The 230,686-nt window shown below is 60.1% G+C and carries 184 protein-coding genes, 9 tRNA genes and 2 pseudogenes (2 of these 195 running past the window's edge); 110 read left to right on the forward strand and 85 right to left on the reverse strand.

What is annotated here, in order from left to right:
* A protein-coding gene (gene hisD, locus BN5935_RS07470) for a histidinol dehydrogenase (RefSeq protein ID WP_064975555.1) crosses the window boundary here: on the reverse strand, window positions 1-1,283 show its 5' portion. 13 nt of this gene lie to the left of the window's left edge; the window shows 1,283 of its 1,296 coding nt (coding positions 1-1,283); it begins with the start codon at window positions 1,281-1,283; its stop codon lies beyond the left edge, outside the window.
* Between the two features lie 15 nt (window positions 1,284-1,298).
* Window positions 1,299-2,150: an ATP phosphoribosyltransferase gene (hisG, locus tag BN5935_RS07475; protein ID WP_064975556.1), complete on the reverse strand. Its 852-nt coding sequence runs from the start codon at window positions 2,148-2,150 to the stop codon at window positions 1,299-1,301.
* A gap of 375 nt (window positions 2,151-2,525) precedes the next feature.
* Here hisG and BN5935_RS07480 point away from each other — a divergent pair, with 375 nt between their 5' ends.
* Together BN5935_RS07480 and BN5935_RS07485 are read left to right on the forward strand one after the other, a co-directional pair.
* Window positions 2,526-3,083 carry a helix-turn-helix domain-containing protein gene (locus tag BN5935_RS07480; protein WP_064975557.1) on the forward strand — a complete coding sequence of 186 codons (558 nt, stop codon included), beginning with the start codon at window positions 2,526-2,528 and terminating at the stop codon, window positions 3,081-3,083.
* Between the two features lie 4 nt (window positions 3,084-3,087).
* Complete coding sequence (locus BN5935_RS07485) at window positions 3,088-4,743, forward strand: AMP-binding protein (RefSeq protein ID WP_064975558.1); 1,656 nt, start codon at window positions 3,088-3,090, stop codon at window positions 4,741-4,743.
* A 37-nt stretch (window positions 4,744-4,780) separates the two neighbouring features.
* On the opposite strand, the gene BN5935_RS07490 is transcribed toward BN5935_RS07485, so the two are convergent.
* From BN5935_RS07490 to BN5935_RS07510, 5 genes are read right to left on the reverse strand one after another with little or no spacing between them, the layout of a single operon-like run.
* Window positions 4,781-6,175 carry a Gfo/Idh/MocA family protein gene (locus tag BN5935_RS07490; RefSeq protein ID WP_064975559.1) on the reverse strand — a complete coding sequence of 465 codons (1,395 nt, stop codon included), beginning with the start codon at window positions 6,173-6,175 and terminating at the stop codon, window positions 4,781-4,783.
* A gap of 1 nt (window position 6,176) precedes the next feature.
* Window positions 6,177-7,502 (reverse strand): FAD-dependent oxidoreductase, encoded by a 1,326-nt coding sequence (locus BN5935_RS07495; protein WP_235821044.1) that lies wholly within the window; start codon window positions 7,500-7,502, stop codon window positions 6,177-6,179.
* Entirely contained in the window at window positions 7,400-7,810 is a 411-nt protein-coding gene (locus tag BN5935_RS15720) for an FAD-dependent oxidoreductase (protein ID WP_064975560.1), read from the reverse strand. Before BN5935_RS15720 ends, BN5935_RS07495 begins: the two co-directional genes overlap by 103 nt.
* 11 nt (window positions 7,811-7,821) lie before the next feature.
* Window positions 7,822-9,207 (reverse strand): sugar porter family MFS transporter, encoded by a 1,386-nt coding sequence (locus BN5935_RS07505; RefSeq protein ID WP_064975561.1) that lies wholly within the window; start codon window positions 9,205-9,207, stop codon window positions 7,822-7,824.
* A gap of 3 nt (window positions 9,208-9,210) precedes the next feature.
* The gene (locus BN5935_RS07510) at window positions 9,211-10,251 is read right to left on the reverse strand and encodes a DUF4434 domain-containing protein (RefSeq protein WP_064975562.1); all 1,041 of its coding nucleotides are present in this window, start codon (window positions 10,249-10,251) and stop codon (window positions 9,211-9,213) included.
* A gap of 258 nt (window positions 10,252-10,509) precedes the next feature.
* Between BN5935_RS07510 and BN5935_RS07515 the strand changes: the two genes are divergently transcribed.
* Window positions 10,510-11,709: an ROK family transcriptional regulator gene (locus tag BN5935_RS07515; protein WP_064976879.1), complete on the forward strand. Its 1,200-nt coding sequence runs from the start codon at window positions 10,510-10,512 to the stop codon at window positions 11,707-11,709.
* Here the strand turns inward: BN5935_RS07515 and BN5935_RS07520 are convergent.
* On the reverse strand, window positions 11,696-13,651 hold the full coding sequence (locus BN5935_RS07520; protein ID WP_064975563.1) for a beta-N-acetylhexosaminidase: 1,956 nt from the start codon (window positions 13,649-13,651) through the stop codon (window positions 11,696-11,698). The two genes, BN5935_RS07515 and BN5935_RS07520, sit on opposite strands and share 14 nt — an antisense overlap.
* Window positions 13,630-14,856 (reverse strand): n-acyl-d-glucosamine 2-epimerase, encoded by a 1,227-nt coding sequence (locus BN5935_RS07525; protein ID WP_064975564.1) that lies wholly within the window; start codon window positions 14,854-14,856, stop codon window positions 13,630-13,632. The genes BN5935_RS07520 and BN5935_RS07525 overlap by 22 nt, the downstream gene beginning before the upstream one ends.
* A gap of 194 nt (window positions 14,857-15,050) precedes the next feature.
* Here BN5935_RS07525 and BN5935_RS07530 point away from each other — a divergent pair, with 194 nt between their 5' ends.
* The 9 genes from BN5935_RS07530 (at window position 15,051) to BN5935_RS07570 (ending at window position 29,163) form a co-directional block, all read left to right on the forward strand.
* Window positions 15,051-16,073 carry a phosphodiester glycosidase family protein gene (locus BN5935_RS07530; protein WP_064975565.1) on the forward strand — a complete coding sequence of 341 codons (1,023 nt, stop codon included), beginning with the start codon at window positions 15,051-15,053 and terminating at the stop codon, window positions 16,071-16,073.
* Window positions 16,074-16,101: 28 nt separating this feature from the next.
* A complete protein-coding gene (locus BN5935_RS07535) occupies window positions 16,102-17,331 on the forward strand; it encodes a DUF4855 domain-containing protein (protein ID WP_064975566.1) in 1,230 nt (409 codons plus the stop codon).
* Between the two features lies 1 nt (window position 17,332).
* The gene (locus BN5935_RS07540) at window positions 17,333-18,367 is read left to right on the forward strand and encodes a glycerophosphodiester phosphodiesterase (protein WP_064975567.1); all 1,035 of its coding nucleotides are present in this window, start codon (window positions 17,333-17,335) and stop codon (window positions 18,365-18,367) included.
* 43 nt (window positions 18,368-18,410) lie between these two features.
* A complete protein-coding gene (locus BN5935_RS07545) occupies window positions 18,411-19,907 on the forward strand; it encodes a DUF5018 domain-containing protein (RefSeq protein WP_082944057.1) in 1,497 nt (498 codons plus the stop codon).
* A 97-nt stretch (window positions 19,908-20,004) separates the two neighbouring features.
* A complete protein-coding gene (locus BN5935_RS07550; protein ID WP_082944058.1) occupies window positions 20,005-23,055 on the forward strand; it encodes a SusC/RagA family TonB-linked outer membrane protein in 3,051 nt (1,016 codons plus the stop codon).
* A gap of 2 nt (window positions 23,056-23,057) precedes the next feature.
* Window positions 23,058-24,902, forward strand: a complete 1,845-nt coding sequence (locus tag BN5935_RS07555; protein WP_064975569.1) for a RagB/SusD family nutrient uptake outer membrane protein — start codon at window positions 23,058-23,060, stop codon at window positions 24,900-24,902.
* An 86-nt stretch (window positions 24,903-24,988) separates the two neighbouring features.
* Window positions 24,989-27,193, forward strand: a complete 2,205-nt coding sequence (locus BN5935_RS07560) for an alpha-N-acetylglucosaminidase (protein ID WP_064975570.1) — start codon at window positions 24,989-24,991, stop codon at window positions 27,191-27,193.
* 14 nt (window positions 27,194-27,207) lie between these two features.
* The gene (locus BN5935_RS07565) at window positions 27,208-28,500 is read left to right on the forward strand and encodes an acetylxylan esterase (RefSeq protein WP_064975571.1); all 1,293 of its coding nucleotides are present in this window, start codon (window positions 27,208-27,210) and stop codon (window positions 28,498-28,500) included.
* Between the two features lie 90 nt (window positions 28,501-28,590).
* Window positions 28,591-29,163, forward strand: coding sequence for a GNAT family N-acetyltransferase (locus tag BN5935_RS07570; RefSeq protein WP_064976881.1), 573 nt, complete (start codon window positions 28,591-28,593; stop codon window positions 29,161-29,163).
* Window positions 29,164-29,270: 107 nt separating this feature from the next.
* Here BN5935_RS07570 and BN5935_RS07575 read toward each other — a convergent pair.
* Window positions 29,271-29,344 (reverse strand) — tRNA-Ile (locus BN5935_RS07575).
* A gap of 169 nt (window positions 29,345-29,513) precedes the next feature.
* Between BN5935_RS07575 and BN5935_RS07580 the strand changes: the two genes are divergently transcribed.
* The 3 genes from BN5935_RS07580 to BN5935_RS07590 all read left to right on the forward strand — a co-directional run bounded on the left by BN5935_RS07580 (window position 29,514) and on the right by BN5935_RS07590 (window position 31,890).
* Window positions 29,514-29,780: a type B 50S ribosomal protein L31 gene (locus BN5935_RS07580; RefSeq protein WP_010266563.1), complete on the forward strand. Its 267-nt coding sequence runs from the start codon at window positions 29,514-29,516 to the stop codon at window positions 29,778-29,780.
* A gap of 195 nt (window positions 29,781-29,975) precedes the next feature.
* On the forward strand, window positions 29,976-30,836 hold the full coding sequence (locus tag BN5935_RS07585) for a Cbp1 family collagen-binding glycoprotein adhesin (protein WP_064975572.1): 861 nt from the start codon (window positions 29,976-29,978) through the stop codon (window positions 30,834-30,836).
* Window positions 30,837-30,975: 139 nt separating this feature from the next.
* Window positions 30,976-31,890 carry a helix-turn-helix domain-containing protein gene (locus BN5935_RS07590; RefSeq protein ID WP_235821045.1) on the forward strand — a complete coding sequence of 305 codons (915 nt, stop codon included), beginning with the start codon at window positions 30,976-30,978 and terminating at the stop codon, window positions 31,888-31,890.
* Between the two features lie 202 nt (window positions 31,891-32,092).
* Here BN5935_RS07590 and BN5935_RS07595 read toward each other — a convergent pair whose 3' ends face one another.
* On the reverse strand, window positions 32,093-32,614 hold the full coding sequence (locus tag BN5935_RS07595; RefSeq protein WP_064975573.1) for a GNAT family N-acetyltransferase: 522 nt from the start codon (window positions 32,612-32,614) through the stop codon (window positions 32,093-32,095).
* A 424-nt stretch (window positions 32,615-33,038) separates the two neighbouring features.
* Here BN5935_RS07595 and BN5935_RS07600 point away from each other — a divergent pair.
* The 13 genes from BN5935_RS07600 to rpoC all read left to right on the forward strand — a co-directional run bounded on the left by BN5935_RS07600 (window position 33,039) and on the right by rpoC (window position 46,408).
* A tRNA-Thr gene (locus BN5935_RS07600) sits at window positions 33,039-33,112 on the forward strand.
* 295 nt (window positions 33,113-33,407) lie between these two features.
* Window positions 33,408-33,490, forward strand: a tRNA-Tyr gene (locus BN5935_RS07605).
* Window positions 33,491-33,583: 93 nt separating this feature from the next.
* Window positions 33,584-33,659, forward strand: a tRNA-Gly gene (locus tag BN5935_RS07610).
* Between the two features lie 128 nt (window positions 33,660-33,787).
* Window positions 33,788-34,975 (forward strand): elongation factor Tu, encoded by a 1,188-nt coding sequence (gene tuf, locus BN5935_RS07615; protein ID WP_064975574.1) that lies wholly within the window; start codon window positions 33,788-33,790, stop codon window positions 34,973-34,975.
* Between the two features lie 49 nt (window positions 34,976-35,024).
* Window positions 35,025-35,098 (forward strand) — tRNA-Trp (locus tag BN5935_RS07620).
* Window positions 35,099-35,116: 18 nt separating this feature from the next.
* Window positions 35,117-35,314 (forward strand): preprotein translocase subunit SecE, encoded by a 198-nt coding sequence (gene secE / locus BN5935_RS07625; protein ID WP_064975575.1) that lies wholly within the window; start codon window positions 35,117-35,119, stop codon window positions 35,312-35,314.
* Window positions 35,315-35,328: 14 nt separating this feature from the next.
* A complete protein-coding gene (gene nusG, locus BN5935_RS07630; RefSeq protein WP_010266552.1) occupies window positions 35,329-35,889 on the forward strand; it encodes a transcription termination/antitermination protein NusG in 561 nt (186 codons plus the stop codon).
* A 16-nt stretch (window positions 35,890-35,905) separates the two neighbouring features.
* Window positions 35,906-36,346: a 50S ribosomal protein L11 gene (gene rplK / locus BN5935_RS07635; RefSeq protein WP_064975576.1), complete on the forward strand. Its 441-nt coding sequence runs from the start codon at window positions 35,906-35,908 to the stop codon at window positions 36,344-36,346.
* Between the two features lie 11 nt (window positions 36,347-36,357).
* Window positions 36,358-37,056 (forward strand): 50S ribosomal protein L1, encoded by a 699-nt coding sequence (gene rplA / locus BN5935_RS07640; protein ID WP_064975577.1) that lies wholly within the window; start codon window positions 36,358-36,360, stop codon window positions 37,054-37,056.
* A 17-nt stretch (window positions 37,057-37,073) separates the two neighbouring features.
* Window positions 37,074-37,598 (forward strand): 50S ribosomal protein L10, encoded by a 525-nt coding sequence (rplJ, locus tag BN5935_RS07645; RefSeq protein WP_064975578.1) that lies wholly within the window; start codon window positions 37,074-37,076, stop codon window positions 37,596-37,598.
* Window positions 37,599-37,641: 43 nt separating this feature from the next.
* Window positions 37,642-38,019, forward strand: a complete 378-nt coding sequence (rplL, locus tag BN5935_RS07650; RefSeq protein WP_064975579.1) for a 50S ribosomal protein L7/L12 — start codon at window positions 37,642-37,644, stop codon at window positions 38,017-38,019.
* A gap of 232 nt (window positions 38,020-38,251) precedes the next feature.
* Window positions 38,252-42,112: a DNA-directed RNA polymerase subunit beta gene (rpoB, locus tag BN5935_RS07655; protein ID WP_064975580.1), complete on the forward strand. Its 3,861-nt coding sequence runs from the start codon at window positions 38,252-38,254 to the stop codon at window positions 42,110-42,112.
* 36 nt (window positions 42,113-42,148) lie between these two features.
* Complete coding sequence (gene rpoC / locus BN5935_RS07660) at window positions 42,149-46,408, forward strand: DNA-directed RNA polymerase subunit beta' (RefSeq protein WP_064975581.1); 4,260 nt, start codon at window positions 42,149-42,151, stop codon at window positions 46,406-46,408.
* Between the two features lie 89 nt (window positions 46,409-46,497).
* On the opposite strand, the gene BN5935_RS07665 is transcribed toward rpoC, so the two are convergent.
* The 6 genes from BN5935_RS07665 to BN5935_RS07690 form a co-directional block, all read right to left on the reverse strand.
* On the reverse strand, window positions 46,498-48,765 hold the full coding sequence (locus tag BN5935_RS07665) for a pectate lyase family protein (protein WP_082944060.1): 2,268 nt from the start codon (window positions 48,763-48,765) through the stop codon (window positions 46,498-46,500).
* 129 nt (window positions 48,766-48,894) lie between these two features.
* Window positions 48,895-50,100 carry an L-serine ammonia-lyase, iron-sulfur-dependent, subunit alpha gene (locus BN5935_RS07670; RefSeq protein ID WP_064975583.1) on the reverse strand — a complete coding sequence of 402 codons (1,206 nt, stop codon included), beginning with the start codon at window positions 50,098-50,100 and terminating at the stop codon, window positions 48,895-48,897.
* Window positions 50,101-50,286: 186 nt separating this feature from the next.
* Window positions 50,287-50,358: transfer RNA gene (locus tag BN5935_RS07675), tRNA-Arg, on the reverse strand.
* A 147-nt stretch (window positions 50,359-50,505) separates the two neighbouring features.
* Window positions 50,506-52,026, reverse strand: a complete 1,521-nt coding sequence (locus BN5935_RS07680) for an OmpP1/FadL family transporter (protein ID WP_064975584.1) — start codon at window positions 52,024-52,026, stop codon at window positions 50,506-50,508.
* Between the two features lie 214 nt (window positions 52,027-52,240).
* Window positions 52,241-53,437 carry a pyridoxal phosphate-dependent aminotransferase gene (locus BN5935_RS07685; protein WP_064975585.1) on the reverse strand — a complete coding sequence of 399 codons (1,197 nt, stop codon included), beginning with the start codon at window positions 53,435-53,437 and terminating at the stop codon, window positions 52,241-52,243.
* Between the two features lie 23 nt (window positions 53,438-53,460).
* Window positions 53,461-53,742: an HU family DNA-binding protein gene (locus BN5935_RS07690; RefSeq protein ID WP_394330954.1), complete on the reverse strand. Its 282-nt coding sequence runs from the start codon at window positions 53,740-53,742 to the stop codon at window positions 53,461-53,463.
* Window positions 53,743-53,893: 151 nt separating this feature from the next.
* Here BN5935_RS07690 and BN5935_RS07695 point away from each other — a divergent pair.
* Window positions 53,894-53,978 (forward strand) — tRNA-Ser (locus BN5935_RS07695).
* A 456-nt stretch (window positions 53,979-54,434) separates the two neighbouring features.
* On the opposite strand, the gene BN5935_RS07700 is transcribed toward BN5935_RS07695, so the two are convergent.
* Window positions 54,435-55,331: a hypothetical protein gene (locus BN5935_RS07700; RefSeq protein WP_064975586.1), complete on the reverse strand. Its 897-nt coding sequence runs from the start codon at window positions 55,329-55,331 to the stop codon at window positions 54,435-54,437.
* 573 nt (window positions 55,332-55,904) lie between these two features.
* On the opposite strand from BN5935_RS07700, the gene BN5935_RS15130 reads away from it, so the two are divergent.
* A complete protein-coding gene (locus BN5935_RS15130; protein WP_147625792.1) occupies window positions 55,905-56,420 on the forward strand; it encodes a hypothetical protein in 516 nt (171 codons plus the stop codon).
* A gap of 353 nt (window positions 56,421-56,773) precedes the next feature.
* Window positions 56,774-57,634 carry an enoyl-ACP reductase FabI gene (locus BN5935_RS07705; protein ID WP_064975587.1) on the forward strand — a complete coding sequence of 287 codons (861 nt, stop codon included), beginning with the start codon at window positions 56,774-56,776 and terminating at the stop codon, window positions 57,632-57,634.
* 350 nt (window positions 57,635-57,984) lie between these two features.
* Here the strand turns inward: BN5935_RS07705 and BN5935_RS07710 are convergent, their stop codons facing one another.
* The 3 genes from BN5935_RS07710 to BN5935_RS07720 form a co-directional block, all read right to left on the reverse strand.
* On the reverse strand, window positions 57,985-59,127 hold the full coding sequence (locus BN5935_RS07710) for a cytochrome d ubiquinol oxidase subunit II (protein WP_064975588.1): 1,143 nt from the start codon (window positions 59,125-59,127) through the stop codon (window positions 57,985-57,987).
* Between the two features lie 163 nt (window positions 59,128-59,290).
* Window positions 59,291-60,856, reverse strand: a complete 1,566-nt coding sequence (locus BN5935_RS07715; RefSeq protein ID WP_064975589.1) for a cytochrome ubiquinol oxidase subunit I — start codon at window positions 60,854-60,856, stop codon at window positions 59,291-59,293.
* 10 nt (window positions 60,857-60,866) lie between these two features.
* Window positions 60,867-61,097 carry a DUF4492 domain-containing protein gene (locus BN5935_RS07720; RefSeq protein WP_064976884.1) on the reverse strand — a complete coding sequence of 77 codons (231 nt, stop codon included), beginning with the start codon at window positions 61,095-61,097 and terminating at the stop codon, window positions 60,867-60,869.
* Window positions 61,098-61,543: 446 nt separating this feature from the next.
* Between BN5935_RS07720 and BN5935_RS07725 the strand changes: the two genes are divergently transcribed.
* Window positions 61,544-62,983: a Na+/H+ antiporter NhaC family protein gene (locus BN5935_RS07725; protein ID WP_064975590.1), complete on the forward strand. Its 1,440-nt coding sequence runs from the start codon at window positions 61,544-61,546 to the stop codon at window positions 62,981-62,983.
* Window positions 62,980-63,630: an HAD family hydrolase gene (locus BN5935_RS07730; protein ID WP_064975591.1), complete on the forward strand. Its 651-nt coding sequence runs from the start codon at window positions 62,980-62,982 to the stop codon at window positions 63,628-63,630. The genes BN5935_RS07725 and BN5935_RS07730 overlap by 4 nt, the downstream gene beginning before the upstream one ends.
* 127 nt (window positions 63,631-63,757) lie before the next feature.
* Here BN5935_RS07730 and BN5935_RS07735 read toward each other — a convergent pair whose 3' ends face one another.
* Window positions 63,758-64,873: a sigma-54-dependent transcriptional regulator gene (locus tag BN5935_RS07735; RefSeq protein WP_064975592.1), complete on the reverse strand. Its 1,116-nt coding sequence runs from the start codon at window positions 64,871-64,873 to the stop codon at window positions 63,758-63,760.
* 285 nt (window positions 64,874-65,158) lie between these two features.
* Here BN5935_RS07735 and BN5935_RS07740 point away from each other — a divergent pair, with 285 nt between their 5' ends.
* The 12 genes from BN5935_RS07740 (at window position 65,159) to BN5935_RS07795 (ending at window position 75,189) form a co-directional block, all read left to right on the forward strand.
* Entirely contained in the window at window positions 65,159-65,857 is a 699-nt protein-coding gene (locus BN5935_RS07740) for a DUF4290 domain-containing protein (protein WP_064975593.1), read from the forward strand.
* Window positions 65,858-66,069: 212 nt separating this feature from the next.
* Window positions 66,070-67,212 (forward strand): TlpA disulfide reductase family protein, encoded by a 1,143-nt coding sequence (locus BN5935_RS07745; protein ID WP_064975594.1) that lies wholly within the window; start codon window positions 66,070-66,072, stop codon window positions 67,210-67,212.
* A gap of 156 nt (window positions 67,213-67,368) precedes the next feature.
* A complete protein-coding gene (locus BN5935_RS07750; RefSeq protein WP_064975595.1) occupies window positions 67,369-68,139 on the forward strand; it encodes a UDP-2,3-diacylglucosamine diphosphatase in 771 nt (256 codons plus the stop codon).
* Window positions 68,136-69,029 (forward strand): thymidylate synthase, encoded by an 894-nt coding sequence (gene thyA / locus BN5935_RS07755; protein WP_064975596.1) that lies wholly within the window; start codon window positions 68,136-68,138, stop codon window positions 69,027-69,029. The genes BN5935_RS07750 and thyA overlap by 4 nt, the downstream gene beginning before the upstream one ends.
* 5 nt (window positions 69,030-69,034) lie before the next feature.
* Window positions 69,035-69,514, forward strand: coding sequence for a dihydrofolate reductase (locus BN5935_RS07760; protein ID WP_064975597.1), 480 nt, complete (start codon window positions 69,035-69,037; stop codon window positions 69,512-69,514).
* Window positions 69,515-69,590: 76 nt separating this feature from the next.
* Window positions 69,591-70,289, forward strand: coding sequence for a 4Fe-4S dicluster domain-containing protein (locus BN5935_RS07765; RefSeq protein ID WP_064975598.1), 699 nt, complete (start codon window positions 69,591-69,593; stop codon window positions 70,287-70,289).
* Between the two features lies 1 nt (window position 70,290).
* Window positions 70,291-71,382 (forward strand): heterodisulfide reductase-related iron-sulfur binding cluster, encoded by a 1,092-nt coding sequence (locus tag BN5935_RS07770; RefSeq protein ID WP_064975599.1) that lies wholly within the window; start codon window positions 70,291-70,293, stop codon window positions 71,380-71,382.
* Complete coding sequence (locus BN5935_RS07775; protein WP_064975600.1) at window positions 71,382-72,389, forward strand: FAD-dependent oxidoreductase; 1,008 nt, start codon at window positions 71,382-71,384, stop codon at window positions 72,387-72,389. Before BN5935_RS07770 ends, BN5935_RS07775 begins: the two co-directional genes overlap by 1 nt.
* 2 nt (window positions 72,390-72,391) lie before the next feature.
* Window positions 72,392-72,727, forward strand: coding sequence for a 4Fe-4S dicluster domain-containing protein (locus BN5935_RS07780; RefSeq protein WP_015547654.1), 336 nt, complete (start codon window positions 72,392-72,394; stop codon window positions 72,725-72,727).
* 2 nt (window positions 72,728-72,729) lie between these two features.
* Window positions 72,730-74,511 carry a (Fe-S)-binding protein gene (locus tag BN5935_RS07785; RefSeq protein WP_064975601.1) on the forward strand — a complete coding sequence of 594 codons (1,782 nt, stop codon included), beginning with the start codon at window positions 72,730-72,732 and terminating at the stop codon, window positions 74,509-74,511.
* Window positions 74,512-74,513: 2 nt separating this feature from the next.
* Window positions 74,514-74,987, forward strand: a complete 474-nt coding sequence (locus BN5935_RS07790) for a hypothetical protein (protein WP_064975602.1) — start codon at window positions 74,514-74,516, stop codon at window positions 74,985-74,987.
* 129 nt (window positions 74,988-75,116) lie between these two features.
* Window positions 75,117-75,189: transfer RNA gene (locus tag BN5935_RS07795), tRNA-Met, on the forward strand.
* A 123-nt stretch (window positions 75,190-75,312) separates the two neighbouring features.
* Here the strand turns inward: BN5935_RS07795 and BN5935_RS07800 are convergent.
* Entirely contained in the window at window positions 75,313-75,813 is a 501-nt protein-coding gene (locus tag BN5935_RS07800) for a DUF2867 domain-containing protein (RefSeq protein WP_064975603.1), read from the reverse strand.
* A gap of 220 nt (window positions 75,814-76,033) precedes the next feature.
* On the opposite strand from BN5935_RS07800, the gene BN5935_RS15395 reads away from it, so the two are divergent.
* Both BN5935_RS15395 and BN5935_RS07805 read left to right on the forward strand, forming a co-directional pair.
* Window positions 76,034-76,198: a hypothetical protein gene (locus BN5935_RS15395; RefSeq protein ID WP_204244897.1), complete on the forward strand. Its 165-nt coding sequence runs from the start codon at window positions 76,034-76,036 to the stop codon at window positions 76,196-76,198.
* 150 nt (window positions 76,199-76,348) lie between these two features.
* Entirely contained in the window at window positions 76,349-77,251 is a 903-nt protein-coding gene (locus BN5935_RS07805; RefSeq protein ID WP_064975604.1) for a PLP-dependent cysteine synthase family protein, read from the forward strand.
* A gap of 73 nt (window positions 77,252-77,324) precedes the next feature.
* Here the strand turns inward: BN5935_RS07805 and BN5935_RS07810 are convergent, their stop codons facing one another.
* Window positions 77,325-79,349: a protein-disulfide reductase DsbD family protein gene (locus BN5935_RS07810; protein ID WP_064975605.1), complete on the reverse strand. Its 2,025-nt coding sequence runs from the start codon at window positions 79,347-79,349 to the stop codon at window positions 77,325-77,327.
* A gap of 65 nt (window positions 79,350-79,414) precedes the next feature.
* Between BN5935_RS07810 and BN5935_RS07815 the strand changes: the two genes are divergently transcribed.
* Window positions 79,415-80,311, forward strand: coding sequence for a glycosyltransferase family 2 protein (locus BN5935_RS07815; protein WP_064975606.1), 897 nt, complete (start codon window positions 79,415-79,417; stop codon window positions 80,309-80,311).
* A gap of 32 nt (window positions 80,312-80,343) precedes the next feature.
* Here the strand turns inward: BN5935_RS07815 and BN5935_RS07820 are convergent, their stop codons facing one another.
* The 7 genes from BN5935_RS07820 to BN5935_RS07850 form a co-directional block, all read right to left on the reverse strand.
* Window positions 80,344-81,345: an adenosine kinase gene (locus BN5935_RS07820; RefSeq protein ID WP_064975607.1), complete on the reverse strand. Its 1,002-nt coding sequence runs from the start codon at window positions 81,343-81,345 to the stop codon at window positions 80,344-80,346.
* Between the two features lie 28 nt (window positions 81,346-81,373).
* Window positions 81,374-82,354: a 6-phosphofructokinase gene (gene pfkA, locus BN5935_RS07825; protein WP_064975608.1), complete on the reverse strand. Its 981-nt coding sequence runs from the start codon at window positions 82,352-82,354 to the stop codon at window positions 81,374-81,376.
* 220 nt (window positions 82,355-82,574) lie between these two features.
* Entirely contained in the window at window positions 82,575-83,897 is a 1,323-nt protein-coding gene (locus BN5935_RS07830; protein WP_064975609.1) for a PspC domain-containing protein, read from the reverse strand.
* Between the two features lie 21 nt (window positions 83,898-83,918).
* Window positions 83,919-84,716 (reverse strand): head GIN domain-containing protein, encoded by a 798-nt coding sequence (locus BN5935_RS07835; RefSeq protein WP_064975610.1) that lies wholly within the window; start codon window positions 84,714-84,716, stop codon window positions 83,919-83,921.
* A gap of 29 nt (window positions 84,717-84,745) precedes the next feature.
* Window positions 84,746-85,075 carry a PadR family transcriptional regulator gene (locus BN5935_RS07840; RefSeq protein ID WP_019149489.1) on the reverse strand — a complete coding sequence of 110 codons (330 nt, stop codon included), beginning with the start codon at window positions 85,073-85,075 and terminating at the stop codon, window positions 84,746-84,748.
* 4 nt (window positions 85,076-85,079) lie between these two features.
* Window positions 85,080-85,289: a PspC domain-containing protein gene (locus BN5935_RS07845; protein ID WP_064975611.1), complete on the reverse strand. Its 210-nt coding sequence runs from the start codon at window positions 85,287-85,289 to the stop codon at window positions 85,080-85,082.
* Window positions 85,290-85,300: 11 nt separating this feature from the next.
* Window positions 85,301-85,834, reverse strand: coding sequence for a PspC domain-containing protein (locus BN5935_RS07850; RefSeq protein ID WP_064975612.1), 534 nt, complete (start codon window positions 85,832-85,834; stop codon window positions 85,301-85,303).
* Between the two features lie 219 nt (window positions 85,835-86,053).
* Here BN5935_RS07850 and BN5935_RS07855 point away from each other — a divergent pair, with 219 nt between their 5' ends.
* From BN5935_RS07855 to BN5935_RS07870, 4 genes are read left to right on the forward strand one after another with little or no spacing between them, the layout of a single operon-like run.
* Window positions 86,054-86,572, forward strand: a complete 519-nt coding sequence (locus BN5935_RS07855; protein WP_064975613.1) for an RNA polymerase sigma factor — start codon at window positions 86,054-86,056, stop codon at window positions 86,570-86,572.
* Window positions 86,547-86,969, forward strand: coding sequence for a hypothetical protein (locus tag BN5935_RS07860; protein WP_064975614.1), 423 nt, complete (start codon window positions 86,547-86,549; stop codon window positions 86,967-86,969). The genes BN5935_RS07855 and BN5935_RS07860 overlap by 26 nt, the downstream gene beginning before the upstream one ends.
* A gap of 12 nt (window positions 86,970-86,981) precedes the next feature.
* The gene (locus BN5935_RS07865; protein ID WP_064975615.1) at window positions 86,982-87,815 is read left to right on the forward strand and encodes an outer membrane beta-barrel protein; all 834 of its coding nucleotides are present in this window, start codon (window positions 86,982-86,984) and stop codon (window positions 87,813-87,815) included.
* Between the two features lie 12 nt (window positions 87,816-87,827).
* Window positions 87,828-88,316: a DUF4252 domain-containing protein gene (locus tag BN5935_RS07870; RefSeq protein WP_064975616.1), complete on the forward strand. Its 489-nt coding sequence runs from the start codon at window positions 87,828-87,830 to the stop codon at window positions 88,314-88,316.
* A 204-nt stretch (window positions 88,317-88,520) separates the two neighbouring features.
* On the opposite strand, the gene BN5935_RS07875 is transcribed toward BN5935_RS07870, so the two are convergent.
* Genes BN5935_RS07875 through BN5935_RS07885 form a run of 3 tightly spaced genes read right to left on the reverse strand, consistent with a single transcriptional unit; the run spans window position 88,521 to window position 91,991 of the window.
* Window positions 88,521-89,264 carry a succinate dehydrogenase/fumarate reductase iron-sulfur subunit gene (locus BN5935_RS07875; RefSeq protein WP_064975617.1) on the reverse strand — a complete coding sequence of 248 codons (744 nt, stop codon included), beginning with the start codon at window positions 89,262-89,264 and terminating at the stop codon, window positions 88,521-88,523.
* A gap of 38 nt (window positions 89,265-89,302) precedes the next feature.
* A complete protein-coding gene (locus BN5935_RS07880) occupies window positions 89,303-91,249 on the reverse strand; it encodes a fumarate reductase/succinate dehydrogenase flavoprotein subunit (protein ID WP_064975618.1) in 1,947 nt (648 codons plus the stop codon).
* Window positions 91,250-91,286: 37 nt separating this feature from the next.
* A complete protein-coding gene (locus tag BN5935_RS07885; protein WP_082944061.1) occupies window positions 91,287-91,991 on the reverse strand; it encodes a succinate dehydrogenase cytochrome b subunit in 705 nt (234 codons plus the stop codon).
* 131 nt (window positions 91,992-92,122) lie between these two features.
* On the opposite strand from BN5935_RS07885, the gene BN5935_RS07890 reads away from it, so the two are divergent.
* The 3 genes from BN5935_RS07890 to BN5935_RS07900 all read left to right on the forward strand — a co-directional run bounded on the left by BN5935_RS07890 (window position 92,123) and on the right by BN5935_RS07900 (window position 94,344).
* Window positions 92,123-92,662 carry a 5-formyltetrahydrofolate cyclo-ligase gene (locus BN5935_RS07890; RefSeq protein ID WP_064975620.1) on the forward strand — a complete coding sequence of 180 codons (540 nt, stop codon included), beginning with the start codon at window positions 92,123-92,125 and terminating at the stop codon, window positions 92,660-92,662.
* Between the two features lie 163 nt (window positions 92,663-92,825).
* Complete coding sequence (locus BN5935_RS07895) at window positions 92,826-93,545, forward strand: DUF169 domain-containing protein (RefSeq protein WP_064975621.1); 720 nt, start codon at window positions 92,826-92,828, stop codon at window positions 93,543-93,545.
* A gap of 7 nt (window positions 93,546-93,552) precedes the next feature.
* Window positions 93,553-94,344, forward strand: a complete 792-nt coding sequence (locus tag BN5935_RS07900) for a patatin-like phospholipase family protein (RefSeq protein ID WP_064975622.1) — start codon at window positions 93,553-93,555, stop codon at window positions 94,342-94,344.
* 386 nt (window positions 94,345-94,730) lie between these two features.
* On the opposite strand, the gene gdhA is transcribed toward BN5935_RS07900, so the two are convergent.
* The 8 genes from gdhA to BN5935_RS07940 all read right to left on the reverse strand — a co-directional run bounded on the left by gdhA (window position 94,731) and on the right by BN5935_RS07940 (window position 105,035).
* Window positions 94,731-96,086, reverse strand: coding sequence for an NADP-specific glutamate dehydrogenase (gdhA, locus tag BN5935_RS07905; protein WP_064975623.1), 1,356 nt, complete (start codon window positions 96,084-96,086; stop codon window positions 94,731-94,733).
* Between the two features lie 251 nt (window positions 96,087-96,337).
* Window positions 96,338-96,943, reverse strand: a complete 606-nt coding sequence (locus BN5935_RS07910) for a DUF4923 family protein (protein WP_064975624.1) — start codon at window positions 96,941-96,943, stop codon at window positions 96,338-96,340.
* Window positions 96,940-98,865: an NAD(+) synthase gene (locus BN5935_RS07915; RefSeq protein WP_064975625.1), complete on the reverse strand. Its 1,926-nt coding sequence runs from the start codon at window positions 98,863-98,865 to the stop codon at window positions 96,940-96,942. Before BN5935_RS07915 ends, BN5935_RS07910 begins: the two co-directional genes overlap by 4 nt.
* Before the next feature lie 88 nt (window positions 98,866-98,953).
* Window positions 98,954-100,171: a peptidase T gene (pepT, locus tag BN5935_RS07920; RefSeq protein ID WP_064975626.1), complete on the reverse strand. Its 1,218-nt coding sequence runs from the start codon at window positions 100,169-100,171 to the stop codon at window positions 98,954-98,956.
* Between the two features lie 19 nt (window positions 100,172-100,190).
* Window positions 100,191-102,194: an OPT family oligopeptide transporter gene (locus BN5935_RS07925; RefSeq protein WP_064975627.1), complete on the reverse strand. Its 2,004-nt coding sequence runs from the start codon at window positions 102,192-102,194 to the stop codon at window positions 100,191-100,193.
* 21 nt (window positions 102,195-102,215) lie between these two features.
* Window positions 102,216-102,542, reverse strand: coding sequence for a nucleoside triphosphate pyrophosphohydrolase family protein (locus BN5935_RS07930; protein WP_064975628.1), 327 nt, complete (start codon window positions 102,540-102,542; stop codon window positions 102,216-102,218).
* Window positions 102,543-102,634: 92 nt separating this feature from the next.
* On the reverse strand, window positions 102,635-103,882 hold the full coding sequence (locus BN5935_RS07935; RefSeq protein WP_064975629.1) for a UDP-N-acetylmuramoyl-tripeptide--D-alanyl-D-alanine ligase: 1,248 nt from the start codon (window positions 103,880-103,882) through the stop codon (window positions 102,635-102,637).
* 79 nt (window positions 103,883-103,961) lie between these two features.
* On the reverse strand, window positions 103,962-105,035 hold the full coding sequence (locus tag BN5935_RS07940) for a mannose-1-phosphate guanylyltransferase (protein WP_064975630.1): 1,074 nt from the start codon (window positions 105,033-105,035) through the stop codon (window positions 103,962-103,964).
* 86 nt (window positions 105,036-105,121) lie between these two features.
* On the opposite strand from BN5935_RS07940, the gene pssA reads away from it, so the two are divergent.
* The 3 genes from pssA to BN5935_RS07955 are packed head-to-tail and all read left to right on the forward strand — an operon-like array spanning window position 105,122 to window position 108,778.
* Window positions 105,122-105,841, forward strand: coding sequence for a CDP-diacylglycerol--serine O-phosphatidyltransferase (gene pssA, locus BN5935_RS07945; protein ID WP_064975631.1), 720 nt, complete (start codon window positions 105,122-105,124; stop codon window positions 105,839-105,841).
* 58 nt (window positions 105,842-105,899) lie between these two features.
* Window positions 105,900-108,041, forward strand: a complete 2,142-nt coding sequence (locus BN5935_RS07950; protein ID WP_064976885.1) for a putative porin — start codon at window positions 105,900-105,902, stop codon at window positions 108,039-108,041.
* A 44-nt stretch (window positions 108,042-108,085) separates the two neighbouring features.
* Complete coding sequence (locus BN5935_RS07955) at window positions 108,086-108,778, forward strand: transglycosylase SLT domain-containing protein (RefSeq protein WP_064975632.1); 693 nt, start codon at window positions 108,086-108,088, stop codon at window positions 108,776-108,778.
* Between the two features lie 126 nt (window positions 108,779-108,904).
* Here BN5935_RS07955 and BN5935_RS07960 read toward each other — a convergent pair whose 3' ends face one another.
* The 10 genes from BN5935_RS07960 to BN5935_RS08000 form a co-directional block, all read right to left on the reverse strand.
* Window positions 108,905-110,590, reverse strand: coding sequence for a PCMD domain-containing protein (locus BN5935_RS07960; RefSeq protein ID WP_064975633.1), 1,686 nt, complete (start codon window positions 110,588-110,590; stop codon window positions 108,905-108,907).
* A 3-nt stretch (window positions 110,591-110,593) separates the two neighbouring features.
* Window positions 110,594-111,475 carry a hypothetical protein gene (locus tag BN5935_RS07965; RefSeq protein WP_064975634.1) on the reverse strand — a complete coding sequence of 294 codons (882 nt, stop codon included), beginning with the start codon at window positions 111,473-111,475 and terminating at the stop codon, window positions 110,594-110,596.
* Window positions 111,476-111,488: 13 nt separating this feature from the next.
* On the reverse strand, window positions 111,489-112,301 hold the full coding sequence (locus BN5935_RS07970; protein ID WP_064975635.1) for a hypothetical protein: 813 nt from the start codon (window positions 112,299-112,301) through the stop codon (window positions 111,489-111,491).
* A 17-nt stretch (window positions 112,302-112,318) separates the two neighbouring features.
* Window positions 112,319-114,448, reverse strand: a complete 2,130-nt coding sequence (locus BN5935_RS07975; protein ID WP_064975636.1) for a DUF4493 domain-containing protein — start codon at window positions 114,446-114,448, stop codon at window positions 112,319-112,321.
* A gap of 22 nt (window positions 114,449-114,470) precedes the next feature.
* Window positions 114,471-116,252 carry a DUF4493 domain-containing protein gene (locus tag BN5935_RS07980; RefSeq protein WP_064975637.1) on the reverse strand — a complete coding sequence of 594 codons (1,782 nt, stop codon included), beginning with the start codon at window positions 116,250-116,252 and terminating at the stop codon, window positions 114,471-114,473.
* Window positions 116,253-116,264: 12 nt separating this feature from the next.
* Window positions 116,265-117,071: a DUF4493 domain-containing protein gene (locus tag BN5935_RS07985; RefSeq protein WP_064975638.1), complete on the reverse strand. Its 807-nt coding sequence runs from the start codon at window positions 117,069-117,071 to the stop codon at window positions 116,265-116,267.
* 5 nt (window positions 117,072-117,076) lie between these two features.
* A complete protein-coding gene (locus tag BN5935_RS07990; RefSeq protein ID WP_064975639.1) occupies window positions 117,077-118,912 on the reverse strand; it encodes a fimbrillin family protein in 1,836 nt (611 codons plus the stop codon).
* A gap of 192 nt (window positions 118,913-119,104) precedes the next feature.
* A complete protein-coding gene (locus BN5935_RS07995) occupies window positions 119,105-121,510 on the reverse strand; it encodes a PCMD domain-containing protein (protein ID WP_064975640.1) in 2,406 nt (801 codons plus the stop codon).
* Window positions 121,511-121,528: 18 nt separating this feature from the next.
* Window positions 121,529-121,690, reverse strand: a complete 162-nt coding sequence (locus BN5935_RS15400) for a hypothetical protein (RefSeq protein ID WP_204244898.1) — start codon at window positions 121,688-121,690, stop codon at window positions 121,529-121,531.
* Window positions 121,691-121,895: 205 nt separating this feature from the next.
* Window positions 121,896-124,043 carry a dipeptidyl-peptidase Dpp5 gene (locus BN5935_RS08000; protein ID WP_064975641.1) on the reverse strand — a complete coding sequence of 716 codons (2,148 nt, stop codon included), beginning with the start codon at window positions 124,041-124,043 and terminating at the stop codon, window positions 121,896-121,898.
* Between the two features lie 48 nt (window positions 124,044-124,091).
* Here BN5935_RS08000 and BN5935_RS08005 point away from each other — a divergent pair, with 48 nt between their 5' ends.
* Window positions 124,092-124,700, forward strand: a complete 609-nt coding sequence (locus tag BN5935_RS08005; protein WP_064975642.1) for an NUDIX hydrolase — start codon at window positions 124,092-124,094, stop codon at window positions 124,698-124,700.
* Window positions 124,701-124,821: 121 nt separating this feature from the next.
* On the opposite strand, the gene BN5935_RS08010 is transcribed toward BN5935_RS08005, so the two are convergent.
* The gene (locus tag BN5935_RS08010) at window positions 124,822-126,195 is read right to left on the reverse strand and encodes a DUF5723 family protein (protein ID WP_064975643.1); all 1,374 of its coding nucleotides are present in this window, start codon (window positions 126,193-126,195) and stop codon (window positions 124,822-124,824) included.
* 13 nt (window positions 126,196-126,208) lie between these two features.
* On the reverse strand, window positions 126,209-127,198 hold the full coding sequence (locus BN5935_RS08015) for a hypothetical protein (protein ID WP_064975644.1): 990 nt from the start codon (window positions 127,196-127,198) through the stop codon (window positions 126,209-126,211).
* 157 nt (window positions 127,199-127,355) lie between these two features.
* On the opposite strand from BN5935_RS08015, the gene uvrC reads away from it, so the two are divergent.
* Together uvrC and BN5935_RS08025 are read left to right on the forward strand one after the other, a co-directional pair.
* Window positions 127,356-129,179: an excinuclease ABC subunit UvrC gene (gene uvrC, locus BN5935_RS08020; protein ID WP_064975645.1), complete on the forward strand. Its 1,824-nt coding sequence runs from the start codon at window positions 127,356-127,358 to the stop codon at window positions 129,177-129,179.
* Between the two features lie 70 nt (window positions 129,180-129,249).
* A tRNA-Leu gene (locus BN5935_RS08025) sits at window positions 129,250-129,336 on the forward strand.
* Window positions 129,337-129,385: 49 nt separating this feature from the next.
* On the opposite strand, the gene BN5935_RS08030 is transcribed toward BN5935_RS08025, so the two are convergent.
* The 7 genes and pseudogenes from BN5935_RS08030 to BN5935_RS08065 form a co-directional block, all read right to left on the reverse strand.
* Window positions 129,386-129,964, reverse strand: coding sequence for a TetR/AcrR family transcriptional regulator (locus BN5935_RS08030; protein ID WP_064975646.1), 579 nt, complete (start codon window positions 129,962-129,964; stop codon window positions 129,386-129,388).
* Window positions 129,965-130,002: 38 nt separating this feature from the next.
* Window positions 130,003-131,106 (reverse strand): ABC transporter permease, encoded by a 1,104-nt coding sequence (locus BN5935_RS08035; protein WP_064975647.1) that lies wholly within the window; start codon window positions 131,104-131,106, stop codon window positions 130,003-130,005.
* 204 nt (window positions 131,107-131,310) lie between these two features.
* Window positions 131,311-132,402 (reverse strand): ABC transporter permease, encoded by a 1,092-nt coding sequence (locus BN5935_RS08040; protein WP_064975648.1) that lies wholly within the window; start codon window positions 132,400-132,402, stop codon window positions 131,311-131,313.
* Window position 132,403: 1 nt separating this feature from the next.
* Window positions 132,404-134,057, reverse strand: a pseudogene (locus tag BN5935_RS15725) (ATP-binding cassette domain-containing protein).
* Between the two features lie 16 nt (window positions 134,058-134,073).
* A complete protein-coding gene (locus tag BN5935_RS08055) occupies window positions 134,074-134,961 on the reverse strand; it encodes an HlyD family secretion protein (RefSeq protein ID WP_064975650.1) in 888 nt (295 codons plus the stop codon).
* Window positions 134,962-134,975: 14 nt separating this feature from the next.
* Window positions 134,976-136,256 carry a TolC family protein gene (locus BN5935_RS08060; RefSeq protein WP_064975651.1) on the reverse strand — a complete coding sequence of 427 codons (1,281 nt, stop codon included), beginning with the start codon at window positions 136,254-136,256 and terminating at the stop codon, window positions 134,976-134,978.
* 2 nt (window positions 136,257-136,258) lie between these two features.
* The gene (locus tag BN5935_RS08065) at window positions 136,259-136,882 is read right to left on the reverse strand and encodes a TetR/AcrR family transcriptional regulator (RefSeq protein ID WP_064975652.1); all 624 of its coding nucleotides are present in this window, start codon (window positions 136,880-136,882) and stop codon (window positions 136,259-136,261) included.
* Window positions 136,883-136,993: 111 nt separating this feature from the next.
* On the opposite strand from BN5935_RS08065, the gene BN5935_RS08070 reads away from it, so the two are divergent.
* Together BN5935_RS08070 and BN5935_RS08075 are read left to right on the forward strand one after the other, a co-directional pair.
* Complete coding sequence (locus BN5935_RS08070; RefSeq protein WP_064975653.1) at window positions 136,994-138,709, forward strand: ArnT family glycosyltransferase; 1,716 nt, start codon at window positions 136,994-136,996, stop codon at window positions 138,707-138,709.
* On the forward strand, window positions 138,706-139,074 hold the full coding sequence (locus BN5935_RS08075; protein ID WP_064975654.1) for a GtrA family protein: 369 nt from the start codon (window positions 138,706-138,708) through the stop codon (window positions 139,072-139,074). The genes BN5935_RS08070 and BN5935_RS08075 overlap by 4 nt, the downstream gene beginning before the upstream one ends.
* Here BN5935_RS08075 and BN5935_RS08080 read toward each other — a convergent pair.
* The 3 genes from BN5935_RS08080 to BN5935_RS08090 all read right to left on the reverse strand — a co-directional run bounded on the left by BN5935_RS08080 (window position 139,071) and on the right by BN5935_RS08090 (window position 141,767).
* Window positions 139,071-140,291 (reverse strand): glycosyltransferase family 87 protein, encoded by a 1,221-nt coding sequence (locus BN5935_RS08080; RefSeq protein ID WP_082944064.1) that lies wholly within the window; start codon window positions 140,289-140,291, stop codon window positions 139,071-139,073. The two genes, BN5935_RS08075 and BN5935_RS08080, sit on opposite strands and share 4 nt — an antisense overlap.
* 7 nt (window positions 140,292-140,298) lie before the next feature.
* Window positions 140,299-141,018 carry a polyprenol monophosphomannose synthase gene (locus BN5935_RS08085; RefSeq protein WP_064975655.1) on the reverse strand — a complete coding sequence of 240 codons (720 nt, stop codon included), beginning with the start codon at window positions 141,016-141,018 and terminating at the stop codon, window positions 140,299-140,301.
* Between the two features lie 68 nt (window positions 141,019-141,086).
* On the reverse strand, window positions 141,087-141,767 hold the full coding sequence (locus BN5935_RS08090) for a DNA alkylation repair protein (RefSeq protein ID WP_064975656.1): 681 nt from the start codon (window positions 141,765-141,767) through the stop codon (window positions 141,087-141,089).
* 116 nt (window positions 141,768-141,883) lie between these two features.
* Here BN5935_RS08090 and BN5935_RS08095 point away from each other — a divergent pair, with 116 nt between their 5' ends.
* The 3 genes from BN5935_RS08095 to BN5935_RS08105 are packed head-to-tail and all read left to right on the forward strand — an operon-like array spanning window position 141,884 to window position 145,907.
* Window positions 141,884-142,324: a GNAT family N-acetyltransferase gene (locus tag BN5935_RS08095; RefSeq protein ID WP_064975657.1), complete on the forward strand. Its 441-nt coding sequence runs from the start codon at window positions 141,884-141,886 to the stop codon at window positions 142,322-142,324.
* A complete protein-coding gene (locus BN5935_RS08100) occupies window positions 142,321-144,984 on the forward strand; it encodes an AsmA family protein (protein ID WP_064975658.1) in 2,664 nt (887 codons plus the stop codon). Before BN5935_RS08095 ends, BN5935_RS08100 begins: the two co-directional genes overlap by 4 nt.
* A 5-nt stretch (window positions 144,985-144,989) precedes the next feature.
* Entirely contained in the window at window positions 144,990-145,907 is a 918-nt protein-coding gene (locus tag BN5935_RS08105; protein ID WP_204244899.1) for a LysO family transporter, read from the forward strand.
* Between the two features lie 24 nt (window positions 145,908-145,931).
* Here BN5935_RS08105 and BN5935_RS08110 read toward each other — a convergent pair whose 3' ends face one another.
* Genes BN5935_RS08110 through BN5935_RS08120 form a run of 3 tightly spaced genes read right to left on the reverse strand, consistent with a single transcriptional unit; the run spans window position 145,932 to window position 147,057 of the window.
* Window positions 145,932-146,216, reverse strand: coding sequence for a winged helix-turn-helix domain-containing protein (locus tag BN5935_RS08110; protein ID WP_010262959.1), 285 nt, complete (start codon window positions 146,214-146,216; stop codon window positions 145,932-145,934).
* A 4-nt stretch (window positions 146,217-146,220) separates the two neighbouring features.
* The gene (locus BN5935_RS08115; RefSeq protein ID WP_064975659.1) at window positions 146,221-146,811 is read right to left on the reverse strand and encodes a hypothetical protein; all 591 of its coding nucleotides are present in this window, start codon (window positions 146,809-146,811) and stop codon (window positions 146,221-146,223) included.
* Between the two features lie 12 nt (window positions 146,812-146,823).
* Window positions 146,824-147,057, reverse strand: a complete 234-nt coding sequence (locus BN5935_RS08120; protein ID WP_064975660.1) for a 2TM domain-containing protein — start codon at window positions 147,055-147,057, stop codon at window positions 146,824-146,826.
* A gap of 270 nt (window positions 147,058-147,327) precedes the next feature.
* Between BN5935_RS08120 and BN5935_RS08125 the strand changes: the two genes are divergently transcribed.
* Window positions 147,328-148,734 (forward strand): sialate O-acetylesterase, encoded by a 1,407-nt coding sequence (locus BN5935_RS08125; RefSeq protein ID WP_064975661.1) that lies wholly within the window; start codon window positions 147,328-147,330, stop codon window positions 148,732-148,734.
* Between the two features lie 24 nt (window positions 148,735-148,758).
* Entirely contained in the window at window positions 148,759-150,180 is a 1,422-nt protein-coding gene (locus BN5935_RS08130; protein WP_064975662.1) for a sialate O-acetylesterase, read from the forward strand.
* A gap of 55 nt (window positions 150,181-150,235) precedes the next feature.
* On the opposite strand, the gene BN5935_RS08135 is transcribed toward BN5935_RS08130, so the two are convergent.
* Window positions 150,236-150,541, reverse strand: a complete 306-nt coding sequence (locus tag BN5935_RS08135; RefSeq protein ID WP_064975663.1) for a GNAT family N-acetyltransferase — start codon at window positions 150,539-150,541, stop codon at window positions 150,236-150,238.
* Window positions 150,542-150,598: 57 nt separating this feature from the next.
* On the opposite strand from BN5935_RS08135, the gene mutY reads away from it, so the two are divergent.
* Window positions 150,599-151,648, forward strand: coding sequence for an A/G-specific adenine glycosylase (gene mutY / locus BN5935_RS08140; protein WP_064975664.1), 1,050 nt, complete (start codon window positions 150,599-150,601; stop codon window positions 151,646-151,648).
* On the opposite strand, the gene BN5935_RS08145 is transcribed toward mutY, so the two are convergent.
* The 4 genes from BN5935_RS08145 to BN5935_RS08160 form a co-directional block, all read right to left on the reverse strand.
* Window positions 151,624-152,577, reverse strand: coding sequence for a calcium/sodium antiporter (locus tag BN5935_RS08145; protein WP_064975665.1), 954 nt, complete (start codon window positions 152,575-152,577; stop codon window positions 151,624-151,626). The genes mutY and BN5935_RS08145 overlap by 25 nt on opposite strands.
* Before the next feature lie 4 nt (window positions 152,578-152,581).
* Window positions 152,582-153,385 (reverse strand): zinc transporter ZupT, encoded by an 804-nt coding sequence (gene zupT, locus BN5935_RS08150; RefSeq protein WP_064975666.1) that lies wholly within the window; start codon window positions 153,383-153,385, stop codon window positions 152,582-152,584.
* Window positions 153,386-153,670: 285 nt separating this feature from the next.
* The gene (locus BN5935_RS08155; protein ID WP_064975667.1) at window positions 153,671-154,534 is read right to left on the reverse strand and encodes an HAD-IIA family hydrolase; all 864 of its coding nucleotides are present in this window, start codon (window positions 154,532-154,534) and stop codon (window positions 153,671-153,673) included.
* Window positions 154,535-154,543: 9 nt separating this feature from the next.
* Complete coding sequence (locus BN5935_RS08160; protein ID WP_064975668.1) at window positions 154,544-155,722, reverse strand: purple acid phosphatase family protein; 1,179 nt, start codon at window positions 155,720-155,722, stop codon at window positions 154,544-154,546.
* A 215-nt stretch (window positions 155,723-155,937) separates the two neighbouring features.
* Between BN5935_RS08160 and BN5935_RS08165 the strand changes: the two genes are divergently transcribed.
* The 24 genes from BN5935_RS08165 to folD all read left to right on the forward strand — a co-directional run bounded on the left by BN5935_RS08165 (window position 155,938) and on the right by folD (window position 185,190).
* On the forward strand, window positions 155,938-157,329 hold the full coding sequence (locus BN5935_RS08165; protein ID WP_064975669.1) for a sn-glycerol-1-phosphate dehydrogenase: 1,392 nt from the start codon (window positions 155,938-155,940) through the stop codon (window positions 157,327-157,329).
* 108 nt (window positions 157,330-157,437) lie between these two features.
* Window positions 157,438-158,886: an MFS transporter gene (locus BN5935_RS08170; protein WP_064975670.1), complete on the forward strand. Its 1,449-nt coding sequence runs from the start codon at window positions 157,438-157,440 to the stop codon at window positions 158,884-158,886.
* A gap of 137 nt (window positions 158,887-159,023) precedes the next feature.
* Complete coding sequence (locus BN5935_RS08175) at window positions 159,024-159,797, forward strand: DeoR/GlpR family DNA-binding transcription regulator (RefSeq protein ID WP_064975671.1); 774 nt, start codon at window positions 159,024-159,026, stop codon at window positions 159,795-159,797.
* 308 nt (window positions 159,798-160,105) lie between these two features.
* Window positions 160,106-161,362 carry a dihydroorotase gene (locus BN5935_RS08180; RefSeq protein WP_064975672.1) on the forward strand — a complete coding sequence of 419 codons (1,257 nt, stop codon included), beginning with the start codon at window positions 160,106-160,108 and terminating at the stop codon, window positions 161,360-161,362.
* A gap of 21 nt (window positions 161,363-161,383) precedes the next feature.
* Window positions 161,384-162,475 carry a glutamine-hydrolyzing carbamoyl-phosphate synthase small subunit gene (carA, locus tag BN5935_RS08185; protein ID WP_064975673.1) on the forward strand — a complete coding sequence of 364 codons (1,092 nt, stop codon included), beginning with the start codon at window positions 161,384-161,386 and terminating at the stop codon, window positions 162,473-162,475.
* Window positions 162,468-165,650 carry a carbamoyl-phosphate synthase large subunit gene (gene carB / locus BN5935_RS08190; RefSeq protein WP_082944065.1) on the forward strand — a complete coding sequence of 1,061 codons (3,183 nt, stop codon included), beginning with the start codon at window positions 162,468-162,470 and terminating at the stop codon, window positions 165,648-165,650. The genes carA and carB overlap by 8 nt, the downstream gene beginning before the upstream one ends.
* Window positions 165,651-165,883: 233 nt before the next feature.
* Window positions 165,884-166,624, forward strand: coding sequence for a dihydroorotate dehydrogenase electron transfer subunit (locus tag BN5935_RS08195; RefSeq protein WP_064975675.1), 741 nt, complete (start codon window positions 165,884-165,886; stop codon window positions 166,622-166,624).
* Entirely contained in the window at window positions 166,618-167,526 is a 909-nt protein-coding gene (locus BN5935_RS08200; protein ID WP_064975676.1) for a dihydroorotate dehydrogenase, read from the forward strand. The genes BN5935_RS08195 and BN5935_RS08200 overlap by 7 nt, the downstream gene beginning before the upstream one ends.
* Before the next feature lie 129 nt (window positions 167,527-167,655).
* The gene (pyrF, locus tag BN5935_RS08205; RefSeq protein ID WP_064975677.1) at window positions 167,656-168,360 is read left to right on the forward strand and encodes an orotidine-5'-phosphate decarboxylase; all 705 of its coding nucleotides are present in this window, start codon (window positions 167,656-167,658) and stop codon (window positions 168,358-168,360) included.
* A gap of 132 nt (window positions 168,361-168,492) precedes the next feature.
* Complete coding sequence (locus tag BN5935_RS08210) at window positions 168,493-168,753, forward strand: thioredoxin family protein (RefSeq protein ID WP_064975678.1); 261 nt, start codon at window positions 168,493-168,495, stop codon at window positions 168,751-168,753.
* Complete coding sequence (locus BN5935_RS08215; protein ID WP_064975679.1) at window positions 168,754-169,848, forward strand: S41 family peptidase; 1,095 nt, start codon at window positions 168,754-168,756, stop codon at window positions 169,846-169,848. It abuts the gene before it with no gap.
* An 8-nt stretch (window positions 169,849-169,856) separates the two neighbouring features.
* Entirely contained in the window at window positions 169,857-170,486 is a 630-nt protein-coding gene (pyrE, locus tag BN5935_RS08220; RefSeq protein ID WP_064976888.1) for an orotate phosphoribosyltransferase, read from the forward strand.
* Window positions 170,487-170,641: 155 nt separating this feature from the next.
* Window positions 170,642-171,727 (forward strand): aspartate carbamoyltransferase, encoded by a 1,086-nt coding sequence (gene pyrB / locus BN5935_RS08225; RefSeq protein ID WP_064975680.1) that lies wholly within the window; start codon window positions 170,642-170,644, stop codon window positions 171,725-171,727.
* A gap of 115 nt (window positions 171,728-171,842) precedes the next feature.
* Complete coding sequence (locus BN5935_RS15135; RefSeq protein WP_157377877.1) at window positions 171,843-171,986, forward strand: hypothetical protein; 144 nt, start codon at window positions 171,843-171,845, stop codon at window positions 171,984-171,986.
* A gap of 160 nt (window positions 171,987-172,146) precedes the next feature.
* Window positions 172,147-172,614 (forward strand): 5-(carboxyamino)imidazole ribonucleotide mutase, encoded by a 468-nt coding sequence (gene purE, locus BN5935_RS08230; protein WP_064975681.1) that lies wholly within the window; start codon window positions 172,147-172,149, stop codon window positions 172,612-172,614.
* Window positions 172,614-173,702 (forward strand): 5-(carboxyamino)imidazole ribonucleotide synthase, encoded by a 1,089-nt coding sequence (purK, locus tag BN5935_RS08235; RefSeq protein ID WP_064975682.1) that lies wholly within the window; start codon window positions 172,614-172,616, stop codon window positions 173,700-173,702. The genes purE and purK overlap by 1 nt, the downstream gene beginning before the upstream one ends.
* A gap of 20 nt (window positions 173,703-173,722) precedes the next feature.
* Window positions 173,723-177,430 (forward strand): phosphoribosylformylglycinamidine synthase, encoded by a 3,708-nt coding sequence (locus BN5935_RS08240; RefSeq protein ID WP_064975683.1) that lies wholly within the window; start codon window positions 173,723-173,725, stop codon window positions 177,428-177,430.
* Window positions 177,431-177,674: 244 nt separating this feature from the next.
* Window positions 177,675-178,391, forward strand: coding sequence for a phosphoribosylaminoimidazolesuccinocarboxamide synthase (gene purC, locus BN5935_RS08245; protein ID WP_064975684.1), 717 nt, complete (start codon window positions 177,675-177,677; stop codon window positions 178,389-178,391).
* A 1-nt stretch (window position 178,392) separates the two neighbouring features.
* Window positions 178,393-179,811 carry an amidophosphoribosyltransferase gene (gene purF, locus BN5935_RS08250; protein ID WP_064975685.1) on the forward strand — a complete coding sequence of 473 codons (1,419 nt, stop codon included), beginning with the start codon at window positions 178,393-178,395 and terminating at the stop codon, window positions 179,809-179,811.
* A 142-nt stretch (window positions 179,812-179,953) separates the two neighbouring features.
* Window positions 179,954-180,979 (forward strand): phosphoribosylformylglycinamidine cyclo-ligase, encoded by a 1,026-nt coding sequence (gene purM / locus BN5935_RS08255; protein ID WP_064975686.1) that lies wholly within the window; start codon window positions 179,954-179,956, stop codon window positions 180,977-180,979.
* A gap of 4 nt (window positions 180,980-180,983) precedes the next feature.
* The gene (gene purN, locus BN5935_RS08260) at window positions 180,984-181,544 is read left to right on the forward strand and encodes a phosphoribosylglycinamide formyltransferase (RefSeq protein ID WP_064975687.1); all 561 of its coding nucleotides are present in this window, start codon (window positions 180,984-180,986) and stop codon (window positions 181,542-181,544) included.
* Window positions 181,544-183,073 (forward strand): bifunctional phosphoribosylaminoimidazolecarboxamide formyltransferase/IMP cyclohydrolase, encoded by a 1,530-nt coding sequence (gene purH / locus BN5935_RS08265; protein WP_064975688.1) that lies wholly within the window; start codon window positions 181,544-181,546, stop codon window positions 183,071-183,073. Before purN ends, purH begins: the two co-directional genes overlap by 1 nt.
* A gap of 4 nt (window positions 183,074-183,077) precedes the next feature.
* The gene (gene purD, locus BN5935_RS08270; RefSeq protein WP_064975689.1) at window positions 183,078-184,325 is read left to right on the forward strand and encodes a phosphoribosylamine--glycine ligase; all 1,248 of its coding nucleotides are present in this window, start codon (window positions 183,078-183,080) and stop codon (window positions 184,323-184,325) included.
* Between the two features lie 10 nt (window positions 184,326-184,335).
* Window positions 184,336-185,190, forward strand: coding sequence for a bifunctional methylenetetrahydrofolate dehydrogenase/methenyltetrahydrofolate cyclohydrolase FolD (gene folD, locus BN5935_RS08275; RefSeq protein ID WP_064975690.1), 855 nt, complete (start codon window positions 184,336-184,338; stop codon window positions 185,188-185,190).
* A gap of 11 nt (window positions 185,191-185,201) precedes the next feature.
* Here the strand turns inward: folD and BN5935_RS08280 are convergent, their stop codons facing one another.
* From BN5935_RS08280 to BN5935_RS08320, 9 genes are all read right to left on the reverse strand, one after another.
* Window positions 185,202-186,587: a GNAT family N-acetyltransferase gene (locus tag BN5935_RS08280; RefSeq protein WP_064975691.1), complete on the reverse strand. Its 1,386-nt coding sequence runs from the start codon at window positions 186,585-186,587 to the stop codon at window positions 185,202-185,204.
* The gene (locus BN5935_RS08285; RefSeq protein ID WP_064976889.1) at window positions 186,580-188,490 is read right to left on the reverse strand and encodes an LTA synthase family protein; all 1,911 of its coding nucleotides are present in this window, start codon (window positions 188,488-188,490) and stop codon (window positions 186,580-186,582) included. The genes BN5935_RS08280 and BN5935_RS08285 overlap by 8 nt, the downstream gene beginning before the upstream one ends.
* Window positions 188,491-188,493: 3 nt before the next feature.
* The gene (nadC, locus tag BN5935_RS08290; RefSeq protein WP_064975692.1) at window positions 188,494-189,348 is read right to left on the reverse strand and encodes a carboxylating nicotinate-nucleotide diphosphorylase; all 855 of its coding nucleotides are present in this window, start codon (window positions 189,346-189,348) and stop codon (window positions 188,494-188,496) included.
* A 13-nt stretch (window positions 189,349-189,361) separates the two neighbouring features.
* Window positions 189,362-189,901, reverse strand: coding sequence for a hypothetical protein (locus BN5935_RS08295; protein ID WP_064975693.1), 540 nt, complete (start codon window positions 189,899-189,901; stop codon window positions 189,362-189,364).
* A 12-nt stretch (window positions 189,902-189,913) separates the two neighbouring features.
* A complete protein-coding gene (locus BN5935_RS08300; protein WP_064975694.1) occupies window positions 189,914-192,184 on the reverse strand; it encodes a TonB-dependent receptor in 2,271 nt (756 codons plus the stop codon).
* 77 nt (window positions 192,185-192,261) lie between these two features.
* Complete coding sequence (locus BN5935_RS08305; protein ID WP_064975695.1) at window positions 192,262-192,837, reverse strand: helix-turn-helix transcriptional regulator; 576 nt, start codon at window positions 192,835-192,837, stop codon at window positions 192,262-192,264.
* Window positions 192,837-193,310 carry a 23S rRNA (pseudouridine(1915)-N(3))-methyltransferase RlmH gene (gene rlmH / locus BN5935_RS08310; RefSeq protein ID WP_064975696.1) on the reverse strand — a complete coding sequence of 158 codons (474 nt, stop codon included), beginning with the start codon at window positions 193,308-193,310 and terminating at the stop codon, window positions 192,837-192,839. Before rlmH ends, BN5935_RS08305 begins: the two co-directional genes overlap by 1 nt.
* A gap of 2 nt (window positions 193,311-193,312) precedes the next feature.
* On the reverse strand, window positions 193,313-194,104 hold the full coding sequence (locus BN5935_RS08315; RefSeq protein WP_064975697.1) for a S1/P1 nuclease: 792 nt from the start codon (window positions 194,102-194,104) through the stop codon (window positions 193,313-193,315).
* A gap of 19 nt (window positions 194,105-194,123) precedes the next feature.
* Window positions 194,124-195,473 (reverse strand): glycoside hydrolase family 2 TIM barrel-domain containing protein, encoded by a 1,350-nt coding sequence (locus BN5935_RS08320; protein ID WP_064975698.1) that lies wholly within the window; start codon window positions 195,471-195,473, stop codon window positions 194,124-194,126.
* Window positions 195,474-195,663: 190 nt separating this feature from the next.
* On the opposite strand from BN5935_RS08320, the gene asnS reads away from it, so the two are divergent.
* The 15 genes from asnS (at window position 195,664) to BN5935_RS08395 (ending at window position 225,325) form a co-directional block, all read left to right on the forward strand.
* Window positions 195,664-197,052 carry an asparagine--tRNA ligase gene (gene asnS / locus BN5935_RS08325; protein WP_064975699.1) on the forward strand — a complete coding sequence of 463 codons (1,389 nt, stop codon included), beginning with the start codon at window positions 195,664-195,666 and terminating at the stop codon, window positions 197,050-197,052.
* A 208-nt stretch (window positions 197,053-197,260) separates the two neighbouring features.
* Window positions 197,261-198,682 (forward strand): RNA polymerase factor sigma-54, encoded by a 1,422-nt coding sequence (gene rpoN / locus BN5935_RS08330; RefSeq protein ID WP_064975700.1) that lies wholly within the window; start codon window positions 197,261-197,263, stop codon window positions 198,680-198,682.
* Between the two features lie 161 nt (window positions 198,683-198,843).
* Window positions 198,844-199,452, forward strand: coding sequence for a hypothetical protein (locus BN5935_RS08335; protein WP_064975701.1), 609 nt, complete (start codon window positions 198,844-198,846; stop codon window positions 199,450-199,452).
* 273 nt (window positions 199,453-199,725) lie between these two features.
* Window positions 199,726-202,938, forward strand: a complete 3,213-nt coding sequence (locus tag BN5935_RS08340) for a SusC/RagA family TonB-linked outer membrane protein (RefSeq protein ID WP_235821046.1) — start codon at window positions 199,726-199,728, stop codon at window positions 202,936-202,938.
* Between the two features lie 21 nt (window positions 202,939-202,959).
* Complete coding sequence (locus BN5935_RS08345) at window positions 202,960-204,810, forward strand: RagB/SusD family nutrient uptake outer membrane protein (protein ID WP_235821047.1); 1,851 nt, start codon at window positions 202,960-202,962, stop codon at window positions 204,808-204,810.
* Window positions 204,811-204,835: 25 nt separating this feature from the next.
* On the forward strand, window positions 204,836-208,003 hold the full coding sequence (locus BN5935_RS08350) for a SusC/RagA family TonB-linked outer membrane protein (RefSeq protein ID WP_235821048.1): 3,168 nt from the start codon (window positions 204,836-204,838) through the stop codon (window positions 208,001-208,003).
* Between the two features lie 11 nt (window positions 208,004-208,014).
* Window positions 208,015-209,829 carry a RagB/SusD family nutrient uptake outer membrane protein gene (locus tag BN5935_RS08355; protein ID WP_064975704.1) on the forward strand — a complete coding sequence of 605 codons (1,815 nt, stop codon included), beginning with the start codon at window positions 208,015-208,017 and terminating at the stop codon, window positions 209,827-209,829.
* Window positions 209,830-209,856: 27 nt separating this feature from the next.
* Window positions 209,857-210,846 carry a DUF1735 domain-containing protein gene (locus BN5935_RS08360; protein WP_064975705.1) on the forward strand — a complete coding sequence of 330 codons (990 nt, stop codon included), beginning with the start codon at window positions 209,857-209,859 and terminating at the stop codon, window positions 210,844-210,846.
* A 4-nt stretch (window positions 210,847-210,850) separates the two neighbouring features.
* Window positions 210,851-212,302, forward strand: coding sequence for a hypothetical protein (locus tag BN5935_RS08365; RefSeq protein ID WP_235821049.1), 1,452 nt, complete (start codon window positions 210,851-210,853; stop codon window positions 212,300-212,302).
* A 2-nt stretch (window positions 212,303-212,304) separates the two neighbouring features.
* Window positions 212,305-213,780: a hypothetical protein gene (locus tag BN5935_RS08370; protein WP_064975707.1), complete on the forward strand. Its 1,476-nt coding sequence runs from the start codon at window positions 212,305-212,307 to the stop codon at window positions 213,778-213,780.
* A 12-nt stretch (window positions 213,781-213,792) separates the two neighbouring features.
* Window positions 213,793-215,145: a PKD domain-containing protein gene (locus BN5935_RS08375; protein WP_064975708.1), complete on the forward strand. Its 1,353-nt coding sequence runs from the start codon at window positions 213,793-213,795 to the stop codon at window positions 215,143-215,145.
* Window positions 215,146-215,163: 18 nt separating this feature from the next.
* Window positions 215,164-216,879 carry a PKD domain-containing protein gene (locus BN5935_RS08380; RefSeq protein ID WP_235821050.1) on the forward strand — a complete coding sequence of 572 codons (1,716 nt, stop codon included), beginning with the start codon at window positions 215,164-215,166 and terminating at the stop codon, window positions 216,877-216,879.
* A gap of 89 nt (window positions 216,880-216,968) precedes the next feature.
* The gene (locus BN5935_RS08385) at window positions 216,969-219,164 is read left to right on the forward strand and encodes a glycoside hydrolase family 3 N-terminal domain-containing protein (protein WP_064975710.1); all 2,196 of its coding nucleotides are present in this window, start codon (window positions 216,969-216,971) and stop codon (window positions 219,162-219,164) included.
* A gap of 193 nt (window positions 219,165-219,357) precedes the next feature.
* Entirely contained in the window at window positions 219,358-221,187 is a 1,830-nt protein-coding gene (locus BN5935_RS08390) for a glycoside hydrolase family 2 protein (RefSeq protein WP_082944067.1), read from the forward strand.
* 223 nt (window positions 221,188-221,410) lie between these two features.
* A complete protein-coding gene (locus BN5935_RS08395; protein ID WP_064975712.1) occupies window positions 221,411-225,325 on the forward strand; it encodes a two-component regulator propeller domain-containing protein in 3,915 nt (1,304 codons plus the stop codon).
* A gap of 56 nt (window positions 225,326-225,381) precedes the next feature.
* Here the strand turns inward: BN5935_RS08395 and BN5935_RS08400 are convergent.
* The 4 genes and pseudogenes from BN5935_RS08400 to porX form a co-directional block, all read right to left on the reverse strand.
* A pseudogene (locus BN5935_RS08400) lies at window positions 225,382-226,771 on the reverse strand (FAD-dependent oxidoreductase).
* A gap of 418 nt (window positions 226,772-227,189) precedes the next feature.
* Window positions 227,190-227,597, reverse strand: a complete 408-nt coding sequence (locus BN5935_RS08405) for an SRPBCC domain-containing protein (protein ID WP_064975713.1) — start codon at window positions 227,595-227,597, stop codon at window positions 227,190-227,192.
* Between the two features lie 30 nt (window positions 227,598-227,627).
* Complete coding sequence (gene tsaE / locus BN5935_RS08410) at window positions 227,628-228,044, reverse strand: tRNA (adenosine(37)-N6)-threonylcarbamoyltransferase complex ATPase subunit type 1 TsaE (protein WP_064975714.1); 417 nt, start codon at window positions 228,042-228,044, stop codon at window positions 227,628-227,630.
* On the reverse strand, window positions 228,045-229,595 hold the full coding sequence (gene porX / locus BN5935_RS08415) for a T9SS response regulator signal transducer PorX (RefSeq protein ID WP_064975715.1): 1,551 nt from the start codon (window positions 229,593-229,595) through the stop codon (window positions 228,045-228,047).
* 354 nt (window positions 229,596-229,949) lie between these two features.
* On the opposite strand from porX, the gene BN5935_RS08420 reads away from it, so the two are divergent.
* Entirely contained in the window at window positions 229,950-230,222 is a 273-nt protein-coding gene (locus BN5935_RS08420) for an HU family DNA-binding protein (protein ID WP_019149670.1), read from the forward strand.
* A 393-nt stretch (window positions 230,223-230,615) separates the two neighbouring features.
* On the forward strand, window positions 230,616-230,686 hold the 5' end (the start) of the coding sequence (locus BN5935_RS08425) for an Rne/Rng family ribonuclease (RefSeq protein WP_064975716.1). It continues 1,486 nt past the right edge of the window; 71 of the gene's 1,557 nt are visible here — the first part of the coding sequence; it begins with the start codon at window positions 230,616-230,618; the stop codon falls past the right edge of the window.

Genomic DNA, 230,686 nt, shown 5'->3' on the forward strand with positions numbered 1-230,686 from the left:
TTTTTCAGACGGATGCGGACTGCGGCGGCGTGCGCCCCGAGCCCTTCGGCTTCGGCCATGGCGATGATCGCCGGGGAGAGGGCCGAAAGTCCGTCGCGGGTGAGTTCCTGATAGGTGATCTTGCGCAGGAAAGAGTCGGTGTTGACGCCGCTGTAGGCCCGTGCCCAGCCGCCCGTGGGCAGCGTGTGGTTGGTCCCCGAAGCGTAGTCGCCGGCGCTTTCGGGCGACCATGCTCCGATGAAGACGCTGCCGGCGGCGGTGATCTGCGCCGCGGCCTGCCACGCGTCGCGCATCGAAACGATCAGATGCTCGGGGGCGTAGGCGTTGGCGAAATCGATCATCTTCTCGCGGCTGTCGAGCACCACGATGCGGCTTTGGCGGAGCGCTTCGCGGATGGTGTCGCCGCGCCGGAGCTGCTGCAACTGCTCCCCGACGGCGCGCCGGGTGTCGAGCGCGAAGCGTTCCGAGGCGCAGACCAGCACCGCCTGACTGTCGCCCCCGTGTTCGGCCTGCGAGAGAAGGTCGGCGGCGGCGAAGGCGGGCGACGCTTCGTCGTCGGCCAGCACGAGCACCTCCGAAGGTCCGGCCGGCAGATCGACGGCCACGTCGTTGGCCCCCACTAACTGTTTGGCCTTGGTGACATAGCGGTTGCCCGGACCGAAGATCTTGTCGACGCGCGGGATGCTCTCGGTGCCGTAGGCCATGGCGGCTACGGCCTGTGCGCCGCCCACGGCGTAGACGCGGTCCACGCCGCAGAGGTCGGCGGCATAGAGTATTTCGGGAGCGACGGTGCCGTCGGGACGGGCGGGGGTGCAGAGGATGACTTCCTGACATCCGGCGACACGGGCCGGGACGGCCAGCATCAGCACCGTGGAGAACAGCGGGGCCTTGCCGCCGGGGATGTAGAGCCCCACGCGGCGGATGGGCAGTGCCCGCTGGACGCATCGTACGCCCGGCATCGGTTCGACGCTGACTTCGGGGGGCAACTGGGCCCGGTGGAAGGTTTCGATGTTGGCTTTGGCCGTGGCGAGGGCCTCTTTCAGCGCCGCGGGGATGAGCGCCGCGGCTTTGCGGCGGACGTCGGCGGGGATTTCGAACGTTTCGGGGGCGCGTCCCTCGACGCGGCGGGTGATTTCGCGCAGGGCCCGGTCGCCGCCCGTGCGCACTTCGTCGAGGATCGAGGTCACCTGCCGGGTGATCTCCTCCTCCTGCCGCGTGCAGCGTTCGGTGAGGGCCGCCCACTCGGAGCGTTCCGGGTTCGGGTAGATTCTGAGGATTTCCATAGCGGGGTCGGGGTTTTAGCGGATCATGTTTTCGAGGGCGAGGATCAGGATGCCTTCGGCGCCGATCTCCTTGAGACGTTCGATGCGCTCCCAGAGCTGGTCCTGAGCGATTACGGCGTGGATCGAGCACCATCCCTCCTGCGCCAGCGGCAGCACCGTCGGGCTGCGCATGCCGGGGAGAATGCGGATGGCGTCGTCGAGCCGTTCCTTCGGGAGGTTCATCAGCACATATTTCATCCCGCGGCTGTCGAGGATCGAGTTGAGGCGGAACGTCAGTTGTTCCATCTCGCGGCGCTTGTCGCTGTCGAGCCCGGGGTTGGCGATGAGCACCGCCTCGGAGAAGAAGACCTTCTCGACCTCGGTGAGCCCGTTGGAGATGAGCGTGCCGCCCGAGGAGACGATGTCGAAGATGGCGTCGGCCATGCCCACGGCCGGGGCGATCTCCACGGAACCCTCGATGGTGTGGATCTCGGCCTCGATGCCGCGCTCGGCGAAGTAGCGGGCGAGGATGTTGGGGTAGGAGGTGGCGATGCGCCTGCCGCGGAAGAAGTCGGGACCTTCGTAGGTTGTCGTCTTGGGCACGGCCAGCGAGATGCGGCAGCCCCCGAACCCGAGGTCCATGACCTGTTCGACGGCGAAGCCCTTCTCGGCCACTTCGTTCAGCCCCACGATACCCACGTTGGCGACGCCCATAGCCACGGCCTGCGGGATGTCGTCGTCGCGCAGGTAGAGGACTTCCAGCGGAAACCCCTCGGCGCGGGAGATGAGTTTGCGTTTGCTCTCGGCAACGCGGATACCTGCTTCGGCGAGCAGGTCGATGCTCTGTTCGTTCAGTCGGCCCTTGGCCTGAATGGCTATTCTAAGCATATTCGGTGTGTGTTGATCGTTTCGTTTTCGGACACCCACCTGCGGCCCGGCACACAAAAAAGCCCACCCGCAGGGGGTGAGCTTCATATAATTGCGTTTTCACATATACATGATCGACCTACCCCTCGGTAAAGTGGTGATGGTGATGATGGATATGGTTGAAATTCGTCATTGCTGTTGTCGTTGGGGACAAATATAGGGTTTCCATTCGGAAAAAACAAAATTCGGGCCGTTTTTTTATTCGCCGGGCGTCTTACCGATATATATGGAGCCATTTTGCCCCGGAAATTGCCGTTCCTAATAATTTTTAGTATATTTACCGCGGACTTGCCGCTGCGGTTAGGGCGGCTCAGGTTTATCAAAACAACGACAACCATGTGTGACGATCCTATTCAATCGATCGCGACCCGTCTGCGCGGGCTGCGCGAGGTGCTCGAACTGTCGGAGCAGGAGGTGGCCGAGAGCTGCCACCTGACCCTCGAACAGTACCGGGCCATGGAGAGCGGACAGACCGACTTCTCGGTCAACGTGCTGCAAACCATATCCCGCCATTACGGGATCAGCCTCGACGTGCTGATGTTCGGCGAGGAGCCCCGGATGAACTCCTATTTCATCACCCGCGCCGGAAAAGGCGTGTCGGTGGAGCGCCGCAAGGCGTATCGGTACGAGGCGCTGGCCTCGGGCTTCCGCGCGCGGAAGATCGACCCCTTCATCGTGACGGTGGAGCCGGCTCCGGCCGACGCCCCGATGCACCTGAACTCCCACGACGGGCAGGAGATGAACTATGTGCTGGAGGGGCGTCTGCTCATCAGTCTCGACGGCCGGGAGTTCGAACTCGAACCGGGCGACAGCCTCTATTTCGACTCGGCGCAGCCCCACGGGATGAAAGCCCTCGACGGAAAAACGGTCCGCTTTCTGGCCATAATCATGTAATGCGATGGTAGAACGATTTTTAACACAGACCTCCTTCGCGTCGCAGGAGGATTTGCGCAGAAACCTGCACATCCGCGTTCCCGCGAATTTCAATTTCGCCTACGACGTCGTCGACGCCTACGCTGCCGAGCAGCCCGACAAAAAGGCCCTGCTGTGGACCGACGACCGGGGCGAAGAGATTCAGTTCACGTTCGCCGACCTCAAGCGCGAGAGCGACCGCACGGCTTCGTGGTTCCGGAGTTTAGGTATCGGCAAGGGCGATGCGGTGATGCTGATTCTCAAGCGCCGCTACGAATTCTGGTTCTCGATCCTCGCGCTGCACAAGCTGGGGGCGGTGGTGATCCCCGCGACCCACCTGCTGACCAAAAAGGATATCGTCTACCGCTGCAACATGGCCCGGATCAAGGGCATCGTCGCGGCCGGCGAAGCGGTCATCACCGACCATATCGCGGCCGCCATGCCCGAAAGCCCCACCACGAAGGTGCTGGTGAGCGTGGGGCCCGAGGTTCCCGAAGGGTTCCTCGATTTCCACAAGGGCATCGCGCAGGCGGAGCCTTTCGTGCGTCCGGAGCGCGTGAACGCCAACGACGACATCATGATGATGTACTTCACGTCGGGAACGACGGGCGAGCCGAAGATGGTGGCCCACGATTTCACCTATCCGCTGGGGCACATCACCACGGGCCTGCTGTGGCACAACCTCCACGAGGGGAGCCTCCACCTGACGATCGCCGACACGGGATGGGCCAAGGCCGCGTGGGGCAAGTTGTACGGGCAGTGGCTGGCCGGGGCCAATATCTTCGTCTACGACCACGAGAAATTCACCCCTGTGGAGATACTGCACAAGATCGAACAGTACCGCATCACCTCGCTGTGTGCGCCTCCGACGATCTACCGGTTCCTGATCCGCGAGGACCTCACGAAATACGACCTCTCGTCGCTGGAGTACTGCACGACGGCCGGCGAGGCGCTGAACGGCGCCGTGTACGACACGTTCCAGCGGTTGACGGGCATCCGGCTGATGGAGGGCTTCGGGCAGACCGAGACTACGCTGACGCTGGCGACTTTCCCGTGGATGGAGCCCAAGCCCGGGAGCATGGGCATGCCCAATCCCCAGTATAGGATCGACCTCCTGACCCCCGACGGCCGTTCGGCCGAGGACGGCGAGCAGGGGCAGATCGTGATCCGCACCGACGGGGGCAAGCCGCTGGGGCTTTTCAAGGAGTACTACCTCAATGAGGAGCTCACGCACGAGGCGTGGCGCGACGGGGTTTACTACACGGGCGACATGGCGTGGCGCGACGAGGACGGTTATTACTGGTTCGTGGGGCGCGCCGACGACGTGATCAAGAGTTCGGGTTACCGCATCGGGCCGTTCGAGGTCGAGAGCGCCCTGATGACCCATCCCGCGGTGGTGGAGTGCGCAATCACGGGCGTGCCCGACGAAATTCGCGGGCAGGTGGTCAAGGCGACGATTATTCTGGCGGAGAAGTACCGCGCGCAGGCCGGTGAAGCGCTCGTCAAGGAGTTGCAGGACCATGTGAAGCGCATCACGGCGCCTTATAAATACCCGCGTGTGATCGAGTTCGTGGAGTCGCTGCCCAAGACCATCAGCGGCAAGATACGCCGCAAGGAGATTCGCTCGGCGGACGAAAAATAGCAACGGAAAAGGGCTGCACCTCGGTGCAGCCCTTTTTTTATTCGGCGAAGACGAGGCCCGGGAGCCGGTTCCACTCGCCGCGCGTGAAGTCGGGAACCTCGACCGGCATATGGCCGTGCTCGATGGATTTCGCGCTCAGCTCCCCGATGCACGACCATTCGGCGGCGTCGTAGACGTCCTGATCGAGCGGGAGGCCCTTTTGCAGGCAGTGGATCAGCCGGTAATCCATGATGAAGTCCATGCCGCCGTGTCCGCCGACCTGCTTGGCCTTTTCGGACAACTGCTTCTGGATCGGATGCTCGTACTGCCGCATCAGTTCGGCTTTCCGCTCCTCGGAGACGAAGCCGTGCGTGTTGAGCGCCTCGATGTCGGGACGTTTGCTGCCGGCGAAGTTCGGGTCCCCGAAGGCATATCCCTCGACCGGGTATTTGGCGGCGTAACCGTCGGTGCCGACCAGTTGGTAGAGGCGGTCGTAGGGGCGGGGCGTCATGACGTTGTGCTGCAGGAGGATGGTCTTTCCCTTTTGGGTCGTGATGAGCGTCGAGGTCTGGTCGCCGTTGCGGAACTCCCGGCTGCCGCCGGACTTCCCGCTCATCTTCCGGCCGTTGAAACTCCCGGTGGCGACCGAAACCAACGTATTCATCTTGTCGCCGCGGTGGATGTTCAGCGCCTGACAGATGGGGCCGAGGCCGTGCGTGGCGTAGATGTCCCCGGCATGGCGCTCGTTGAACTCGAGCCGCCAGTTACCCTGAAAAGCCGGCCAGTACTCCTCCAGATAGTGAACGTAGCCGCCCTGTGCGTGGATGATCTCCCCGAAGAGACCCTGCTGCGCCATGTTGAGCGTCGTGAGTTCGAAAAAGTCGTACACGCAGTTCTCGACCATCATGCAGTGGCGGCGCGTCCGTTCGGAAGTGTCGACCAACTGCCAGCACTCGGCGATGCTCTGTGCGGCGGGGACTTCGAGGGCGACATGCTTGCCGTGTTCCATGGCGTAGACGGCCATCGGGACGTGTTGCAGCCACGGCGTGACGATGTATACCAAGTCGAGGTCGTCGCGCTCGCAGAGCTGTTTCCAACCCTCCTCGCCGCTGTATGCGTCGGCCCGGGGCATGCCTGCCTTTTCGAGTATCCGCTGGTTCTCCTCGATCCGCTCGGGGTAGAGGTCGCACAGCGCCCGGATCTCCACGTTGTCGATGAATCCCAGCCGCGTGACGGCGCCGGGACCCCGCATGCCCAGTCCGATGATGCCGACCCGGACCACCGGGATCGGTTCGGCCGCGAAGCCCAGCATCGACTGCTGGCCTTGGGCGCGTTTGGGGGTGTCGAAGACGATCCGGCCCTTTTTGACCGAGTATTTGCTGTTGTGGACCGTCTGTCCGCAGAGTGCGGAGCCGATCAGCAGGAATGAAAGAAATAGGAGTAGACGTTTCATATCATTGGTTTTTGGGTTGTCCGTAAATATCGATTTCCACGTTGTCGAAAGGGTCTGCCGCATGGTCGAAAAGTACGGCCAATTCGCTGCGCGTGATCTCCCGGTCGGGGTCGAAGTTCGTGAGCGACAGCGCATCCCACGTCGGGGCGTCGACCTTTGCGTCGGGGACGATCCGGCGGAGGAGGTCGCCGGCTTCGGCGACGGTCACCGTATCGGAGAGGGCGCCGAAGTCGATGGCCGGGTAGAGCGACCGCAGGCCCTCGGCGAGTTCGCTGCCCGCGACGTTTTTGTCGGCATGGAACCATGTCTGGTTCGACCATCCGACATTCGTTCCCACGCCCCGGAGCAGTCCCGTCGCGCCGATGCGCTGCAGGGCCGCGAAGTGGACGTCGTCGCGCGGCAGGTCGAGATAGGGCAGCAGGTAGCACCCCTGCGCCAGCAGTTCCCGCTGGACGTCGCGCACGGGAATCTGTTCCGGACGGGTGTTCCGGGCGGCGGCCAGCGAGCCGAGCACGCCCGCGGCCTGACCCAGTTCGAGCGTGATGGGCTGGAGCCGGGTGGTGCCGTTGACGAGGTTGGAAACGGAGATCGATTTCTCGGCGACGATCAGGTTCGGCCGTTCCCGGGGCAGCATCACCGCCAGCGGAATCGTATAGGAGGGAATCGGGTGGAAATGCAGTTCGGGGAGGCTCTGCCACTGCGGGTGCCGCTGGTGATGGTGGTCGACGGGGTAGTCGCCCACGGCGATGCCCGTGCGGTAGAGCGTGTTGCGGTAGGGGTTCTTCGCATCCTCGACCGTGAAGCGCACAAGTCCGTGGATGCGCCGCGATTCGCGGTGGTAGGGGATCAGCGGGAAGCCGTCCCCGGTGGGAAACTCGCCTTTGGCGAGGCCGATGTTCCGGAACCCCAGTTCGTGCTGGATGTAGTAGATGAAACAGCGGGTGAACTGCTTGGCTTTCTCCAACACTGCGGCGCGTTCCGCCGGCGGGAGTTCGATGATGTTGGCGTAGTAGTCGTTGCCCTCGATGGGCCAGTTGAGCATGTATTTGCCGTTGGGGAGCTTCCCGTAGTCGAGCATCGCGCGCGGGCTCCAGAGCACCCGGCCGTGGGTAGCGTCGGTGCAGTTGGCCGACTGGCAGCTACAGGCGAAGTCGGATTTGTCGTACCCTTCGGGTTGGGGGATGGTGACGTCGTGGTCGTACTCCTGCAGAATAGCCACATAGGTCAGGTCTTGCACGATGTCGTTCGCCGCTTCGGGAGCGATGGCCTCGCCGCTCTCCGCGCGGGCGTCCATGCCGATGTCGTAACCGACGGCAGCAGGTAGCACCCCTGCGCCAGCAGTTCCCGCTGGACGTCGCGCACGGGAATCTGTTCCGGACGGGTGTTCCGGGCGGCGGCCAGCGAGCCGAGCACGCCCGCGGCCTGACCCAGTTCGAGCGTTCTTCGGGGAGTTCTGCCCCCGAGCCACGGGGTCTCCTCGGCGAGCAGCACGCGCGAGCCCATGCGGGCGGCGGTGATGCCGGCGGCCGTTCCCGAGGCTCCGCCCCCGACGATCAGCAGGTCATAACGGGCTTCCGTTCCGCAGCCGGCGAACAGCGCGGCGGCGCCCAGTATCGGTAATATTCGTTTCAGCATAGTGTCGGTTTTCAGGCTTTCTCCTCCCAGTATTGTTCGATCTGTTCGAGGGTTTTGCCCGTGGTTTCGGGGACGAGGAAGCGGATGATGAGGATGTAGGGGATGCACATGACGGCGAAGAGCAGGAATGTGCCCTGCGGCAGCAGGCGCTCCAGCAGCCAAGGGGTGAGCTGGCCGATGAGGTAGGTCCCGACCCAGAGCGAAAGCCCCGCGATGGACATGGCCAGACCGCGCACCTTGGTGGGGTACATTTCGGAGAGCAGTACGAAAATCACGGCGCTGATGGAGATGGCGCAGAAGAAGATGTAGAGCAGGAAGAAGACCAGCAGGAAGATGCTCGACATCCCCGCACCGAAGGTGAAGTACCAACTGATGGCCAGCAGGGAGAGGATCATGCCGCTGACGCCGAAGTAGACGAGTTTTTTGCGGCCGACCTTGTCGATGATGACGAGCGCCACCACCGTGGTGAGCATGTTCACCAGTCCGACGAGCACCTGATAAAAGAGCGAATCACCGGCCGAGAGGCCGCTCTGCTCGAAGATCGAGGGCCCGTAGTAGAGTACGGCGTTGACCCCCATGAACTGTCCCAGAATGGCGATGGCGGCGCCGATGGCCACGGCTTTCAGCATGTTCGGGCGCAAGAGGAATTTCCATTCCGAACCCTTTTCGCGTTCGATCCGCTCGATGGTCTGCCCCAGTTCGCCGCGGGCGTCCGCCTCGCTGCCGCTGATGCGCGTCTGGATGGCGAGGGCGCAGTCGGTCCGGCCCCGGGCGACGAGCCACCGCGGGCTCTCGGGGATGAAGAAGAGGATCGCGAGGAAAATCAGCGCCGGGAGGGTCTCGGCGCCCAGCATGCTGCGCCACGGTTCGGTGACGAAGACCTTGCTCCAGAGCGAGTCCGACGGCGTGCCCTGCCCGGCATAGTTCAGCAGGGCATAGTTGACGATATAGGCCGCGAGGAAGCCGATGGTGATGGCCAACTGGTAGAGCGACACGAGGCGTCCCCGGTGTTTGGCGACGGCGATCTCGCTGATATACATAGGTGAGATGATCGAGGCCACGCCGATGCCGACGCCCCCGATGATGCGGTAGACGATCAGTTGCGTGATGTCGGCCGAGACGGCGCAGCCTGCGGCCGAGACCGTGAAGAACAGCGCCGCCAGCGAGAGCGAGATTTTCCGGCCGAAGCGGTCGGAAAGCATGCCGGCGAATGACACGCCCGCGATCGAACCCACGAGGGCGCACCCTACATACCAGCCCTGAAGCGTTACGTTGAGCCCGAATTGGGCGGTGACCATCGAAATGGTCCCCGAGATCACGGCCGTGTCGTAGCCGAAGAGGAATCCGCCGAGCGCGGCTGCCGCCGACAGAAACAGAATGTATCCGATGCCTTTCATGGGTTACTTGATTTCGAAGTATTCCTTGTAGCGGTCGTAGAGGTGCCCGGCCTGCAGGTAGGCCGACTGCGGCGACATGAAGTGCGAGAACTCGAAGGTGATCGCCTTGTCGTAGCCGGCGCGCTGCGCCGCCTCGAGCTTCATCCGCAGTTTGTCGAACTTGATCGGCAGGAACTTGATCGGCATGTCGCGGTCGAACGACTCGGCGTTGGTCCAGCACTGCATGCCGTATTTGTCGGCGAGCCGCTTGTTGACGGCGAAGAACGTGTCCAGTTCGTCGTAGTCGATATGCCCGTCCTGAAAAGCCACGGCGTCGACGGCCCCGGCGATGCCGGCGAATATCTCGTCCCACTCCTTCTCGTGCTGTTCGACCGAAACGGCATCCTCCCGGGTGAGCTTGCCGCCCGAGGCCATGACGGCCTTCTTGCCGTCGATCCACGGGGAGATGAAGACCGGCAGGCCGCCCGAAACACGCTTGCATTGCAGGCCCATTTCACGGAAGGCGTGGATGGCGCCCTTCGTCGCGCGGGAGATCTCGCCGCTCAGGTACCAGCCGCCGAAACTGCTGTATTTCTCGCCGTACATCTTCCACACCTCGTCGATGACGTGGCGGTTGGCCTCGATCTCCGAGGTCATGTCGCCCGTGTCCCAGTACTCGCCCGAGTCGTAGAGCCCGAAGTAGAACTTCATGCCGTATTTCTCGGCCAGCCGCAGGTACATGTCCACCAGATCGACCGAAGGCATGTAGCAGCCCCGCGAAAGGAGGTACTCGGAGGGATAGGTGATGAATTTGCGGTAGCCGCAGCGAATCAGGATGACGGTGTTGATGCCGATGGCCTTCATGTAGCGGAAATCCCGGTCCCACTCCTTTTCGCCCCAGTTCTGGTGGGGGATGTCGTGGGAAATCTCGTCGAGGAAGGTGCCGGTGATCGGAAGGGCGTTCTTCGTGGGGACGATCAGCCGGGACGACGGGTCGGCCGGGCGGTTGCGTCCGCATGCCGTGAACAGCAGCGCTGCCAGAAGCAGGAGGGTAATTCGTTTCATTCAGGTCGGTTAATGGTTTAACGGATGGGGACAAAAATAATAAAAAATATTATTTAAAATAGGATTGATGGTAATTATTTTTAATAGTTTGCATCTTTTTGTTCTTATTATGTTTGCTAAACTTCTGGCCACTGGCTTTTTTGTTTCCTGAAAATGGAGCCGTAAATGCGCTTTTTCCGGGCATTTGGGAAAATATTTTAACGCATGAGCTGTTCGATACTGATAAATTTTAATTATATTTACACAAAATATTGTGTCATGAAACAGTCTTTTCTCAAACTTGCAACCGAAGGCAACAAGAATGCGATACTCAAACAGCACATTATCAGGCATTTCATATTTGAAGGCGATTCGAGCATCGCCGATCTGAGCAAGGCTGTCAATCTGAGCGTTCCGACGGTCACCAAGCTGCTCGGCGAGCTGATCGAAGAGGAGTTCGTCCACAATTTCGGCGAGCAGCAGACCGCCGGGGGCCGGAAGCCGAACATCTACGGGCTGAATCCCTACACGGGGCTGATCATCGGCGCCGACATCAAGAAGGATTCCGTGATCATGGGCGCCATGAATTTCAAGGGCAACCTGATTCACCGGGAGGTGGTCGATTTCAACCTCGAGGGCCCGCAGGCGCTCGACGAGCTTTGCAACGTCATCCTCGGTTTCATCAAGCGCCACAAGATCGACCCGACGAAGATACTCGCCGTGGGCGTGAACATCTCCGGGCGGGTCAACTCCCGGACGGGGTACAGTTACAGCTACTTTTTCGTGGAGGAGCAGCCGCTGTCGGTGCTCCTCGAGGAGCGGCTGGGTTATACGGTCTTCATCGAGAACGACACCCGCGCCGCGGCTTACGGCGAATACATGAACAACGAAAGCTACGCCCAGCAGACACTGCTTTACATCAACGCCAGTTGGGGGCTCGGCATCGGGATCATCATCGACGGCAAGCTCTTCTACGGCCATTCGGGTTTTTCGGGAGAGTACGGCCATTTCCCGTTCAACGACGAGGAGATCATCTGCCGCTGCGGAAAGCGGGGATGTCTGGAGACGGTCGCGTCGGGTTCGGCGCTCTACCGCATGTTCCTCGAGAAACTCGAGGCAGGGAGCGTCTCGGTGCTGTCGGACAAGTTCAAGAGCGGTGCAAAGATCACGATGGACGACATTCTGGCGGCGATCGCCAACGAGGATGTCCTCGCCATCGAGATCCTCGAGACCGTCGGCCACAACTTGGGCAAAGCCATCGCCGGGCTGATCAATATCTTCAATCCCGAGCTGATCGTTATCGGCGGATCGCTCTCCACGGCCAAGGAGTACATCATGCTTCCCGTGCGGAACGCCGTCAACAAATACTCGCTGATGCTGGTGAACAAAGACACCCGCATCTGTCTCTCGGAGTTGGGAGAAAATGCGGGTGTCACGGGTGCCTGCCTGCTGGCACGCAACAAACTTATCGGACTGTAACCTTCAGGTCGGAGATCCGGCCGTCGAAATTCCCGACCTCTTCCAGCGGGAAGACCAGCGTTTGTACATAGCTCATGATCATCGCCGGGCGGGTCACCGACACGCGGTAGGGGTAGACGATGTCGAGCGTCCGGGTCAGCTCTCCGTCGACGTAGAGCCGCGTGGACTTGTTGTCGCCCTCGACGGCGATGCGCACCGGTTTGCCGACGGGCGGGGCGTAGCCGAGCGAATAGGTGTATCCGTCGCGGGAGAACCCGAGCCGGCCGTCGAGCGGGTTGTTGATGTAGAAGGTCGAGTATGGGCCTTTGAATAGCACCGTGCCGCCGGGGTTCTGACCTGCGGTCAGCGTGAATTCCACGCGGTAGTTCCAGCCGACCTGTTTCAGGGGCAGCCGCTCGCCGTTCGAAATCTCCTTTTTAGACAGCAATACCCCTTTCTCCGGGTGCAGCGAGAGGATGTCCACGCCGGGTGCTTCGCTGATCTGCGGACGCAGGGCCGTGAATTCGTCGTAGCTCAGCGAGGTCCGCGCTCCGTTCCACATCTTGACCGACAGCGGCGCGACGGCGTCCAGAATGCGGTGGTGTACGTCCTGAACGCTGATGCCGTTGCCGGCGTGGTCGTTCCACAGCGCGAACAGCCCGCCTTTGAGCCGCGGGTCCGCCGGGTCGAACGTCTGGTTGCCGACGTTGGCCGGGGTCCATGTATCGTAGAGCATTTTGGTGTCGAGGTAGTCGTGGTAGTAACCTGCGGCGGGGACGATATAGACTTCGCCGTCGGGGACGCTCAGGATGTCGTATCCCAGCGCGTACATCTCTTTCGGGTCGGCGTAGCCGTTGTACCAGCAGTTCATCAGGATGCCGTCCGACTTGACCGGGGTCACGCCCTTGGCGTGGGTCAGCGCGCCCCAGAGCATCGGCTCCTTGCCGAACGACTCGACGTAGCGGAGGTAGCGGTCGGTGAATGCGCGGAACTGCTCGACCACCAGCGAATCCTTGTTGCTGTATTCGTCGGTGCCGATGTGGACCTTTTTGCCGACGAACACCGGATCGTCGCCCGAGAGGTATTCGCGCCAGAGGGCGTCGAGGAACTCGTAGCCTTCGGGATTGAAGAGGTCCATGTGGTCCTTGCCGTAGATGTCGCTTCCCAGCGAGGGCTTGTAGTGCGAGAAGGAGAGGGTGTGCGCCGGGGTGTCGATCTCGGGGATGATGGTGACGCCCTGCCGGAGCGCCTCTTTCTGGAATTCGCGGAAAGCCTCCTGTGTATAATAACCGTCCTTCGAAGCCAGTCCGGGGAAGGTCTTGCTCTCGATCCGGAAGCCCGACGGGGTCTTGGTCCAGTCGTTTTCGAAGAGCTCCTGCATGCCGTTGTCGTTGAGGTGGATCTGGAACGTGTTCATCTTGTAATAGGCGAGCACCCTGACGAGGTCTTCGAGGTAGGAGAGGTCGAAATATTTGCGGGCCACGTCGAGCATGAAGCCGCGCATGGGGAAAGCGGGGTAGTCGACGATCGATCCGCAGGGCAGGGCTGTCGACTGTTCGGCCATCTGGAGGAGCGTCTTCGTCGCCCAGATGACTCCCTGAGGCTCGTTGGCGCAGACTTTGACGTTCCTGCCGATCGAGACGGCATAGCCCTCGGCGTTGCCCGTGCCGCATTTGCCCGGGGTGACGGCCAGCGAGATGATGCCGGATTTCTGCCGGTTCCGCTTCGCCGGGACCACCTGCGGGGCGAAGCCCAGCAGCTCTTGGCATTCGGCGGCGAAACGTTCGGCGACGGATGCCGTGGCCTCGTCGTGGGTGACGACGGTGGCGGAGGAGAGCGTGAAATGGCCGTTGCCGCCCTCCCAGCCGACGAGCTCGGGGATGACGAACGGTTTGGGATTCCCGGCCGCAGCCGCCAGTGTGCAGAACAGCGCACAGAGGATTACAGCAAATTTTCTTTGCATAAGGTTTCGGTTTTGGGGGTTGGGTTTATTAAGGTTGTCTTGCGGTCGATCCGTTCGAGGGTCTGCCAGCATTGGTAGAGCCCGCGGGGGACGTGGAAACAGCCCTTCCATTTGCCGCCCTTGAGGTCGAGCAGCACCTCTCCCCGGCGGTTGAGGTAGCCGAACCATTCGGGGTATTCCGGGTCCTTGAAGTGTTCCCATGTGTAGGCGTGAACCCGTTCGAACCACTCCAGACACCGCCGGTCGCCGGTTAGTTCATAGCCCTTGAGCAGCGAGATGAGCGTCTCGATGTGGACCCACCACAGTTTTTGATCCCACTCCAGTTGGAGCGGCGGGCAGCCTTTGCGGTCCATGAAATAGAAGATGCCGCCGTAGGTCTTGTCCCAGCCGTATTCGACCATCCGCAGGGTGATGTTCTTGGCCTGTTCGATCAGTTCGGGGCGCTTGAGCCGCCGGCCGATGTCCATGACGAACCACATCGCTTCGATGGCGTGGCCGGGGTTGACCGAGCGTCCCTCGAACGTGTCCGAAAGTTGGTTGTCGGCGGTGAGGTTCTCGACCACGATGCCCAGTTCGGGACGGTAGAAGACCTCCATCACCTGATGCACGCACTCCTCCATGCGGGCGTGAAGAACCTCTTCGCCCAGCAGGTGCTCGATCTCCATGGCCAGATTGCAGAGAATCATCGGCAGCGCGAAGCCCTTGAGCGACCGGCTGCCGGGCGATGCCTTGCTCCATTTGCCCTTGGGATTGGAAGCCTTGGAGAGAATGATCTCGAAGGTCCGCCGGGCAATGTCGGCGTAGCGGGGATTCCCGGTCGCCTTGTTCAGTTGTCCGAAGGCCATGGTAGCGAAGGTATAGGAGAAGATGTTGTAGGGCTCCACCAGCGGTGCGCCCCGGCGGTCGAGGGCGAAATACCAGTTGAGGGCGCCGTCGTGACCGTGCTTCTCGAGGAATGCGGCGCCGTGGATGGCGGCGTCGAGCCACTCTTTGCGCGGCTCCACCTTATTATATAGCATCGAAAAGAGCCAGACCTCGCGTGCCTGAAGCCAGATGAATTTGTCGGTATCGTACACTTTTCCCTTGCGGCCGAGGCAGGTGAAGTAGCCTCCGCACTCCCGGTCGAGCGAGTGCTCCAGCCAAAAAGGTATCACATTTTCAAGCAGTTCCGCCTTGTAAAGCGCAGCCAGTGAGTTGAAATTCATGGTTAGTCGGTGTTAATTTTCAACAAAATAAGTAATAAAATTCAACATTATCAATTTTTAGAGTAAAAATAATTATTAAAATATTCTTTGTAGGTAAATTATTTTATTTATATTTGTGCAGGCAATAATTGTTTTGGGTATCATGAAATTGAACAGAACTATTTTTCTGACTGTCGCCGCCGCTATTATAATAGGTGTGTTCGCCGGATGCAGTTCCGACGACGACGGAGGCGTGCAAATTCCCCCCCCCCTCCACGGGCGGCGATCTTGTTGATGCTCCTTATGAGGACCCCGAGGGTCTGACCATTACCGAACGTTACGAAGGTTACCCGAAAGGAGTTTATGTCCGTTCGTTTGAGACGACCTTCCCCGAAAACCGCAAAGTCGTCGGCTACTATGCCGTGCTGGATTTCGTCGAAAATCCCGACCTGCTGTTCCTTCCCCGGTTCTCCACCGGGAAAAAACCTACCAAATATTTCAGTGATTTCTTGGCCGAAGGTACGGATCGACCGTTCCTGGCGGTCAACGGCGGATTCTTCGTCATGACGGCGAAGCCTCGCTCGTATTGCCTGCTGATCAGCAACGGCTGGTTGGAGTCGCGTCCCGATCCTTATGAATGGACCGGGCCTTCGTCGTCGCCTTATCAATTCTTTCCCGTGCGCGGTGCCATCGGCCGTATGGCCGACGGTAAGTTCGAGACGACGTGGGTTTACTGTGTCGAGGACGATGCGATGCGTCCTTATTCATTCCCTTCGCCGTTGGATAACGACGAGCGCACCGCGACTTTCATGCCCGCTGCACCGACCTCGAAAACGCCGGGTGCCAAGCTCTGGGAGCCGCAGCAGGCTATCGGCGCCGGGCCGATGCTCGTCATGGACAGCCTGAACGTGGCGGAAGATTCCTATTACCGGGAAGTGCTCCATTATATGGGACAGGGAATCAACGGCATGGGCCGTCGTCCCCGCACGGCGCTCGGGACGACCCGTTCCCGGCAGCGGCTTGTGCTCCTTGTTTGCAATGGCGATAAGGTGCAGGGGAGTGCGGGGGTTACCCTTCCCGAGATGGGCGACCTGTTGCTGCGGTTCGGCTGCGTGATGGCCGTGAACCTCGACGGCGGCGGCTCCTCGGCCTTTGTGGGGCGTGAAGGCACCGTGCTGAACGGGATATCGGCCGAGCGGACTATGCCTACGGCGGTGATTTGCGCCGAGAAAAAGTGATTTTAATTCTAAATTACGCAATAAACCTATGAAACTGAACAACCCTGCCGGCATTTCCGGACTGATGTGCAAACTGCTGTTGCTATTCGTGCTTTGCATCACAGCCTGCAAGGGTGAGGAGACAAAGGGCGTCACTCCCGAAGGACCCTCGACCGACGAGCCTGCTCCCTATGGAAAGGCCTACATTTCCGACTTGGCGCTGATCTACGGCGGCGGCCGTCACCGACAGGTCGTGTGGAACGAGGCGAGCTTCGAGCCGCATGTGGTCTACACCGACCGAAACGACAATAAGTACTGGCTGTTCGATTCGTTCCTGCTGATCGAATTCACGCTGGGAAAGGGCAACGACCAGACGAACCAGATTTTCGCCACGGGGTATTACGGGCTTCCGGCCCGGAAGAGCGAGTGGCAGGAGCTGCTGGACTACTATTTTACGAAGGACGTGAGCGTCGATGCGCTGGACAAGACCGTCGGCAGGCAGATCGAGAAGATCGGACGCCCGGCCTACAAGCGGCAGGTGGTGCTGACGCTTCCCGAGCCGATCGTGGGCGGTGCCGGTTCGAACTATCCGACCCTTGCGAAGGATTATTGGGGCGTGGTGGACGGCCGGAAATTGGACTTCACCAACTCGGCGGACCGGTTGGCGGCCTGCAAATGGTACATTGACAAAGCCTGCGAGATGTTCGATGCGGGCGGTTACGAGAACGTGGAACTGGCGGGCTTCTACTGGGTCGCCGAAGAGATGTACCACTCGTCGGGGATCATCGAGGGCGTGGCCGAATACCTGCATTCGAAGGGGCTGCGGTTCGAGTGGATCCCTTACTGGAAGGGCAAGAAGGATTGGCAGGGCAACGATCCCGACTACTACACATGGAAGGATTACGGGTTCGATCAGGCATACCTCCAGCCGAATTATTTCTTTCCGGAGGAGTCGAGTTCGAAGTTCGATCCCAACCGGCTTGCGGATGCCGTCGAGACCATCCGGAAATACGATCTGGGTTACGAGGTCGAATTCGACGAGAAGGCTATCGAGAGTCTGGGCGGAACCAAGCGTCTGCGGCTGTATGAATACATGAAGGCTTTCAAGGAGAGTGGTGTCTACGCGAAACAGTCGCTGGCCTACTACATGGGCGAGAACGCGTTCTGCCAGCTTTCCAAGGCTGCGCTGAATGTCGATCGCCAGACCTTTGACGACTTCTGCATGTTTGTTTTCGCACATCAGCAGGCTTACCTGAACGAACGGAAAAAAACGGAATAAGATGAAAAAGAACCTTTTGCTGAAAACCTTTGCGGCGCTGCTCCTGCTGCTGACGACGACCGCGGCCGCCGCTGCGGAGCCGCTGCTGGCGCTGGAGAAATACACGGTGCCCGTCGGGGTGCCGGGCGCGGCGGTGGGACGTTTCTCCACGGAGGAACCCGTCATGCTCGCCGGTGATCCCTCGGGACTCTTCGAGATCGTGGGCAACCAGTTGAAACTCTGCAAAAAAGCGGTCGTGACGGCTTCGTCGCCCATCCTGTTCGAGATCGACGTCACATGCGGCGATGCGCAGAAGCGGTTCACCATCGTCAAGGACGAGTTCATCCATAACAAAGTCATCGCTCACCGCGGCGCATGGAAACACTACGGCAACCATCAGAATTCGCGTCATGCACTGCGCAAGGCCATCGAGCTGGGTTGCGAGGGCTCGGAGTTCGATGTCTGGCTCACGAAGGACAAGTACATCGCCATCAACCACGATTACGAGTACGACGGTATGATCGTCGAATTGTCGAAACTCTCCGATATGCGCCGCGTGGTGCTGGAAAAGGGCGAGGTGATGGCGACGCTGGACGAGTATCTGAATATTATCCGCGAACAGAACCGGACGCGGCTGGTGCTCGAGCTGAAATCTATGCCGCACAACAAGATCGGCCTCGAACTGACCGATGCCGTTGTGGCAATGGTGCACGAAATGGGCGCGCAGGCGTGGGTCGACTATATCAGTTTCGACTACGAGGTGCTGAAGCGCGTACGGGCGCTCGATCCCACGGCGCATATCGCCTACTTGGGGGCCGTCGTGCCGATGGACCAGCAGAAAATCGAGGGGATGAGCGGCATCGACTACCATTTTTCGCAGTTCGACAAGATGCCGCGGCTCTACGACCGGGCGCGGATGCTGGGGCTGACGATCAACGTCTGGACGGTCGACGACCCGAAGATCATGGAGCGGCTGCTCGATATGAACGTTGATTTCATCACCACGGACGAGCCCGCAATGCTGCTGGAGATGATCGAAAAGAGAAACAAGCAATAAGCAACAAGTTACACAACAACCAAATAACCTTAAAGAAAATTGTATGAAACGATTGTTTTTAACACTTGCACTTGGTGCACTGGCAGTTTTCGGACTGAATTCGTGCTCGGACGACGATTCCGATAAAGGACCGGAAAAGCGTCCGTATTGTGAGATCGAGAAATTCTCGGTTTCCGTTCCCAACGTCGAGGCCAAGATCGACAAGGACAAGGCTCTCGTGGAGCTTTATGTGACTCCCGATGTGCTCGAGCTACTCTCCGACGTGAAGCCTACGGGCGAACTCTCGATCGGCGCTACGGTGGTTCCCACGTTCAGCGTGAGTCAGGATTTCACCAAGGAGGTGACCTATCTCGTTACGGCCGAGGACGGGAAGACGCAGAAGACTTGGACCGTGAAGCCCGTCGTCAGCAAGTATGTCGCCTCGGGTATCGGGTCGGTGAAGCGTTTCTGGGTAAAGACGGCCAAGGATCTCGGAATCGGTGTCGGTGAGCCTACGATCGCCGTATTCGGTGACAAGGTGATCATTTCCCGTCCGGGCAAGATCGTTGACGGCGAAACCGGTGAGCCTACTGGTGAGTTCCTGAATGTCGAAGGGATCGCTACGGAGGCTGCCGATGCTTGGCACTCGCCGTTTATCGTTGCCAACGACAGCAAGGGCAATCTGCTCGGCGCTACGCTGGGAACGTACATCAAACCTGTTCCGTGGCAGGTATTCCGCTGGAAGTCGTTGGAAGCTGCTCCCGAGAAGGTTCTCGAGCACAGTATGACGGATACCGAGGATTTCGGTCGTTCATTGGAGATTGTCGGCGACATCGATGGCAATGCTCTCCTTTTGGCCTATAATATAAATGAGGCCAATATCGGTAAGAAGGGTGGAGCCGTGGAGCCTGCCGCCGCTCCTGCCGCTCACTATTGCTGGAAAGTGACCAACGGTGTCCTTGCTCAGAAAGCTGAACTGGTTGCCGTGCCTGCCGGATATCGCTCGGGAGATGCGTTCCAGATGCTTTGGCCTGCGAGCGAGCTGGCAACCAAGCCGTTCTACTGGTGTGACAGAGGAAACGCTGCTGCTTCCCCCATTACCCGTATCGGTTATGTTGGCCTTGACGATCAGATCGTTTATATCAAAGGCGGTGTCGATCCGAACGATATCCCGGGCGGCACGGATAACAAGGACAATATGTTCAAGGAACATGGTTACGGCCGTAAGGTGTTGCAGATTAAACCTTTCACATTTAATGGTCTTAATTACTTGGCTGCGTGCACATACTTCAGCATGGAAACTCCGGACTATTCGGAGGACAAGATTTACCTCTATACGCAGTTGATTGAGGTTTCGGGTAAGGATTCCAAGGTCGTCTATCTTGGTAAGGACGTATTTGCGGGCAAGATGTCGGCGCTTGATCCGAATGGAACGGGCGGTATTGCGGTCAGCGTAGTTGCCGAAGGCAGCGGGGAGGATGAAGGCAAATTGAGTTGCCGTGTTTACAACCTCTTGTCTGGCGTCGGTATGGTTGCCTACGATATTACCAACGTTAAGTAGCAACCTCCTTTCGATTACCGGGGGAGCGGCCGCATAAGCGGGCCTCCTCCGGTTTTTTCAGTTAACCGCCGCTGTAAAACTGATATAAGATTTTCGTATGAAAAAATTAGCACTACTAATCCTGCTGTTGGTCGGTTGCGTGTCTTTGCAGGCGCAAACCGCGTCGAAACCGGCCTCCAATAAGCTGACCCTGACGGGTAAGGTCGTCTCCTCCGACGGAGAGCCCGTGATCGGTGCGACGATCATGGTCGAGGGATCGAAGCCGATGATTGCGACGGCTGCCGGCGTGGATGGCTCCTACTCCCTTACGCTGCCTTCCGGGTCGGTTTCGCTGACCGTCAGCTCTATCGGCTACAACAGCCGTACCGTGCCGGTGAACAACCGGACCAAGCTCGACATCACCCTCGAACCTGAGGATCAACAGATCGACGACGTGGTTGTGGTCGGTTATCAGGTCCAGAAGAAAGTGACCCTCACCGGCTCCGTCTCGGCGATCTCCGGAAAGGACATCGTCAAGCGTGACGCTCCCAACCTGTCGTCGGCTCTCCAAGGCCTGATGCCCGGTGTCAGCGTCGTGCAGGCTTCGGGACGTCCCGGTGCTGACGGCGGTGAGATTACCGTTCGCGGTATCGGTTCGATCAACTCGCGGACCAGTCCCCTCGTGCTGATTGACGGTGTAGAGGGCGATCTTAATAAGGTCGATATGAATAGCGTAGAAAGTGTTTCGGTCCTCAAGGACGCATCTGCGGCTATTTACGGTTCGCGTGCTTCCAATGGTGTTATCCTCGTCACTACCAAGCGCGGTACGAGCGAGGTGCCCCAGTTCTCCTACACGGGTTATTACGCCATCACTGCTCCTACTGAAATGCCGACGCCCGTTTCCGGTGCCGAGTACATGGAGTATATGAATGTCGCGGCCCTGACCCCCGGGCAGAGCACCCGTTTCGCCCCCGCCTACATCGCCGAGTACAAGCGTTACGGCGCCGACAACTGGACGACGTTCGATACCAACTGGAAGAAGGAGATGCTCAAGAGCAGTTCGTACATGCACCGCCACGCCCTGAGCGTTTCGGGAAAAGGTAATGTTTGTTCTTACTATGTCGATGGTTCGTACCAGTTTCAGGACGGACTGATCGACAACAACAACTTCTCCCGCAAGACTTTTCGGGTGAATACCGATATGAACCTCGCCAAGTGGGCCACTTTCAGTGTCGATTTCGACGCTTTCGGTACCAGTGAGACGGCTCCGTCGATCACCACGCCCGAGAAGCTTATCGGCGAGGCGCTGACCTACACCCCGACGCTCGCCGGTATCAACCGCGACGGTACCTGGGGCGAGGGTCTCAACGGCTATAACCCCATTGCCATTCTCCGCGATGGCGGCACACAGAAGAACGGCGTGACCGGGTTCGGGACCAAAGGTAATCTCGTGCTAAAACTGCCTTATGGTTTGGAGTTCAAGTCGCTGTTCAGCTATCGCTATCAGCACGACAACCAGAAGATTGTAACCAAGCCTTACGATACCTATACGCAGGGGATGCTGAAATATACCTATCCCGAGGCTACTCCCGACGGGAAGGTTTCGATGTACTGGAAAAAGAACCAGCAGATTCAGTTCAACGCCAGCCTTTCGTACAAGAAAACTTTCAAAAAGGATCACAACTTCAGTGCATTGGCCGGCGTACAGCTCGAGACCCTTACATCGCAGAGTCTTTCGGGCTCGCGCGAGGGGTTCTTTATTCCCGGATACGACGATATGGGCAACGGGTCGAAGACCCAGACCAGCGGGTCGGCGCTGGACGAATGGGCGATGCTCTCGTATTACGGTGTGCTTAATTACAATTACAAGGAGAAATATCTCATTGAACTCACCGGACGTCTCGACGGTTCGTCGCGCTTCATGCCTGATAACCGCTGGGGCTTCTTCCCCGGAGGTTCGGTGGCTTACCGTATTTCGCAGGAGCCGTTCTGGCAGCCGGTGGAGAAGTATGTCTCCTCGTTGAAGATTCGTGCCTCCTATGCGCATTTCGGTAACCAGTGGCTCAACGACTACTATCCGTTCACGAGCCAGATGACGACCAACCTCTGGAACGGTTATTTTTTCAACGGCGAGCAGTTGCTCGGCAGTATTCAGGCCAAGCTGTTCAATGCAGACATTTCGTGGGAAACTTCCAAGCAGGCCAACATCGGTCTGGATATGGGATTTTTGGACGACAAACTTTCACTGACGTTCGACTTTTTTAATCGTGATATTTCGGACCTGATTCAGATTCCCCCGATTCCGACCTTCGTCGTTTATGATGCTCCTTATTTCAATATCGGTAAGATGCGGGCACGCGGTTACGATATTTCGCTCACCTACCGTAACTCGTCGAAGAACGGTAACTGGCGCTACTCGTTTACGGCCAACTTCTCCGATGCCAAGAGTACGATCCTCGAAGTGGCGGATATTGCTTCAAGCGAGGATTTGAGCGCTTTGCGTCCGGGTGAGCTTCGCAATGCCATCCGCGGGTGGAAGACCGACGGTTTTTACCGGGATCAGGCCGACATCGACGCTTCGCCGGCGTTCAACAACGACAAGACGAACCTTAAACCCGGTGACGTAAAATATCATGATAAGGACGGCAACGGCTCGATCGACTACAACGACGTTTATGTGTTGGGCGACGCGAGTCCCCGCTATCTCTACAGTTTGACGGCTAACGTTTCGTGGAAGAATTTCGACCTCTCGGTCTTCATTCAGGGTGTCGGTGAGCGGATGAAGCGCTACAACGGCGCCGGTATCATCCCGTTCGACAACGGTCGTTCGATGTTCGAGAGCCAGACCGACTATTGGCGCGAGGATAACCTCAATGCCAAGTTCCCCCGGTTGTCGATCAACAACAAGAACAATTACTATCAGTCGGACGTTTGGGTGAAAAATGCCGGTTATGTGCGTCTGAAGAACGTTTCGCTGAGTTACCGCATTCCCAAGAAGATCATCTCGAAGATCCGTTTGCAGTCGGCACGCGTCTATGTCAGCGGGCAGAATCTCTTCACGCTCTCCGATGCGTTCGAAGGCTTCGATCCCGAGGCGAACAATGCTTATGGCTCCGAGTTCTATCCGATCATGCGTGTATTTACTGTCGGTCTTGATTTACGCTTCTGATTATGAAAAAGTTCATTAAATATCCGATTTTGTTGCTCTGTGCACTGTCGATGGTGTCGTGTGCGGAGGACTTCCTGAACCGTTACCCGTCGAAACCTACCACGGGAGATTTCTTCAAAAGCGAGGAGGCTGCCAAACTGGCGCTGACGGGAATCTACAACGGTCTCTATCTTTGGTCAAGCGGCGCAAGCCTTCGTTACCGGCTTCCCGCCTTTGCCGTCTACGACGGTCTGACGGGACTGGTCGTAGAACGCGATGAGAATGAAACGCTCGGCTCGGGGCGGATCTGGCCCGATGACGGTACGATTCTTTCTTATTGGAAGGGGTGGTATGTAATCGTTCAGCGTGCCAACACCATGCTGGCCAATGCCAACGCTGCGCAGTCCGAGAATATGGCGCGTTACACCGCCGAGGCGCGGGTGCTCCGGGCCATGGCCTACTACTACCTGATCGCGATGTTCGGCGACGTGCCTTTCTTCACCGAACCGCCGAAGTTCGAGGACTTTAAGTGTCAGCGTACTTCGAAGGTTACGATTCTCGACTTCGTGCTTAAAGAACTCGATGAATCGGCCAAAATCCTGCCTGACTGGATCGCTTCCGAACGCGGGCGCGTTGACAAGGCCGCTGCTTACGGCCTGATGTCGCGTGCCGCGCTGATGGGTGGCAGCTTCAACTATAACAATGACGCGGCTCATTATTTCAAGATCGCGGCTGAATCGGCCGAGAAGGTGATCGGCAAGCGCGAGTTGTACAAGGATTTCGGCTCGCTCTTCACCACGGAGGGACAGGCCAATGCCCACAGCGAGCTGATTCTGGAGGCCTGCTTCTATGCAACGGGCGAAAAGAAAGATCACTATATTGGCTTCACCGAGACAAGTCGTTTTGCCGGACAAACTGGGCGTTATCCGACCCAGACGCTTTTCGACACTTTCGAGTGCATCGACGGCAAGCGTATCGACGAGTCGCCGCTGTATGATCCTACTGATCCGAAGAAGAATCGTGACCCGAGGCTTTATTCCACTATTTTCATCACGGGCGATACCATCACCGTCAATACGGGCAGCGGTAAGCTAAAGGTGATTCTCAATGCTTACGAAGGAGATCCGAATGACAAGGAGAACTACCGGAAGACTTTGAGTTATAACTATACCACGAGGACATGGGAAAAGGTGGATAATCTCGATTTCACGGATCCTGCGGCATTCTCCAGTTTCGCCAATGCGGGTAAGGGTTATATGTGTGCCAAGTTCCAGCGCGACAGCACGGAGAACATCGGCCAGTCGACCGTCAATTTCCCGATTCTGCGCTATGCGGAGGTGCTGCTGAACTTCGCCGAGGCGAAGATCGAACTTTGGGCCATGGGCGCCGAGGACGAGGACGACCGTATCTATACGGTGATGAACGAGGTCCGCAACCGTGCCGGCATGCCTGATGTAAGCGATGACCGAAAGGGCAATGTGTGGAAGATGCGTCAGTTGGTGCGCCGCGAACGCAAAGTGGAGTTCGCATTCGAGGGGCTTCACCTGATCGACCTGCGCCGCTGGGATATCGGTGCATTGGTGAACTCGCAGCCGATATACGGGATGCCCGAGGAGAAATACGGCGGTTTCAAGGCTCCGTATCCTTCGGTGCAGAAACTGCCCAAATTCGGCGAGAAGGGAGACGATTACGATCTGAACGACATTGCAATCCCTCAAGACCCTGAAATTCGTCTCGTGCGCGACAAGAACCGCAAATGGGAGCCGCATTACCGGTTGTGGCCTATCCCGCAGAGCGAGGTCAGCAAGACCGGCATGAGCCAGAACCCCGGATACGCCGGAGGTGCGACGGATACGTCGAATCAGTGACGGAGTGCCGTCGATCAATAATTGGCAAGAGGAGTTTTTGACGAGAAAATTCCTCTTGCTTGATTTTCAACTGTAATTTTAATGCTATGAAGTCATTTTTTGCAACCCTCGTGCTGCTGGCCGCGGTCGTGTCGCTGCCGGTAGGGTGCAGCCGTCCGGACGCCGATGTCGCTGCGGCACAGGGGCTGGCCGGACGCATCGTCCCCGGCTACGCTTCGAAGATACGTTTCGAGAAGCTGGCTCCCGCGGCGGACTCCGCGGACCGGTTCGAACTGGAGACGGTCGGCCGGAAGCTGGTCGTCCGGGGCAACAACGCCAATTCGATGGCCGTGGGCCTGAACCATTTTCTGAAATATTACGCCCGCACGAGCGTCTCGTGGTTCGCCGACCAGCCGGTCGAGGTGCCTGCCGAGATGCCCGTGGTGGCGGAAAAGGTCGCCCACAGCGCCCTGCTCGACGATAGGTTCTTTTTGAACTACTGCACGTTCGGATACACGATGGTGTGGTGGCAGTGGCGCGACTGGGAGCGGCTGATCGACTGGATGGCGCTCAACGGCGTGACCCTGCCGCTGGCGATCACGGGTCAGGAGGCCGTGTGGGCCCGGGTGTGGCAGAAACTCGGGCTCACCGACGAGCAGGTCCGCAGCTACTTCACCGGCCCGGCTCACCTGCCGTGGCACCGGATGTCGAACCTCGACTACTGGCAGTCGCCGCTGCCCCAGAGTTGGCTCGATGCGCAGGTGGAGCTGCAGAAGCGGATCGTGGCCCGCGAGCGGGAACTGAACATGAAGCCCGTGCTTCCGGCTTTCGCCGGGCATGTCCCCGCGGAGCTGGGCGAAATCTACCCCGAGGCTAAAATCTCGCGGATGAGCAAGTGGGGCGGTTTCGAAGACCGTTACCGCAGCCATTTCCTCGACCCGCTCGATCCGCTTTTCGCGCGGATTCAGAAGGAGTTCCTCGCCGAGCAGACCGCACTTTTCGGTACGGACCATATTTATGGCGCCGATCCGTTCAACGAGGTCGATCCGCCGAGCTGGGAACCGGAGTTCCTCGCGCGGGTCTCCCGGACGATCTACGACACGATGACCGAGGCCGATCCCGAAGCCGAATGGCTCCAGATGACGTGGCTGTTCTACCTCGACCGCGACAAATGGCACGACGATCGGATCGAAGCGTTCGTCAAGGCCGTACCGCAGGACAAGATGCTGTTGCTGGACTACTATTGTGAGAATACGGAGGTGTGGCGCCAGACCCACGGCTATCACGGACAGCCCTATTTCTGGTGCTACTTGGGCAACTTCGGCGGCAACACGATGCTGGTGGGCAATTTCGACACCGTTTCGGAGCGCCTCGACGGGGTATTGGCCGAGGGCGGAAAGAACCTGCGGGGCCTCGGCTCGACACTCGAAGGGTTGGATTCGAACCCCTTTATGTACGACTACGTTTTCGAGCGTGCGTGGGATTTTTCGGTCGACGACGACCGGTGGATCGATGCGCTGGCCGACCGGTATCTGGGGCATGAGGATGCGGATTACCGCCGGGCTTGGGACGCCCTGCGTAAAAATGTCTACATCACCTCTTCGAAATACGGCCACTGCCCGCTGCTGAATGCCCGTCCCACGCTGGAAGGTATCCTGACGGGTACCACCGATGCGGAGATCAAATACGACAACGACGAGTTGTTCGACATCTGGGCGAAGATGATCGATGCCGGGGATTCCGGGCGCGACACCTACCGGTTCTGGATCGTGAACGTCGGCCGGCAGGCGCTGGGCAACCTCTTCCTGCCGCTGCGCGACGAGTTTACGGCGGCCTACCGGGCGAAGGATCTCGCGCGGATGAAGGAGCTGCGGGAACAGATGCTGGAGCTGGCGGCGGATCTGGAGACGCTGACGGCGCAGCACGGCGCTTTCTCGATGCAGAAGTGGATCGACGACTCGCGCTCCTTCGGCAAGACCCCCGAGGAGCAGGATTACTACGAGGTGAACGGCCGCACGCTCCTCACGACGTGGGGCGACCGGGCGCAGAGCATCAACGACTATGCCAACCGCACATGGTCGGGGTTGGTGGCGGACTACTACGCCGTGCGCTGGCGGATGTTCCTCGATGCGGCGGTCGGCGCCGTCGAAGCGGGGCGGACGTTCGACGAAGAGGCGATCTTCAACGCCATGGCCGATTTCGAGAAGGAGTTCGCCGACAGCACGAAGCCGCTGACGCAGACCCCTGCAAGCGATGTCTGTGAGGTCGTCCGGGAACTTTACCTGAAATACAAACCCGAATCCGCAAAATAAAGACCGGGACAACGATGAAAAAGAAACTTGTTTTTGTGCTGCTGGCGGTGGTTGCCTGCTCGCAACTGCTGGCGCAGGGGAGCGCTCAGACTCCGATGGTCAAGATACGCATCACGCCGACGAACGGCTCGTGGGACTACCGCGTCGGGGAGCGGATCAAAATGGCGGTGAGCGTGGAGCTGAACGAACTCCCGCTCCGCGACGTCGCATTCACCTATGAGGCCGGTCCGGAGCTGGTCGAACCGACGGTGACGGGGCAGGCGACGACCGGGAACGGCTCCGTGACGCTCGACCTCGGGCGGATGGACAAACCCGGATTCTTCAACCTCGATGTCCGCGTCAAGGTCGGTGGGGTGGACTACCGCCAGTGGAAAACCGTCGCCGTAGACAAGGAGCGGATCGAACCGACGGTGACGATGCCGGCCGATTTCCGGTCCTACTGGCAGTCGCAGCTCGACGCCGATGCAGCCATGCCCCTCCGGCCCCGGATGGTGCTGCTTCCCGAGCGCTGCACCGACAGGACCGATGTCTACGAGGTGAGCTACCTCTACACGCCTCAGGGCGGACGCTTCTACGGCATTCTGTGCATTCCGAAGGCCGAAGGAAAATATCCGGCCATCCTGCGTGTGCCCGGAGCGGGCGTGCGGAGCTATCAGGGGAGTGCGTGGCAGGCCGACAAGGGCTTCATAACGCTCGACGTCGGGATTCACGGCATTCCGGTGACGCTCGATCCGGTCGTTTACGAACGGCTCTTTGCGGGAATTCTCAACCGTTATTACACGATGAATCTCGAAAGCCGCGACGATTACTATTACAACCGGGTGATCCGGGGCTGCAAGCGGGCCGTCGACCTCATTTTTACGCTCGACAAGTTCAATGGCAAGGTCGGCGTTCAGGGCAGCAGCCAAGGCGGTGCCCTGACGGTGATGGTGGCGGCGCTCGATCCGCGGGTCTGCTGTGCGGCGGCGGCCCTGCCGGCGATGAGCGACATGACGGGCTATCTTCACGGCCGTGCCGGAGGATGGCCCCAGATTTTGAAAAATCCCGCGGAGTGCATCTATAACCGGAAGGAGATCGTCAATACGCTGTTGTATTACGATACGGTTAACTTCGCGCGCCTGCTGAAAATCCCGATCTATTACATGCTGAGTTACAACGACAAGGTGTGTCCTCCGACTTCGACTTTCTCGGTCTACAACGCGACCACGGCGCCCAAGCGGATGCAGCTCACCCACGAGACCGGCCACTGGTACTATCCCGAGCAGGCCGGGCAGATGGATACTTATATTGAAAAGGCTTTGCTGTGACCCTGATCGAAAAAAGAGTTGTACGATATGTGCAGCTCTTTTTTTTCGGTGGATGCGGGTCCGTTGACGGCATTTTTGTACCTTTGTCCTATGGATTGCATAGAAACGGACCGATTGATATTGCGGCATTTTACGAGGGACGATGTCGATGCTTTATTCGCTCTTCTGAGCGATCAGGACGTCAACACGTTTTTGCCGATGTTTCCGTTGAAAGACACCGGGGAAGCCGAAAAGTACCTTCGGGATATCGAAAATTGGATTCAGCGGGGAGGGTTTTACGATGCGATTTGCCTGAAAACGGATAATGTTCCTGTCGGCTGTATTCATGTCAGCGGCGATGACAGCCATGATTTGGGATACAGCCTCCGGAAAGAGTTTTGGCGCAAGGGAATCACTACCGAGGCTTGCCGGGCGGTGGCCGATATGCTGAAACGGACGGATATTCCGTATGTTACGGCTACGCATGATGTGAATAACCCGAGGAGCGGACGTGTGATGCAGGCGATAGGAATGAAATACTGCTATTCCTATGAAGAATTGTGGCAGCCCAAGAATTTTCGGGTTACGTTCCGAATGTATCAGCTGAATTTCGACGGACGGCAAGATCGGATATATCGGAAATATTGGGACAAATACCCGGTTCATTTCGTCGAGGAGGTCTGAACATGGTTTACACAATGGTTTAAACAACCTGCCGTAAACCTGCGTAAAACCGCGGTGAAAGGGGGAAACAAAAAAGACCTGCCGATCGGCAAGTCTTTGATTTTCAGTGGGCCCAGAGGGGCATGATCCCACGACCTTCGGATTATGAGTCCGCTGCTCTGACCGACTGAGCTATGGGCCCGGTCCAGCGCCTGCGGGGCGCTTTTGTGGCGCAAAGATAGAAAAACTATCCGGATTGCGCAACCCCGGAGCGTATCGGGTGCGAAAAAATTTACACGCAGGCTTGTTTGTTGCGAATTAATTCGTACCTTTGTCGCGCTTAAGCATTAATTAAATACAAAAACGACGAAATGAAAAAGGGTATTCATCCGGAGAATTATCGTTTAGTGGCGTTCAAGGACATGTCCAACGACGTCGTGTTTTTGTGTCGGTCCGCCGTTTCGACAAAAGAGACCATCGAAGTGAACGGCGAAACCTATCCCGTGTATAAGATGGAAATTTCCAACACGTCGCACCCGTTCTACACCGGTAAGATGAAGTTGGTTGACACCGCTGGTCGCGTCGATAAGTTTATGAGCCGCTACGCAAAACGCTACGATAAGAAAGGCGCAAAATAATCACATTGTGCGTCTTGATCCCAAAACGGGCTGCAACCGGAGGTTGCGGCCCGTTGTTTTTCGTATGCCGGGGAGTGCCCGGAACAAAATTTGCGGCAGGGGAGCGAAATAGTTGAACAACCTGCTGATTTTTAATCTATATTTGCACCTGCAGGCAAACGGGATTTTAATCGGATCGAAATTATGAAAAACTGCATGAAACATACTCTATTCGCTGCGGCGCTGGGCGCCGCGGTCGCCCTTACGTCGTGCGTAAGCCGGCAGGTCGTCGTCGAGGCCGAGAACCAGCGGGATTCGCTGGCGACGGTCGTCAGCGCGAAAGACTCGCTCATCAACGCGGTCTTTGCGGACATCAATTCCATTTCGGAGAACCTCGCGCTGATCAAGTCGCGCGAGAACCTCATCACCGTGGCCGGGGCAGCCGAGGGAGGCCGCCGTCCCGTTGCGGAGATCAACAACGACATCGCCGCCATCGACCGCCTGCTGCAGGAGAACAAGGAGAAGATCGCTTCGCTGCAACGTTCGGCAGCCCTGCTGCGCAAGGCCAACCTGCGCATCGCAAGTCTGGAGAAGATGATCGCCGACATGAATACCCAGCTCGGGGAGAAATCGGCCGAGGTGGACCGGCTGCGCGAAAAACTGGCACAGATGGGTATCGAGGTAGAAAGTCTTTCCCAAGAGGTGGCCGTCCGGAGCGCCGAGGTGGAGAGCCTCAGCGGTGAGAAGATCGAGTTGCAAAACCAGTTGAACACGGTCTATTACATCGTCGGTGCCGAGAAGGAGCTGCGCGACGCACAGATCATCAACAAGCAGGGATTCATCGGCCGCACGCTGACGGTGGGCAGGAACGGCAATCTGGACAGCTTCACGGCGGCCGATTCGCGCCTGCTGACGGAGATTCCCGTCGGGCAGAAAAAGGCTTCGGTCGTCACGTCGCATCCCGAGGATTCGTACCAGTTGGTTACCGGCGCCGACAAAATAGTCGAGAAATTGATCATCACCGATCCCGTGCGGTTCTGGGAGTCGTCGAAGGTACTTATAATTAGTTATAAATAAGAGCTTTAAAGCCTATTCGCAATGTCTTTTGAAGTCCCTGCCGACAACGGCGGGGACTTTTTTTACCTTTCACCGCGACTATGGGGTTGGCTTTCCGAATTTTTTTGTACTTTTGTCCCAAATCTCACATTGGTACTTTATGGATTATCAACCCCAACCGCAGTTTGTGGAGTCGTCACTGAAAGAGAGCTGTACTGCGGATTGTAGTAGTTGTCCCACATTCCCTGCTCCGTTTCGCCGCATCGGCGACTCGACTTACTGCAGGTTTTCGCAGTTGAGCTTTGCGGCGGGAGAGGGTGCGTCCTTTCCGGCGGACCGCATGGTGCGCATCCTTTTCATCCTGTCGGGGTCGCTCAAATTCGAGCACGGCGCCGATACGGTCCGGCTGGTGACCTCGAAACAATGCGTGTGTCTGGCCCGCAACGAGAGTTTTGCGGCTACCGCGCAGGATGACGAGACCCATGTGGTCGTGCTGTCGCTTATCCACCGGATCGAGTTCTGCGAGCAGGATATTTTCGACAGGGTGATGCCCTACGATTCGGTCATTCCGACCGAAAGCGTCCCGACGCTTGCCATGCATCCCTCCATCGAGCATCTTTTGGGCTCCATTTTTACGATCCGGCAGATGTCCAACTGCGTTCGCTACCACCGGATGAAGGCCACGGAGCTCTTTATGATGATCAAGGTGCTCTACACGCCGACCGAGCATGCTTATTTCTTCCAGTCGATGATTCAGCCGCAGGACAATTTCCGCGTCTTCGTCTGCAACAACTACGACAAGGCGCAGGGTGTGGCCGAGTTGGCTTCGCTGGCGGGCATGAGTCTTTCGGTCTTCAAGCGCCGCTTCGCCGAACATTTCAACGACAGCGTCTACCACTGGATGATGCGGCAGAAAGCCCTCAAGGTCTTTTCCGATATCCGCGACGGCGAGGACAGCACCAAGGTGCTGATGAACAAGTACGGATTCCGCCACTACACGCAATTCAGCCGTTTCTGTAAGAATTATCTGCAGGCGACGCCTGCCCAGTTGATCTCTTCGATCAAAAAGAAATAAGACCGGCTGTGATTCTGACTTGAAGGAGGCTTCCCGCAGGGAGGCCTCCTTCGTTCGGTATAATTGTACGAACCGGGCAAGGCGTACGCCATCTCCCTCCCTGAGGGAGGGTCGGGGTGGGGTCAGATTTGTAAATGACGCCTAAGGCGGCAGGGACGGCGGCCGGCAGCGGTCGGCACATGGAAACAGGAGATTGCTTTTTTCAGCGTTCCAATATGTAAACGTTCAGGTCGATCCACTCTCCGTCGGAGAGCTCCTCGCCCCGCTGTTCCACATGGCTGCGCAGGAATCCGAGCCGTTGGGGAATCCGGTTGCTCGGCAGGTTGCCCACGCCGCAGCGAATCTCGATGCGCCGCATGCCCATCTGCGTAAAAGCCGTTTCGCAGAGCGCCCGCACGGCGGCTGTCATGACGCCCTTTCCCTGCTGCTCCTCACGCAGCCAGTAGCCGATCTCGATGCTGTGTTTCTCGGCATCGGCCGATTTGAAGCCGATCAGTCCGGCGAATGCCTTGCCGTTGCGGATCGTGTAGACCGGGTTGGCTGTGTCGGCGAGCATTCCGGCCACCACCGCTTCGCTCTGTTCGACGCAGTGGGTCTCGGCGACGAACGGCAGCCAGCGGCCGAGGTGCCGGCGCTGGGTGTCGATCGAGCGGAAGATATCCGCGGCATCCTCCGGGCGGAGCCGCCGGAGCGCATAGGGGCCGAAAAGGGGAATCGTATCCATATTGTGAAAGGTTTTCAGAATTTAAAGATAGTAAAAAGAACGGACGGTTCCAAAACCCCATCGCGGGCGGTCCGGCGCGGCTTTCCGGCCTCCTGAGCGTGCCGTTACGACACGAATGATGCTGAAAACAGGCGGAACGCGTATATAAAAATAGGTATGCCGGGCCCGGAAATAGGCCATCCGGGAGGGGCGCGGATGCCGACCGGACCGGCGGATGAGATAGTTGGGTGCGAAAGGCGATATTTTTTTCGGAAGCTGTTGTGTTATCCAAAACTTTTCCTATCTTTGCACCCGATTTCGCCCGTGAACCAATGGCGTTCGGGCGCGGTTCTTTGAGAAGAGTTAAAAAGTAGAAAATTTATTCCGAATAATTTGCGCGATAAATTTTTTATGCCTACTTTTGCAATCCAAAACGGTGAATACTGCCGATGTAGCTCAGTTGGCCAGAGCAGCTGATTTGTAATCAGCTGGTCGGGGGTTCGAATCCCTCCATCGGCTCGGACAGCCGACGCAGGGAGGAGCGAAAAAGACGTCTGCCGCAGGCAGCGTTCGGAAAAAAATTTGACGATCAAACTTGTTTGAGAAGGCAAATTATTTTGAGAACGAAAATCCCGAAGGGATGACGGATTTCGCAACGATAAGCAGCGGCGGGATGAAAGCCTCTCCAAAAAGGGAAAGACGAGCGGCGTGTAACGCAAGTGAAGCGAAGCGAAGTCAATCCCCTTGGAAAAAGGAAAAGGCCGAGTGAAACGAGCCAATTCCTCAAGAGGGGGGGGGAGAGGACGCAAGAAAAGGGAAGTTACCAGAGTGGCCAAATGGGGCAGACTGTAAATCTGCTGGCTTACGCCTTCGGTGGTTCGAATCCATCACTTCCCACTAAAAGAAGAGTGCCGGTTGGAGTTGCTGGGTCTCGGGCGTCGTCGAAAGGCGGCGCGAGGGAAAAGGATGACTCTGATACGGTCTGTTTTTGCGGAAGTAGCTCAGTTGATAGAGCATCAGCCTTCCAAGCTGAGGGTCGCGAGTTTGAGCCTCGTCTTCCGCTCCACTACGCAGCAGCGTGTGATGCGAACGCCTCCGTCGAACGGAAGGGGAGTTTGCGTCGCCCGCTTGTTCTGCGGATTGAATTTTAAAACTTTAGGACAATTTTTAACAATACTTTAAATACTTAATACTATGGCAAAAGAAAAATTCGACCGGTCGAAACCGCATGTAAACATCGGTACCATCGGTCACGTAGACCACGGTAAGACCACCCTTACCGCAGCTATCACGACTGTTCTGGCTAAGAACGGCCTCTCGGAGCTCCGTTCGTTCGACTCGATCGACAACGCTCCCGAGGAGAAAGAGCGTGGTATCACGATCAACACCTCGCACGTTGAGTACCAGACGGCCAACCGCCACTACGCTCACGTAGACTGCCCGGGCCACGCCGACTATGTGAAGAACATGGTAACGGGTGCCGCTCAGATGGACGGTGCCATTCTGGTTGTTGCCGCTACGGACGGCCCGATGCCCCAGACCAACGAGCATGTACTGCTCGCCCGTCAGGTGAACGTGCCGCGCATCGTTGTTTTCCTGAACAAGTGCGACATGGTTGACGATCCCGAAATGCTCGACCTCGTCGAGATGGAGGTTCGTGACCTGCTTTCGAAGTATGAGTACGATGGCGACAACGCTCCCATCATCCGTGGTTCCGCACTCGGCGGCCTGAACGGCGAGGCCAAGTGGGAGGAGAAGATCATGGAGCTGATGAACGCTGTCGACGAGTATATTCCCATTCCCCCGCGTGAGAACGAGAAGCCGTTCCTGATGCCTGTCGAGGACGTGTTCTCGATCACCGGCCGCGGTACCGTGGTAACGGGCCGTATCGAGACCGGTGTCATCCATGTAGGTGATCCCGTTGAGATCGTAGGTCTCGAGGAGAAGATCATGACTTCGACCTGTACGGGCGTCGAGATGTTCCGCAAGCTGCTCGATCAGGGCGAGGCCGGCGACAACGTAGGTCTGCTGCTCCGCGGTATCGACAAGAAGGACGTAAAGCGCGGTATGGTACTCGCAGCGCCCAAGTCGATCACCCCGCACACGGAGTTCGAGGCTGAGGTCTACATCCTGAAGAAAGAGGAGGGTGGCCGTCACACGCCGTTCCACAACAACTATCGTCCCCAGTTCTACCTGCGTACGATGGACGTAACGGGTGAGGTTCACCTGCCCGCAGGCGTCGACATGGTTATGCCGGGCGACCACGTTACCATCACCGTGAAGCTGATCTATCCGGTGGCTCTGAACGAGGGTCTGCGTTTCGCAATCCGCGAGGGTGGCCGTACGGTAGGTGCCGGTCAGATTCTGAAAATCGTGAAGTAATTCACTTCAGATATTCCGGGAGGCGGTAAACCGTATCGCCTCCCTTTTTAGGAGCATAGTTCAAGGGTAGAATAGCGGTCTCCAAAACCGTTGATGGGAGTTCGAATCTCTCTGCTCCTGCCAAGAATAAAGGAAGAAGATATGTTGAATTACATTAAAGAATCCTACAACGAGCTTGTAAACAAGGTGACGTGGCCTACGTTCCCGCAGCTCCAGAACTCGACGATCGTTGTGATGGTGGCTTCGGCCATCTTTGCCGTTGTCGTACTGGCGATGGACCTGACGTTCGAGAACATGATGGCCGCCATCTACAAGACCCTGGGTAATCTTGGTCGTTAATTTCTGCTGAAACGATGAGCGAGATTAAGAAACAGTGGTATGTAGTCCGTGCTATCGGTGGCAAGGAGGCGAAGGTGAAAGAGTATATCGAAGCCGAAATTCGCCACAACCACCTCGAGGATTACATCTCTCAGGTGCTGATCCCTACCGAAAAAGTCTATACCATCCGCAACGGTAAGAAGGTCTCGAAAGAGAAGGTTTCTTATCCGGGTTATGTGTTGGTGGAGGCCGCTTTCGTGGGGCAGATTCCCATTATAATTCGTAATACTCCCAATGTGCTGGGTTTCTTGGGCGACACCAAAGAGGACAGCCGCAAGATGAACGCCACGCCCCTGCGTCCGCAGGAGGTTGCGCGCATCCTTGGCCGCGTCGACGAGATGAACGCCATGGAGGAGGAGAACGAAATACCATTCTTTGTCGGCGAGACCGTAAAAGTTACGGACGGTCCTTTCTCGAGCTTCCAAGGTACTATCGAGGCAGTCGACAACGAGCGCAAGAAACTCACGGTATCGGTGAAGATATTCGGGCGCAAAACTCCTATGGAGTTGGGTTTCACTCAAGTAGAAAAAGAATAATTAACCAAGGAAAACTATGGCAAAAGAGGTTGCTGCATTTATTAAATTGCAGATCAAAGGTGGTGCCGCCAATCCTTCGCCCCCGGTTGGTCCCGCATTGGGTTCTAAGGGAGTCAATATCATGGACTTCTGCAAGCAGTTCAATGCGCGTACACAGGACAAGGCGGGAAAGGTTCTTCCGGTCATCATCACGGTTTACAGCGACAAATCGTTTGATTTCGTTGTAAAACAGCCGCCCGTAGCCGTTCAGCTCAAGGAAGCAGCCAAGGCTCAGAAAGGTTCCGCACAGCCCAACCGCGACAAAGTGGGACAGGTGACGTGGGATCAGGTCCGCGAGATCGCTCAGGACAAGATGCCCGACATGAACTGCTTTACGCTGGAGGCCGCGATGCGCATGGTTGCCGGTACTGCCCGCAGTATGGGTATCAATGTCGTCGGAGAATTTCCTAATATGTAATTGCGAAGAAGATGAGTAAGTTGACAAAAAATCAAAAGATCGCCTACGCAAAGGTGGAAGCCGCCAAGGCTTACAAACTCCCGGAGGCCGCCGCTCTTCTGAAGGAAATTACGTTCACGAAATTCGACGCCTCGGTAGATATCGACGTGCGTCTGGGCGTAGACCCGCGCAAGGCGAACCAGATGGTCCGCGGCGTGGTGACGCTGCCCCACGGAACCGGCAAGACGGTGCGTGTGCTGGTGCTCTGTACTCCCGAAAAGGAGGCCGAGGCACAGGCTGCAGGTGCCGACTATGTAGGTCTGGACGAGTATGTTGACAAAATCAAGGCCGGCTGGACCGACGTTGACGTGATCATCTGTACTCCCAATGTGATGGGCAAGGTGGGTGCGCTGGGCCGTATTCTGGGTCCCCGCGGACTGATGCCGAACCCCAAGACCGGTACGGTGACGATGGAAGTCGGCAAAGCCGTAAGCGAGGTGAAGGCCGGTAAGATCGACTTCAAGGTCGACAAATTCGGTATCATCCACACGACGGTGGGCAAGGTGTCGTTCTCGGCGGATCAGATCGTGGAAAACGCGAAAGAGGTGCTGAATACGATCATCAAGCTCAAACCGGCTGCTGCCAAAGGTTCTTATGTGAAGAGTATCTATCTCTCGACCACCATGAGCCCCGGCGTGCAGATTGATTCCAAATCAGTAGAAACCAAATAAGAAGGAGGAGAGAAGAGATGACTAAGGAAGAAAAACTGGTTGTAATTAACAACCTTGCCGAGCAGCTCCGGGCTTATCCTCACTTCTACATCGCCGACATCGAGTCGCTGAACGCCGAGCAGACTGCTGCCCTGCGCCGCAAGTGCTTCGAAAGCGATGTGAAACTGGTGGTGGCCAAGAACACCCTTCTGGGCAAAGCCCTCGAGAAGGTGGAGAAGGCCGACGCTGATCTGGTAAAAGTATTGGAGGGTCCTACCTCGATTATGTTCGCTCATGTTGCGAAGGCTCCCGCTGTGCTTATCAAGGAGTTCCGCAAGAAATCGGACAAACCCGTCCTGAAAGCGGCTTTCGCCGAGGGATGCGTTTATGTGGGCGACAATCAACTGGACGCTCTGTGTAACATCAAGTCGAAGGAGGAGCTTATCGGCGATATCATCGCTCTGCTGCAGTCCCCGGCGAAGAATGTTATCTCTGCATTGCAGGCTAATGCAGGCCAAAAGATTGCGGGCATCGTGAAGACGCTCGAATCGAGAAACAATTAATTTCACAAACAAGAATCAAAAACAAATTAATAAGCTTACAACTATGGCAGACGTAAAGAAACTTGCTGAAGAACTGGTTAACCTGAAGGTTACCGAGGTAAACGAACTCGCTCAGATCCTCAAGGAGGAGTATGGCATTGAGCCGGCTGCTGCCGCTGTTGCCGTTGCAGCTCCCGCTGCAGGCGCCGGTGAGGCCGCTGCTGCCGAGAAGTCGACGTTCGACGTGATCCTGAAGAACGCCGGTCAGGCCAAGCTCCAGGTTATCAAGGTCGTGAAGGACATCGCAGGTCTTTCGCTGGGCGACGCCAAGGCTCTCGTTGACGGTGCTCCCAAGGCTGTTAAGGAGGGTGTCTCCAAGGAAGAGGCTGAGCAGATCAAAGGCCAGCTCGAGGAGGCAGGTGCAGAAGTTGAGCTCAAGTAGCATTGCTGCTTAAGTCTCAGCAGACAATCAGGTATAGGGCTAACCGGAGGTGTTAGCTCTATGCCTTTTCTTGGTCTAAAGACTGGAAGTGCCGATCAGGAGCTGTGTCCGGTTTTTGGAAGAAAATGCTCCCGGGGCGAAGGACGCCTGAATACGGGGGCATTGGCGGGATAGAAGGCCCGCAATTTTGGGGAGCGTAACCCATTACACTTCAACTAATTTGGATTTTACGATGTCCGCAGCAAAAACACAACAGAGAATTAGCTTTTCGACAGTCATAAACCGGGTGCCCTATCCGGATTTGCTGGAGATACAGCTTAAATCATTCCGGGACTTTTTCCAGATGGACACTACGGCCGAAAACCGTAAGAACGAGGGCCTGTACAAGGTCTTTCAGGAAAATTTCCCCATCACGGATACCCGGAACAACTTCGTTCTGGAGTTCATCGACTACTATATCGACCCGCCCCGCTACTCGATCGAGGAGTGTCTGGAGCGCGGTCTGACGTACAGCGTCCCGCTGAAAGCCAAGCTGAAACTTTACTGCACGGACGACGAGCACGAAGATTTCGGCGTGGTCGTTCAGGACGTTTACTTCGGTACGATCCCCTATATGACCGAACGCGGAACGTTCGTCATCAACGGCGCGGAGCGTGTCATCGTATCCCAGTTACACCGTTCGCCGGGCGTGTTCTTCGGACAGAGCATGCACACCAACGGCACCAAGCTCTACTCGGCGCGAATCATTCCGTTCAAGGGTTCGTGGATCGAGTTCGCTACGGACATCAACAACGTGATGTACGCTTACATCGACCGTAAGAAGAAGCTGCCTGTCACCACGCTGCTGCGTGCCATCGGCTACGAGGCGGACCAGCAGATTCTCGAGATCTTCGACCTTGCAGACGAGGTGAAGGTCAACAAAGCCAACCTCAAGAAAGCCGTAGGCCGCAAGCTGGCTGCGAGGGTGCTCTCGACGTGGGTCGAGGACTTTGTGGACGAGGATACGGGCGAGGTGGTTTCCATCGAACGAAACAACGTCATCGTGGACCGCGAAACGGTCCTCGAGGAGAGTCATATCGACGAGATCCTCGAGAGCGGCGCCAAGACGATCCTCCTGCACAAGGAGAATCTCTCGGGCATCGACTTCTCGATCATTTACAATACCCTGCAGAAGGACCCCTGCAACTCCGAGAAGGAGGCCGTGGTCTACATTTACAGGCAACTGCGCGCTTCGGAGCCGCCCGATGAGGCGACGGCGCGCGACGTCATCGAGAAGCTCTTCTTCTCGGACAAACGCTACGATTTGGGCGATGTGGGCCGTTACCGCATCAACAAGAAGCTGGATCTGGACATCGATCCGGCGATCCGCACGCTGACGCGCGAGGACATCATCGCCATCATCAAATACCTGATCCAACTGATCAACTCGAAGGCCGACGTCGACGATATCGACCACCTGTCGAACCGCCGTGTCCGCACCGTGGGCGAGCAGTTGTCGAATCAGTTCTCGGTAGGTTTCGTGCGCATGGCGCGTACGATCCGCGAGCGCATGAACGTGCGTGACAACGAGGTGTTCACGCCGGTGGACCTGATCAACGCCAAGACCCTTTCGTCGGTGATCAACTCGTTCTTCGGCACCTCGCAGCTCTCGCAGTTCATGGACCAGATCAACCCGCTGGCCGAGATCACGCACAAGCGCCGTCTGTCGGCCCTCGGCCCCGGCGGTCTGTCGCGTGACCGCGCCGGTTTCGAGGTGCGAGACGTGCACTATACGCATTACGGACGCCTCTGTCCGATCGAGTCGCCGGAAGGCCCGAACATCGGTTTGATTTCGTCGTTGTGCGTCTATGCGAAGATCTCCCCGATGGGATTCATCGAGACGCCGTACCGCCGTGTCGAGAACGGCAAGGTAGATATGGACAATTCGCATATCCGCTACTACTCGGCCGAAGAGGAGGAGGATCTGGTGGCTGCACAGGCCAACACCCCGATCGACGGGGAGGGCAACTTCTTGGAGCCCGACCGCATCAAGGCGCGTGAAGGCGCCGATTTCCCGGTGGTTACGGCCTCGGAGGTGGACCTGATGGACGTGGCTCCGAACCAGATCGCCTCGATCGCCGCGAGCCTCATCCCGTTCCTCGAGCACGACGACGCCAACCGCGCGCTGATGGGCTCGAACATGATGCGCCAGGCCGTGCCTCTGGTGACTTCGGAGGCCCCGATCGTCGGCACGGGTATCGAGAAGGACATGATCACCGACAGCCGCATCCAGATTGTGGCCGAGGGCGACGGCGAGGTTACTTTTGCCGATGCGACGAAGATCCAGATCAAATACGAGCGCACGGAGGACGAGATTCTCGCTTCGTTCGCTCCCGAAATTACGACTTACGAACTGCCGCGCTACCGCCGGACGAACCAGAACACTTCGGTGACGCTGAAACCTGCGGTGTTGACGGGCGACAAGGTCGTGAAGGGACAGATTCTGACCGAGGGTTACTCGACGCAGCACGGTGAGCTGGCTCTGGGCCGCAACCTGAAGGTGGCGTTCATGCCTTGGAAGGGTTACAACTTCGAGGACGCCATCGTGATTTCGGAGCGCATCCAGCGTGAGGACATCTTCACCTCGGTGCATGTCGACGAATACATCATGGAGGTCCGCGACACCAAGCGCGGTGTCGAGGAGCTCACCTCGGACATTCCCAACGTTTCGGAGGACGCCACGAAGGACCTCGACGCCAACGGTATCGTCCGTATCGGCGCCAATATCCACCCGGGCGACATCCTGATCGGTAAGATCACCCCGAAGGGCGAGAGCGATCCTTCGCCCGAGGAGAAGCTGCTTCGCGCGATCTTCGGCGACAAGGCCGGCGACGTGAAGGACGCTTCGCTGAAAGCCCAGCCATCGCTGCACGGCGTGGTGATCGACACCAAGCTCTACAGCCGCGCCAACAAGGAGGGCAAGAAGGGCAAGAGCGCCGAGAAGGCGCAGCTCGACAAGCTCGACGAGAAGTTCTCGGCCGAGATCGCAGAGCTCACGAAGCGGCTGGTCACGAAGCTGTGGACGCTGCTTCAGGGCAAGGCCACGACGGGAGTCACCGACTACTTCGGCGTGGAACTGTACCCCGCGGGTACGAAGTTCTCGCAGAAGATGCTGGAGGAGATCGCCCGCAAGTCGACGGACGAGAAGACCGGCGTGGTGATGGGCTATCTCAATCTCGGCTCGTGCAACTGGACGGGCGACGCGCATACCGATGCGCTGATCGAGGCTACCATTAATAATTACACCATCGAGTGGAAGAAGGCCGACGCCGCCATCAAGCGTGAGAAGTACAACATCACCAACGGCGACGAGCTCCCGCAGACGGGCGTTATCCAGATGGCCAAGGTCTACATCGCCAAGAAGCGTAAGCTGAAGGTGGGCGACAAGATGGCCGGACGCCACGGTAACAAGGGTATCGTGGCCCGTATCGTGCGCGACGAGGACATGCCGTTCCTCGAGGACGGAACCATCGTCGACATCTGCCTGAACCCGCTGGGTGTGCCTTCGCGAATGAACCTCGGCCAGATTTACGAGACCGTGCTCGGATGGGCCGGCCGCGAGCTGGGGCTGAAGTTCGCAACGCCGATCTTCGACGGCGCTTCGCTCGACCAGATCAACGAGTACACGGCGCAGGCGGGCATTCCGCACAGCGGCCGCACCTATCTCTACGACGGCGGTACGGGCGAGATGTTCGACCAGCCGGCCACGGTGGGTGTGATCTACATGCTCAAGCTGGGCCACATGATCGACGACAAGATGCACGCGCGTTCGATCGGTCCCTACTCGCTCATCACCCAGCAGCCGCTCGGCGGTAAGGCGCAGTTCGGCGGTCAGCGTTTCGGTGAGATGGAGGTTTGGGCGCTCGAAGGCTTCGGTGCCGCCAACATCCTGCAGGAGATTCTGACGATCAAGTCCGACGACGTGATGGGACGTGCCAAGGCATACGAGGCCATCGTCAAGGGCGAGAACCTGCCCAAGCCGGGTATTCCCGAGGCCATGAACGTGCTGCTGCACGAGCTGCGCGGTCTGGCCCTGTCGGTGAAGCTCGAGTAAGGTGTATTTAAGAGGAAAAGAAAAACGAGAACAAATATGTCAATTACCAAAGACAATAAACCGAATAATGGTTACAGCCGGATTTCGATCGGCCTGGCCTCCCCCGAGGAGATTCTGGCCCAGTCGAGCGGCGAGGTGCTGAAGCCCGAAACCATTAACTACCGTACCTACAAGCCCGAGCGCGACGGTCTGTTCTGCGAGCGGATTTTCGGTCCGGTGAAGGATTACGAGTGCCATTGCGGTAAGTACAAGCGCATCCGTTACAAAGGCATCGTCTGCGACCGCTGCGGCGTGGAGGTGACCGAGAAGAAGGTGCGCCGTGAACGCATGGGACACATCTCGCTGGTGGTTCCGGTGGTGCATATCTGGTATTTCCGCTCGCTGCCTTCGAAGATCGGCTACCTGTTAGGTATCCCGTCGAAGAAGCTCGAGGCGATCATCTACTACGAGCGCTATGTCGTGATCAATGCCGGTGCCGCTTCCGAGCAGGGCATCGAGCGTCTGGCCACGCTTTCGGAGAAGGAGTACCTCGACGTCGTGGCCGCGCTGCCCAAGGGCAACCAGTCGCTCGACGATTCGGACCCCAACAAGTTCGTCGCCATGATGGGCGCCGAGGCGGTCTACACGCTGCTGAAGCAGGTGGAGCTCGACTCGATGTCCTATTCGCTGCGCCATAAGGCCTCGACCGAGACCTCGCAGCAGCGTAAGTCCGAGGCGCTGAAGTGTCTGAACGTCATCGAGTCGTTCCGCGCTTCGGAGGGCAAGAACAAGCCCGAGTGGATGGTGCTGAACGTGATTCCGGTGATCCCGCCCGAGCTGCGCCCGCTGGTGCCGCTGGACGGCGGACGTTTCGCCACGTCGGACCTGAACGACCTCTACCGTCGTGTCATCATCCGCAACAACCGCCTCAAGCGCCTGATCGAGATCAAGGCCCCGGAGGTGATTCTGCGCAACGAGAAGCGTATGTTGCAGGAGGCTGTCGACTCGCTGTTCGACAACTCGCGCAAGTCGAACGCCGTGAAGAACGAGTCGAACCGTCCGCTCAAGTCGCTGTCGGATTCGCTCAAGGGCAAGCAGGGCCGTTTCCGTCAGAACCTGCTGGGTAAGCGTGTCGACTATTCGGCCCGTTCGGTCATTGTCGTCGGCCCCGAGCTGAAGATGCACGAGATGGGTATTCCGAAGGACATGGCTGCCGAGCTGTACAAGCCGTTCGTGATCCGCAAGCTCATCGAGCGCGGCATCGTCAAGACGGTGAAGTCGGCCAAGAAGATCATCGACCGCAAGGACCCCGTGATCTGGGGCATTCTGGAGAACGTCATCAAGGGACACCCCGTGCTGATGAACCGCGCCCCGACGCTGCACCGACTGGGTATTCAGGCGTTCCAGCCCAAGCTGATCGAGGGTAAGGCCATGCAGTTGCACCCGCTGGCCTGTACGGCGTTCAACGCCGACTTCGACGGCGACCAGATGGCCGTGCACCTGCCGCTGGGCAATGCCGCCATTCTGGAGGCCCAGTTGCTGATGCTGGGTTCGCACAACGTCCTCAATCCCGCGAACGGTGCGCCTATCACGGTGCCTTCGCAGGACATGGTCCTCGGTCTTTACTACATCACCAAGCCCCGCAGGGGCGTGAAGGGCGAAGGCCGGGTGTTCTACGGCGCCGAGGAGGCGATCATCGCCTACAACGAGGGCCGGGCCGACCTGCACGCCATTGTGAAGTGCATGGTCGACGATCTGGACGAGCAGGGCAACGAGGTGCGCGTGCTGAAGGAGACGACCATCGGCCGCATTCTCTTCAACCAAGTGGTTCCCAAGGAGGTAGGATATATCAATGAGATTCTGACGAAGCGTTCGCTGCGCGATATCATTGCCGTCGTGATGAAGAAGGCCGGTGCCGACAAGGTGGCCGCATTCCTCGACGATATCAAGAACATGGGTTATCAGATGGCCTTCAAGGGCGGTCTGTCGTTCAACCTCGATGCCGTGATTATCCCCGAAGAGAAGGAGAAACTCGTGCAGGAGGGTTACGAACGTTCGGACGCCATCATGGAGGACTACAACATGGGTCTGATCACCAACAACGAGCGTTACAACCAGATCATCGATGTCTGGACGAACATCAATACCAAGCTGACGAAGGTTGTGATCGAAACGCTGATCAAGGACAACGACGGTTTCAACCCGGTGTACATGATGCTCGACTCCGGAGCCCGTGGTTCGAAGGAGCAGATCCGTCAGTTGAGCGGTATGCGCGGTCTGATGGCCAAGCCGCAGAAATCGGGTGTCGAGGGTGGCCAGCAGGTCATCGAGAACCCGATCCTCTCGAACTTCAAGGAGGGACTTTCGGTGCTCGAGTACTTCATCTCGACCCACGGTGCCCGTAAGGGTCTTGCCGATACCGCCCTGAAGACGGCCGACGCCGGTTATCTGACGCGCCGTCTGGTGGACGTGGCGCAGGACGTCATCATCAACGAGAAGGACTGCGGCACGCTGCGCGGCCTGACGGCTACGGCCATCAAGCGCAACGACGACGTGGTGCAGACGCTCTACGACCGTATTCTGGGCCGCGTGGCCCTGAACGACGTGATCCACCCGCTGACGGGCGAGGTGATCTGCAAGGCCGGTGAGGAGATCACCGAACCCATCGCTGAAGCCATCGAGAAGTCGCCGCTGGAGTCCGTCGAAATCCGTTCGGTGCTGACCTGCGAGTCGCGCCGCGGCGTCTGCGCGAAGTGCTACGGCCGCAATCTGGCTACGGCCCGCATGGTTCAGAAGGGCGAAGTTGTCGGCGTGATCGCCGCACAGTCCATCGGCGAGCCGGGTACGCAGTTGACCCTGCGTACGTTCCACGTCGGCGGTGTGGCCGGCGGCACGGCTGTCGAGACCAACGTCGTTTCGAAATACGAGGGACGTCTGGAGATCGACGAGCTGCGTACCGTCAAGGGCAAGAATGCGGCCGGCGAGGCGATCGACATCGTGATTTCGCGTCAGTCGGAATTCCGCATCGTCGATCCCAAGACCGAGATCGTACTCTATACGCACAACCTGCCTTACGGCGCGACGCTCTTCATGGCGGACGGCGCCGAGGTCAAGAAGGGCGACCTGATCTGCGAGTGGGACCCGTACAACGCCGTTATCATTTCGGAGTTCGAGGGCCGTGCCGTTTACGACAGCGTCATCGAGGGTATCACCTACCGCGACGAGCGCGACGAGCAGACGGGTCTTTCGGAGAAGGTCGTCATCGAGTCGAAAGACAAGACCAAGAACCCCGTCATCAAGATCGTCGACAAGGAGGGCCTCGAGGTCAAGCAGTACAACCTGCCCGTGGGCGCTCACGTCGTGGTGAAGGACAACGCCAAGATCAAGGCCGGCGATATCCTGATCAAGATTCCGCGTGCCGTCGGCAAGTCGGGCGGCGACATCACCGGCGGTCTGCCGCGTGTTACGGAGCTCTTCGAGGCCCGCAACCCGTCGAACCCCGCCATCGTCTCGGAGATCGACGGCGAGGTGTCGTTCGGCAAGATCAAGCGCGGTAACCGCGAGATCATCATCACCTCGAAGCAGGGTGACGTGAAGCGTTATCTGGTGCCCCTGTCGCGCCAGATCATCGTGCAGGAGAACGATTATGTGAAGGCCGGCAGCCCGCTGTCGGACGGCGCGATCACTCCGAGCGACATCCTCAATATCCTCGGCCCGACGAAGGTGCAGGAGTACATCGTCAACGAGGTGCAGGAGGTATACCGCATGCAGGGTGTGAAGATCAACGACAAGCATTTCGAGGTCATCGTCCGCCAGATGATGAACAAGGTGAAGATCGAGGACCCGGGAGACACCCGTTTCTTCGAGGACCAGATAATCGACAAGTGGGAGTTCATGGACGTGAACGACGAACTCTACGACAAGGTGGTCGTGACCGATGCCGGCGACTCGACGACGCTGCAGCCCGGACAGATCGTGTCGCTGCGTAAGCTGCGCGACGAGAATTCGAGCCTCAAGCGCCGCGACCAGCGTCCGGTTCAGGTGCGCGACATCGTGCCCGCAACCTCGACTCAGGTGTTGCAGGGTATCACCCGCGCCGCACTGCAAACCTCGAGCTTCATCTCGGCGGCTTCCTTCCAAGAGACCACCAAGGTTCTGAACGAGGCGGCCATTCAGGCCAAGGTCGATCCGCTGGAGAACCTGAAGGAGAACGTGATCTGCGGTCACCTGATCCCCGGCGGTACGGGCCTTCGCGACTACGACGACCTCGTGGTCGGTTCGAAAGCCGAACTGGAGTCGCTCCAGCAGGCGCAGTAAGTTGCGATGGGTGTGGAGTAATCCCGCTCCGGATATATCGAAAAAGCCCCTCCCGTTCGGGAGGGGCTTTTTCATTGGGAATCGGCCGGCTACTCGAAGGCGACGGACTGGCCGTTGATTTTCATGTCGCTGAAAACGGCTTCCGAGGTTTTCTTGCTGTCGCCGCTGTTGGCCGCAAGGCCGAGTAGCAACTTCCCGTCCTCGGGAAGTCCGCTGATGGTTACGGACTTCTCCGCACCGAACGTCGCGCCTCCGTCGAGCGAATAGGAAACGGAGAATTTGTCGCCTGCGCGTACGAGTCGCACGATGGGTTTTGCCCCTTCGGTTGTGGCGTCCGGAGCGCCTAATGCACCCTTGTTACCTTTTCCGGCGGCTTCGCTCCGGTTGGAGTAGTAGAACCCCGAGAGGCTTCGGGCCGCCATGGCGTGGATGAAATCGCCGCCCGATGCTGTTGTCACGTCGGGAGTGACCAGCAGGCCGGCCAATGCCTGATTGGTTTCTTTCAGGGCGGAAAAGGAGTCGACCTGTGCGGTCGCCACGAAATCGCCCGTAACCTCCCGATAGACGAATCCGAAGCTCTGTGCGCCGCTTTCGAATTTGCCGCAGGCCGTGAGTGTCAGCCGGCTCCCGTCGCAGACGGCTGTTGCAGGGGTCGTGCCGTTGGAAAGCAACGTCCAGCCGTTGCCGAGGTCGCTGCCGCCGGGCGTGGGGTCAGGATCGGTTCCCGGATCGGGGTCCGTGCCGCCGCCCGAGATGCCGCCGTTGTCAACCTCTTTCGGAGCTGTGGCGTAACCCGTCAGCTTGCCCACTCCGGCAGCCGAGGGTATGATCTCCGCGAGCCGTTCGGCATCGTCGACGATGTAGCCGTACGCGGGTTTGAAATCTTCGTAGGTGTACGGAGTCGCGAGTTTTGCGCCGTTGTAGGCTTTGTACTCCACGTTGGTGAAGGGGTAGGGCGACGTGATGTCGGCGGGTATGTTGTTGAAGACATTGCCGCGTTCGTAGAGGTATCCGGCTTCCGATCCCTGTAGGTTCGAGACCCAACTGCTGCCGCTCGGCTTGGCCGGGAAGGTACAGATGTCGGTAGGCAGTTTCACCCCCTCGAAGCAGTTGTCCTCGACGAGCACCATCGCTCCGTAGGCACTGCCGACACCGTAGGTGGTCACTTGGTTGAAGTAGTTGTTGTAGACGTGGGCGCGGCCGAAGCGGACGCGCGGGTGGCGCGAACTCGACAGGTCGAAGAAGTTGTGGTGGAACGTCACGGTGATCTTCGAGTCCGCCGTCTGGCTGTTCGAATGGCCCACAAGACACGATTTCTGGGTCTTGATGAAGTGGCACCACGATACGGTGACGTTACAACTCTGGTGCGTCACGTCGCACGAACCGTCCTCATAGTCCTTGGTCTGGTTCATCGACTCGAAGGTACAATGGTCTACCCAGACCTTTTCGGTTTCCTGCATCGAGATACCGTCGGCACCGTTGTCGGCTTTGGGCATTTTGATGTAGATATTGCGGATGACGATGTTCGAGGCCCTTTTGAGGAAGAATCCGATATTCTCCATCCGGAAATCGTCGGTGCCGCAAACCGTGATGTTCTTCGTGTCTTTGATGTCGAACCAAGGCGAACCGCTGTCGCGGCCGTTCTCCTTGGTGAATTTGCCGCTCAGCCAGACAATGGCCGGAACCTCGCTCTTGTTCTTCTCGCGCAGTTTGAGCCATTCGCAGAATTTGTTGCCGTCGTTGAAATGGTGTATGTTGGCCTCGGTGGCTGCGGCGCCGCCCGTCGTGCCTTCGGCATAGCCATAAAGTTTGTCCAGTTCGACGTTGCCCGTGACGGGTGGCGTCGGAACGTCCGGATCGGGGTCGGGTTCCGGGTCCGGACCGGGGTTCTCGACCGGTTTGCCGCCGCCCTCCTGCTCGGTGATGTTGGCAATGCGGACAGAGCCTCCTTCTGCGACGATGTCGGCATGGATCAGGACTTTCCGGCCGATGAGTTCGGGGTGGTCGACGACGTTCAGGCAGGCCTGAATCTCGGAGCCCTCCGGCAGTTCTACGCGAACGCACTTTTCGGGACGGTACTCGTTGGCCTTCGATGCCAGCAGGATGTTGCTGCGCGATGGGGTGTCGGAACCGACCGACATCGTGGTGACAGCGGCTTCGGCGCCGACGATGTAGCCTTTGATCCACACCTCGCTTTTCCCGTCGATGCCGTCGAGGTTGCCGACGAGGAGGGGGTCTTCCTTAGTCCCCGCGGGAGTCGTCGCAGGCGGTGTTGTCCCGGGATCTTCGGTCTTGTCGTCGCTGCATCCTCCGCCGAGCAGCGGAACGGCCAGCATGAGCAGTAGAAATCGTTTCATAGGGTCTTATGGTTTTAGGTTGATGTTGCCGATAACAAAATTAACCCGCCGGAGGTTATCCGGCGGGGAAATTCTATCCGTTTACAAGGAAAAATTGTCGCAGCGGGTCGGAATCCCGCCGGGATGCGTCTATTTCTTGGGTTCGTAGCGTCGGGCCAGTCCGCCCTCGGAGGTCTCGCGGTAGAGGCTCGGGAGGTTGTGTCCCGTCTCGTTCATCACCTCCACGACCTTGTCGTAGGAGACCAGATGGCGTCCGTCGGAGAGCGTGGCGTAGATGTTGGCATCGAGGGCGCGGGCTGCGGCGATGGCGTTGCGCTCGATGCAGGGGACCTGCACCAGTCCGCACACGGGGTCGCATGTGAGGCCCAGATGGTGTTCGAGCCCCATCTCGGCGGCGTATTCGATCTGCGAAGGGGTGCCGCCGAAGAGCTGGCAGGCTGCTGCGGCAGCCATGGCGCACGCCACGCCGACTTCGCCCTGACAGCCGACCTCGGCGCCCGAGATCGAGGAGTTGGTCTTGGCGACGTTGCCGAACAGTCCGGCCGTGGCCAGTGCCCGCAGGATGCGGATGCGCAGGAAATCGCGCGAGGTGGCGAGGTGGTAGAGCACAGCCGGTACGACGCCGCTCGATCCGCACGTCGGGGCCGTCACTACGGTGCCGCCCGAAGCGTTCTCCTCGGAGGTTGCCAGCGCGTAGGCGTAAATCTTGGCACGGGAGTTCAGCGAATCGGTGTAGCTTTTCGACTTGACCCAATAGGTCGAGGCCTTGCGGGCGACCTTCAGGCCGCCGGGCAGAACGCCGTCGTTGTTCAGGCCCCGCTGGATGGTCTCGCACATTACGGTCCATATCCGGTCGAGGTAGTCCCATATTTCGGGACCCTCGCAGTCGTTCACATACTCCCAGTAGGTCTTGCCTTCGCGGGCGCACCATTGCTGGATTTCCGTGATGGTGGACATGGGGTAGATGCTTGCGGGGACCTCCTGATGCGAAGTCTCGTTGGCGAGCGCACCGCCGCCGACGCTGTATATCGTCCACGAATCGACGACCTTGCCGGCTTTCAGTCCCTCGAACAGCATGCCGTTGGGGTGGAAGGGGAGTACGATCTCGGGTTTCCAGACGATCTCGGTCGGGGCTGTGGGTTCGAGCACCGAAAGGATGGCTACGTCCGTGAGGTGGCCTTTGCCCGTGGCCGCGAGCGATCCGTAGAGCGTCACGCGGTAGGCGTCGACGTCGCTGCACCGCTCCGCGAAGCGTTCCGCGGCCCGCTTGGGACCCATCGTGTGGCTGCTCGAAGGGCCGCTGCCGATCTTATAGAGTTCTTTGAGCGATTCCATAATCGTGATTTTACGGGAGTAAAGATAGGTAAAATTCTACAAGAAAAGGAGGAATAAACGTTTCTCACTTTTTACACTGCGCAGATGTGCGGAAGTCTCCCTTTTCAAAGGGGGATTTAGGGGGATTGTCTGTATGGGCCCAAGGGGCTACAAGAAAAGGAGGAATATTAATTCCTCCTTTTCTTGTAGCCCCACCGCGACTCGAACGCGAATTTAGGGTTTAGGAAACCCTCGTTCTATCCCTTGAACTATGGAGCCGTTAAACAATGCGGCGCGTCCGTCGCCGAACGCACCGCAAAGATAGTGCAAGCTGAATGCAAAAGCAAACTTTGCTTGTATTTTGCTGAGGCGCCGCCTATCTAAGCCGGGGTTTATTCCCGGCAAAGATAACAATTTTTTCGTTTTTTAGAAACTGAACCCTACGCCGATCGAAAATACGTTGGCGTGGAGCTTGTAGTTTCCCGAGAAGACCTCTTCGAGTTTACCGTCGGCATAGCCGTAAAGCGGATAGGAACCCGTGCGCTCGGGATCGGCCGACGAAACATAGCAGTAAGCCAGATCGATCGACATGAACTTGGTGGGGCGCAGGCTCAGACCGGCCGTATAGGAGACTTTGGTCATCGACGGGGTTTCGGGGTTGAGGTAGTCGCTGCTTACGGGACTTTCATCCACATACATACCCATACGGGCCGTGATGAAATCGGTCGCACGGTACTGGGCACCGAAACGGAAAGCCAGCGTGTTCGAGTAGTTCTTCACCGAATAGATGGGTTTGATACCCAGTTCCTTCTCATTGAAGACCACGTTCAGGGCTTTGTAGGCCGACCATCCGGTCCATTGCAGGTCTACGGCCAGCTCCCATTTCACGGCCGGGCGGAACGATACGGCCCACGTTACGGTCGTCGGAAGCGGCAGTTCGGCATTGAAAGTGCCTTTGTCGAGGCCCGGGATCAACTCCGTACCGGGGCTGAGTTCTCCGAGTTTGGCGATGAGTGCCGCTGCCTGCGGGTCGATGTTCATCGTTGCATGGCCTTTGCCCACTTTCATGTTCAGGCGCGAGCGGTAGGTCATGCCGACCGACCATTCGTCGGTGATGTCCCACAGGAAACCGGCATTCACACCCACGGCGACATCGGCGTCGCCTTTGAGTTTGGCCGATACCAGCGATTGGTTCATCGTGTTGTTAAGGTAGCCCTTGGCTCCCTCGAGCGTCTGGAGGGTCCCCTGTGTCTGCACCAGTTTTTGTTTGTAAGCCTCTTTCTCGGGACCATCGGGCAGGGCAGCTATTACTCCCTCGAGTTGCGTAATTCCGGCCTGAGCTGTGGCGATACCGGGATCGATCGTGCCGGAGATGAGTCCGCGGCGCATCGTGGGGGAGAGCAGCGACCGCGACAGGTCGAATTTACCCCATGCGACCGTCAGACCCGCGCCGATCGAAAGGCGGTCGCAGATCTTGTACGACACGGTGGGCTGAACGGTGTAGGCCGAGAGGTTGATCTCCTGTACGAGGTGTGCCCCCGACCAGTTGTCACCCCAGTTCATTGCGGAACCGTAGGGAGTGTAGAAACCCAGTCCGACGGCCAGCCGTTCGGTGGGTTTGTAGTTGAAATAGACGTGGATCGGGGTCGAGAGCTTATTGTCGGATTTCTCGGCCGGGCCGCTCTGGTAATCGTTTGTCAGGGTCGGGAGCGAGCGGTAGCTGACATTCGAGAGAATGCCCGTCATGCCGGCCGAAATGTCGAATTTCGACGTCTGGAATGCCGTGGCTGCGGGGTTGAAGTAGATCGACTCCGAGTTGAGCTTCATGGCCGTACCTACATGACCCATACCGGTCTGCTTGGCCGACATGTTGTTTACCTGATAACCCTCGGCGTATGCACCGGAGGCGATGGCTGCGGCGGCCAGAACGAGGAAAAGTTTTTTCATAACGAATTGGTTTGGTTTATACTCGGTGTGTCCGAAGACGCACAAAATCGGGGCAAAAGTAGGAAAACTATCCCCGAAGCCCAAACTTTTTGGTCTTAAATTCCCGAAAACTCTACTAAAAGGTATAAGATTGGATGAATTGGCAGGTCCATATATAAGAAGGTGCAACGCCTTGCGGGGCGCTGCACCTTCGTTTCGGGATTGCCGGCTGTTCTTATTGGCGGCTGTTGTAGGCTTCGAGCGCCTTGCCCAAAATGACGAGGGCCCGTTCGAGGTCCTCTTTTTTCAGGACATAGGCGATGCGGACCTCATTGCGGCCGCATTCGGGATCGGAATAGAAGCCCGACGCCGGGGCCAGCATGACGGTCTCGCCCTCGTATTCGAACTCCGAGAGGCACCATGCGCAGAATTTGTCGCTGTCGTCGACCGGGAGCCGCGCCACGGTGTAGAACGCCCCCATCGGGATCGGCGAGTAGACGCCGGGGATGCGGTTCAGTCCGTCGATCAGGCATTTGCGGCGCTCGATATACTCCTCGTAAACCTCCGTGCTGTACGACCGCGGGGCGTCGATCGAGGCTTCGGCGACGATCTGTCCGAGCAGCGGCGGCGAAAGGCGCGCCTGACAGAATTTCATCACGGCGTTGCGCAGTTTCTTGTTCTTGGTAATCAGCGCGCCGATGCGGATACCGCACTCGGAATAACGCTTCGAGACCGAGTCGATCAGCACGACGTTCTGCTCGATGCCTTCGAGGTGACAGGCCGAAATATAGGGTGAACCGGTGTAGATGAACTCGCGGTAGACCTCGTCGGAGAAGAGGAACAGGTCGTATTTTTGGACCATGTCGCGGATGCGGTCCATCTCGCGGCGCGTGTAGAGATAACCCGTGGGGTTGTTGGGGTTGCAGATCAGGATGCCGCGCGTGCGCTCGTTGATGAGTTTCTCGAACTCCTCGATGGGAGGCAGGGCGAATCCGTTCTCGATCGACGAGACGACGGGACGGATCACGGCGCCTGCCGAGATGGCGAAGGCCATGTAGTTGGCATAGGCCGGTTCGGGGACGATGATCTCGTCGCCGGGGTTGAGGCACGACATGAAGGCGAACAGCACGGCCTCGGAGCCGCCCGTGGTGACGATGATCTCCTCGGGGGTGAGTTTGATCTGGTACTGTGCGTAATAGGAGACGAGTTTCTCGCGCAGCGAATGGTAACCGTCGCTGGGGCTGTATTCCAGCACCTTGCGGTCGATATGCTTCAGCGCATCGAGACCCACCTGCGGTGTGGGCAGGTCGGGCTGTCCGATGTTCAGGTGGTAGATTTTGGTGCCCCGGGCGCGTGCGGCGTCGGCCAGCGGGACGAGTTTGCGTATCGGGGAGGCCGGCATCTGCTCGGCGCGGAGTGAAATTTCGGGCATGTGTGGGGATTTTGCGGGCCGGGTCATTCGACCTCGACCGTGGGATGGAACTTGATGACCTTGCGGGGCGGAATCTTCACGGCGGCACCCGTGCGCGGGTTGCGGCCTACGCGCTCGGAACGCTGCTGCACGCTGAACGTACCCAGCCCGGTCAGGGTCAGCCGTTCGCCTTCGCGCAGGGACTGCACCGTTACACGGATCATGGCGTCGACGGCCCTGCGGGCCTCGACCTTCGAGATGTTCGCGTCGAGAGCAATGGCCTCGACAAACTGCGCTTTGTTCATGGCTTCGCTGCGTGAGAAAATAACCTTCAAGGTCCTAACTTACTGACAAAGATATGCAAATTTCGGGAAAGAAGAAAATTATCTCCGGAATTTGCTTTTCGGGGCTGCGGGGTAGGAATAAAAACGCTGCATAGATTTGGCAGAATGGAAAATCGGTACTACTTTTGTCTCCGGAAAGTTGGCGGAGTGGTCGATCGCGGCGGTCTTGAAAACCGTTGAACCGCAAGGTTCCGGGGGTTCGAATCCCTCACTTTCCGCATCAAGCGAAAAACAAACGACGGCATCACCTCAGAAGAGGTGATGTTTGTATATTGGAAAAGGAGATGCTTGAAAATTATTTTTCAGACATCTCCTTTTCCAATATACATGGCTCCTGTGGAGCAGTAAACGTTGTTTGTTTTTCACTTGCAACTTAAGGCATCCGAGGGATCACGGAGCGCAGCGATGTAATTCCTGTTTTTCATTCCTGTCTGTGGGCGAGATTGATGGAATTTGCCGAGCAAATCCCATCGACCTCCGGCAAATGGATTTGCCTTCGGTTGCGGCGGCCCTGTTTATTTTCTGCCCCCCCCCGCAGGGCCGGGAAAGACGAGCGGCACGAAGCTGCAGGCGGAGTGGAGCGAAGTCAATCCCGCTTGTCCGGACCGGAATCCGAGGAGTCACGGAGCGCAGCGGCGTAATTCCTGTTTTCCATTCCCGCCTGATGCCGCGGGCTATTGTACGCTCAGCTCTTTATAGAGTTCCAGCCGTAGATCGCAGTAGTTCTCGATTATTTCGGCCGCCTTTTGAACTCGCTCCATGTGCATCTCCAATTCCTGCGGGGCCATGTGGAATTCGGCGCTATACGGCGTTTTCATCAAGATTTGTTTCAGGCATGGCAGCGTAAAAATGTTCTCGATGTGATTGTCGTCGAATACCAGCATCAGTTTGGTCGAAAGCGTCCGCATCCGGTCGTGCATCACCACCGGATCGTGGATGCCGAATTCCATACCGTGATAGACGTAATAGAGCGTGTGGTAGAAATAAACGATTGCCTGCGCCGTGAACTGCGCCGCCAGACGCACGTTGCGACCCTCGACAAATGTTTCCTGTGCCTGTTCCAGCAGATCATATCCAAGCACCCGGAACGTGTCGAAATGGAATTTGGCGTCGGCATAGGCTCTGGCAAAGTCGATCGGGTACTTCGGCCGGCGGAAATGATAGTGGTCGCTGCAATAGAGCAATTCGCCCTCGGCACGGGTGAAATAGAGAAACGGCGTCCGATTCGATTCGACATAGCTCAACGGCAGGATGTAGAGATTGATGTAGGTGATCTTCCGGAGGCGGTACGGCATTTTGTAGCGCAGGATACGCTTGGTCTGAATCCAATCGTATTCCGGAGTTTCGCGCACGACCATCAGCAGGTCGTAGGCCACGGCGTCGCTGTGGGGCGTACCGCCTGCCAACTTGCCGAATAATAGGATGTATTCCGGGTCGAAATAGCCGTCGAGCAGGGTTTGGACGATCTGTTCCGCTTCATTCGGATCGTAAAGGCGTTCGGCGGGCTGTCCGAGTTCGGGGGCTATGCGTTGTGCGGGGTTTTCCTGCACGGGGTTTTGATTCGTTTCCATTTGATTGACTGTTAGAAATTCGACATAGTAAGGGCTGTCCTTATCGTGCGCAGTGCACAACAAAGAAGATAAAGGTCTGGTCAGCAACTACTTGCTAATCCGGCGGATGAAAATGGAAACAAATCGGGAGGTTGCACGGCGGGAACCGCCTGCGGCTGGCCTTGCGGCGTGTCTGCGTCGGAACGCGGACGATGGATTGTGTTCGCATAAATAAAAAAAGGATGCACAGCTGCGAACACAATCCATCCCTCTTGCGAGTTCAAAACCGGTGCCGTTCGCGGGATTGCTCCCCAACGACTCTGTGCATACCTTTAGTAGTAGCGTTCCGATTTTGAAAGCCATTGCAAGAAAGTTTATTATGAATTATGTTCGCAGGGGCAAAGATAGAAACAATTATAGAATCTTTGAAATATTTAATCAACCATTTGCTAACTTTGCTTTCGTAATCAATAAAAATCAACAATGGGTACAATTAATTGGGAAGCAATAAGTGCCGTTTCATTCATCATACTAACATGTGCAATCATATATTCGAATTGGAGACAACACGTTAGATTGATTCGCTTGGAACAAATGAATCTCAAAATTCAGACATTCAATAAATATTTTGATATATATAGCATATATAAAAAGGTTGATGTATTGCTGCATAACTTTGATTTCTATATTAATTATCTAATTGAGTCTCCAAAAAGAACCAATAAATATTATGAAGAATTGGACGAGTGTAGGCAAAAAGTAATAGATTCTTTTTCTCAAATTGAAATTTTATTTGATAAAAAGACATGTGATACTCTCCAAAGATTTCCGGAGTTAATTTCTCATCATTGCGGCTTATATGCAGGTATAGCGATTAATGTAGAGGAACTTATTTCCAATAAAAAAGAAGAGTATGAGAAACTTCTTAAATCACGACGAATATCACAACTTAGGTATATATATTCAGAATTTAGAAAAAATATTAACTCATCAGTAATAGATTTAACTTATGATAGTGATGGCATACCTAAATGTAGGAAAGAATATGATGCGATTCATAATACCGGTGTTATTGATGTCTTAAAATCTAAATGCGAATTGTATAGATGAAAAGAAAGTATTATCTTTGTTTTAACCAAGTGCAACACAGGGTAAAACGATGCAAATCGGCTGTGGGCTATTCGGTGTACTTAAATTGAGGCCAAAATATAACAGGCTGATATACTGCGGATTTTGGGGACGCCCCCGCAGGGCCGGGAAAGACGAGCGGCACGAAGCCGCAGGCGGAGTGGAGCGAAGTCAATCCCGCTTGTCCGGACCGGAATCCAATTCCCGCTTTTTTGTAGTGTTCCGGGACGTGTTTGTGCCCGGCGGCAGAGCCTTTGCAGGGCATCGGGAGGGCAATTGGTCGTCCAAATGAAAAATAATTGTTATATTTGCCCGAATTTTTAAACCAAATTACAATGGCATACAATTTATTGAAAGGAAAGAAGGGACTTATTTTCGGAGCTCTGAACGAGCAATCCATTGCCTGGAAGGTAGCGGAGCGCGCCGTGGAGGAGGGTGCCGAGATCGTCCTCACCAATACTGCCGTATCTATCCGCATGGGAACCATCTCGCAGTTGGCCGAGAAGTGCAATACGATCGTCGTTCCGGCCGACGCCACGAGCGTCGAGGATCTGGAGAACCTGATCGACAAGACGATGGAGCATTTCGGCGGCAAGTTCGACTTCATGCTTCACTCGATCGGCATGTCGCCCAACGTCCGCAAGGGCCGCACCTATGATGATCTGGATTACGATTTTCTCTCCAAGACGCTCGATATTTCGGCCATTTCGTTCCACAAGGCCATTCAGGTGGCCCGCAAGAAGGACGCCATCAACGACTGGGGGTCGATCGTGGCCCTCTCCTACATCGCGGCCCAGCGCACGTTGTACGGTTACAACGACATGGCCGATGCCAAGGCGCTGCTGGAGTCGATCGCCCGCAGCTTCGGCTACATCTACGGCCGTGAGAAGCATGTGCGTATCAACACCGTGTCGCAGTCGCCGACGCCGACCACCGCGGGCAGCGGCGTGCTGGGGCTGGGCGACCTGATGTCGTTCGCCGACAACATGTCCCCGCTGGGCAACGCCTCGGCCGAGGACTGCGCCGACTATGTGCTGACGCTCTTCTCGGACCTCACGCGCAAGGTGACGATGCAGAACCTCTACCACGACGGCGGATTCTCGTCGATGGGTATGTCGCGCCGCGCGATGAAGACCTACGAGAAGGGCATGCGTTTCGAGGACGTGCATCAGAATCAGTATCCGTTCGGCGAATAGTTTTCGATTTTATAGGGCATCTTTGCACTTGCTCTTGCAGGGCGCGAATGGGACGTATTTTTATACTACCCATCCGTGCCCCGCTTCGTTTAAGCACAAACCTGCTCCTCTAAAATCAAAAACGTAGGGAGACTGTGTTCTGCCTGCAATCCGGTTGCGTTGCGACAAGCCCCCGCCGAGGGCCGTTTAAAAACGGCTTTTAGAATATAACGCAACGCCGAATAAGATAAAAATATGCGAGCATCGCCCCTAAAACCCGGCTCTTAGCCGGGTGGGTCAGACTTGTATACGCAGCCGCAGGCTGCGACTGCGGCCTGCCGATACGGAATGAGGGTCGAGCTGGTATCTGCTTAGTATTGATGGTCGTCGCCGCGGATCTCCTCGCGGGTGATCGGGCGGCGGTTCATGGCCCGCCATGCGTACCAGATGTAGGCCGCCACGAACGGTACGAACAGCGACACCCACGCCATCGTCTTCAGGGTGAAGAGGCTCGACGAGGAGTTCGCGATCGTCAGCGACGACTGCATGTCCGTCAGCGAAGGGTAGTAGGCCGTGCCGTTCCATCCGGCCAAAAGCAGCAGCGTCAGCACCGTGAGCACCGTGCCGATACCTCCGAACCACACCGCACGGCGGCTGCCGCGCCACCCGAGCCCGATGCTCCACAGCACCGAAACCACGCCGATGAGCAGCACGGCGGTGACGAGGGGCATTTCGAGCAGGTTGTGGAGGTATTTATAAGGCTCGACCGAGATGGTGCCCGCGGCATCGACCGCCCATCCGTCGGCGAGGACGAGGGCCAAAAGCCATACCACGAAGCAGATGACGAACAGCACGCCGAACAGCCGCATGCGGCTTTGCGCGCGGCGGCGGATCACCTCGTCGTCGATGTTGTTCATGAAATACTGGCAGGCGAGGGTCATGGCCAGCAGGACCACCGCCACGCCCAGCAGCACGTTGCGCCACTCGGCGACGGCTTCCAGTCCGTGCCACGGCGTCGCCCACTGCGAGATGACCGCCGCGCCGCCCTGATTGGCCAGATTGAGGCGGTCGACGGTGAATTCGGCCCCCGTGAAGAAGGTTCCGACGGCGGTGCCGATGAGCAGCGGCCCGAGGATGCCGTTTATCAGCAGAAAGGCGTTGAACGTCCGTTCGCCGAAGACGTTGGCGGGTTTGCGGCGGTATTCGTAGGCCACGGCTTGGAGCACGAAGCAGAACAGAATGGCCATCCAGACGTAGAACGCCCCGCCGAACGACGTGGAGTAGAACAATGGGAACGAGGCGAAGAAGGCCCCGCCGAACGTGACGAGTGTCGTGAAGGTGAATTCCCACTTGCGGCCCAGCGAGTTGACGAGCATGTTGCGCTCCTCCTCCGTGCGGCCGACGTTGTAAAGCAGCGCCTGACCGCCCTGCACGAACATCAGGAAGACCAGCAGCGCTCCCAAAAGCGAAATGATGAACCACCAATAGTGTTGAAGCAGTGTAATAGTATCCATAGTTGTCGTTATTGTCATTGTTTTGTAGCTATTGCCCGTCGGCAATTCACGGCGTGCCGCCGTGGTTGCAAATTTGACCCACCCCTAAATCCCCGCCTTGGCGGGGACTTGTGTCCGCTGGCGCGGAAGTTACGGGGCCAAAGGGTGTGCGGCAATCGGGAGCTTAGTCGTTTTTAGGTCCTATTTTGATCTGCCGGAACATGATGCTCAGTTCGGCGATGAGCAGCGCGGTGAAGAGCGCAAGGAAAAGGAAGAAGGTCACGGAGACCGATCCGCTGGGGATTTTCGAGGCGGCGACGCCTACGGGCATCAGGTCTTGGATGGCCCACGGCTGGCGTCCGACCTCGGCCACGATCCATCCGGCCTGCGAGGCGAGGTAGGCCAGCGGGACGGTCCACACGGCCACCCACAGCAGCCAGCGCTTGTCGGCGAGACGGTCCTTGCGGTTGAGCCACCAGACGAGCCCCAGCAGCAGGATGAAGAAACACCCGGCGCCGACCATCACGCGGAACGAGTAGAACAGCAGCGGTATGTTGGGCACGATCTGCTCGGGACGGTCGAGGTATCCGTAGCCGAAGTAGGCGAAATGGTCGCGCAGGAACGCTTCACCCTCGGGTGTCGAGCGGTCGAACTTGGACTGTATCTCGGCGATGGCTGCCGTGTCGCCCGCTTCGCGCGCGGCGCGGTAACGCCCCAGCTCGTCGACGGCCACGCGTCCGCGTTCCATCTTCTCAGCGGCGGACAGGATGCCGCGCTCCTCGTTGCCGTAGACGAGGTCGTTGATGCCCGGCACGAAGGCATCGGCGTCGCGGAAGCTCATCAGCGAGAGCATCTTCGGGATGTCGATCTTGAAGTAGAAAGCATCCTCGTTCGACGTGTGCTCCGCTTCGGGGCGCAGGACGCCGACGGCGGTGAGCGGCGCACCCTCCTGCCCGTCGTAGAGCGCTTCCATGGCGGCCAGCTTCATGGGCTGCACGCGGGCCACGATGGCTCCCGAACGGTCGCCCGTGAATGCCGTGACCAGTGCGAAGACGAATCCGAACGCCGAGGCGATGGCGATGCTCTTGCGGGCCATCTGCTGCTCGCGCCGGCGGAGCAGGTACCATGCCGAGACGCCCACGACGAACAGCGCCGCGAGGACGAACGACGAGGTGACGGTGTGGAAGAACTTGTTGACGGCCACGGGCGACAGCGCCACGGCCGAGAACGAGGTCATCTCGTTGCGCACGGTTTCGAGGTTGAAATCGCACCCCATGGGGTACTGCATCCACGAGTTGGCCACCAGAATCCACCACGCCGAGAGGTTGGCCCCGACGGCCGTAAGCCATGTGGCCGTGAGGTGGAAGCCGCTCGATACCTTGCGCCAGCCGAAGAACATCACGGCGATGAAGGTCGATTCGAGGAAGAAGGCGAAGATGCCCTCGATGGCCAGCGGGGCGCCGAAGATGTCGCCCACGAAATGGGAGTAGTTGGACCAGTTGGTGCCGAACTCGAATTCGAGGATCAGGCCCGTGGCCACGCCGATGGCGAAGTTGATGCCGAACAGACGCATCCAGAATTTGGTGGTCCGGAGCCAGAAGGGGTCTTTCGTGCGCACATAGATGGTCTCCATGATGGCGATCATAAAGCCCAGCCCGAGCGTCAGCGGGACGAACAGCCAGTGGTAGATGGCCGTCATGGCGAATTGCGCACGCGACCAGTCGACGGTCGATAGGTAGTCGGAAAGCATATACGGGGTGTTATTGGGTTGAGGGGGCCGCTCCCGAAGCCGGGGGCGCGAGATTTTCCAGCACATGGTCGGCCTTCTCCGCGGGGCTCTTTCCCGCGAGCAGGTCGGGGAAGAAGAAGACCTTCAGCACGGCGAACATGATGAAGAGTTTCACGAGAATGATGGCCCACAGCGTCCGTCCCACGGTCATTTCGCGGAACCCTTCGACATAGAACCGGATTACTTTGCGGAGTGCATTCATCTGTTTGCGCCGTTGCGATTTATCAAAGTTAAGCAGAAAATCGGAAATATAAAAGCCTCCGGCCCGAAAAATCATCCTATTTTTCGTTGCATATGTGGAATTAATGTCTACCTTTTTAGCGGCGCGGGGTGACCTGCGCCCTTGTTTTTTCGGGGCCGGAGGTCGGATAAATGTGCGGAAGGAACGATCGCCCGGCAATGGATTTTACTCTTCATAGTCAATTGAATCCATAATCTGATGAGGCGTCACTTGGTGCCGGGCGACCTTCCGCACTTCTTTTTCCGGCTAAGAATCGGGATTTAAATGGATCGTGGCGGAAATCGGGTTGTGATGTGTAAAATGGTTCAGCAGCCCCTAAATCGGGCGTCTTACGCCCGTGGTTTTGGTACTTTTGACATCAAAAGTACAAAGAATTTCGTACTTTTGTCCCCCGTAAAAGTCATCCGATGAAACAAAATACCGAAAAACTGCCGTCGCCGTGGGTGTCGGTCATTCCGCTGGCGGTGCTGACGGGACTGTTGTATGTGGTGATCCGCGCCTTCGGGGGCGACGCCATCAACGGCGGCAGCCAGATAGCCCTGCTGTCGGCCACGTCGGTCTGCGTGATGCTCTCGATCGGTATCTACCGATGCCGCTGGGCCGTGCTGGAGGAGGCCATCATCGACAACATCCGCGCCTCGGCTTCGGCCATTGTCATCCTGCTCCTGATCGGCGCCATCGCCGGGACGTGGATGATCGCGGGCGTGGTCCCGACGATGATTTACTACGGGTTGCAGATCCTCCACCCGTCGTTCTTCCTCGTCGCCTCGTGCGCGATCTGCGCCGTGGTGTCGCTGATGACCGGCAGCTCGTGGACCACCATCGCCACCATCGGCGTCGCGCTGATGGGCATCGGGCAGGCGATGGGATTCCCCGAGGGGTGGATCGCCGGGGCCATCATTTCGGGGGCCTATTTCGGCGACAAGCTCTCGCTGCTGTCCGACACCACGGTGCTGGCCTCCTCGACGGTCGGCGTCCCGGTCTTTACGCACATCCGTTACATGCTCTATACCACCGTGCCGTCGATGCTCATTGCCCTCGGGGTCTTCACCGTCGCGGGGCTGTCGCTCGACCACGGGGCCTCGACCCATGCCGAGATGTACGCCTCGACGCTGGCCGCGACGTTCCGCATCACGCCGTGGCTTCTCGTGGTGCCTTTGGTCACGGGAATCCTCATCGCCCGGAAACTCCCGGCCATCGTGACGCTGTTCTGCGCCGTGGTCTTCGCCTGCGCGGCGATGCTCGCGGCACAGCCCGAAATGGTCGCCCGGGTGGCGGGCGTCGAAGGGCTGGACTTCATGTCGGGGTTCAAGGGGGTGCTGATGACCTGCTTCGGACCCACGGCCATTCCCACGGGGACGCCCCAGTTGGACGAACTGGTCGCCACGCGCGGCATGGCCGGGATGTTGAACACCGTGTGGCTCATCATCTGCGCCATGTGCTTCGGCGGGGTGATGACCGGCAGCGGGATGCTTCAGTCGCTGACGGCGATCTTCCTGCGGTGGGTGCGCAGGACCTTTTCGGCCGTGGCCTCGACCGTCGGCGCGGGCATCTTCTTCAACCTCTGCACCGCCGACCAGTATATCTCGATCATCCTCTCGGGGCGGCTCTTTAAGGAGCTGTATGCCGAGCGGGGGCTGGAGGAGCGTCTGCTGAGCCGCTCGGTGGAGGATTCCGCCACGGTATGCTCGGTGCTGATCCCGTGGAACTCGTGCGGCATGACGCAGGCCACGGTGCTCGGCGTCTCGACCTTCGTCTACATGCCTTACTGCATCTTCAACATCGTCTCGCCGCTGATGTCGCTGCTCGTGGCGGCGATCGGCTGGAAAATAAAACGCAAAAAATGAATACCCGACTCGTCATCTTCGATCTCGACGGCACGCTGCTGAACACCATCGGCGATCTGGCCGTGGCCTGCAACGCCGTGCTGGAGCGGCGGGGACTGCCCCTGCACACCTATGCCGAATACTGCCATTTCGTCGGCAACGGCATCATGCGGCTCGTCGAACGGGCCCTGCCCGAGCCGATGCGCACGCCGGAGACGGTCGCCGCGGTGCGCGCCGATTTCGTGAAATACTACACCGAGCATATCGACACCCATACCCAGCCTTACGCGGGTATTCCCGAACTCGTCGCCGAGCTCGGGCGGCGCGGCGTGGCGATGGCCGTGGCCTCGAACAAGTTTCAGGCCGGGACCGAGAAACTCGTCCGGCTGTTCTTTCCCGGCGTGGCGTTCGCGGCAGTCTTCGGACAGCGTCCGGACGTGCCCCTGAAACCCGACCCGGCGGTCGTGGAGGAGATTCTGGCGCTGACGGGCGTGGCCCGGGAGGAGGTGCTCTATGTGGGGGATTCGGGCGTGGACATCGAGACCGCGGCGGCTGCGGGCGTCCGCTCGGCGGGCGTGACGTGGGGCTTCCGCGACCGCGCAGAACTCGTCGCCGCCGGAGCTGTGCACATCGTCGACCGTCCGGCGCAGTTGTTGGAGCTGTTGTAACCGGGCGGGCGCGGAACCGGATGGAGTGTGTCCCGAAGCAACCGCCGCCCCTAAATCCCGCTTCTTAAACGGGATTTAGGGGCGGCGGCAGGAATTGCAGTTCGTGGCCGGATTTCCGCTACCTGCCTCAGTAGTATTCCTTCACATCGCGGGCGGTGATGCGCTCCCCGGAGAGGACGATGAGCCGTTCGACGACGTTGCGCAGCTCGCGGATGTTGCCCGTCCACGGCATCTGCCGGAGCGCCTCGAGGGCCGCCGGGTCGACGGGCTTGGGCCGCGAGCCGTATTCGGCCGAGATGGTGCGCACGAAATGGTCGACGAGCGTGGGGATATCCTCGGCGTGTTCGCGCAGCGCCGGGACCCGCACGACGATCACCCCGATGCGGTGGTAGAGGTCCTCGCGGAAATTCCCTTTCGCAATCTCCTCGCGCAGATTCTTGTTCGTGGCGGCGATCACCCGCACGTCGACCTCGATCTCCTTGTCGCCGCCCACACGGCTGATGCGGCTCTCCTGCAACGCCCGCAGCACCTTGGCCTGCGCCGCCAGCGACATGTCGCCGATTTCGTCCATGAAGAGCGTGCCGCCGTCGGCCTGCTCGAACTTGCCCTTGCGCTGCTTGACGGCCGAGGTGAAGGCTCCCCGTTCGTGCCCGAAGAGCTCGCTCTCGATCAACTCCGAGGGGATGGCCGCGCAGTTGACCTCGACGAACGGCGCCGCTGCGCGCGAACTCTTGGCGTGGAGCCACCGGGCCACCAGCTCCTTGCCCGTGCCGTTTTCGCCGGTGATGAGCACCCGGGCTTCGCACGGCGCCACCTTGTCGATCAGTTGGCGGACGTGTTCGATCTCGGGCGAGACGCCGATGATATGTTCCGCCTCGGCGGGACGCGCGCGGCGGCTGGGTGCGGCGGCCACGGGCGCGGGATTTTCGATGGTGCGGTGGATGGATTGCAGCAGCCGGTTCATGTCGATGGGTTTGGTGAGGAAATCCTGCGCACCGTTGCGCACGGCCTCCACCGCCGAGTCGATCGAGGCGTCGGTCGAGAGGGCGATGAACGGAATGCCGGCATCGGGGACCCTGCATCCGGTGTCCGAAATGATCAGGTCGAACGGAACCTTCTCACACATATCCGAGGCTGCGGCCTCGTCTTCAACGGCTTCCGCCGAGAACCCCTCATACTCCAACCGTTCGCGCAGGATGTTTCGCACGCTTTTTGATTGATCCAAAATTAAAACCTTTGCCATAGCTTGTTTTTCCTGAAATTTTACCTACTTTTGCCAAGTCGATCTTCGGCTCGGGCAGGCGGCGCCCCGGCAATAAAAGCGGGAGATGTCCGTTTCATTTGCATCCGGTTTGCACGGCCTGTGTCCCAAAGTTAGGGCTTTCTGCGGCGTAAAACCAATCCCCGGGGGTCTCGCCCGACGGAGCGGAAGGTCCTGAAAAACATCCTGAACAGGTCTATTGCGAAGGCCCTGCCGGAAGGTCCGGCGGACGAATCGGAGCAACGGGAAAGACCGTAAATACAATTTATGAGAAAGAACTATAATTACACGCGGCGCAAGCTGTACCTGCCCGAATACGGGCGTCATATCCAAGAGATGATCGACTCGCTGCTGGAGATCGAGGACCGCCGCGAACGCAACCGGCAGGCACGGGCCGTGATCGCCGTGATGGGCAACCTGAACCCCCTGCTGCGCGACACGGCCGACTTCACCCACAAGCTCTGGGATCACCTCTTCATCATGTCTGATTTTCAGTTGGATGTGGACTCTCCCTACCCGCAGCCGTCGCGTCAGGAACTGACCGTCACGCCCCGCCGCATGGCCTATTCGCAGGGGCGCATCGCCTACAAGCATTACGGCAAATACGTCGAGCGGATGATCCGCGGTCTGGCCGACGAGCGCAACCCCCAGACGGTGGCCCGCACGGTGGATAATCTGGCCCGTTACATGCGTACCAAAAGCTACGAATACAATCAGGAGCACCCGAACAACGAAGTGATCGTAAAAGACATCAAACGGATGTCCGGGGGAGCGATCCAAATCGACGAAGTTGCTTTAAATAATCTCCGAAGCGACTATAAACAGCCCTTTTCAGCGCGTCCCCAGAAGGGGCCCCAGCAGCACCGTCCGCCCCATCAGCAGCGGCAGCAGCAGAAAAACCGCGGCCAGCAGCAGCACCGGAATTTTACGAAAAACAACGGTGCGCACCGCAATTCGTCGAAGTAGGACGGTGGCGTAACGACACTTTATATTGGTTGGAACGTTTTGCGGAGCAGTATGCAATTCGGATTTGCATACATCCGGTTTTTTGCTATCTTTGGTGCCGTAACGGCACTTTTGGGGGTCGGAAGGTTTTGCCGGGCCGTAAGTCGTTCGGATTTGGAACCATTGGGTTTTTTGCTATCTTTGTGTAATAATAACAGCGAAAACGATCGTAAATGAATAAGCAAACGCTTTTCGTGACGCTCACGGCCGCCGCCCTGATGTGCGGCTGCCAGTCGTCGAAAGTGAAGATCTCGGGCCGCTTCATCGGCAGCGATGCGAAGAATGTCTATCTCGAAAACGCTTCGCCGCTGACGCAGGCGCTCATCGACTCGACCGTGCTGGCCGGCGACGGCAGCTACCGTTTCGAGTTGAAAGGGGTGTCCAAGACACCCTCCCTGTATAATGTCATCTACAACGGCGAACGGATTCCGCTGCTCATTGCCGGGGGCGACCGCGTGACGGTCGGTTCGGTGGGCAGCGTCGTGCGCAACTATACGGTCGAGGGTTCCGCCGAGTCGGAGTTGCTCCGCCAGTTCTATCAGGCCTTCGTCACGGGGGCTCAGCGGCTGGACAACATCGCCGTGCAGTTCGCCAAGCCGGACCTTACGGAGGAGGAGCGCAAGTCGCTGGTCGGAGAGTACACGGCCGAATACTACCGCATCCGCCGCGAGCAACTGCGGTTCATCATCGAGAACAAGGCGTCGCTGGCGTCGGTTTACGCCCTCTATCAGCGTCTTCCGGGCGACCGTTACCTGTTCAACGGCGACAGCGATGTGGTCTACTTCCGCACCGTGGCCGAAGCCCTCGAAAAGAGCTATCCCGATTCGCCCTACCTCCAGTCGCTGCTGGCCGAGATCGCCCGCATGGACGCGCGCATCAGCCTGACGTCGCAAATCTCCGAAGCGGGGTATCCCGATCTTGAACTGACGGACATCTACGGCAAGAAAATCCGCCTCTCGTCGCTCACGGGCAAGGTCGTGCTGCTGGATTTCTGGTCCGCGGAACTGGGATCGAGCAATGCGCTGAACGCCGACCTGAAAGAGGTCTACAAGAAATACGAAGGTTCTCCCGTGGGGTTCGAGGTCTATCAGGTGGCGATCGACACGTCGAAGCCGCTGTGGATCAACGCCGTTCAGGAACAGCAACTGCCGTGGGTCTCGGTGAGCGACCTGCGCGGGCGCGGCTCCTCGGCGCTGGGGCTCTACAACGTGCAGAAACTCCCGGCCAACTTCCTGATCGACAAGGAGGGTACGATCGTAGCCCGGGACATCTATGGCAAGAGCCTCGAAGAGAAATTGGATGAATTGACAAAGTAATATCCGCTTTCGGAAACGCGACTTGCCGCTTGCGGCATTCAAGCCCCCGCCGAGGCGGGGGTGTGGGGGTGGGTCAGATTTGTAAACACGGCGGTACGCCGTGGGAACAACCCGGGAGAGCGTTCCCGCAGTGGAATAAACCGAATAGAATCTGTTATGTATTATTTCGCATCCGACATACATTTGGGGGCGGGTGACGAGCAATCCGCACGGGCGGTCGAACGACGCTTCGTGGCGTGGCTCGACACGGTGGCCCGCGATGCGGAGGCGATATTTCTGGTCGGCGACATCTTCGATTTCTGGTTCGAATACCGCCGCGTGGCGCCCAAGGGCTTCGTGCGGACGCTGGGAAAGCTGGCCGAGCTGACCGACCGGGGCGTGCGGGTGGTCTTTTTCACGGGCAACCACGACATGTGGGTCGGCGACTACCTCACGCGCGAGTGCGGAATGGAGATCTATACCTCCCCGCAGGTGATGACGCTCTCCGGCAAGAAAGTCTTCATCGCCCACGGCGACAACATGAACATCGACGGACAGCCGATGCTGAAACTCCTCAACCGGGTGTTCCGGTCGCGGACGCTGAAATGGCTCTTTTCGTGGGGCGTGCATCCCGATCTGGCGATGAAGTTCGGCCACTGGTGGAGCGGCAAGTCGCGCAAGCGGCACAACGCCTCCGACGACGAGGCCGTGCGGACGGGCCGCGGGGGCGGCTTCGACGCCTCGCTCACCGAGCCGCTGATCGATTACGCCCGCCATTACGCCGCGACGCACGATGTCGACCATTTCGTCTTCGGGCACATGCACTTTCCGCGCGACTACCGGGAGGGCGGGTTGCATGTGGTGAACCTCGGCTGCTGGGAGAAGAACCCCGCCTGTGCCGTGCTGGACGCGGATGGCGAAATGACCCTAAAAGAACTCGAATCATGAAACAATACCTCGACCTGCTGCGCCGGATCAAGGCCGAAGGCGTCGTGCGGGGCGACCGCACGGGAACCGGGACCCGAGGGGTCTTCGGCCACCAGATGCGCTTCGATCTGGCGGAGGGATTTCCCCTGCTGACGACCAAGAAAGTGTTTCTCAAAGGGGTGATCCACGAACTGCTGTGGTTCCTGCAGGGGGACACCAATATCAAATACCTCGTGGAGAACGGGGTCCATATCTGGGACAACGACGCTTACCGCTATTACAACGAACTGTGCGTGCGCCACGGCGTGCTGCCCGTCGACCGGGAGACTTTTCTTGCGGCTGCGGGCGTCGAATCGCCGATCGAGGGCTACCGCTTCGGCGACCTGAACCACGTCTACGGCTACCAGTGGCGTTCGTGGCCCAAGCCCGACGGTGGGTTCGTCGACCAGATCGCGCAGGCTGTCGAACTGATTCGCACCAACCCCGAGTCGCGGCGCATCCTCGTTTCGGCGTGGAACGTCGCCGAGGTCGAAGAGATGGCCCTGCCGCCGTGTCATGTGCTGTTCCAGTTCTATGTGGCCGAAGGGCGGCTCTCGTGCCAGTTGTACCAGCGCAGCGCCGACACGTTTCTGGGCGTGCCGTTCAACATCGCCTCCTATGCCCTGCTGACCGAGATGATGGCGCAGGTGTGCGGTCTGGAGCCCGGCGAATTCGTCCATACGCTGGGCGATACGCACCTCTACCTGAACCATCTGGAACAGGTCGACGAACAGCTCGCGCGCGAACCGCGTCCGCTGCCGCGTCTGCGGCTGAACCCCGCCGTGAAGTCGGTTTTCGACTTCCGTTACGAAGATTTTACGCTCGAAGGCTACGACCCGTGGCCCGCGATCAAAGCCCCGATGTCATTCTGAAACCTATGATCTCCATTATCGTTGCCGTTGCCGAGAACGGCGTTATCGGCGACAAGAACGCCCTGCTGTGGCACATTTCCGAGGACCTGAAGCACTTCAAGTCCGTGACGACGGGCCATCCGGTCGTCATGGGCCGCAAGACCTTCGAATCGCTCGGGCGGCCGCTGCCCAACCGCACCAATGTCGTCATCACGCGCCAGCGGCTCGAAATCCCCGGCTGCACGGTCGTGCATTCGCTGGAGGAGGCCGTGATGCTGTTTCCGAAGGACGAAGAGGTGTTTGTGATCGGCGGTGCGCAGATCTATGCCGAGGCCCTGCCGCTGGCCCGGCGGTTCTACCTGACGCGCGTTTTCCGTGCTTACGAGGGCGACACGAAATTCCCCGCATGGGACGAGAACGAGTGGCGGCCGGTGTCGTCCGAATCGTTCCCCTGCGGGAAGGATTATCCTTGGCCCTTCGCCTTCGAGCTCTACGAACGGCGGTAAATTACGCATTTATACCACCGCCCGGCTCGGACGGATTCCCTACCTTTGCAGTGCAAAGGTTTTTTTGTATATAGGTATGGGAAAATATTTCGACATGCTCATGGAGGATGTGCGGATGAAGGAGGGCCTTCATGCGTGCATGAACTGCGGCGTCTGCACGGGCGTCTGCCCGGCGGCGGAGTTCTACAACTACGACCCGCGGCAAATCGTCTGCATCGTCCAGACGCGCGACGACGACGCCATCGAGGAGCTGCTGAAAAGCGACACGATTTGGTACTGCGGCGAATGCATGTCGTGCCGTCCGCGCTGTCCGCGGGGCAATACGCCGGGGTATGTGATTCAGGCGCTGCGCACGCTGTCGCAGAAGCTGGGCTTCTTCGTCGAGAGCGAGAAGGGCCGCCAGCAGTTGGCCCTGAAGCGCATCATCGGCGAGAACATCCTCCGCACGGGTTACTGCATCGTTCCGCGGCTGGTCAAACCCGAACTGCACCCCGAGCAGGGCGGCGTCTGGAAGTGGATTTACGACAACGACAAGGAGATTTACGGCCAGTTCACGCCCGTTTACATGCGCCACGGCGCCGGGGCCCTGCGCCGGCTGGACGAAGAGTCGCTCGCCGAGATCAACGAAATCTTCAAAGTCAGCGGCGGCAGTGAGATGTTCGATACCATCGAGCGGCACTCCGACCGCAAGGCCCGCGAACTGGGCTACGAGGAGGGCGCCGACCAGCAGTACATGATGGATGTTTTCCTCTCGAACAGTAATGAGCATTACTAAGATGACAATGAAGCGAAAGAGTTGGCAGGACTACCAGAAGGAGATCGCCGACGACCACTATTACTATGCACGCAGTTGCATCCGGCAGAATTTCTTTCCCGGAAGCGAGAAGTTTTTCATCGACATGCTGCGCAACGACCTTGGGAAAGACCTCACGGACGATCCGCTGCACTCCTCGTGCACGGGCATCGGCTACCACTCGGACATCGTGCCGCTGGAGACCATCATGACGGTCGTGGCGCGGCAGTTCGCGCTGATGACCGAGGCGGGGTACGAGAACCTCGTCTCGTCGTGCATCACCTCGTTCGGCGTCTATTCGGAGATTCTGGCCACATGGCACGAGTTCCCCGAGACCGAGGAGAAAGCCCGTGAGAACCTCTATAAGGCCACCAAACGCGAGTTCAAAAAGCCCGCGAGTCTGGCCCACACGTCGGACATCGTGTTTCACTTCCGCGAGGAGATCGCTGCGCGGGCCAAGAAACGGCTGGTGAACGCCGTCACGGGCGAACCGCTGAAGGTCGTGGAGCATATCGGCTGCCACTACGCCAAGATATTTCCCAAATCCGGCATCGGGGGATCGGAATTCCCCTATGTGCTGGCCGGCATGGTCGAGTCGTGGGGCGGCGAGTGCGTGGATTATCCCGAACGCCGCCATTGCTGCGGCTTCGGTTTCCGCAACTACCTCGTGCAGGCCAACCGCGGCTATTCGATCGCCAATTCGCTCAAGAAGCTGGAGAGCATGGCGCCCTACAAACCCGATTTCATCGTGGCCAACTGCCCCGGCTGCGCGATGTTCCTCGACAAGTGGCAGTACACCATAGCCGAGATGGAGGGCACGACTTACGGCCAAAACGGTCACGGCATTCCGGTGCTGACTTACGAGGAGATGGCCGGGCTGGTGCTGGGCTACGACCCGTGGGAGCTGGGGATGCAGATGCATCAGGTCAACGTGGAACCCCTGCTGGATAAGATGGGCGTCGAGTACGACCCCGCGGCCAAATACTTGGGCCGCAACGGAAAATATATCGGAAAACCCGCGTCGGCGGTGGTCAACTGCTGCCCGACGGATACCATTTACGACATCAGAGAGTAATGAAAAAAAAGGTAATCATCATCGGCGGCGGCGTTGCGGGCATGCAGACGGCCCTGCGCTTGGCGGAGCAGGGCGTCGAGCCCACGATCATCGAGAAGGAGGCCGAACTGGGCGGCAAGCTCCGGGGCTGGCATGTGCTGTTCCCGTCGTTCACGCCCGCGCAGGAGGTGCTGACCGAACTGCGCCGGAGGATCAACGAGGGCGGTATCGGGGTGCTGACCTCCACCGAGGTGCAGGGCTTCACGAAGAACTCGGTGACGCTCTCCGACGGGCGGACGCTGACGTGCGATTCGGTGGTGGTGGCGTCGGGTTTCACGCTCTTCGACGCCTCGATCAAGGAGGAGTACGGCTACGGCATCTATGACAACGTCTTCACGACGGTCGACATCGAGCGGATGCTGAACGAAGGCCGCGTGGCGAAGTCCGACGGGTCGCGTCCCAAGCGCATCGCGTTTCTGCACTGCGTGGGCTCACGAGACGAGAAGGTGTGCCAGCAGCACTGTTCGAAGGTGTGCTGCATCACGGGCGTGAAGCAGGCGATGGAGATGAAACAGCTCTTTCCCGAAGCCGACGTCTTCAATTTCTACATGGACATCCGTATGTTCGGCCCCGGCTACGAGGAGATGTACCGCGAGGCGCAGCAGAAATACAACATCCACTTCCTGCGCGGGCGTATCTCCGAGGCCAGCCCGATGATCGACGGACGGGTGCAGATCAAGGCCGAGGACACGCTGACGGGCCGTCCCCTGCGCATGAGCGTCGACATGCTGATCCTGATCGTGGGCATGCGGGCCAACGACGACAACGAGGCGTTCGCTTCGGGGGCCGGGCTGAACCGCGCCCCGAGCGGGTTCATGGCTCCGCGCGACATGTTTCTCGGTAACGTGAAAAGCAACGTCGACGGCATTTTCTACGCCGGAACGATCTCGGCGCCCAAGAACATCGGCGAATCGCTGAACGAAGGAATCGCTGCGGCCGACGCCGCGGCCAAATATGTGGGGGCATAGTCATGGCGGCGATCAATTTCGGATATACCATCTCCAAGCCCCGGGCCATCGACATCGACCGCAACAACCTGCGCAAGAGCGACGAGATCCTGCGCGAGATGCCCGAGTTGCAGACCTGCATCGGATGCGGGGCCTGCACGGCGGTCTGCACGGCGGGAAACCTCACGGAGTTCAACTTCCGCAAGGTCCACACGCTGGTGCGCCGCGGCGAGTATCAGGGCGCCTACGAGGAGATGAACAAGTGCATGCTGTGCGGCAAATGCCGGCTGGTGTGCCCGCGGGGCATCAACACGCGCGGCGTGGTAATGCTTATCAAACGTAAACTGGGAGATTTCTGACGATGACATTCTACGCACCATTCTGCCTGCCGTTTATCATCGGAGCCTCGGTGATGTTCCTCACCTTGGCGTGGAAGTGGGGCAAGTGGCTCTGGCTGCTGCCCCGCGCCGACAAGAAACGCATCCTGTTCGGGCTGCCCACGCGCCGCACCTTTGCCGCGGCGTGGGAGGTGGTGAGCGAGTCGCTCCTCCACCGCCGTATCTTCAAGGTCAACCCCCTGCTGGGATACATGCACATGTCGCTGGCTTTCGGCTGGTTCCTGCTGATCGCCGTGGGGTGGATCGAGACCGTCGCCTACCTCGGATTCCGCTATGTGCCGTTGCAGGGTCACGTCTTTTTCAAGTATTTCGGCACGGGACTCGAACACAAGCCCGCTTTCGATTTCGTGATGGACCTGCTGCTGCTGTTCGTCCTCTCGGGCGTGGCGTTGGCTTGGGGCAAGCGCTTCTACTCCCGGGCGATGGGCCTGCGGCGCACCACGAAACACGTCCTCGGCGATCGTGTGGCCTTGTCGGCACTGTGGTTCGTCTTTCCGGCGCGTCTGGTGGCCGAAAGCGCCACATGCGCGCTGTACGGCGGCGGGGGATTCCTCACCGGGGGGCTCGGGGCGTGGATGGCCGCGCACATCGGCATGATGCCGCTGATGAACCTCGAGACCGTGGCATGGTGGTTCTATTCGTCGTGCCTCGGGGTCTTCTTCGTGGCGCTGCCGTTCTCGCGTTACATGCACATTTTTACGGAGATACCCCTCATCTTCCTGCGCCACTACAAACTGCGCTCGGGCGAGAAGGAGTCCTCCTACGATAATTTTCAGGTCGAGGCCTGCTCGCGCTGCGGCATCTGCATCGACCCCTGCCAGTTGCAGAGCGTGTTGGGTATCAACGACGTGCAGTCGGTTTATTTCCTGCGCGACCGCCGCTATAACATGCTGCGCCTGCAGACGGCCGACAACTGCCTGATGTGCGGACGCTGCGTCGAGAAATGTCCCGTGAACATCGACCTCAATACCCTCCGGATCAACTCGCGCGACAAGATGCGCAACGTCCCCGACGAACGTCGCTACGGCTATTTCAAGGGGCTCGACCGTTCCGCGGGCGAGGGTAAGGTGGGCTATTTCGCGGGCTGCATGACCCTGCTGACGCCGCGCACGATGTCGGCTATGTCGACGATCTTCGACGCTGCGGGCGAGGAGGTTTGGTGGGCCGACCGCGAAGGCGGCGTCTGCTGCGGGCGTCCGCTCAAACTGGCCGGCGAGACCGACTCGGCGCACAAGATGATGCGTTACAATGAGGAATTGTTCCGCAAACACGGCATCACGACCCTTGTGACGTCGTGCCCGATCTGCCTCAAGGTGTTCCGCGAGGATTACAGCCTGTCGGGTATCGAGGTGCTGCACCATTCGGAGTACATCCTGCGCCTGATCCGTACCGGCCGCCTTGCGCTGGAACACGGGGCTACGCGCTTCACTTACCATGACCCCTGCGAACTGGGGCGCGGCAGCGGCATTTACGACGAGCCGCGCGCCGTGATCGAGGCTGTGGGTGAACTGCTGGAACCCGCCTCGACGCGCGAGAACGCCCTCTGCTGCGGCTCCTCGGTGGCCAACACGGCCATTTCCGACGGCCAGCAGGTCCGCATCGCGCAGTCGGTCGCCGCGGAGCTCGACGCCACGGGTGCCGACGTGATCGTCACGGCGTGTCCGCTCTGCAAGAAGGCCATCGGCCGCGGTACGAAAGGCGAAATCCGCGACTTGGCGGAAATTGTGGCTGCTAATATCCGTTGATTATGGGACAATATAAGTATGGCGGCCGCAACCTGAAGCGGGAGGCCAATCTGATTCTTTACGGAGTCCCGGCCTCGTGGTCGGGCTATCTGGTGTTCGATTATGCGTATGCCGATTCCGGGCGGGGTTTGTTCCGGCTTTTCTCTCCGGAGATGCGCCCCTATGTATTTGTGGCGCTCGTGGCGTTGGTGGTCGGATTTGCCTATGCAGGGTATCGGAGGATCGTCGGCGGGCCCAAAATCGAGGGTGACATACGGATCGAAGCGGGCAAATTGCGCATGACTGTTCAGCACGGGAACCGGACGGAACACGTCGAACTGGAGATTCCGGAACTGACGTTTGTTGAGAACGACGAAGAGCGGGTGCGTATCGTTTCGTCGAAAGGTGAATATATTTTCAATAGCAGCGGTTTTGAATCCGAAGGCGTTTATGAAAAATTCCAGTCGGAAATGACGTGTGAGAAGTATAAAAAATAATTTTTTGCGGCTGACAGCGAGATGGATAGGGCCTGTCCGGACATTTGGCTGTAAGAAATATTTGCAAAATCCGGAATTTTGTCTTATCTTTGCACACGCAAAAGCGATAGATCATATCTAAAGACATATCGCGGGATGGAGCAGTTGGCAGCTCGTCGGGCTCATAACCCGAAGGTCGAAGGTTCGAGTCCTTCTCCCGCTACTAAATCAAAAAGGAAGCATCAAATGCTTCCTTTTTGATTTAAATATCCGAGGGAGGACGAGAATCGCAGCCAATTCTTCTCCCGCTGCCTTGAGGCTGAATCGAAAGATTCGGCCTCTTTTCTTATCGGAAGCCTTGTGCCCGCATCACTGCCCGGAACATGCTTTTGACGACGATTTTATGGAACGGGCGGATCAGGGTGAAATAGGCGACTCCCAGTTTGTTGTGGTACTGCACCAGCGTGCTGAGGTAAATGTTCCGGCCCTCGATATAGACCGACAGATAGGCTTTCAGGTGCTTGTCGTCGAGGCTGACGACCATCTCGTCCGCCGTTTTCGCCGCGACGGTCATCATGCCGAGGCTCTCCCCTTTTTCCAGCGCCTCTTTCAGCGCTTCCCGGTTGCCGTTGGTCTCGGTCTTCAGTCCGAAAGGCCTGACCAGCAGGTTGCGGAGTTTGAAAAGAAACGCCAGCCAGCCGGGCATCGTCGTCCAGAACGCGGCCATGAGTTTCTCCGGCGGGATGCGTTCCGTGCCGGGGAATTCTCCCCGGAAGCAGTCGGTGTAATCGGCGGTGTACTGCGCAACGATCGAGTGTGCCGGAAGCGGCGATTGGCGTATTTTCATGGCGAGTGGATAGCGGCAGCCCACGGGCTGCCCGGTTTTGGGTAAAGATACGAAAAATCGGTGGTCGGGTTATCCGGGAGCGATTTATTTTGTATCTTTATCTGCGTGGCGGGCTCGTTTTGTAAAAAGCCGGATGCGGGGTTCCGCAGGATAGGCCGGAGATGACCGCGGCGCGCAATTTGCAGGGAACGGACCGTAATACATAAAATTCTTCGAAGCCATGAAAGAGAACAAAGAGACGACATGCACCCCTTGTGAGGAGAAATTCGAGCGTAACATCGACGCAATGGTCAAGGAGGGCGAAGCTCCCACGGCGAAAGAGCGCCAACGGCGGGAGCAGGAGGTGAAATCGGCGTTTGCCGAGACCGCGAAGGAGCCGAAATAACCGCTCCAACAGGTATGAGGGCGTCCGCACGGAAATGTGCGGACGTTTTCGTTTGTGGCGGGTTGCAAAAAAGGCCTGTCGGCTCCGGGAGTGTGGCGATATTTCCGGAAAATGATTATCTTTGCGCGATTCACTCAGGTTAGAATTACGATGAAAAAAAATATTTTGAAAACCATCGGAAATACCCCGATGGTGCGGATTAACCGGCTGTGCCCGAATCCGAACGTCAACATTTATGCGAAGCTCGAGGGATTCAACCCCACGGGCAGCATCAAGGACCGCATCGCGCTCAAGATGATCGAGGCGGCCGAGCAGGACGGGCGGCTGACCCCCGGCAAGACCATCATCGAACCCACGTCGGGCAATACGGGCATCGGACTGGCCATCGTGGGGATCGTCAAGGGCTATCCCGTGGAGATCGTGATGAGCGAGGCGGTGTCGATCGAGCGGCGGAAGATCATCCGTTCCTACGGCGCCAAGGTGATCCTGACGCCCGCTGCCGAGGGTACCGACGGAGCGATCCGGCTGGCGCGGAAAAAGGTGGCCGAGAATCCCGACGCCTATTTCATGCCCGACCAGTTCGCCAATGCGAGCAACTATCTGGCGCACTACCAGTCCACGGCGCTGGAGATCTGGCAGCAGACCGGCGGCAAGATCGACTACCTCGTCTGCGCCATCGGGACCTCGGGGACGCTGATGGGCATTTCGCGCTTCCTGAAGGTGATGAAGCCCGACATCAAGGTCGTCTGCGCACAGCCCATTCGGGGACACTACATTCAGGGTTTGAAGAACATGGAGGAGGCCATCGTGCCCGACATCTACGACCCGTCGCAGATCGACGTGCAGGAGATGATCGAGAGCGAGGAGGCGATCGCCATGGCCCGGGAGATCATCGCCAAGGAGGCGATTTTCGCCGGCATGAGCAGCGGTGCGGCGATGCTGGCGGCCGCACGCACGGCGGAGAAGATCGAGCGCGGCAACATCGTGGTGGTCTTCCCCGACCGGGCCGAGAAATACCTGAGCACGACGATGTTCGACGAGTTCTCGGACTGAAAATCCCGATACGAACCGAAAAATCCCGCGACCGGATGCCCGGTGCGGGATTTTTTCATGCGCCCGAAGCGCTTTATTGCTGGTTTCTGTAGGCCTCGACGCCGCTGCGTAGGAACTCCACGAATCCGGGCACGCTGAGGTCGTAGCCGCGCGGCGGCACGAGCTCTTTTCCGTCGCGGCCCTGCAACACATAGTAGGGCTGGGCGTTGACCCCGAAGGTTTTCAGGGCGTAGTAGGAGTTGATCTTGCCGAGGCTTTTCAGCACTTTCCCCGAATCGGTCGTGACCCATTCGCTCTCGGGAAGCACTTTCTTGTCGTCGGAGAAAAGCGCGACGATCACATAGTCGTTGCGCAGGATGTCCAGCACCTGCGGATCGGACCACACGCGGGCCTCCATTTCGCGGCAGTTGACGCATCCGTGGCCCGTGAAGTCGATGAAGAGGGGTTTTCCGACCTTCGCGGCATAGGCTTCGGCCTCCGGGAGATCGAAGAAACCCTCGAGGTTGTGCGGCAGGTGGAGGAAATCGCTGTGCTTGGGTTTCCGCCCGTCGACGGTCAGCAGCATGCGCGCATCGCCGCCGGTCGTTGAAACCGGGCCGCCCTGTCCGACGACGAAGTCCTGCGTATGCAGAGGCGGGAGGTAGCCCGAGAGACCTTTCAGCGGGGCTCCCCACATGCCGGGGATGAGGTAGACGACGAACGAGAACGTGACGATCGCCAGCGCCAGACGGCCCACGCCCAGATAGGGCATGTCGCTGTCGTGGGCGAACTTGATTTTCCCCAGCAGATATAATCCCAGCAACGAGAAAACCACGATCCAAACGGCGAGGTAGATTTCGCGGTCGAGCAGCCCCCAGTGGTAGGTCTGGTCGGCTACCGAGAGGAATTTCATGCCCAGTGCGACTTCGATGAATCCCAGTACGACTTTTACCGAGTTGAGCCATCCGCCGCTTTTGGGCAGTTTCTTGAGCATCGCGGGGAAGAACGCGAAGAGCGTGAACGGCAGTGCGAAGGCCAGCGAGAAAGCCAGCATGGTGATGATCGGAGTCCAGAACTCTCCGGCGGTGGATTTGATGAGCACCGAGCCCACGATGGGGCCCGTACAGGAGAACGACACCAGCACAAGCGTCAGGGCCATGAAGAAGATGCCCGCAAGCCCCTTGGAGTCGGCTTTGGAGTCGGTTTTGTTCACCATCCACGAGGGCATCGTGATTTCGAACGCCCCGAAGAACGATGCGGCGAAGACCATGAACACGAGGAAGAACAGGATGTTCGGCAGCCAGTGCGTGGCCAGCCAGTTGAAGATATCGGCCGTCACGGCGTCGCCGCCCAGCACGCGGGTGATGAGGATGATGGCGGCGATGGGCAGCGTGTAGAGGGCTACGATGAAGAATCCGTACATGCCGGCACGGATGCGGCCCAATGCGGGGCTTCCGGCGCTCTTCATGAAGAACGAGACGGTCATCGGGACCATCGGGAAGACGCAGGGGGTCAGCAGGGCCGCAAAGCCCCATAGGATGGCTTCGATGATCAGCGCCCACAGCGATCCGCCGCCTGCGGCGTCTTTCTGCGCGGGAGCGACCTCGGCGGCCGGGGCTTTTTCAGGCTCCGCCGGGGCGGTTGCCGCCGCACTCCCGGGCGTCGAACCCGCGGGAATGGCAATCGTCAGCTCCGTGTCGTCGGGGGGCATGCAGCTCGTGTCGTTGCAGAGCATCCACTCGATCTGGGCCTTGACGGAGGATTCCGGCACCGCGAGTTTCACCCGCTGGGCGAACCGGGCCTTTCCGGCGAAGGTGCCGATCTCCATCTCGAAGGTCTTGTCGTAGTGGCGGTCGGGTTGGGTGAGCTGCTCGACGTCGCCCTCGAGGGTCACGCCCTCGCCGGGCGTAAAGACGATGGTGGTGGCATTGGGGCCGCCCTCGTAGGGGCCCATGTCGTACATATGGTAGGGTGCCGGGATCGAGGTTTCGAGCACGATCCGGTAGGCGTCGCCTTCGAGGTGCTCCACCGTGCTTTTCCAGTCGGCGTTCTGCGCTCCGGCTGTCGCGGCGAGGAGGGCCGCAATGACCGGCAATAGGCTGCGAATCAGTTTGTACATAGTCGTAACGCGTTATATTTTGACAAATATACGGGTTTTTTGCGGAAAATGAGTACATTCGCATAATGATTCGAATGTCACTCGTCATCCCCACCCATAACCGTGCCGCACAACTCATCGCGGCGCTTGAATCCGTCGTGCGTCAGAACCTGCCGCCGCACATGTGGGAATGCGTGGTGGTGAACAACAACTCCACGGACAATACTGTGATGCGTTTCGAAAATTTTGCCGAGGCGCATCCGGGCGTCACCCTGCGGCTCGTCACGGAGGAGGGCCCCGGTGTGTCGTATGCCCGCAACCGGGGGTTGCAGGAGGCCAAGGCGCCGCTGGTGGCTTTCATCGACGACGATGAGCGGGTGAATCCGGGGTTCCTGCGTGCCTATCTCGACTTTTTCGACACGCATCCCGAGGCCGTCGTGGCCGGGGGACGCATCGTCGCCGAATATCCCAAGGGGCGTCCCGGCTGGATGTCGAAATACGTCGAGATGCCGATCGCCAATCCGATGGATTTCGGTCCCGACGTGCGTCCGTTCCCTGCGGGACGGGTTCCGGGGGGCGGCAACATGGCTTTCCGGCGTGCCGGACTGGCGGGTTACGGCGGATTCGATCCCACGTTGGGACGCGTGAACGGCGAGTTGATCGGCGGTGAGGAGAACGACTTTTTCGAGAGACTTCTGGCGGGCGGCGAGACGATCTGGTATGTGCCGGACGCGGTGATGTGGCATGTCATTCCGCCCGCGAAACTCACCGAGACCTATTTCCGGAAACTGAGCTACAACGTCGGTGTCAGCCAGCGGCTCCGGGCGCAGATTCACCGCCGGCTGCCCAAGACCTACGTCCTTGAACTGGCCAAATGGGTGGCGACACTCGGGCTGTGCCTGACGATGCCTCCCCGCAGGTCGGTCTGGCTGCTGCGCATGCGCAGCGAGATCAGCCGGGGCCTGTTCACGAAGATAAAATGAAAAACCGCAGCCGAAAGCTGCGGTTTTATTTTTTAGAACAAATACTTCTCGTTTTTCACTTTGCTGACCAACCGGTGGATGTCGGCCCATGCCTCCTCGCCGAAAGTCGTGCCCACGACCTCGATCACCTTGCCGGCGGTGATGGCGCCGATCGTCCCGCACTGGCGGAGCGAAAGCCCGTCGCAGAGTCCCGCGAGGAAGCCCGCGGCGTAAAAGTCCCCGGCTCCGGTGGTGTCCACGCGCTTGGCCGCGGCCATGATGCCCACATGTACGACCTCGTCCCCCTGCTTGATCATCGCACCCTTGATGCCGATCTTGACCACGGCCAGTTCACACATCTCGGAAATGGCTTGCAGGGCGTTCAGCGGCTCGCCTTCGCAGGTGAAGGTCTTGGCCTCGTCCTCGTTGGCGAAGACGATGTCCACATAGTCGCGCACCAGTCCGCGCAGGAATTCGAGGTTCTCGGCGACGATGTTGAAACTTGCCAGATCGATGGCGACCTTCAGTCCGCACTCTTTGGCTGTGCGGGCGGCTTTGAGGATCAGTTCGTGGTTCTGGACCAGATACCCTTCGACATAAAGGCAGTCGTAGCCGTCGAAGATCGTCGGTTCGATCTCGTCGGCCGAGAGCTCCAGCGCGGCGCCCAGATGGGTGACCATCGTGCGCTCGCCGTCCGCCGAGATCAGCGACACGCATTTGCCCGAACGCTCTTTGCCGCGGAAGATGATCGGCTCGATGCCGAGGTTGTCCAGCGCCTGCACGAAGAAATCGCCCGTGGTGTCGGGACCTACCTTGCCGATGAACCCGACGCTGCTGCCCAGTTGCGCCATGGCCCGGATGGTGTTGCCGGCCGATCCGCCGAGCGAGAGCGAATAGGGGAGCCCTGCCACCGATTTCGAGATCTCGGTCTGCAGTTTGGTGTCCACGAGGCTCATCGAGCCCTTGGCTAATTTGAACCTCCCCAGCACGGAGTCGGTTTTCAGGTTGACCAGCATGTCCGTAAGGGCGTTGCCGATGCCGATGACGCGTTTCATTTGCTTGAGTTCGGGTATTTTTCGGTTCCTATATCGACAGTATCTTTACGAGGTCCAGCGCACCGCGGTCGATGCCCTTGTCGTGCTTCACGGCCTTGGCGAAAGGCACATAGACGATCTTGCCGTTCATCGTGCCGATCATCACGTTGCGCTGCCCGTCGAGGATGGCCTCGATGGCCGCCTCACCCATGCGCGAAGCGAGGATGCGGTCCACGGCCGTCGGCGAACCGCCGCGTTGGATGTGGCCCAGAATCGTCACACGGGCGTCGTACTGCGGAAACTCCTTCTTCACACGTTCGGCCAGCGCCGTGGCGCCGCCCGTCTTGGGGTTCTCCGCGACGATCACGATCGCCGAGTTCTTGCTCTTGCGGAAGCCGTGGTTGATGAGTTCGGCCAACTGGTCGACCTCGGTCTCCATCTCCGGGATGATCGCGGCCTCGGAACCCGTGGCGATGGCGCTGTTGAGCGCCAGATAGCCTGCCGTGTGGCCCATCACCTCGACGAAGAACAACCGTTCGTGACTCGACGCCGTGTCGCGCAGTTTGTCGACCGCCTCCATGATGGTGTTCAGCGCCGTGTCGTAGCCGATCGTCGAATCGGTTCCCCCGAGGTCGTTGTCGATCGTTCCGGGAAGACCCACGATCGGTACGTTGAACTCCTCGGCGAAGATGCCCGCGCCGGTCAGCGAACCGTCGCCGCCGATCACCACCAGTGCGTCGATTCCCGCGGCGACCATGTTGTCGTAGGCGGCCTTGCGGCCTTCGGGAGTCGTGAACTCCTGACTGCGCGCCGTCTTGAGGATCGTGCCGCCCAACTGGATGATGTTGCTGACGCTTTGCGACTTGAATTCGACGATCTCGTTGAATACAAGTCCTTTGTATCCGCGCATGATTCCTTTCACGGTAAATCCGTTGAAAATCGCGCTGCGCGTCACCGCGCGTATTGCGGCATTCATGCCCGGGGCGTCACCGCCCGAGGTCAGGATGCCGATGCTTTTGATTCCGGCCATACTCTCATTTGCTTTTAAGACAAAACTTCCCAAAGGTACAAAAAAGTCGGATGGATTCAAAACCGAATCGTGTGCGGCTCGGCAGAACCTCCCGACAACTGAAAGGGTCGTTACGCCCCCAAAGGTAGTAAAATATTTTAAAAATTTCAAAAAATAAGGGCGGCCCAAAAAGGATGCCGCCCTCCGAAAATGAACTTTTTATTTGAAAACTGCGCAGCGCTTATTCCTTTGCGTCGGTTAGGGAGTCCGCCCGGTCACCGGCGGTGATGCTCACCGAGGCTTTTCCGCCTTTTCCGCCGGCCTGAACCGAGACCTCCTTGCCGTCGGCGTTGACCCGCAGGCGTCCCTGTTTCTTGTCGACCGTGATGTCGATCGACTTCGAGGGCACGGCGATGTGGAGAATCTTGCGCCCCTCCTCGATCACGCTCTCGTCGTCGTAATCTTCGAGCAGGCGCTCCAGCGTCGTGGTGTCGCCGTCGATGACGATCTCGCTCCGGAACACCTGTTCGATGGCGTCGCGCCTCTTGCGGAGCTTGTCGCCCACGTTCTCGCGGATGGCCACGCACGAAACGGCGATGATCGAGGCGAGCCACAGCAGGAAGATGGCCAGAACGGTCTTGCCGCCGGGTTTGCGCGAGGCGATCAGGCACATCAGCACATAGATCAGCAGGATCAGCGGGATCAGTCCGGCCAGTATGCCGAGGCTTGCGACCCAGATCGAGACAGTGTTGCCCAGAATTTCGGGGGCGAAAAGGCTCTCTCCGCCGACGATGAGGGCGAAGAGCCCGATTATCAGGGCGCAGGCGCCCATGATGAGCCCGAAGACGAGGAATCCGGCGAAGATCTTCAGCAGGATGAGCACGACTTTGCCGAAGACCGAGACCGCCTCGGCGATGATCGGTTTGGCCCGGGCGTCGGGGTCGGCGCAGGCCGAAGCCGCCGTGACGTCGCCGATGGACTGCGCGGTGATCTTCTCGCCGTTCATTTCGAGTTTCTGCCGTGCCGTGCGGGGTGCCGGGACGGCGAACCACATGATGAAGTAGCAGATCAGGAAGATGCCGAACAGGTTGCCGAACATCGGGCTGAACCAAGGCAGGAAAGGAAGCCATCCGAAGCAGGTGAGCAGCAGCGGCAGGAACAGCCCGAGCCGCACCCACACGGGGTCGATGTCGAAATATTTGCCGATGCCGGCGCAGACGCCGCCCAGCTTGGCGTTCTCCGTGTCGCGGTAGAGGCGGCGCGGGATGCGCGGGGTGTCGCAGTGCAGGTCGTGATCGGCACTCTGGTCGGAGATGTCCTCGGCGGAGCCCATCTGCTGGATGATGTTCAGGATCAGGGGCTTTTCTACGACGCGGGTGTTGTCCTGCGCCGAGAGGATCAGTTCGGCGATGCGGGCTTCGATGTCGGCGACAATCTCCGCGCCGTCGGGCGCTTCCCTGTAGCTCTTTTTCAGGCTGTCGAGATAGGCTTCGAGGGCCTCGTAGGCGTCGGTGTCCATCGTGAACGCCACGCCCGATATGCTGCATTTCTTAACCTCTTTCATGGTTGTCGGGTGCTTCGGGAATTAGTTTTTGTGTACGCTGCCGCCGCTGGATTTGCTCAGCGAGGTCTGGCAGTCGCCCGTGTAGTCGATCGACGACCCGCTCGATGCGTTGGCCGTGAGTTTTCCGCTGCAGTCGATGCTGACCTTGGAGGCGCTCGACGTGCTGACGGCGGCGTTGACGGCTGTGAACTTCGCGGCGTCGAGTTTCGATGCCGAACTGAGGTCGGCCGTGAAATTTTCGGCCGAGCCGGTGAGCGCGATCTTCGAGGCGCTCGATGCGTCGACCGTGCAGGCCGCGGCCTGCACCTCCGCGCTGATTTTCGAAGCGCTCGAAGCGTCGATCGAGCATGAGGCGGCCTCCACCGCGGCTTTGATCTTGGCGGCGCTCGATGCGTCGAACAGGAACTTGTCGGCCCGGAGCGTCACGTCGCTGGTGATCTTCGAAGCGCTCGAGGCCTTGAGCGAACGGATGTTCCCGCCGTTGGCCGGAATGGTTACCGTGATGTCGGCGTTCTGGATGTTGTTCACCTTTTGGTCGAGGGTCACGATGAGGGTCTTTCCCTTCGTTTCGGCGACGACCAGATCGATCAGGTTGTCGTCGGCCTCGATGCGGATGTCCGAAGCTTCGGCCGAGATGACGACCTTCACGGCGCGTGAGGCGTCGACGGCGTTGAAGTCGGGAGCCGGGAGGGTCCGGGTGACGATATTGCCGCTGCCTTTGATGCTCTTCCCGAACAGGGGCGCCGCAACGCAGACGACATAGGCGCTTACGGAGAACATGGCTCCGATCAGGACGGCTATCAGCAGAATCTTTTTCATGGTGTATGGTTTTTAGGGTTAATCTTGCGTTATTTTCCGTGGCGGATGAGGCGTATCTGTCCGACGAGTTCATCCCATGTCTCGTCGAGCGTTGCGAGGTATTCGCGGCCCTTGTCCGTGAGCGTATAGTACTTGCGGGGCGGACCCTGCGGCGACTCTTCCCAGCGGTAGGTCAGCAGTCCGGCATTCTTCTGCCGGGTGAGGATCGGGTAGAGCGTACCCTCGACTACGATCATCTCCGCCTGCTTGAGCTCGGCGATGATCTTCGGAGCATACGAGTCCTCGCGCGAGAGAATGGCGAGGATGCAGTACTCCAGAATTCCTTTGCGCATCTGCGCTTTTACGTTGTCTTCGGCCATGTTGCTATGCGTTTAACCTTTTGGGGGCCTTCGGGACGATCAGCCAGAGGATGATGTAAATCCAGAGCGAGAGACCTCCGAAGAGAATCAGGATCAGGGTTCCGATGCGTACCAGTGATGTGTCGAGCCCGAAATACTCGGCCAGCCCGGCGCATACGCCGGCGATGATGCTGTCTTGCGAGCGGAATAACCGCCTGTTGTCGTTCGTTGCCATATTCGTTGTTTTTATCGGTTGCGGTGGATGTTGAATTTGCGGGCGGGCTCCTCGGGAACGACGATCCAGAGGATGATGTAAGCCCAGATCGAAAGACCTCCGAAGAGGATCAGCAGCAGCGTCAGGAGACGGATCATCGTCGGATCGGCTCCGAAATAGGCGGCCAGTCCGCCGCAAATGCCGGCGATCGAGCGCTCCGTGCGCGAGCGGTAGAGTTTGCGGGGAGCCGGTTCACCGGGCTCCTCCCCGGGAACTTCATCCGCCGTCCCGGCCTGCGCCGCGTCGCGGGGTTCCCCGAAATCGGCCGGGGAGCCCATCTGCTCCATCGTCGCACGAACCACGTCGAGCGTGATGACCCGCATGGGCGATGCGACCTTTTCGCGGAAGATCTCCGCCACACGCGTCTCGATGTCGCTCATCGTCTCGGCGTCGCCTTCGGGCAGGCGGCGGCGAATGTCGTCGAAATAACTGCCCAGCACCCGGTAAGCATCCGTGTCGAGGGTGAATGCCATGGAGCCGATGTTCGCGTTTACAGTCTCTTTCATAGTCGTATAAAGTGTTGTCGCTGTTGAGTGTTTTGCGTTTTCTACTATTTTGATAATGCAAATATAATACAGATTTTAGTATTATGCAATACAAAGTACTGAATTTTTTGAATTTTTTTCACACCTACTATATAAACCGGGGGATATTTCGGTGAAAAAATGCCGATCTTTGACTTTGCATTGTTGCGTTTTGCCCCGTTGCTTCGTCTTACAGATACAATGAAGGAATCCGAATTCACCTCACTTGTCCTGCCGCTCCGCGACCGCATGTTCCGATACGCCCGGAACCTGCTGCTCTCGCCGGCCGAGGCGGAAGATGCCGTGCACGACTTGTTGGAGCGGCTGTGGCGTGAGCGCAGCCGGTTGGAAGGGTGCCGCCGGGTCGATTCCTTCGTGATGACCGCCGTGCGCAACCGGTGTTACGACCTGCTGCGCCGGCACCGGGCCGACGGCCGCCGGGACGACGCGGTGGCGGGGTGGACGGAGTGCTCGGCGGCTGCCGAAGCTGACCGCTGGGAGATGCGCGAACTGGTGCGGCGGGCGCTGGCCTGCCTCCCCGAACGCCAGCGGGAGGTGCTCCACCTGAAGGATATCGAGGGTTATCCGACCCGCGAGATCGCCGGAATGGTCGGCTGCGACGAGGCGCAGGTGCGCGTGATCCTCTCCCGCGCCCGCAACGGATTGCGAGAGGTAGTGAAAAAAATGACGGACGATGAACGAACGACACGAACGGATTGAACGGCTCGCGGAGCGCTGGTTTGCGGCGCAGACGACCGATGCGGAGGAGTGCGAACTGCGCGAGTGGTTCCAGCAGGCGACCGATGTGCCGGACTCGCTGCGCGAGGCGCAGGCGCTGTTCGGCGGATTGGACGCACTGGCCGGGGAATGCTCTCCGGAGCAGTGGAAACCCCGTCCCGCGCGGCGCATATCGCTGCTCTGGGGCTTTGCCGCGGCGGCCGCCGTGGTGCTGGGGCTCTTCGTCTGTGCGGAACTGCTGCGCAAACCCTACTGTTATATCGACGGCGTGGCGGTGTACGACAAAGAGGCGGCCCTGCAAACGACGGTCTACCTCGAATCGTTCTCGGCTTTCGAGGATTCGGGACGGATGGTGGACGAACTGATACGAAACAATTAAAAACGATATGCCATGAATAAACTGCTTGTTCTTTTGGGTGTTTTCCTGCTGCCGGGGCTGTGCGTCTCGGCGCAGACGGGGGATTCACGGCCGGCGGACTCCCTCCGGCGGATCGGGGATGTCGATACGGGGCTGGTCACCATGCGGCGTGCCGCCGACGGGAACGACATGGTCCTCGAGGTGGCGGGCTTCGGCATCACGCTCGGACAGGCTCCGCACCGCGTCTCGTCGCAGAGACCCCGCCCGCGGGTCAGCGGCCTGCTGTTCGACGGGATTGAGATGGGTTTCAACTTCCTGACCGGCACCGACTATGCGGGTTATCCGGCCGAAGCGGGGGATTTCCTCGATGTGCGGGGCGGCAATTCGTTCCACTTCGGCGTAACGCCCGTCGGGCTGGCGGTGCGTCTGGACAAACGGGGAAAGTTCGAATTTTCGACCGGCCTGCGCTATACGGTCAACAACTACCGCCTCTCGGACAATTCGATCACGCTGGGCCGCGAGAACGGCCTGATCGTGCCCGTGAAGCTGGACGAGAAGGCTGACAAGTCGAAACTTCGCACCACGTCGCTGGGCATTCCGCTGCAATTCTCGTTCGACCCGGTCCGGCACCTGCGCATTGCGGTCGCGGGTTACTGCGATTTCACGCTCGGGTCCAATGTCATCTGTAAGAAGCCGAAGGAGAAGAACTCCCTTTCCGGGGTGAATCCCTTCCAGTTCGGGATCGGGGGCTCGGTCTCCTACCGCGGATTCGGCGTCTACGTCCGCTACGGCGTGACGTCGCTCTTCAAGAGCAGTGCGGGTCCGTCCTGCCATCCGGTGTCGTTCGGCGTCTGTGTCTTTATGTAAAACCGCAGGGCCATGAGACGATTGATATTGATCCTGCTGGTCATGCTGCCGTTCCTTGTCCGGGGGCAGAACGCCTCGTGGCGGTTCTTCGACCGCTATACCAAGGCCGAGGGGTTCACCAGCGTGCAGCTCGAGCGGAAAATGATGCGGATGATGAGCCGTCAGGCGGCCGAGAAGGGTGACGAGGGATTGGCCCAACTGCTTGAGGGTATCGAATATATCCGCATCGTGGCGCTCGATGCCGGGACGGGGGGTAGGCGGCAGTTCGTCGCCGATGCGGAGAAACTGGCCGCCACGCCGGACTACAAATTCCAACTGGTGATGTCCGGGACCGAGGAGGGGCAGACCACGAAATTCTACATCCGCGAGGCTTCGGCCACCGACAATTCGGAGCTGCTGATGCTGACCTACGGTGCGAAAGAAACGGTCGTGGTGAACATCTACGGCCGGTTCGACCTCAAGCAGGTCGCGCGCCTCTCGACGATACGGCCGAAGAAATAGTTTTGTACCTTTTGATGGCAAAAGGTACCCAAAAACACGGGCTTAAGAAGCCCGTTTTGTGGTCGGTTGCGGGTTTTCACGCTGACTATCCTGTTCTGCGCTCCCGATTCTCGCTGTAACCAATCTCTTATGCGGATGCCTCACAAGACGAAAAAAGGGCCGGACATTGCGTCCGGCCCTTGGTCTTATCGCTTTCAGCGGTTGTTAGTCCTCGAACTTCGCCGAGAGGAACTCACGGTTCAGGCGGGCGATATGCGCGATGGAAATCTGCTTGGGGCACTCGGCCTGACAAGCTCCCGTGTTGGTGCAGTTGCCGAAGCCCAGTTCGTCCATTTTGGCGACCATCGCCTTGGCGCGGCGGGCACCCTCCACGCGGCCTTGGGGCAGCTTGGCGAGCGACGACACGCGGGCGGCAACGAAGAGCATGGCCGAACCGTTCTTGCACGTTGCGGCGCAGGCTCCGCAGCCTACGCAGGCGGCGGCGTCCATCGACTCCTCGGCATCGGCCTGCGGGATCGGAATGGCGTTGGCGTCGGGCACCGAGTTCGTGCGCACCGAGATGAAGCCTCCGGCCTGCAGAATCTGGTCGTAAGCCGAACGGTTCACCACGAGGTCCTTGATGACGGGGAACGCCGCCGAGCGCCACGGCTCGATGGTGATCGTCGCGCCGTCGCGGAACTTGCGCATGTAAATCTGGCAGGTCGTGGCGCCCTGACTGGGACCGTGGGCCTGTCCGTCGATGTGCAGCGAGCACATGCCGCAGATACCCTCGCGGCAGTCGTGGTCGAAGGCCACGGGCTCCTTGCCCTCGTGGATAAGGTTGTTGTTCAGGATGTCGAGCATCTCGAGGAACGAGGTGTCGGCCGAGATGTCCGTTACCTTGTAGCTCTCGAAAGCGCCTTTGGATTTAGCGTCCTTTTGACGCCATATCTTTAATGTAAAATTCATGGTTTCGATTCGATATTAAAGTTCAACGTCAAATGGCCTTAGTCTTTGTAGTTGCGCTGTGCGGGGTGTACGAACTCGAAGTTCAGGGGCTCTTTGGTGAGCTCCGGAGCCTCGTCCATGCCCTTGTACTCCCATACGGCGGCATATACGAAGTGTTCGTCGTCGCGCTTGGCTTCGCCCTCCTCGGTCTGGTGCTCCGTGCGGAAGTGGCCGCCGCACGACTCCTCGCGGTTGAGGGCGTCGCGGGCCATCAGTTCGCCCAGTTCGAGGAAGTCGGCCAGACGCAGCGCCTTCTCGAGCTCGACGTTGAAGTCGTTCTCGCGGCCTACGACCTTCACGTCTTTCCAGAACTCCTTGCGGAGCGCCTGAATCTCGACGATGGCCTTTTCGAGGGACTCCTTCGTGCGGGCCATGCCGACGTTCTCCCACATGATGTGACCCAGCTTCTTGTGGATGTCGTCCACCGACTGCTTGCCGTTGATCGAGAGCAGTTTGGCGATCTTCTCCTTCACGCCCTTCTCGGCTTCGTCGAAAGCCTTGGTGTCGGTCTTCACCTTCGGAGCCTGAATCTTGTGCGAAAGGTAGTCGCCGATGGTGTAGGGCAGTACGAAGTAACCGTCCGCCAGACCCTGCATCAGCGCCGAAGCGCCCAGACGGTTGGCGCCGTGGTCCGAGAAGTTGGCCTCGCCGATGGCGTAGAGGCCCGGGATGGTGGTCATCAGGTTGTAGTCGACCCAGATACCGCCCATCGTGTAGTGCACGGCGGGGAAAATCTGCATCGGCTCCTCGTAGGGACTTACGTCGGTGATCTCCTCGTACATGTCGAAGAGGTTGCCGTAACGCTGTTTGATGATATCCTTGCCCAGACGCGCAATGGCGGTCTTGAAGTCGAGGTATACGGCCAGACCGGTCTCGTTCACGCCGAAGCCTGCGTCGCAGCGCTCCTTGGCGGCGCGCGAAGCCACGTCGCGCGGCACGAGGTTACCGAAGGCCGGGTAGCGGCGCTCGAGATAGTAGTCGCGGTCCTCCTCGGCGATCTGCGAGGGCTTGAGTTTGCCGGCGCGGATGGCCTTCACGTCCTCGAGTTTCTTGGGAACCCAGATGCGGCCGTCGTTACGCAGCGACTCGGACATCAGCGTCAGTTTCGACTGCTGGTCGCCGTGCACGGGGATGCAGGTGGGGTGGATCTGCGTGAAGCAGGGGTTGGCGAAGCCGGCGCCCTTGCGGTAGCACTGGAATGCGGCCGAGCCGTTCGACGCCATGGCGTTGGTCGAGAGGAAGAAGACGTTGCCGTAGCCGCCCGTGGCGATCACGACGGCGTGAGCGCCGTGGCGCTCGATCTCGCCCGTGACGAGGTTGCGGGCGATGATGCCCTTTGCCTCGCCGTCCTCGATGACGATGTCCAGCATCTCGTGACGCGGGTAGCTCTTCACCGAACCGGCTGCGATCTCCTTGTTGAGGGCTGCATAGGCGCCCAGCAGGAGCTGCTGTCCCGTCTGGCCGCGGGCATAGAACGTACGCGACACCTGTGCGCCGCCGAACGAACGGTTGGCCAGCAGGCCGCCGTATTCGCGGGCGAAGGGAACGCCCTGACCGACGCACTGGTCGATGATGAGGTTCGAAACCTCGGCCAGACGGTAGACGTTGGCCTCACGGGCGCGGTAGTCGCCGCCCTTGATCGTGTCGTAGAAGAGGCGGTATACCGAGTCGTTGTCGTTCTGGTAGTTCTTGGCGGCGTTGATACCGCCCTGCGCTGCGATCGAGTGGGCGCGGCGGGGCGAATCCTGGATGCAGAACACCTTGACGTTGTAGCCCAGTTCGCCGAGCGAAGCGGCTGCGGAGGCGCCTCCCAGACCCGTACCGATGATGATGATGTCGAGTTTGCGCTTGTTGGCGGGACTTACGACCTTGATGGCCGTCTTGTGGTTGCTCCACTTCTCGGCGAGAGCCCCGGCAGGAATCTTAGCATCTAATTTGAAAGCCATATTCGTTTGTGTGTTTATTGTTCTCTAAAAGGGATGATTAGCATACGCCTGTGATGCAGGGGCAGAAGAAGTAGACAAGTACCACTGCGGCGAAGCCGAGGAATATGATCGTGGCCACGATGTTGGCGATGCACTTCAGGCGGGGATACCATGTGTCGTTGGCCCATCCCACGGTTTGGAACATCGACCATACGCCGTGTGTGAGGTGGAACCACAGGGCGAAGAACCACACGAGGTAGATCACCACGTTGTACCATTTCGAGAAGGTGTAGGCGATCAGCGCAGCCCCGTCGGTTGCGGCGATCATCTGGCCGCCGACCATCGATTCGTGTCCGCCCAGAATCTCCACGAGCTGCATTTTCGACCAGAAATGGATGAGGTGGATCAGCAGGCCGCCGAGAATGATGAAGCCCAGTACGAGCATGTTCTTCGAAGCCCAGGCCACGCCCGGCTCCTGAACCGTCACGGCGTAACGCTGCGAACCGCGTGCCTTGTAGTTGTTCAGCGTGAGGATCACGGCGTAGATGAAGTGGACCAGAACACCCAGCGCCAGTACGGCCGTACCAGCCAGCGCATACCAGTTCGCGCCGAGGAACGCGCAAATCATGTTGTACGCCTCGGGCGAGATGATCGCCGTGATGTTCATCGACATGTGGAAGAGAATGAAAAGGACGAGGAATGCTCCCGTCACACTCATAACTAACTTCTTGCCGAGCGAGGAATTAGATAGAAAACAGCTCATAATGATTTTAATTTGTTTATATTTGTGATAGTTTGTGTTCCGGTATGTTCAGATTTACGCGCAAAGATAGCCATTGTTTGCGGAATAACAATGGAAACAGACGGGAATTTTATGCCTGAAAGGAGGGTTTTATGACCAAAAAAGAATTGCGCGCCATGATGCGGAAACTCAACCGCGGAATCGCCCCTGCGGAGCGTGCCGCGGCGTCGGAGCGTATCTTCGCCCGGGTGGAGCGGTCGGAGGCTTTCGGCCGGGCCCGCACGGTGGGCGTTTTCTGCTCGCTGGCCGACGAGCCGGAGACGGCGGAGGTGTTTGCGCGGTGGTCTGCCGCCGGCAAACGGCTGGCCGTGCCGCGCGTCGAGGGCGACGTGATGCGGTTCTTCGTATATGATCCCCGGACGATGCGCCCGGGGGCTTTCGGCATTGCCGAACCGGGTCCGGGGGCGCTGGAGTGCGCGCCGCAGGAGCTGGATCTGGTGATCGTTCCCGGCACGGCATTCACCGCCGCGGGGGCCCGGATGGGACGCGGACGCGGTTACTACGACAAATACCTCGCGCTGCCCGGCGTACATGCCGTGAAAATAGGGGTCTGCTATGCCCACCAACTGGTCGGGGAGCTGCCCGCGGAGCCGCACGACGTGGCGATGGATGCAATAATATGCGATGATTGAAACCGGCTGTTCTGCCTTGTTTGCAGGAATGACCGTCCTGTTCGCGGCCTGTGGCCGCGTTTATAAGTCCGACCCACCCCCAAACCCCCGCCTTGGGCAGGGGCTTTATCCGCCTTTGGCGGAAAGGGGGCGGCTGATCGTTGTTTTGAAAATTGAATGAAGTATGGATGCAAAAGAGTTTTCCGCCGCTTATGCGGAGGCGTTCGGACCGGCAGCCGGGCTGCCGCTGCTGTTCTGGTATTCGGAGGAGCCGGTGCGCACCGTTCCTAAAACCGAAGGGTGCTTTTTCAAGGCGCTGGGCGAAGCCTGCGAGGGGTTTCCGGTAAGCCTCAATGCCGGGAATATCGGCTGCGGGGGCGGAAAGTTCTACACCGGGTTCGCCCCGATGCCGCCGTTCGTGCCGACTTTCGTGTCGCAGAAGGAGCATTACAAACAAACGCCCGAAATGGTGCTGGAATTCATCGGCCGGCTCGGGATTCCGGAGGCCTCCGGGGCATGGCTCAACTTTGCGCGCATCGACACCGATGCGGGTATTGAGGTCTTCGGCCGTGCCGAAGGGGTGCTGTTTTTCGCCACGCCCGACGTGCTGTCGGGGCTGGTGTCGTGGGCTGTCTATGACAACAATGCCGACGATGCCGTGCGTGCGCCTTTCGGGTCGGGATGCAGCGCCGTCGTGACGCAGGCCGTGGTGGAGAACCGCCGGGGCGGTCGCAGCGTCTTTCTGGGATTGTTCGACCCCTCGGTGCGTCCGTGGGTCGGGGAGTCGGTGCTGAGTCTGGCCGTGCCGATGTCGCGGATGCGCGAGATGTGCGGCACGATGCGTGCAAGCTGCCTGTTCGGGACTCACGCATGGAACAAGGTGAGGGACCGTATTAATAAATAGACGTTATATGAAGAAAAGAAGAGCGGCGCTGGTGCTGGCCGGCGGCGGAGCGCGCGGCGTGGCCCATATCGGAGCTATCGAAGAGTTGGAAAGTCAGGGTTTTGAAATCAGCGCCGTCGCCGGTACGTCGATGGGTGCGCTGGTCGGCGGCGTCTATGCCTCGGGGCATATGGAGCCTTTCAAGGAGTGGCTGTGCGATCTCGATAAATACAAGGTTTTCAGCTTGGTGGACTTCGCGCTGAGTACCGAAGGACTGGTCAAGGGCGACCGCGTGATGAAGGCCATGAAAGAGCTGGTTCCGGATGTGAAGATCGAGAAGATGCCCGTTCCGTTCACCGCCGTGGCGGCCGACCTGCTCACGGGACGCGAAGTGGTGCTGGAACGCGGCGGACTGTACGACGCCATCCGGGCTTCGATCTCGATCCCTTCGGTCTTCAAACCCGTGCGCCGCAACGGGCAGGTGCTGATCGACGGCGGCACGGTCAATCCGCTGCCGCTGAACCGTGTACGCCGCGAGGAGGGTGATCTGCTGGTAGCCGTGGACGTCAGTGCCCCGTTCGGGGCTCCCGCGCCGAAGACCCGGGTTTCGCTCAATTACTATAAGGTGCTGATCGCTTCGTCGGAGATCATGCAGCAGCACATCACCCAACTGATGTGCCGGCTCTACAAGCCCGACATTCTGGTCGAGATGCCCGCCGACAGCTACGGCATTTTCGAATTCTATCGCTCGAAGGAGCTGATCGAGGCGGGGCGCACGGCAACGCGCGCAGCGCTCGAACGCATGCTGGTCGAGGCCTGAAAACGGCAGGATTTTTGCTCGGGAAAGTAGAAAAATTTGCGACGGCCCGTTTTTGAAGAATTCAAAGAGTAGTGACGCAACTTCACACAGATTTTTTAGGGCCGTCGCAAGAATCGAAGATTCATGGCATGCCTCCCGGCATTGCCCGATTTGCTTGTGCAGCAAAGATAGATAAACTTTCGGGAACTGCAACACCTTTGCCCGAATGTGATATGGGTGCGCCTGAAAGACCGAAAAGGCGTGCCTTTTTTGTGCGGCGGAGTCTCCTTTTTCAGTATGACGGCCGCCCTAATGGGCGATTTACTGCGGCCCGTCACGAAAACACCCCGGAAGCTTTGTGAGCCTCCGGGGTGTGGTTTTCGTGTCGGGAACTCCCGGCCGGGCGGTTAGACGCAGCCCTGTGCGAGCATGGCGTTGGCCACCTTCATGAAGCCGCCGATGTTGGCGCCCACGACGTAGTTGATATACCCGTCGGGCTGGGTGCCGTAGTGCACACAGACCGAGTGGATGTTCTGCATGATGGATTTCAGCTTCGCATCGACCTCCTCGGGCGACCAAGTGAGGCGTATCGAGTTTTGGGTCATTTCGAGTCCCGAGGTGGCCACGCCGCCGGCGTTGGCCGCCTTGCCCGGAGCATAGAGCAGCTTGTTCTGCTGGAAAATGCGGATGGCATCGGGGGTCGAGGGCATGTTGGCTCCCTCGGCGACGCACATGCAGCCGTTGTCGACCAGCGCCTGCGCCTCGCCGCCGTTCAGTTCGTTCTGCGTGGCGCACGGCATGGCGATGTCGCACTTCACGCCCCACGGACGCTCGCCGGGGTAGTAGGTGGCCGACGGATATTTGTCGGCATACTCCTTGATGCGGCCGCGGAAGACGTTCTTCAGCTCCATGACGTATTCCAGCTTCTCGGGGCTGATGCCTTCGGGATCGTGGATGTAGCCCGACGAGTCGGAGAGCGTCACGACCTTGGCGCCCAGCTCGGTGGCCTTCTGGCAGGCGTACTGGGCGACGTTGCCCGAACCCGAGATGCAGACGGTCTTGCCCTCGAACGAGTCGTTGCGCGTGGCCAGCATCTCTTGGGCGAAGTAGCACGTTCCGTAGCCCGTGGCTTCGGGACGCAGCGGGCTGCCGCCCCAGTCGCGGCCCTTGCCGGTGAGCGTGCCGGTGAACTCGTCGCGCAGGCGCTTGTACTGGCCGAACATGAAGCCGATCTCACGGCCTCCGACGCCGATGTCGCCGGCCGGAACGTCGGTGTTCTGGCCGATGTGGCGCTGAAGCTCGGTCATGAACGACTGGCAGAAGCGCATCACCTCGTTGTCGGACTTGCCCTTGGGGTTGAAGTCCGAACCGCCTTTGCCGCCGCCCATCGGGAGGGTCGTGAGGCTGTTCTTGAAGGTCTGCTCGAAGGCAAGGAATTTCAGGATCGAGAGGTTGACCGAGGGGTGGAAGCGGATGCCGCCCTTGTAGGGGCCGATGGCGCTGTTCATCTGGATGCGGTAACCGCGGTTGATCTCGATTTCGCCTTTGTCGTTGAGCCACGGTACGCGGAAGATGATGACGCGCTCGGGCTCTGCGATGCGCTCCAGCACCTTCATCTTCTGCAGGATCGGGCTGGCGACGATGTGGGGCGCCAGCGATTCGGCCACCTCGCGGACAGCCTGATGAAATTCCGGTTCGCCGGGGTTGCGGGCGATGAGCCGGGCCATGAAATCTTCGACGTACTGTTGGACTTGCTCGTTCATAAGCGAATGGATTTTGAGGGGTTTGTAATCTTTTCTCGCCCTAAAAATAGTATATTCATCCGAGTTTTGCAACTTCTTTAAGAATTTCGTAAAATATTTTATTTACCGGGTCCGCGCATTTGCTTACTGTCTGCGGGGCAGCCGGGTCACAGGGCTAAAAATCCGTAATAAAAAATGACGGATTCGCTGCAAATCCGTCATTGAAATTTTTTTCAGATTTTTTTCGGTTTTTTTCCGAAAACACCTGCCTGTCACTTGGAAAAGGCGAATCCGACGTAGACATCCTTGTATTTCGACAGCAGGGCGGCGGCCGTCGAAAGCGAGGAGATTTTACTGCCGAGGGTGGTCATCATCTCCACGAGCCGGGTGACCGGGAAGACCAGCACCAGTTCCGTGCCGCTGATGTAGGCGTGGCCCGGCACCGACCCCAAGTTGATCTTGCCCTTGGCGAAATGGAGCGTCACGACGTGCGTTGCGGCTTCGTATTCGTAGGTCCCCGTGAGGTTGTGCCTGCCCAGCGTTGCCGAGAAAGCGTCGCTGTCGCGTTCGAAGGTGAACGTTCCGGCGCCGGGTTTGATCCCGGCCAACGCATAGGCTTTCGTCAACTGCTTGACGACCGAGCTTTCGAGGGCCGCGCCGCCGAGTTCCGAAGCGAGGTCCTCGCCTTCGAACTTGACGCCCGGACCCGTGTAGTTCCATGTGCCGGCCAGCGCATATTGGGTGAGTTTGCCGTCGGTGGCTTTGTCGGCCGCCGCCGTGGCGGCTTTTTTCAGGGCCTCTTTCCAGTCTTGGGCCGATGTCGTTCCGGCGAGCAGGAGCAAAGCCGCTGCGGATAAAAGGATTTTTTTCATTTTCATAATTCGTCTATTTCCCGGAGCCATGCCGCCGCCGAAGCGTCGGAGGGCATGCGCCAGTCGCCGCGGGGCGAGAGCGCCACCGAGCCCACTTTCGGGCCGTCGGGCATGGCCGAACGTTTGAACTGCTGGGTGAAGAAGCGGCGGAAGAAGACCGTGAGCCACTTGACGATCGCGGTGCGGTCGTAACTCCCTTCGAAGGCCTGTTCGGCCAGCAGCAGGATTTTCGCCGGGCCGTAGCCTGCGCGCAGGAAGTTGTAGAGGAAGAAGTCGTGGAGTTCGTAGGGACCCACGAGGTCCTCGGTCTTCTGGGCGATCCTGCCCTCGGCGTCGGCCGGCAGCAGCTCGGGGCTGACCGGGGTGTCGATGATGTCCAGCAGCGTGGCGCGCGTCGCGGCATCCTTTTCCGTGTCGGCGGCCCACTTCACGAGGTGACGCACCAGCGTCTTGGGGACCGAGGCGTTGACGCCGTACATCGACATCTGGTCGCCGTTGTAGGTCGCCCAGCCCAGCGCCAGTTCCGACAGGTCGCCCGTGCCGACCACCAGTCCGCCCTCCATGTTGGCCACGTCCATCAGTATCTGCGTGCGTTCGCGGGCCTGAGCGTTTTCGTAGGCAGCGCCCCGGTCGTCGGGATCGAGGCCGATATCCTTGAAGTGCTGTGCGCAGGCGTCGCGGATCGGGATTTCACGGATCGTGACGCCCAGTCCGCGCATCAGTTCCAGTGCGTTGTTGTAGGTGCGGTCGGTGGTGCCGAAGCCCGGCATCGTGATGCCGATGATCCCGGCGCGGTCCATTTTCAGGAAGTCGAACGTGCGGACCGTCACGAGCAGCGCAAGGGTCGAATCCAGTCCGCCCGAGATGCCGATGACGGCCTTTTCGGCGCGGGTGTGGGCCATCCGCTGTGCCAGTCCGTGCGACTGGATATGGAATATCTCCTCGCAGCGTTCGCTGCGGTGCGCTTCGTCCTTCGGTACGAACGGCATCGGGTCGATGTCGCGGTCGAGGACTACGCCGCGGAGCCCCTCGGGAATCTCCATTTCGATCACGGTATTCTCCGTCGCCGCTTCGTTCATGCGGAACGAGGTGTTGCGGCGGCGTTCGAACTCCAGCCGTTCGATGTCCACGTCGGCGACGACGAGTTGCTCCTCGGGCGAGAACCGTGCGGCTTCGCGCAGGACGGCGCCGTTCTCGGCGACGATGCCGTTGCCGGCGAACACGAGGTCGGTCGAGGATTCGCCGAAGCCCGCCGAGCAGTAGACGTAGGCCGCGATCGCGCGGGCCGACTGCTGGGCCACCAACTGCCGCAGGTAGGCGTGCTTGCCCGCGGCTTCGGGCGAGGCCGAGAGGTTGAAAATTACCTTCGCGCCGTTCAGCGCCAACTGCGACGAGGGCGGCACGGCGGTCCAGAGGTCCTCGCAGATCTCGATGCCGAATTCCGCGCCGTTGACCTCGAACGTGAGGTCGGCGCCGAAGTCGGCCTGCTGTCCCGCGACGACGATGTGTTCGTCCGAGATCCCGGCTCCCGAGGCGAACCAGCGGTTTTCGTAAAATTCGCCGTAGTTCGGAACGTAGGTCTTGGGAACCACGCCCAGCACCTTGCCCTGCGTGAAGACCACGGCGCAGTTGTAGAGCCCCGACCCGTGGCGCAGGGGAACTCCGGCGATCAGCGTGAGGGGCAGCTTGCGCGTGGCGCGCACGAGCCTTTCCAGCGCTTCGTCGGCCGCGTCGAGCAGCGTCGGTTGCAGCACGAGGTCGCCGCAGGTGTAGGCCGTCACGCCTAGTTCGGGGAACGCCACGATCTCGACGCCCCGCCGGGCGGCCTCGTCGGCCAGCGCCGCCATGCGCTCGGCGTTGTAGTCGCAGTCGCCGACCCGCACATGCGGGATCGCCGCGGCCACTTTCAGAAAACCGAAATTGTCCATAGTAATTCGTACGATTCGCCTGTTCCTGCCTCCCCTCCCCGGAGGGCGGGCAACGGGCCTTGCGGCCCGAAACAGGCGTATGATTAATTTATTCGCACCACAACTGCGCGAGGTTGAGGATCACCTGCTGGGCCTTGCGCATCGTCGTGAGCGAGCAGTATTCGAACTTGCCGTGGAAATTCATGCCCCCGGTGAAGAGGTTGGGGCAGGGCAGGCCCATGAACGAGAGGCGTGCGCCGTCGGTACCGCCCCGGATGGGCCGCACGAGGGGTTTCACCTCCGCCATCTCCATCGCCCGCAGCGCCTTGTCGATCACCTGCGGATGCGGTTCGACCATCTTGCGCATGTTGTAATACTGGTCCTTGAGCGTGAGGGTCAGGACCTCGTCGCCGTATTTCTTTTTCAGCAGGTCGACGGCGGCCCACATGAAGACCTTCTTCTGCTCGAATTTCTCGGCGTCGTGGTCGCGGATGATGTAGCTCAGCGAGGCCTTCTCGACCGTGCCGTTCACGCCTACGCAGTGGTAGAAACCCTCGTAACCCTCGGTGTACTGGGGGCGTTCGGCGGCGGGCAGCAGCGTTTGCAGTTCGCACGCCACATCGATGGCGTTGATCATCTTGGCCTTGGCGTAACCCGGATGGACGTTGCGGCCCTGAATCTCGATCTTGGCGCTCGCGGCGTTGAAGTTCTCGTATTCCAGTTCGCCCTCCATGCCGCCGTCGACCGTGTAGGCGAAGTCGGCGCCGAAGGCTTTCACGTCGAAGAAATCGACTCCGCGGCCCACCTCCTCGTCGGGGGTGAAGCCGATGCGGATTTTTCCGTGTTTTATCTCGGGATGCGCCAGGAGGTACTCCGCAGCGGTCATGATTTCGGCCACGCCCGCCTTGTCGTCGGCGCCCAGCAGCGTCGTGCCGTCGGTGTGGATGAGCGTGTGACCCTTGAAGAAGGCCAGCTCGGGGAAATCCGAAACCTTCATCGTCAGTTGCCCGTTCAGGGCGATGTCGCCGCCGTCGTACTCCTCGATCACGCGGGGTTTCACCTCCTTGCCGCTCATGTCGGGCGAGGTGTCCACATGGGCGATGAAGCCGATGACGGGGGCGTTCTCACACCCTGCCGTGGCGGGGATCGTGCCCATCACATAACCGTACTGGTCCATCGTGACCTCGGTCATGCCGAGGGCCTCCATCTCGTCGCGCAGGGCCGCCAGAAGGACCTTCTGCTTCTCGGTCGAGGGGAATGTGGTGCTCTCCTCCGAAGATTGGGTATCGTAGGAGACATATTTCAGAAAACGTTCTTTCAGGTCCATGTTCGTTGCAGATTAATGGTTACTCTTCTTTTTTGGCCCGCAGGGTGTGCCAGCCCATGTAGCCGATCAGCACGAGATACATGGCCAGGCCCACCCATTCGGCGGCGTTCGACGCGGCCCAGCCCGAAAGGAACCAGTCTACGCCGGCGAATTTCAGGATGGCGCTCACCACGCCCATCAGCGCGCCGCCGGCGATGAAGCCCGAGGCGATCAGCGTACCGCGGTCGAAGCGGGCCTTGTTCAGCTCCTCGTCCTTCGAACGGTTCGAGACGAACCACGCCACCAGTCCGCCCACCACCAGCGGGGCGTTCAGCTCCATGGGGATGAACATGCCCAGCGCGAACGCGAGGGCCGGAATACCGATCGACGTGAGCACCAGCGCCAGCGCCGCACCGCAGAAATAGAGCATCCACGGGGTCTGCCCGCCGGTCATCAGGGGCTGGATCACGGCCGCCATCGCGTTGGCCTGCGGGGCCACGAGCGCGCCCTCGCCCACGAATCCGTAGGATTTGTTGAGGATGATCATCACCCCGGCCACGGTGGCCGCAGCAACGAACGTGCCGAGGAATTTCCACGCCTCCTGCTTTCGGGGCGTGGTGCCCAGCCAGTAGCCGATTTTGAGGTCGGTGATGAAGCCGCCGGCCATCGAGAGGGCCGTGCAGACTACGCCGCCGATAATCAGCGCGGCGGTCATGCCCGTCGTGCCGCTCAGGCCGACGCTCACGAGCACCAGCGACGAGAGGATCAGCGTCATCAGCGTCATGCCCGAAACAGGGTTCGTACCCACGATGGCGATGGCGTTGGCCGCCACGGTCGTGAAGAGAAACGCGATGACGAAGACGATCAGGATGGCCGTGACGGACTGCGCCCAGCCGTCGAGCAGTCCGAAATGGAAGAAGACGAAGATCGAGACGAGCGTGGCGATCAGAATGGTGAGGATGCGCTTCATCGAGAGGTCGCGCTGCGTGCGCTCGGGAGCTGCGACGGCGCTCTTGCCGCCTCCGAACTCCGAAACCGCGAGGCCCACGGCCTGACGGATGATCTTCGACTGGCGGATGATGCCGATGATGCCCGCCATGGCGATGCCGCCGATGCCGATGGGTTTGCCGATGAAGGCGAAGAGGTTCTCGGCCGTGAAGATCGACTGCGGGTCGGCGAGGATGTCGGCGCGCGTTACGCCCAGCAGCGAGATCATCGCGGCGGGATCGACGGCCTCGGCCAGTGAACCCACCACCGGGACGATCACGAACCACACGAGGCACGAACCGGCGGTGATGATCATGGCGTATTTCAGACCGATGATGTAGCCCAGACCCAGCACGGCGGCCGAGGTGTTGAGCGAGAAGACCACCTTGAACTTGTCGGCGGCCATGCTTCCCCATTCGCAGATGCGCGTCGAGACCGACTCGGTCCAGAGGCCGAACGTGCCGACCACGAAGTCGTAGAGTCCGCCCACGAGTCCGGCGACGGCCAGCAGTTTGGCCTGATTGCCGCCCTTCTCGCCTGAGACGAGGACCTCGGTGGTCGCCGTGGCCTCGGGGAAAGGATATTTGCCGTGCATCTCCTTGACAAAATATTTGCGGAAGGGGATCAGCAGCACGATGCCCAGCAGTCCGCCGAACAGCGACGAGAGGAACACCTGCCAGAAGGCGGCGTCGAGCCCCAGAATGTAGAGGGCCGGGAGGGTGAAGATCGCTCCGGCGACGATCACGCCCGACGAGGCGCCGATCGACTGGATGATGACGTTCTGTCCCAGCATGTTCTTCTTGCCCAGCACCGAACCCATGCCTACGGCGATGATGGCGATGGGGATGGCCGCTTCGAAGACCTGCCCGACCTTCAGGCCGAGGAAGGCAGCGGCGGCCGAGAAGACGATGGCCATAATGACGCCCATCGTGACCGAATAGGGCGTCACCTCCTTCGGGTTCGACGAGGCCGGCATGACGGGCGTGTACTCTTCGCCCGGCTTGAGTTCGCGGTAGGCGTTCTCGGGCAGCGAGGTTTGGATCTTTTCCTGTTCCATTTCTTATCGGGGATTAGCCGGTCAGCGGTTGTCGCCGCTGCCCGTGATGTGGTTGCGCTGCATGCGCGAACGGAGTTTGTCGACGTTCATCTGGGCCACGTCGTCGAGTTCATAGCCCAAATCGCGCGAGAGCGTGGCGCAGTACCACAGCACGTCGCCGATCTCCTTGACGATCTCGAGTTTCTTTTCGGGGGTGAACTCCTCGTGTCCGTCGCGGATCACCTTTTTGACCTTGTCGGCCACTTCGCCCGCTTCGCCCGTGAGCCCGAGCGTGGGGTAGATGATGCGGCGCTCGTCGGGGTAGATTGCCGTTTCGAGGGCGTGCTGCTGGTATTCGTTGAGTGTCATAGCTTTGATTTGAAGGTTTACAACAGGCAAAAATAACAAAATAATTTCGAAATACGCAGAAAAAAGCCCCGGCTGTTGTCCGGGGCGGGTATTCAGAGTTCGGGGATCGCTTTCTCCAGCCCGATGCCGCGCGAACCCTTGAGCAGCACGAGGGCGTTCTCGATGGGGGAGAGCTCCAGCAGCGCGAGCAGTTCGTCGCGCGTGGGACAGAGGGTCGTGCGGGCCGGTTTCTCGGAAAGCGAGGCGTAGGCGTTCGCAAACTCCCCGCCGACGAGCAGCAGCTCCGCGTCGGGGGCCTGCGCCGCCTGACGGATGATCGCCGTGTGCTCGTGGGCGGACCATTCGCCCAGTTCGAGCATGTCGCCCAGAATCAGCACCCGGCGCTGCCACTGTCCGAGCGGCTCGGCGAGGAAATTCCCGACGGCGGCCTGCATGCTCGACGGATTGGCGTTGTAGCAGTCGATGATCAGCGTGTTGCGGGCCGTTTCGGTGCGCTGCGAACGGTTGTTGTCGGGGACGTAGCCCGCTATGGCGTGGCGGATGCGTTCGTCGGGGATGTCGAAATAACGCCCCACGGCCACCGCAGCGGCGATGTTGTGACGGTTGTAATCCCCCTCGAGGTGGTTTTCGAGTCCGTCGGCCAGCGAGACGGAGTAGTACTCCGCGGCCAGCGAATCGCGCTCGGAAGCCATCCCCGTCAGCACTTCGTCGTCGGTGGGGACGAAAGCGTGGCCGCCGTTCGCGGCGAGAAAGTCGAACAGTTCGCCCTTGCCCCGGCGGACCCCTTCGGGACCTCCGAAGCCCTCGAGGTGCGCCCGTCCGATGTTGGTCAGGATGCCGTATTCGGGCTCGGCGATGGAGGTCAGCAGGGCCAGTTCGCCGCGGGCGCTCGCGCCCATCTCCACCACTCCGAACTCCGTGTCGCGGGTCATCGAGAGCAGCGTCAGCGGCACGCCGATGTGGTTGTTGAGGTTGCCGCGCGTGGCGTAGACCGCGAACCGCTCGGCCAGTACGCGGCTGACGAGCTCCTTCGTGGTGGTCTTGCCGTTGCTGCCCGAGATGGCGAGGATCGGGATGCCCAGCGCCCGGCGGTGTTCCCGGGCCAACTCCTGAAGGGCTTTCAGTGTGTCTTCCGCATAGAGGATGCGTTCGTCGGCCGCGGCTGTCCCGGCATCGTCGGAGACGGCGTAGGCGGCTCCCTTTTCAAGTGCCTCCGCGACGAAACGGTTGCCGTCGAAATTGGCGCCCCGCAGGGCGAAAAAGATCGAATCCGGCTCGATTTTCCGGGTGTCGGTCGAGATGCGGGGATGTTTCAGAAAGAGGTCGTAAAGTTCGCTCATGGCGGGTAAAAAATAAATGGAGGAGGGTCGCAGACCTCCTCCGGGTATGGGTGGTGCGACAAGCACATCTGATTAAAAATCAGATGTGCTTGTCGCCGTTGTTGAATTTCACTTCGTCGATGAATTTCTTGATGTTCTGCTCCTCGGCACGGGGGCAGATCATCAGCACGTCGTCCGTGTCGACGACGATGTACTCTTTCAGGCCGCTGATGACGGCGATCTTGTCCTTCGGCAGCGAGACGATCGACGAGCGCGTGTCGTAGAGGTAGCACCCCTTCTCGGGGATGGCGTTGGCGTAGCGGTCCTTGCGCGAATGCTGGTAGACCGAGCCCCACGTCCCGACGTCGCTCCAGCCGAACTCCCCGCAGCGGACATAGACGTTGTCGGCCTTCTCCATGATGCCGTAGTCGATCGAGATGGCGCGGCACTCCGAGTAGGCGATCTCCAGCACGTTGCGCTCGGCGTCGGTGCCGATGGCGCGCATCACGCCGCTGAACAGCGCGTGGTGCTCGGGAAGGTATTTCTCGAAAGCCTCGACGATCGCGCGCACGGTCCATACGAAGATGCCCGAATTCCAGTAGAACTCGCCCGACTGCAGGAAGACCTGCGCCAGTTCGAGGTCGGGCTTCTCGGTGAAACATTTGACTTTGCTGATGGGCTGGCTGTCCGAGACCTGAATGTAGCCGTAGCCCGTGTCGGGGCGCGTGGGTTTGATGCCCACGGTCATCAGCACGCCGCGGTCGGCGGCGAAGGCGAGGCACTCGGCGATGATGGCCCGGAAGTCGTCCTCGTTGAGGATCAGGTGGTCCGCCGGGGTGACGATCATCTCGGCGTCGGGGTTCTGCTTCATCAGCGTGTAGGCCGCGTAAGCGACGCACGGGGCCGTGTTGCGTCCCACGGGTTCGCACAGCACCTGCTTCTCGCCGATCTCCGGAATGTGCTCCAGCACCAGCTCCTTGTATTTGAGGTTGGTCACCACGAGGAAATTCTCCGCGGGAACCATTTTTGCAAAGCGTTCGTAGGTGTGGCGGATGAAGGATTTTCCCGTCCCCAGAATGTCGAGGAACTGCTTGGGCATCGACTGCCGGCTTTTGGGCCAGAAACGCGATCCGATGCCGCCCGCCATGATGACACAATATTTATTGCTTGCCATAGTTATTATATGGAGTTAAGTTCGACAAAGATAAAAATATTTTAGTAACTTTGCCGCCTATTGGAAAATTAATTTTCGGCCCGGCAATGAAAATCAAATTCTTCACGATACCTAACCTGCTGACCCTCTCGAACCTGCTCTGCGGTTCGGTTGCAGCGGTCGCTGCGTTGGTCTGGGGCAACCTGACGCTGGCCTTCGGACTGATGATTCTGGCTGCCGTGTTCGACTTTTTCGACGGCTTCGTGGCGCGTCTGCTCAACCAGAGTTCGCCCATCGGACTGCAACTGGATTCGCTGGCCGACGACATCACCTTCGGGTTCCTGCCCGCCGCCGTGATGTATGTCCTCTACCAGCGGATGCCGGGTGTCTGGCTGCCGGAGGGGAATATCGGGCTCTTTGTCTTCGTTTTCACCGCCTTTGCGGCGCTGCGGCTGGCGAAATTCAACATCGACGACACGCAGCGGAGCGAGTTTTGCGGGCTTCCTTCGCCGGCTGCGGCGATGCTCTGCGTCTCGCTCGGCCTGCTGGCCGAATGTTACGGACTGACGCTCCACCGCGAGGTGGTGCTGGCCGTGGCCGTGGTCGTGGGGCTGCTGATGATCTCGAACGTGCGCATGTTCGCCCTCAAGTTTCACGGCTTCGGCTGGAAAGGGAACGGTTTGCGCTACACGTTTATTCTCGTCAGCGCTGTGATGGCAGTTGTTTTGCGCGGGTATGCCGTGCCGCTGATCATCGTGCTTTACATCCTGATTTCACTCTTCCGGGGGCTTGCCTGCCGGGCAAACGGCTGTGGGAAAGCCGAATAGTTGCTTATTTAAATTTTTTTAATTACCTTTGTCGCGGATTTCCGCTCTTTGGCTGAATATGTCGGGATTTTCGAATCGCATATTGCTGGTACTCCTGCTCGGTCTGCTTTTTGCAGTGCCTCAGGCAGTGCATTCCCAGGGTTTCGATGCGAAGACGCTGATGCGCGCCCAGCAGAACGGCCAGTCGGGGAATCTCTACGGCAACAACCCCTACGAGCAGCAGGAAGGCGAGGAGGGGGAACAGCAGCCGCAGGACACGACCAAGAAGGAGCGGAAGATCCGCAAGCCGCTGGAGTCCTATTTTTTCAATGACTCGATACGCGCGCTGAACAACTTCAAATGGCATATAAGCCGCGATTTCAACCGCGTCGAGATCGGGCCTTTGGATACCACGCTGACCGATTACCGGATCGACTATCCGTTCTATCGGGAGGAGGTGGGCGACATCGCTCAGGGAGCTCTGGGGCAGACGTCGCTGCCGCTGAACTACTTCAGGCGGCCCCAGTTCTTTGACTTCAGTTTTGCGAGTCCCTACTACGCGTACACCTACAACATGGAGAACGTGCCCTTCTACAATACGAAGAAGCCGATGATCCGGATGAACTACGCAGAGTCGGGGCAGAAGCGTTTCCGCGAGGAGAATTTCGGCATCATGCATGCCCAGAACATCTCTCCGACGACGGGTTTCAACGTCGACTACAAGGCGCGGGGCACGCGCGGGCAGTATGTCTGGTCGCGGACCAAGAACCACAACCTTGCGGTGGCCGTTAACCATACCGGCAAACGCTATTCGGTGCATGCAGGTTACTATAACAACTACATCGAGCAGCAGGAGAACGGCGGCGTGGTCGGCAATTGGGCTATTGCGGATACCGTTTTCGAAATGCCTTCGGGCGTGCCGATGCGGTTGGCCGACGCCGAGGCGAAGAACGTCTACCGCAACAACGCCTTCTTCGTCACGCAGTCCTACGGCATTCCGCTGCAACGGCTCACCGAGCACGATTTCTCGATGGCCAACCTCTCGGCGGTCTATGTGGGCCATTCGTTCGAGTACAGTTCGTGGAGCAAGATCTACACCGACAGGAACGAGCCCTACACCAACGAACGCGACCACCGTGACGAGAACGGCAATTACGTCTCGGCCGAGGGCAACTACTACGACAACTGGTACATCAACCCCGTGGAGACGCGCGACTCGATCTACGAGCGGGTCATTTCGAACCGTTTCTTCGTGCAGGCGCAGCCTTGGGACCGCAACGGGGTGGTCGGGACGCTCGACGCCGGCGTCGGCATCGACATGCACACCTACTCGCAATTCGAACTGAAAGATTACCTGACGGGGAAGTATACGAAGGTCAACAAGACGAGTTACTTCTTTTACGGCTCCGTCAGCGGAAAGATAAAGAAATATGTCGACTGGGACGGAAATCTCAAATTCTACCCGTCGGGATACAGAGGTGGAGACCTTTCGATCGGCGCGCACCTCGCGCTGAAAGGCTACCTCCGCGGACACCCCCTGATTCTCGAAGGCCGGTTCACGATGGACCGCCGTTCGCCCAACTACTGGCAGGAGAATCTATACTCGAACCATTATATATGGAACACTCCTTTGAACAAGGAGAATGAAACTCGGTTCGAGGTCAAGTTTTCGGTCCCCGATTTCGCTTTCGAAGCAGGGGCATGGCAGGGAGTCGTCTCCGACAAGATCTACTACAAGTCGGACAGCAACGTCGGCCAGCACAGCGGGAACGTAAGCCTCACGAGTGTGTATGCTCGCAAAGATTTCCGCCTCGGCGGACTTCATTTGGACAACAGGGTATTGTTGCAGTGGAGTACGGATCAAGATGTTGTACCCGTTCCGCTTTTGAGCGCCTTCCTTTCGTATTACTACGAGTTCTGGGTCGTGCGCGATGTACTGCGCCTGCAGATCGGTCTGGACGGACGCTATAATACACGGTATTATGCGCCCGGTTACAATCCGGCACTGTCGGTGTATTACAACCAGCGGGAGGTCGAAGTGGGGAACTATCCCTACATGGACGCTTTCGCAATGGCAAAGTGGAAGAGAATGCGGATATTTCTGAAATATCAGCATGTGAACAAGGGACTGTTCGGTAACGGAGAATATTTCTCGGCGGCTCGCTATCCGCTCAATCCGGGCATGTTCAAAATCGGTATCTCGTGGGGATTCTATGATTAGCGTGCTGTTCTGCGCGGTGTAAGCTGCCCGCAAAACAACCTTTTATGTTAAAAAAGACCGTATTAACGTTTGCGTTCTTAACCATTCTGACTACTTTTTACGGCTTCAACGCCCAGTTCAGCGCACCCGCGACGGGCAACGCACTGAACGCCGAGGCTGCGATGGACTACTCGCTGCTCCCCGAGGGCAGCTACCTCATCTCGGCCTACGACAACCTGATCCGCAGCATCAGCGAACAGGAGGGGCACGACTGGCGGCTGATGAGCGCCATCGCCTACCACGAATCGCGCTTCACGCCCGACATCACCTCGCGCAGCGGGGCCCGCGGGCTGATGCAGATCATGCCTTCGGTGGCACGTCAGTTCGACGTCCCCGTGACGGAGGTTTCCAATCCGGAGACCAACATCTGGCTGGCCAACAAGCTGCTGTCGAAAATCATGTCGACGCTTCGCCTTCCCGAAGGCATCTCCGAGAAGGACCGGATGAGCATCGTTCTGGCATCGTACAACAGCGGCATCGGCCATGTGAGCGATGCGCGGCGTCTGGCGAAGCTGAACGGAGAGAATCCCAATTCGTGGGAGGTCGTGGCACGTTACCTCAGCCTGAAGGCCGATCCCGCGTATTACGAGAGCGAAGTGGTCAAATGCGGACGTTTCACCGGTAGCCGGCAGACGCTGGCCTATGTGAACGACGTGATAGGACGCTACGACAGATACTGCCGCGTTGCCGGGAGGTAAGTGCAGGCAAGTGCATAGTAAAGGCAGGATCCGGTGACGGACCCTGCCTTTTTTGTGCCGTCGCGGCGGCATGAAAAAAGAGCTTCGCCCTGCGGCGAAGCTCTTTTTCCTCTCAGCGGCGGGATGTCAATAGACCCACTCGAAATCGTCGACGTAGAGGACGTTTTCCGTACATCCGTTCATGTAGTCGCCGTAGGCGCTCGTCGAACAGGAGATCACCAGCGTGTATTTACCCGTCGGAGCGGCGGCCTCCTTGTCGTAATACAGCAGCGGAATCTCGGCCGGAACCAACGAATTGCCCGCGGTCGTTTTGTTGATGGGAAGTATTCCATAGGCGATGATGTTCCCTGAACCCTCGAGGTTCGTTTGCTCGGCGGGGCTCCACATGCCGCTCGGGGTGATCAGTCCGGATGTCACTTCACGGCGGGCCGACCAGTCCACGATGCAGACGAATATCTGGCTGATGTCCTGTTCCCCGACGGCCAGCGGACCGTTGTATTTGTTTTGGTCGACGGTGCCTACCGTGGCGTGATACAGGACTTTCAGCGCTGAAGGGCGTGCCGTATAGTTGTATTTCTGTCCGAACCCCACCGTGCCGGGACCCGTAAAGCCTTGGAAATTGAATGTCCCGAAGAATAGATTGCCGGAGGCCAGAATCTTCAGCGTTACGCTGGCCGTGAGCTTGGCGCATTGGCTGCCTTGCATTCCCTCGAAGGTCGCTTTTGTACAAAGGCTGGATTTCGCGGTGTTGTTTCCGCTGCCCCAAGTCTCCGTCTCCTTGTTGTTGGTCGTGAAGCAGCTCGGCGAGCCTTCCATGTCGCCGCCCGGAATGATTTGTCCGGAAGGAGCCGCGTATTCCATTGTCTCTGTCTCTTCGCCGCCGACCAGCAGGCGGAATTCGTAGGTGTGACCTGCGAAAAATCCCTTTTTCGGGACCAGCTTGTAGACGGTGAGTTCTTTGGGATTCGTTGCGGTGTCCCATTCGGGGGCGATCGTCGCCGTCAGGATTCCGGCGTCGTAGCCGCTCTCCTGCATCGCCTGCCACTCCATGTCGCCCTTGATGCGGTATTCCAGTGCGGCGCCCGAAGCATACTCCTCGGCGGAAACGAGCGCCGTGATCGTCGCTGTGTTTTTCCACACGTCGGGGTCCCGGAGCGCTATTTTCACGTTGGACGTCTCCACATAAAGCATCCACCGCTCGGTGATGCCGTGGCAGGTGACGTCCACGAAGCGCACCGATTCGAAACTGCTGCCCGAAAGCTCCTCGAGCGTGGGCGAGTAGGTGGTGATGCCGGCGGGGCCGAGTTTGAGTTCCGAGACTTCGATGTGTTTCAGGTCGGTATTGTCAGGTACATAGACCTTGGCGGTGCGGCTTTCTGCGTCGATCTCCGTCGCGCCGATCTGCCCCGTCACGTTGAAGCGCCGCTCGATGGTCTGCGTGGCGCGAATCGTCCAGTCGTAGTCCTGATAGAGCGACAGCGTGGTGTAGATCGGCGAGAGCAGGTTGAACGTGCCGGTCAGCTCCCGCGAGCTGCGCACCTGCTTCAGGATCTCGGCTTTATCCAGCTCGACGCTGTGGATGACGGCATCGTAGGTCACGGCGTCGATCTTCACATTGCGGATATCGGTGGTTTCGTCGAGCGCGAGGGTGACGACCCGCGAGGCGGCGTTGTTCTCCGAAACCGTGAATCCCGGCCCCTCGACGTTGGCGATGCGCAGTTCGATGACGGGATAGGGGATATCGTTGCGGATGCACGACGCTGCGAGGAGCGCGGCGGCCGCGGCGAATGCTGTTTTCAGGTATCTGGTCATAACTTACTTCTTTTTCTTGTCCCACAGGTGTACCGTCATGCCGAAGTTGATGGCTGCGATGTTGAGCCGGAAGCGCATGTTCGAAGCCTCGCGCGAGCCGGTTTTCTTGCCGTTTTCGTCCTTCTGCGTGACGGAGTTGTACTGGATGCCGCCCAGCCCGAACGATACCGTGGCGCAGACGTTGGGGAAGATATAGACGGCAGCTCCCGGATTAAACGACAATTTGAGTTGCGTATTGTCGCTGTGCGTGGTTTTCATCTCGTCGCTCGACGTGTTCTGCTGGTAGGAGAACTTCGAGGTGCCGGTCGCCAGCGAGAGCTCGAACTCGGCGAACAGACCGAAGCGGCCCTTGGGGTCGAGACCCGCATAGGAACGGTGGAAGATGCCGAACGAGTAGTTGTCGCTGTTGATGTCGAGTTTTGGAATTGCGCCCGACAAGTCGTTGCTCTCCCCGAGGTCGTAACGGGCGTTGTCGAGGCTGCCGCCCATGTGACGGTAGCCGAAGCGGACGCCGAGGCAGTGGTTGTCGCTGTAGAAGTAGCCGATGAAGGGTTTTACGGTGGCGATCGAACCGTCGGCGTTGATGCCGTCGATCAATAGCATGATGTCCGTGTCGTCGCTCGACAGCGTGCCGTAGGAGGCCGTCAGGCCCATCATCACCTCGCCCTTGTAGGCGAACTTGAGTTTGTTGATCTCGCGGTCCATGCGCCGGCGCGTGGGCAGGAAACGGGTCTGTTTGCCCGGTTTGGCGGAGATTTCGGAGTTGTCGCTTCCCGGCAGGACATTCTCCGCGGCCGTACCGGTCGCGGCCGGGGTCCGCGGCGTTTCGGCAGCCACCGTGGATGCGATACATGCCGAAAGGAGGAAAAGTATGATTCGTGTCATGTCTGTGCCGTTTTTAGAGGTAGAAGGCCATGCCGAGGCCGATCGAGAAGATGTTGACCTTGAAGTTCATCATGCTCGTGTTGCGCTTGCCCACGGTGACTTGGTTGTGAACCTGCTTGGCGTGGTTGTAGGTGATGCCCATCACGCCGACGTTCACTTCGACGGCCATGTTGTTGGTAGCGAAGGCCACGATGCCCGGCGAGATGCCCAGCGAGAGGGTGTAGCCCGTCTCGTAGGTGCCTTTCACGGGCGAGTCGTTGGCGAAGCGGGCCTGCGTGCCGCCGGCCGAGAGCGACATCTCGTTGAACAGCGCGAAACGCTTGTTGCGCCCCAGCGGAATGTACTGCCGCCAGATCGCCGCCGCCGAATAGGTCTGGCGCAGCGCGTAGTAGTCCTTGGCCACGATGTTCGTGCCTGTCTCCGGATCGCCGAAATGCAGTTCGGCGTTGTCCAGCTTGAGCAGCGTCCGCGAGTAGATGAAGCGGCCTCCGAGGGCCATGTTGTCGCGGACGGCATAGGCGATCAGGGGGCTGATGCGGAACGTGTAGCCTTTCGAGTTGATGCCCTCGACGACCAGAAACTTGTAATTGTCGTTGGTGTGGGTCGAGTAGGAGGCCGTGCCGCCGAAGACCCACTGTCCCTTGGGGACGAACAGGTTGTGGGTGTCGGTGAGCCCGCGTTCGCGGCGCATTTCGTTGATTGTCTTCGGACGCATCTCGGCCGCGTCGGTGTCTCGGGCCGGGACCGTCTCTTGGGCGCGCAGGGCCTGTGCCGCGGCCGAGAGGCACAGCGCGAGGACGAGCGGGCGGATGAATAGTTTGCGCATCGGATTGCGTTTATTGGTTAATAGACCCATTCGAAATCGTCGACGTACATGACGTTCTTGGAACAGCCGTCCATGTAATCGCCGTATGCGCTCGTCGAGCAGGAGATGACCAGCGTGAATTTGCCTGTGGGTGCGGAGGCCTCTTTGTCGTAGAACAGAAGAGGGATCTCGGCGGGAACCAGCGAATTGCCTTCGGTCGATTCCCGGATGGGCAGGATGCCATACGCTATGATGGAACCTGATCCTTCGAGATTAGTTTGGTCAGCAGGGTTCCAGATGCCTGTCGGGGTACTTGTTCCCGATGTGACTTTATGCTGCGCCGACCAGTCGACGATGCAGACGAATATCTGGCTGCAATCCTGTTCGCCGATGGCAAGTGGTCCGCTATGCGTGTTGACATCTATTTGGCCTACTGTCGCGTGATACTTGACCGCTAAGGCCTTGGGACGAGCTGTGTATTCGTATTTCTGTCCGAACCCGACCGTGCCGGGTCCGAATGGCGAGGTGAATTGGAATGTTCCGTAGAACAGGTTGCCTGCGGCGAGCATACCTGCTGTGACGCTTGCGGATAATTTGGCACAGGCGGCACCATCGAATGTGGCCTGATTGCAAAGTTCTTTTTTTAGCGAGTTGTTGCCGCTGCCCCATGTCGTTGTTGTTGTATTGCCTGTCCCGAAGCAGGAGAGGGAACTGTTGTCCATGTTGCCGTCCGGAATACTTTGTCCTTCGGCCGTCGTGAAAGCGGCGGTGGTGTAAGTCGTTCCTCCGTCCAGTACAACACGGGATTCATAGCTTTTGCCGGCGGCTATGCCCGTGCCGGCTTTCGGCGTGTAGACGGTCAGCCCGGCATCGTTCGTCGATTCGGTCCACTCGGGTTTGTAGGTGGCGGTATAATAACCGCTTCCGTCGGTCGTTCCGGCCATGTCCTGCCACGCTTCGCCGTTTTTCAGCCCGAAGATGACCGTCGTGACATCCGGATCGGCCACCATGGCCCGCAGGGTGACGGTGTTGCTCCAGAGATCGTAATCGGAACTTTCGACCGGCAGCATTCCCTGCACGCGGAGTTCCGAGGCGACGGTGGTTCCGGCATCTTTCGAGTCGGTGACGTGGAACGCGGCGGAGTGGCTGCCTGCGGAACATCCTGCGAAGAACGTTTCGGAAAGGGTTACCGTCAGGCTGAGGTCGTTATCCCTGACGGCGGTGATGCCCTCGGGCAGGTCGCCCAGCAGATCGTAGGTCTGTTCGCCGAACCGGAGTTCCGCGGTTTTCAGGGGCGCCATGGCCGCGAGTTTGTAGGTTCTCGTCCATATCTCGCCGGGGATGAAGCCCTGCGGTTGCGAGATGTCGAATCCGTCGCCCTCGACGGTGGGGGAGGGACTGAAGACGATCGTATCGTCCTGCTCGTCGGACGAGGTGTCGACCTTGATGACGACGCACTGGATGGAGCCCGGGCGGTCTTTCGAGAACAGGCAGGTGAAGACATACTTGACCCCGGCCTGAATGTTCTCCTGCCTGCCCTCCATGACGATCTCTCCGCGATCAGCGTGGGTGCCTTCGAAATGCCAGACGAAGGTCGTCACTCCTTCGGGCAGGGTGAAGTAACCCGTGGCGTCGGAGGTGTATTTCAGCGCCGGAACTGTCTCCTGCTCGGCCTTTTCTTCGTCGAAAGTGTCGTCGGCGACGATCCAGAAATGGAAATCCGTGCCGAAGGACTTGGTCACCGAGGCGTCGAATTTCACCTCGGCGGCGGTGTTCTGCCGGGTGCATTTCACTTCGGCCACGGTCGTCTGTCCGGGGTTCACGGTGAAGGTTTCCTCGCCTTTGTAGAACCGCTTGGTGAACGAGGCGGGAACGATCTCCCCGGCCTCGACCGCGATGCGGTATTCCCCGGCGATGAGCTCCAGTTGCTTCACATAGGTCTCGGAGGTGTATTTGCGAATCAGTTCGCTGCGCGAATTGTAGATACGCGCTACCAGATGGTCCTTCGGGTCGTACTCCCCGTCGGCCTCGGCGCGTGTGGTCGAAATATTCATTTCGAGCATGCCCGTGCCCGCTGCGGAATCCCCGTCGGCCGCCTCCCCGGAACAGGAAGCGACAGCGAGTGCCGTGCAGAGCAGCAGGGCGGCGTATGTGATATGCCTTTTCATGGTGTACAGGCTTTATTTGACGTTAGGGCAGGGGATGAACGTAGAGCTGGAGGGTCTCCGTCGTTGTCTGCCCTGCCTTGTCGGTGATCGTGAGTTTGAAGTCGTTGTCACAGTCGTATGCGACCTGCTGCATCAGCGAGACGAACGGCGTGATGGAGATCGTCGGCAGAACGGTCTTGCCCGCAACCTCTTCGTTGACCGGGAAACCGAAACTGTTTAATACTCCGGCGACCTCTTCCGGGGTGCGGTCTCCGGCACCCGGCACGTCGCAAAGGTCGAATACGGCGGGGATGCCTACGCCCAGCAGCTCTTCGGGTGTCAGTTTCGCGGATATGATCTCTACCACAAGCGATTGGATACCCGCTTCGGCCGTGATGTCGATGTCGATCGTTTCCCCGCCGAAGATTTGGTACCGCTGGCTGAGGTCGTGGTCTTTCCATACGACGGTCGGAGCTGCCGTGCCCTTGCTGACCTCGAGGCGAAGCTCCGCCGAGGTCGAGAGACCTTTGGCGTCGGTCATCGTGCAGGCGAAGGTGTGGGTGCCTTCGAATCCGGGGTTGGCGAAGAGCATCGGAATCTGGCCCGCGATGTCGAACTGTTTGGCCGTTGCACCGCGGAGCTTGTCGCCCAGCGGAAGCCCGAAGCCCGAGAGGATCGCATAGGCCGGGCCCTGCGTGGTGGTGCAGAGGTCGAGCGTGTGGGGAATCTGAATCTCCATGAGGGCGTCCATAAAGGCGGAGTTCGTCGACGAGAAGGTCAGCACGAACGATTCGATGCCGTTGGGGGCGGAGAGATTCAGCGCGAAAGGCTCGGTGCAGTTGCCGTCGGCATCGAACATCGAAGCCGTGATTTGGAACGGCTGCGTGAGATCGTGGCCGGGCCATTCGATCACCGGGGCCATGGGGTCGGGACCCTCTTCATAGACCGGTTCCCAGAGGTTCGCCGTGCCGTCGATCGGAATTTCTTCGTCCAGTACGAAATTCTGGACCTTGATGTCGAATTTCATTTCGCCCTTGTCGGCGTAGGTGACCACGAGCGTGATCTTGCGCCATTGTCCGGCCTTGACATTGGGAATCTCCTTGTTGAACTGGAGGGGCGTTTCGGGTGTGTCGGCGAAAGCTCCCGTCAGGTTGAACTGGAGCGTGTTGAGCTCCGCGAGGGAGGTGAAATAGGCCGCGCGCGCTTCACCCTTGGCAAAGACCATCGACTTTTCGCCCAGCGTGACCGTGGAAACCGTCGCGTCGGTGAGCCGGTCCGCGAGGTCTTTCGAGCAGGCGACCGTCACCTTGATGTTGTTCAGCGTGCAGACGATCTCCTCGAGGGGCGTCTCCTTGTCCTTTTCGATTGCGAAATCGCGCGTTGCGAAATAGACGGGATGTTCCCAATCGGCGAGTTCCGAGGACGGCTCCTCCGAGCGGACCTCCAGCGTATAGCTGCCCACCGGGAGTTCCATTTTGCCGTCGGTTTCGTCGGTTTCAGCCCGCAGGTTGGCATAGGTGTCCTTGTAGACCGGGGTGCCTTCGGCGTCGGTGATCTCGACGATGAACTGGTCGACATCGGGTTGGGCCTCTTCGGCGCGCGTCTTGGGCTTGACGGTCTCACCCGCCGTGTCGTCGGGCTGTGTCTCGGTCTGGTCGTCGTAGATGACGCGCATCGTCATGCCGGCCATCGACAGATAACCGTTGCCGTCCGTTGTCGGGGTGGTGCCGGGCTCCTTTTTATAGGCCGGGTCCTCGTTCACGCAGCCTGCCGCGAACAGGATCGCCGTTATGGCTGCCGTCAGGATGATGGAAAAAGTCTTCATATTTCGTAATTTTTATTTGCTTGGGATGGCATCTTCGTTCAGTTCGATGTCTATTGGCCGGATTTCGCCCTCACCCTCGCCGAGGATGATGTGCAGCGAGGCGCTGCCGGCATTCGACGCGTCGAGGGTGAAGATGTGGCAGGTGGCCGCCACGGTGGCGTCGAGCGTCTGGGCGGGGAAGGTGTAGAGCGGACCCTCCTTTTCGCCGTCTTGGCTCTGGCCGCGGGCCGTGCCCTTGAGGGTGAGCGTCGTGCCGACTTTCACCCAGATGCGCTCGGCGTCGCCGCTGCCGTCGGGGCGGAACGTGAATTCGTTGCCCGAACCGGTCGTGACGGTAAATTCCGCATCGTGGTAGAATTTCAGGAAAGCCTCCGTGGCCCGCACGAGGGTCTGCGATTTGGCGATGCGGGCCGTGATCTCGGCGGTGTTGACGCGGCGCGCCACGACGTCGAGGTCGGTCGTGCCGGAGAAATAGGGCTTGCCGGTTCCTTCTGCTTCGGGGTCGCCGTAATCGACGGCGATTTTATAGGGACCTTCGACGAAGACGTTCTCTTCGGCGTCGAACGCCGCGACGCTCTCCCACGAGCGGTCGAAATCGGCGCCCGTGATCCGCAGCGCGAACTCGCTCCCGGCCGGAGCCGTGATTTCGGCACGGGTTCCTTTCGGAGAGGCTTTCGCCTCGGCGTCGATCGAAATGTCAGCTTTGCAGGCGATGCGGATCGTGCCCTGACCCCCCCCCGCGTTTGTTTCGGTTGTTTCGTTACATCCCGTGACTGCTACGGCCGCCGATGCAAGGATGCAGATAAGATGTCTTTTCATGGCGGTTATTCGTTGGTGGCAGCTACGATGGATACTTTGATATTGTCGAGGTAGAGCCACGAATTGGCATTGGCAGCCCATGCACTTCCTGTAGAATTTACCTCCCAAGACAAACGATGCAGATTGGTGCAATTCTCGATAGTGTATGTTTTTTCTTTCGGTATAGAATTGAAACTTGAGTCGAGCGGAAGGTCGTCTAAGACCTTGGCACCACTGATATACCAGTTTTGTTTACTGTCCGATTTGCTGTCTATCTTGCCTTGCGTAGTTGTATATCCGTATGCGGCGATTGGGCTGTAACTATCGTTGCCACCTCGGCCACCGCCATAGTTGAATGATATTTTTACCGTAGGGGCTTTGTCTGGTTTTATGCCATTGAGCGGAGCCGAATCCAAACGTCCGTGGTACCGGGAAACGCCAAAGGCATTTTGCGAACGGCAGCAGACACGAATGGATCCTTCATTTCCTTCACCTTTTTCCTGAACTCCGGTGCGTGCTCCCGTCCAGCCAATGAGTCCGTATTGAGAAAGATCAGAGGCCGTAGTAGTCCCGTCAATCGTAGTCCCGTATTCAGCATTGTCGTGGTCACTATAGCCTGTTATATTATTAAAATCCTCCTCCATCAGATAGGGTACGCTCAGGGTTGTAATTGTTTTCGTTTCACCGGCCATAAAATCCGGAATGGTGAACGAACCGCCGCTGAGCAGGGCGTTCTCCGATTCGTAGCTGACGGCGACGGACTGGCCTGCGAGGTTTTCGGGGAACTCTTCGAAAACGAAGTCGAAGTTACCGGCTGTCTCCACCGGGAACACGCGCACGTTCGAGCCTTCGCCCAGATCGACGCCCTCGGCTGCCGTCAGCGTGAATTTTTCGATCTTTTCACCGAGGCTGATGCTCTCGCCGTTGTTGTCTTTCTCATCGCCGATGTTGGACAGATGGATGCGCAGGGTGGTAGGACCGACGGTCGGAATGTTGAACGCGATTGGGGTGGTGTGGCCTGCGGTGAAATTCTTTCCTGCAAACTCCCGCGGCCGCGATTCGCGGGTGGTTCCCGTGGCAGTGATGGTTACGGACTGCGCTGACGTGAGCTCTACCGGGGCGATGACGGCGAAAACCGTGTCGCCGGGTTTTTTCGGGGTGTCGAACGTGAGCGTCAGGACATTGCTGCCGCTGGTCAGTTGCGGCGCGGCAGTGGGGTCGGTGCCGTTTACCTTCAGAACCCCTGCGACGGGTTCGGGGAAAGTCAGTGTGATTTTCGAAATGTCTTCGCCGAGGTTGTTCGACGGAATGTGGATTTTCAGTACATGGACTTTGTGCTCGAACTGGAGATTCACCGTCTTGCTGTTGTCTCCCTGCTGCAATGCGGACCCCTCGATCGGGTGGGCGACCATGATGTCGTAGTCGCCGTTGAACGTACCGTCCTGCTCGGCGGGAATCCGGTAGAGGGCCTCCTCCAACCTGTTGGCCTCAAAGGGCACGGGCGATACGGCGTAATAAGTATAGGTGTCCTCGGGCATCTCCGGGACGGTGGCCGTGAATTTGGCCGTATTGTACTCCTCATTGTAGTGCCAGAGCTTGAAGACCTGTTGGTCGATCGTTTTCTGACCTTGGGAATCGACGGCCCAGAGTGCGATGCAGTCGTTGTCGGCCCACTGGACCGTTACGCCGTCCTCGCCCAGTTCGGTGCGGGTCTGCGCCTCGGTCCGGATGTCTATCTTCGGGCCCGAGCCTATCGAAACTTCGATGGTACCTGCTGCGGGCTTCGTGTCTGCTTCCGGCATGTCGGAGCAGGACGCGAATGCCAGAGGCAGCGCAAGCAGGGTTGTCCAAAATCGTCGCATAGAATGAAGTCTTTTATTTGCAGTGTGTACAAAAATAGGTACGCGTCAGGGTTTGCGGAAATAAATTCAACGAACGCTTGTTTTTTCATCATGAACAGTGTTTTAAGAGCGGTGGATGGAGCGGGTATATGAAAAAGCCTCCCTGCCGAGGGGCGGGGAGGCTGTGTGTGCGGTTCGGATTTTCCGGCGGGATCAGTAGACCCACTCGAAATCTTCCACATAGAGGACGTTATTCGTACTGCCGGCTACATAGTCGCCTTTGTAGCTCGTGGCGCAGGAGATGACCAGCGAATAGTTTCCGGCGGTCGGGAATGCCGTCTGATCGTACCAGTTGATCGGCAGCGTCAGCGTTTCCCATCCGTTCGACGACTGTTCCAATGTCACGGACCCGTATCCGAGTATCGGACCTTCGCTGACTGATGACTGCTTTTCGGGGTCCCAGAACGTGTTTACATCGAATGCCGCTCCCGATTTCACGGCATGACGTCCTGTCCAGTCGATGACGCAGACGAAGATGCGCGACTTGTCGATGTCGTCGGTGGTCAGGTCGCTTTTGCCTACATTTGTTACTTTGGAGATTGTGGCGTTGTAGCGCAGTTGCAGGGCCCGGGGGCGGGCCGAGAAATCGTATTTGACCCCGAAGCGGGCAAAGCCGAACGTATCAAGGAATCCTGTTCCGCAGTCAAAGGACCCGGTAAAGAGGTTGCCGGCGGCAAAAATGTTAACCTTTACATCGGGTTTCAACTGTGCGCATGTGCCGTTGCTGCCGTCAACCGTGACACCGGTACAGAGCGATTTGGTTTGATTGTTATTGCCGCCGATCCAGAACTCCGTGCCGCTTTCATTCGGGAAGGGAACCGTACCACCTGTGATGAGACTTCCGGTAACTTTATAGGTCGACCAGTGTTCCATACCTGCATTGTAAATCGTATCGCCGGGCGCGGTCGTGAATGAATCCGAACATTCGACCGAACCGTTTACCTTCAACTGGTACTGGTAGGTTTGGCCTGCAAAGATGCCCGTTCCGGGGGCGATTTGGTGCACAACCTCACTCGCTCCATTCTGGCTCTGAATCCACACGGGGGCGATCGTCGCCGTGAGCGTTCCGTCTTCATTGGGCGTGAGCGAGGCCGTCTGCCATGTTTGTTCGCCTGTGGCCCGGTACTCCAGCACGGCCGTCGCCGGATCGGCATTGCCGACCGTCAGCGTCGCCGTATTGGTCCAGAGGTCGGCATCGCTATTGTAGACGACCTCCGGGAGCAGGGGCGCTTCCGGGACCTTGAAGGTCAGCGCTTGTACGGTCTCCTGCCCGGCGAGGTCGGTCACATGGACTTCGAAGACGTGCAGGCTGTTTTCCGCACCGCCTATGAGGATCATCGGCAGAAGCCGGGTGATGTCGAACACCGTGGATTTTTTGTACTGCACCTGCGTCGTGCAGGCCAGTTCGAGCTCGAAGAACGGAAGTTCTCCGACAGCGGTCTGAATGGTTTCGTCGTTGAAGATGTCCATGCCGGTTATGCCGATCTCCTCGTTGAGGAACTCCGAGGTGACTTCGATGCGAAGTCCCGCGATGCCTGCCGGAGCATTGATCGTGATCGCCGCCGGGTAGGTCAGGTTGCTCTCCTCATCCACCGTGATGTCGTGTGTGGCGTCCAGATCCTGTCCCGGCCAGTCGAACGAAGGAGCCCCGGCCGGCCGGAAGGTGATGTCGGCAGCCTCTTTCCGGTAGAGCATGCCGGCCGCGAATTTCCGTTCGGGATCGTCGCGGGTGACGGTGACCGTGCCGATTTGTTTCGCTTCGGTGATGACGTCGAACGTGAGCCGGTCATAGTTGCCGGGCAGGATGTTGAAGTAGGCCTCGAATGCGTCGGCTGCGGGAGCCGTTCCGGAGTCGAAGCCCAGCGCGATGACGTTCGACCGGGCCCCGGCGTTGAGGACGACGTCAGCCCCGAGGGTCGAGATGTCGAAGTCGATGCTTTGGGCCGAGAGCGGCTGTTCGTCGTTCTCCGACGTCAGCAGGATGTGGCGGACCGCGTCGCCGGCGCCCGCTCCGCCCTGCACCGACAGGTTGAGGATCGAGGTGAGGCGGTTGAGGCGGAATCTGATCTTTTCTCCTTCATCGGTTTCGCCTTGTTTGGCATTGCTGAATCCGAGCACCTCGGCCACGAGGGCGTCCGATGCACAGTTGAACTCGCTGCCTTTCTGACTCCGCAGGTTCCCGAAGGGAATGCTGGCCGTGTTTCCGCTGACCGCTGCATGGGGGTAGAAGGCCATGTACTGCCATTCGCCGGTCGCAGCGGGGAGTTCGCCCTCGAAGGAGAACGCGTTGTTGTTGTAGACGAACCGCTTGGGTTCCGAGAATGCCGAGCTTCCGGGTACGGAGTAGAGCACGCCCATGGCGTCTCCCTCTTCCCACGTCCCGGTGAACCGGTCGCCGTCCACGTCGATGTTGGCGCGGGTCTTGTCCTCGTCGACCGCGGCATGGAATCGGACAAGGGTAGTGCCGCCGGTCGTTGCCGGGGCATCGGTTTCGTCGCTGTTGCAGCTTGCGAACAAGGCGACGAGAACGATCGAAATTGCCTGATAAATCGTTTTCATGGTTTGTCGTTTTGTTCGTTATTCGGGATCTTCGTAATTCGTCCAGACGGAACTCATGGGCTCTACGCCGCCGCCGGGATAGGAGTCGGCAAATCCTTTCTCGATCTGCACCTCGATCTGTTCGAGCCGGGGCGCGACATAGCGCGATCTCCCCTCCTCTGTGGTGGATACTCTCTTCATAGTCAAATATTTTAAGCGTCGGAAGCAAAAATAGGGCAGGAGAGTTCCAGATGAAAATAAATTCAACGAACCGGCGGATGTTCCCCATGAACAGGCCGATTTAAAAAATAGCGTCGGGGCTGAAATGATCCGGCAAAGAGCGGAAATGTATATTGAAAAGGCCGTCCGGATTTCCGGACGGCCTGTCTGAATGCGGCGTGGCCTGTTATTTCACATATTTGTCGAGCCAGCCGAAGAATTCGCGGTTCCAGACCAGCGAGTTCTGGGGTTTGAAGACCTGATGCGCCTCGTTCTCGAACTCCACGAGCCGCGCCGGGATGCCCCGCACACGGGCTGCCGTGAAGGCTTCGAGCGACTGCGTATAGGGGATGCGGAAATCCTTTTCGCCGGTGAAGATCAGGATCGGGGTGTCCCATTTCGTGACGAACTTGTGCGGCGAATTGGCATAGGAACGCTGCGCCGTGGCGTTGTTCGTATCCCAGTAGGGGCCTCCGTAATCGTTGTTGACGAAGAACAGTTCTTCGGTCTCGCCGTACATCGAGTCGAAGTCGAAGATGCCGCAGTGGGAGATGAAGGCCTTGAAACGCTTCTCGTGGCATCCGGCGAGGAAGTAGACCGAATAGCCGCCGTAGGATGCGCCCACGCAACCCATGCGGTCGCGGTCGGCCCACGGCTCTTTGGCTACGTCGTCGATGGCCGAGAGGTAGTCGCGGATGTTCTGCCCCGAATAGTCGCCCGAGATCTGGTCGAGCCACTCCTGCCCGAACGAGGGCAGGCCGCGGCGGTTGGGAGCGACGACGATATATCCTTGCGCGGCCATCAGTTGAAGGTTCCAGCGGTAGCTCCAGAACTGCGAGACGACGCTCTGCGGACCGCCCTGACAGTAGAGCAGCACGGGGTATTTCTTCGCGGCGTCGAAGTCGGGCGGCAGGACGACCCATGTGAGCATCTGCTTGCCGTCGGTGGTCTTCACCCAGCGTTTCTGCACCTCGCCCATTTCAATATGGTCGTAAACGTGCTTGTTGACGGCCGACACCTGCGTCAGCGTGCCGTCCGCGGGGTTCACGTCGAAGAACTCCGTGGCCATCGAGATCGTACACATCTCGGCGGCGATCCGGCCCGAAGCCATCGTGAAGGCGTTGATGTCGTGGTCGCCGCGGGTGACGACCTCCACCTCGCCGACCGACGGCGAGACGCGGCAGATCTGGTGCGTGGCCTCGATCGGGGCGATGAAGTAGATCATGTCGTTGCCACTCCATACGACGTTCATGGCGTTGTAGTCGAAATCTTCGGTCAGGTCCTGCATCTCTCCCGACGCGCAGTCGTAGAGGAACAGGCGGGACTTGTCCGATTCGTTGCCCGGACGGCGCTGCGAGAGGAAGGCGATTTTCGAATCGTCGGGCGACCAGACGGGGTATTTGTCGTAGCCGACCATGACCGCCGCATCGTTGACAGGGTCGCCGGTATTGACGTTGACAGGCTTGCAGATGTTCTGCGTCACGCCGCTTTCGAGCACATAGACGAAGATGTCCGAATCGGTCGACACGGCGTATTCGGTCCCCGTCAGCGGTTTGCAGGTGTAGGCCAGCATCGTTCCGGCGTTGTTCCATGCGATCTCGGCCATGTCGAAGTAGGGGGCCAGCGGAGCGTCCCATTGTGCGTCGGGCATGATGTCCGTGCCGCCCGTCACGAGCCCCTTGCCCAGCTCGCCGACGAAGATATGGCGGTATTCACCCTCGTCCCAGTAGTCCCAGTGGCGGGCCATCAGGTCGTCGTAGATGCGGGCCTTCGATTTGTCCATGTCCTTGTAGATGTCCGACGAGCGGCGGTCGGCCGTCTGCACGGCCTGCACCCACCAGATATGCTTCCCGTCGGGGGCGACGCCGAAGCCCTCCACGTCGGGAATGCCCTCGCCGTCACCGCTGCCCGTGATCTGCGTAGCGTCGCCGCCCGAGGCGTTCATCCGCCACACCTGCATCGAACCGCTACGGTCCGAGAGGAAATAAATCTGCTGCCCGTCGGCGCTCCATTTCGGCGAGACGTTGTTCGACGTGAAGTCCGTCAGGCATGTTACGGCCTTTGAATCGAGGTCTTCGACCCGGATCGTCGTCACGCCGCGGTTTTCGGCCATGTTGTAGTCGGTCTGCTGGTAGAGGAGTTTCGTACCGTCGGGCGAGAGCGACGACCCGCCCGCGCGGCTCATCTTCCACATCACCTCGGGAGTGAGACGCCCGGCGGCGATCTCCCCGGCCGTCAGCGCATTGTCGATCTTCAGGGGCTCCGGACGCTTTTCGCATCCGCCCAGTCCCACAGCTGCAATAGCCATCATCAGGATAAGTTTTTTCATTTTCATTGAGGTTCCCTTATTTATTCGTAATTTTGTCGTCAAATCTTTTCGAACATGAACCGTACCGTCTATTTCGCCGACAAGGCCGTGCTATTCACGGCCGAAACCCCCGGAGGGGCGTGGTACGCCGTTGCAGCGGATGCTGACGGCGGCGTATCACGGGACAAGATACTGAATTTTCTCGAATCGCACAATAGCGTGGCCGTCGTGGCGGCCGATCCCGACGCGGCGTTCGCCGCTTTCGCGGCGGAGTTCACGCCCGTCGAAGCGGCGGGCGGCGTGGTGGTAAACGGCTGCGGGGAGTGGCTGATGATTCACCGCAACGGTCGCTGGGACCTGCCGAAAGGACATCTGGAATGCGGCGAGCGCATCGAGGAGTGCGCCGCGCGGGAGGTTTGCGAGGAGACCGGCGTGGCGGCCGAAGTCGTGCGCCCGCTGTGCGAGACGCTGCACGCCTATTATTTCCCGAAAACCGCGCGCTGGGAGTTGAAGCGCACCCGCTGGTATGAACTCTACACCCCGGCCTGCGCCGTTCTGAAGCCCCAGACCGAGGAGGGAATCGACGCCGTGGCGTGGTGCTCCCCGGACGAGGCCGCGGCGCGTGCCGCCGAATGCTATCCGACCGTCCGGACGGTGCTTGCCCGTCTGAAAGACGGGATTTAGGGGGCGGCCGACGCTTACGGCGCTGTCCTCCCGGTTTTGCGCCTGCGTGCAGAGACAACGATAAGAAACGCCCCGGAAACTCGATGTCGGTTTCCGGGGCGTTTTCCGTTGCGGAATGTGCTTAGCGCTTGTCGTTTTTCCAGACGTAGGCCGGGATACGGTGGCTGCGCTTGCCGATGGGCACGCCCAGTCCGAGCGTGACGTTCATCGTGCTCTGCTTGATGGGTATCCACTGCGGCGTGTGCTTGCTCACCAGCATGTCGGTGGCGATGAAGAAGTTGATCCAGCTCGGACAGAGGTTCAGCGCCAGTCCCACGGCTCCGCCGCGGTTGTCGATCACCGAGTAGCTGCCCGTGAGGGTAAACCAGCGCACGGGGTGGAAGTTGACCGATCCGGTGATGTTGTGCAGGGTCTTGTACTCCCAGAAGCGGGCCGTGTAGAGCAGGCCGATGCCGACCTTGTGACGCCATACCTCGTACTCGAGTCCGGCGTTGATCGATGCGCGCAGCATTTTCGCCGCACTCTTGCCGTCGGCTTGGTTGAATTTCAGCATCTCGAAGTCGAAATCCGGAGCGGGGTCCGAACCGTCGTCCGGCACCGTCACGCCCGTGAACTCCGTCTCCTGCGTCGAGGTTCCCGAGATGGAATTCTTCTTGCTCCAACTGATGAAGCCCAGATCGTTCACGGCCAGCGACGCCTGCAGGTTGGGCAGGATGTCGTATGTGGCGCCCAGATCGACGGCGAAGCCGTAACCGGCAGGCTTGGTGGGTTTGAAGTCGATGTCGCCTATCTCGAAGATGTCGCTGCCGGCGGGCATGTCGATCTCGGCCCCGGCGGCCGTGACGTCGATCGTACCTTGGGTGGTAACGGCCCAGCGGTCGTGCTGGAGCGATACGTCGAAGCGGTCGTAGGTCATCTTCGCCCGGGCGAGCCCGGCGAGGAATTTACCCCGCACGCCGACGTAGAGGCGGTCGTTCATCAGCGGGAACGAGTAGCTGAACGCGGCTTCGAGGTAGGAGTCCATCGAGGTGCCGAAATTCCGGATCTGCCCCTCTTTGCCGAGTTTGATGAACTCGAAGAGCGAGTAGGGCAGGTTGGCGTCCTCGTTGACCCGCACGTTGAGGTCGAACGACCAGAAATTCTTGTGGTTCTTGGTGAAGGCGCCGAATCCGATGACATTCATGCGGAAATCGAGTCCCAGCAGGTTGTTGGTCTTGAGGTTCTCCAGCGCCTGATCGGCGGATACGGAGCTGTCGAGCAGCGTCACCAGCTTGCCGTTGCGGGGATAGAGGACGTTGTCGAGGGCGATGTTGCCGGCCATGTTGACCTGCAGGCCGCCGACGACGGGGATGTTGACATAGCCGCGCAGCGGTGCGAAGGCGGGGTTGAACTGCGATCGGAAAGTCGAACCCTCCATGAAATAGGCCGAAGGATTCTGCGCAGCGGCGCCGGTCGCAAGGAGCGCCGCCGCGATGAGGGTATATAGTTTTTTCATGCGATGGTGCTGTTTAGATGTCGAGTTTCAGACCTCCGTTCTTGATGAGATACAGTTTGATTTCTATCTGCGGTTTCTCTTTGCCCTCGGGAGTGGTGCCCGTTTCGAAACCTTTGCCCGGATAATATTTCTCGAGCGTCACCGGAATAGTGATCGCGGCATTGTTGAGCAACTGCCGCAGACTCTCGGCGTAAAGCCGGGTATCCTCGGAGTCCTTGATCTCGTTGGTCTCCTTCGTGGCGTCCACCCCGACATCGAATTTCAGGATTGTCGTGGCTGGGGAACCGTCCTCGGGTACGGACTTCAGTTCCGGTTCGAGGGACAGCGATATGGGCAGCTTGCTGAAAATCTCTCCGGCGAGGTAGAGCGAATTTTTGGAACTGCCGGACCCTTCGGGATCGAGGTTGTCGGCGAGCATGTCCACCACATCGTCGCTGATGTCTACGCGGCCGATGTTGTAGTCAATCGGCTCCACGCTCAGGTCCTCCGTCAGATAGCCGCTGAACTGCGATTTTACCTCTGCAAGCACGCGCTGATCGGTGATGCGGACAGCCTGTCTGAACGCCTCCTTGAATACCTCTTCGTATTGCTCGTCTGCCGATACTTCGAGGGCGTCGGCGAGATCCTCGCGGTAATCGGTCCAGATCATGTCGGTTACTTCGTCGAGCTTGGCCGCACTCGATTTCATTTCGGCGATCAGGGCGTCGAAAATCTCGTCGGTGTAGGAACTCAGGGTGAGTTGGGTGAGATTGACATAATCGGCGTTCCCGGGCAGTTGCGAAGGGAGCCATTTGTCGGCTTTCCCGCAAAGTTCTTGGATGTTGGCATCGCCGTTGACGATGTCTTCCAGAGTGACGAGCACTCTGGCCAGCGGGATCTCGAATTTCGACTCGTCGCCGCCGATGGTGACGTTGTCGGTGTCGATGTTCTCGAGATCGTAGTCCTTGTCGATGCACGCGGTGAAGAGTGCGCCGGTCAGGAGTAATAGAAAAAGTTTTCTCATAGGCTTTGGATATGTTGAAAATGATGGTGATGCAAAGATAGACGGTTCCGACGAATAAAACAAAAAATCGGACTTAATTTAATATTGTTGCGATCTTTCCGTGGTCAGAAACGTCCGGTTCCGTTTTTGCCGGAAAATTGCTACATTTGCCGAACGTATGGGTGAAAGCGAGAATAATAGCCTCCGGGAGCAGGTCGCCCTGCTGCCGCTGTCGCCGGGCGTCTACCAGTTTCTGGACCGCTCGGGGACGATTATCTATGTGGGCAAGGCCAAGAGCCTGCGCAAGCGGGTGTCGTCCTATTTCGTGCAGTCGAAGGAGCACAGCGCCAAGGTGCGTGTACTGGTGAAGCAGATCGCCGCGATCCGCCACATCGTCGTGGGCAGCGAGACGGACGCCCTGCTGTTGGAAAATTCGCTGATAAAAACCCTCCAGCCCCGCTACAACATCCTTTTGAAGGACGACAAGACCTATCCGTGGATCGTGGTCCGTCGGGAGCATTTTCCCCGCGTGCAGTCCACGCGCCAGTTGACGCGCGACGGTTCGCAGTATTTCGGGCCCTACGGCTCGGTGATGATGCAGCACAGCGTCCTCGACTTCATCCGCGAGGTGGTGCCGCTGCGCACCTGCAAACTCAACCTCGCTCCGGAGCTGATCGCCAAAGGCAAATATACGGTCTGCCTGCAATACCACCTCGGCAACTGCAAGGGACCCTGCATCGGGCAGCAGTCCGAAGAGGAGTACGGCCGGTTATTGGAGATGGTCGTTTCGGTGCTCAAAGGCGACCTGCGGCCCGTGCGGCAGTACCTCGAGGGGGAGATGGCGCGGGCGGCCGCGGAGCTGAAATTCGAACTGGCCCAGCGCTACAAGCAGCGGCTCGACGCACTCGACAACTATGCGGGCAAGTCGGTCATAGTCAGTGCGAAGATCGTCGACGTAGACGTCTTCTCGCTGCTGCCGGACGACGACGTGGCCTACTGCAATTTCGTGCGTATCCGCCACGGCTCGATCGTGGGCGTCTCGACGGTGAAGCTCTCGACGGGCGTCGGGGGCGACGAGCGCGACATGCTGACGCTGGCGATCCAGCACATCGTCGAGCATATCGCCGGGGGCGAACTGGCCCGCGAGGTGATCGTGCCGTTCCTGCCCTCGACGACCCTGCTGTTCGACGGCGTGACCTTCACGGTGCCGAAGCGGGGCGAGAAATTCGAGCTGCTGGAATTTTCGCAGAAGAGCGCCCGCATCTACCGCGCCGAGCAGTTGAAAAACCTCGAAATAAAGAATCCCGAACGCTATACCGACCGGCTGATGAATGCCCTGCAGAAAGAGCTGCGTTTGGACCGCCAGCCGCGGCATATCGAGTGTTTCGACAACTCCAACCTGCAGGGGGCCCATCCCGTAGCCTCGTGCGTGGTGTTCCGCGACGGGAAACCCTCGCGCAAGGAGTACCGCCATTTCAACATCAAGACCGTGGAGGGGCCCGACGACTACGCCTCGATGCGCGAGGTGGTCTTCCGGCGTTATACGCGCCTGATGGCCGAGGGAGCCGCACTGCCCGATCTGGTCATCGCCGACGGCGGAAAAGGGCAGATGGGGGTGATCCACGAGGTGCTGGAGCATCTCGGGCTGGACATACCCATCGCCGGACTGGCCAAGGACGACCGCCACCGCACCGCCGAACTGCTCTGCGGTTTCCCGCCGGTGCTGGTCGGCATCCGTCCCACGTCGCCGCTTTTCCATTTTCTGTCGCAAATTCAGGAGGAGGTGCACCGCTTCGCCATCACGTTCCACCGCCAGAAGCGCAGCAAGGCGTTTATTCACAGCGAGCTGGAGCAGATCGAAGGGGTCGGCGACAAGACCGTTCAGACCCTGCTGCGCCATTTCCGCACGGTGGAGAAGGTTCGTGCGGCCAATATCGAGGAACTTTCGGCGCTGGTCGGGGCCGCGAAAGCGAAAAAAATCAGGGCCTTTTTCGAAAAGTAGGGCAATTTTTTGAAAAGTTGCGAAAATCGCGTATCTTTGTCCGTCCGATTCGCCGCGCAAGCGGATATTGGCCCGGATGGCGGAATCGGTAGACGCGTTGGTCTCAAACACCAATGACAGCAATGTCGTGCCGGTTCGACCCCGGCTCCGGGTACCAGTAAAAAGCGCTGATAATCAATAGATTGTCAGCGCTTTTTTGTTGGTGGTCATCCGGCCGGTTCCATCGCCTTGCGGACCCGTTCCGCCTCCTGCCAGCCCCGCTCGGTCGCGGAGCCGCGCACCACGGTGAAGAGCACGCGCAGGGTGACTTCGCGGTATCGGCTTCCGGCCGTGACGTTCTGCCAGAAGAGCTGTTCGAGCAGTTCGAAATAGGCTTCGCCGAGCAGGTAGCCCTGCTCGACCCCTTGCAGGAAGATCGCCTGCTGCTGTTCCTGCAGTTTCTGCCGTTCGAGTTCGATGGCGTCGACCACGGCGGGGTAATAGGGGGCGTCCTCGGAGAACATCCAACTGATCTCTCCGAAGGCGTCGCAGGCCGCGACGGCCGTGCGGATCAGCGCCTCGACGGGATTCGCCGCTGAAGCCTCTACGGATTTCAGCGTCTTGTCGAGCTGTTGCAGGCCGTATTCGACGCTCTGTTCGGCCAGTTCCCGCTTGTCGCCGACGGCGGCATGCAGGTCGTGCCGGGTGACGCCGATCTTCTCGGCGATCTTGTTGAGGTTCAGGTCCCGGATCCCTTCGCGCAGGAAGAGTTCGTAGGCGGCTTTCAGCATTTCTTCTCGGTTCATAGTCGTATGGTTTTAAGGTGTCGTTCGAAAATCAGGATTTATGCCTGCTTGCGGTAGGTCGCGGCGGCAAGTGTGTTGAAAGCGGCGGCGAAAACGGCCAGCAGGATGTAGTCCGACCACAGGTCGCTGACCAGCGAGCCTTTGAGGTAGACGGCGCGCATGATCTCGACGAAGTAGCGGGGCGGGAGGAAGCGGGTGATCCATTGCGCCCATGCGGGCATCGACTCGACGGGAGTGATCAGGCCGCTCATCAGGATGAAGATCATCACGAAGAAGAACATCACGAACATCGTCTGCTGCATGGTCTCCGAGCGGTTGGCGATCGCCACGCCCAGCCCCGACATGGTGAGCACGAAGAGCGCCGCGGCCAGAAAAATGGCCCCGATGCTCCCGGCCGGGACGAGCCCGTAGACGATCCACGCCAGCAGCATGGCCGCACCCAGCACGGCCATCCCGATCACCCAGTAGGGAATCAGCTTGGCCAGCGTGAAGGTCAGCCGGCTGACGGGCGTGACGTTGATCTGTTCGATGGTCCCGGTCTCCTTTTCGCCCACGAGGTTCAGCGCCGGCAGGAATCCGCAGAGCATCACCAGCAGCATGATCATCAGCGCCGGAATCATGTAGTGGCGGTAGTCGAGCGTGGGGTTGTAGCGGTTCTCGATGACGACGGGATCGGCCGCGGGCGGCTGTCCCTGCTCGCTGCGCAGCTCCGAGAGGGTCTGCGAGAGGGTCTGCACGAGATACTGCATACCGAGGCTGCCCTTCACGGCGTTCACGCCGTTGGCCGCGATGTCGACCTTTTCGGGTTTTCCGGCGGCCAGCGAACGCTCGAAGTTGTCGGGGATCTCGACGATGACGTCCGCGTCGCCCGTTTCGAGGGCTTCGAGTGCGGCGTCGTAATGCTCCGAGATGCGTTGGAGGGTGAAGTAGTCCGAGGCGTCGATCTTCTGGATCAGCCGCCGCGAGGCGGGCGAGCGGTCGCCGTCGACCACCGCGACGTTGACGTGCCGCACGTCCATCGTCGTCACCCACGGGATGACGAGCATCACCATCAGCGGGAACACGACGGCCATCTTCGGCAGGAACGGGTTGCGGAGGAATTGCCGCCACTCCTTATCTAACAGGTAAAGAAGAGTATGCATTGTCAGGTAATTATGTCTGTTTACTGTGTCGGCCGCTTTCGGCCGCTGTATTTGCCGCCTGCGGCGCCACCCGGCTAAAAGCCGGGATAGAGGGGCGATGGCTCAGTTGTCGGGGCTCAGACCCGATCTGCGCTACCACTTCTAAAAGCCGTTTCTTAAACGGCCTCGGGGAGGGAGATGGCATACGTTTCGCGCGGTCGGTCGTTATTCCAACTTGTCGTTGAACTTCCGGAGTGCCGCCACGATCAGCAGGGCGGTCATCGCCGCGAGGATCGAGAACTCCCGGAGCACGGCCCCGAACGGCAGTCCCTCGATCATCAGCTTGCGCACGGCGTCGATGTACCAGCGGGTCGGGATGATGCAGGAGATCGGTTGCAGGACCTTCGGCATGTTCTCGACCGGGAATGCCAGTCCCGAGAACATGATGATCGGGAGCAGGATCAGCATGCCCGAGATAATCAGGGCCGTGGCCTGCCGGTCGGCGAAGGTGGAGATCAGCAGTCCGAAGGCCAATGAGAGGGCGAGGTAGAGCATCGACAGCCCGATGATCGCCCCGAGGTTGCCCGACAGGGGCACGTCGAGGACGAAGCGCGCCAGTAGCAGGATCGTCGCAAGGTTGAAACACGAGAGCGCGAAGTAGGGGATCATTTTGGCCAGCACGATCTTCAGCGGCCGCACGGGCGACACCAGCAGCACCTCCATCGTCCCGGTCTCCTTCTCGCGGACGATCGACACGGAGGTCATCATGGCGCAGATCAGGATGAAGATCATGCCCATGATGCCCGGCACGAAGTTGTACGAACTCTTCATCTGGGGGTTGAACAGCAGGTGGGTCCCGGGGGCCTGTATGCCCGGCATGTCGGCCAGCAGGACGCTTGTCAGGTAACCGGCCCCGGCCGACGCCGTGTTGGTGTTCGAGGCGTCGAATACGAGCTGCACGGCCGGTTCCGCCGCGAGGCCCTGCTTCAGCGCTTCGGTCTGCCGGTCGTAATCTTCGGCGAACACGACGACGGCGTCGGCATCGCCCCGGCGCAGGGTGCGGTCGATTTCCGTCCCCGCGATGTAGCCCCGGAACGTGAAATAGGGGTTGGCCGCAACGCGCTCGACGGCCTGCCGGATTGCCTCGGTCGGATGCGGGGCTACCGCGGCCACGTCGATGTTGCTGACCTCGGTGTTCATGGCGAATCCGAACAGGAGCACCTGCACCACGGGCATCAGCAGGACGATCAGCATCGTTCGCGGGTCGCGCACGATGTGAAGCGCCTCTTTTTTGACGAATGACAGGAAACCGCCCATATTATTCGGTGCGTTTGGCGCCGCGGGCCAGCGTGCGGAAGACTTCGTCCATCGACCCTGCGGCAAATTGTTTTTTCAGCTCGGCCGGGGCTCCCAGCGCCCGTACCTGCCCGTCGACCATGATCGACACGCGCGAGCAGTATTCGGCCTCGTCCATGTAGTGCGTCGTGACGAAGACGGTCGTGCCTCCGGCGGCGGCTTCGTAGATCAGCTCCCAGAACTGGCGGCGCGTCACGGGATCGACGCCTCCGGTCGGTTCGTCGAGGAACACCACCTCGGGACGGTGGAGCGTCGCTACCAAGAAGGCCAGCTTCTGCTTCCATCCCAGCGGCAGGGAGCCCACCAGCGTGTCGGCCTCGCGGCGGAACTGCAGCCGGTTGAGCAGCGTCACGGCGCGCCGCAGCATCTCGCGGCGCGTGAGGGAGTAAATGCCGGCGTAAAGGCGGATGTTTTCCAGCACGGTGAGGTCGTCGTAGAGCGAGAACCGCTGGCTCATGTAGCCGATATGACGTTTGATCTGCTCGCCCTGACGCATCACGTCGAACCCGGCGACGGTGCCGCTGCCCGATGTGGGGTAGCTCAGCCCGCAGAGCATCCGCATCGCCGTGGTCTTCCCGGCGCCGTTCGCCCCGAGGAATCCGAAGATCTCCCCGCGGGCCACGTCGAAGGTGATGCGGTCGACGGCCACGAAGTCGCCGAACCGCTTGGTCAGCTCCCGGACGGATATGATGGGGTCATTGTTCATGGTGCATCAGTTTGATGAATACGTCTTCGATCCCGGCCTCGGCGGGACGGATCACGGCGTTGGGGAAACCCTGCCCGGCCAGTTCGCGGGCAAAGGCCGCGGCGTCGAACCCGTCGGCGGGAATCAGGTGGTGCGCCTCGCCGAAAGGGTAGCACTCGCGGACTCCTGCCGAGCGGCGGGCGGCCAGCAGCAGTCCGTACATATCCTTGCCCGAAAGCGCATAAAGCGGTTCGTCGAAGCGTCCGACGATCCCCTGCGGGGTGTCGATGCCGAGGATTTTCCCGACGTTGCAGAGTGCGATGCGGTCGCAGCGGCGCGCCTCGTCCATGTAGGGCGTCGAAACGAGCATCGAAATGCCTTTCGATTTCAGTTCGGAGAGCATGTCCCAGAACTCGCTGCGCGATACGGCGTCGACGCCCGTCGTGGGCTCGTCGAGCAGCAGCACCGAGGGGCGGTGGATCAGCGCACAGCACAGCGCCAGTTTCTGCTTCATGCCGCCCGAGAGCTTTCCGGCGCGGCGAGTGCGGAAGGGTTCGATCTGGCGGTAGATCGGGGCGATCAGGTCGCGGTTGGCCGCGGCCCCGACGCCGAACAGCGCGGCGAAGAAGTCGAGATTCTCCTCGACCGAGAGGTCGGGGTAGAGCGAGAACCGCCCGGGCATGTAACCCACCCGTCGGCGGATTTCGCGGTAGTCGGCGACGATGTCGCAGCCGTCGACCGACGCCGTGCCCCCGTCGGGGTTAATCAGCGTCGTGAGCAGTCGGAACAGCGTGGTTTTGCCCGCGCCGTCGGGGCCGATCAGCCCGAACAGTTCGCCCCGGGCGACCTCGAACGTCACGTTGTCGAGCGCCGTCAGCGTCCCGTAGCGTTTGGTGAGGCCCGCGGTCTCTATGGCGTTGCGTGCGGCCATGTCAGCGTCCTCCGGTTCAGAGTTTGACTTCGCCGTAAAGGCCGATCTTCAGCCGCCCGTCGTTTTCGACGGCGATCTTCACGGCATAGACCAGATTGGCCCGCGAATCGCGCGTCTGGATCGTCTTGGGCGTGAATTCGCTCTCCGAGGCGATCCACACGATGCGCCCCGGATAGTCGATGCGGCTGTCGCCGCCGAAATCGGCCGTGACGGTCACCTCCTGCCCGAGTTTCAGCGCGGCCAGTTGGTCCGAGGTGAAGTAGGCGTGCAGGTAGATGCGGTCCAGATCGGCGACCTTCATCAGCGGACGTCCCACCGACGCCAGTTCTCCGGCTTCGCTGTATTTGGCCAGCACGGTCCCCGCGACGGGCGACGCGATGCGGCATTTGGCCAGTTGGTCTTCGATCCGGGCGATCTGCAATTCGATGGACGAGGAGTTCTCGTCGATCGACGCGGCGTTGTTGCGGAGCGTCGAGAGCTGGGCCTCCAACTGTCCGTCCAGCACCTTGATCTGGGCGTCGATGTCATCGAGCTGTTTGGTCGTGGCGGCGCCGTCCCGCAGCAGGTTCTCCACGCGGCGGCGTTCGGTCTGCTGCTTGGCGATCTGCTCGCGCAGCGATGCGACCTGTTTGGCGATGTCGGGGCGGTTGCTGACGACCGAGGCCCGCTGGCGCTCCAACTGCAACTTTTGCAGATAGAGCTGCACGGTGTCGATGGCGCCGACCTGCCTGCCGGCTTCCAGCCGGTCGCCCTCCTCGGCGTCGAACCGCAGGATGCGCCCTGCGGCTTCGGCCGAGACGACCACCTCCGTGGCCTCGAAAGTTCCCGTGGCGTCGAAATCCCCGTTGCGGCCGCAGGCGGCGGCAAGGAGCGGCAGGGTGCAGCAGATGAATATGCGTTTCATAATAGGCGTGATTTTTAGCGGTTTATCGTATGTTTGAGCTCGTAGATGGTCTTCAGGAGTTCGATCTCGCGTGCCGAACGCGCCGTCGCGGCCGTGGCTTCGTCGGTGATCTTCCGCAGCAGGTCGTTGGTGTCGATCACGCCGTTGCGGAGCTTCGACTCGGCGGCTTCGCGCACCGAGCGGCGTAGGGCCACGATGCGGTCGTCGTCGGCGAGGGCTTTCCGCAGACGGGCGATGTCGCCGTTCTCCTCGGTCGTCTGCAACCGGGTGTTGAAGAGGAAGATATCCCGCTGCACCTCGACCTGCGCTTTAGCCGTGCGCAGTTTGGCCAGCGAATTCTTCCGGGTGTAGTAGGCCCCGAAGTTCCACGACATCTTCACGCCCACCATTGCGTTCCACGACCAGTCCGACGACATCATACTTTGGAAATAGTCCATCCCCGGATAGCCGTAATACCCCTGCGCAAAGAGCCCGAAGCGCGGGCGGGTCGCCGATTTGACCAGCCGTTCCTGCGCCGTGAGCTTGTCGGCCGTGGCGTCGAACAACGCCAGCTCGGGGCGCGCCGGTTCGAATGAACGGGGTTCGGCGACATCGGGCCGTGTGAGCGGCTCGTCGCCCAGCGGCCGGCCGATGAAGACGGAGAGCATCCGGCGGTAGCTTTCGCGCGAGGCCGTGACCTGCGTCAACTGCTGGTTGACGGTCAGCAGTTCGGCTTCCACGGCGTCGGCGTCGGTCTGCATCGCCACGCCGTTCCGTTGCAGGGCGCGCACCTTTTCGAGGTTGCTGCGCAGCAGGTCCAACGTGAGGGAGGTCTGCGCGATCCGCTCGTCGAGGAGCAGGATGCCGAAAAAGAGGTTGTCCACACGCCCCTGCAACGCATAGAGGTCCACATCCGCCGAGCGCGTCTGTTCTTCGGCTTCGGCTCGGGCGATGCGCTTGTCGGCCTCCGATCTGCCGCCGTCCCAGAGGGTCTGGTTCAGCTCGAGGGCGACTTTGTACTGGTCCTTGTTCATGCCGGGCATGTCGATCCCCTGCTGGGAGAGCATGCCCGCGAGGGCGTCCGGGAACGAGGGGACTTCGGTCTGCCAAGTGGCCTGCGCCGCCAGCGAGAGCTGCGGCAGCCACGCGCGGCGGGCGTTCGACAGGGTGTACTCCTCGGTCCGGCGCACGAGGTCGTACTGCCGGATTTCGGGGTAGTGCTCGCGGGCCAGCCGGCGGCACTCGTCGAGTGTCACCTGTGCGCCGGCCGAAAGTCCGGCCAGCAGGCATCCGCATAAGAGGGCGATTCGTTTCATGGTCATGCTTTTTTGAGTCGTCGCAGGATGATTTCGGTATTCTCGGCCCTGCGCAGTTCGAGGAAGCGCTTCCGGTTGCCCGAAAGGTCTCCGAGGATGGGCTCCACGACCGGGAGGGCGATGAACGGGAAGACGTTGAGCGAAATGATGTCCAGCAGCAGCATCCGGGCGTCGATCGGCTCGGTCTCGCCGCGGGCCGCCGATGCGTCCAGTTCCAGTTGGATGTCGCGCATCAGCGTTTCGGCGATTTCCCGGACGCGGCTGCGCATCGACTCGTAGCGTTCGGGGCGCGAAAAGACCTCGTTGACGATGAAGCGCGGCAGGTCGGGGTTCGCCGCGATGAAATCGAAATGGCTTTCGACGCCGTCGCGGATGCGTTCCGGCAGCGGCAGGTCCGGCTGGCCGAAGGCGGTCAGCACCGACCGGCTCATCAGGCGCATCTTCTCGTCGAGGATGCGTTCGAATAACTGCTCCTTGGTCCGGAAATAGTAGTGCAGCATGGCGTGCGTCACACCCGCCGCTTCGGCGATCGAGGTCGTGCGCGCTCCTGCGAACCCTTTGTTGAGGAACTCCTGCTCGGCGGCTTCCAGAATCGCCTGTTCCTTGTTCCGTGCCGGTTTTGTCATGGGCGGCTTGTATTAATAACTTTGTTTAACAATTTTGTTATTTGCAAATATACAACCGATTTTTTAATATGCAACAAATTCGGGAAATTCTTTGTACCTTCGCACGTTGAAATGAAAGCATCATTTAAAAAGACATACGCTTCGCTGGATGCCGATCGGCTGGTGCTTCTGTGGCTTGCCGTGTGGTGGGTGTGCAACCTGCTGCAGGCCGGGCTGACGGAACTGGCCAACGATGAGGCTTATTACCACCTATTCGCCGAACGGCTCGCATGGGGGTATTTCGACCATCCGCCGATGACGGCGCTGCTGGTCTGGGCCGGGGAACACCTTTTCGGCGGCGAACTGGGTGTGCGGTTCTTCTTCACCGTGCTCCAACCTCTTTATCTCTGGATATTGTGGCGCATCGTTCGCCCTGCGGATGCGGACCGCAGGGATGCGGCGCTGTTCGTAGTGCTTTCGGCCTCGACGCTGATGCTTCAGCTCTACGGTTTCATCGCCGTACCCGACGGGCCGCTGATGCTCACCGCAGCGCTGTTCCTGCTGACATTCAAGTGGTTTACCGAAGGCCGCCGCATGGCGTGGCTCTGGATGGGCGTCGCCATGGCGCTGATGGCTTACAGCAAGTACCACGGTGCGCTGGTGGTTCTCTTCGCGCTGGCGGTGACCCCCCCCCGCCAACTGCTGCGTCCCTCGCTATACCTGAGCGGGGCCGTGGCCCTGCTGCTGCTCGTGCCGCACCTCGTGTGGCAGTACGACCACGACTGGGCGTCGTTCGCCTACCACCTGTCGGGCCGCAATTCGGTCTTCAAACCCAATTACGTCGTCGAGTTTCTGGGCAACATGCTCGTCGTCTTCAACCCGTTCCTCGTGCCGCTGTATGTACAGGCGTGGCGGAAAGTGAAGCCGCAGAGCGCCGTCGGACGGGCCCTGAAACTGCTGCCCGTGGCTTTCATCGGCTTCTTCCTGCTCTCGTCCCTGCGGGGATATGTGCAGCCCCAGTGGGTGATCGTGGCGTGCTTCGGGCTGATTTATGTGGTGTTCGCCTACGCGCGGCGCCATCCCCGCACGCGGCGTTATGTGATGTGGGCAGGTGGCGCGACCATCGCGCTGATCGGACTGGTGCGGCTCGAAATGATCTTCAATCCGCTGGGCATCCGTTTCGAGGTGTTCGACAACCGCGCGAGCTACGGCGCCATCGCCGAAGCGGCCGGCGGCCGTCCGGTGATCTTCCGGCAGGGATATGCCGTGGCGGCCAAATATGCGTTCTACACGGGCGGCGAGGCCTATTGCCAGCCCAATATCCGCTATCGCACGCACCAGTGGCAGTTCCGGGACGACGATTCCCGCTTCACGGGGCGCGAGGTGCTCATCGAATGTCCGGCCGAACCGGTCGATACGACCCGGGAGGTGCGGAGCCTCACGATGGCCAACGGCCGCCGGTTCACATGGTTCGTCGACCGGGATTTCCATCCGGTGCGGCTGGTGGACATTGCCGTGACGGGATTGCCCGCTAAGGTGGCCGTGGGCGAGGAGTTGCGATTGGAGTTGCGGATCACGAACCCTTATCCCTACGACATCGCGGTCGGAGGGGCGGACGTGCAACTGGCGATGCTGTGGAAACACGGGCGTTTCCGGGTCGACGAGTTCCCGACCGGGGCGCAGTTCACGATCCCGGCGGACGATGTGATGACCCGCACGGTGACCTTCTCCGTGCCGCCGCAACTGGCCGGGGAGACCTTCGACGTGGGCTTTGCCCTGCGCCGCGAAGGATATACCAATTGGTTTAACGGAAAATCGATCTCGACGGAAGTAGTCGGAAATTTATGATAGAACAGTTTTTGAAATTTTGCGTAGTCGGCGGCTCGGGCGTCTTCGTCGACTTCGGTGTCACCTATCTTTGCAAGGAGTTCCTGCGGTTGAACAAATATGTGGCCAACTCGCTGGGATTCCTCTGCGCGTCGACCACGAATTATATCCTGAACCGTATCTGGACGTTCCACGATGAAAATCCCGACATCACGGGCCAGTATCTCCGTTTTCTGGGCATCGCGGCGATCGGGCTGGTCATCAACAACGCCACGATCTACGTCCTGCACAACCGTTTCCGGCTGAACTTCTACTTTGCGAAGCTCTTCGCCACCGGGGTGGTGACGTTCTGGAACTTCTTCATGAACTATTTCTTCACGTTTTAAGCGGCTCCTACGCGCTTCATCGGCTCCGGGATGCGGATGAATGCCGTCCAGCACATCCTCAGCCACAGGGTCAGCAGCAACCACAGGTTAAGCTGCCATCCGTAGAAGAGCTGCATCACCTTCGGCGGGCACAGTATGTCCACCGGCATCACGACCACGATCACGAAGGTCGCCCAATAGGCGATCCGGTCGGCGAGACGGATTACCCCCCCCCGGCGCATCGTCCAGTACCACATCTGGTAGCCGATCAGCATAATCACATAGGTATGTCCTTCGCTGGAGTTGCTGAACAGGATGACATAGCCCATCAGCACCGCGAGGCTGGTTATCCGGAAGAAGGGCAGTTGCCAGTTGCGCCGGTTGGCCAGCACGCCGGCGGCCAATACTGCCAGTACGCCGATCTGGATATACATCCGGTAGGGGAGCAGTCCGAGCGGACGCAGATAAAAGACGTTCATCCATGTCCGGGTGCCCGGGTGTTCGGTCAGGGCGCCGACCCACTGTCCGTAGTAATCGGGCAGTTCCGCCAGCGGCATGCTGACCGCCGGAGCCAGCAGGAACGCAATGCCGATCAGCACGGCATAACCCACGTTGCGCCAGAAATGCGGATAGAACAGCAGCATCGCCAACTGGAAGATGCCGTATATCTTGGTGAATCCCGAAATCATAATCAGCAGCACGGCCCAGAATCCCTTGTCGCGCTCCAGCAGCGAGTAGGCGAACAGGAACATATAACCCACCGCGACGTTGTATTGGAACGACAACTGCGTACAGGCCAGTATCAGGAAGGTGAAAAGGAACGATTTGCATTTCTCCTCGCGGGTGAACTTTCCGGGCAGGGTGAAGATCGCCGCGAACCACAGCGTGAAGTTGAAGAGGTTCCACGCGATCGGCCCCAGCCATGCGGGCAGGTAGGCGAACGGCGCGAAGAGGATGTTGAAAAGCGGTCCGTAGAGGAAATAGTCGAGGCGGATGGGGAAACCTGCGGGCGGCCAGTTGGCGCCGTAGGGGGATATCTGCTGCCAGAAGAGTTTCGTCGACTCGGCGAAGATCATGAAATTGCGGTGCTTGCCGCGCGTGACTTCCGAGAGCGAAAGCGCCAGCACCAGCAGCAGCCCGATGATGTAGAGGTTGCGGGGGTTGAGGAAAAACGCCCCGATACGCCGCCAGACGGAACCCTCGGTCCCCGGCCGTGTGTTCAGCATTCCCTGCTCCATCGCCCGCTTACTTGCGTTTGCGGATTTTGCGGAACGGAAGGCCCAGCACGCCGAAGAAGGCTTCGCGGAAGATGCCGCCGCTCATTTTCGACGTTCCCTCGCGGCGCTCGACGAAGATGATCGACACCTCCTTGAGTTTCATGCCCAGCCGCCATGCCGTGTATTTCATCTCGATCTGGAAACCGTAGCCCTTCATCCGGATGGCGTCGAGGTCGATGGTCTCCAGCGCCCGCCGCGAGTAGCAGACGAATCCCGCCGTGGCGTCGCGCAGGGGCATGCGCGTGACGATGCGCACATACATCGAGGCGAAGTAGGACATCAGCAGGCGCGACATCGGCCAGTTGACGACGTTGACGCCCTGCACATAGCGCGAACCCACCACCACGTCGTTGCCTTCGGCGGCGGCTTCGTACAGCCGTACCAGATCGTCGGGGTTGTGCGAAAAGTCGCAGTCCATCTCGCAGATGTAGTCGAATCCGTTCTCCAGTCCCCAGCGGAATCCCGTGAGGTAGGCCGTTCCGAGTCCCTGTTTGCCCGAGCGCTCTACGAGGTGAAGCGTCGCGGGGAACTCCTTCTGGCGCTCTTTGACGATTGCGGCGGTGCCGTCGGGCGATCCGTCGTCGATGACGAGCATTTCGAAAGGTTCGGGGAGTGAGAAGACCTTGTCGATCATCGCCGATATGTTCTCCTTTTCGTTGTAGGTCGGAATGATTACGAGTTTGCGCATGGTGTGAATCGTGAATAATGAATGTACAAAGGTAAAATTATTTTGCAAAAACGCCGTCGTTTGAACCGTTATTTTGTGCGGCGTTTCATCGCCCGGACCGCCGCTTTGTCGGCGTCCGTGACGCGGTACGACTCGACGATCTTCTGCAGCGACTTGTTGTAGGTCCAATCGTCCAGCGGACATGCCTGCCGCAGCCAGCGCATCGTCCGTTCGGGAAACCGGATGAAGCAGAGCGACACGGCCCATGCCACGCCCATCCGGGCGTAGTAGCCCTCGTGGCGGATGCCGCCCAGCAGTCCGAGCAGCGCTTCGAGGTGCTCGGCATCCACGAAATTGCCCAGCGCCATCACCACCGCGAAGCGCAGTTCGTATTCCTTCTCCGCATGGAAATAGGGCTGGATGAAGTCCCACATCGGAGCCCGTTCGGCGGCTTTGAGCCGCCAGCAGAAGCAGTCGCAGACGGCCCAGTTGTCGATCTTCGGGACGAAACGCGCCACATGTTCCAGTTTCTCCCCGGGCGTGCACTTGGCATAGCCGATGACCAGTCCCTGCAACATCCGCTCTTCGTAATAAAGCAGGTCGTCCGCGGCGAGGAACGTGCGCCAGTCGCCCCGGGCGATCTGGCGGGCGATGCCGCGCAGCAGCGGCAGGCGGATGCCGATGATGTTCCCGATGCCCGGCACCAGCGCGGCGTGGAAGTCGCGGTAGCCGGGGTCGGCCATTTCCAGTAATTGTTCGCGGAGGGTCATCGTGTGCGGATTTTATGCGTGGGGTCGTGCCGTCTGCCGGCGGTCAGGACGGACAAAAGTACGCTTTTTTCACGGATCGCCCCAACGTTTCGCATAAAAAGGTTATCTTTGCGGATATGGAACTCAATGTGATACAGGTGCGCGAAGTCACCGGTCCGCTGCTCGACGCGTTTGCGCGGCTGATGCCGCAGCTTGCGCCGCAGCTCGCGGCTCCCCCGGCCGCACGGCTGCGGGAGATCGTGGCGTCCCCCGGGACGGCGCTTTTCGCCGCGGAGGGTGGAGGCCGCATTTGGGGGTTGCTGACCCTCGTGTGGTACGATGTGGCGTCGGGCCGCAAGGCGTGGATCGAGGATGTGGTGGTCGACGCCGAAGCCCGCGGAACGGGGGCGGGGCGTGCGCTCGTGGCCGCCGCGCTGGAGCATGCCGGGGCCATCGGAGCGGGGAAGGTCCTGCTGACCTCCAACCCTGCGCGGGAAGCCGCGCGGGCGCTCTACCGTAAAATGGGATTCGAAGAGGCCGCAACGACGGTCTTTGCTATTAAAACAGATGCGAAATGAAGAAGTTCGTAAAGATCGCGGCCATCGTGGTGGCCGCCATTCTGGCGATTGCCCTGATCGCGCCGATCGCGCTGCGGGGTAAGATCGCCGACATCGTGAAGCGCGAGGCCAATGAGATGCTCGCGGCGAAGCTCGATTTCGAGAAACTCGACATCAGCCTCCTGCGCCATTTCCCGAACGCTTCGCTGGAGTTGAAGGGGCTCACCTTGGTGGGCGTGGACCGTTTCGAGGGCGACACGATCGTCGCCGCGCAGCGGATTTCGGTGGTCGTCAACCTGATGTCGCTTTTCGGCGACAGCGGGTTCGAGGTGACGAAGGTAATCCTCTCGTCGCCGGCCGTGCATGCGCACAAGCTCGCCGACGGAGCCGTCAACTGGGACGTGATGAAGCCTTCGGACGATGCTGCGGAGGAGACGCCTGCCGAGGAGCCGGCCGAACCCTCGTCGTTCCGCCTCTCGGTGCGCGATTTCCGGATTTCGGACGCCGCGATCCGCTATGAGGACGATTCGACGAACATGCGCTTTTCGACCGCGCCCCTCTCGCTGCGCCTGCAGGGGAACATGTCGGCCGAACGCACCGACCTCGATCTGCGGCTCACGGCGCAGGAAATGCGCTTCGTTTCGGGCGGCATTCCGCTGCTGAGCGGCGCCGAGGCGGAACTCGTCGCCGTGATCGATGCCGATTTGGCGAACAACCGCTTCACCTTCTCGCGCAACACGCTGCGGCTGAATGCCATTGAGGTGGGACTCGACGGATGGGTCGAACTGGGCGACGATGCCGTGGCCATGGACCTTACGGCAGGCTGCGACAAGGTGCAGTTCAAGGACGTGCTGTCGCTCATCCCGGCGTTCTACACCCGGGAATTCAAGAACCTCACGGCGGGCGGCGAGCTGTCGATGGCGCTCTGGGCCAAGGGCGAGATGCGCGGCTCGGCGCTTCCGGCCTTCGAACTGAAAACCGAGGTTCGCGACGGCAGTTTCCAATACTCCTCGCTGCCCAAGGCCGTGACCGGCATCAACATCGCCGCCAAGGTTGCAAATCCCGGGGGCGTGATGGACAAGACGGTCATCGACCTGTCGAAATTCGGTCTTAAGATGGCCGGGAACTCCGTTTCGGCGACTTTCTACGCCACGAATCTCGTCAGCGATCCCGTATTCCGCGCTGCGGCTGCCGGGCGTGTCGACCTGGGAGCCGTGAAGGAGGTCTACCCCTTGGAGAAGGGCGTCGAACTGGGCGGTCAGATCGCTGCGGACCTGAAAGTGTCGGGCCGCATGTCCGATATCGAGAAGGCGCGCTATGAGAAGCTCGGTGCGCAGGGAACCTTCACTGTCGAGGAGTTGGGGCTGACGCTTCCGAACCTTCCGGCGGTGCACATCCGCCGCGCTGCGGCCACCATCACACCCGCCGCGATGACCCTCGGCGAATTCGGGGTGACGGTCGGCAGGAGCGACCTCTCGGCCAACGGCCAGTTGACCAACTACATCGGTTACCTGCTGCGGGGCGATATGCTTTCGGGACGCCTTTACGTCAAATCCGAACTGCTCGATCTGAACGAGATCATGGACGCCATGCCCGCTACGGACGAGGCGGCTGAGGCCGAGGACACTCCTGCCGAGCCGACGCAGGCCGTTGAGGTTCCGCGCAACCTGAACCTCTCGCTCAACACCGACCTGCGTAAAGTGCTCTTCGGGAAGATGACCGTCAGCGACATTTCGGGCGAAATGGGAATTTCCGGCGGTGCGCTGTCGCTCAACCGGCTGGGGCTGGGTATTTTCGGCGGCAAGGCTACCGCTTCGGGCAGTTACTCGACGGCGGCCGATCCGGCGAAACCCGCGCTGAAACTCAACGCCAACATCGCGGGCGCTTCGTTCCAGCGGAGTTTCGAGGAGCTGGAGATGGTGCAGAAACTCGTGCCGATTTTCGCCAAGACCGGCGGCGACTATTCGCTGGCGCTCGATATGCATACGCTGCTCGACTCTCAGATGTCGCCCGACCTGCAGACCCTCACCGCCACGGGCGAGATCAGGTCGGCCAATATCCACGTTCAGAACATCGAGGCGTTCGACGCGCTGGCCAAGGCGCTGAACAACGACGATTTGCGGAAGATCGAGGCCAAGGACGTCACGATCCGTTTCGCCATCAGGGACGGCCGCATCACCACGCAGCCCTTCGACCTGAAGCTGGGCAATGTCGGCATCAACCTTTCGGGCTCCACGGGCCTCGACCAGACCATCGACTACACGGCCAAGGTGGCCATCCCGGGCGGCAAGACCCTGCAGTCGATCGGCGTGGGCATCGGCGGCACGTTCTCCTCGCCCAAGATCACGCTCGGCGTGAAGGAGGCGGCAGAGGAGGCGGTGAAGAACATCGTCGACGAACAGATCCAGAAACTCACCGGCAGCGAGTCGCTCTCGGAGGAGATTCAGAAGCAGGCCGAGAACCTCCGTGCGGAGGCCAAACGGGCCGGGGAGAAACTCGTCGAAGCGGCTGAAAAACAGCGGACGAAACTTGTCGAGGAGGCTTCGAAGAAGGGCGCCTTGGCCAAACTCGCCGCCGAAAAAGCCGGAGACAAACTAGTGCAGGAGGCCGGGAAACAGGCCGCGAACCTCGAAGCCGAGGCCGAGCGGCAGATCGAAAAACTCACGGCGAAAAAGGAATAACCGAAATGCTCGTAATTTTTGCCGTCATCATCGGAGGCATTGTGACGGGGCGTCTGCTTATCAGCCGGCGCCTCGCCTTTGTACAACGTCTTATCACCGTCATCATCTGGGCCCTGTTGTTTCTGCTGGGCGTCGAGGTGGGCGGCGACCCTGCGGTCGTGGGCTCGCTGGCGACGCTCGGCGGGGCGGCGCTGGCGATCTTCGCCCTCTCCGTCGCGGGGAGTATTTTGGCGGCGTGGCTGTTGTGGCGGCGTATCCGCGGATGCGCCGTGCCCGGGGATGACGGGGAGGCCGATGTTGACGCTCCGGTCTCTACATGGACGGCCCTTTGCGGCAGTCTTGTGATCGTCGCCTTTTTCGTCGTAGGATGTATCGTGGGACTTTTCGCGCCGCTCGATATGGCCGGGTCGCGGGTCAGCACCTATGTGCTCTATGCGCTGATGTTCTGCGTCGGCGTGACGCTGGGCAATGACCGCACGCTGGCCGGACGGGTCCGGCGGCTCGATCCGCGGCTGGCGCTGCTGCCCGTCGCCACGGCCGTCGGAACGCTGGCAGGGGCCGCTCTCGCGGCTCCGCTGCTCGCTCAGTGGTCGCTGACCGATTCGCTGGCCGTGGGTGCGGGGTTCGGCTACTATTCGCTGTCGAGCATCTTCATCGCCGATTTTCGGGGGCCCGAGTTGGCGACGATCGCCCTGTTGTGCAACGTCATGCGCGAGTTGTTCACCCTGCTGGCCGCGCCGCTCGTGGCCCGCTGGTGCGGGCCGCTGGCCGCCGTGTCGATCGGCGGTGCGACGACGTTCGACACGACGCTCCCGATCATCACGCAGGCGGCGGGGCGCCCCTATGCCGTGGTGTCGGTCTTCCACGGCTGCGTGCTCGATTTCAGCGTCCCGTTTCTGGTGACGTTCTTCTGTAGTGTCTGAAAAAATGAGCGTCCCGCGGGACGCTCATTTTTTTATGTAGGATTGCAGGGCTTCGACGTATTCGGCGAAGGCGTCGCGCCCGGCCGCGGTGATGCGGCACACCGTGCAGGGCATCTTTCCCCGAAAGGTCTTTTCGACCTCGATGTAGCCGGCCTTTGCCAATTTGTCCAACTGCACCGAGAGGTTTCCTGCCGTGGCTCCGGTCTGCTGCCGGATAAAGACGAAGTCGGCGCTCTCGACCCCGATCAGGATCGAGACGACGGCCAGCCTCAGCTCGGAGTGCAGCAGGGGATTCAGTTCCTTGAACATCGCGTTATCGTTGCGGGTGGTTCGACGTATGGTTGAGGATATGGCCCGGGACGATCATCATCACTACGAATCCTGCAATGAAGAGCAACGGCTGCCACATGTTGCCGGCAAGCAGCGTGCACGGGGCGAGGATGATGGCCGCGATGCCTCCGACGATGGTGGGCGTGAAGCGGATGATGAGTCCCGTGACGGCGGTCCCCATGCCCATGATGAGCAGGATGATGAAGAGTATCGGCAGACGCATGGGCGTGAAGAGCGTCAGCAGGCTGACGAAGAGGGCTGTGGACCCCATGACGAACCAGACGCTTCCGATCACGCGGTCGACGAACGTGCGGGCCTCGCCTTCGGTGCGTTTTCCGCGTGTGAGCCCCATCAGCAGCCATCCCAGCACGGGCAGCAGCAGCCACAGGTAGTTCCAGCGCGGGTCCTGAAAATAGGCGACGGCACCCCAGACGACGAGTGTCGTCAGGACGGTGGCATAGCCCCACGCCAGCAGCGGACGTCCCGAGTTGCGGGCGATGCGGCTGCGGGTATTTTCGATCATGCGGCCGATGAGTTCCAGACTCTCGGCGGCCTCCATTTTACGGTCTTCCATGGGTATGAGTTTTTAATGGTTGCGGTAATCGTTCTCGTCGTCCCAATCGAACAGATAATGGACGAGTGAGAGCAGGATGCTCAGTCCCCATCCGGCAATGACCCAGACCACCCACCAGTAGTGGGGCGAGGTGTACCAGTTGACGAAGGCTAAGAAGCCGCAGACCGCGACGTAATTCGTGATGCGGCGGCTGAACCGGCGCGCGAAAAGGCGGCGTTTGTCGGTGTTGGGGGAGGTGATTTCCATCGTTTTCGGTTTTGCGGGCCGGAGCCCCGTTCATAAATCTATTGCAAATATAAAGTAGTTTATATAATAAACCAAATTTCAAGCCGGAAATTTTTCAAAAAATCGGATACCTATTTATAAAGCAGCGGGATTCCGGCAGGATGCCGTATTTTGACCGGCGATTGCAATTTTTGATCGAGTTGGCTGCTGATAGTTTATTTTATCGATTAAGTACGCTCTAATTCCGGCGAAAAAATGCTAAATTTGCAAAAACCTGAACGAAAACCTGCTATGAAAAAAATGCTATTGCTCCTCCTCGGCCTTGCCGCGGCGTGGAGTGTTGCGGCGAAGGTCACCCTTCCCGACGCCATCGGCAGCAACATGGTGCTGCAACAGAATACCGACGTGAAACTCTGGGGTTGGGCCGACCCGCATGCGGCGGTGAAGGTCGAGGCTTCGTGGGGCGCGAAAGCGTCTGCAAAGAGCGACGGCGGGGGGCGTTGGGAGGTGACGCTGAAAACTCCCGCCGGCAGTTACGACCCGCAGCGGATCATCGTTGCAAGCGGCGACAGGCAGGTGCTGGACAACGTCCTGATCGGCGAGGTGTGGTTCTGCAGCGGCCAGAGCAATATGGATATGCCCCTCGGCGGCTACTGGAACGGACTGATCGAGGGCGGCAACGAGGTCATCGCCTGCGCCGATGCGCAGCGCAACCGCATCCGCTTCCTGAAAGTGGCCTATTCGCAGGGCTATACGCCGCAGGAACGCGTTCCGGGCGTCTGGAACGAGTTCACGACGGCCACCGCCGCACGGTGCAGTGCCACGGCCTATTTCTTCGCCGAGATGCTCTCGCGGGCGCTGGACGTTCCGGTCGGCGTGATCGACAGTTCGTGGGGCGGCAGCCGCATCGAGTGCTGGACCCCGCGCGCGGCGCTGGAAACCTATCCCGACATCGATCTGGATGAAAAGGCCGTCGCCGACCTGCCCGACTACATGCGCCCGATGGCCATGTACAACGCCATGGTCTATCCCCTGACCCGCTATACCGTCCGCGGCCTCCTCTGGTATCAGGGCGAGTCGAACATCGGCCACCATACGGAATATGCCGCGCGGATGGCCGACATGGTAGCCGGATGGCGTGCGCAGTGGGGGCTGGGCGAACTGCCTTTCTATTTCGTCGAGATCGCTCCTTTCGGTTACGGCAACGGGCTGGCGCCCTATCTGCGCGAGGCGCAGTGCCGGGCGCAGGCGCTGATTCCCGGCAGCGGCATGGTCTCGACCAACGATCTGGTCCTTCCCTGCGAGGAGGGCAACATCCATCCCCGCGACAAACGCAGCGTGGGCAAGCGGCTGGCATTCTGGGCTCTGAACCGCACTTACGGCCGAAAGGACGTGGCGTGCGAGAACATGCAGTTCCGCTCGATGGAGGTCAGGGACGGCAAAGCCTACCTTTCGTTCGACAACACTTTCGGCGGCTTCGGCCGGGCGTTCGACCTGAGGGGTTTTGAGGTCTGCGGCGCCGACCGGATGTTCCGTCCCGCGCAGGTGCATTTTGAGGGCAATGAGCGGCTGATCGTCTTTCTGCCCGATATCCCCGAGCCGGTGGCCGTGCGCTACGGCTTCCGCGACTTCCAGCCGGGCAACGTGGTCAACACCCGCGAGCTTCCCCTCGTGCCGTTCCGCACCGACGATTTTTAACCCGAAACCATCAATCCGAAACCTATGAAACGAATACTGCTGCTTGCCGCCGCCCTTGCCGCGGCATGGACCGCCGCCGCGAAGGTCACCCTTCCGGAGATCATCGGCGACAATATGGTGTTGCAACAAAACACCGAAGCTAAACTCTGGGGCTGGGCCGATCCGCATACGGCGGTGAAGGTCGAGGCTTCGTGGGGCGCCAAAGCGACCGTCCGTAGCGGCGGCGACGGCCGCTGGGAGGTGATGCTGAAGACCCCTGCGGGCGGTTACGAGCCGCAGCGCATCGCGATCGCCGGGGACGGCCGGGTCGAGCTGAACAACATCCTGATCGGCGAAGTGTGGTTCGCCGGCGGTCAGAGCAACATGGAGATGGGCGTGCAGGGATTCCACAACTGCCCTGTGGCCCGCTCCAACGAGGTCATCGCCCGGGCCGACGCCCGGCGCGGCAGAATCCGCTATGTGAAAGTTCCGAAAACGGCCTCCTATACCCCCGAAGAGCGTGTCGGCGGCCGCTGGAACGAATTTTCGACTGAAACGGCTCCGCTCTGCACGGCCGTCGGTTATTTCTTTGCCGAGATGCTGGGCGACGTGCTCGGCGTTCCCGTGGGGGTCATCGACTGCACATGGGGCGGCAGCCGCGTCGAGAGCTGGACCTCGCGGGAAATTCTGGAGACCTATCCCGACATAGACATCACGGAAAAGGGCATTGCGGCGACCGACGAGTGGCTGCGGCCGCTGGTGATGTACAACGGCATGCTGCGTCCCGTGGCGGGCTATACCGTCCGCGGATATCTCTGGTATCAGGGAGAATCCAACGTTGGGGCCCATACGGTCTATGCCGAACGGCTGGCCAACATGGTGAAGCTGTGGCGCGGACTGTGGGGGCAGGGCGAACTGCCGTTCTACTTCGTCGAGATCGCTCCGTTCAACTACTGGGGCAGCGACCTCGCGGCCTTCCTGCGCGAGGCGCAGTGCCGGGCGCAGGAGGTGATCCCGAACAGCGGCATGGTCTCGACGAACGATTTGGTCGAGCCTTACGAGTGGTGCAACATCCACCCGGCTAACAAGCACGACATCGGCTACCGGCTGGCTTGCATGGCTCTGAACCGCACCTATGGAAAGAAGGCCGTGCATTGCGACAGCCCTCGTTTTCGCTCCGTAGAGTTTGCCGACGGCAAGGCCGTCGTCTCGCTGGACAACGCCGAATACGGCTTCAACCGACTGGTGGGCATCGAGGGTTTCGAGCTCTGCGGCTCCAACGGGGTGTTCCATCCGGCCGATGTGACGGTCGATGCGCAGATGCGGTTGGTCGTTTCGTCGAAGGAGGTTTCGGAGCCTGCCGCCGTGCGCTACTGCTTCCGCAACTTCCAGATCGGCAACCTCGCCAACAGTTGGGGACTGCCCGTCATTCCTTTCCGCACGGACGACTTCCAGCCCCGGCCCTGAGCCCCGGCGGCATGAAACGGACGGAGGGACCTGCGCAGGTCCCTCCGTCCGTTTGTCAGCGTTTCGCCGATTCGGCGGTCAACACCAGATCCATCCACTCGGGATGACGCCGGATATAGGCTCCGACGAACGGGCACTGCGGGACGACCAGCAGCTCTTTGCGGCGGATGTCCTCCAGCGCGGCCTGCACCAGCTCCTTGCCGATGCCCTGTCCCTCGTATTTGGGCGGAACTTCGGTGTGGGTCAGGACGATGAGCCCTTTGCCCAGCACATACTCGATCAGCGCCATGTCGCCGTCCCCGAGATCGAGTTCGTAGCGTTTCTCGGCCGTGTTGTCGACCACTGTGTGTTTCTTTTCCATAACGATTGGTATTTTGGATTGAACTTATTGTGATTTATCGTACTTTTGTCTCCGCTTATGAGCTCCGTCGCCGACATACTCCTCGACTGGTACGCCCGCGAAGGGCGCGATTTGCCGTGGCGCCGTACGCGCGACCCCTACCGCATCTGGCTCTCGGAGGTGATCCTCCAGCAGACCCGTGTGGCGCAGGGGATGGAGTACTACTTCCGTTTCACGGAGCGTTTTCCCGACGCCGCATCGCTCGCCGCCGCTCCCGAAGACGAGGTGCTGAAACTCTGGCAGGGGCTCGGCTACTACAGCCGCGCCCGCAATCTCCATGCCGCCGCCCGGCAGGTCGTCGAACGCTTCGGCGGACGGTTTCCCGTCGCGTTGGACGAGGTCCGCTCGCTGCGCGGCGTGGGCGACTATACCGCCGCGGCCATCTGCTCGGCGGCTTACGACGCCCCGTGCGCCGTGGTCGACGGCAATGTCTACCGGGTGCTCGCGCGGCTCTTCGACCTCGATGCGCCGATCGACTCCACGGCCGGAAAGCGGGCTTTCGCCGAGTTGGCGCAGTCGCAGCTCGACACCGCGCGTCCGGGACGCTACAATCAGGCGATCATGGACTTCGGGGCTCTCCAATGCACCCCTTCGTCGCCCCGCTGCGAGACGTGTCCGTTGTCCGGACGGTGCCTCGCCCTCGCCGCCGGAACCATCGCCACGCGTCCCGTGAAACAGGGAAAAACCAAGGTCCGCGACCGCTGGTTCAACTACCTGCACCTTTCGTCGGGCGACCATACCCTGCTTCGCCGCCGCGAGGGGCGCGACATCTGGCAGGGACTTTACGAATTTCCGCTCATCGAGACCGACGGCCCCGTCGAACTGCCGGAACTCGTGCGCCTGCCACAGTTCGCCGAACTGCTGGGCGACGCTCCGTGGCACCTCGTGCGCAGTATCCCGCTGCCGAAGCACCAGCTTTCCCACCAGACGCTCCATGCGGTCGTCCACCGCATCGAAACCCCTTCTCTGACGTCTGCCGCCGCTGCGATGGCCGTTCCGACCGCTGCGCTGGGCGACTATGCCGTGCCGCGGCTGATCGACCGTTACCTGATCAAATACCAGATATAGGCGACGTATATCGCCACGAAGATTGTCCCTTCCCAACGGTCGATGGCCTTGCGCCTGAACGTGAAAGCCGCGAGGAACACCACGACCGAACTCAGCAGGACCATCAGCAGGTCCCAGACCGTGATGCCGCCCATCGAGAGCGGGTTTATCGTGGCGCTCACACCCAGAATCAGCAGGATGTTGGCGATATTCGATCCGATGACGTTGCCCAGCGCCATGTCGGCCTTGCCCTTGAACAGCGACACGAGCGACGAGGCCAGTTCGGGCAGCGACGTGCCGCCCGCCACGAGCGTGATGGCGATCACCGATTCGCTGATCCCGAGGCTGCGGGCGATGGCCGTGGCGCTGCGGAGGAACATCTCGCCGCCGAAGACCAGTCCGGCAAGTCCCCCGACGATCATCACGGCCATGAGCCATCCGGCCATCGGCGCCTTGGCCCCTTCCGCCGGGGCGGTCGCTTCGGGGCGCTTCGTCTTCCGGATCGTATACCACATCAATGCGACGTAAAGCCCGATCATCACCACGCCGTCGATGCGCCCGATACGGTCCGCAGCCCCTTTGCAGAGCAGCGAATCCATGGCCATGGCCAGCAGGAGCAACGACGCCAGCACCCCGAACGGGATGTCGCGGCGGATGTTCCCCGCCGTCAGCGGTACGGGGCGTATCAGGGCGCAGACGCCCAGAATGACGAAGACGTTGAAAATGTTCGACCCCACGACGTTGCCGATCGCCACGTCGCTTTGGCCTCCGATGGCCGAGAGCACCGATACGACCAGTTCGGGCGTCGAGGTGCCGACGGCCACCACCGTCAGTCCGATGATGAATTCCGGCACCCGGAAGCGCTGGGCCAGCGCCGCGGAGCCGTCCGTAAGGAAATTGGCCCCGGCGAGGATCAGCCCCAGTCCGACGATCAATAGCAGGATATCCATGGCTTTAAGACAGCATGATAAGACTTACGGCCATCAGGGCCATGCCGGCCACCACACCGTAGATGGAGATGTGCGCTTCGCCGTATTCGCGGGCCGCGGGAAGCAGTTCGTCGATCGATATGAAGACCATGATGCCCGCCACGCCCGCGAGGATGCAGCCCATCAGCGTCGGCGACATGAAGGGCATCAGCACCAGATAGGCCAGCACGGCGCCCACCGGCTCGGCGAGCCCCGACAGCAGCGACAGCCGGAAAGCCTTCTTGCGGTCGCCCGTGGCGTAGTAGATCGGGATCGACACGGCGATTCCCTCGGGAATGTTGTGGATGGCGATGGCCACGGCGATCGCCACGCCGAGGGCCATGTTGTCCACGGCCGAGGTGAAGGTGGCAATACCCTCGGGGAAGTTGTGGATGCCGATGGCCAGCGCCGTCATCACGCCCATGCGCATCAGTTTGGGGTTGCGGGGCTGGTGGTCCATCTCCTCGACGCTGTGGGCCTCGTGGGGATTTTCGAACGAGGGCACCAGCCGGTCGATGATGCCGATGAGCAGGATGCCCGCGAAGAAACTCGCCACCGTGACGATCGTGCCGAGGCGGGGACCCCATTCCGCCGTGAGGGAGATGTTGGCCTGCTGGAACAGCTCGACGAACGAGACATAGATCATCACGCCGCCCGACAGACCCAGCGAAAACGACAGCAGCCGTTTGTTGGTGCGTTTGGCGAAAAAGGCGATGGCGCTGCCGATGCCCGTCGCAAGACCCGCGCCGAGCGTCAGCAGCAGGGGGATCAGGATATTGGGTTCTTCCATACGAATCGTTTTATGTTTGTCTTCGGCAAAGACAGTGCAAGCCGAGAGCAGAGGCGAATTTATTCGACTATGCCGAGGCGCAGCCTGTCTAAGCGGAGGTTCATCCTCCGCAAAGATAGTGCATAAAACGAAATACCGAGCCCGCAAGGATTCGGTATTTTCTGATAGGGCTATTGTCGTAACCTATCGGACGTTTCTGTTTGATCGAAGCCCCCGCCGAGGCAGGGGCTTGGGGGTGGGTCAGATTTGTAAACACGGCGGAACGCCGTGAATTTCCTGCCGTATCTATTTATTTGCTTCGTGGAGCAGCCGGCCCAGAATCTCGATGCTGTCGGCCGTGATGTGGGGCTGCGGGTCGGCCTTGTCCGCCACGTCGAGCGTCGTTTCGCCCGAGAGGACCAGCACGCCCATCGCCCCGGCGTTGTGGGCCATCTGCACGTCGGTGTAGATGCGGTCGCCGACCATGGCGATCTCCGACGGCTGCAATCCGTGCCGTGCGAGGATGCCCGAGAGCATGTTGGGGTCGGGCTTGCCGAGCGTGATGTCCGGACGGCGCCCGGTGGCGTGCTCGATGCAGGCGCAGATCGAACCGCAGTCGACCAGCACCGTCGGCAGGTCGGTGGGGCATACCCGGTCGGGATTGGTGGCGATGTAGGGCACGCCCTGCTTCACCCACCAAGCCGCGCGGCACAGGCGGTCGTAGCTGAGCGTCATGTCGAACGCCGCCACGACGACGTCGGGCACGTCGTCCGCCGAGTCGGTGCAGGATTCGAAGCCCGCGGCCTCGAACTCCGAGATCATCGAGGGCGTTCCCAGCAGAAAGAGCCTCCGGGCCGCGGGGTAGTGGGCCTTGATGTAGTCGATCGTGGCCAGCGCCGTGGTGTACATCTCGTCGCGCGTGGCCTCGATGCCCAGCGTCGCGAGCTTGTGGAGGTAGTCGTCGATGCACTTCGAGGGGTTGTTCGTCAGGAACGAGTAGCCGATGCCCTGTTCGCGGAGTCCGCGCAGGAAAGCCTGCGTGTAGGGAAAGAGCGACATGCCCATGTAGATCGTGCCGTCCATGTCGAGCGCCACATGGCGGATGCGGCGCAGACGCTCCATCAGTTCGCCGTGCTCCCAGACGGAGCGGTATTCGTGAAAGTTTTCCATCGTATTGTTTTATTTTTTGTCGATGCGGTGTTGTTTGACGAGTTTTCCGGCGGTGTCGAAGACCTTCAGGTCGATGCCCGATGCGTCGGCCGATACCGCGAGGCGGTCGACGTTCGAGTTGACGAGGATCGGGAAATCGACCCCGCGGCTGCCGTCGTCGATCCACTGGTAGCGGTGGTAGTGGCCGCAGAGCATCACGTCGATGCCTTTTCCGACCAGCTCCGGGACGAACAGCCGGCGGATCTGCTGCTCGCCGTACCAGCTTGCCTTGCCTCCGGGAATCATGTGGATCAGGACGATGCGCACGGGTGCCGTGCGGAACTCCTCGCTTTCGACGACCTTTTTCAGCCATGCGGCCTCGCGCTGGCGGTAGGCGTCCCAGTCGCCCAGCCCGTAGTAGCGGATGTCGCTGTCGGGCTTGTCCTCGCAGCCGTCGAGCACGAGGAAGAAGGCCGGGCCCCGGCGGAATGTATAATAGGTCTCCCCGGTCGGCGTGGGGAAGAAGTCGGACCAGCATCCCGAGCAGACGCCGCGGTTCTCGTGGTTGCCGCGCACGGGGACCAGCGGAATGCCCGCGGGCGTGAGTATCTCCGAGGCCGACGCAAGGCAGGCGTCCCAGAGCGTCTGTTCGGTCTCGATCTGGGTGGCCAGATCGCCGTTCAGGCAGAGAAAGTCGGGCTTCTCCTCGGGGGCGGTGCGGATCAGTCGGCGGAAGACCGAATCCTGCGAATGGATGTCGTTGACGACCCAGAAATCGACCCGCTCCTGCGCAGGGTCGAGGGTCGTTACGGTGTAGGGTTTGTGTTTGAGGATGTCGTTGCCGAAACCCTCGTCGAGAATGACGCGCTTGTTGCCTTCGTTGAGGACGACGCCCCGCTGCATGATGCGGTAACGGTAGGTCGTGCCGGGCTGCAGGCCGCTGATGCGGACGCTGTGCATGCGCCCGATGCGCTGGCGCCCGAGGTGCGAATCGTGGAATTTGGGGCGTTCGGCGGCGTAGAAGTGCGAACCGTCGTCCGGGGCCAGCTCCACCCATCCGGCGGCATCCGCCGTCGAGTTCCAGACGACGGTGAAGCCCTCCTCCGTCACGTTTTGCAGGTAGGGGCCGTGCTCGATGCGTATGCGGGGCTGTGCGAGCACCGCGGCCGTCGTCAGGAGGGCGGTTAGCAGCAAGGTCATTTGTTTCATAGCGAAAGCAGTTTCGTTCGGTGCCCAAAGTTATGTTTTTATTTTCTTTTTTCCAATTATCGACCCGAAAAACCCGAAAGGGAAACATAATAGATACAGAAAAGAAATATTTTTTCTTGCGTTTTGTTGTTAAAAGGAAAATAATTCGTATATTTGCCTTTGCTTTAAGAGCACTCCGGTATTTCCGGCGAAGTTCCGTTTACACAATTGCTATTATGAATAAAGTAGAGAGCGCCCTTCAGCGCACGACCGACACCAAAGCGCTGGTGATCGGTGTCGATACCCTCCCGCAGACCGCGGAGATGTTCAAACGCCTGTTCCCCGCCGGCCGCGCCCTTGTGGTTGCGGATTCCAATACATGGCGGGTGGCCGGCAAGGAGGTGCACCGCATCCTTGCCGAAGCGGGCATTGCGCAGGACGAGCCGCACATCTTCACCGATCCGAAACTCTATGCCGAATGGACGTTCGTCGAAGAGTTGGACGGCGTGCTGGCCGCGACCGATGCCGTGCCCGTCGCCGTGGGTTCGGGCGTTATCAACGACCTGACCAAACTTTGTTCCCACCACAACGGCCGCCGTTACATGGTGGTCGGCACGGCTGCCTCGATGGACGGCTATACCGCCTACGGAGCCTCGATCACCAAGGACGGCAACAAGCAGACCTTCGACTGTCCCGCACCGCTGGGCATGGTGCTCGATCCGTCTATCTCCGCCGCGGCTCCCGCCAAAATGTCCGCTTCGGGCTATGCCGACCTGATCGCCAAGATTCCCGCCGGCGCCGACTGGATGCTGGCCGACGCCGTGGGAGCCGACAAGATGGACGATTTCGCCTTCGGGCTGGTGCAGGAGGGGCTGAAAGAGGCGCTCTGCGACCCTGCCGGGGTGCATGCCGGTAATGTGGCGAAGGTCGAACAACTGGCCGAAGGGCTGCTGCTGAGCGGCTTTGCCATGCAGGCCACGCTGTCGAGCCGCCCGGCTTCGGGCGCTGAACACCAGTTCAGCCACCTGTGGGACATGGAGCACCTGCGCTTCAACGGCGCTTCGGTGTCGCACGGCTTCAAGGTCGGCATCGGCACGCTCGCTTCGACGGCGTTCCTCGAAATGCTGCTCGACGCTCCCGTGGAGACGCTGGATGTCGAAAAATGCGTCGCCGCGTGGAAATCGTGGGAGGAGACCGAGCGGGACATCCGCGCCGTCTTCGACAATGATCCCGAGTTCGTGGCCCGCGGCCTGAAAGAGACCCGCGATAAGTATGTCGATCAGGAGGGGCTGCGCGAGCAGCTTACGCGGCTGAAGCAGGCGTGGCCCGAGCTGCGCGGCCGTATTCGCAGCCAGATCATCCCCTTCGGCGAGGTTCACCGCCGGCTGGAGCTGGTCGGAGCCCCCTGCGAACCGGAGCAGATCGGCGTTTCGCGCGCCCGTTTCCGCGCCTCGTTCGAGAAGATTCCCTACATGCGCAGCCGCTATACGGTCATCGACGTGGCTTTCCGTTGCGGCTGGATGGAGGAGTGGCTCGACCGGTTGTTCGGCAAGGGCGGCGTCTGGCAGGTCGAAAGCCTCGGGCAGACCGGCGTCGGGCAGGTCATTCCGGCCGCTTCGGGAATGTAGCGGAGATACGATTTTTGGAGATGAAGCGGAATTTTCACGGAAAACGTGCATAATATCGCTCCGAAAGTTGTATATTTGGAATCTGAAACTGCTAACTTTCATTTCGAAATGACATCTGAACAATCCAAGCGCTTCAAGTATTGGCAGATGCGTACGATCATCGCCACGATGGTCGGTTATGCACTCTTTTACTTCGTGCGCAAGAACTTCTCGCTGGCCATGCCCGGCCTCGAAGCCGACCTCGGCATTTCGAAGACGAGCCTCGGCATCTTCCTCACCCTGAACGGTCTGATCTACGGCTTCTCGCGCTTCGCCAACGGCATTCTGGCCGATCGGATGAACGCCCGCTGGTACATGGCCGTCGGTCTGGCGCTGTGCGCTTTGGCCAACTTCGCGTTCGGCTTCGGCGAGGACATCTCCTACTGGATCACGGGCCAGCACGACGGCAGCCAGTTCACCAACACGCTGATCCTCTTCATGGGTATCATGTGGGTCATCAACGGCCTGTTGCAGGGGACGGGATTCCCGCCCTGCGCGCGTCTTTTGACCCACTGGATTCCGCCCACGGAGCTGGCGACCAAGATGTCGGTGTGGAATACCTCGCACTCGATCGGCGCGGGCTTGGTGGTGATCCTCTGCGGCTATGTCATGGGCACGCTGGGTACCAACATGACGGCCGATCCCGATGCCGTGGCGACCATTGCCGCCAATCTGGGCGTCGCACCCGACGATGCCGCGGGCATGGAGCGGGTGATGGTGGCCGCCGCACACGTCGGCGCGTGGAAATGGTGCTTCTGGATTCCTTCGGCCATCGCCTTTGCCGGAGCTATCGGACTGGTCGTCTTCCTGCGCGACACGCCGACCTCGGTGGGGCTTCCCGAGCTGGAAGGCACCGAGACCGCCAAGGTGAAAGCCGAGAAGAAGGGCGCCGAGCACAAGGCGTTCCTGATGAAATACGTCTTTAAGAATCCGCTGATCTGGATTCTGGGTTTTGCCAATTTCTTCGTCTACATCGTCCGCTTCTCGGTGCTGGACTGGGGACCTTCGCTGCTGAGTCAGTCGAAGGGCGTCTCGATGTCGCACGCCGGATGGCTCGTTGCGATGTTCGAGATCGCCGGAATCCTCGGCATGCTCTTCTCCGGATGGGCGACCGACAAATGGCTCAAAGGCCGTGCGCACCGCACCTGCGTCTTCTGCATGGCGGGTGCCGCGCTGTTCGTCTTCCTCTTCTGGCAGCTTCCCTCTGACGCCCCGATCTGGCTGCTGTTCGCCACGCTGTGTGCCGCAGGTTTCTGCATCTACGGCCCGCAGGCGCTCATCGGCATCGCTGCGGCGAATCAGGCTACGAAGAAGGCTGCCGCCACGGCCAACGGCCTCACGGGGCTGTTCGGCTATGCTTCGACGCTCGTTTCGGGCGTGGGACTGGGTTACGTCGCCCAGCACTACGGCTGGAGTTGGGCCTATGTGGGCATCCTCGGCATGGCCGTCGTGGGCATGCTGGTCTTCCTGCTGATGTGGGGCGCCAAGGCCGACGGCTACGAGGCTGAGGCCGAATGACGGAAAACGTTCTGTTTTAGATGATACGGACTGCGGTCCGGAAGGGTCCGGCCCGTGAGGGGTGCGGACTCTTTTTTTGCGATATATGAAAACTTTTCTTATCTTTGCTTTGATAACACTTTAAATATCCGACCGATATGCTGAGCATTGCCGAACGGCACAAATACATCCTCGACAACCTGACCAAATACGGGTTCGTCCGGATCACGGACGTGGCCAATGAGCTGGGCGTTACGAAGGTGACGATCCGCAAGGATATCAAGATACTCGAGAGCAAGGGTTTATTATATAAGGTGCACGGCAGCGCCCGTCCGGCCAATCCCCATGTCACGGACCTCGATGTGCATGTGAAAGACAACATCAACCGCGACGCCAAGCGGCGCATTGCGCAGCGGGCGGTGGAGATGCTCGGCGATGCCGATTCGATTATCGTGGCTTCGGGTTCCACGGTCTACGCCTTTGCCGAGGAGATCAAGATGCGCGCATGGCACCACCTGAACATCGTCACGCCGTTCCTGCGGCTGGGCGTGCTGCTCAACGAGTCGGAGAATGTCGCCGTCGTGCAGTTGGGCGGCACGGTGCACAAGAAGTCGCTTTCGGTGCTGGGCGAGGAGGCCGCACGCGAACTGGATGACTGCATCTGCTCGAAGGTCTTCTTCGGGGTGGACGGCATCGACCTCGAACACGGCATCACGACCTCGACGATCGACGAGGCGAAGCTCACGCGGCGGATGATGCGTGCGGCGTCGCAGGTGGTCGTGCTGGCCGACTCGTCGAAGTTCGGGCAGCGGGGCTTCGGCCGCATCTGTGCGCTGGAGGACATCGACGTGATCGTCACCGACGAGCGCATTCCCGAGCAGATGATCTCGATCATCGAGGAGGCGGGCGTCGATCTGATTATCGTGAAGTAGGGGAGCGGCCTCATGCTGAGGCCGCTTCGTCTTTCGGTCCGTTTCCTGTCGGGAGCGGCCGCAAGGTTGTGGACGGATTGTTGAAAAATTTTTTCGGAAAAGTTTTGCAGGGGCGGCGAAAATGCCCTATCTTTGCAGACAATTATAGCGACACCTGAATCCTATGAATTGTAAACCCAACATAGCATCGGCGCAAGTATTCTGGCAGCAGGATTACTGGTCGGGTTTCCAGTCTCCGACGGATTTAGGTATTATTGTTTTATTAGGGTAACTGTTTCGGTTGCCCTATTTTTTTGTGTTCGTACAAGATGAAAACGTATTATACCAACGCGATGATCTACCGCGGGGGCCGGCTCGAAACGGGCCGTCTCGCCGTCGAGGGCGGCCGTGTGGTCGCGGCCGGGGAACCTCGGCCGGGCGACCGGGTCGTGGACCTCGGGGGGCTCTGCCTCGTGCCGGGACTGGTCGACGTGCATGTGCACCTGCGCGAGCCGGGTTTCCCGCAGAAGGAGACCATCGCCACGGGTACCGCGGCGGCGGCCCGGGGAGGCTACACCACAGTCTGTTCGATGCCCAACCTCTGCCCTGCGCCCGATACGCCGGCGACGCTCGGCGAACAGTTGGCGATCATCCGCCGCGACGCCGTGGTGCGCGTGAAACCCTATGGCACGATCACGCTGGGACAGCGCGGCTGCGGCGAGCTGGTCGACTTTGCGGCTTTGGCTCCGGAGGTGGTCGGATTTTCCGACGACGGCCGCGGCGTGCAGTCGGACGAGCTGATGGAGGAGGCGATGCGTCGTGCGGCGGCCGTCGGCAAACCTATCGTGGCCCACTGCGAGGTCGACGATCTGCTGCGGGGCGGTTATATCCACGACGGGGTCTACTGCCGCGAGCATGGACACAAAGGCATCTGTTCGGAGAGCGAGTGGCGGCAGGTGGAGCGCGACATCGCGCTCGCGGAGAAGACCGGCTGCCAGTACCATGTCTGCCACGTCTCCACGAAAGAGAGTGTCGAGCTGGTGCGCCGCGCCAAGGCGAAGGGACTGCGGGTGAGCTGTGAAACGGCGCCGCACTACCTGCTGCTGTGCGACGAGGATTTGCAGGAGGAAGGGCGCTTCAAGATGAACCCGCCGCTGCGGAGCCGCGCCGACCGCGAAGCGCTTGTCGCGGGCATCGTGGACGGCACGATCGAGGTCGTGGCCACGGACCACGCGCCCCACACCGCCGAGGAGAAATCGCGCGGGCTGGCCGGGAGCGCCATGGGTATCGTGGGGCTGGAAACCGCGTTCCCGCTGCTCTATAAATACTTGGTGCTGCCGGGAACGATTACCCTCGAACGGCTCCTCGCGCTGATGTCGGACAATCCCCGGCGTCTTTTCGCGCTCGAAGGGGGCGTGGAGGTGGGCGACCGGGCCGATTTCACGGTGCTGGACCTCGGGGCGAAATACGCCGTCGATCCCGGGACGTTCCTTTCGAAGGGCCGCGCCACGCCTTTCGCCGGATGGGAGGTGCAGGGCCGCGCCGTGCTGACGGTGGTGGGCGGCAAGGAGGTTTATAACGGATAACTACGAATCAAACAGATAAGGATGAAAGCATTTACGAAAAAAATTGTCTTGGAGAACGGCCGTGAGTTCTACGGATACGGTTTCGGAGCCGACCGCGAGGCCATCAACGAGATCGTCTTCAACACCTCGATGGTGGGGTATCAGGAGATCATGTCCGACCCGTCGTACACCGACCAGATGGTGGTGATGACCTATCCGCTGATCGGCAACTACGGCATGGCCGACGAGGATTACGAGACCAAAACGCCGACCATCGGCGGCATGATCGTCCGCGAGTACAACGACTCGCCGTCGAACTTCCGTTACACGAAGACGCTGAACGAGGTTTTCGAGGAGCATGACATTCCGGCCATCTGGGGTGTGGACACCCGGGCCCTGACGCGCATCATCCGCGACGAGGGTACGCAGAAGGTGCTTATCACCGACGCCGCGACGCCCCACGAAGAGGCTATGCGCAAGCTGTCCGAGTATGTCACTCCGCACGACATGGTTTCGCGCGTAAGCTGCAAGAAGCGCTGGATGTCGCGCGTCCCGAACCACAAATACGACGTGGTGGCCGTCGACTGCGGCATCAAATACAACATCATCCGTCTGCTGAACCGCGTGGGCTGCAACGTGACGGTCATGCCCTACAACTCCACCGCGGAGGAGATCATGGCGTTCCGTCCCGACGGCATCGTGCTTTCGAACGGCCCCGGCAACCCGGAGGACGTGACCCCGGTGATCGAGCTGGTGAAACAGCTCCGGGGCAAGCTGCCGATCTTCGGCATCTGCATGGGCCATCAGTTGATTTCGCTGGCCTACGGCGCCAAGACCTTCAAGATGAAGTTCGGCCACCGCGGCGCCAACCACCCGGTGAAGAACCTCGTGACGGGCAAGCTCGAAATCACGAGCCAGAACCACAGCTACGCCGTCGACGTCGATTCGCTGGAGGGTACGGGGCTTGTGCTGACGCACGTCAACCTGCTCGACGGCACGGCCGAGGGCGTGGAGTGCGCCGCCGACGGGGTTTTCTCGATGCAGTACCACCCCGAGAGCGCTTCGGGACCGCAGGACAGCGCCTATTTGTTCAAGAAGTTCACTAAAATAATGGAGGATCACAAAAATGCCTAAGAGAAAGGATATCAAGAAGGTAATGGTCATCGGGTCGGGTCCGATCGTCATCGGACAGGCCGCAGAGTTCGACTATGCGGGTACGCAGGCGTGCCTCGCGCTCAAGGAGGAGGGATACGAGGTGATCCTCGCCAACTCGAACCCCGCCACGATCATGACCGACACGCATATCGCCGACAAGGTCTACATGGAGCCCCTGACGCTGGAGTATGTGGCCAAGATCATCCGCTACGAGCGTCCCGACGCCATCGTTCCGGGACTGGGCGGACAGACGGGTCTGAACCTTGCAGTGCAGTTGGCCAAGAAGGGCATTCTCCAAGAGTGTCAGGTCGAGATTCTGGGCACCTCGTTCGAGTCGATCGAGCGCGCCGAGGACCGCGAACTGTTCAAAGAGTTGTGCGAATCGCTGGGCGAGCCGGTGATCGAGTCGCAGATCGCCATGTCGATCGAAGAGGCGGCCGAGGTGGCTCACCGGATCGGTTATCCGGTGGTGCTGCGTCCGGCCTTCACGCTGGGCGGCACGGGCGGCGGTTTCGCCGACGACGAGGCCGAGCTGCGCGAGATGATGCGCAATGCGCTCGCCGCATCGCCCGTGCATCAGGTGCTCATCGAAAAGAGCATCAAGGGTTACAAGGAGATCGAGTTCGAGGTGATGCGCGACCATAACGACACGGCCATCTGCATCTGCTGCATGGAGAACATCGACCCTGTGGGTGTCCATACCGGCGACTCGATCGTCGTGGCCCCGAGCCAGACGCTCACCAACAAGGAGTTCCAGATGCTGCGCGATTCGGCGCTGAAGCTCATCCGCGCGCTGAAGATCGAGGGCGGCTGCAACGTGCAGTTCGCACTGGACCCCCTCTCGTTCAAATACTACCTGATCGAGGTCAACCCCCGCGTGTCGCGCTCCTCGGCGCTGGCGTCGAAGGCTTCGGGTTATCCCATCGCCCGCGTCAGCGCGAAGATCGCCGTGGGTCTGACGCTCGACGAGATCCGCATCGCCAACACGCCGGCTTCGTTCGAGCCGACGCTGGACTATGTGGTGACGAAGGTCGCCCGCTTCCCCTTCGACAAGTTCTCCGACGCTTCGAACAAGCTCGGCACGCAGATGAAGGCCACGGGCGAGGTGATGTCGATCGGCCGCACGATGGAGGAGTCGCTGCTCAAGGCCGTGCGTTCGCTCGAAACGGGCGTCTGCCACCTCTACCACAAAAAGTTCGATTCGTGGTCGAACGACGCCCTGCTGGACTACATCAAGGAGGGTACCGACGACCGCGTCTACGCCATCACGCAACTGATCCGCAACGGCGTCGATCTGGCGCTGATCTATAACAACACGAAGATCGACATGTTCTTCCTCGAGAAGTTCAAGAACATCATCGAGTTCGAGTCGGTCGTCCGCGCCAATCCGACGGACATCGAGACGCTCCGCGCTGCCAAGCGCATGGGCTTCAGCGACAAGTATATCGGCCAGTTGTGGGGACTTTCGCAGCACGACATGTACCTCCTGCGCGAGAAGCATGGCATCTTCCCGGTCTACAAGATGATCGACACCTGCGCCAGCGAGTTCTCCTCCTATGTGCCCTATTTCTACTCGACCTACGAGGAGGAGAACGAATCGATCGTCAGCCGGAAAGAGAAGATCATCGTGCTCGGCTCGGGCCCGATCCGCATCGGACAGGGCGTCGAGTTCGACTATTCGACTGTACACGCCATCTGGTCGATCCGCGCCGCGGGTTACGAGGCGATCATCATCAACAACAACCCCGAGACCGTCTCGACGGACTATACCACCAGCGACAAACTCTATTTCGAGCCGCTCACGGTGGAGGACGTGATGAACGTCGTGCACCTCGAGAAACCGAAGGCCATCGTCGTGTCGCTCGGCGGACAGACGGCCATCAACCTCGCCGAACCCCTTTCGAAACTGGGCGTGCCCATCATCGGCACCGACACTCAGGCGATCAAGAACGCCGAGGACCGCGGCTGTTTCGAGAAGATCATGGAGGAGCTGGGGATCCCCCAGCCCGAGGCCGAGGCCGTGACGAACATCGAGGCGGGCGTGAAGGCCGCCGCCCGCATCGGCTATCCGGTGCTGGTTCGCCCGAGCTATGTGCTGGGCGGCCGCGCCATGCAGATCGTTTCCAATGAGGAACGCCTGCGTCACTACCTGCAGACCGCCGTGGAGATCGACGTGGACCAGCCGGTGCTGGTCGACCGTTACATCATGGGCAAGGAGCTGGAGGTGGACGCCATCTGCGACGGCAAGGATGTCTTCATCCCCGGTATCATGGAGCACGTCGAGCACACGGGTATCCACTCGGGCGACTCGATCAGCGTCTACCCGACCTTCAGCGTGAGCCAGAAGGCCAAGGACAAGATCATCGACTACACGGTGAAACTGGGTCTGCGGATCGGCATCGTCGGCCTGTACAACATCCAGTTCATCGTGGCCGGCGACGACGACGTCTATGTCATCGAGGTCAATCCGCGCTCGTCGCGCACGGTGCCGTTCCTCTCCAAGTCGACGGGCGTGCCGATGGCCCACATCGCCACGCAGGTCATCCTCGGAAAATCGTTGCGCGAGCAGGGCATCACCGAGGTCTGCGGCAAGGAGAAGGAGCGCTGGTACGTCAAGGCCCCGGCCTTCTCGTTTGCCAAGATCCGCGGCATGGATTCCTACCTCTCGCCGGAGATGAAATCGACGGGCGAGGCGATCGGCTACGACGACAAGATCACGCGGGCGCTTTACAAGGCCCTGCAGGCCACGGGTATGCACGTTTCGAACTACGGAACGATCTTCGTCACCATCGCCGACCACGACAAGGAGCAGGCGCTTCCGCTCGTAAAGCGGTTCTACGATCTGGGCTTCAACATCGAGGCGACGACCGGGACGGCGGAGTTCCTGCGCGAACACGGCATCCGCACCCGCACGCGCCGCAAACTCAACGAGGGCAGTTCCGAGATCATCGACGCGCTGCGTCAGGGACATGTCAGCTATGTGATCAACACGATCGACATCAACCAGCACAACACGCGTCTGGACGGTTACGAAATCCGCCGCACGGCTGTCGAGAACAACGTGACGGTCTTCACGGCGTTGGAAACGGTGAAGGTGCTGCTGGACGTGCTGGAGGAGATTACACTGCGCGTTTCGACCATAGATTCCAAGTAATTTCGATTTTATGCGGCATATTTCGTCCTTCCTTGCTTGCCGCGAATGGGCAGTATCTCGTGTACAGCCCATCCGCGTCAATCTTCGGTCAGGCCGAAATCTGCTCGCCTGAAATCAAAATTCCGGGTGAAGTGTGCTCTTGTAACTCCGACAAGACGCCGAAGTTATCCACAGATTGTGATATGCGGAGGGTTTTGGTACTTTTGCCCTCAAAAGTACGGAAAAGAAAATTTATGTATAAGAAAGGCATATATAAAGTTCTCACGAACGAACCGCTGACCGATGCGGTGTGGCGGATGACGCTCGCCGGCGACACGCAGTGGATCACGGCGCCCGGACAGTTCGTCAATATCGCGCTGGAGGGCAGGTATTTGCGCCGGCCCATCTCGGTCTGCGATTTCGATGACAGCTCGATCACGCTGATCTACAAGGTCGTGGGCGGAGGCACCGAACAGATGAGCCGGATGCAGGCGGGCGAGGAGCTCGACCTGCTGACGGGTCTGGGCAACGGTTTCTCGACCCGGAACGATGCGCGGCGGCCCCTGCTGGTCGGGGGCGGCGTGGGCGTTCCGCCGCTTTACAATCTGGCGAAGCGACTCCTTGCCGAGGGCAAACCGGTGCAGGTGGTGCTGGGTTTCAACACCGCCTCGGAAGTCTTCTACGAGGAGGAGTTCCGCGCACTGGGGTGCGAGGTCACCGTTTCGACGGCCGACGGTTCGCGGGGTGTCGAAGGGTTCGTCACCACGGCCATCGCCGACCGGGAGATGGATTTCGATTATTTTTACGCCTGCGGTCCGCTGCCGATGCTCCACGCGCTGTACAACGCCACGGAACGCGACGGACAACTGTCGTTCGAGGAGCGCATGGGGTGCGGATTCGGCGCCTGCATGGGCTGTTCGTGCAAAACCAAATACGGCAACAAACGCATCTGCAAGGAGGGGCCGGTATTGGAGAAAGGAGAGATCATATGGTAGACACATCGGTCGAACTGTGCGGCCTCAGGCTGGACAATCCGGTCGTTCCGGCCAGCGGGACTTTCGGTTACGGCAACGAATTCCGGGAGTTCTACGACATCAACGTCCTCGGGTCGTTCTCGTTCAAGGGCACCACGCGGGAGCCGCGCTTCGGTAACCCCACGCCCCGCATCGCCGAGTGCGAAGCCGGGATGATAAACGCCGTGGGATTGCAGAATCCCGGCATCGACGCCGTGATCCGCGAGGAACTGCCGCGGCTGAAAACCTTTTTCCGGAAACCCGTCATCGCCAATATTTCGGGATTCTCGGTCGAGGAGTACGCCTACTGCTGCGAGCGGATCGACAAGCAGGAGCAGGTCGGCATCATCGAGGTCAACGTCTCGTGCCCCAACGTGCGGCACGGCGGCATGTCGTTCGGCACCTGCCCGGATGCCGCCGCCGAGGTGACGCGCGCCGTGAAGGCGGTGACGACGAAGCCCGTGTTCATCAAACTCTCGCCCAACGTCACGGACATCGTTTCGATCGCCCGGGCCTGCGAGGAGGCGGGGGCCGACGGCATCTGTCTGATAAATACGCTGCTGGGCATGCGCATCGACGTCGCCCGCCGCCGTCCGGTCATCGCCAACACGATGGGCGGATTCTCGGGCGCCGCGGTCTTTCCCGTTGCCCTCAGGATGGTCTATCAGGTCGCCAAGGCGTGCCGGATTCCCGTGATGGGGTGCGGCGGCGTCACGACGGCCCGCGACGTGATCGAGATGATGATGGCCGGGGCCACGGCCGTGCAGGTCGGGGCTGCCAATCTGGTGAACCCCTACGCTTCGAAGGAGATCGTCGAGGCCCTGCCCGGCGAGATGGAGCGGCTGGGGATTGAAAAATTATCGGATATAATCGGCATCGTATGATCGCATGGCATCTTCGGCACTTCCCTCGCCGGCTTCGGCAGTCGCATACGTCAGGTATGCTCCTGCTTTGCCGGCTTCACGAAGCCCCGAACCTGCCGTACGCTGATACGATGCAGAATTAAGAAAAATATGCAACACGACGTAATCATAGCCTGCGACTTCAAGTCGGCAGAAGACACCTTCAGGTTCCTTGATCTTTTCAAAGACGAGGCCCGCAAACCCTTTCTGAAGATCGGCATGGAACTCTTCTACGCCGAGGGACCCTCGATCGTGCGCGAGATCAAGCGCCGGGGGCACAAGATTTTCCTCGATCTGAAGCTCCACGACATCCCCAACACCGTGAAAAAGGCGATGGCCGTGCTGTCGCGGCTGGACGTGGACATGTGCAACGTCCATGCGGCCGGCACGATCGAGATGATGAAGGCCGCCCTCGAAGGGCTCACCCGCGCCGACGGTACGCGGCCCCTGCTGATCGCCGTGACGCAGCTCACCTCGACCAGCGAGGAGCGCATGCGCGGCGAACTGCTGATCGACGCTTCGATCAACGACACGATCGTGAAATACGCGCAGAACACCCGCGATGCCGGGCTGGACGGCGTGGTCTGCTCGCCGCTGGAGGCCGGGATGGTGCACGAGGCGTGCGGGAAAGAGTTCCTCACGATCACGCCCGGCGTGCGATTTGCAGACGGGGATGTAGCGGATCAGGTGCGCGTCACGACCCCTGCCCGCGCCCGTGAGATCGGCTCCGACTTCATCGTCGTGGGACGCCCGATCACGGCTGCGGAGGACCCCGTGGCGGCTTACCGCAGGTGCGTGGCCGAATTCGTCGGATAATTCGCAAAATCGCTTTTTACGGCGTTATGCGTCGTCGCCGGACTGCTCATTTACCGCTGTAAACTCCGCGTCCGGCTCCTTGCAGGCCTTGTAAAAAGACAATTTATCGAATTACTTTAAACTGTATAGCTTATGAAACCGGTAAAACTTTTCTACCTGAAATCGTGCCCCTTCTGCAAGAAGGCGCTGCGCTACATCGAGGAGGCGAAGGCCGCCCATCCGGAGCTGGCCGCTGTCGGGATCGAGATGATCGAGGAGTCGGAGGAGCCCGAGGTGGCCGACACGTTCGACTACTACTATGTGCCGACGTTCTACGTCGACGGGGTGAAGGTCCACGAGGGAGGTATCTATCCCGACGAGGTAGAGAAGATTTTACGCTCGGCGCTGGAATAGATGACGATTTTGCTGCGCATCCTGCTGATGGCGTTCGGTGCCGTTAGCCTGTTGCCTGCCGGGGCGCAAACCCCTGCGGGAGACGCCGTGTCCGACTTCGACTTCGCCGTCGACGCGGTGGAGCGCGCCTATGCGGGCTATCCGGACAAGACCGCGAACCGCGGGGCGGAATACGCGGCGCTGAAAGAGCGGCTGCGGAGCGGGATCGCCTCGGGGCGCGACACCTATGACGCCGTTGCCGAGTATCTCGGCTGGTTCGACGATTCGCACCTCGGAACGGAGGGCGTAAGGACTTACCGGCCCAAATCGGTCCGCCGACCTTCGGATTACGCGGCACGGATGGAGCGTTATGACCCGCAGTTCACCCATTGCCGGGTGGACGGCGAAACGTATCTGATCCGTTTCCCGTCGTGCGACCTGAATGAAGAACAGGCCGCTTGGGTGCGGACTGCCGTGCGGGCTTATCTGGCCTCGGGATGTGAAAATCTGATCCTCGACATCCGCGGCAACGGCGGCGGGAGCGACAGTGCCTATGAACCGCTGCTCAAACTGCTCTACGACCACGAAGGGGTGGAGGATGCCATGGAGTACCGCGTTTCGGAACTGGCCGTCGCCCATGTGGGGGAGTTTGCCGGCGATACGGAGCGGGGACGCGCGAAGATCGCACGGATGGAACGCACTCCGGCAGGGGAGTTCCTAACGGACGGACCGAAAACCTACCGTATCCGTTACGATTCCGTCTCGCCGCGGCCTCGCCGGGCGGGGTTGCTGATCGATGGAAAAGTCGGCTCCTCGGGTGAACAGTTGGTGCTCGAAGTCAGGGCCAGCAGCCGCCGGACGACCGTTTACGGGCAGGATAATACGCTCGGGTGCCTCGATTTTTCGAACTGCGAAATACTTTATTTTCCGCAGGATTCGACCCGGTGGATGATGCTCCCCACGACCCGTTCCTGCCGGGTTTCGGAAGGCCGCGGGATCGACTCCGCGGGTATTGCGCCCGATGTGCGCATTCCGCTGCCCTTACCCGAAATCCTGACCGACAATGTCGATACATGGGTGCGTTGGGTTGCTGATGATTTGAAAACTGAAAACTAAACGATATGATGGAGAAATCAATTGCTAAGGATTTGCTGTCGATCGGCGCGGTGTTCCTGCGCCCCGAACAGCCTTTTACATGGGCGAGCGGTATCAAAAGCCCGATTTATTGCGATAACCGGCTGACGCTCACGGCTCCCGTCGTCCGCGGCCACGTCGAGGCGGGTTTGGCCGAGATCGTCCGCACGAAATTCCCCGAAGCCGAGGTGCTGATGGGCACCTCGACGGCCGGCATCGCCCATGCGGCCATCACGGCCACGATCCTCGACCTGCCGATGGGTTATGTGCGCTCGGGTTCGAAGGACCACGGCCGCGGCAACCAGATCGAAGGCAAGCTGGAAAAGGGCCAGAAGGTCGTCGTGATCGAGGACCTCATCTCGACGGGCGGTTCGTGCATCGAGGTGGTGAATGCCCTGCGCGAAGCGGGCGCCGAGGTGCTGGGTGTGGCTTCGATCTTCACCTACGGGATGAAGAAGGGCCTCGACCGCATGAAGGAAGCAAATGTCACGAATTACAGCCTTTCGAACCTCGACGCGCTTGTGGAGGTTGCCGCCGAGGAGGGATATATCAAGCCCGAGGACAAGGCGCGGCTGATTGCATTCCGCAACAATCCGTCGGACGAGAGTTGGATGAAATAATTCCGATTTTAGCGGGCGCCTTTTGTCCTTCCTCGCTCGTCCCGAATGGGCGGTACCTCATGTACAGCCCGTCCGTGCCGACCGTCGGGCAGGCCAAAATCCGCTCCCCTAAAATCAGAATCAGGTGAAAATCCGAAACTTTAGAATGAAAACCTATGCGACATTTAATTGATCCGACCGACCTCACGGTCCGGGAGACCGAGCAGATCGTGGCGCTGGCGGAGGACATCATCGCCAACCGCGCCAAGTACAGCGAATCGTGCAAGGGCAAGAAGCTGGCCACGCTGTTCTACGAGCCCTCGACCCGCACGCGGCTGAGCTTCACCTCGGCGATGCTCGAACTGGGCGGGCAGGTCATCGGCTTCTCCGACGCCAACTCCTCGTCGGTATCCAAGGGCGAGACGGTGGCAGACACCGTGCGCGTAATCCGCTGCTTCGCAGACATCATCGCCATGCGCCACTTCAAGGAGGGTGCGCCGCTCGTGGCTTCGCAGTATGCGGGCGTCCCGGTCATCAACGCCGGCGACGGCAGCCACTCGCATCCGACGCAGACCCTCACGGACCTGCTGACGATCAAGCGCGAGAAGGGGCGTTTCGACAACATGACCATCGGCTTCTGCGGCGACCTGAAATTCGGCCGCACGGTCCACTCGCTCATCAAGGCCCTGTCGCGCTATTCGGGGATCAAGGTGATCCTCATTTCGCCCGAGGAGCTGCGCCTTCCGGACTACATGCTGCACGAGATGAGCGCCAATTCGAAACTCGAGTTCCGCGAGGTGCGCACGATGGAGGAGGTGATGCCCGAACTGGACATCCTCTACATGACGCGCGTGCAGAAGGAGCGCTTCCTCGACGAGGAGGAGTTCGACCGCGTGAAGAACAGCTTCGTGCTCAACCCCGAGAAGCTCGCCACCGCCAAGCAGGATATGATTATCCTTCACCCGCTGCCGCGCGTCAACGAGATCACGCGGGCGGTGGACAACGACCCCCGTGCGGCTTACTTCCGGCAGGTCGAGAACGGCAAGTTCGTGCGCATGGCGCTGATCTATACGCTGCTGCGCTGGGCCGACGAGAACAAGCCCTTCGACCGGACCCCGGTTTTCGGCGAGGAATACCTCGTCAACGAACTGGAGTGTCCGAACCGCCGCTGCATCTCGGCCACGGAGGATGTCGACCAGCTCTTCCGCCGTGCGGACGACGGGGCGTGCCGCTGCGCCTACTGCGAGGCGAAGGCCCGGTAGGGGCGTTACGGTGAATGTCGATAAATTGTCGATAGAATATGCCCGGGAATTTTGAAAGTCTGCCGAAAAACGCTACTTTTGTGACGTTGTTTTAACGACAGTTAGGTTAATTCCGATGATTCCCATTAGCAATATCGACCAGCGCGAACGAAAGAAACGGCAGGGGCAGGCCGCTGCCTTCTATTCGTCGGCGTGTCGGCAAATGCAGCCCGCACACTCCCCGATGCAGCAGATGCCTGCTCGTGGAATGCTCGGATAGATACCAGACCGCCACGGCAGGAATGCTGTGGCGGTCTCTCTTTCCCGTCTAAGAGACGGGTTTTAGGATGCGGTGGCCGGTTGTCGGGTTTTCGGGCCGGGTTTCCGCTCCCGCCCGTTTAGGAAGCGGATTTTGGAATGATAATATAAAACGAATTCATATGAAAGTAGGCGTGATTATGGGCTCTGTGAGCGATTACGAAGTGATGTCCGAGGCGGTTTCGATGCTCGAAGCGTTCGGCGTGGATTTCGAGAAACGGGTGGTCAGCGCTCACCGCACGCCCGACCTGCTGTGCGAATACGCCAAGACGGCCCGCGAACGCGGCATCGGCGTGATTATCGCCGGGGCAGGCGGCGCCGCGCATCTGCCGGGCATGGTGGCTTCGATGACCCCGCTGCCCGTGGTGGGCGTTCCCGTGAAGTCGCGGGCCCTGAACGGACTGGATTCGCTGCTGTCGATCGTGCAGATGCCCGCGGGCGTTCCCGTGGCCACGACGGCCATCAACGGAGCCAAGAACGCCGCGCTGATCGCCGTGTCGATCCTCGCCCTGCAGGATGCCGACTTGGCCGCGAAACTCGACGCTTTCCGCGCCAAACAGACTGCCGACGTACTCAAAGCCGAACTGTAATGAAGACCATCGGTATCATAGGCGGAGGCCAGTTGGGGCTGATGATCGCCGAGCAGGCGCATGTGCTGGGGGTGAAGGCCGTATGCCTCGACCCGGCGCCGGATGCCCCGGCGTTCCGGGTCTGCGACGACCACATCGTTGCGGCCTACGACGATGCCGCGGCGCTCGAGGAGCTGTGCCGCCGCAGCGACGTGGTGACCTATGAATTCGAGAACGTGCCGGGGGAGATTCTGATCCCGCTGTGCGAAAAATACAACATCCCGCAGGGGTATAAACCCCTCTACGATTCGCAGGACCGCCTGCGCGAGAAGACCAACGCCCGCGACCACGGGCTTCGCACGCCCGGCTTCGCCGCCGTGGACGACGAAGCGTCGCTGCGAGCCGCCGTGAAGGAGCTGGGACTCCCCGCCGTGCTGAAGACCCGCACGCTGGGTTATGACGGTCACGGCCAGTTGGTGCTGAAAACCGAGGCCGACATCGAGCGGGCCCTGCCGCTGCTGGCGGTGCCCTGCATACTGGAGGAGTTCGTGCGTTTCGATTCCGAGGCCAGCATCGTGATGGTCGCCGACGGAGAACGGGTCGTGAGCTTCCCCGTGGGACGCAACGTCCACCGCGACGGGATTTTGGACCTCTGCCTCGTCCCTTCGGAGGCCGATCCGCAGGTGCTGGCGCAGATGAAGGCCGAGAGCGAACGCTTCATGCGCGACTGCGGCTACCGGGGCATCCTGGCCATCGAGTATTTCATCAAGGGCGATGCGTTCTATTTCAACGAGATGGCTCCGCGTCCCCACAACTCGGGACACTACACCATCGAGGGTTCGACCACGAACCAGTTCCGCGAGCTGGTGCGTTATCTGGTCGGGGAACCCCTCGAGGAGCCGCGGCTGGTGGCGCCCACGGTGATGAAAAACATTCTGGGGCAGGATCTCGAAGCGGCCGAAAAGGTGGCTGAGGAGAACCGCGACGGTGTTTACGTCCACCTTTACGGCAAGACGGAGAGCCGTCCCAAGCGCAAGATGGGTCACATCACTTTCGTGGGGATGACGCCCGGGGAGTATGAGCAGGAGTGGGCCGCAAGATTTGTGTAAAATAAGGAATAAACAAGATAATGAAGAATTACCGCATTTTTGTCGAGAAATTACCCCGCTTCCGGGTCGAGGCCGAGAGCCTGCGCCGGGAGCTGAATGCCAACCTGAACCTCGAACTGGGCGAAGTGCGCCTGCTCTGCGTCTACGACCTGTTCGGCTTCAGCGGGGAACTGCTGGAGAAGAGCCGCTATACGGTCTTCGGCGAGGTGGTGACCGACTCCGTGACCGATGAGTGTGATCTCACGGGCCGCAAATACATCGCCGTGGAGTTCCTGCCCGGGCAGTTCGACCAGCGTGCCGCGTCGGCCGTCGACTGCGTGCGGCTGATCGACCCTGAAGCTCAGGTCAACATCCGCTCGTCGAAGCTGCTGCTGTTCGACGATCGGGTGACCGATGCCGAGCTGGAAAAGATTCGTCACTACTATATCAACGCCGTGGAGTCGCGCGAGAAGAACCTCGCGGTGCTGAGCGACATGGAGCAGGCCGAGGTGAAGCCCGTCGAGGTGCTGGAGGGCTTCCGGGAGATGACGGATGCGGAGCTGGAGCCCTACTGCAAGCGGATGGGGCTGGCGATGAACGACGACGACCTGCGTGAGGTGGTGAAATACTTCCGCGCCGAGGGACGCGACCCCTATGAAACCGAACTGCGCATCCTCGATACCTATTGGAGCGACCACTGCCGCCACACGACCTTCACGACCGAACTGGAGGGCATCACCGTCGAGGAGTCGTTCGCCAAGGAGGAGATCGAGGACTCGCTGGCCCTGTACCTGCGCATCCGCCGCGAACTGGGGCGCGAACACAAGAGTCTCTGCCTGATGGACATGGCGACGATCGGCGCCCGCTACCTCAAGCAGAAGGGGATGCTGGACGACATGGAGGTCTCGGAGGAGAACAACGCCTGCTCGGTCTATATCGACGTCGATGTCGACGGACAGACCGAGAAGTGGCTCCTGCAATTCAAGAATGAAACCCATAACCACCCCACGGAGATCGAACCCTTCGGCGGGGCTTCGACCTGTCTGGGCGGCGCCATCCGCGACCCGCTGTCGGGCCGCAGCTACGTCTATCAGGCGATGCGCGTGACGGGTGCCGGGAACATCTACCTGCCGGTTTCCGAGACCCTCCCGGGCAAACTGCCGCAGAGCGTCATTTCGAAGAAGGCCGCGGCCGGTTATTCGAGCTACGGCAACCAGATCGGTCTGGCCACGACCCATGTGCGGGAGATTTACCACGACGACTATGTCGCCAAGCGCCTCGAGGTGGGTGCCGTGGTGGGCGCCGTGAAGGCCGCGAACGTCCGCCGCGAGCGTCCCGCCCCCGGCGACAGGATCATCATGTTCGGCGGCCGCACGGGCCGCGACGGCATCGGCGGAGCCACGGGCTCGTCGAAGGAGCACAACGTGAAATCGCTCGAAACGTGCGGCAGCGAGGTGCAGAAGGGCAACGCCCCCGAGGAGCGCAAGCTCGAAAGGCTGTTCCGCCGTCCCGAGGTGACGCGTCTGGTCAAGAAGTCGAACGACTTCGGCGCCGGCGGCGTCAGTGTCGCCATCGGCGAGCTGGCCGACGGACTGGACATCTACCTCGACCGTGTGAAGACCAAATACAGCGGCCTGAACTCCACGGAGCTGGCTATCAGCGAGTCGCAGGAGCGCATGTCGGTGGTCATCGAGGCGAAGGACATGGAGGAGTTCATGGGCTACTGCCGCGAAGAGAATATCGAGGCCGTGCATGTGGCCGACGTGACCGACACGGCGCGGATGCGGATGTTCAACGGCGACCGCAAGGTCGTGGACCTCAGCCGCGAATTCATCGACAGCGCCGGTGCCAAACACTATGCCGAGGCGAAGATCGGCGAGGTCGAGAACCGCGATCCTTTCGTCCGCGAAGTGGCGGGGGAGAGCCTTGCCGAGCGGTTTGTGAATAATTTGAAAGACAATAACGTCGTTTCGCAGCGGGGACTGATCGAGATGTTCGACTCGACGATCGGCCGTTCCACGGTGCTGATGCCTTTCGGCGGCCGCATGCAGCGCAGCGAGACGCAGGTCTCGGTGCAGAAGCTCCCGACCGACGGCTATACCGACACGGCCAGCGTCATGGCCTTCGGCTACAACCCCTATGTGGCTTCGTGGAGCCCCTACCACGGTGCGGCTTACGCTGTCGTGGAGGCCGCGGCGAAGGTCGTGGCGGCGGGCGCACGATATGATAAAATGCGCTATTCCTATCAGGAGTATTTCGAGCGTATGACCAAGAATCCCGAATCGTGGGGCAAGCCCCTCAGCGCGCTGCTGGGCGCCCTGAAGATGCAGGTCGAACTGGGACTGCCCTCGATCGGCGGCAAGGATTCGATGTCGGGAACTTTCCAGCAGATCAACGTGCCGCCGATGCTGATGGCTTTCGGCATCACGACGGTCGATGCGCGGACGGTCATCTCGACCGACCTTAAAGGGGCCGGACACCGCATCTACCTCATCCGCCACACGCCGCTGGAGTGCCGGATGCCCGACACGGCGCAGTTGAAGGAGAACTTTACGTTCGTCAGCTCGCAGATCGAGGCCGGAAAGATTCTCTCGGCGTGGTCCGTCGGTTTCGGCGGCGTGGCCGAGGGATTGGCTAAGATGGCTTTCGGCAACGGTATCGGCGCCGAGGTGACGATGGACGAGGCGAAACTCTACGCATACAGCTACGGTTCGATCCTCGTCGAATGCGAGGGTACGTTGGAATATCCCCATGCCGAACTGCTGGGCTTCACCGTCGCCGACGAGGTGCTGACGGTCAACGGCGTGAAGATGCCGCTCGAGAAACTTTACAAGGCCAATACGGAGAAATTCGCGGCGGTCTATCCGGACAAGGGCCGGAACACCGCGACGGTGATGACCTCCGCACCCGCTCCGAAGACGTTCGCCTATCCGGGCGAGGCGGTGGAGCATCCGCTGGTCTATATCCCGGTGTTCCCCGGCACGAACTGCGACTACGACACCGCCAAGGCGTTCCGCAAAGCGGGCGCCGAGGTCGAGATGAGCGTGCTGTGCAACATCGCCGGCGACGACATCCTGCGCTCGATCGCCGCGATGAAGGAGCATATCCGCCGGGCGCATATTTTCGTGCTGAGCGGCGGTTTCTCGTCGGGCGACGAACCCGACGGAAGTGCGAAATTTATCGTGAACGTACTGAACAACAAGGATATTCGTGAGGAAATCCACGCGCTGATCGACCGCGGGGGGCTGATTCTGGGCATCTGCAACGGTTTTCAGGCGCTGGTGAAATCGGGTCTGCTGCCCTACGGACGTCTGGGCATGGTGACCAAGGATTCGCCGACGCTGTTCCGCAACGACATCAACCGCCACATCTCGCAGATCGTCACGACGCGCGTCGCCACGACCGCTTCGCCGTGGCTCGCGGGCTTCCGGCTGGGCGACCTGCACTCGATCGCCGTCAGCCACGGCGAGGGCAAGTTCGTGGTGAGCGAGGAGCTGGCCAAAGAGCTTTTCGCCAACGGGCAGGTGGCTTTCCAGTATGCCGACGCTGCGGGCAACCCGACGGCCGAGGCGCCGTTCAATCCCAACGGTTCGCAGTACGCCATCGAGGGCCTCGTCTCGCGCAACGGACAGATTCTGGGCAAGATGGGCCACACGGAGCGTTACGAAACGAACCTGTTCAAGAACATCGCCGGCGAGAAAGAGCAGTCGCTGTTCTCGAACGCCGTCGCTTATTTCCGGAAAAAGTGATGGCGTAGTATCCGTCCGTAATCCGGCCGCGCTGCGACAAACCCCTCCCGAGGGCCGTTTAAAAAACGGCTTATTAGGAGGTGAGAGCGCAGAAATGGGACTGAACTTAATATCCGGGCATCGCCCTCAAAGCCCGGCTCTTAGCCGGGGTCAGACTTGTAAACGCGGCGTCCCGCCGCGAATGCGTGACGGTCGTTAGAGAGAAATGTTACAACAAACAAATAAACTTAAAATCTTGTACACCATGAAACAGCTCGAAATGCTCTACGAGGGCAAGGCAAAACAGGTTTTCCGCACCGACGATCCCGATAAGATCATCATCCACTACAAGGATGCGGCAACGGCTTTCAACAACATCAAGAAGGCCACGATCGAAGGAAAGGGCGTGCTGAACAATGCCATTTCGACGATTATTTTCAAGGAGCTCCAGAAGGCGGGCGTCAAGACCCACTATGTCGAGACGATCAACGACCGCGACCAGATCTGCCGCCGTGTCGAGATCATTCCGCTGGAGGTGATCGTGCGCAACGTCATCGCCGGTTCGATGGCCCAGCGCCTCGGCATCGAGGAGGGAACGCAGCCTTCGAACGTCATTTTCGACATCTGCTACAAGAAGGATGAGCTGGGTGACCCGCTGATCAACGACCACCACGCCGTAGCGCTCGGCGCCGCCACCTACGAGGAGCTGAACGAGATGTACGCTATGACGGCCAAGATCAACGAGGTGCTGAAGGAGCTGTTCCTGAAGATGAACATCAAGCTGGTGGACTTCAAGATCGAGTTCGGCAAGACGCTCGACGGCGAGATCGTGCTGGCCGACGAGGTGTCGCCCGACACCTGCCGCCTGTGGGACGCCACGACCAACGAGAAACTCGACAAAGACCGTTTCCGCCGCGATCTGGGTAAGGTCCGCGAGGCTTACGAGGAGATTCTGGCACGTCTGAAAAAAATCACGGCTTAAGATGATGGAAGTGATCCGCGACCGCGAATTGCACGAGGAGTGCGGGGTGTTCGGCATCTACGGGGTGCCCAACGCCGCGTCGCTGACCTACTACGGCCTTCACGCCCTGCAGCACCGCGGGCAGGAGGGGGCCGGCATCGTCTCGGTGGATGAGAACGGCGCTTTCTACCGCATCAAGGGCGGGGGACTGGTGACCGAGGTTTTCAACGAGGAGAAACTCGCAACCCTCAAGGGCGCGACGGCCATCGGCCACGTTCGCTACACCACGGCCGGAGGCGGCGGCATGGAGAACGTCCAGCCGTTTCTTTTCCGCCACAACACGGGTGATTTCGCGCTGGCGCACAACGGCAATATCGTCAATTCGGAACTGCTGCGCCGCCACCTCGAGAACAAGGGAAGCCTGTTCCAGTCGACCTCCGACAGCGAAATTCTGGCCCACCTGATCAAAAAGGAGACGCGCTACCACGACCGGCCGCGCATCTTCTCGATCATCGACGCGCTGAATATGCTCGAAGGGGCTTTTGCGTTCCTCATCATGACGGCCAACCGCATCTACGCCTGCCGCGACAAGTACGGCCTGCGTCCGCTGTCGATCGGCAGGCTGGGCGACGGCTGGGTAGTCTCGAGCGAGACCTGCGCTTTCGACGTGCTGGGCGCGGAGTTCGTGCGCGACGTGGAGCCGGGCGAGATCGTGACGATCGACAAGCAGGGCGTCCGCAGCCGCGACTATTCGATGTACAAGCGTCACGAGATGTGCTCGATGGAGTATATCTATTTTGCGCGTCCGGACAGCGACATCGAGGGCTGCAACGTCCATGCCTACCGCAAGGAGTCGGGACGCCTGCTCTACAAGGAGGCGCCCGCCGAGGCGGACATCGTGGTCGGCGTGCCCGACTCGAGCCTCAGCGCCGCGATGGGCTATGCCGAGGCGAGTGGTCTGCCCTATGAAATGGGTCTGATCAAGAACAAATATATCGGCCGGACATTCATCCAGCCCTCGCAGGAACTGCGCGAGAAAGGCGTGCGGATGAAACTCTCGGCCGTGCGCTCGATCGTCAAGGGCAAGCGCGTGGTGCTGGTCGACGACTCGATCGTGCGCGGCACCACCTCGCGGCGCATCGTCACGATGCTCAAGGAGGCGGGAGCCACCGAGGTGCATGTGCGCATCGCCAGCCCCCCGATGATCGACCCCTGCTTCTACGGCGTCGACACCTCGACGCGCGAGGAGCTGATCTCGGCCCGCAAGGACACGGCGGGTGTCTGCGAGGAGATCGGCGCCGATTCGCTGGTGTTCCTCTCGCCCGCGTCGCTGCTGGAGGCAGGCAACCGCAAGGAGCTTTGTATGGCTTGTTTCACGGGACATTACCCCACGGCGCTGTACCAGTCGCCTGACGAGGCCAACAAAGATGTAAAATGTTAAGACATTCCGTTCGCAACGCGATAAGCCCCTCCCGAGGGAGGGGTTTGGGGTGGGGTCGGACTTGTAAACACGGCGGGACGCCGTGAATAGTAGGTTCGACAGCATTCCCGGAGCATGAAATTTAATCAAATAGTATTGTTTTATGGCTCAAAGTTATGAAAAGGCCGGCGTGAATCTCGAAGCCGGGTATGAAGTGGTGCGGCGCATCAAAAAGCATGTGGCTTCGACCTCGCGTCCGGGCGTGATGGGCAACATCGGCGCTTTCGGCGGGATGTTCGACCTCTCGGCCCTGAACGTGAAGGAGCCGGTGCTCGTAAGCGGCACCGACGGCGTGGGCACCAAGCTCAAGCTGGCCTTCGAGATGGACAAGCACGACACGATCGGCATCGACGCCGTGGCTATGTGCGTCAACGACGTACTGGCGCAGGGCGCCGAACCGCTGGTGTTCCTCGACTATCTGGCGCAGGGCCGCAGCGAACCCCAGAAGATCGAAGCCATCGTCGCCGGCGTCGCCGAGGGCTGCCGTCAGGCGGGCTGTGCGCTGGTGGGCGGCGAGACCGCCGAGATGCCGGGCATGTATGACGAGGGCGAATACGACATCGCCGGATTCACGGTGGGCGTCGTCGAGAAATCGAAACTCATCGACGGTTCGAAGGTCAGGGTGGGCGACGTGCTCGTGGGCGTAGCCTCGAGCGGCGTACACTCCAACGGCTTCAGCCTCGTGCGCAAGATCGTTGCGGACAACTGCCTGAACCTGCGCGAATCCTATCCCGAGTTGTCGAACAAACAGTTGGGCGAGGTGCTGCTCACCCCGACGAAGATTTACGTCAAACAGGTGCTGGAGGTGGTTCGCAACTGCGACGTGCACGGTATCTGCCACATCACGGGCGGCGGTTTCGACGAGAACATTCCCCGCATCCTGCACGACGGTCAGGGCCTCGAGATCGAGGAAGGCTCGTGGGAGATTCTTCCCGTGTTCCGCTTCCTCGAGAAGTACGGTCAGGTGGCCCACCGCGAGATGTTCAACATCTTCAACATGGGCATCGGCATGGTCATCGCCCTCGATGCCGCCGAGGCGCAGAAAGCCATCGGCATCCTCACGGAGCAGGGCGAGCGGGCTACGGTCATCGGACGTGTAACCGACACCGAAGGTGTCGTCATCCGATAGACGGATGCGGCGCCTTGCGGTTTTCGCCAGCGGCAGCGGCACCAATTTCGAAGCCATCGTCCGGGCCTGCGAGCAGGGCGAACTGGCTGCCGAAGTGGTGCTGATGGTCTGCGACAAACCCGGTGCGAAGGTGGTCGAAAGGGCCGCGGCGCACGGGGTCGAGGCGTTTGTCTTCGCCCCGAAGCAATATGCTTCGAAGGCCGATTACGAACGGGAGATCATTGCGCGGCTGGATGCCGCGGGCGTGGAGCTGGTCTGTCTGGCGGGTTATATGCGCATCATCGGCGACGAACTGCTGGGTGCCTACGGGGGGCGGATCATCAACATCCACCCGTCGCTGCTGCCGGCTTTCCGGGGCGCGCACGCCATTGAACAGGCGCTGGAATACGGCGTCAAGGTCTTCGGCGTGACGATCCACTATGTCGACGGCGAGCTCGACGGCGGGCGCATCATCGCCCAGCGGGCTTTTCCCTACGAGGGCAACGACATCGGGGAACTGGAGTCGATGATCCATGCCGTGGAGTATCCGTTGTATATTGAAACTATTAAAAAACTGATCGAATAATGCGAGCATTAATAAGCGTAAGCGACAAAACCGGTGTCGTGGAGTTTGCCAAGGGGCTGCGGGCCTTGGGCTGGGAGGTGATCGCCACGGGCGGTACGATGAAGCTGCTGGCCGACAGCGGCGTGGAGGTAATCAACATCAGCGACGTCACGGGATTCCCCGAGATTTGCGACGGCCGCGTGAAAACCCTGCACCCGAACGTGCACGGCGGACTGCTGGCCCGCCGCGACGATCCGGAGCATTTGAAAGCCCTGAAAGATAACCACATCGAGTTCATCGACATGGTCTGCGTGAACCTCTACCCGTTCCGCCAGACGATCGAGAAGCCCGGCGTGAAGATGGAGGACGCTATTGAGAATATCGACATCGGCGGTCCTTCGATGCTGCGCTCGGCGGCCAAGAACTGGGCCGACGTGACGGTCGTGTGCGACCCCGCGGACTATGCGCAGATTCTGGCCGAGATCAAGGCCGGCGGCAACACCGAAAAGGCTACGCGCCTGAAACTCTCGGCCAAAGCCTACACGCATACCGCCGAGTACGACGCGATGATCGCTACCTATATGCGTGCGCAGGCCGGGCTGAACGAAAAACTGTTCCTCGAGTTCGACCTCGTGCAGTCGCTGCGTTACGGGGAGAATCCCCACCAGTCGGCCAAGTTCTACCGCGAGGAGAAGGAGGTTCCTTATTCGCTGGCGTTCGCCCGGCAGCTCAACGGCAAGGAGCTGTCGTACAACAATATTCAGGATGCCAACGCCGCGCTGTGCATCGTGCGCGAGTTCGACAAGCCGTTCTGCGTGGGCCTCAAGCACATGAATCCCTGCGGCGCGGCCACGGGCAAAGACGTCGTCGAGGCGTGGACCAAGGCTTACGAGGCCGACAAGGTGTCGATCTTCGGCGGCATCGTGGCCACGAACTGCACGGTGACCCGCGAGGCCGCCGAGCTGATGAAGCCGATCTTCCTCGAAATCATCATGGCCCCGAAATTCGACGAGGGGGCGCTCGAAGTCCTCACGGCGAAGAAGAACCTGCGTCTGCTCGAAGTCAATATGGATAAGGGCGACGTCGATCCCAAACAGTATGTGAGCGTCAACGGCGGCCTGCTGGTGCAGGACCTCGACGTGGCGACGAAGACCGTTACGGCGGATATGTGCGTCACGAAGGCGAAGCCTGCTCCGGAGCAGATGGAGGACATGAACTTCGGCTGGCACATCGTCAAGCATGTGAAGTCGAATGCTATCGTGGCGGTCAAGGACGGCCGGACGCTGGGCGTCGGCGCCGGACAGATGAACCGCATCGGCTCGGCGGAGATCGCTCTGAAACAGGCGCATGCCGCAGGCGTCACCGAGGGTCTCGTGCTGGCATCGGACGGCTTCTTCCCCTTCGACGACTGCGTGACGCTGGCCGCCCGGTACGGTGTGACGGCGATCGTGCAGCCCGGCGGTTCGGTCCGCGATGAGGATTCGATCCGGATGGCCGACGAGAAGGGCATTGCGATGGTATTTACCGGCGAACGCCACTTCAAACATTAGACCTATGAAAGTACTGGTTATCGGTTCCGGCGGCCGCGAACACGCCATTGTCGATGCGCTGACGCGCTCGGCGCAGGTCGAAAAGATTTACTGCGCACCCGGCAACGCGGGCATTGCCCGGCAAGCCGAATGTGTGGCGATCCGCGAAACCGAGGTGGAACGCCTGCGCGACTTCGCCGCGGAGAACGCCATCGGACTGACGGTCGTGGGCCCCGAGGTGGCGCTGGCAGCGGGAGTCGTCGACTGCTTCAAGGCCGCGGGACTGCGTATTTTCGGTCCCACGAAGGCCGCGGCGCGTATCGAGTCGTCGAAAGAGTTCGCCAAGGAGCTGATGGCCAAATACGGCATTCCGACGGCGGGATTCCACGCATTCACCGACTATGCCGAGGCCGTGGCCTATGTCGGGGCGCGTCCGCTGCCCGCGGTGCTCAAATACGACGGGCTGGCCGCCGGTAAGGGCGTTGTGATCGCCCAGACGATGGCCGAAGCCGAAGCGGCGTTGAAAGACATGCTGCTCGACGACAAGTTCGGCGAGGGCAAGGTGGTCGTCGAGGATTACCTCGAGGGCCCCGAGTTCTCGTTCATGTGCTTCGTCTCGGGAAACAAGGTGTGGCCGATGGTGCTGGCGCAGGACCACAAGCGGGCCTACGACGGCGATAAAGGTCCCAATACGGGCGGTATGGGCGCCTATTCGCCCCTGCCGTTCATCACGGCCGAGGACGAACGGTACGCGATGGAGAAGATCATGCAGCCCGTTGCCGACGCGATGGTCGCCGAGGGGTGTCCTTTCGAGGGGGTGCTCTACGGCGGGCTGATGAAGACCGCGCGGGGTATCGAGGTCATCGAGTTCAACGCCCGTTTCGGCGATCCCGAGACCGAGGTGGTGCTGCCGCGCCTGAAAAGCGACATCGTCGACATCTTCTGCGCCGTGGCCGAGGGCCGCGACACCCGGTTGGAGTGGCATGATTTTGCCGCGCTGGGCATCGTGCTGGCTTCGAAAGGCTATCCGGGTGACTACGAAAAGGGCTTCGAAATCAAGGGCCTCGATACGGTCGAGGGGGCCGTTTACCACATGGGCACTAAGGCCGACGGCGACCGGATTCTTACCAACGGAGGCCGTGTGCTGTTCGTCGTGGGTACGGGCAGGGATCTGGCCGAGGCGCGGAAGAATGCGCTGGCCGACGTCGCCCGCATCGACTGCGACAACCTGTTCCACCGCACCGACATCGGTCATTGGGCATTTGAAAAATAAAACGAACGATATGATAATCAGCGGAAAAGAACTCTCAGCGAAACTGAAACTCGAAATGGCGGCCGAAGTGGCCACATTCGAAGGCAAATACGGGCGTGTGCCCCATCTGGTGGTGATTCTCGTGGGCGAGGACCCCGGCAGCGTGAGCTATGTGACGGGCAAGGCCAAGGCTTCGGCCGAGGTGGGCATCCGCAACACCACGATCCGCAAGCCGGAGTCGATCACGGAGGCCGAACTGCTGGACATCATCGCGGCGCTGAACCTCGACGACGAGGTCGACGGCATTCTGGTCCAACTGCCCCTGCCCAAGCACATCGACGAAGACAAGGTGATCGCCGCCATCGACAAGTCGAAGGATGTCGACGGCTTTCACCCCCTGAATGTCGCGGCGCTGTGGCAGAAACAGCCCTGTACGCTCCCCTGCACGCCGAAAGGCATCCTCAAGATGCTGCGGGCCGCAGGTGTGGAGATCGCCGGCAAACGCGCCGTGGTGATCGGCCGCAGCAACATCGTGGGACTTCCCGTTTCGAAACTGCTGCTCGACGCGAACGCCACGGTGACAATGGCCCACAGCCGCACGCGCAACCTCGCCGAAGTGACGCGCGGGGCGGAGATTCTGGTGGTGGCCATCGGGCGTCCGAAGTTCGTCACGGCCGATATGGTGTCGGAGGGTACCGTGGTGATCGACGTGGGCGTCAACCGTGACCCGGAGACGGGCAAACTGTGCGGCGACGTCGATTTCGCCGCCATCGAACCCAAAGCCTCGGTCATCACCCCCGTGCCGGGCGGTGTCGGGCCGATGACGATCTGCTGCCTGATGGAGAATACGATCGAATGTTTCTTAAATAAAAAGAACCGGAGTTAATCCGGTTCTTTTTATTTGCGGTAGGTCGCTGTCAGCGTTTCCGGCAGCGGGGCCGACGGGTCGCGCCGCCAGACCATCGCCCGGTCGGTGGCCGCATCGCCCGTTCCGAAGTCGAAGTTGTCCGGGGTGATGAATTTCGCCGGTATGCTCCCTTCGAACCCGAAACGGCCGTAGAATCCGTGCAGCCACTCCTCGCCGGGCGTCGGGATGAGGAATGCCGCGTCGTCGCCGCGCTCTGCAATCACCTGCATCGCCTCGCGCATCAGCCGTGACGCCAGTCCGCGCCCCCGGAATGCGGGGTCCGTCGCCACGGCGTAAATGTAGGTCGTGCGCCCCAGCTCCGTGTCGAAAGGCACGAGGTGGAGCATCGCCGCCGTGCGGCCTTCGACCTCGGCGGTCAGCATCCGGCTGCGCGAATAGTAACGCATGATGAACGAGTCGGCGAACTGCTCGTCGTCGCCGAACGATTTCATCCACAAATCCTTGCAGGCCAACTCGTCGGGATGCAGACAGATCGCCGTGAACTTGTGCTGGAGGAAAGCGGGGTGGTAGGAGAGTTTGGCTTGCCGCAGCCCCTCCAGCCCGAGGTCCTCCTCGCGGTTGATAAGCGTGAAACGCTCGGGAAGATGCTGGGCGAAAAGCTTGTTGATGATCGTGAAGGCACCGTCGAACTCCGTCGAGGCTTTCTCGACATGGGTGTCGAACGTGTGGTCGTTGACCGCCGAGCCGTAGGTGAAGGCCGCCAGCCGGTCGCCGACATAGATGCAGCCGCCGATCAGCCCCAGCTCGCCGAAGTGTTCGAAAGCCCGCTGCATGGCCCGCTGCTCGGCGCACAATTCCGAAGTGTGCCCCTCGTGCTCCCGCCTCCACGCGCGTTCGAGGGCCATGCAGGCTTCGAAACGGTCGGGCGTCAGGGGCTCGTAGCGGTAGTCGGGGTATTCGGCCGTGAAACGGTTGATGTGGTTGCGCTTGGGCTGGTAACGGCGTCCGGTGAGGTTGCGCAGGTCGTCGGCATTGTAGATGTAATCCTCCAATGCGCGGTCCGATTCGAACGCGAAGTGGCAGGGATGTACCTGACGGATTATCTCGCGGCCCTCGTCCGTCAGTCCGATGATCCGCAGCCGCTGCCCGTGGGCGTGGGCATCTTCGCGCAGGCAGGGGATAATCGCCCCCAAATCGCCCGTGCCGACGGGCTGCATGTAGCCGATGCGCTCGCCGCCGTCGATCTGGAAGCGGATGACGAGGAATCCGTCGATCTCGGCCCACGCGCTGTGGAACACCGCCTGCCAGCAGTACATGTTGGCGAAGGCGAGGTCGCAGTTGCAGATGCCCGACGGCATGGTATAGCGCTCGATGACCGCCCGGTCTTCGAGGCGCACGGGTTTGAATTCAATCATTGGGGGTGTAACTCTTGCGTTCGATATGGCTGTAATATTGCTGGATCAGCGCCCGGAACGACTGCATCAGGCTGTCGGCGGCGGGCGTCGCCGGGCACTCCTGCACCTGCGCGCCCGAATCGTCGAGCACGACGGCGCCTTCGCCGGTCAGCGCGCGGAACTTCCCGTCGTACGACACCGACCACCGGGGCCGCTGGGGTTCGTTCAGCACGTCGCGTCCGAAGGCGAAGTAGGGCTCGGTGTTGCCCGTGAGACCCAGCACCGTGGGCATGATGTCCAGTTGCTGCGTAACCTCCCGCACCTCGCCCCGCAGGGCGCCGTCGGGGGTGTAGATAAATCCGATGATGTGCATGTTGCCGGGGTACGAGCGCGTCTTTTCGGCGAATTTCTCCGACGAGACGTGGTCAGCTACGAATACAAAGATCGTGCGACGGAACCACTCCTCGTTGCCGAAGTGGTGGAAGAAGCGGCGGAATGCCTGATCGTCGTAGGCCACGCCCTTGTGAATCCGGGTGTAGCCGTCGGGCAGCGTCGCGGCGTACTGTTCGGGCACGACGAACGGATGGTGCGACGAGAGGGTGAACAGCGCGGCGAAGAACGGTTCGGGCGTCGCCGCCAGCTCTTCGCCTGTGAATTGCAGAAACGGTTCGTCCCAGATGCCCCAGTAGCCGTCGAAATCCTCCGTACCGTGGCGGGCTTCGTAATCCTCGCGGCTTACGAGCCGCTCGACGCCCGCCGAACGGGCATAGGCCCCGAAGCCCATCGAACCGCGCTCCGAGCCGCAGAAGAACGCCGTCGCATAGCCCTTGTCCGCCAGCATCGCGGGCAGTTGGCGGCTCTCGCCCAGCGATTGGGGCATCAACACGAAGGGCGTGCGGAACGACGGGATGCTGCCCAGCACCGAGGGCATGGCTTGGATCGACCGCGTGCCGTTGGCATACATCTGTTTGAACACCAGTCCGTTCTGCATCAGCGAGTCGAGGAAAGGCGTGAATCCTTTCACCTCCCGGTCGGCATAGACCTCCGGACAGAGGTAGGCCGAGTGTTCGGCCGACATGCTCTCCATGATGAAGACCACGACGTTGCGGCCCGTGAGGTCTACGGCCGCGCTGTCCGCGGGCTGGTGCACGGGCGTGAAGTGCTGCGGCAGCTCCTCCGGCGGGAAATATTTCTTGTATTTGACGCTCCCCGCGCTGCCGATGGTGCGCAGGATGCAGAACGGGTTGCTCAGGATGAGGTTGGCCTTGCCGCTGTCGGCGGTGTAGAGCGTGGCGTTCGACAGCGTGATCGGGCGGGTCATGCGGGTCATGCCGCCGCGCATCCCGGCGATGCTCAGTCCAACGGCCACGGCGAAGACGGCCGTGTTGCCGATGTAGTAGGCCCATCCGCGGCTGAAGAGGCTCTTCTCCCGCGTCCGGTGGCGGTAGCCCCATGCCAGCAGGGCGATCAGGGCGATCCACAACAGCACGAGATACCAGTTTTCGGCCATGAATTTCCCGACCAACTGCACCGAATTGTCGTTGTCGGCGAAGAAAACCTCGTCGGCCGTGAAACGCTTCTGCGTGTAGCGGAAATAGACCGTATCGGCGAGGTTCGTCGCCGCGACCAGCAGGGCGTTGACCGCGACATAGTATCCGAACAGCATGGCGCGGTACCAGCGCCGTTCGCGCAGGCGTAGCGGCAGCAGCGACAGCAGGATGAACACCCCGTCGGCATAGACGATCGACGCGGTGTCGAATTTCAGCGCTCCGGCCAGCAGCGGTCCCGCTTCGGCCCATGTGAGCGGGCCGAGCTGGGCGGCGTTGTAGAGGTAGAACGCCACGCGGCAACCCATCAGCACCGCGTAAAGCAGCACGATGCGCCACACGAGCAGCGCCAACGGCGTATGGAGCAGACGCCTCATCATTTATTCGCAGGCTTTCAGCGACATGTCGAGCGAGCGGATCTGGTGCGTCAGCGCGCCTACCGAGATGAAGTCGACGCCGCATTCGGCGTAGTCGCGCATCGTTTCGAGCGTGATGCCGCCGCTCGACTCGGTTTCGCAGCGCCCGGCGACTTTCTCGACCGCCTTGCGGGTCATTTCGGGGGTGAAGTTGTCGAACATGATGCGGTCGACGCCTCCCGCGGCGAACACCTCGTCGATATCCTCCAGCGAGCGGACCTCGCATTCGATCGGGAGGTTCTTGCCCTTGGCCGCAAGGTATTCGCGCACTCCCGTAATCGCTTGGCGGATACCGCCTGCGAAGTCGATGTGGTTGTCTTTCAGCAGAATCATGTCGAAGAGTCCCATGCGGTGGTTCTCGCCGCCGCCCAGCTTCACGGCCATCTTGTCCAGCACGCGCATCCCGGGCGTGGTCTTGCGGGTGTCGAGGACCTTGGTGTGGAGCCCCTCCAGCTTTTTGACGTAAACGGCCGTCTGGGTCGCCACGCCGCTCATGCGCTGCATGATGTTCAGCAGGATGCGCTCGGCCTGCAACAGCGAACGCAGGCGTCCCGAGACATAGAATGCTACGTCGCCGGGCACGACGCGGTCGCCGTCATGGAGTATCTGTTCGAACGTCATCTCGGGATCGAGGCGCCGGAGCACCAGCCGGGCGATCTCGATGCCGGCGATGGTGCCCTCCTGCTTGCACAGCAGGCGCATGCGTCCGTGCTCGTCGGCGGGGATGCACGAGAGCGACGTGTGGTCGCCGTCGCCGATGTCCTCCTTGATGCAGAGTTCGATCAATTCGTCTACGAAAGGTTTGTATTCGGGTTTCATGGTTCGTGGATATTTATTCTTTGATAATCAGTTTGCCTTCGTATTCCATCCGGTAGGTTTTTTCCAGTCTGGGGACAGTGCATGTGAAGCTGACACGGCAGTTGACGCCGTCGATCGACCCTTCGACCTCGGTGAGTGTGTAGGAGGGCAGGGGTTGGTAGCCGTCCTGACCGGGCACGATTGCTTCGGGCACAATGCTTTCTTCGGAAAAAGCGATCGAATTGCCCTTACCGGTGTAGTGGGTATGCGGTATTTTCATTTCGAAGGGCGGCATACTGGCCGCAAAGCGGGTCTTGTGCATGTAGAGGGAGAAATATTCCGAATCGCCCGAGGGACCTCCGGCGAATTCGAACAGGGCTTCGTCGTCGGTGTAGGTGTCGCCCGTGTCATCCGTAGCGACCGCGCGGCCGTAGAAGAACATGTTGATACCTTGGAGATGCCCGTCGACGATGCCGTCGTTGGTCGAGGCGTAACGGATCTTGGGTGCGCCGTCGTCGTCGTTGCAGGCTGCGAAAGCCGCGGCGGCGAACAGGAGGAAGAGGATTTTTTTCATGCGTCGGTATTTTTAGATGTTTATATTCAGGGTGATGCCGAAAGTCCGGGGGCGTCCGCGCTGGACGAACTCGTTGCCGATCGACTTGAAATAGAATACGTTGTAATTCGTTCCCGAAAGGTTGCGGCTCCAGATGTCGAGCGAATAGCGCTTGTGTTCGAAGCGTACCGAGGCATCCACGAGGGCGTAGAACGGCTGCGAGAGCGAGTTCTCCTCGTTCCACCAGATACGCCCCGCACAGCGGACCCCGGCCTGCAGGACCAGATCGCCCAGCCACCTTACACCCGTCGGGATGGTCCATGCCGCTCCGGCCGAAAAGGTGTGCTGCGGAGCGTAGGGAATGCGGTTGTCCTTGAAATCCTCGATGCCGTTGTCGTAACGCACGAACCGGGCGTCGGTGTACCCGTAGGCGGCGTTGATCTCCAGCGACCGCCACGGCGTGAACTGGATGGCCGCTTCGGCCCCGACGCTGCGCGTGCGGCCCGCATTGGTCATCATGCGGCCCGTGGCCGTCCCCTCGGGAAATACCGTGAGCTGCTGGTCGCGGACGTCGATCCAGAACACCGCGAAATCGCCCCGCACGGCGCCGTCCACGCATGAGAAATGTCCGCCCAACTCGTAGTTCCAACTATATTCGGGCTCGTAGGACATCAGGTCGGGTTCTTCATAGGGGATTCCCGAGGCCATCTGCCATTTGATTTTTTCCTGCAGGATGTCCGAGAACATCTGCGTGTTGAATCCCCCGGCCTTGTAGCCCCGGGCTATGGAGACGTAGAGGTTGCGCACCTCGTCGAAGCAGTACATGGCCGAGAATTTCGGGAGTATTTCGGTGTAGGAATGGGCGATCTCGTTCGTCTCGTCGATGTTGATCCGGATGGGTGCCGGCGCTCCGCCGTTGACACTCAGGGAGTAGTCCATGCCGGCCTTGCTGTGGTAACGCAGCCGGGTGCGCTCGTAATCGGCGCGGATGCCGGCCGTGAGCCGCCAACGGCCCAGCGTGAAGCGGGATTCGTGGTAGAGCGCCGCACCGTACGAGGGCATGCGGAAATCGGAATAAAGCGGCAGTTCCTCCGCATCCATCGTGTAGACCAGATCGGGGCTGACGTTGGCGTTTTTGAGGATCAGCTCCTCGATGCCCGTCCGCTTGAAATGCACCGGGGCGTCCATCGTCCCGTGGCGGTAAAATCCGAATGCCCCGAACAGCCAGCCGTAGCGGCGTCCGTCGCGCGAGCGGAATACGACGTCCTCGGTGACGGTATGTTCCCGCCGGGCCTGTTTGAGCGTGAAATAGCTCAGGGGCAGGAAATCCTGATCGAGGATCATCTCGTCGTCGGAGTACTGGTAGGAGGTGATCGACGAAACGGCGAATTTTTCGGCGTCGTAGCGCACCGTGAGACCGTCGCTGATCGTCGTGCGGCGGTATGTGCAGGGATCGTTGTAGCTGATCTCCCCGTTGCGGATGACGGTCTGGCCGTCGTGTACGATGTCCTCGCCGACATAGGCATAGGGGTAGCCGCCCTGATCCAGCACCGAGAACGAGAGGGTGTTGTCGATGCGGAGCCCCTTGCGGTTGCGCCACTGGGTCTTCCAGCGACCGCCGCCCAGCCGCTCCCAGTCGCACTTTTCGCCCGTGTACTGATTTTCGAAAAAGCCGCCCGTATGGGTGTAATAGCCCGTCACGGCCATGCCGAGATCGGGCGAGAGCTTGTAGTAGGACGACGCCCGGAAGCGGTAGGAATCCCCGCTGCCGTATTCGGCCGTCAGCCGCACCCCTTCGTACGAGAGCGGCGAGAGGGTGTAGACGTTCACCACGCCGCCCATCGTGTTGCGGCCGTAGAGCGTCGACTGGGGACCCCGCAGCACCTCGATGCGCTCGGCGTCGGCCAGCTCCGTGTCGAAATTATCCTTGTTGAGTACGGGTACGTTGTCGATGTTGAGCCCGATCACCGGCTGGTCAATGCGCGCTCCGAGTCCCCGCACATAGATCGACGAGGTCATGCGCGAACCGTAGTCCGGGACGTGGAAATTGGGAACCGTCTGCGAGAGGTTTTTCAGCGCTCCGATGTGCCGGCGTTCGATGGCGCGGCTGCCGACGATCGATGCCGCAACGGGCTGCGACCGTAGTACGAGCCCCTGTTTGATGGCTGTCACCTGCACCTTGTCCACCACGATCACCGTGTCGGCCGCTTCCGTGCCCGACGCCGGTCCCTCCTCGCCGGAGGTGCGGCCTGCGGTCGTGGCGGCCAGCAGCAGGAGCGGTATGGCTATCAGCTTGCGGTGCATTCTTGAACGGGATTTTTCAGAGCTACAAAGTAACGGATTTATTTCGAACCGTGCAATCCTAATTTATGAGGAGGGACCTACATCCCGTCCGGGTCGGCGTAGCCCGCGGCCAGTGCATAGACCACCAGCCCTGCCACCGAACGGATACCGAGTTTCTCCATGATGTTGCGGCGATGGGAAATCACCGTCGTCAGCCCGATGCCGAGACGGTCGGCGATCTGCTTGTTGATGAGCCCCCGGGCGACGAGCGCCAGCACTTCGGCTTCACGCTCCGAGAGCGGCTGCCCGGCCTGCGGCAACTCCGGCAGGGTGTGTTCCGGACGGCGGACGCTGCGCTGCATCTGCACCAGCGCGTGCACGAACTCCTCCTCATCGGTCTGCACGTCGATGCAGTGCATTCCGGCATGCGGCTGTCCGGCCGTGAGCAGGATGGTCTTGTGCTGCCGGGCGCGGAAGTAGGCGTTGTGAGCCGCGAAGGTCTGCGCCGCCACGAAATAGTGGATGAACCGCTCCGGCTCCGCTTCGACGAAATCCTGAAAATCGCGGAACAGCTCGATGCCGGCCTGCGGGATCACCTTTTCCAGAATGGAGCGGAGCCCCGCGCCTACGAGGATGTTGGGGGTCAGGACGGCTATGGCGGGGCGCTGCTGCATTATTCGTGGTGGTAGGGTTCGTTGTTGAGGATGGTGAAGGCCCGGTAGATCTGCTCGGCGAAGATCGCCCGCACGATCTGGTGCGAGAAGGTCATGCGCGAGAGCGACAGCTTGGCGTCGGCGCGGGCGTAGACCTCCTCCGAGAATCCGTAGGGACCGCCGATCACCATCACGAGGCGCTTCACGCCGCTGTTCATGCGTTTTTGCAGCCACAGCGCGAACTCCACCGAGCGGAACTCCGTTCCCCGCTCGTCGAGCAGCGCCACATAGTCGCCGTCGGTGAGCTGGCGCAGGATGGCTTCACCCTCGGCCGTGCGCTGCTGCTTGACGGTCAGACTCTTGGTGTTGCGCACGTCGGGCAGGGTGGTGACCGCGAATTTGCAGTAGAAATTCACGCGCCGGGCATACAGCTCCACCAGCGCGGCGACCTCCTTCGAATCGGTTTTGCCGATGACGATCAGTTCGAGGGTCATTTCTACGACCCGAATAATTCGTTCAGCATACGGGCGAGCCTGTATCCGGCTTTGCGAATCTGGTGTTCTACCAGTGGCACGGCTTGATTCAGAAAATCCTGACCCAGCCGTGCATCGGGCTGCGCCCATTCGAACTGCACTTCGCATGTCACGGCGTTGTCGTGGAGCCAGTCGCGCGGCGTGCCTGCTGCAATAGCCCGTTTTTCGGATTTCCGTACGCGGTCCAGCTCGTCGGCCCATTCACTGACCGACCAGATGCGTGCGGTGGTGATGACCTCATTGTCCCAGACGCTGTGGATATGGAATTTGTGGGGTTTGTGGAATTTGTCCTCGAACAACACGTTGTAATTTATGTTGTGCGTCGTGTAGATGACGTGTCCGGGGCAGTGCATGTCGCCGACCAGATGGATGATGTATTTGAGGTTGACGGCTACGGCCGAATCGGGGAGATTTCGGTAGTTTTTCAGGTTTTCGACAGCCTGTTCCAGCCCGTAAATCGCATTGCCCTTCGGGGTAAGCATCGAATCCTCGTAACATAGTTCGGCGTTGACCGGCACTACATGCCATGCGGAGGTGAAGGCATATTCCGGGGTGTGGCGGTATTCGTCCATCCACTTGGCATAATAAACGATAGAGTGGCCTCCGAGGTATTTCTCAATGCGCTTTTTGGCCTTCTTCGTCAAGTTGCGTTCGGCGATTTTGGCGATGGTCTCATGTCCTTCACGGCCCCATCCGAAAGCACTTCCGGAGCTGAGGAGACCTGCGAAGAAGAAGAGGATCAACAGTTTTTTCATAGCGGAGTTTGGTTATGGGTTACAGATCCGTGTTCCACTCCCCGTCGGCGTCGGCATAGATCACCGGACGGGATTTCTCGACCGACTTCAACCACTGATAGGCCTTGTACATGTTGTATCCGTTGCCCGAGGGACCGCCCAGCGAGTAGGCGACGACGCAGGTGAAGTTGCGCGAACGGTAATACATCGCCTTCACGCGTTCCAGATACTCCTCCGCGAATTTCGGGTCGTTCGACGGCGTTCCCCCGACCGTGCGGTCGCCGCTGTGCTCCGGGGCGTTGATGTTCGCCTGATCGATGACGTAGAGCCCCAGTTCGTCGCACAGTTCATAGAACCACGCCGGCTGCGGATAGTCCGGGCAGACCGTGTTTTTGCCTTTGGCCTTCAGCGCCCTGAGCTCCGCGAGGGCCGTCTTGCGGTCGGCGGCGGCGTTGTAGCGGGCCTTTTCCAGCTTGAGCTCCTTGCCCAGCCGCATGATGCGTCCGTCGACGAGCTCGGTCTTGCCGAACCCGATCTTCAGGGGCATATACTCCTTGTAGACGCCGTTGCGGCGCGTGAAGAGCATCACCTTGTAGAGCGGCGGGGTCTTGCTCCCGGCCTCCCATTTGTTGTCGTAGGTGTGGTAGATGAACGGCGAGAAGCGCACCGTGTCGGTCGAGCGGCCCGGAATGGTGATCTCGGTCATGTTGAACTCGAGCAGCTTGCCCTGCGGCGAATAGATGTCGTAACCCACCGTGACGGGCTCGTCGTAGTTGAACGCATTCTGCGCCACGATCCGCAGGTCCAGCATCCCGAAGTCGCGTCCCAGCGAGTCGGGCACCAGCCCGATTTCGAAATCGGCGATCGAACGTTTGTTCTGGTAATAGAGGTAGCTGTTTTCGAACGACATGCGGGCGGCGGGGGCTTCGGCGTCGAGCTGTCGGGCGGGGTTGTCGTTGCGCATCAGCAGTTTGAAGTTGTTGACGCCCTCGCGGATATAGGGGGTCAGGTCGAATTCCGCGGGCGTCAGCGGGTCGCTGACCTCGGCCACCTGACGGTCGTTGAGCCAGAGCGAGTAGGCCGAGCCGGGATTTTCCAGATGCAGGTAGACCACGCCGTCGGTCCAAGCAAACGGAATTTCGATCTCCTGCCCGAGAATGGCATAAAGGGGACCTTCGGTCGTAACCGTCACTTCGGGACTGAAAGCCTTCCAGTAAGCTCCGGCTTCGCGGTTGCGGGCGTCGGCGTCGTGGCGTGCGTCGTAGGGTACGACCTCCGTGCGGTAGATGCGGCCTCCCTGAGAGGTCATCGGAACGGGGTTTCGCTCCTCTTGGGCCGCAACTGCAAGCGTGCAGGCTGCCAGCGCAGCCGTCAGTATCGTTCGTTTCATCGTATACAGGGGTGTATAATCCGGACAAAGATAAACAAAAGTTGGATGGGTTCAAAACGGAATCGTATGCAGTTCGGTAAAACAATCCGACTTATAGAAGTGTCGTTACGACACCAAAGGTATTTTTTTTTGCCAAATCGCAAATAATAGCTAACTTTGTCAATTCAGGAAAATGAGTGAAAAACAAACTATGAAAACGCAAAGAATCGCAGAAATTCTGAAGTCGGGCGTCGTGGACACCGACATCGTCGTCAAAGGCTGGGTGCGCACCAAGCGCGGGAACAAGAACGTGGCGTTCATCGCCCTGAACGACGGGTCGTGCGTAAATAATATACAGGTGGTGGTCGATCTGGCGAAAATCTCCGAGGAGGTGCTCAAACCCGTCACCACGGGCGCCTGCATCCGTGTCGACGGCCGTCTGGTCGCATCGCCGGGCGCGGGACAGGGCGTCGAGGTGCAGGCCGAAAAGATCGAGATTTACGGTACGGCCGATCCCGAGAGCTATCCCCTGCAGAAGAAGGGACACTCGCTGGAGTTCCTGCGCGATATCGCCTACCTGCGTCCGCGCACGAACACCTTCGGTGCGGTGCTCCGCATCCGTCACGCCATGGCCTATGCCATCCACGAATATTTCAACAACCACGGTTTCTACTATTTCCATACCCCGATCATCACGGCTTCGGACTGCGAGGGTGCCGGCGCGATGTTTCAGGTGACGACGCTCGACCTGAACAACCTGCCCCGGACCGAGGAGGGGGCGGTCGACTATGCGCAGGACTTCTTCGGCAAGTCGTGCAACCTCACCGTGTCGGGCCAGCTCGAGGGTGAGCTGGGCGCGCTGTCGCTGGGCCGCATCTATACGTTCGGTCCCACGTTCCGTGCCGAAAACTCCAACACCCCGCGCCATGCGTCGGAGTTCTGGATGATCGAGCCCGAAGCGGCGTTCTTCGAGCTGGAGGACAACATGGAGCTGGCCGAGGATTTCTTGAAATACCTGATTCGTTATGCGCTGGAACATTGCGCCGAGGACCTCGAGTTTATGAACAAGATGTGGGACAAGGGCCTGCTGGAGCGTCTGCACTTCGTTTTGGAGCACGACTTCAAGCGCCTCGACTACACCGAGGGCATCGAGATACTGAAGGCTTCGGGTCGCAAGTTCGAATTCCCCTGCGACTGGGGCTGTGATCTCCAGTCGGAGCACGAGCGCTACCTCGTGGAGGAGCATTTCAAGCGTCCGGTCATCCTCATCAACTACCCCAAGGAGATCAAGGCGTTCTACATGAAGCAGAACGACGACGGCAAGACCGTGCGTGCGATGGACGTGCTGTTCCCCGGCATCGGCGAGATCATCGGCGGTTCGGAGCGCGAGGCCGACTACACGAAACTCCACAACCGCGTGACCGAGCTCGGTATGAGCGAGCGCGAACTCTGGTGGTACCTCGACACCCGCCGCTGGGGATCGGCGCCCCACTCGGGCTTCGGGCTGGGCTTCGACCGCCTGCTGCTCTTCGTGACCGGCATGACCAACATCCGCGACGTGCAGCCGTTCCCCCGGACGCCGCAACACGCCGATTTCTAACGAAAGCCGTCCGAGTGCGGCACCTTCCGGCTTTCCCTCGCCGTCCGCGACAGTCACATACCTGAGTATGCTCCTGCCGCTGCCGACTTCACGAAAACCGGAATCTGTCCGCCCTGAACGACTTTCGAAGAATAACCGAGCAAGACCAAACCCGATAAATGAAGAGACCAAATTCGGAATGCTGAATAATTCTTAATTTGGACCCTATATGGCTATTAATCAGAAACAGGTACTTTCGCTTCAGCAGAAGCTCTCTCCGCAGCAGATTCAGATGATCAAGCTGCTGGAGCTGCCCGCCGTGCAGCTCGAGCAGCGCATCAAACAGGAGATCGAGGACAACATCGTTCTGGAAGAAGAGGAACGCTCCTCGGAGGACGACGAACAACCCCAGCAGATCTCCGTCGACGAATACCTGCACGACGACGACACGCCGTCGTACAAGAGCCGCATCAACAACTTCTCGAAGGACGACAAACAGCGCCCGGTCTATCTGACCGAGGGGCGTTCGCTGCAGGAGTATCTGATCGAACAACTGCGCTACCGGAATCTTCCCGAGCGGGACATGCGGCTGGCGGTCTATCTGGTCGGGAGCATCGACGAGGACGGCTACCTGCGCCGCGATCTGGAGTCCGTGGCCGACGACATCGCCTTTACGGTGGGTGTCGAGACCACGGCCGGGGAGCTCGAACGCCTGCTGGACATCATCCACGAACTGGAGCCCGCCGGTATCGGCGCCCGCGACCTGCGGGAATGCCTGCTGTTGCAGATGGCCCAGATGCCGATCAACACCCGCCCGCGGCGGCTGGCCCGCAAGATATTGACCAACTATTTCGACGAGTTCGTCAAGAAGCACTACGAGAAGTTGATGGCGCGGCTGCAAATCTCCGAGGACGATTTCCGCGAGGCGATCGCCGAGATCCGCCACCTGTCGCCCAAGCCCGGCAACCTCTACGCCGAGGGCGGCACGGACACCACGCCCTACATCATCCCGGATTTCATCCTCGATTATCAGGACGGGCGGTTCACCCTCTCGCTGAACTCCTATAACGTCCCCGAGGTGCGCGTCAACCGCCGCTACATGGAGATGATCCGCGAGATGGTGGGTTCGGACGGCCGCGTCCGGGACAAGGACAAGGAGGCGATCCAGTTCGTGAAGAGCAAGATCGACTCGGCGAAGTGGTTCATCTCGGCCATCAAGCAGCGCCACGACACGCTGATGCGCACGATGCAGACCATTCTGGACTATCAGGAGGAGTATTTCAAGGACGGCGACAAGTCGAAGCTCCGGCCGATGATCCTCAAGGACATCGCCGACCGCACGGGGCTCGACGTTTCGACCATCTCGCGCGTGGTGAACAGCAAATATGTGCAGACGCAGTTCGGGATCATCCTCCTGAAATCGCTCTTTTCGGAGGCCATGCAGACCGATTCGGGCGAGGAGGTGTCGAGCTACGAGATCAAGAACATCCTGCAGGAGTGCATCGACGAGGAGGACAAGCGCCGTCCGCTGACCGACGAGACGCTGATGGACATCCTCAATTCGAAGGGCTACCGCATCGCCCGCCGCACCGTGGCCAAATACCGCGAAATGCTCGGGATTCCGGTAGCGCGTTTGAGGAAACAAATATGATGAAGTACCGTCAGATTGCTCTCCGCTGCTGTTGTCGCCGCCTATGGCGTCGTTTGCAAGTCTGACCCACCCCCAAACCCCCGCCTCAGGCGGGGGCTTGTCGCGACGCAACCGGGATTTCGCCCGGAAGATCGCGTGAGATTACATTAATGAATGAAGCAATGGATTATAAAAAACTTTCTACCGGCATATCTTGGGTCCTGCATCCGTTCCTGCTGCCGATCTATATGATGGCGGTGCTGCTGACGATGACCACCTTCGCCCATTACCCCTCGAACGTGAAGTTCTATCTGCTGTGGGTGGTGGTGCTCTATGCCGTCGTCATTCCCGTGCTGGCGCTCGGGGTGCTGCGGTCGCTGGGGCGCATTTCGGACTACCGCGTCGACGACCGGCGCGAGCGGATGCTGCCGCTGCTGGTCGGGGCGCTCTGTTATATCCTCTGCGCCATCACCATTGCCAAAATCCCTTCGGCGATGTTCCTGCGCAAGTTCATGCTCGCCGCGGCCTGTTGCGAACTGCTGTGCCTCGGGGTGTCGCTCTATTGGAAGATCAGCCTCCACCTGACGGGCATGGGCGCCGTCGTTGCGCTGCTGGTGGTGATGAACGTCGTGGGCGTGGGCAACATGATGGTGCCGCTCATGGCGGCCATCCTCTGCGCCGGGGCGCTGGCTTCGGCGCGCCTCTACTTGGGGTGTCACAACGGACGGCAGGTGTTGGCCGGATTCTGCGGCGGTTTCGCCGTTTCGGTACTCGCCGTACTCTTTTTATAAGGTAAAATAAGCTCTCGCAGTCGCTTGCGGCCAGGGATCTCCCTCTCGGGGACGGATAGGAAATCCGTCCCCTTTTTTTCGTCACTCCTGTTGTTTCGGGCGGATGTGTGCGCACACATCCTGCAGAAATGTATGATTGTTTCAATCAGATGTACGCAAGTTTCAGTCTTCCGGGATGCCTTATTTTAAGTTTGCAGTACCGGAAGAGTGTAATTATTTAAAAATTTAAATAATGGCAAGCTGAAACAAGACAAATAACCTAAACCAATCAACATGAGTAAATCTACAAAGTATGCAATTTCCGGAACCGGACGATGGGGCGCACTGCGTTTCGCCGTGTTGGTTCTGGCGCTGTGTCTGCTGCAGGCGCCGGGAGCCGTTGCCGCGCCGGCTGCGGCGGCGCAGGCCGGGAATGCCGCCTCGAAACACCGTATTCAGGGTACGGTGGTCGATCAGGCCGGTGCGCCGGTGATCGGAGCCAACGTGATTGTCGAAGGTACGACGACCGGCACGACCACCGATGTGAAGGGCGCCTTCTCGCTGGAGGTTCCCGCCAAAGGTCGTCTGCAGGTCTCCTATCTGGGCTATGAGACCCAGTTGGTGACGCTGACGTCGCAGACGCAGTATGTGGTGACGCTGCAGGAGAACGCCGCGGCCATCGCCGACGTCGTGGTCGTGGGCTACGGCGTGCAGCGCAAAGAGAGCGTCGTGGGCGCCATTTCGCAGGTCAAGGGCGACGCTCTCGTGGACTCGGGCGTGTCGAACATCACCAACGCCCTCGCGGGTAAGCTCTCGGGCGTCACGACGCTCCAGACCTCGGGACAGCCGGGTCAGAACGACGCCGAGATCCTGATCCGCGGCGTCTCGAGCTTCAGCAACTCCAACCCGCTGGTGCTGGTGGACGGCGTGGAGCGCGACTTTTCGACCATCGACCCCAACGAGGTGGCCAACATCTCGGTCCTGAAGGACGCTTCGGCGACGGCCGTGTTCGGAGCCAAGGGTGCCAACGGTGTCATCATCGTCACGACCAAGAGCGGTCAGGAGGGCAAGCCGAAGATGGACTTCTCGTTCTCGACGGGTTTCGCCGTTCCGATCAACACCCCCAAGCATATCGACTCCTACCGGACGATGTCGCTGATGAACGTGGCCAAGATGAACGACCAGCTCTTCGATTCGCTCACCTCGGAGGCGGACCTCAACGAGTACCGCCGTCCCTCGTCGCGCCTCAACGCGCTGCGCTATCCCGACGTGAACTGGCTGGACGAAATGACCGACTCGTTCGCCTCGACGATCAACGCCAACTTCAACATTCAGGGCGGTACGCGCTTCGTGAAGTATTTCGCCTCGGTGGGATACGCGCACGAAGGCTCCATATTCAAAGGTGTGAACGACGGCAAGATCGACTCGCGCTACTATTACAATAGGTTCAACTTCCGCACCAACGTCGATTTCAACGTCACGCCCACGACCGTCGTGTCGTTCAAGCTGGGCGGCAACGTCGGCATCAAGAACAAGCCCCAGCCGCAGGACGGCGACGACGGCATGTGGAAATACATCTTCGGCAGCTCGACGGCCAAATACCCGATGTACTACCCCTCGTGGGTGTTGGAGGAGGTTCCCGATCTGGACTATCCGGGCGTCGTGGAGGACCGTCTGATCAGCGAGGCCGACCAGACCACGGGCAACCCCTATTACCAGATGATGCGCGGCCGCTTCATCCAGCTCACCGATTCCAAGCTCTTCTCGGACATCATCCTCAACCAGAAGCTCGACTTCATCACCAAGGGCCTCTCGGTGCAGGGCAAGGTGTCGCTGAGCACTTATTATAAATATACGACCCTGCGCACCGAGTACGACCGTCCGGCTTGGTACCTCGATTTCTCGAAGATCGGCACCGACGAGAACGCATGGCGCCGCACGGGCGACAACGGCTATCTCTATGTGCCCAATCCGGTCTATACGACGGCCGGCAACGCGCTGCAGGACGGCTACTACCTCGACCTCTATTACGACATCTCGCTCAACTACAACCGCACCTTCGGCCGCCACAACGTGACGGGGCTGGTGCTCTTCAACCGGCAGGAGCAGGACAAGGGTTCGGATTTCCCCTACTACAACGAAGCGATCGTGGCGCGCGCCACCTACGATTTCGCCCATAAGTATCTCGTCGAGGTCAACATGGGTTACACGGGTTCGGAGCGTTTCGCCCCGGGCAACCGCTTCGGTTTCTTCCCCTCGGGCGCTGTGGGATGGGTGGTTTCGGAGGAGCGTTTCTTCGAGCCGCTGAAACCGTGGTTCAGCAAGCTGAAACTCCGCTATTCGCAGGGTCTGGTCGGCAGCGACTACGCCAACAACCGCTGGCTCTACATGAGCGAATTCTCGAAGGACTCCAACGGCAACATCGTCGAGGACAAGATCGCCAACAGCTCGGTGCAGTGGGAGCAGGCCATGAAACGCGACCTCGGCATCGAGATGAGCTTCCTCCGGGACGAACTCCACCTGAGCGTGGACCTCTTCGACGAGAAGCGCGACAAGATGCTCATCTCGGTGGACAACACGACCCCGATGTGGATCGGCAATACCTCGAAGGAGCTCAACAAGGGTAAGATCAAGAAGCACGGCATCGAGCTGGAACTCTCTTACCGCAAACAACTGAACAAGGACTGGACGATCTTTCTGGGCGGCAACTTCTCGTTCAACGAGAACCGCATCCTCTATGCCGACGACGCCCTCTACGCCCTTGCGCACCAGCGCAAGGTCGGGACGGCCTTGGGTGCACAGCTCAGCGGCGCGTACCTCGTGGGCAACGGCTACCTCACGTCGGTGGACGACATCCACAGCAACTTCCTGCCCGGCAAGGTCAGCGACGTGGTGGTCGGCGACTACAAGTTCCTCGACTTCACGGGCGACGGCAAGATCGACAAGGACGACCTCGCACGCATGGAGGGTTCGCTCAATCCCCCGATCGCCTATGCCTTCAACGCGGGTTTCAAGTGGAAGGGCCTCGACGTGAACGTCCTCTTCCAAGGCTATGCCAAGAAATGGGTCAACTTCGACCAGATGTACGAATGGGAGTTCTACAAGGGCAACTACCGCACCCACCTTTCGTCGCTCGACTACTGGTCGCCGTCGAATCCCGGCGGCAACCACGGAGCCGTACACTACACCGCTTCGTCGCAGGTCAACATGAACTGGTCGGGCTACAATGAGAGTGCGACGACGGGCGGTTACAACGCCAAACTCGCCGGCCGCTCGTGGCGCCGCGCCGACTACCTGCGTCTGAAGGAGGTTTCGATCGGCTACACATGGAGCGGTCCGAAGATCAAGCAGGCGCTGGGCGTGCGTGCCCTGAAAGTGTACGCCACGGGTAACAACCTGCTGACCTTCACCGACCTGCTCGAGGGCGATCCCGAAAACAAGTACCTCGTGTGGGGTCAGTATCCGCAGATGATGACCATCAAACTGGGTCTTCAGGTATCGTTCTAACCCCAAAAACGCAAACAGACCATGAAACATATATTGACAAAGGTATTGAGCTGGGCGATGCTGGCGGCGGTTGCCGCGGGCAGCACTTCGTGCCTGAACGAATATCTCGACAAGGCACCCGACGCCGGACTGGACGAAAAGGAGGTTTTCTCGAAGTACGCCAACTTCAAGAGCTACTTCAACGCGGCCTACAACGGAGCCAATTTCAACATCAAGGCCCACTATCCGCTGTGGTTCGCCGGCAACAACCAGAAATACACGATGGAGGGCCTTACCGACATGTGCGACATGACCCGTATCCAGCGCTGCCAGCCCGGCCGCATGGGCGATGGTTCGACTGTGACCTATGCCACAGGCTACAACAACGAGTCGAAGACCGCGAAGGTTCCCTATTCGTGGAAGTCGATCCGCGTGGCCAACATGGCCATCCGCAACATCGACATGCTGCAGGACGCCACCGACCGTGAGAAGAAGGACCTGCTGGCGCAGGCTTACTTCGTGCGTGCCTACTGCCATTTCGAACTCTTCCGCCTCTACGGTTCGCTGCCCTACATCGACAAGGTGATGGGCTCGGAGGACGAGTGGGACCTGCCGCGCCTGTCGGACAACGACATGTTGCAGCGCATCGCCGCCGATTTCCAGACCGCGGCCGACATCTTCGATCAGGCGGGCCTGATGCGCCGTGACCCGGCTTCGGGCTCGGGACACCTCTCGGCCTCGGATCAGGACAAGCCCAACGGTGTGACGGCGCTGGCCATGAAGGGCCGTGCACTGCTCTATGCCGCCAGCCCGCTGAGCAATCCCGGCAACGACATCACCCGCTGGGAGGCGGCTGCCGAGGCCAACTGGACGGCGCTGAAGAGTGCGCTCGACTACGGCTACCTCCTGCTCGCCAAGGAGAAGTATACCGACAACTTCTACGGTACGAAATACACCAACGAGCAGTTGTGGGCCTATACGAGCGGCAGCACGACCAACTACAACAACGACCGCGTGCAGGCTTTCGTGCCCTATTGCTTCTCGAACAACGCCTTCAGCTCGGGACAGTGCCCGACGCAGAATTTCGTCGACAAGTTCGAGACCGCCGGCGGTTGGCCGCTCAATACCCCCGAGGAGCGTGCCGCTGCGACCGCTGCCGGGCAGTATAACGAGCAGAACCCCTATACGAACCGCGATCCGCGCTTCGATTTCGTGGTGATCTACAACCAGAAGCCGGTGCAGGGCTACGGCAACGCCTCGATCTATGTGAACGAGGACGGCAGCCTGCCTTCGGGATCGCTGATCCAGAAGCGCAGCGGCAGCGAGGACGGTGTTTCGGAGACCTTCTACTACGAGCAGAAGCGCACGGGCGCCCTTTCGAACAAGGGCGTGCAGAACCTGCTGCTGACCGATCCGATCATTCGTCTGGCGGAGGTCTACCTCAACTATGCCGAAGCGGCCAACGAGGCCTACGGTCCCGACGGACTGGCTCCCGGCGCCACGATGACGGCCCTTCAGGCGCTGAACACGGTGCGCGACCGGGTCGGGATGCCTGCCGTGCTCGACGCCTACACGACCGATAAGGACGCCCTGCGTCCGCGCATCAAGAACGAGCGCACCGTCGAACTCTGCTTCGAAGGCTACCACTATTTCTGCGACATCCGCCGCTGGAAGGATGCGCCCGCGATCCACCGCACGCGGCTGACGGGCATGCGCGTCACCAAACTCTCGGCGGGGGCTACGGCGCAGTATCCCACGGGCTTCCGTTACGAGCGGTTCGAACTGCCTTCGAACCGTCAGATCGCATGGAAGAACGACGGTATGTACTATGTGCAGTTCCAGACGAGCGACCTGCTCAAAATGAAGAACTATGTACCCAACGAGGCGTGGTAGTGTTAATCGCATAATGAGAAAATTTATGAAACATATCTTGTTTTCACAGTCTAAATACGCTGCGCTGCTGTGCATGCTGCTGATCCTCCCGGCGTGGTTCAGCCCGGCTGCGGCGCAGGCACGCAAGGCGCAGGCACGGCGGGTCGACGTCTCCGTCGCGGTGGTCACGCCCGACGGGAAGCCGGTCCCCAATGCCGATCTCACGGTGGGCGAGGGTGCGCAGCACCTGAAAGCCGACGAAGCGGGCCGCATCGTCTTTTCCGTCGCACCCCGCGATTTGGTGACGGTTTCGGCCGAGGGCTTCACCCCCGTCCGCGCACTGGGCAGCGCCTTGGCCGAGTCGTCGCTGGTGACGCTGACCCCCGCAATCCTGCTGGCCGGCGAGGACGACGACATTCCGCTGCCGTATACCACCCTCAAGAAACGCTGGTCGGTGGGCAGCTCGATCGTGATCCGCGGCGAGGAGCTCGAAAAATACTCCTCGACCGACATCCGCAATGCCCTGACGGGTCTGGCCAGCGGCGTTGAGGTTGCCGAGAAGTTCGGCGGCCCCGGCGTCAATCCGCTGGAGCACATCGGCCAGTACGGCGCCTCGACGCGCGTCAGCGTCACGACCCGCGGCAAGCAGATGATGTACATGGTCGACGATATCCCCGTGCAGATCGACGAGACGCCGCTCGACCCCCAGCAGATCGAGTCGATCACCATCGTCCGCGACGTGCTCGAAAAGAGCCTCTACGGACCTGCGGCCGCCAACGGCATCGTCTATATCAAGACCAAGCGCGGCCGCTACAACGACCGCTACCTGACGGTCGACGTCGAGGGCGGCGTGAACACCGTCGACCGCATGCCCGAGTATGTCAGCGGCGCCGACTATGCCCGCCTGAACAACATCGCCCGCAGCAACAGCGGTCTCGACATGCTCTATTCGCGCGACGACGTGGCGGCCTATGCCAAGAACGATCCCTACGACAAGTGGAATCCGAGCGTCGATTTCCGCGACATGATGCTCAAGAACACGATGTATTACACCAAGGCCAACGTCTCCTCGGGAGGCGGCAACGATCTGGTGCGCTACTTCGCTTTTCTGGGTTACGCCGGTGAGGACGACATCTACAAGATCGGCCCCGCGGCGAACTACAACCGCGTGAACATCAACGCCAACCTCGACATCAAACTGCACCGCTACATCCGGGCGCGCTTCGGTCTGGTTTCGACCATGGGTATCCGCAAGTCGTCCAACTACGGTTACAGTTCGAACTACTCGAGCGAGGACGCCTCGTCGAACACTACGCTCGGCGTGACCGAGTTCCCCGACATCATCAGCGACATCAACACCACGCCGGGCATCTCGTTCCCGATCTACGCCAACAACGATCCCGATCTGGAATCGCCGTGGTATGCCGTCTCGTCGCTCTACAAGCAGAATCCCGTGGCCAACATCCTCGAGAACGGCGCCTATACCGAGACCATCCGCAAGGGCCTGATCAACGTGGGCGTGGACGTCGACTTCTCGTTCCTCACTCCGGGCCTCACGTCGATGACCTACGGAGCCTACGACGCCACGAACCTCGTGCGTCTGGGTACGGCCGAGGACTATGCGGCCTACATCCTGAACAAGGGTATCGACGAGAACGGTTACGACGCGATGATTCCCGAGCAGAGCAGCAGCCACAGCGTGAAGTCGATGGCCAACAAGACCCGGCTGCTCGACTACTTCTCCAACCGCTTCTATTTCGTGCAGAAGTTCGCCTACGACCGCACCTTCGGCCGCCATGCCGTCGCTGCGTCGGCCTCCTACATGATTACCAAGCGTTCGCAGAAGTTCATCACCGAGCACCGCCGCGAGATGACCTTCGGCTTCGGCGCCCGCTACGCCTACGACGGCCGTTATCTCGTACAGGCGGCATGCAGCTATCAGGGAACCTATGCGCTGCTCAACAACCGCTGGTCGGCATCGCCGTCGGTGGGTTTGGGCTGGATCGTCTCCGAGGAGAACTTCATGAAGGAGCTCCGCGGCATCGACTTCCTGAAGCTGCGTGCCGAGGGTGGTATCCTCTACTACGACGGTTCGATGTCGGCCAACCGCGACGTCGACAACTACAAGTGGGACAGCGACGGACAGAAGTTCGGCCCCCACACGAACAACCAGTGGTTCGGAAGCACCACGAGCAACGCCGTCGACCGGCTCTACGCGCAGATGCTGGGCAACCCCAACCTGCGTTTCGAGAAGCGCCGCGAATTTACGGTCGGCATCGAGGGTCTTGCCCTCCGCCGCCGGCTGAGCTTCGAGCTCAACTACTACAACACGCTCTCCGACGGCCCCGTCACCGAGATGAAGAACGTCCTGCCGCTGCTGGCCGGCATCTCGTCGGGATCGCTCTGGATGAACTACGAGAAGACCCGCTATCAGGGCTATGAGCTGGCGCTGGGCTGGCGCGACCGGGCCGGTGACTTCTCCTACTCGGTCAACGGCTGGGCGACGTTCCAGGCTTCGAAGGTGCTCCGCGCCGACGAGCTCGACTACAAGGACGCCTATCGTTCGAAGGTCGGCTATTCGGCCTCTTCGATCTGGGGCCTGCGCTACATCGGGCAGTTCCAGAGCGACGAGGAGACGCTCGTAGTGCCGCAGCTCTTCGACGACAAGCTCCAGAAGGGCGATCTCAAGTACGAGGACATGAACGGCGACGGCCAGATCGACGACAACGACTTCTGCGTCATCGGCAACTCGACGCCCAAGATGATCTACGGCGTGAATGTCAACCTCCGCTACCGCGATTTCGACCTGACGGTAGTGGGTACGGGACGCGCTTTCTACGACATCGCGCTGACGAACGACTATTTCTGGAACGGCTGGGGCGACGGCAACTACTCGAAGTACACGCTTCGCAACGCCGGCAATCCCAACCACCCGCGCCTGACCTACAACAAGGTCAACAACAACTACAAGACCTCGACCTTCTGGCTGGAGGACGGCGGGTTCTTCAAGATCCAGACCGTCGAACTGGGCTACGAACTGCCCGTGCGCCGGCTGGGGATCACCTCGATCCGCCGCATGCGGGTCTACCTGCGCGGCAACAACCTCTGCACCCTCTCGAAGATCAAGGATGTCGATCCCGAGGCCGTCAGCTCCGGACTCACGAACTATCCGCTGATGCGCACCTTCGTGGCAGGCGTTAAGTTAACTTTCTAATTGAGACGACGATGAAAAGAATATATTATCGGATACTGGCAGTTGCCGCAGTTGGTGCGATGTGCTCGTGCAGCGATTTCCTCGATCCCTATCCCAGCGCCATCCGCTCGGAGGATTACATCCTGACCAACCCGACGACCATGCAGGGTCTCATCGGCAAGTGCTACGACTACATGGCCCAGAACTACAACGACAACGAGGGCGCCTACCTCGACTGCGCCACGGACAACGCCGTGCGCACCTCGACGACCGATGTCCTGCGGCGTTTCGCCGTCGGCGTCACCAGCCCCACGAACGACCCGTTCGAGACCTATTGGGACCGCGACTACAAGGGCATCTACAACGTCAACATGTTCCTTAAGGACAACCGCGGGCTGAACATGCGTTACATGCTCGACGACCACCTCGACGAACTGCTCCGTAACCGCCTCTGGGGCGAGGCCTACGCCCTGCGCGCGTGGTTCCAGTGGGACCTGCTGCAAAAGTTCGGCGGACGCGGCACCGACGGCCGTCTGCTGGGTTATCCCATCCTGCTCGAACCCGTGCGTGTCTGGGAGATGTCGCCCGAGGAGATGCGCGACCTGCGCTTCGAGCGGAACACCTACGACGAGTGCGTGGCGCAGATCGTGCGCGACTGCGACTCGGCCTACAAGTACCTGCCGATCGCGCACCGCGATTTTCTGGTGCCGAACGCCGACGACCGCCGGGTGATGGGCGCCCAGAACTGGGGCCGTCTCGACGGCATCAGCACCGTGGCCATCAAGGCGCAGCTCTACCTCACATGGGCCAGCCCGCGCTTCAACCCCGACGGCGACGTGGAGCGCTGGCGGAAGGCCGCCGAATGCGCCAAGGAGGTGATGGATTTCAAGATGACGGTGGACAACGTCGCCGGCGGTTTCTCCGTCGGCCGGCAGGTCGACTGGTGCGACCCCAACAACCCCGAGATCGTCTACGGCTCGCGCTACAAGTCCTCGAACGACGACATGGAACGCGCTTTCTATCCGGGCGGTTTTCAGGGCAACGGTGCGATGGGCGCCACGCAGGAGCTGGTCGACGCCTTCGGCATGGCCGACGGCTATCCGGTCGGCGAGTCGCCCAACTATGCCTACGATCCCGCGAATCCCTACCTCAACCGCGACCCGCGTTTTTACAGCGTGATTTTCTACAACGGCCGTTCGGTGGTTACGGGACAGACGGGCAAGACCTACAGTTTCGAGAACTGGTCCAACGGCGGCAAGGACGCAGCCGGCACCAGCTCGAAGAACTCGCTGACGAACTACCATATCAAAAAGTTCGTCTACATGGGCCTCAACTGGTCCGAGACCTCGGTCAACAAGATGCCGCACTCGAAGTTCTTCATCCGCTGGGCCCACATGGTGCTGGCCTTCGCCGAGGCGGCCAACCGGGTCGGCGGCCCCAACGCCCCGATCGACGGTCTGACGGCCCGCGAGGCCATCGCCTATCTGCGCAGCCGCACGACCTACGACGGTGCCGAGGGCATCAAGGCCGATCCCTATCTGGAGCAGATTTCGCTGGCCGGCAAGGAGGCTTTCGACAAGTTCCTGCGCAACGAGCGCCGTATCGAGACCTGCTTCGAGGGCACATGGTTCTTCGACCTGCGACGCTGGACGACGACGCTCGGCGAGTTGAACCGCGAGGTGCACGGCGTGCAGGTTACGCGCCAACTGAACGGCGACTTCGTGTATGACTTCAACCATGCGGTCGAAAAGCGCTCGTTTACATCGGCTTACCTCCCGATCCCCTACAAGGAGATGCTCAACGTCAAGGGCCTCGTGCAGAACGAAGGCTGGGAGAACTGGCAGTAAATCACAACCTGAAAAAACAGTAAGACAATGAAAAAATACCTGTTTATATTGTCTGCAACCTGCGCATTGACATCGTGTTACGACGATTATGTAAAGGATAACGACACGCAGGCCGTGGGTTTTGCCAACCAGACCGACGTCCGCTCGGTCATCGTGGGCGAGGGCATGAAGTTCTCCACGGGCGTGGCGCTGGGCGGCACGATCGAGAACTCCGTGGACCGTCCGATCAGTTTCGAGATCGACTATTCGCTGGTCAGCGACGCCACGCTGCAGGCGATGAAGACCCACGTCTTCTCCTACATCCAGAACCTCACCAAGCCGCTCGGTTCGCTCGAAGCGCTGTCGGCCGAGGAGTATAAGCTGCTGCCCGAGGGCGGCACCGACGGCCGTGTGACGATCCGTCAGGGCTCGCATCTGGGGCAGATCTTCATCAAGATCGACTCGGTGAAGTTCCTCGCCGACGCTTCGCGCACGCTGCCCAAATATGTGATTCCCCTGCGCCTGACCGACGGCAACGGCACCGACCTGATGGCCGACAAAGCCACCTCGGTGATCGGCGTGCGGTACGAGAACATGCTCTTCGGCAACTACTGGCACGGCGGCGAGACCGTCGTGACGGACGCTTCGGGCGCGGAGGTCAACCGCATAGCCTATTACACGACCGTTCCGCAGCCCGAGACGCGCGTCTGGACGCTGACCACCGTGGCGCCGTTTGAATTGACGGCCAACGCCGTGGGCGGCGAGTTGAACGGCTCGAAAGCCCAGCTTACGCTGACGCAGGGCGAAAGCGGGGCGATCACGGTGAGTGCCGCGGACGGCGCCGACTATGCGGTCGAGGCCGACGGCGACTGCTCGTTCAACCGGGCCAAGCTGTTGCAGAACCGCAGGATTTACCTCAAGTACAAGTATGTAAAAGAGGGGCTGACCTACCACGCCACCGATACGCTGACGTTCCGCAACCGCGTGCGCGACGGCGTGAACGAGTGGCAGGACGAGAACTCCGGTAACTACGAATAGCCGTATGAAACGACTCATGAACAGACTGACGCTTCTGGCGGCCGCTGTGCTGGCCGTCGGAAGCCTCGCGGCCAAGGCTCCGGAGTACCGGCAGGTCGAGGCCCGGGAGAATGCGCAGAAGCCCGAGTGGAAGAGCTACGAGGCGAAGACCGTCGACCGCCTTCCGGGTTTCAACTGTCGGAAAAGCGACCCCAGACAGAGCGTCTACGGCGGCTGGATGGTCGACCGGCAGGAGGCTACCGGGTTCTTCCGCACGCAGAAGATCGGCGACCGCTGGTGGCTGATCGATCCCGAGGGATGGCCCTACATCCATAAAGCCGTGGCCGTCTTTACGACGGGCGGTTCGGACCGCCAGAAGAAGGCCCTCGAAGAGAAGTTCGGAACGCCCGCGGCATGGGCCGCCGACCAGCAGGAGATGCTGCGCCGCTACGGTTTCAACGGGCTGGGCGCGTGGTCGGACGTGAACACGGTCCGCGAGTCGGAGCATCCGATGCCCTACACGGTGATCGTGAACCCGATGGGCATGTACCGCGGACAGCACCGCAGGCACTTCGGCGGCAAGTACAAGCAGGCCGGATGGCAGGGTTACCGCTTCGATCTGGCGATGGTCTTCGATCCGGGGTTCGACGCCGTGATCGACCGGGCTATCGCGCCCATCGCCAAATACCGGGACGACAAGTACCTGCTGGGCTATTTCACCGACAACGAGCTGCCGTGGGTCAACGACGCGCTGGACCGCCACCTGACGCTGCTGGCGCACGACGAGGATGCCTACATCGCCGTCCGCAAGTGGTATGACGAGCGCAAGGGCGTGAAGGACGCTCCGGCGGGTGAGATCACCGATGCCGACCGCAAGGCGTTTCAGGCCTTCTATTTCGACACCTACATGCGCAAGGTCACCGAGGCGCTCCGCAAGTACGACTCCAACCACCTCTATCTGGGCTGCCGCTTCAACCAGCACCATCAGGAGATGGCCAGTCCGGAGATCTTCGCCGTGGCCGGCAAGTACATGGATGTGATCTCGATCAACCACTACCGGCTGTGGGAACCCAACGCCGCGTGGATGGCCAACTGGGAGAAGTGGTCGGGCAAACCGTTCATCATCACCGAGTTCTACACCAAGGGCGAGGATTCGGGGCTGCCCAACAACACCGGCGCCGGATGGAACGTCCGCACGCAGGCCGACCGCGGCTGGTTCTACCAGAATTTCGTGACGGAGCTGCTGCGCAGCGGCAACTGCGTGGGCTGGCACTGGTTCACCTACATGGACAACGATCCCCAAAACCTGAAGACCGACCCCTCGAACCGCGATTCGAACAAAGGTGTGGTCAACTGGGCCTTCGAGCCTTACACCGTACTGTTGGACGAGATGAAGCAGTTGAACGACTGCACCTACCGGCTGATCCGCCATCTGGACGCGGAGAAGGCTGAAGAAAACCGAAAAACGACCAAATAGCCATGAATAAATCGCTGAAATACCTGCTTTTGATCGCAGCCGCCGCACTGCTGGCCGCCGGCTGTACGGAAGACAAGACCTATGCGCTGCCCGAGGTTTATCCCTCCGACGGGGGCGACACGCCTTCGGACGTGGAACCGCCCCACGAGGTGCGCGCCCGCAAGAACAAGACCTCGGCATGGGGCGACTACCTCGCCTACACGGTCGACCGCATCCACGGCTTTACGCCCGGCGAAGACCCCGTCACCGACAAGTACGGCGGCTGGAAAGTCTCCTCGCTGCAGGCGACCGGCTTTTTCCGCACGCAGCAGATCGGCGGACGCTGGTGGATGATAACCCCCGAAGGCAACCTCTACATCTGCAAGGGCGTGGCCGTGTTCAGCGCCGGCGGTTCGGACCGTCAGCAGGCCAAGCTGCAGGAGAAGTTCGGGTCGACCTCGGAGTGGGCCCGTCAGGAGACCTCGATGCTCAAGGCCCGCGGGTTCAACGGACTGGGTGCGTGGTCCAACGTGGAGACCGTGCGCAAGCTCACCGAGCCGATGCCCTACACGGTGATCGTCAGTCCGATGGGCAAGCTCAACAGCTACATCAAATCCTCGGGCGAAGAGGCCGGGGCGAGCTGGTCGGGCTGGGAGGGTTATCCCAACGACTTTGCGATGGTCTTCCACCCCAAGTTCGACGAGTATGTCGAGAGCGAGATCTCGACCATCTCCAAGTACAAGGACGATCCCTACTGCATCGGCTATTTCACGGACAATGAGATTCCGTGGAAGGACTATGCGCTGGACCGCTGTCTGGAGAAGTGGCCCGAGACGCACATCAACCACAAGAAGGCTCAGGAGTGGCTCGACCAGCGCAAGGGCAAGACCGGGGCGAAGCTCTCCGAAGCTACGGCCGCCGACCGCCGGGCTTTCATCGCCTACTGTCTGGAGATCTATTTGGAGAAGGTGACCAAGGCGATCAAAAAGTACGATCCCAACCACCTCTATCTGGGCTGCCGCTTCAATCAGTGGAACTACGAACTGGTGAACGACGAAATGTTCAAGACCGCCGGCAAGTATATGGACATCCTCTCGATCAACCACTATCAGAAATGGGAGCCCGATGCACAGGCCGTGCAGAACTGGGGCGCGTGGTCCGGGAAGCCGTTCTTCGTGACGGAGTTCTACACCAAGGGCGAGGATTCGGAGCTGCCGAACACCACCGGCGCCGGATGGAACGTCCGCACGCAGGCCGAGCGCGGCTATTTCTACCAGAATTTCGTGCTGAAACTCATCGAGAGCAAGGTTTGCGTCGGCTGGCACTGGTTCACCTATCAGGACAACGATCCCGAGAACCCGAACACCGACCCCTCGAACCGCGACTCGAACAAGGGCATGGTGACTTGGGATTTCCAGTACTATTCGCCCCTGCTGGACAACATGGAGGAGCTGAACGGCAATGTCTATCAACTGACCCGCTTTTACGATGCGCAATAAAACCGACCGATTATGAAAACCCTGTTGAAATCAAAAATAATTCTGCTGCTGGGCATCGTGGCGCTGTGGGGCTGCGAGGAGGATGTGACCCCGCTGCAGCACACTGCGCCGCAGGTAACGTTCCCGGTGCAGGAGACCTCGCTGACGGCCGTCGTCGGCGATCCGGTGGAGTTCCGGGCCGACATCGAGAGCGGCGACAAACTCACCTGCGGATGGTATGTCGACGGGACGCTCGAAGCCTCGACCCCCGGAATGACCTATACCTTCAGCGCCCCGGGCGACTACGAGGTGCGCTTCGAGGCCCGCAACGGCGCCGGGAAGATCGAGAAAAGCTATGCCGTGGAGGTCTCCGACGTGCTGGAGATGCACCTTTCGGTGGGCGACTCGACGCGCATCGTGCGCCGGCAGCTCGACATCCTGAAAGTGATGGCCATCGTCGACGCCGGATCGAACGTCACTCACGAGTGGAAAGTGGATAACGTGGTGAAGTCGGACAAGGCTTATTTCGACACGTTCGACCTGCCCGAAGCCAAGGTCTACACCGTGGCCTACACGGGTAAGAATGCGACGGGAACTTTCCAAAAGAGTTTCGAGGTGCAGGCCACGGAGCGCCCGCTGGAGATCAGTTTCTCGAACGAGGACGCGACGATCCCCTGCAAGGAGGGAGCTGTCGTGGAGATCATCGCCACGGTGAAATACGGCGGCACGGGCGTGCAGCACGAATGGAAGGTGGACGGTGTGACGGTCTCGACCGATGCCGTGTTCAGCCGGGCGTTCGAGAACGGAGGTCCCTACACGATCGCCTACCACGGCGTGAACTCCAAGAATGAGACCGTGGACCGCACATGGACTGTGACGATCGTGCCGTCGGGTGCGCTCTTCGAGCATTTCGAGGATTATACCGAGCTGCCCAAGTGGTGGACCCTGAAACAGAACGATCCGGGTATCCAACTGGCCGACAACCCCAAGCCCGAGGGTATCAATACCAGCCTGAAGGTACTCAGCGACAAGGTGAACGGTACGGGCGGCACGTCGGGTTATTTCGACCTGAAGCTGAAGGATATCCCGGTCGACAAGATCGACGTGACGAAGTACACGGGCATCCGGTTCAAGGTCTATCTGGGCAAGAACAAGTATTATCCCCGTGTGGAGTACGCCGGAACCAAGTATGCTTCGGTAAGCAAGCCGCAGTTCAAGGACGAGTGGGAGGTGCTGGAGTACCGGTTCGGTTCGAACCTCGATGCGACGAAGAATCTGACGTTCCGTCCGCTGCTGCAGGAGAACGGCAGCAATATCGCCTCGGGAGCCGTGACCGAAACCAACACCCGCACGGTGTATATCGACGATATCGAGTTCTTAGAGTAACCTGAAATGCGAAAAACGATGAAAAAGATAATTTGGATGCAGGCCGTCCTGCTGATGGGACTAACTGCGCTGTGGGGATGCGGCGACGACGACACGACGGGCGAGCAGCCGGCCGTCATGCCGCAGGTGACCTTCCCCGTCACGGAATCCGCCGTGTCGGCCTATGTCGACGACGCCGTGCGTTTCGAGGCGGTGATCGAGAGTCCCGGGCCGCTCAGTTGCAACTGGTTCGTCGACGGAAAACTGATGGCCTCGACGGCCTCGATGACCTATGTGTTCCGGGCCAAAGGCACCTATGACGTGCATTTCGAGGCTTCGAACACGGTCGGAAAGGTCGAGAAGGACTATTCGGTGACGGTCGAGGGCTCGCCCCTCGGGATCGAGTTCTCGAACGAGGAGGAGACCATCTCCTGCCTGCCGGGCGAGGAGGTGCTCATCACGGCCACGGTCGTGGCCGGGGACAAGGATGTCGTTCACGAGTGGAAGGTCGGCGGCGATGTCGTTTCCTCGACCGCCGAGTTCAAGCACACGTTCGACCGGATGGGGTCGTACACGGTGACCTACCGCGGCGTGAATGCCGACGAGGTGTCGGTGAACCGTGAATGGACCGTGACGGTCGACGAACTGCCGCTGGAGATCGAATTCTCGGTGACCGATGCCACGATCCCCTGCGTGCAGGGCAGCGAGGTCGCTATTACGGCGACGGTGAAGAACGGCGGAACGGGCATCGTCCACGAGTGGAAGGTCGGCGACGATGTGGCTTCGGAGACTGCGGAGTTCAAGCGGAAGTTCGACGAGGTAGGCACCTTTACCGTGACTTATAAAGGCAAGAACGGCAAGGGCGAGGAAAAAACTTCGTCGTGGACGGTCGGGGTCGAGGAGAAACCGTTGGAGATCGAGTTTTCGAAGGCCGACGGTTCGACGCTCCGGAGTGCCGCGGGTGACGAGGTGGTCATCACGGCGACGGTGAAGGGCGGCGGAACGGGCCTCGTGCACGAGTGGAAGGTCGGCAGCGACGTGGTGTCGGCGACTGCGGAGTTCAGGCATACGTTCGACGCCACGGGAACCTTTACCGTGACCTATAAGGGCAAGAACGCCAAGGGCGAGGAGAAAACCGCCTCGTGGACGGTCGAGGTGAGCGAAGCGGGTGCCGGCTATATGTTCGAGAATTTCGAGAAGCGCGATGTAATGCCCGGGCATTTTATCAACGGAAACGCTGCGATAGAGGGCACGACTTTGCAAGAGAATCCTTACAAAACGGCTACCAACCCCAGCAACAAGGTGCTCCGCGATTTGTTGCTGAAAGAAAGCCCAACCTCCGGATTCTTCGACATGGGATTCTCGCATCTGACCGACCGGGCAAAATACCGGGCAATCCGCGTGAAGGTTTACCTTGGAAAGAATCTCTATTATCCGCATATGCAGATCAATACGCTGCCCAACGGTAAGAAGAACAAGCTGCCCAGCAAGATCAACGGACAGCCGTTCACAAGCTCGATGACTGCGGAAGACTGGAAGGCGTTGATCAAGACTGATGACTGGAACGTGCTTGTTTACGACCTGATCGACTGCGGATATCAAACGGACAACGGTAGCGCCGTGACGAATTTCGGGAATATCACGACCGTACAGTTCCGTCCGTTGTCGAACTTCAATGGCGATGGCGTGAGTGGCCGCGACGAAGTGACCAACAACCGAACCGTCTATTACGACGATTTCGAGTTCCTCGAATAAGCGGGAGAATACCCGACCCTTTGCGGCCTCCGTCCTGTGACGGGCGGAGGCCGTTTTATGACTCAACAAAAAAAGGCACATTAGTTACGATGAACAGAAAAGCAATCGCCCTGTGGCTGCTCGTGGCGGCGGCGGGTCTGGCGGGATGTTCCGACCGGGAGGTCTACAGGGACCCCGCGGCGGGAGTCGAAGACCGCGTGGAGGACCTGTTGGGACGCATGACGCTCGAAGAGAAGGTGATGCAGGTCACGCAGTGGACCTATGGAAAGAACATGAACGTCAATAACGTCGAGACCCAGACCAAGGCCGTGAGCCCGATGATCGGCTCGCTGCTCTACCGCAGCACCAGTCCGGCGTATTACAACCGGATTCAGCGCAAGGCGGTGGAGGAGTCGCGGCTCGGGATTCCGATTCTGTGCGGCTTCGACGTGATCCACGGCTACCGCACGATCTTCCCGATTCCGCTGGGGCAGGCCTGCTCGTGGAACGAGGCGCTGGTCGCGGAGTCGTGCCGCATCGCGGCGCGCGAATCGCGGCTGTCGGGCGTGCACTGGACCTTTTCGCCGATGGTCGACGTGGCGCGCGACGCCCGCTGGGGCCGCGTGTCGGAGGGTTACGGCGAAGACCCCTACCTGAACGGGATGATGGGTGTCGCGGCGGTGAAGGGTTATCAGGGCGACGACCTGACGGACGGCGGAGCGATCGCCGCCTGCCTGAAACATTTCGTGGGCTATGCCCATTCCGACGGAGGCCGCGATTATCACTACACCGAAATCTCCCCGCAGACGCTGTGGGATACGGCGCTCCCGCCGTTCGAAATGGGGGTGAAGGCCGGCGCCGCGACGGTGATGAGCGCCTTCAACGACATTTCGGGCGTACCCGCGTCGGCCAACCGCTACACGATGACCGACATCCTGCGCGGGATGTGGGGCTTCGACGGCCTCGTGGTCTCGGACTGGGACGCCGTGAAGCAGCTCGTCGCGCAGGGCGTGGCCGCCGACCGCGCCGAGGCTGCGGCCAAGGCGATCACGGCCGGGCTGGACATGGACATGGTGGACGATGTCTACCGGGAGAACATGGAGGAGCTGGTCAACAGCGGACGGGTGCCGGAAAAGGTGCTGGACGAAGCCGTGCGGCGCATCCTGCGTGTGAAATTCCGCCTCGGGCTGTTCGAGAACCCCTATATCGAGGAGCTGCCCGACCAGCAGCGTTACCTTTCGACCGAAGCGCGCGCCGCGGCGCGTGAACTGGCGGCCGAGAGCATGGTGCTGCTGAAGAACCGGGGCGAGACGCTGCCCGTCGTGGGCGATGTGCGGCGCATCGCGCTGATGGGCCCGATGGCCGACAACCGCGCGGACCTGATGGGCTCGTGGTGGGGGCAGGGCGAGGCCGACGACGTGGTGACGATCCTCGAGGGCGTGAAGGCCGAGTTTGCCGGAAAGGCCCGGATCGACTATGTGAAAGGGTGCGATTTCGACGGCGAGGACCGTTCGGAGTTCGCCCGGGCCGCGGCCGCGGCCCGCGGGGCCGATCTGGTGGTGCTCTGCATGGGCGAGAAGCGCAACTGGAGCGGCGAGAACGCCTCGCGAGCCAGCCTTGCGCTGCCGGCGATTCAGGAGGAGTTCGTGCGCGAAATGGCCCGCACGGGACGGCCCGTCGTGGTGCTGCTCTCGTCGGGGCGTCCCGTGGACGTGCGCGGCATCGAGCCTGCGGCCGACGCGCTGGTCGAAATCTGGCAGCCGGGGACCGAGGGCGGCAGCGCCGTGGCGCAACTGCTTTCGGGCAAGGTCAACCCCTCGGGGCGTCTGGCCATTACGTTCCCGGTCTGCGCCGAGCAGCAGCCCGTCTACTACAACCAGCGGCAGGCGGCGCGTCCCAAGTCGGGGCGTTACCAGAACCTGCAGCACGAGCCGATGTATCCGTTCGGCTACGGGCTGAGTTACACGACGTTCGATTACGGGACGGTGCGGCTCGACCGCGAGACCCTGCGCCGCGGCGAACGGCTGACGGCCGAGGTCGAGGGGACCAACGGCGGGGCGATGGACGGCAAGGAGACCGTGATGTGGTTTCTTTCGGACCCGACGGCCTCGATATCGCGCCCTGTGCGTGAACTGAAATACTTCGAGAAGCAGTTCATCCCGGCGGGCGAAAGCCGCGTGTTCCGTTTCGAGATCGACCCCGAGCGCGACCTGTCGTTCCCCGACCACACGGGTAAGCGGCTGTTGGAGAACGGCACGTTCTACCTGCATGTGAACGGGCAGAAAGTGAAATTCGAACTGATTTAGTAACTTTGCGAACCTACGCAGTATCGGCCGACAGTTGAAAGTCCGGGATTGTCCGTGCCCCGACCGGGCGCAATGTACGCCATCTCCCTCCCTGAGGGAGGGTTGGGGTGGGGTCAGATTTGCAAATGACGCCAAAGGCGGCAGGAACGGCGGTCGACAGCGATTGGGGCATGAATTATATAACTTGAAAATTATGAAGAACCTACTATCAATTCTGGTGCTGGCAGGATGCTGTGCGGCGCTGCCCGCGGCGGCGGGGGAGGAGGCTCCCGCACCGCAGATCGTCAACGTCGCCGACCGCGAAACCATGTCGCTCGATGGACTCTGGAAAACGATCGTCGACCCGTATGAGAACGGCTACTACGACTATCGCCGCAAACCGCTGAAAGACGCTATGTCCTACTTTGCCGACGACGATTTCGACAAGGACCGCACCAAGCTCTTCGAGTACAATTTCAACACCGACCGCACGCTGCTCGTGCCGGGCGACTGGAACACCCAGCGTCCCCAGCTCTACTACTACGAGGGTACGGTCTGGTACCGCAACCTGTTCGACTACAAGCCCCGCACGGACCGACGCGCGTTCCTCTATTTCGGGGCCGCGAACTACGAAACGATCGTGGGACTGAACGGCCGCAAGATCGGTAAGCACGTCGGCGGCTACACGCCCTTCAACTTCGAGATCACCGACAAGGTGCGGGAGGGGCAGAACTCGTTGGTGGTGAAGGTCGACAACAAGCGGCTGGCCGAGGGCGTCCCGACGCTCAACTCCGACTGGTGGAATTACGGCGGGCTGACGCGCAGCGTTATGATCGTCGAGACGCCGCTGACCTTCATCCGCGACTATTCGGTGCAGTTGAAAAAGGGCGAGCCGCAGGTGATCGCCGGCTGGGTGCAGCTCGACGGCGCCGAGGCCGAGCAGACGGTGACGGTGGAGATTCCCGAACTGAAAATATCGAAACGGGTCACGACCGACGCCAACGGTTATGCGGCGTTCGAAATGAAAGCCAAACCGGTCTATTGGTCGCCCGAGAATCCGAAACTCTATGCCGTGCGGATCGCCGCCGAGACCGACTCGGTGAATGACCGCATCGGCTTCCGCACGATCGAAACCCGGGGCACGAAGATTCTGCTCAACGGCAAAGAGGTATTCTGCCGCGGCGTGTCGATCCACGAGGAGGCGCCCTACGGCATGAGCGGCCGCGCTTTCTCCGAAGAACAGGCCCGCATCCTGCTGGGATGGGCCAAGGAGATGGGCTGCAACTTCGTGCGGCTGGCGCACTATCCCCACAACGAGGCGATGGTCCGTGCGGCCGAGGAGATGGGGCTGATGGTGTGGTCGGAGATTCCGGTCTACTGGACGATCCAGTGGGAGAATCCCGCGACCTATGCCAATGCCGAGGCGCAGTTGGCGGACATGATTACGCGCGATAAGAACCGCGCCAACGTGGTGATCTGGTCGGTGGCCAACGAAACCCCGCACGGCGAGGCGCGCCTGAAATTCCTGCGGTCGCTCATCGCCAAGGCCCGCAGCATGGACGACACCCGGCTGGTGAGCGCCGCCATGGAGAAGACCCGCCTGAAGCCCGACCTGCTGACGGTGAAGGACGATCTGGCCGATCTGGTGGACCTTATCAGCTTCAACCAGTATGTCGGCTGGTACGACGGCGAGTCGGAGAAGTGCGACCGGGTGAACTGGACTTTCGACCTCGAAAAGCCGGTCTTCATTTCGGAGTTCGGCGGCGGGGCGGTTTACGGCCGTCACGGCGAACGCACGGAGCGTTTCACCGAGGAGTACATGGAGGACCTCTACGAGCGCAGCGTCGACATGTTCAAGCGGATGCCCGGGCTGGCCGGGACCACGCCGTGGGTGCTGAAGGATTTCCGTTCGCCGCGCCGCCAGATGGTCGGCATTCAGGACGACTTCAACCGCAAGGGGCTCGTTTCGGATCAGGGAGGCAAAAAGAAGGCTTATTTCGTCATGCAGCGCTGGTATGACGAGTTGGAGAAGCAGTACCAATAAAATCGGTGCCGGGACATGCGCTTTGTACGTCAGTCCCGGCAGCGATTCGCCGCCCGGTAATTCCGGGCGGCTTTTTTTCGTTCCCGATATCGAAAATTTCCCGAAATTTCGTATCTTGTCGGATGGATAGAGAAACCGAGTATGCGTAAATTGATCCTCTTTTTGCTGTTTCTGAGCTGGAATTTCCCCCCCCCCGGCGACTGCCGCCGCGCCTCCGGCTCAAATGGTATTTAAACACTTGGGCATCAGTGAGGGTTTCAACCAAACCAACGTAACCACCCTTTATCAGGACGAGAACGGCACGATCTGGGCCGCGGGCGTCGGCGGCGTGGTCCGCTACCGCGGATTGCAGACCGAGGAGCCGCTGATGTCCGAAGGTGCCGCGGAGCTGTTCCGCCCGATGAACGTCAAGGGCATCTACGGCGAGCAGAACGGCCTGATCTATTTCTACCAGCTTCGCAATATCGTCGAATACGACCTGCGGCGGGAGACCTTCCGGCCGCTCTTCACCGATTCTTTGCTCGACAGCCGTTCGATTTCGGCCGCGACGGTCCGCGGGGGCCGCGTCTATGCCGCCGCCGGGGACCGCATCGTGGTCGCCTCGCCTGACGGGAAATGCAGCCAGTTGCTGCTGCCCCCGATGAGCGAGGTCTCGGCGCTGGCCTGCACGGCCGGGGGCGTGCTCTATGTCGGGACGCTCCATTCGGGTTTATACCGCCTCGATGAACGCGGCACGGCGGAGTGCATCCTCCCGACGGCCTCGAAGATCAGCAGTCTGTTCGAGGACAGCCGCGGCGATTTGTGGGTCTGCACCCGCAGCGAGGGGCTTTACCGCCTCGACGCCGGGGGCGGCGTGCGGCGTTTCGTCCACGATCCGCGCCATCCCGAGGGGCTGGCGGACAACTATGTGCGCTGTATCTGCGAGGACAGCGAGGGCCGGATGTGGATCGGCATGATGTTCGGACTGGACTGCTACGACCCCGCGTCGGACCGTTTCTATCACTTCGGACGTTCGGATAATCCGCTTTACGGCATGCGCAACCTGACGGTGGAGTGCATCATGCGCGACCGCCGGGGTGCGATCTGGTTCGGGTCGTTCTATACGGGAATCTCCTATTTCCATCCCCACGAGGCGCTGTTCCGCGTGGTCCCGATCGAGGGCGAGGACACGACGTGGACCATCGTCGCCGACGTGACGCTCGACCGCCGCGGCGACCTCTGGGCCGGAACCTCGGACAAGGGACTCTACTTCTACGACCGTGCGCGCCGCCGGGGACGCTTCTTCAACATGGGCAACAGCGGCATCCCGAGCAACAACGTCAAGAGCATCCGCTACGACGCCGAACGCGACCAGTTGTGGCTGGGAATGTTCATGGGCGGCGTCTGCGTCTACGACATTCCTTCGGGGCGTTTCGAACGCCTGAAGATCACCGATCAGGGCGGCGGGCTGGAAAATATCGAGATCGTCCACAGCCTTTCGCGCGAGGGCGATGCGATCTACGCCGGGACCTATGCCGGGGTTTACCGCATCGACATGAGGACCCGCCGTGCGGAGCGCATCCTGAACCAGCAGCGGGTGTTCAACGTGCTGAGCGGCGGCGACGGGTGGCTCTATGTGGTGACGGGGCAGGTGAATTTTAGGGTCTACCGCCGCGACGAGGCGGGTCTTTACCAGCTCTATTTCAACCGCGTCGTGCAGCAGGACATGGTGACCTCGCTGTTCCGCGACGACCGCGGACGGGCATGGGTCGGGACGACCCGCGGCGGGGCGCTGCTGTTCGACCGCGACCGGAAGGAGTTCGTGACCTATGACCGGGCGGCCTGCGGCATTGCGAGCGACTATGTGAGCTCCATTGCGCAGACCCCCTCGGGGCTGATGGTCTTCGGGACCAATGCCGGGATGTCGCTGGTCGATGCGGACAGTCTCCGCAGCGAGAATTTCAACATCCGCAACGGATTTCCGCTGCTGTCGCTCGAGAACGGCTGCCTGTGGCGCGGCGAGGGGGACGAGATGCTGGCGGGCGGCGTCGACGGCATCGTGTCGTTCACGGGGCAGGACCTCGTCCGTGCCGGGCGTGTGCCGCAGTTATTCTTCGCGTCGCTCTCGGTGAACGAGCATCCCGTGCGGGCCGGCGACCGGACCGGCATTCTGGACGAGGCGATGGCCTACACGAAGTCGATTTCGCTGGGACATAAATACAACATCGTGGACATCGCTTTCGGGACCGACAACGCCGCGGATTTCAACCTCGGCGACTATCAGTACAAGCTCATCGGCTACGACGAGGCGTGGCGTCCGCTGCCGGGCAATAACATCCGCTACATGAACCTCCCGCCGGGGCGTTACCAACTGGCCGTGCAGAGCCGTCCGACCCGCCTGCTCGACGGCGGCGGGCGCATCGAACTCGACATCCGGGTCTACCCGCCGTTCTACGCCAGCATCTTCGCCTACATCCTCTATGTGCTGCTGATTATGCTCATCACGGCGTGGGTGGTCCGCTACTACTACACGAAAAAGCAGTTGGAGCAGTCGCTGGCCATGGAGCGTATGGCCCGGGAGCAGCAGGAGCGCATCACGCAGTGGAAACTGGTCTTCTTCACCAACATTTCGCACGAGTTCCGCACGCCGCTGACGCTGATTCAGGGACAATTGGACCTGCTGGCGCGGCAGGAGCTGCCGGGGGTGCTGAAAGGTTACCTGATGAGCGTCCGCCGCAACGCCCTGCGGCTGCGCGATCTGGTCAACGAGCTGATCGACTTCCGCAAGCAGGAGCAGGGATACATGTCGCTCAAGGTGAGCCGGCAGGATCTGGTGGCCTATCTGGCCGAGGTGTGCGGCACCTTCGAGGAGTACAGCGGCATCCGCGGGGTGGAGCTGGACTATGTGCCCGGGATGGCGCGGCTGGAGCTGCCGTTCGACCCCGTGCAGTTGCAGAAAGTCTTCTACAACCTGATAAGCAACGCATTCAAGCATACCGACCGGGGCGGCCGGATCACGGTGACGCTCGCGGCGGACGACGCGCAGGCCGTGGTGAAGGTGGCCGATACGGGCCACGGCATCGAGGAGAAGTTCTTCGCGGCGATCTTCGAACGCTTCTACCACAACGAGGCCGACACGCAGGACGCCGGGGTCGGCATCGGGCTGGCCCTCTCGAAAGGCATCGTCGAACTGCACGGCGGAGGGATCGGTGTCGAGAGCGAGGTGGGCGTGGGCTCGACCTTCACGGTGACGCTCCTGCTGAATCCCGATTTCAGCGGCAATTCCAACGTCGAGGTGGTCGAAAAGCAGGAATATCCCCGTCCGGCACCCGTGGCCGACTATCTGCCCGCTCCCGAACGGATTCCGGGGTCGGAGGAGCTGCCGCGCCTGCTGGTCGTCGAGGACGACGACGAGCTGCGGAGCATGTTCGGCACCATCTTCTCGCAGTATTACCGCGTGACGCTGGCCCCCGACGGCGAGGAGGGACTGCGGCTGGCGCGCGAGGAGCAGCCCGACCTGATCGTGAGCGACGTGCTGATGCCCGGGATGTCGGGAACGGAGCTGTGCGCGGCGGTCAAGCGCGATTTCGGGACCTGCCACATTCCCGTGATCCTGCTCACGGCGCTCTCGTCGCCCGAGCAGCGTATCACGGGGCTCGAAAGCGGCGCCGACGACTATGTCTCGAAGCCCTTCGACATGGACGTGCTGATGGCCAAGTGCAACGGCATGGTGCGCAACCGCCGGCTGTTGCAGCGCAAATTCCTCGAAGGAAATTCCGGACCCGCGTCGGAGACGCTTTCGGGCAATCCGATGGACGAGGCTTTCGTGCGCAAGACGCTGGCGCTGATCGGCGACCATCTCGACAGCGAGTCGCTGGGTGTCGGGATGCTGAGCCGCGAACTGGCCCTGAGCCGCACGGCGCTGTTCGCCAAGATCAAGGGCGTCTTCGGGCAGACTCCCACCGAACTGATCCAAGGCATCCGCCTGCGCGAAGCCGCACGGATGCTGGCCGAATGTCCCGAGCTGAAGATCGCCGAGATCGCCGACCGGGTGGGCATCAATTCACTGCAATATTTCGGCAAACTCTTCAAGGCGCGCTTCGGCTGCACGCCGTCGGAATACCGCGCGGCACCCGGAGAGAGCCGGGAGGGCGCCTGACGAACCTCCGGCCGCGATGAAAAAAAGCCCCGCTTTACAAGCGGGGCTTTTGCGTGTCAGGCGAAGAGGTCGTTGAGCGTCTCGCTCATGCTCGGGTGGGTGTAGACCGAGTTGCTCAGCTCGCGGGCCGTGATGCCGTGCTTCATGGCCAGTGCGACGGTGTTGATGACCTCGCTCGACTCGGGCCCGAAGAGCGTACAGCCCAGAATTAGGTCCGTTTCGGCATCGATCACCGCTTTGAAAATCCCTTCCGCGGGTCCCAGAATCCGGGCGCGGGGGATTGTGGAAACCGCAATCTTCGTGACCCGGATGTCGAGCCCCGCTTTCCGGGCCTCGGCCTCGTGCATCCCGACGTGCGACAGGGGCGGGGCGATGAAGACCGAGTAGGGGACCGGCCCCCGGTTGGCCGTGGTGCGGCCACCGTCGCCGAAGAGTTCGTCGCGGATGATGCGGTAGTCGTCGAGCGAGATGTAGGTGAACTGGAGTCCGCCCGTGACGTCGCCGATGGCGTAGATGTTCGGCGCGGAGGTGTGCAGGTGTTCGTCTACCCGGATCGCGCCGCGTTCGTCGGTTTCGACTCCGGCCGCCGCGAGGTTCAGCCCTGCGGTGGCGGGCCGCCGGCCCGTGGCCAGCAGGACGCCGCCGGCCCGTGGCCAGCAGGACGGCGTCGGCTTCGACGGCGGTGTCGGCGCTCTCCTGCGTGACGGCGGCAATCACGCCTTCGGCCGTGTCGCGGAACGAGTTCACCCGGACGTTCAGCCGGAATTCGACGCCCTGCTTTTCGAGCACTTCGCGGACGCCGGCGGCGATGTCGCGGTCCTCGCGGGGGATCAGCTCCGGGAATCCTTCGAGCACCGTGACCCGGGAACCGAACGAGGCGTACATCGAGGCGAATTCCAGTCCGATATAGCCGCCGCCTACGATCACCAGATGCTGCGGCAGGCGTTCCAGCTCCATGATCGAGGTGCTGGTGTAGACTCGCCGGCTTTCGGCGATGCCCGGGATGGGCGGAAGCGCCGTTTCGGCCCCGGTGTTGATGACGATGTGTTTTCCGCCGATCTCCAGCGTGCCGTCGGCGGTCTTCACCTCGACGGTTTCCGGGGAGAGGAAACGCCCCTCGCCCGTGTAGACGTCGATGAGGGGGTTGTCGGCCAGTTTGTGGTAGTTCTTGTCGCGGAGCAGGCCGACCAGCGCGGTTTTCGAGGCGACGGCCTCGCGGTAGTAGGCCCGCTGCTGGTCTGCGGTCAGCGGATGCCCGGCAGCCGCGAGGGCGGCGCTGTGGATCAGGGCCTTGGTCGGGATGCAGCCGATGTTGATGCAGGTTCCCCCGTACATTTTGTCCGAGCGTTCGACCATGGCGACGCTCCATTGGTGTTGGGCCAGTTCGGCGGCGAGGGTCTTGCCTCCTTTGCCGAAGCCGATGATGACGGCATCATACTTTTTCATAATTTTCCGTATTTAGGACTCCGGGTCTCCCGGGCGCTGTTTATAATGCAAAGGTCGTAACTCCGCGGCCGCGGAACAATGGCCGGAGCGCCGCAGATGTTGGCGAAAATTCCCGTCGGGCAAATTCCGTGCGGAAACCGCCTTTTACAAAAATAATTAAAATGAGGCAGGGGTGGTCACCCGCGGGCCGAATTGCCCATATCGGGGACCGATCGGGGGATGGGAAAAAGAGATACGCCGCAAAAAATGCGGCGTATTTATAAGTATAGGGGCAGTGCCTTACGCCTGCGGGAGCAGCGGTTAGGATCAGAAACGCTTTGGCCTGTGGTTGCCCTTAAAACAGGCGTCTTACACCTGCGGGAGCAGCGGTTGGGATCAGAAGCGCTCTTAATCTATGGTTGCCCCTAAAACAGGCGTCTTACGCCTGCTGCATGGCTTTGGCGATGCCTTCGGCGATCTGGTCGATGGCGCCCTGCAGCTTGCCGCCGACCATCATCTTCATCATCATGTTCAGCTCGATGTGCAGGACCAGCCGCATGCGTGTGTCGGTCTCCGAGACCTTGTGCAGTTGAATCCAGAAGGCGAAATCCATCGGAATTCCTCCGTCGTCGCCTACGATCTTGACGTGTTTGGGCGCCTCGCGCTCCTCCATGCGGAGGCGGACGGTGAAGCCCTTGGCCTTGAACGAGCAGGTGTCCTCCGTGGCCTGCCACTCCTCGACCCGGTCGGCGACGGCCGGCGTGAGGTTGTCGAAGCGGCTGATGACCGCATAAATCTGTTCCGCGGGACGCAGAATCTGGTGTTGTTTCGATGTGTACTCTTGCATTTCTAAGGATTGTGACGGATGGGATGTGTATTAATCGATTTCGAACGTGCGGGCCGTGTCGCTGTCGACGGTGATGCGCACCGTCATCACGTTGTCGGGCAGCAGTGGCTCGATCTTCTCGGGCCACTCCACCAGACAGAGGTCGCCCGAGTAGAAGTACTCCTCGTACCCGAAGTCGAATGCCTCGCGCAGGTCGTTGATGCGGTAGAAGTCGAAGTGATGGATGCGGCGGTTGCCCTCGCCCTTGTACTGGTTGACGATGGCGAACGTGGGGCTGGTGACGGTGTCCGTGGCACCCAGCTCGGCCGCGATCTCGCGGATGAGCGTGGTTTTGCCGGCGCCCATCTCGCCGCGGAAGGCCACCACCGTGCGGCGGCCCAGCGAGCGGATGACCGCCCCGGCGACCTGCGGGAGTTCGTCCTGCGAGGTGATGTGAATGGTTTTCATTTATTTCTTGGGCTTTAAAACGATGTACGGCACGATCATCTCCTCCATCGAGATGCCGCCGTGCTGGAACGTGTTGCGGTAGTAGCGGATGTGGCGGTTGGCGTCGTTGTTGTAAACCAGAAAATCCGTGTTGTAGGCGAAGATGTAGCTCGACGTGAGGTTGCTCGACGGAAGCTGCACGTCCTCGGGTTTGAGAATCTCGTACACCTCGCGGGAGTTGTAGGCCAGATTGCGGCCCGTCTTGTAGCGCAGGTTGGCCGAGGTCTCGCGGTCGCCCGTGACCTTCACGGGGTTGTCCACGCGGATGGTGCCGTGGTCCGAGGTGATGACCACCGTGTGGCCCCGCTCGGACAACAGGCGCAGGATGGTGTAGAGGTCCGAATGTTCGAACCACGAGCGCGTCAGCGAGCGGAAGGCCGCTTCGTCCTCGGTCAGTTCGCGGATGATGTCGGTCTCGGTACGCGCGTGCGAGAGAATATCGAGGAAGTTGTAGACGATCACCGAGAAGTCGGCGTCGTAGACCTTTTGTATATTGTCCACCAACTTGCGGCCCTGCTCCGGGCGCACGAGCTTGTCGAACGAGAACTTCCACGACTTGCCGTTCTGACTCATCAGCCGCTTCAGGAACTCCTCCTCGTACTGGTTCTTGCCGCCCTCCTCGTTGTCGTTGAGCCACTTGTTGGGCATCAGCTTGTCGATGGCCAGCGGCATCAGCCCCGCGAAGATCGCATTGCGGGCATACTGCGTGGCCGTGGGCAGGATGGCGCAGTAGAAATCGTCCTGCGCCACGTCGTAATAACCCCTCAGCAGCGACGAGATCGAGCGCCACTGGTCGTAACGGAAGTTGTCGATCAGCAGCAGCGTGGTCTTCGGGTTTTCGTCGGCCACGGGGAAGATCTTGGTGCGCATGAGCGTGTGCGACATCACGGGGGTGTCGTCCGCGCGTTTGTTGATCCAGTTGTAGTAGTTGCGGCGCACGAACTTGCAGAACTCCTGATTGGCCTCGGTTTTCTGGTAGGCCAGCACCTCCTTGATGCTCTGGTCGGAGGATTCGCCCAACTCGATCTCCCATGTGGCGATCTTGCGGTAGATCGAACACCAGTCCTGAAACGTATCGGCCATTTGCAGCGACGAGGAGATGCGCCCGAATTCCGAACGGTAGTCGGCGGTGGTCTGCTCGGTGACGAGCTGCTGCTGGTGAACGTTCTTCTTGATCGAGAGCAGCACCTGATTGGGGTTGACGGGCTTGATGAGGTAGTCGGCGATCTTCGAACCCACGGCCTTGTCCATGATGTTCTCCTCCTCGCTCTTGGTGACCATGATCACGGGGGTCGTGGGACGCACCTCCTTGATCTGGGGAAGGGTTTCGAGCCCCGTCATGCCGGGCATCATCTCGTCGAGGATAATCAGGTCGTAGGCGCCTTCCGAGGCCATGTCTATCGCGTCGTATCCGTTGTTGCAGGTGTCCACTTCATAACCCTTCTGCTGCAGGAACAGCACATGGGGTTTCAGCAGTTCGACTTCGTCGTCCACCCAGAGTATTTTGACCATACCGTTGTCGGAATTAAAGTTTGCAAAATTAACGATTTTATTATCAAACGCAAAATACGCACGGTTTATTGGACGCGGGGCCGGTTTTATCTCTCGGTGTGTAGTATGTCATTGGTATGCAGTGTGTTGTATCTTTTCGGGCGGGGCCGGCCGCAGGAGGTATTGATACGAGGGTGCAGAATATTTTGATTTTGGTCCGGGATTTGCCCGGTATTTGTTATCGTGTTGTGAGCGTGTGAACTACGGCGGCGCATGAAAAAAATGAAAAAATAATGCGGTTTGTTGGCGGATATGTAAATAAAACGTATATTTGCAGTCCGAATTGAGCAGAACTTAATTTAAAATCATATAGATATGACAAAGGCAGATATCGTAAGCGAAATCGCTAAGAGCACCGGCGTTGAGAAGGTGCAGGTGCAGGCTATCGTCGAGGCTTTCATGGACAGCATCAAGACGTCGCTCACCCAGAAGAACAACGTGTATCTCCGCGGATTCGGCAGCTTCATCGTGAAGAAACGCGCCAAGAAGGTTGCCCGCAACATCTCGAAGAACACGACGATCACCATTCCCGAGCACAACATCCCCGCTTTCAAGCCCGCCAAGAGCTTCGCAGCGAAGGTGAAATAATCACGGATAAATAAAGAACCTCTAAAATCTAAGGACTATGCCAAACGGAAAGAAGCATAAGCGTCACAAGATGGCTACCCACAAGCGGAAGAAACGTCTTCGTAAGAACCGCCATAAGAAAAAATAAGCAGGGTAGCACCTTTGTGCTAGACGATAGATAAAGCTAAAGGGGCCCAGGGTTCTTTTAGCTTTACCTGTTTTTTTGCGATTTTCAGTTTTCAGGGTGTTTTATGTGTCCGCGCCGCTTGCCGGATGCTTTCCGATACCCGCCCCGGCCGGGATTCCCGGCATCTATTTTTCCCATTGGAGTTCGCCGCCACTTCACGCCAAAATGCGGTCCAGTACTAATTTTCACACTCCGCGCCCGGAGCCCCGGTGCGCGATACACGATAGATGAACAGAGAATTAATCGTTAACGTAAACCCGACCGAGATATCCATCGCGTTGTGCGAGGACAAGGTGCT

Origin of the sequence: Alistipes provencensis (genome assembly GCF_900083545.1) — a bacterium.
Lineage (GTDB): Bacteria > Bacteroidota > Bacteroidia > Bacteroidales > Rikenellaceae > Alistipes > Alistipes provencensis.

What these genes read in the sequence shown, in the direction of transcription:
- hisG (WP_064975556.1), bottom strand. Translation starts at nt 2,150, where the DNA reads ATGCTTAGAATAGCCATTCAGGCCAAGGGCCGACTGAACGAACAGAGC.
- BN5935_RS07480 (WP_064975557.1), top strand. Translation starts at nt 2,526, where the DNA reads ATGTGTGACGATCCTATTCAATCGATCGCGACCCGTCTGCGCGGGCTG.
- BN5935_RS07485 (WP_064975558.1), top strand. Translation starts at nt 3,088, where the DNA reads ATGGTAGAACGATTTTTAACACAGACCTCCTTCGCGTCGCAGGAGGAT.
- BN5935_RS07490 (WP_064975559.1), bottom strand. Translation starts at nt 6,175, where the DNA reads ATGAAACGTCTACTCCTATTTCTTTCATTCCTGCTGATCGGCTCCGCA.
- BN5935_RS15720 (WP_064975560.1), bottom strand. Translation starts at nt 7,810, where the DNA reads ATGCTGAAACGAATATTACCGATACTGGGCGCCGCCGCGCTGTTCGCC.
- BN5935_RS07505 (WP_064975561.1), bottom strand. Translation starts at nt 9,207, where the DNA reads ATGAAAGGCATCGGATACATTCTGTTTCTGTCGGCGGCAGCCGCGCTC.
- BN5935_RS07510 (WP_064975562.1), bottom strand. Translation starts at nt 10,251, where the DNA reads ATGAAACGAATTACCCTCCTGCTTCTGGCAGCGCTGCTGTTCACGGCA.
- BN5935_RS07515 (WP_064976879.1), top strand. Translation starts at nt 10,510, where the DNA reads ATGAAACAGTCTTTTCTCAAACTTGCAACCGAAGGCAACAAGAATGCG.
- BN5935_RS07520 (WP_064975563.1), bottom strand. Translation starts at nt 13,651, where the DNA reads ATGCAAAGAAAATTTGCTGTAATCCTCTGTGCGCTGTTCTGCACACTG.
- BN5935_RS07525 (WP_064975564.1), bottom strand. Translation starts at nt 14,856, where the DNA reads ATGAATTTCAACTCACTGGCTGCGCTTTACAAGGCGGAACTGCTTGAA.
- BN5935_RS07535 (WP_064975566.1), top strand. Translation starts at nt 16,102, where the DNA reads ATGAAACTGAACAACCCTGCCGGCATTTCCGGACTGATGTGCAAACTG.
- BN5935_RS07540 (WP_064975567.1), top strand. Translation starts at nt 17,333, where the DNA reads ATGAAAAAGAACCTTTTGCTGAAAACCTTTGCGGCGCTGCTCCTGCTG.
- BN5935_RS07545 (WP_082944057.1), top strand. Translation starts at nt 18,411, where the DNA reads ATGAAACGATTGTTTTTAACACTTGCACTTGGTGCACTGGCAGTTTTC.
- BN5935_RS07550 (WP_082944058.1), top strand. Translation starts at nt 20,005, where the DNA reads ATGAAAAAATTAGCACTACTAATCCTGCTGTTGGTCGGTTGCGTGTCT.
- BN5935_RS07555 (WP_064975569.1), top strand. Translation starts at nt 23,058, where the DNA reads ATGAAAAAGTTCATTAAATATCCGATTTTGTTGCTCTGTGCACTGTCG.
- BN5935_RS07560 (WP_064975570.1), top strand. Translation starts at nt 24,989, where the DNA reads ATGAAGTCATTTTTTGCAACCCTCGTGCTGCTGGCCGCGGTCGTGTCG.
- BN5935_RS07565 (WP_064975571.1), top strand. Translation starts at nt 27,208, where the DNA reads ATGAAAAAGAAACTTGTTTTTGTGCTGCTGGCGGTGGTTGCCTGCTCG.
- BN5935_RS07570 (WP_064976881.1), top strand. Translation starts at nt 28,591, where the DNA reads ATGGATTGCATAGAAACGGACCGATTGATATTGCGGCATTTTACGAGG.
- BN5935_RS07580 (WP_010266563.1), top strand. Translation starts at nt 29,514, where the DNA reads ATGAAAAAGGGTATTCATCCGGAGAATTATCGTTTAGTGGCGTTCAAG.
- BN5935_RS07585 (WP_064975572.1), top strand. Translation starts at nt 29,976, where the DNA reads ATGAAACATACTCTATTCGCTGCGGCGCTGGGCGCCGCGGTCGCCCTT.
- BN5935_RS07590 (WP_235821045.1), top strand. Translation starts at nt 30,976, where the DNA reads ATGGATTATCAACCCCAACCGCAGTTTGTGGAGTCGTCACTGAAAGAG.
- BN5935_RS07595 (WP_064975573.1), bottom strand. Translation starts at nt 32,614, where the DNA reads ATGGATACGATTCCCCTTTTCGGCCCCTATGCGCTCCGGCGGCTCCGC.
- tuf (WP_064975574.1), top strand. Translation starts at nt 33,788, where the DNA reads ATGGCAAAAGAAAAATTCGACCGGTCGAAACCGCATGTAAACATCGGT.
- secE (WP_064975575.1), top strand. Translation starts at nt 35,117, where the DNA reads ATGTTGAATTACATTAAAGAATCCTACAACGAGCTTGTAAACAAGGTG.
- nusG (WP_010266552.1), top strand. Translation starts at nt 35,329, where the DNA reads ATGAGCGAGATTAAGAAACAGTGGTATGTAGTCCGTGCTATCGGTGGC.
- rplK (WP_064975576.1), top strand. Translation starts at nt 35,906, where the DNA reads ATGGCAAAAGAGGTTGCTGCATTTATTAAATTGCAGATCAAAGGTGGT.
- rplA (WP_064975577.1), top strand. Translation starts at nt 36,358, where the DNA reads ATGAGTAAGTTGACAAAAAATCAAAAGATCGCCTACGCAAAGGTGGAA.
- rplJ (WP_064975578.1), top strand. Translation starts at nt 37,074, where the DNA reads ATGACTAAGGAAGAAAAACTGGTTGTAATTAACAACCTTGCCGAGCAG.
- rplL (WP_064975579.1), top strand. Translation starts at nt 37,642, where the DNA reads ATGGCAGACGTAAAGAAACTTGCTGAAGAACTGGTTAACCTGAAGGTT.
- rpoB (WP_064975580.1), top strand. Translation starts at nt 38,252, where the DNA reads ATGTCCGCAGCAAAAACACAACAGAGAATTAGCTTTTCGACAGTCATA.
- rpoC (WP_064975581.1), top strand. Translation starts at nt 42,149, where the DNA reads ATGTCAATTACCAAAGACAATAAACCGAATAATGGTTACAGCCGGATT.
- BN5935_RS07665 (WP_082944060.1), bottom strand. Translation starts at nt 48,765, where the DNA reads ATGAAACGATTTCTACTGCTCATGCTGGCCGTTCCGCTGCTCGGCGGA.
- BN5935_RS07670 (WP_064975583.1), bottom strand. Translation starts at nt 50,100, where the DNA reads ATGGAATCGCTCAAAGAACTCTATAAGATCGGCAGCGGCCCTTCGAGC.
- BN5935_RS07680 (WP_064975584.1), bottom strand. Translation starts at nt 52,026, where the DNA reads ATGAAAAAACTTTTCCTCGTTCTGGCCGCCGCAGCCATCGCCTCCGGT.
- BN5935_RS07685 (WP_064975585.1), bottom strand. Translation starts at nt 53,437, where the DNA reads ATGCCCGAAATTTCACTCCGCGCCGAGCAGATGCCGGCCTCCCCGATA.
- BN5935_RS07700 (WP_064975586.1), bottom strand. Translation starts at nt 55,331, where the DNA reads ATGGAAACGAATCAAAACCCCGTGCAGGAAAACCCCGCACAACGCATA.
- BN5935_RS15130 (WP_147625792.1), top strand. Translation starts at nt 55,905, where the DNA reads ATGAATCTCAAAATTCAGACATTCAATAAATATTTTGATATATATAGC.
- BN5935_RS07705 (WP_064975587.1), top strand. Translation starts at nt 56,774, where the DNA reads ATGGCATACAATTTATTGAAAGGAAAGAAGGGACTTATTTTCGGAGCT.
- BN5935_RS07710 (WP_064975588.1), bottom strand. Translation starts at nt 59,127, where the DNA reads ATGGATACTATTACACTGCTTCAACACTATTGGTGGTTCATCATTTCG.
- BN5935_RS07715 (WP_064975589.1), bottom strand. Translation starts at nt 60,856, where the DNA reads ATGCTTTCCGACTACCTATCGACCGTCGACTGGTCGCGTGCGCAATTC.
- BN5935_RS07720 (WP_064976884.1), bottom strand. Translation starts at nt 61,097, where the DNA reads ATGAATGCACTCCGCAAAGTAATCCGGTTCTATGTCGAAGGGTTCCGC.
- BN5935_RS07725 (WP_064975590.1), top strand. Translation starts at nt 61,544, where the DNA reads ATGAAACAAAATACCGAAAAACTGCCGTCGCCGTGGGTGTCGGTCATT.
- BN5935_RS07730 (WP_064975591.1), top strand. Translation starts at nt 62,980, where the DNA reads ATGAATACCCGACTCGTCATCTTCGATCTCGACGGCACGCTGCTGAAC.
- BN5935_RS07735 (WP_064975592.1), bottom strand. Translation starts at nt 64,873, where the DNA reads ATGGCAAAGGTTTTAATTTTGGATCAATCAAAAAGCGTGCGAAACATC.
- BN5935_RS07740 (WP_064975593.1), top strand. Translation starts at nt 65,159, where the DNA reads ATGAGAAAGAACTATAATTACACGCGGCGCAAGCTGTACCTGCCCGAA.
- BN5935_RS07745 (WP_064975594.1), top strand. Translation starts at nt 66,070, where the DNA reads ATGAATAAGCAAACGCTTTTCGTGACGCTCACGGCCGCCGCCCTGATG.
- BN5935_RS07750 (WP_064975595.1), top strand. Translation starts at nt 67,369, where the DNA reads ATGTATTATTTCGCATCCGACATACATTTGGGGGCGGGTGACGAGCAA.
- thyA (WP_064975596.1), top strand. Translation starts at nt 68,136, where the DNA reads ATGAAACAATACCTCGACCTGCTGCGCCGGATCAAGGCCGAAGGCGTC.
- BN5935_RS07760 (WP_064975597.1), top strand. Translation starts at nt 69,035, where the DNA reads ATGATCTCCATTATCGTTGCCGTTGCCGAGAACGGCGTTATCGGCGAC.
- BN5935_RS07765 (WP_064975598.1), top strand. Translation starts at nt 69,591, where the DNA reads ATGGGAAAATATTTCGACATGCTCATGGAGGATGTGCGGATGAAGGAG.
- BN5935_RS07770 (WP_064975599.1), top strand. Translation starts at nt 70,291, where the DNA reads ATGACAATGAAGCGAAAGAGTTGGCAGGACTACCAGAAGGAGATCGCC.
- BN5935_RS07775 (WP_064975600.1), top strand. Translation starts at nt 71,382, where the DNA reads ATGAAAAAAAAGGTAATCATCATCGGCGGCGGCGTTGCGGGCATGCAG.
- BN5935_RS07780 (WP_015547654.1), top strand. Translation starts at nt 72,392, where the DNA reads ATGGCGGCGATCAATTTCGGATATACCATCTCCAAGCCCCGGGCCATC.
- BN5935_RS07785 (WP_064975601.1), top strand. Translation starts at nt 72,730, where the DNA reads ATGACATTCTACGCACCATTCTGCCTGCCGTTTATCATCGGAGCCTCG.
- BN5935_RS07790 (WP_064975602.1), top strand. Translation starts at nt 74,514, where the DNA reads ATGGGACAATATAAGTATGGCGGCCGCAACCTGAAGCGGGAGGCCAAT.
- BN5935_RS07800 (WP_064975603.1), bottom strand. Translation starts at nt 75,813, where the DNA reads ATGAAAATACGCCAATCGCCGCTTCCGGCACACTCGATCGTTGCGCAG.
- BN5935_RS15395 (WP_204244897.1), top strand. Translation starts at nt 76,034, where the DNA reads ATGAAAGAGAACAAAGAGACGACATGCACCCCTTGTGAGGAGAAATTC.
- BN5935_RS07805 (WP_064975604.1), top strand. Translation starts at nt 76,349, where the DNA reads ATGAAAAAAAATATTTTGAAAACCATCGGAAATACCCCGATGGTGCGG.
- BN5935_RS07810 (WP_064975605.1), bottom strand. Translation starts at nt 79,349, where the DNA reads ATGTACAAACTGATTCGCAGCCTATTGCCGGTCATTGCGGCCCTCCTC.
- BN5935_RS07815 (WP_064975606.1), top strand. Translation starts at nt 79,415, where the DNA reads ATGATTCGAATGTCACTCGTCATCCCCACCCATAACCGTGCCGCACAA.
- BN5935_RS07820 (WP_064975607.1), bottom strand. Translation starts at nt 81,345, where the DNA reads ATGAAACGCGTCATCGGCATCGGCAACGCCCTTACGGACATGCTGGTC.
- pfkA (WP_064975608.1), bottom strand. Translation starts at nt 82,354, where the DNA reads ATGGCCGGAATCAAAAGCATCGGCATCCTGACCTCGGGCGGTGACGCC.
- BN5935_RS07830 (WP_064975609.1), bottom strand. Translation starts at nt 83,897, where the DNA reads ATGAAAGAGGTTAAGAAATGCAGCATATCGGGCGTGGCGTTCACGATG.
- BN5935_RS07835 (WP_064975610.1), bottom strand. Translation starts at nt 84,716, where the DNA reads ATGAAAAAGATTCTGCTGATAGCCGTCCTGATCGGAGCCATGTTCTCC.
- BN5935_RS07840 (WP_019149489.1), bottom strand. Translation starts at nt 85,075, where the DNA reads ATGGCCGAAGACAACGTAAAAGCGCAGATGCGCAAAGGAATTCTGGAG.
- BN5935_RS07845 (WP_064975611.1), bottom strand. Translation starts at nt 85,289, where the DNA reads ATGGCAACGAACGACAACAGGCGGTTATTCCGCTCGCAAGACAGCATC.
- BN5935_RS07850 (WP_064975612.1), bottom strand. Translation starts at nt 85,834, where the DNA reads ATGAAAGAGACTGTAAACGCGAACATCGGCTCCATGGCATTCACCCTC.
- BN5935_RS07855 (WP_064975613.1), top strand. Translation starts at nt 86,054, where the DNA reads ATGAAGGAATCCGAATTCACCTCACTTGTCCTGCCGCTCCGCGACCGC.
- BN5935_RS07860 (WP_064975614.1), top strand. Translation starts at nt 86,547, where the DNA reads ATGAACGAACGACACGAACGGATTGAACGGCTCGCGGAGCGCTGGTTT.
- BN5935_RS07865 (WP_064975615.1), top strand. Translation starts at nt 86,982, where the DNA reads ATGAATAAACTGCTTGTTCTTTTGGGTGTTTTCCTGCTGCCGGGGCTG.
- BN5935_RS07870 (WP_064975616.1), top strand. Translation starts at nt 87,828, where the DNA reads ATGAGACGATTGATATTGATCCTGCTGGTCATGCTGCCGTTCCTTGTC.
- BN5935_RS07875 (WP_064975617.1), bottom strand. Translation starts at nt 89,264, where the DNA reads ATGAATTTTACATTAAAGATATGGCGTCAAAAGGACGCTAAATCCAAA.
- BN5935_RS07880 (WP_064975618.1), bottom strand. Translation starts at nt 91,249, where the DNA reads ATGGCTTTCAAATTAGATGCTAAGATTCCTGCCGGGGCTCTCGCCGAG.
- BN5935_RS07885 (WP_082944061.1), bottom strand. Translation starts at nt 91,991, where the DNA reads ATGAGCTGTTTTCTATCTAATTCCTCGCTCGGCAAGAAGTTAGTTATG.
- BN5935_RS07890 (WP_064975620.1), top strand. Translation starts at nt 92,123, where the DNA reads ATGACCAAAAAAGAATTGCGCGCCATGATGCGGAAACTCAACCGCGGA.
- BN5935_RS07895 (WP_064975621.1), top strand. Translation starts at nt 92,826, where the DNA reads ATGGATGCAAAAGAGTTTTCCGCCGCTTATGCGGAGGCGTTCGGACCG.
- BN5935_RS07900 (WP_064975622.1), top strand. Translation starts at nt 93,553, where the DNA reads ATGAAGAAAAGAAGAGCGGCGCTGGTGCTGGCCGGCGGCGGAGCGCGC.
- gdhA (WP_064975623.1), bottom strand. Translation starts at nt 96,086, where the DNA reads ATGAACGAGCAAGTCCAACAGTACGTCGAAGATTTCATGGCCCGGCTC.
- BN5935_RS07910 (WP_064975624.1), bottom strand. Translation starts at nt 96,943, where the DNA reads ATGAAAATGAAAAAAATCCTTTTATCCGCAGCGGCTTTGCTCCTGCTC.
- BN5935_RS07915 (WP_064975625.1), bottom strand. Translation starts at nt 98,865, where the DNA reads ATGGACAATTTCGGTTTTCTGAAAGTGGCCGCGGCGATCCCGCATGTG.
- pepT (WP_064975626.1), bottom strand. Translation starts at nt 100,171, where the DNA reads ATGGACCTGAAAGAACGTTTTCTGAAATATGTCTCCTACGATACCCAA.
- BN5935_RS07925 (WP_064975627.1), bottom strand. Translation starts at nt 102,194, where the DNA reads ATGGAACAGGAAAAGATCCAAACCTCGCTGCCCGAGAACGCCTACCGC.
- BN5935_RS07930 (WP_064975628.1), bottom strand. Translation starts at nt 102,542, where the DNA reads ATGACACTCAACGAATACCAGCAGCACGCCCTCGAAACGGCAATCTAC.
- BN5935_RS07935 (WP_064975629.1), bottom strand. Translation starts at nt 103,882, where the DNA reads ATGAGCGAACTTTACGACCTCTTTCTGAAACATCCCCGCATCTCGACC.
- BN5935_RS07940 (WP_064975630.1), bottom strand. Translation starts at nt 105,035, where the DNA reads ATGGCAAGCAATAAATATTGTGTCATCATGGCGGGCGGCATCGGATCG.
- pssA (WP_064975631.1), top strand. Translation starts at nt 105,122, where the DNA reads ATGAAAATCAAATTCTTCACGATACCTAACCTGCTGACCCTCTCGAAC.
- BN5935_RS07950 (WP_064976885.1), top strand. Translation starts at nt 105,900, where the DNA reads ATGTCGGGATTTTCGAATCGCATATTGCTGGTACTCCTGCTCGGTCTG.
- BN5935_RS07955 (WP_064975632.1), top strand. Translation starts at nt 108,086, where the DNA reads ATGTTAAAAAAGACCGTATTAACGTTTGCGTTCTTAACCATTCTGACT.
- BN5935_RS07960 (WP_064975633.1), bottom strand. Translation starts at nt 110,590, where the DNA reads ATGACCAGATACCTGAAAACAGCATTCGCCGCGGCCGCCGCGCTCCTC.
- BN5935_RS07965 (WP_064975634.1), bottom strand. Translation starts at nt 111,475, where the DNA reads ATGACACGAATCATACTTTTCCTCCTTTCGGCATGTATCGCATCCACG.
- BN5935_RS07970 (WP_064975635.1), bottom strand. Translation starts at nt 112,301, where the DNA reads ATGCGCAAACTATTCATCCGCCCGCTCGTCCTCGCGCTGTGCCTCTCG.
- BN5935_RS07975 (WP_064975636.1), bottom strand. Translation starts at nt 114,448, where the DNA reads ATGAAAAGGCATATCACATACGCCGCCCTGCTGCTCTGCACGGCACTC.
- BN5935_RS07980 (WP_064975637.1), bottom strand. Translation starts at nt 116,252, where the DNA reads ATGAAGACTTTTTCCATCATCCTGACGGCAGCCATAACGGCGATCCTG.
- BN5935_RS07985 (WP_064975638.1), bottom strand. Translation starts at nt 117,071, where the DNA reads ATGAAAAGACATCTTATCTGCATCCTTGCATCGGCGGCCGTAGCAGTC.
- BN5935_RS07990 (WP_064975639.1), bottom strand. Translation starts at nt 118,912, where the DNA reads ATGCGACGATTTTGGACAACCCTGCTTGCGCTGCCTCTGGCATTCGCG.
- BN5935_RS07995 (WP_064975640.1), bottom strand. Translation starts at nt 121,510, where the DNA reads ATGAAAACGATTTATCAGGCAATTTCGATCGTTCTCGTCGCCTTGTTC.
- BN5935_RS15400 (WP_204244898.1), bottom strand. Translation starts at nt 121,690, where the DNA reads ATGAAGAGAGTATCCACCACAGAGGAGGGGAGATCGCGCTATGTCGCG.
- BN5935_RS08000 (WP_064975641.1), bottom strand. Translation starts at nt 124,043, where the DNA reads ATGAAAATGAAAAAACTTATCCTGATGATGGCTATTGCAGCTGTGGGA.
- BN5935_RS08005 (WP_064975642.1), top strand. Translation starts at nt 124,092, where the DNA reads ATGAACCGTACCGTCTATTTCGCCGACAAGGCCGTGCTATTCACGGCC.
- BN5935_RS08010 (WP_064975643.1), bottom strand. Translation starts at nt 126,195, where the DNA reads ATGAAAAAACTATATACCCTCATCGCGGCGGCGCTCCTTGCGACCGGC.
- BN5935_RS08015 (WP_064975644.1), bottom strand. Translation starts at nt 127,198, where the DNA reads ATGAGAAAACTTTTTCTATTACTCCTGACCGGCGCACTCTTCACCGCG.
- uvrC (WP_064975645.1), top strand. Translation starts at nt 127,356, where the DNA reads ATGGGTGAAAGCGAGAATAATAGCCTCCGGGAGCAGGTCGCCCTGCTG.
- BN5935_RS08030 (WP_064975646.1), bottom strand. Translation starts at nt 129,964, where the DNA reads ATGAACCGAGAAGAAATGCTGAAAGCCGCCTACGAACTCTTCCTGCGC.
- BN5935_RS08035 (WP_064975647.1), bottom strand. Translation starts at nt 131,106, where the DNA reads ATGCATACTCTTCTTTACCTGTTAGATAAGGAGTGGCGGCAATTCCTC.
- BN5935_RS08040 (WP_064975648.1), bottom strand. Translation starts at nt 132,402, where the DNA reads ATGGGCGGTTTCCTGTCATTCGTCAAAAAAGAGGCGCTTCACATCGTG.
- BN5935_RS08055 (WP_064975650.1), bottom strand. Translation starts at nt 134,961, where the DNA reads ATGAAACGCATATTCATCTGCTGCACCCTGCCGCTCCTTGCCGCCGCC.
- BN5935_RS08060 (WP_064975651.1), bottom strand. Translation starts at nt 136,256, where the DNA reads ATGAAACGAATCGCCCTCTTATGCGGATGCCTGCTGGCCGGACTTTCG.
- BN5935_RS08065 (WP_064975652.1), bottom strand. Translation starts at nt 136,882, where the DNA reads ATGACAAAACCGGCACGGAACAAGGAACAGGCGATTCTGGAAGCCGCC.
- BN5935_RS08070 (WP_064975653.1), top strand. Translation starts at nt 136,994, where the DNA reads ATGAAAGCATCATTTAAAAAGACATACGCTTCGCTGGATGCCGATCGG.
- BN5935_RS08075 (WP_064975654.1), top strand. Translation starts at nt 138,706, where the DNA reads ATGATAGAACAGTTTTTGAAATTTTGCGTAGTCGGCGGCTCGGGCGTC.
- BN5935_RS08080 (WP_082944064.1), bottom strand. Translation starts at nt 140,291, where the DNA reads ATGGAGCAGGGAATGCTGAACACACGGCCGGGGACCGAGGGTTCCGTC.
- BN5935_RS08085 (WP_064975655.1), bottom strand. Translation starts at nt 141,018, where the DNA reads ATGCGCAAACTCGTAATCATTCCGACCTACAACGAAAAGGAGAACATA.
- BN5935_RS08090 (WP_064975656.1), bottom strand. Translation starts at nt 141,767, where the DNA reads ATGACCCTCCGCGAACAATTACTGGAAATGGCCGACCCCGGCTACCGC.
- BN5935_RS08095 (WP_064975657.1), top strand. Translation starts at nt 141,884, where the DNA reads ATGGAACTCAATGTGATACAGGTGCGCGAAGTCACCGGTCCGCTGCTC.
- BN5935_RS08100 (WP_064975658.1), top strand. Translation starts at nt 142,321, where the DNA reads ATGAAGAAGTTCGTAAAGATCGCGGCCATCGTGGTGGCCGCCATTCTG.
- BN5935_RS08105 (WP_204244899.1), top strand. Translation starts at nt 144,990, where the DNA reads ATGCTCGTAATTTTTGCCGTCATCATCGGAGGCATTGTGACGGGGCGT.
- BN5935_RS08110 (WP_010262959.1), bottom strand. Translation starts at nt 146,216, where the DNA reads ATGTTCAAGGAACTGAATCCCCTGCTGCACTCCGAGCTGAGGCTGGCC.
- BN5935_RS08115 (WP_064975659.1), bottom strand. Translation starts at nt 146,811, where the DNA reads ATGGAAGACCGTAAAATGGAGGCCGCCGAGAGTCTGGAACTCATCGGC.
- BN5935_RS08120 (WP_064975660.1), bottom strand. Translation starts at nt 147,057, where the DNA reads ATGGAAATCACCTCCCCCAACACCGACAAACGCCGCCTTTTCGCGCGC.
- BN5935_RS08125 (WP_064975661.1), top strand. Translation starts at nt 147,328, where the DNA reads ATGAAAAAAATGCTATTGCTCCTCCTCGGCCTTGCCGCGGCGTGGAGT.
- BN5935_RS08130 (WP_064975662.1), top strand. Translation starts at nt 148,759, where the DNA reads ATGAAACGAATACTGCTGCTTGCCGCCGCCCTTGCCGCGGCATGGACC.
- BN5935_RS08135 (WP_064975663.1), bottom strand. Translation starts at nt 150,541, where the DNA reads ATGGAAAAGAAACACACAGTGGTCGACAACACGGCCGAGAAACGCTAC.
- mutY (WP_064975664.1), top strand. Translation starts at nt 150,599, where the DNA reads ATGAGCTCCGTCGCCGACATACTCCTCGACTGGTACGCCCGCGAAGGG.
- BN5935_RS08145 (WP_064975665.1), bottom strand. Translation starts at nt 152,577, where the DNA reads ATGGATATCCTGCTATTGATCGTCGGACTGGGGCTGATCCTCGCCGGG.
- zupT (WP_064975666.1), bottom strand. Translation starts at nt 153,385, where the DNA reads ATGGAAGAACCCAATATCCTGATCCCCCTGCTGCTGACGCTCGGCGCG.
- BN5935_RS08155 (WP_064975667.1), bottom strand. Translation starts at nt 154,534, where the DNA reads ATGGAAAACTTTCACGAATACCGCTCCGTCTGGGAGCACGGCGAACTG.
- BN5935_RS08160 (WP_064975668.1), bottom strand. Translation starts at nt 155,722, where the DNA reads ATGAAACAAATGACCTTGCTGCTAACCGCCCTCCTGACGACGGCCGCG.
- BN5935_RS08165 (WP_064975669.1), top strand. Translation starts at nt 155,938, where the DNA reads ATGAATAAAGTAGAGAGCGCCCTTCAGCGCACGACCGACACCAAAGCG.
- BN5935_RS08170 (WP_064975670.1), top strand. Translation starts at nt 157,438, where the DNA reads ATGACATCTGAACAATCCAAGCGCTTCAAGTATTGGCAGATGCGTACG.
- BN5935_RS08175 (WP_064975671.1), top strand. Translation starts at nt 159,024, where the DNA reads ATGCTGAGCATTGCCGAACGGCACAAATACATCCTCGACAACCTGACC.
- BN5935_RS08180 (WP_064975672.1), top strand. Translation starts at nt 160,106, where the DNA reads ATGAAAACGTATTATACCAACGCGATGATCTACCGCGGGGGCCGGCTC.
- carA (WP_064975673.1), top strand. Translation starts at nt 161,384, where the DNA reads ATGAAAGCATTTACGAAAAAAATTGTCTTGGAGAACGGCCGTGAGTTC.
- carB (WP_082944065.1), top strand. Translation starts at nt 162,468, where the DNA reads ATGCCTAAGAGAAAGGATATCAAGAAGGTAATGGTCATCGGGTCGGGT.
- BN5935_RS08195 (WP_064975675.1), top strand. Translation starts at nt 165,884, where the DNA reads ATGTATAAGAAAGGCATATATAAAGTTCTCACGAACGAACCGCTGACC.
- BN5935_RS08200 (WP_064975676.1), top strand. Translation starts at nt 166,618, where the DNA reads ATGGTAGACACATCGGTCGAACTGTGCGGCCTCAGGCTGGACAATCCG.
- pyrF (WP_064975677.1), top strand. Translation starts at nt 167,656, where the DNA reads ATGCAACACGACGTAATCATAGCCTGCGACTTCAAGTCGGCAGAAGAC.
- BN5935_RS08210 (WP_064975678.1), top strand. Translation starts at nt 168,493, where the DNA reads ATGAAACCGGTAAAACTTTTCTACCTGAAATCGTGCCCCTTCTGCAAG.
- BN5935_RS08215 (WP_064975679.1), top strand. Translation starts at nt 168,754, where the DNA reads ATGACGATTTTGCTGCGCATCCTGCTGATGGCGTTCGGTGCCGTTAGC.
- pyrE (WP_064976888.1), top strand. Translation starts at nt 169,857, where the DNA reads ATGGAGAAATCAATTGCTAAGGATTTGCTGTCGATCGGCGCGGTGTTC.
- pyrB (WP_064975680.1), top strand. Translation starts at nt 170,642, where the DNA reads ATGCGACATTTAATTGATCCGACCGACCTCACGGTCCGGGAGACCGAG.
- BN5935_RS15135 (WP_157377877.1), top strand. Translation starts at nt 171,843, where the DNA reads ATGATTCCCATTAGCAATATCGACCAGCGCGAACGAAAGAAACGGCAG.
- purE (WP_064975681.1), top strand. Translation starts at nt 172,147, where the DNA reads ATGAAAGTAGGCGTGATTATGGGCTCTGTGAGCGATTACGAAGTGATG.
- purK (WP_064975682.1), top strand. Translation starts at nt 172,614, where the DNA reads ATGAAGACCATCGGTATCATAGGCGGAGGCCAGTTGGGGCTGATGATC.
- BN5935_RS08240 (WP_064975683.1), top strand. Translation starts at nt 173,723, where the DNA reads ATGAAGAATTACCGCATTTTTGTCGAGAAATTACCCCGCTTCCGGGTC.
- purC (WP_064975684.1), top strand. Translation starts at nt 177,675, where the DNA reads ATGAAACAGCTCGAAATGCTCTACGAGGGCAAGGCAAAACAGGTTTTC.
- purF (WP_064975685.1), top strand. Translation starts at nt 178,393, where the DNA reads ATGATGGAAGTGATCCGCGACCGCGAATTGCACGAGGAGTGCGGGGTG.
- purM (WP_064975686.1), top strand. Translation starts at nt 179,954, where the DNA reads ATGGCTCAAAGTTATGAAAAGGCCGGCGTGAATCTCGAAGCCGGGTAT.
- purN (WP_064975687.1), top strand. Translation starts at nt 180,984, where the DNA reads ATGCGGCGCCTTGCGGTTTTCGCCAGCGGCAGCGGCACCAATTTCGAA.
- purH (WP_064975688.1), top strand. Translation starts at nt 181,544, where the DNA reads ATGCGAGCATTAATAAGCGTAAGCGACAAAACCGGTGTCGTGGAGTTT.
- purD (WP_064975689.1), top strand. Translation starts at nt 183,078, where the DNA reads ATGAAAGTACTGGTTATCGGTTCCGGCGGCCGCGAACACGCCATTGTC.
- folD (WP_064975690.1), top strand. Translation starts at nt 184,336, where the DNA reads ATGATAATCAGCGGAAAAGAACTCTCAGCGAAACTGAAACTCGAAATG.
- BN5935_RS08280 (WP_064975691.1), bottom strand. Translation starts at nt 186,587, where the DNA reads ATGATTGAATTCAAACCCGTGCGCCTCGAAGACCGGGCGGTCATCGAG.
- BN5935_RS08285 (WP_064976889.1), bottom strand. Translation starts at nt 188,490, where the DNA reads ATGAGGCGTCTGCTCCATACGCCGTTGGCGCTGCTCGTGTGGCGCATC.
- nadC (WP_064975692.1), bottom strand. Translation starts at nt 189,348, where the DNA reads ATGAAACCCGAATACAAACCTTTCGTAGACGAATTGATCGAACTCTGC.
- BN5935_RS08295 (WP_064975693.1), bottom strand. Translation starts at nt 189,901, where the DNA reads ATGAAAAAAATCCTCTTCCTCCTGTTCGCCGCCGCGGCTTTCGCAGCC.
- BN5935_RS08300 (WP_064975694.1), bottom strand. Translation starts at nt 192,184, where the DNA reads ATGCACCGCAAGCTGATAGCCATACCGCTCCTGCTGCTGGCCGCCACG.
- BN5935_RS08305 (WP_064975695.1), bottom strand. Translation starts at nt 192,837, where the DNA reads ATGCAGCAGCGCCCCGCCATAGCCGTCCTGACCCCCAACATCCTCGTA.
- rlmH (WP_064975696.1), bottom strand. Translation starts at nt 193,310, where the DNA reads ATGACCCTCGAACTGATCGTCATCGGCAAAACCGATTCGAAGGAGGTC.
- BN5935_RS08315 (WP_064975697.1), bottom strand. Translation starts at nt 194,104, where the DNA reads ATGAAAAAACTGTTGATCCTCTTCTTCTTCGCAGGTCTCCTCAGCTCC.
- BN5935_RS08320 (WP_064975698.1), bottom strand. Translation starts at nt 195,473, where the DNA reads ATGAAACGAACGATACTGACGGCTGCGCTGGCAGCCTGCACGCTTGCA.
- asnS (WP_064975699.1), top strand. Translation starts at nt 195,664, where the DNA reads ATGAAAACGCAAAGAATCGCAGAAATTCTGAAGTCGGGCGTCGTGGAC.
- rpoN (WP_064975700.1), top strand. Translation starts at nt 197,261, where the DNA reads ATGGCTATTAATCAGAAACAGGTACTTTCGCTTCAGCAGAAGCTCTCT.
- BN5935_RS08335 (WP_064975701.1), top strand. Translation starts at nt 198,844, where the DNA reads ATGGATTATAAAAAACTTTCTACCGGCATATCTTGGGTCCTGCATCCG.
- BN5935_RS08340 (WP_235821046.1), top strand. Translation starts at nt 199,726, where the DNA reads ATGAGTAAATCTACAAAGTATGCAATTTCCGGAACCGGACGATGGGGC.
- BN5935_RS08345 (WP_235821047.1), top strand. Translation starts at nt 202,960, where the DNA reads ATGAAACATATATTGACAAAGGTATTGAGCTGGGCGATGCTGGCGGCG.
- BN5935_RS08350 (WP_235821048.1), top strand. Translation starts at nt 204,836, where the DNA reads ATGAAACATATCTTGTTTTCACAGTCTAAATACGCTGCGCTGCTGTGC.
- BN5935_RS08355 (WP_064975704.1), top strand. Translation starts at nt 208,015, where the DNA reads ATGAAAAGAATATATTATCGGATACTGGCAGTTGCCGCAGTTGGTGCG.
- BN5935_RS08360 (WP_064975705.1), top strand. Translation starts at nt 209,857, where the DNA reads ATGAAAAAATACCTGTTTATATTGTCTGCAACCTGCGCATTGACATCG.
- BN5935_RS08365 (WP_235821049.1), top strand. Translation starts at nt 210,851, where the DNA reads ATGAAACGACTCATGAACAGACTGACGCTTCTGGCGGCCGCTGTGCTG.
- BN5935_RS08370 (WP_064975707.1), top strand. Translation starts at nt 212,305, where the DNA reads ATGAATAAATCGCTGAAATACCTGCTTTTGATCGCAGCCGCCGCACTG.
- BN5935_RS08375 (WP_064975708.1), top strand. Translation starts at nt 213,793, where the DNA reads ATGAAAACCCTGTTGAAATCAAAAATAATTCTGCTGCTGGGCATCGTG.
- BN5935_RS08380 (WP_235821050.1), top strand. Translation starts at nt 215,164, where the DNA reads ATGAAAAAGATAATTTGGATGCAGGCCGTCCTGCTGATGGGACTAACT.
- BN5935_RS08385 (WP_064975710.1), top strand. Translation starts at nt 216,969, where the DNA reads ATGAACAGAAAAGCAATCGCCCTGTGGCTGCTCGTGGCGGCGGCGGGT.
- BN5935_RS08390 (WP_082944067.1), top strand. Translation starts at nt 219,358, where the DNA reads ATGAAGAACCTACTATCAATTCTGGTGCTGGCAGGATGCTGTGCGGCG.
- BN5935_RS08395 (WP_064975712.1), top strand. Translation starts at nt 221,411, where the DNA reads ATGGTATTTAAACACTTGGGCATCAGTGAGGGTTTCAACCAAACCAAC.
- BN5935_RS08405 (WP_064975713.1), bottom strand. Translation starts at nt 227,597, where the DNA reads ATGCAAGAGTACACATCGAAACAACACCAGATTCTGCGTCCCGCGGAA.
- tsaE (WP_064975714.1), bottom strand. Translation starts at nt 228,044, where the DNA reads ATGAAAACCATTCACATCACCTCGCAGGACGAACTCCCGCAGGTCGCC.
- porX (WP_064975715.1), bottom strand. Translation starts at nt 229,595, where the DNA reads ATGGTCAAAATACTCTGGGTGGACGACGAAGTCGAACTGCTGAAACCC.
- BN5935_RS08420 (WP_019149670.1), top strand. Translation starts at nt 229,950, where the DNA reads ATGACAAAGGCAGATATCGTAAGCGAAATCGCTAAGAGCACCGGCGTT.